This is a genomic window from Lentzea sp. NPDC051838, assembly GCF_040681245.1.
GTDB lineage: Bacteria > Actinomycetota > Actinomycetes > Mycobacteriales > Pseudonocardiaceae > Lentzea.
Window position 1 is genome coordinate 57,672 of sequence record NZ_JBFAYI010000002.1, and the last position, 228,502, is coordinate 286,173.

The following is a 228,502-nucleotide window of genomic DNA, read 5'->3' on the forward strand; positions in this document are numbered from 1 at the left end:
CGCGGCGGCCAGCAGCAACCCGGTCCGCGCCCCGACGAGCGCGACGATCGTGGCACCGGACAGCGCCCCGATCGCCGCCGCGCTGCGCTGGGCCGCGGACACCAGCGCGTTGCCCTTCTCCAGCAACGTTTCCGGCAGCAGGGTGGGCACGAGCGAGCGGAACGCCGGGCGGGACAACGCCTCGCCCGCCGCGACGAGCGCGATCACGATCGGCAGCGCCAGTAGCGGGAGGTGGTCCAGCGACAACGCCGTGACGAGCAGCAGCGACGCCCGGAACCAGTCGGCGCCGAGCAGAATCCTGCTGCGCCGCAACCGATCCGCCAGCACACCGCCGGCGAGCAGGCACAGCACCAGTGCCACCGCCCGCGCGCCGAGCACGAGGCTCACCTCGGCGACACCGCCACCGCGGCCGAGCACGTAGAGGCTGACCGTGACGGGCAGCAGCTGGTCGCCGATCGCCCCGCACGCCTGTCCCGCCCAGGCCCTGATGAACCTGGGGTGTTCCAGCAGTCCGCTCATGCTGCGACGTACACCGACACGTGGCCTGTGCTCCTCGAGTCGAAGGGGTTTCTTTCCCAGCCTGACCAGCGGTTCCTCAGCGTGAGTCCCGCCAGGCGTGCCATCAGGTCGAGCTCCGCGGGCCAGCAGTAGCGTTCGGCGACCGGCAGGACCCGGTGCGCACCGTTGTCCAGCAACACGATCGTCGAGTCCTTGCGCTGGGTCGCGACGGTCACGCGGGCCTCGGTGAGCACGACTCGATCATGGTCCATCGCGTCGATGCGCTGCTTGCTGCCCAGGTGCAGCAGCTCGACGTTGGGCACCGACGCCTCGATCACCAGCACACCGCCGGAGCCGAGTGCCGCACCGGCACCGACGACGCAGGCCAGCTGGGACTCCTGGTCGGTGAGCTGGAAGAGCGTGTTGCAGCTGAGGTACGCGAGCCGGAATCCGCCGTCCGGTGCGAGATCCGCGAGCCCACCGGCGGCATCTCGCTCGACCACCTCGACCCGTTCACCGGAAAGCTTGGCGCGCAGCCGGGCTGCCATCTTCGCCGACGCCTCGACCGCGGTGACCGGAACTCCCAGTCGCGCCAACGGAATCGCGAGCCGTCCGGTGCCGGCGCCGATCTCCAGCGCCGGTCCACCCTGAGCCAGTTCGGCGAGCGCGGCGCAGGCGGGTTCGGTGTCGGTGAGCTCCCCGAACCACTCGTCGTAGATGTCCGCCCAGCGGTCGCCGTACTCGTTGGTCACGCACGCACCCCGGTGATCAGCCCGAAGTCGGTGAGCACCTGCACCAGCTGGTCGGCGAGGGGAGCGGACAGCTGTTCCGCGAGTCGTTCCCTGTCCAGGGTTCCGGTGTCGCGCAGCTCGTCGAGGACGGGCGCGGCCGCGGCGGGCAGCGTGACCCTGCGCCCGACTCCCTGCAACGACACGGAGTCGCCGTCGGGAACCACGCGGTACTTCGCGCCGGTGCGCAACCGGTGGGTCTGCGCGGGTTCGACGACGGGCAGCACCGGCACGGGTTCCGCCGGCAGCTCGGCGAACCGGGCCGCGCGCACCCGCCACAACAGCTCCTCGGTGGACACGTCGCGGGCCACGTCGGAGAGCCGTTGCGCGATGGCGAGCAGCACCACGCGGGCCAGCTCCGGCCCGGCTTCGAGCCGGGCGAGCGAGACGCTGCCGCGCACCCACTCGTCCTCCAGCGCGTCGTCGACCATCGCCTGGAGCAGGTCGTGGTGCGTGACCTGCGGGATCGAGATGGTGAGGTGGATCGACAACGAGTCCTCGGTGCGCGGCGAGTGCATGGTGCCGCGCGGGAAGTAGAGGGTGTCGCCCGGCCGCAGCACGAGGTCGGCGAGCAGCGTGCTGGCGGCCTTGAGCTCGTCGCGCTTGCGTTGCGGCACGTCGAACCACGCCTGCGGGGCGAGCGGCGCCGACAGCGGCTGGGCCCTCAGCTCCCAGTGCTTCTCGCCCGCGATCTGCAGCACGAGCACGTCCTGGACGTCGTAGTGCAGGCTCACACCCTGCGAGTTCGGCGGCGTGATGAACGCGTTGACCCGCACCGGATGCCCGAGCTGCGCGGACAGCGCGTGCGCGAACCTGCGCAGCGGCGGGTGGTAGCGGTGCAACGAGCGCATCAGCAGCGTGTGCCCGGACGCGAGGCCCGCGCGGATGGTCTCCGTGCTGACGAACGGCGCCGAACCGGCGAGGTCACCGCTGTCGGCGACCGTGCCGCGCGTGACGTCGAACTCGACACCCGCGCGCACGAGCCGCACCGACGACGTGCGGATCGCGGAGTTCGCGAGCAGGTCCTCCAGCACCTCGGCGGAGAACAGGTCGGAGAAGTCGCTCTGGAGGTCCTCCGCCCTGGTGTAGAGCGGTTTGCGGTTGAAGACGTCGGTCAGGAAGTCCTCTTCGGACAGTGTGGTGCAGCGGTTCAGGACCATCACGCGCTCCCGGTGATCACGGTCGGTTCGGGGTGGGCGAAGTCCACCGGCAGCGCGCCGTTCTCCTCGGGAACGCCGGCCGCCAGCAGGTAGGCCACGAACTCCTGGTCGGAGTCGACGCCGAGGAACTTCTCGACTTCCGTGTCGGGGAACGCGACCGTCTGGAACGGCCCGAGCCCGAGCGCTGTGCAGGTCAGGTCGAACGTCTGCCCGTAGTGCCCGGCGTCGTACATCCACAGCCGGTACGCCCTGGGGTGGCGGTACTTCCACGCGAGCCGGTCGGCGACGGCGGTGGTGAAGACGGTGAAAGCGCCGCTGTAGGACGGTTCCTGGTGGTAGCTCAGCTCGGCGACCCGCGCGCGTGAGGCGTCGGTGTGCAGCAGTTCGAGCGCGTGCAGGCGCGGCGAGTAGTGGTAGAGGCCCGGCGGGACGCCCTCGACGTCGTACGCGACGAGGTAGGCCTCGACCTCGTGCCGGCCGCCGGCGGACGCGCTGACCCTGGCCTGCTGCGGCCCGAACGGCCCTCCGCTGATGAACCGCTGCGGCGCGAACGAGTAGAACAGCAGCGTGCCGAGCTGGTCGAGGCTCACCGGCGCGTCCTGGAACAGCCGGTGCGTGCGCCTTCGGGTGAAGACCTCGTCGACCGCGGTGTGCAGCGGGAGAGGCTTGCGCGGCAACATGACCAGCGGCGCGCCGGGGTAGTCCTTGAAGATCGGCGGCGACCCGCCCTCGGCGACGATCGCTCCGGCGACCTCCGCCCGTTCCGGCGAGTCGACGAGGTAGTTCGCGTCGCGCGCGTCGACGTGGAACCGTTCCGTCACGTCACCCCAGTGCCGCCACATGGCCGGGGTTTCGGTGTCTTCGGTGACGAGAACGCCGAGATCGGTCATGGTGGCGAGCGCCTTGCGGACCTGCGGCGCGAGCTCCTCGTCGAACTCGGCCGCCAGGGTGTCCGCGTCGGTCCACTCCGCCGCCTTGTCGAGCACGGCGAAGAGCTGGGGACTGACCTTGGCCCAGCGGTGCTGTCCCGGTAAACCGACCTGCAACCCGTCGGCCGACCACCGGCAGACGAGATTCTCTCTCCGACGGATTTTCACAGTGGCCTCCAGGTAGTAGCATGGAAATGGCCTCGGGGCGATGCATCCGCCCCGAGGCCATGTTCACCCCGCGACTCAGACGGTCGGGTGGTGGAGCAGCGACTGCTCGTCGGTAACGATCTCGACCTCGAACATGATTTCCCTCCCCTCGTCGTTCGGGAATTCCTATCGCGTCGATCACCGCGATGACTCCATACAAGCAGCGGGCCTTTTGGCTGTAAAGCGTTCCGATTTCCCGCTCCAGCGCCTTTATAGAACGTGGCCAACTCGGTGGCGCGTAGTGACACGAGTGTGCTAAAAACACAGTCGTGTGGAAAACCGTCATCGCGAGCCTGCTCCTGGTCACGTCGGCGCCTGTGGCGTCGGCCGGGCCCGAGCAGGTGCCGCACGTCGTCGCGTCGGACTACCGCGGCCTGGGGGACGGCATCGGGTACGGGCAGGCCAAGGCCCGTCTGTGCGATCTCGCCAAGCAGTTCACCGAGTTCGCCGCCGACCCGCAGTTCCGAGATCTCGAGAAGAGGCGGGTGGTCGAACGGATCGTCGAGCAACCGCCGCCCATCGGGCCCACGGAGCAGGTCCGCGACCTGTTCACCGGGTACGTGCAGGGCTACAACCGTTACGCCGCAAGCCATCCGAAGTGCAACCGGCAGCTCACCGAGGCGGAGCTGTACCGGTACAACCACGTGGCGTTCCAGGAAGGGATCTTCCGGGCGTACGAGGGGATCTGGCCTTCACCGCCCAAGCCGGTGAAGGAACGGGGCAGCAACACGATCGCCGTTGGTTCCGGGGGTACCAGCGGAGGTCGTGGAGTGCTGCTCGGGAACCCGCACGTGCCGTGGGGCGGCATGATCTCGTTCTGGCACTCGCGGCTGACGATCCCGGGGAAGGTGGACGTCGACGGTGTCACGCTGCTCGGCATCCCGGTCGTGTTCAACGGCTACAACCGCGGTGTCGCGTGGTCGGCCACGGTGTCCACGGCCGCGAGCTACTCGCTGACCAGGCTGAAGCTCGTCGACCGGTACACCTACCTCGTCGACGGCAAGCCGGAGAAGATGATCGACCGCGGTACCCACTGGGACACCCGCTACGGCCCGGTCACGCGCGAGATCCGCACCAACCCGCACCTCACCGGGCACGAGATGACCCAGCTGCCGTGGACCGACACGGAGGCGTACGCGGTCACCGATCTCGCGGCGGACCGGTTGCCGGCGGTGAACGCGGTGGCGGGCTTCCTGGAGGCGCGGACCACCGGCGACCTGAAGGCGAGCCTCGACCGGCACGGCGGCACTGTGCGCACCAACATCGTGGCGGCGGACAAGCGCGGCAAGACGCTCTACGCGGGCATCCAGGTCGTGCCGGACGTCGACGACAAGTGCGTGGTGGACCAGGAGTTCCTGCGGCGCAACAGTGTCGCGATCGTCGACGGCACGAGGTCGGCGTGCCGACCCGGGTTGCTGGCGATGGACAAGATGCCGTGGATCGAGAGCGACACCTACGCGACGAACTCCAACTCCACGCACGCGTTCGTGCGGGCGGACAAGCCGTTGACCGGGTTCCCGCGCGTGTTCGGTGACGAGAGCGTGGCGAACATGCGCACGTCGTTCGGGTTGCAGGAGATTCCGAAGCACCTCGGCAGGTTCGACGCGGCGACCATGCAGAAGCTGGTGCTGGAGAACAGGAACACCGCCGCCGAGATGTATCTCGACAAGATGCCGTGTACTCGTAAGGAGTGCGAGGTCCTGCGGAAGTGGGATCGCCGCAACGAAGTCGGCAGCGTGGGCGCGTTGCTGTTCGACCGGTGGTTCGCGGAGGGCGGCACTCTCGAAGCGTTCGACAAGGTGGTAGCCGAGTTGGGGCCGAAGATCTACCAGCCGCTGGGCGAGGTCCAGTACGTGGTGCGGGACGGTAAGAAGATCCCGCTGCACGGCGGTCCTGGGTCGTCCGGCACCTACAACCTGATCAACATGGACTGGCAGCACCAGGAGGTCAGCGACGGGTCGAGCTTCATCTTCGCGGTCGAGTACACGGACAAGGCCTGTCCGACCGCGTACACGCTGATGGCACCCGCTCGCCCGGACCTGTACTCCGCGAAGAAGTGGCAGAAGGGGGCTCTCTGCCGCTGACGCCTTGAGGCTCGCGTCGTCGGGGGCGCGAGCCTCGAGGCCCTGCGGTCAGTGGGCGATCATCACGTGCTTGACGCGCGTGTAGTCCTCCAGGCCGTGCATCGAGAGGTCCTTGCCGTAGCCGGAAGCGCCGAAGCCTCCGTGCGGCATCTCGGACGCCACGAGCCCGTGGGTGTTGACCCACACGATGCCGAAGTCGAGCCGCGTCGTCAGCGCCGCGGCTCGACCCGTGTCCCGGGTCCAGATCGACGACGCAAGCCCTTGTGGCACACCGTTCGCCAGCGCGATCGCCTCGTCGTCGTTCGCGAACGACTGCACGGTGACCACCGGTGCGAACGCCTCTTCCTGCACCAGCTCGTCGTCCTGCGCGAGCCCGGAGATCACCGTGGGCTCCAGGTAGAACCCGATCGATCCGTACTGCTTTCCTCCACAGTGGACCGTGGCGGACGATCGGGACAGCATCCCGAGCACGCGGTCCAGCTGCGCCTTGCTGTTCAACGGGCCGAAGTCGGTGCCGGGCACCTGCGCCGACGCCGCTTTCGCCAGTGCCGCAACGAACTCGTCGTGGATGTTCGAGTGCACCAGCACGCGCGTGGCGGCCGTGCAGTCCTGACCGGCGTTGTAGTAAGCAGCGCCGACGATTCCCTCGGCGGCGGCGGTCACGTCCACGTCGTCGAACACCAGAACCGGTGCGTTGCCACCGAGTTCGAGGTGCGTGCGCTTCACCGTCGCGGCGGCGCTGCGGGCCACCTCGATGCCGGCGCGCGTCGATCCCGTCAGCGAGACCATCGCGGGCACGGGGTGTTCGACCAGCAGCCGCCCGGTGTCGCGGTCGCCCAGCACCACGTTGAACACGCCCGCGGGCAGCACCTGAGCGGCCAGCGATGCCAGCAGCACGGTGGACGACGGCGTGGTGTCGGCCGGCTTGATCACGACCGTGTTGCCGGCGGCGAGGGCCGGGGCGATCTTCCACACGGCCATCATCAGCGGGTAGTTCCACGGCGTGATCTGCGCGATCACGCCGACCGCCTCGCGCCGCTGGTACGACGTGGCGCCGGGGACGTACTCACCGGCGGCCGCGGTGCCCAGGGCGCGGGCGGCACCGGCGAAGAACCGGATCTGGTCCACGCACTGCGGAATCTCCTCGCCGAGCACGACGTCGCGGATCTTGCCCGTCTCGCGGATCTCGGCGTCGGCCACGTCGGAAGCGTTGGCTTCCAGCAGATCCGCGAGCTTGAGCAGGGCCAGCTGCCGTTCGCCGGGGGTGGTGCGCGACCACGTCTTGAACGCCTCCGCCGCGGCCGAGACGGCGTAGTGGACCTCGAACTCGCGCGAGACGACGGCCCGGCCGAACTCGACGCCGGTCGCCGGGTCGACGAGCGGACTGGTCTCCGTCCGCCGTTCGACCGGGAGACCGGTCAGCGCGTCGGTGGCGGGGGCGGAGGTTCCGTTGATGAAGTTCGCGACGATCACGTGTGCTCCAGGTGCGTGGGGGCGAACATGCGCAGAACCGCGGACAACACCACCACGTGCGGGCCGTCCCCGGCGAACGCCTTGGCGAGATCTTCGCGCAGCGACTCGGGCGTGCTGCGGGTGGCGGGCACCCCGAACGCCTCGGCGAGCGCCACGAAGTCCGGGCGGGCCAGCTCGGTGGCGGTGGCCTGGCCGAACGTGTCGGTCATGTACTCGCGCAGGATGCCGTAGCCGCCGTCGTCGACGATCAGCCACACCACGCGCGACCCGTGCTGCGCGGCCACGGCCAGCTCCGAGATCCCGTACATCGCGCCGCCGTCACCGGACACCGCGAGCACCGGCCCGTCCACCGCCGCCGCCACTCCGAGCGCCGCCGGGAACCCGTACCCGAGCCCACCGGCACCCTGGGCGGAGAACTGCGCGCCACCCCGCGGGTCCCACGCCGACCAGGCCCAGTAGGCGAGAATCGTCATGTCCCAGCAGGTCGGCGTGCCGTCCGGAACCGCCGAGCGCAGCGCGTGCAGCACCTGCCACTCCAGGTCGAGCTCCTGGTCCATCAGACGCTCGTTCACCGCGTCGAGCAACGTCCGCACGCGCCGCTCGGTGACACCGTCCGCATTGCGTGCCGTCACGCCGGAAGTCAAGGCGCGCAACGCATGCCGTGCGTCCGCGTGGATGCCGAGCGCGGGGTAGTTCGACTCCAGCTTGCCGAGGTCGGCCTCGATCTGGACGACCTGACCCTTCGGCTGGAACGCCCGGTAGTTGCTCGACAGCTCACCCAACCCGGAACCCACGACCAACAGCACGTCCGCGTCGGCCAGGAACTCCGTGGTGTGCCAGTCCTCCAGCCACGACTGCGCGGACAGCGGGTGCTCCCACGGGAAGTTGCCCTTGCCGCCGAACGTCGTCACGACCGGCGCCCGCAGCTTCTCCGCCAGCTCCAGCAGCTCGTCCTGAGCCCTGGCGGCTCCACCACCGGCGAGGATCACCGGGTTGGCGGCCCCGTCCAGCAACCGCACGGCCTCCGCGACCAGTTCCGCCCGCGGGTAAAGCTCCCTCGCCGACCAGGAAACCGAAGTGACGGGCGGAATCGAGGCCGGGCCGAGCAGCACGTCCTGCGGAATCTCCACCCACACCGGCCCGTACGGCGCGGTCAGCGCGATCTCCCACGCCTCGGCCAGCGCCGACGGGATCTGCGACGCGTGCCGCACGACCCTCGCGTGCTTCACGACATCCCGGAACGACGCCAGCTGGTCCGTCAGCTCGTGCAGGTAGCCGCCGCGCACGCCACCCAGCCCGGCCGAGGGGATCTGCGACGAGATCCCCAGCACGGGCGCGGAGGCCGCGGCGGATTCCTGCAGTCCGGCAAGGGTTTGCAGCGCGCCAGGCCCGGTCGACACGAGCAACGGCGTCACCGAACCGGTGATCCGCGCGTGGCCGTCGGCGGCGAACGCGGCGTTGACCTCGGTCCGGCTGCCGACGTACCTCAGCTCTGAGCGGCGAAGTGCGTCGAACAGGCCGAGGGCGTGCTGGCCCGGGATGCCGAAGACGGTGTGGGCGCCGAGCGCTTCGAGCGTCTCGACGACGACATCTCCGCCGTTGCGAGTCACTGCCCCTCCTTGAGCGACAACAAGCTCACCAAGTCGTACGCGACGTGCGAAGCCGCCACCGAGGTGATGTCCGCGTGGTCGTACGCCGGTGCCACCTCGACCACGTCCGCACCCACGAGGTTCAGCCCCCGCAGCCCGCGAATGATCTCCAGCAGCTCCCGCGACGTCATCCCACCGGCCTCAGGCGTCCCGGTACCAGGCGCGTGCGCGGGATCCAGCACGTCGATGTCGATCGACACGTACAACGGCCGCGACCCGATCCGCTGCCGCAAAGCGTCGACCGTCTCGTCCACGCCACGCCGCATCACGTCCGACGACGTCACGATCCCGAACCCGAGCCGCTTGTCGTCCTCGAGATCCTTCTTGCCGTACAACGGCCCCCGCGTGCCGACGTGCGAGATCGCCTCGGTGTCGAGGATCCCGTCCTCGACCGCGCGCCGGAACGGAGTTCCGTGCGTGTACGGCTCGCCGAAGTACGTGTCCCACGTGTCGAGGTGCGCGTCGAAGTGCAGCAGCGCCACCGGCCCGTGGATCCGCGACACCGCCCGCAGCAACGGCAGCGCGATGGTGTGGTCACCGCCGATCGTGACCAGCTTCGTCCCGTCTGCCTGCAGATCCGTCGAAGCCTGTTCGATCGTCTCGATGGCCTCGCCGATGTGGAACGGGTTGACCGCGATGTCCCCGCCGTCCGCGACCTGGACGCGCTCGAACGGCGCCACGTCCAGACCGGGGTTGTAGGGCCGCAGCAACCGGGAGGCCTCCCGCACCGCCGACGGCGCGAACCGCGCCCCCGGCCGGTACGAGACACCGGTGTCGAACGGGACTCCCACCACCGCGACGTCCGCGTGCGCCACCTGGTCGAGGCGGGGCAGCCGGGCGAAGGTCGCCGGTCCCGCGTAGCGCGGGACCTTCGAGGAGTCGACGGGGCCGATCATGTGAAGTCCTTCGAAGAGACCCCGACCGTCAGGGCGGGGTGTGGCTTGGTAATCGGTGAACGGTGAACGGGCAGGTGAAGCGGGCGTTCAAGTTCCGCTTCTATCCGACCGAGGTGCAGGCGGCGGAGTTGTCGCGCACGTTCGGATGTGTCCGCAAGGTCTACAACGTGGCACTGCAAGTCCGAGCGGAAGCGTGGACGCAGCGCCGGGAACGGGTCGGCTACGAGGCCACGTCGGCACTGCTGACCGCGTGGAAGCGCACCGAGGAACTGGCGTTTCTGGCAGATGTGTCCGCGGTGCCGCTGCAGCAGGCGCTGCGGCATCTGCAGGCGGCGTTCTCGAACTTCTTCGCGAAGCGTGCCCGGCATCCGAAGTTCAAGTCGCGGAAGAAGTCGCGTGCCAGCGCCGAGTACACGCGTTCGGCGTTTCGCTGGCGTGACGGCAGGTTGACACTGGCGAAGCTGGTAGAGCCGCTGGACATCCGCTGGTCGCGTCCACTGCCCGAGGGGGCAACGCCGTCGACTGTGACCGTGTCGCGTGACCCGGCCGGTCGCTGGTTCGTCTCCCTCCTGTGCGAGGACTCCGGCGTGACAGCGTTGCCCGCCAACGATTCGGTGGTCGGGATCGATGTCGGCCTCGAGCACTTGCTGGTGCTCTCGACCGGGGAGAAGATCTGCAATCCCCGGCACGAGCGCCGCGACCGGACGGCACTGGCAAGGGCTCAGCGAGCCTTGTGCCGCAAGCAGAAGGATGGATGCAACCGGGCTAAGGCTCGTATCAAGGTGGCCCGTGTGCATGCCCGGATCGTCGACCGGCGCACCGATCACCTGCACAAGATCACTACTCGGCTCGTGCGTGAGAACCAAACGCTCGTGATCGAGGATCTCGCGGTGTCGAACATGGTCGGCAACCGTCGCCTTGCCCGCGCGATCAGTGACGCGGGCTGGCGGCAGTTCCGGCAGCAACTTGAGTACAAAGCGCAGTGGTACGGCCGGGAAGTGATCGCTGTTGATCGCTGGTTCCCGTCGTCCAAGATGTGCTCGGTCTGTGGCGCGAAGGCGGCGGCGATGCCGTTGCACCTGCGCGCGTGGACCTGTGGCTGCGGCACGACCCATGACCGGGACGTGAACGCGGCTCGCAACATTCTGGCCGCCGGGCTGGCGGTGACGGTCTGTGGAGCCGGTGTAAGTCCTCAACGGGAGTCCTCCGGGCGGGCGGTCGGCGAAGAAGCAGAAACCCTGCGGCGCGAGCCGTAGGACTCCCCTCGTGCGCGAGGGGAGGAAGTCAAGCGTTCACCAGTTCTTCCTCAGTTGCTTCACCCGCCACCCTGCGGTCCCACCGAGCCAGCACTGCCGGATCGGTGGCCGGGGTGGCCAGGCTGACCGCCACGTACGTCACGAACGACGCGCCGAGGCTGTAGTAGATGGCTTCGTTGGCGTACACGTCCACGAGCACCATGAACCCGATCGCCGTCAGAGACCCGACCGCCATCGACACCATCGCGCCGAGCCGGGTGCCGCGCTTCCAGGTCAGGCCGCCGATGATCGCGACCAGCAGGCCGCCGACGAGGATGTTGTAGGCGACGGTCAGCGCCGCCACGACGTCGTTCAGCGCCACGGCGATGGCGATCGCGACGACACCGATCACGAGCGTGAACATCCGGTTGTTGTGGACGTCCGAGTCGGTCTTGCGGCGCCAGATGTCGTTGGACGCCACCGTGGCGCACGCGATGAGCGCGCCGGAGGACGTCGACATCATCGCGGCCAGTGCGGCGGCGAGCACGAGTCCGCGCACGCCGGTCGGCAGCAGGTTCTCCACGATCGTCGCGAACGCCTCGTCCTTGTTCGCGATGTTCGGGTACAGCGCCTTGCCGGCGAGGCCGATCAGCGCGCCGGCGACCGCGTAGACGAGGCAGTAGAGGCCGGACGTGATGCCGCCCCACGTCGCGACCTTCGGCGACTTGGCGGTGAACACGCGCTGCCAGATGTCCTGGCCGATCAGCAGACCGAAGACGTAGATCAGCAGGTAGGTGATGATCGTGCCCGTGCCGATGTTGCCGACCTCGAACACGGCCGGGTCGTTCAGGCGCGCCTGGATGCCGTCGATGCCACCGGCCGCGAACAGCGAGATCGGCAGCAGCAGGAACAGGACGCCGACCGTCTTCACGACGAACTGCACGATGTCGGTGAGCGTGATCGACCACATGCCGCCGAGAACGCTGTACAGCACCACGATGCTGCCGCCGATGATCACGCCGACGGACTTCGGGAGTCCGAAGAGGACGTTGAAGATCGTGGAGTACGCGATCGTGGACGTGACCGTCAGCATCAGCGTGTAGGCGGCCATCACGAGGCCGGAGATCAGGCTGGAGTTGCCGCCGTACCTGAGATCCAGCATCTGCGAGACGGTGTAGACCTTCAGCTTGACGATCCTGCGCGCGAACAACGCGGACAGCAGCAGGATGCCGAGGCCGATGGAGAACACCATCCAGGCGCCGGAGATGCCGTACTTGTAGCCGAGCCCGACACCGCCGATGGTCGACGCGCCGCCGAGCACGACGGCCGACATGGTGCCGGAGTACATGGAGAAACCGAGCCTGCGTCCGGCGACCAGGTACTCGCTCTTGCTGGTGGCGCGGCGCATGCCCCACCAGCCCATGCCGATCATGCCGAGCACGTAGGCGGCGATCACCGCGTAGTCGAGAGCCACTGTTGGACCTCCTTGGGTTGCAGGTCACAGTAGGAACGCGCGCTGGCGCTGGTAAGTGGTCGTTGTGCACAATCGTCGGACCATGGTTGTGCAAACCGTCCCACTGAAGGATCTTGTCGCGCGAGTCGATCTCGGGCTGACCGTCCTGTGTGGAGCCGACGCGCTGGACAGGCCGATCCGCTGGGCGCACGTGTCCGAGCTCGAGGACCCGACGCCCTACCTGGTCGGCGAGGAGCTGCTGCTCACGGCCGGCGTGCGGTTCCCTTCCGACGTGCCCGCGTACGTCGCCGGACTGATCTCCAAGGGCGTCTCGGCGATCGGGTTCGGCGTCGAGCCGGAGTTCCCGACGGTGCCGTTGTCGCTGGTGGACGCGTGTGCTGCGTTGGGCATGCCGTTGCTGGAGGTGCCGCCGTCCACGCCGTTCCTCGCGGTGTCGCAGGCTTTGGGCGCGTTGCTCGCGGAGATCGCCGTGCGGGAGCAGCGGATGCTCGCGGACAGCCAGCGCGCCCTGACCCGTGCCGCCACTCGGGTGCGTCCCGTGGAGTCCGTGCTGACCACGCTCGCCGTGGTGCTGAACTGCCGCGCCGATCTCGTGGACCGCGTTTCGGCGCCCGACGACGTTGTCGAACTGGTGGCTCGTGTCGCGTCGGGCACGGGACCTCGTTCGGCCTCGACCCAGGTGGGTGAAGACCACGTCACGCTCGACCCGGTGGAGTCCGCGGTGCTCGTGGTGCGCCGTTCGGCTCCGCTCTCTCCTGCCGAACGGGCGGTGGTCGCGGTCGCGCTGGCGTTGCTCGGGTTGTTGCGGCGGGATCTGGAGAGCGAACGCGGCCAGATCGCGCGGCTGGCGGCGTCGGCCGTGCTGCGGTCGGAGGTGTCCGGGCTGGCGGGGGTGCTGGGGCCGGGGCCGTACCGGGTGGTGGCGGGGGAGTCGCGGGCCGACTACGACGTGCTGGCGCAGCGGTACGGGCCGCTGGTGTCGCGGGATGGGGATGGGTTCCTGGCGCTGGTGGCCGCCGGGTTCGAGGTGTCGGGTCCGCTCGGGGTGTCGTCGCCGCTCGCCGATCCAGGCCCCGCCCCCGCCTCCACTTCCGCCCCCGGCCTCACTCCCGCACCCGCCTCCACTCCTGCCCCCGCCCCGACTTCCGCCCCGACTCCTGCCCCCGCCCCGACTTCCGCTCCCGCCCCGACTTCCGCTCCCGGCCCGGCTCCCACCCCCATCTCCGCCCCCGCGATCGAGCGCGCCGCAGCCGAGGCCACCGCACTCCTCGCCCGCGCCAAAGCCACCGGCGAGCCCGCCCTCCCCGCCTCCGACCTCTCCTCCCTCGTCGACCCCACCGCCGCCCGAGCCTTCGCCCGCCGCGAGCTCGCCCCACTCCTCAACCGCCCCGAGCTGATCGACACGCTGAGGGCCTGGCTGGGCCAGCACGGCAGCTGGGACCGGGCCGCGACCGTGCTCGGAGTGCATCGGAACAGCGTTCGGCACCGAATTTCTCACGTCGAACGACTGCTCGGTCGTGATCTTGGTACGGCCGACGCGCGCACCGGGCTGTGGCTCGCGCTGACGTGGCTCGATTAATTCCTTTGCGACCGGCCGAGGTCGTCGGTCATGATTGTTCCATGATTACCGCAGAGGAATGGGCCGGAGCGCCCTCAAAGCTGTGACCAGCTAGTATCCTTTCTTCTAATCTCTGCGAGCATTTGTGTATCAATGCTCGTTCCTGGCGTGTTCGTCTAGTGGTCAGGACGCTGGACTCTCAATCCGGAAACACGGGTTCGATCCCCGTACGCGCTACGTGGCCCGGTCTCTGTGGGGTGGACCGGGCCCGCCCGCAACCGGGTCCATGTCAGACGGACCCAAAGAATCTTCGAAAACTTCGCCCGAATGGTCTAGGCGCCAGTTACGCTCTGCGAATGGCTGCGGTCCCCGCCTTCGCACGCTACGAGGTCGACGTACGTCGGCCGAACGCCGCGCGGATCCACGACTTCTATCTGGGTGGCGCGCACAACTACGCCGCCGACCGGGCGTTCGCCAAGCAGGCGGTCCGGATCGACCCGGAGTTGCCGCTCATGACCCGAGCGCACCGGGCGTTCCTCAAGCACGCCGTCCGGCACTGCTGGGCCGCTGGTGTGCGGCAGTTCCTCGACCTCGGCTCGGGCATCCCGACGTGCGGTGCGACGCACCAGACGTTGCCGGACGCCCGTGTCGTCTACGTCGACTCGGACCCGGTCACCGTGGCGTTCGCGCGCGGGTTGCTGCGCGGTGAGCCGCGGACGTGCGCGGTGGAGGCCGACCTGCGCCGTCCCGAGCAGGTGCTGAGGCATCCGGGCGTGGTGTCTCATCTCGACCTGCGCGAGCCTTACGCGGTGTTGATGGTCGACGTCCTGAGATACGTCGACGACGTCACCGGGCCAGGGCGGGTGGTGCGCCGGTATCGGCACGCGATGCCGGCGGGAGGGTTCCTGGTGGTGTCGCACCCGGCTCCGGTCGAGCAGCTCCTGGAGGGGCTGTCGATCGAGGCGCCGTGCGTCGTGCCGGGCGGGTATTCGGGCATCGGACGCAAGCCGGGCCGTATCTGACTCTCCCTGGGCGCCTCCTACCAACGTGCGGGAAGCGCTGGAGCGGGCGAAGGCTCTGCGGTGGGCGGGGAGGCCGGACGACGCGGCTTCGGTGCTGCGCAAGGCACTCGCCGAACCCGGCGACCGGTGCGAGCTGCTGTACCTGTTGTGGGACTGCCAGTTCGTGCTCGGTGACCGTGCCGCCGCGCACGAGACGTTGTTGGAGGCCAAGGGACTGGCTTCGGGTGAGATGGCGCAACGGATCGCCGTCGCCGAGGCCAGCTGGTTGATGTCGCAGGGCGAGTACCACGAGGCGAGTGCGCTCGCGGCGGCGATCGACACCACGAGCGACGAGATCCGTGCGTACGCGTTGAGCGTTCGTGGTGTGTGCGAAGCATTTCTGGGCGATGTACCGCGCGGCACCGCCACTTTGGAGGACGCGCGCACGGCCGCGCATCGCAGTGGTTGCATCCGCGAGCTGACGAGGGCCGTGGGCAACCTGACCTACGTGCTCGGCAGTTCCGGGCAGCACGAACGCAGCGCGCGCATCGGCAGGGAAGCGTTGACGCGCTTGAAGGTTCAAGGTCTCGCGCCGACGTTCAGCGCGGTGATCCGGTACAACCTCGCGACCAGCCTGCTCGCTCTGGGGCGGTGGGAGGAGCTGGACGCGCTGGACGTCCCGGACTCGATCCCCGCCAACAAGGCCGCGCGGATCCTGCTGTGCCAGGCGGAGTCGCTGGCGTTGCGCGGGCAGGACGCCGACTACCTGATCGAGCGCGCCGAGAAGGTCATCGAGGGGCCGGACGCGTTGTTCCTCGCCCAGGCCGCGTACACCAGAGCCGTTGCGGCGCGGGCGAAAGGCCAGTACCGCGCGGCTGTCGAGCTGTGCCGCGAAACCGTCGCCGACCTGCCGGAGGCGTTGACCGGCGGCGAGGTTCTGCGGCTCTGCGCGGCGGGGTTGGGTGCCGCGCGCGACCTTCAGGCCGCCGGTGGCCGGGTGACGAAGCTCGATGATCCGGAAGCGACGGTAGCCGAGTTGCTGGCCCGGCTGCCGGTGCCGCAGGGGCCGGAGGACGAGGTGTGGCGGCGGCTCGCGTTCGCCGAGGCCGGGCGCGACTCGTGGGCGGAGATCGCCGTCGACTGGGATCGGCTGCGGATTCCGTACCAGGCCGCCTACGCGCGAACTCGTTGTGGTGAACCGGATGCGCTGCGTCACGCCGACCGCGCCGCACAACGGCTCGGCGCGCTGCCGTTGGCCAAGATGATCGGCCGCGAGGCACGCCGGCGGCGCATTCCGTTGCTGCACCAGGACAAACCGCAGCTGGGCACGTTGACCCCGCGTGAGCGCGACGTGCTGGAACTGCTGGGATGGGGCCGCACCAACAAGGAAATCGCCGCGGAGCTCGTGCTGAGCGTGCGGACGGTGGGCTTGCACGTGTCGCACGTGCTGGCGAAGCTGGGCGCGAGCAACCGGTCGGAGGCGGCGCGGATCGCGCGCGACCAAACCTAGGTATTGCTCTGGATGTGTCGGTGGCCCTGCATGAGTTCTCCTTTAGAGGCAACAGAAACCCTGCCTTTAGGAGAACGAGATGAACCTCAAGCGCGTCGCGGCCGTGTTGTCTCTCGCCGGTGGAATCACCGCCGGCCTCGCGGGAACGTCGCACGCCCAGACGGCCATGGCCGGAGGGTGCGAGCTGCGCCTCACCGAGGTGCGGGCGCTGGACCTGCAGGAGACGCCCACAGACGAGATCTACCTGAGAGTCGGTGACGAGAGAACCGGGACGCGCACCTTCACCGAAGGTCAGACGAGAGAGGCCACAGAGCTCGGGAACGCCGACCAGATCACGGAGTTCATCGCGCCCGGCGGCTTCGTCGTCGTGTCCGTCGTCGAGGACGACCCGGTGGTGGACACCACGATCGGCACGTTCCGCGTGCCGTGCCGGACGGCCTCCGTCGAGAAGGACGTGGCGGGTGCCGGTGCGTTCTACCGGGTCTCGTACGTCGTGACCCAACTGCCGTAACAGAATTCCGGGGCGCCGAGCGGTGGGCGCGGCGTCCCGGAGCCCACCGTTTGCTTCTTGAGGGGGAGTTCGCCCATGAATCCGACCGATCCACCTACCAACCTCGAGCTCTGGGCCGTGCTGCACGTCGACGAGTTCCAGTTCCGCCTGGTCAAGCCGTGGAACCTGGACACCCTGTCCGCGGCCCTGCGCAACGCCGCCGCACGCGGCACGCAGGTCGAGGTCCGCGTCTACAACGACCAGAACGCCGAGACCACCGTCCTGGTCAACCCGGCCCGCGCCCGCGTGGTGCACATCGGCAAGCGCAACGTCGTCGTGGTGCGCACTGGCATGCCCGACGTGTCGCTCAACGGTTTGACGGAGGTCGAGGTGGGGTAGCCGTCCTGGCGACACGTACGGAGCCTGGAGGGCGTCATGACCCACCGCGTCACTGTCAAGGTCGCCGGTCTGCAACCGGTGCAGGTGCTGGCCGCGCTGGCCGGCATCGCGTTCATCGTGTTCGGCGTCGTGGGCTTCACCCGAACCGGGGTGGGCGACTGGTCCACTCACTCGTTCGTGCTCGGGTTCGCCGTCAACCCGCTGCACAACCTGGTGCACGTGGCTGTCGGCGTGCTCGGGTTGGTGCTGGCTCTCGGGTCCGGTCTCGCCCGGTTGTACGGGTGGCTGTTGTTCCTCGGGTACGGCGCTGTGTTCGTGTGGGGCCTGATGATCACCGGCGTGCTCGCCCAGAACCCGGCTTCCGAGTTCGGGAACCCGTTGGCGCTCAACACGAACGACAACTGGCTGCACCTCGGGCTGGCGTTGTTCGGTCTGCTGCTCGCGGTGCTGCCGGCACGGCGGCGGTTGATCGAGGAGGAGGAGCCGGTGCTGCCCGAACAGCGGTCGGCGGCCTTCCGCGACGAGCACGACTCGCCGCGCATCGAGGAGATGGATCCGACGGTCCGGCAGCACGAGCCGATCACGCAGGAGCAGGCCGTGGTCGACCCGAAGACCGAGCGGATGAGCACGGACAAGATCAAGCACTGAGTCCCCGGATAGTCCCCCTGTCCGGCACCGGCACGCCGTGAGAGCCCACATGCGGCTCTCACGGCGTGTCTGTTTCGATGTTGCGATGCTTCCGGAGCTGACTCATGAGGTCGTGATCACCTGGGGTACCGCGCTGGCCGCGTTCCTGGCCGTGGCGTTGCACGGGATCTGGCGGGTCACCCGCAACGTGATCACCATCGCCCACGAGGGCGGGCACGCCTTGCTCGCGGTGCTCACCGGGCGCCGTCTCAGCGGCATCAAGCTGCACTCCGACACCAGTGGACTCACGGTTTCCCGTGGCAAGCCCCGCGGGCCGGGGATGGTCCTCACCGCGCTGGCCGGGTACATCGCGCCGTCGCTGCTCGGGTTCGGGGCGGCCGTGCTGATCACCAACGAGCAGATCCAGCTGATGTTGTGGATCAGCATCGGGTTCCTCGCCGCGATGCTGATCATGATCCGCAACGTGTTCGGCGTGCTCTCGATCATCATCACGGGCGGCGTGTTCTTCTTCGTGTCCTTCTACGCCTCCGCCGAGGTCCGGGACACCGCCGCGTACGTGTTCGCCTGGTTCCTGCTGTTCGGCGGCGTGCGGCCGGTGTGGGAACTGCAGGTCAAGAGGTGGCGCAGGCAGGCACCTCGGTCGGACGCCGATCAGCTGGCCTGGTTGACCGGGGTGCCCGCGCTGGGCTGGGTGACGTTGTTCGGGGTGGTCAGCGGCGCGGCGCTGGTCGGTGGTGGGGCGCTGCTGCTGGGCCGCTGGTGACGTGCTGGAAGGCCGGGGCGTGCTCGCGAGCCCAGTCGGCGAAGGTGAGCGCGGGGCGGCCCAGCAGGTCCGCCGCGGTGCTCGTGGTGGGGCCGGGCCGCTCGGCGTAGTCGGCCAGTGAACCGAGCAGGCGGGCGGGCACTTCCTCCGGCAGTCCCTGCGCGAGCATGGCCTGCCGCACCTGTTCGGGAGGAAGTTCCTGGAACGCCAGGGTCCTGCCGAGGGCGGCGCCGATGAGGCGCACCTTCTCGTGCTGGTCCAGCGAGTGCGGCCCGGTCAGCGTGTGGACCGCTCCGGCGTGCGCACCGCTCACGAGCGCCTGAACGGTCACCTCCGCGATGTCGGTCTCGTGGATCGGCGACGTGGCCGCCTTCGCGTAGGCGCCGCGGACCACGTCACCCGCCTTGACCTGCGGTGCCCACGCCAGCGCGTTGGCGGCGAAGTCGGCCAGGCGCAGGACCGTCCACTCCAGACCGGAGCGCACGACGAGGTCCTCGGCTCGCCGGAACTCGGCGGCGAAGCGCGGTTCGCCCGCCGGGTGCTCGACAGTGGTGGCAGACAGCAGCACCGCGCGCCGCACGCCCCGCTTCACGGCGAGCCGCAGCAGCTCCTCCAGACCGGGGCCGGTGGCCCGCGGACTGAGCTGGATCGCCTCCACCCCCTCCAGCACGGGCTCGATCCACTGTGGACTGAACAGGTCGCCCTGGGCGCGACCGACAGGCGTGAAGGCCCTGCCCTCCTGGGACAGCAGTTTCATCACCTGCCGTCCCACCACGCCGTTGGCTCCGGTGATCAGAATCATGACGGTCGTCCCCTCGTCAGGCGTCGATGCCCACGAGATGTCACCTGCTGCCCTGATGTGACAGCACGTGAGCGGCGTCACAGCGATCTCGAACGCCTGTTCGAGCGGGCGTGGTCGTAACCGGTTTGGCGTTGGGTGAAATACTCGGGGGATCAAGTTGCGGTGAGAGGTGGGTTCAGTGCTGCGTGGAGATGTCGGGCTCGAGCTGGGCCAGCGGGTTGCGGCTGCGTTGCGGTCGGCGCTGGACGTGGACATCACTGCCGAGGAAGCGCTGATCCGACCGTCCAACCGAGACGGTGTGGACTACCAGTGCAACGTGGCCATGAGCCTTGCGAAGAAGGTGGGGAAGAACCCTCGCGAGGTGGCTGTGTTGATCGTGGAGCACCTGGATGCCGCGGACGCGATCGAGGCGCCGGAGATCGCCGGGCCCGGCTTCATCAACTTGAGGTTGAAGAAGGAGTGGCTGGAGGTTCAGGCGGCCGGGCTGCTGGGGGATGAGCGGCTCGGCGTGCCCAAGACCGAGGAGCCTCGGCGGATCGCGATCGACTACAGCAGCCCCAACGTGGCCAAGGAGATGCACGTCGGCCATCTGCGGTCGACCATCATCGGCGATGCGTTCTGCCGGTTGCTGACGTTCGCGGGGCACGAGGTGATCCCGCACAACCACCTTGGTGACTGGGGGACGCCGTTCGGGATGCTGATCGAGCACCTGACGGACGAGGGGCACGGGGCTGATCACGAGATCAGTGACCTGAACGCGTTCTACCAGCAGGCGCGGCAGAAGTTCGACAACGAGCCCGGGTTCGCGGATCGGGCTCGGCGGCGGGTGGTGCTGCTGCAAGGGGGCGACGAGGCGACCCTGAAGTTGTGGCACGAGCTGGTGGGGGAGTCGCAGCGGCACTTCAACCAGATCTACGCGTTGCTGGGGATCGGGCTGTCGGCTGAGGACAACTACGGCGAGAGCTTCTACAACCCGTACCTGGCGGACACGATCACCGAGCTGCAGCAGAAGGGGCTCGTCGAGACCAGCGACGGCGCGCTGTGCGTGTTCCCGCCCGGGTTCCAGAACCGCGAGGGCGACCGGCTGCCGTTGATCGTGCGCAAGAGCGACGGTGGGTACGGGTACGCCACCACGGACTTCGCGACGGTGCGGTACTGGGTGCGGGAGCGGAAGGTCGACGAGCTGATCTACGTCGTCGGCAACCCGCAGGCGCAGCACTTCCAGATGATTTTCGCGACCTCCAAGCAGGCCGGGTGGCTCGACGACGCGCACACGGCCGTGCACACGGGGTTCGGCACGATTCTCGGGGCTGACGGCAAGACGATTCGGACGCGCGCGGGCGGCACGATCAAGCTGATCGAGCTGCTGACCGAGGCCGTGGAGAACTCGTACAAGGTGATGCCCGAGTCGTCCGAAGTGGAGGGTGCGGAGAAGGACGCGCTCGCCAGGACGATCGGGCTGGGCGCGGTGAAGTACGCGGACCTCTCGAACGACCGGGAGAAGGACTACGTCTTCACGTGGGAGAAGATGCTGGCCACGACCGGCGACACGTCGGTCTACATCCAGTACGCGAACGCGCGGATCCTCTCCATCGGACGCAAGGTCGGGCGCACGGCCCCGGAGAACGCCCCTCTCGTGTTGCAGGAGCAGGCTGAGCGGGATCTGGCGCTGAAGTTGTTGCAGCTGCCCACGGCCATCCAGGCGGCCGTGGACGAGCTCGCGCCCCACAAGCTCACGAACTACCTGTTCGAGACGGCCACGGCCTTCTCGACCTTCTACAACCACTGCCCGGTGGCCACGGCGGAGTCGCAGGAGCTGCAGGACTCGCGGCTGCACCTGCTCACGCTCACGTCGCGGGTGCTCACGCTGGGTCTGTCCCTGCTGGGCATCGGGGCACCCGAAAGGTTGTAGAAGGTTTACCGCTGGTCAGACCACGGGTACGCAGTGATCGCAACTCTTCCGCCCACCCAAGGGAGTCGCGATGACCTGCACGACCCGTCTGCCCAAGCCGGTCACCGACGTGTGGGACTGGCAGATGGAAGGGCTGTGCCGCGGCCAGAACAGCGCCGTCTTCTTCCACCCCGACAACGAACGCGGCTACGCCCGTGCCGCGCGGGAGGAGAAGGCGAAGGCGATCTGCGCGCACTGCCCGGTGCTGGCGCAGTGCCGCGAGCACGCCCTCGACGCCCAGGAACCGTACGGAGTGTGGGGTGGCATGGGCGAGGACGAGCGGCGCCAGATCATCGCTGCTGCCCGGCGCCGCGTCCGCGTTGCGAGCTGAGCTCACTCCTCCAGCACGTCTCGCAGTTGCCGCAACGTCTTCGCGAGCAACCGCGAGACGTGCATCTGCGAGATCCCGACCTTCTGCGCGATCTGCGTCTGCGTCATGTTGCCGAAGAACCGCATGATCACGATCTTGCGTTCGCGCTCGGGCAGCTTCTCCAGCAACGGGTGCAGCGCCTCCCGCTGCTCGATCATCTCGATCTCGGGGTCTTCCTCGCCGATGGTCGATCCCAGGGAGATCGACGAGTCCTCCGACATCAGCATGTCGTCCAAAGACGCGCTCTGGTAAGCGTTTCCGGCCGCGAGTCCTTCGTGGATCTCGTCCCGCGACAGTCCCAGGTGCTCGGCGAGCTCCGAGGGCGTCGGCGCGCGGCCCAGGGTCTGCGACAGCCGCGAGGTGCCCGCGTTGATCGCCAGGTGCAGCTCTTTCAGGCGCCTGGGCATGCGGACGGACCAGCTGGAGTCGCGGAAGTACTTCCGGACCTCGCCCATGATCGTCGGCACCGCAAAAGAAAGAAAATCGCTGCCGCGGTCCGGGTCGAAGCGGTCGACCGCGTTGATCAGGCCGACCGTCGCCACCTGCACCAGGTCCTCGTGCGGTTCGCCGCGGTGGCCGAAGCGGCGGGCGATGTGCTGCGCCACCGGGAGGTGCTCGGTGACGAGTCTGTCCCGCAGCGTCTCCCGAGCAGGTCCGGACGGGGTCACCGCCAGCTCCGCGAACAGCGGGGCCAGGTGGTCGTAGTCACCGCCGGACCTGGTCTTGGTCGTCTCTTCCGACCCGGTCACGCATCCACCGCCCCTGCCGACGACTTCACGAGGTCGATGTGGACCACGAACCCTTCGGTCTCCTCGACTCTGGTCTCCACGGAGTCGACGAGCGCGGTCAGCACGCGCCACCCGAAGCTGCCCTCGTCCGGCCCGGAGGCCGACTTGGCGACGACTCGGGCGGCCACGCGCACCGCCCCCGCGGCGTCCACCGCGAAGTGACAGCTGAGCACGGCGTCCTGAGCCGCCAACGTGATCAACGTCGAGCAGGTCTCGTCGACGGCGAGCTTCAGGTCCTCGATCGAGTCGAGGTCGAAGTCCTGCCGCATCGCGATGTCCGCCGCGACGGCGCGGACGATGGACAGCTGCGTGGGATCCGCGGCCATCCTGAGTTCGACCCCTGACAATTGCGTCACACCCACCTCGTAGTCCGTTCTGCTGAAGGCCGGCATGTTCGTGCCGTACCCGAATCGATCCCGTCTTACACGTGTAGTGCCGGAGCACCCTGGGAAGTCACCTGGCAGAGGCAACCCAGGGGAGGAGCGTCGTGCTGGTGCGAGAAGACTCCCTGGCCCTCCGCTTTCCCGCAGACCCGCGCGCAGTGGCGCCGGTGCGGCACCAGCTGCGCGAGTGGCTGCGGGGCAGCGGGTTCGGCGACGACGAGGCCGGCGACCTCGTTCTCGCGGTCAGCGAGGCGGTCAACAACTCCGTGGAGCACGCCTACACCGCCCCCGCGAGCGGCACCGTCGAGGTGCGCGCGCGGATCGCGGAGGACGGCTCGGTCGGCGTCGAGATCCGCGACCACGGCCAGTGGCGCGTCCCGCCGCCCGCGCTCACCACGCGCGGCAGAGGACTTCTGCTCATGCGGGAAAGCGTGGACGAGGTCGTGATCGACCGCTCGGCGAGCGGCACGACGGTGCGTCTGCGCCGGGCTCGGCAGCCCCTGGCGTTCGAACCGCAGGTGACGCCCCACTGCGAAGTGCACGAGACCTCCTCCGGCGTCGTCGCCGTCGTCCGGGGCAACGTCCCCGAGGCGGCCGGGCCGTCACTGCGGCGCATCCTCACCACCGCGGCGCGCGGCGGAGCGGTGCCGCTGACCGTCGACCTCACCCGGATCGGCGAGGACAGGTCAGGCGTCCAGCACGCGCTCGAAGCCGTCGCCGACGCCCTGGAGGCGGCGGGAAACCGCCTCACAGTTCGCCTGCGCTAAGCGCTGAGAGCAGCGTCCACGGACTCGTGCACGCTGAACACCTCACCAAGCCCCGTGGCCTCCAGAGGCCGCGTCACGGCCCGTGCCGTGGCCACGACCTTGAGAGCCGCGGAGTGCTGCGGAGCCAGCCGGGCGGCCTCCACCAGCACCGCCAGGCCGGCGGAACCGAGGAACGTCACACCCTTCATGTCGACCACGAAGGTGCCGCCGTCCGCCAGGCCGGTCACCAAGGCGTCGCGCAACGCGGGCGCGGACACCATGTCGACCTCGCCGGACACGGCGAGCACCGTGACACCGGCCGCCGGCTGGCTGGCGGTCAGTGCGATGGTCTGCGGGTCCTGCACAGTCACTGATGTTCTCCCTCTCGCACCCAGGGAGCCGCCACTGCAGCGGCCCCGTCGCGGCTGCTGGCTCAACCGCTGCGGCTTCACCGTACGGGAGCAGCCGCGCAACAGGACAGGTCGAGCACTCCATACCCAACGCGAGGGTGGCTCAAACGCGCGGCGTCAGTTTTTCAGGGCCTGCCAAAGTCGTCTGGCGACGTCGAAAGCGGGTCTCGGCGGCTCGACGACCTCCTCCGCGCTGTCCTCCAGCTCGTTGCCCACCACCAGCACCAACGCCGTCGCCACGTCCCGCAGCTTCACGTTGGCGTGCTGGCTCGCCCGCACCAGCAGTTCGAACGCCTCGCCGGGCGCGCACGGCCGCGCCCCCATCACCAACCCCTTCGCCTGCTCGATGTAGCGCCGGTGCTGCACCATCCGCACCATCTGGTCGGCGCGCAGCACCTCGCCCGCGCAGAACTCGACGACCGAGGCGGCGGTCGCGACGAGCGGTTCGATCTCCTCGATCGCCTTGAGGTCCTCGACGCCCGGCGGGTGGTCGAGGTAGACGGTCAGCACGACCGGCCCGCTGTCGCCCCAGCTGCCGGGCACCGCCACGACGTGCGTGCCGGCGACCTGACCGGACACCTGCCGTTCGTCGCGGGAGGCGTCGACGAGCGGTCCCACGCCGGTCGTCAGCTGCTCCGCGTCCAGCTCGACCGCGATGCCGACGGCCCGCAACAGCTTGCCGTCCGGCCACACGCACAGGCCCACGCCCTCGCACCCGTCGAGCTGCGCGCAGAGGTGGTCCATCAACCGGGAAATGAGCTCTGGTCCGAATTTCACCTGGTCCACGGGGTGAGGTTAGGCCAGGCCGATATGTCGCAAACGTTGTGCGGTCATCGGCGTACGACGAACGGTTGCGTAGACAACCAACCAGCCATCCGCCGAGCTTCGGGTCCGAACAGCTCGGCGCGCCGTTTGATCCAGTTAACGCTTAGGACCCAAACAGGACACGTGTTCTGAACCACAGTCCGCCAGAATTCGTTCTCAGGGATAACGCCGGAGCCCCGGTTCACGACATCCCTGATGTCACGGAGGGACTGAAATGAGAACCGCCATGGAGACCCAGCCACACGAGGTCGAGGAACTGCCCACCACGCCTTGCAGCGTTGTGTGGAGCAGGGGCCACGCGTACGTGCTCGAGGGTCTTCGCGCGCGCTGGGTCGGCCGGGACGACCGGGGCCGCCCGCACGCCATCTCCGGTGCCGAGATGCAGCGCCGCGGATGGTCGCTCACCCAGACAGCGTGATCTTTAACCTGTAAGAAACGAACGCTCCGCACGAATCCCGCAACCAGCCGCACCGCGAGCCGTGACGCCATCCGGCAGCCAGTGCGCAGTCACTCGTTTAGAGTGCGGGTGTGCGTGATCCGGCTGATCGCCTGCTGACGATTCCGAACCTGCTCAGCGTGTTGCGGCTGGCCGGTGTTCCGCTCTTCCTGTACCTGTTGCTCGGACCCCGCGCGGACGGCTGGGCGCTGCTCGTCCTCGTCTTCGCGGGTCTCTCCGACTGGCTGGACGGCAAGCTCGCGCGCTGGCTCGACCAGATGAGCAACCTCGGCGCGCTGCTCGATCCCGCCGCGGACCGCCTCTACGTGTTCTGCACGCTGCTGGCGTTCGTGATCAGGGACATCGTTCCGCTGTGGATCGCCCTCGTGCTCGTGGGGCGAGAGGTCGTCGTCGGCATCTGCCTGCTGATCCTGCGGCAACGGGGCTGGGGCCCGTTCGAGGTCACCTACCTGGGCAAGGCCGCGACCTTCAACCTGCTGTACGCGTTCCCCCTGCTGCTGCTCGCGCAGGGCGACTCGACGTGGGCGCAGATCGCCCAGCCGTTCGCCTACGCCTTCACGGCCTGGGGCGGAGCGCTCTACCTGTGGTCGGCGCTGCTGTACGTCTACCAGTTCTTCTCGGCCCTGCGGGTCACTCCCGAAAAGGCCGCGTGAAAAGATCACCCCATACAGGTTCAGCACGAGGAGCGCAGTCAGTTGATTCCCGAGGAGCTTCGCTACACCGAGGAACACGAGTGGGTCGCCAGCACGGGCGAGAACACCGTGCGCGTCGGCATCACCGACTACGCCCAGGAACAGCTCGGTGACGTCGTCTTCGTCCAGCTGCCCGAGGTCGGCCACACCGTCTCCGCGGGCGACACGTTCGGCGAGGTCGAGTCCACCAAGAGCGTGTCCGACCTCTACTCGCCGCTCGACGGTGAGGTCGTCGCCATCAACGACGCGTTGGTGCAGGCACCCGACTCGGTGAACACCGACCCGTACGGCGAGGGCTGGATGGTGGAGATCCGCCTGAACGACGCGGACGCGCTGGAAGGCCTGCTGGACGCTGATGGTTACAAGGCGTTGGTGGAGAAGGAGTGACGTCGATCTTTCGCCGTCTCTTCGGCCGGAAGGGGAGCCGCGCTGAGGCTGGCGACCCGAACGCGATAGGTTTTACCGGAAGTGACGGATCCAGCAGCAGGAGGAGAGCTCAGGTGAGCACGAACGACGGCCCAGGCGTTCCGCCGGAGCAGTCCCCGGAGCGGACCTCCGTCTTCCGGGCGGACTTCCTCCAGGAGATGGAGGGCGGCGCCGAGGCGCCCGCCCAGGAGCCGGCAGTTGCCGGTGTTGACGCACTTCCCGCCGGTTCCGCGCTGCTCGTGGTGAAGCGCGGCCCGAACGCCGGGTCCCGGTTCCTGCTGGACCGCGACACGACGAGCGCAGGGCGCCACCCCGACAGCGACATCTTCCTGGACGACGTGACGGTCTCGCGCCGCCACGCCGAGTTCCGCAGGGAGAGCGGCGAGTTCGTCGTCATCGACGTCGGCAGCCTCAACGGCACCTACGTCAACCGCGAGCCGGTCGACCAGGCCGTCCTCGCGAACGGCGACGAGGTCCAGATCGGCAAGTTCCGCCTCGTCTTCCTGACGGGTCCTGGCTCCGCGGGAGCCTGACGCGTGACGGCCGGGCGGCCACAACGTGGGGGACTGAGCATCGGGGCGGTGCTCTCGCAGCTCCGCCCCGAGTTCCCCGAGGTCACCATCTCCAAGATCCGCTTCCTGGAAGCGGAGGGGCTGGTCCGCCCGGCACGCACGGCCTCCGGCTACCGCCAGTTCTCCACGGCGGACGTCGAGAGGTTGCGTTTCGTGCTGTCCGCACAACGCGACAGATACCTGCCGCTCAAGGTGATCCGCGAACAGCTCGACACGGTCCCGGTGGACTCCACTTCGGTGTCACGCGCCGATCTGCTGGCCCAGACCGGTTTCAGCGTCGAACAGCTGTCCCAGCTGGAACGCGACGGTCTGCTGCGCCCCGGCCCCGCGGGCCGTTTCACCGCCGACGACATCACCGCGCTCCGCACGATCCGGACGATGACCGGACTCGGCGTCGAGCGCGAACACCTGCGCGCGGTTCGCGCTGCGGCGGACCACGAGGTCGTTCTGCTGAAGTCCTTCTCAGATCCCGAGACAGTTCGGGAATTGGCTGATCTCTTCACGTCGTTGCACACGTTGTTGGTAAGAGCGGGCTTGCGTCAGTCGTCTTGATCACGATCGGCCCGCAACAATTGAGCACACGGCCCGCTTGGCGGGTAGCGTCGAACACGTACGCCGGGGGATGCTCGGGTGTGAATCCGGGTACTCCCGAACGACATAGAGGGAGGCGAGGCCCGATGAGCGAGATGCGTGTCGTCGGCGTGCGGGTGGAGCTGCCCCAGAACCAGCCGATCCTTCTTCTGCGCGAAACCGAGGGCGAGCGGTACCTGCCGATCTGGATCGGCTCCGTCGAAGCCACGGCCATCGCGCTCGAACAACAGGGTGTTCGTCCCGCCCGGCCTCTCACACACGACCTGCTGAAGGACGTCATCGGCGCGTTGGGCCGAAACCTCGAACAGGTGCGGATCACCGACCTGCAGGAGGGCACCTTCTTCGCCGAGCTCGTGTTCGACGGCGACGTGCGGGTCTCCGCGCGGCCCTCGGACTCGGTGGCGCTGGCGTTGCGCGTCGGCGTACCGATCCACGCCGAGGAGTCGGTGCTGGCCGAGGCCGGCCTGATCATCCCCGACGAGCAGGAGGACGAGGTCGAGAAGTTCCGCGAGTTCCTCGACTCGGTCTCGCCGGAGGACTTCCGGGGCGCGGACACCTGAGTTTTGCTCGGTGTCGCTGTCTGTCTCGTTTGGAACCGACGTACCACAGTCGCGTGTCGCTCTTTTGGGCTACTTTCCGCTCGATTTGCCCGCTAAACGATCACTAAACGTCACCTGAACGTCCTGGTTCGGGTGACGACATGACTCTCTACTTGAGGTTGAGGGTCGACACTCCCCGCGCGTCGCGTTGACCTGCCCTCTGACCGGTCTTACCGTCGAACTCGAGTGGACGTCGCTGGTTTGCGCGAGCTGACGTAGCGGCTTGACGGCCATGAGTTTCGTGGCCGTTCCGAGGGGAGGCAGGCGTGGTCGAGGAAGCGCCCGTGCGGGCCGAATCCGGGCAGCAGGGTGAGCTGTTCCCGGACTCCTCGCTGCCGGACGAACTCGTCGGCTACCGGGGTCCCGCGGCGTGTCAGATCGCGGGCATCACGTACCGGCAGCTCGACTACTGGGCCAGGACCGGACTCGTCGCTCCGACGGTGCGGATGGCTCACGGGTCCGGGAGTCAGCGGTTGTACTCCTTCAAGGACATCCTGGTCCTGAAGGTCGTGAAGCGACTGCTCGACACCGGGGTGTCCCTGCAGAACATCAGGGTCGCGGTCGACCACCTGCGCCGCCGCGGCGTGCAGGACCTGGCGAAGATCACGCTCTTCTCGGACGGCACGACCGTCTACGAGTGCACCTCGCCGGAAGAGGTCGTGGATCTGCTGCAGGGCGGTCAGGGCGTGTTCGGCATCGCGGTTTCCGGTGCCATGCGGGAGATCTCCGGGACGATCCACGAGTTCCCCGCCGAGCGCGCGGACGGCGTGGAGATCGCTCCCATGACGGAGGACGAGCTGACCCGCCGGCGTCGCGAGCGCGCGACCGGCTGAAAGATCATGGCCGACTGGCCGTCCTCAATGGCCGGTCGGCAGACGCGCTGGACGGGGAGTGCTCCCTAGCGTCGAGCGCATGAGCTGCACACCCTCCTGGCAGGTTCTGAAGGTGCTGGCCGACGCGGTGCGGCAGGCGTCGCGACCGGAGTCCGGTGTCGTCGGCACCGAGCACCTGCTGATCGCCCTGGCGGACTCGATCGGCCGCGGCCGCAGGCTGGGCGTGAAGTCGGTACGGGCCCAGGCGATGGTCGGAGGCTGGGCCGGCGACGACGGTTTCGCCGTCGAGTCCGGTCCGGACGTCACCGCGCTGATGCGCACAGCCCACCACCACACCCATGTCGAGCCCGTCCTGCCGGTGAGCCGTGCGCTGGACGGGTGTCTGCGGGCGGCGATCGCCGAGGCGGGCGACGGTGCGCTGACCACGACCCATCTCTCGGTGGCGTTGCTGTCGCTCGAGTCCGGACGCGCTGCCGACCTCTTCGGCGCTCTGCGCGTGGACGTCGAGGCGACGATCGAGGCCGTGCGGAAGGCCGCGGAACCGGAAGACGCGTCGGCGGTGTGGTTGCTGCGCCAGGCAGGGGCGTTGGAAGGCGAGTCCGGGAGCGGCAGCATGCGGTGGCTGACTCGGTTGATCATGCGCCGCCGAAGCACAGGCGGACCGGTGCTGAACGTCGTGCGCATGGAGGCGAAGAGGCTGGCGGTGGCCGCCGGGCGTCAGGAAACCGCCGCGGACCTGGTGGCGGCGGTGTTGACTGTCGACCACCAGCTGACCGTCTCCAGGCGGCGGTTGCGGCCGGAGTTCTCCTCCGGTGGCGCGGCGGCGCTGCGGGCGGCCGGCGTGGATCCGGCGACGTTGCCTGCCGCGACCGGCGCCGGGATCGACCGGTTCGTCGAGGGCGCGAAGCTCGTCGCGGCCAAGCGCGGGGACGCCGTGGTGGGCACCTCGCACCTGCTGGTGGCGGTGCGCGACGACCTGCTCGACCCGGTCGGCAGGGTGCTGCGAGGTCTCGCTGTTGAGACGTAGGTCGCGTCCCTAGCGACTACCTGGGCTGCCTGCGGGTATTCTTCGCGGGTAGTCGCTGAACTCAGGCGGGAGAGACCGGGTCACAGAGCCCGGCGCCGAAGGAGCAAGTCCCTCCCCGGGAACCTCTCAGGCATCCAGGACCGCCCGAGCGAGACGCCTCTGGAAAGTGGATCTTTCGAGATCCCGCCGACGGTGAAAGCCCTGGTTCGCGCCGGGGTGAACCTCTCAGGCGCCCATGATGGGTACGGACAGAGCGGGGAGGGCACCAGGACACGTGTGCCCGCAGCCCCCGGAGGCGTTTGATGACGCAGGACCGCATTCCGCTCGCCGCTCTCGAGCACGGCACCCCGTTCGCCGACCGCCACGTCGGTCCGCGCCCGGCCGAACTCGCGCGCATCCTCGACGTCATCGGCGTCGGATCGCTGGAGGAGCTGGCGCAGCACGCGGTGCCTTCGTCCATTCACGAGCGCGACCTCGTGCTCGACCTGCCGGTGCCGGCGACGGAGACCGAGGCGCTCGCGGAGCTGCGCGAGCTCGCGTCGCAGAACCGCCCGATGACGCAGATGATCGGTCTCGGCTACTACGACACCGTCACGCCCGGCGTGATCCTGCGCAACGTGCTGGAAAGCCCGGCCTGGTACACGGCCTACACGCCGTACCAGCCGGAGATCTCGCAGGGCCGTCTTGAGGCGCTGCTGAACTTCCAGACCATGGTCGGCGACCTGACCGGCCTGCCGGTGGCCAACGCGTCCATGCTGGACGAGTCGACCGCCGCCGCCGAGGCGATGACGCTGGTGCGCCGCGGCGGGCGTTCGAAGTCCAACAAGTTCGTCATCGACGCCGACACGCTGCCGCAGACGCTGGCCGTGATCGAGACGCGCGCCGAGCCGCTGGGCATCGAGATCGTCGTCGCGGACCTGTCGCAGGGCATCGAGGGCCTCGGCCTGGGCGGCGACTTCTTCGGCGTGCTGCTCTCGTACCCCGGTGCGTCCGGTGTGGTGCGTGACCAGAAGGACCTGATCGAGGAGATCCACAACGCCGGTGCGCAGGCGGTCGTCGTCGCGGACCTGCTGGCGTTGACGTTGTTGCGCGCGCCGGGCGAGATCGGTGCGGACGTCGTCGTCGGCACCACGCAGCGCTTCGGTGTGCCGATCGGCTTCGGTGGCCCGCACGCCGGGTACATGGCCGTCCGTTCCGGGTTGGAGCGTCAGCTGCCCGGCCGTCTGGTGGGTGTCTCGGTCGACTCCGACGGCTCGCTCGCCTACCGCCTGGCCTTGCAGACGCGCGAGCAGCACATCCGCCGCGAGAAGGCCACGTCGAACATCTGCACCGCGCAGGTGCTGCTCGCGGTGATCGCGTCGATGTACGCGGTGTACCACGGTCCCGAGGGTCTGCGGGCGATCGCGACCCGCGTGCACCGCTTCGCCACCGTGCTCGCCACGGGCCTGTGCGAGGCCGGGCTGGACGTCGTGCACGGCGAGTTCTTCGACACCGTCCAGGTGCGCGTCGAGGGCCAGGCCGCCGCGGTGGTCGAGAAGGCTCGCGCGGCCGGCATCAACCTGCGTCAGGTCGACGCCGACGTCGTGGCAATCGCTTGCGACGAGAAGACGACGCGCGCACACGTCATCGCGGTGTGGGAAGCGTTCGGCGTGACGGGGTCCGATGTGGACGCCATCGACGCCGACACCGCGGACGGCATCCCGGCCGACCTGCGCCGCACGTCCGACTACCTGACCCACCCGGTCTTCCACGCGCACCGCTCCGAGACCGCGCTGCTGCGCTACCTGCGTGCGTTGTCGGACAAGGACGTCGCGCTCGACCGCAGCATGATCCCGCTCGGTTCCTGCACGATGAAGCTGAACGCGACCGCGGAGATGGAGTCCATCACCTGGCCGGAGTTCTCGACGCTGCACCCGTTCGCGCCCGTCGAGGACGCCAAGGGTCTGCTGAAGATCGTGTCGGACCTGGAAGCGTGGCTCGCCGAGGTCACCGGCTACGACGCGGTGTCCTTGCAGCCCAACGCCGGTTCGCAGGGTGAGTTCGCGGGTCTGCTCGCGATCCGCGCCTACCACCGCGCGAATGGCAACGCCGACCGCGACGTGTGTCTGATCCCGTCGTCCGCGCACGGCACCAACGCCGCGTCCGCCGTCATGGCCGGCATGCGCGTCGTCGTCGTGAAGTGCGACGACAAGGGCAACATCGACATGGGTCACCTGCGCGAGACCGTGCAGGAGCACGCCGACGACCTCGCCGCGATCATGATCACCTACCCGTCGACCCACGGCGTGTACGAGGACACGGTGCGCGAGGTCTGCGGCCTGGTCCACGACGCTGGCGGCCAGGTGTACGTCGACGGCGCGAACCTCAACGCGTTGATCGGCCTGGCGCGCTACGGCAAGTTCGGTTCGGACGTCTCGCACCTGAACCTGCACAAGACGTTCTGCATCCCGCACGGCGGCGGTGGCCCCGGCGTCGGCCCGATCGGCGTGAAGTCCCACCTCGCCCCGTTCCTGCCGAACCACCCGCTGCAGCCGACCGCGGGCCCCGCGACCGGTGTCGGCCCGATCTCCGCTGCCCCTTGGGGTTCCGCGTCGATCCTGCCGATCTCGTGGGCGTACGTGCGCATGATGGGCGGCGACGGCCTGCGCCGCGCGACCCTGACCGCCGTGGCCGCTGCCAACTACGTGGCCCGTCGCCTGGACGAGCACTACCCGGTGCTCTACACGGGTGAGGGCGGCTTCGTGGCCCACGAGTGCATCCTCGACCTGCGCCCGATCACCAAGGCGACCGGCGTGACGGTCGACGACGTGGCCAAGCGCCTCGCGGACTACGGCCTGCACGCCCCGACGATGTCGTTCCCCGTCGCGGGCACGCTGATGGTCGAGCCGACCGAGTCCGAGGACCTGGCCGAGATCGACAGGTTCATCGACGCCATGATCGCGATCAAGCGCGAGATCGACCGCGTCGGTGCGGGCGAGTGGCCCGTCGAGGACAACCCGCTGCGCAACGCCCCGCACACCGCGGCCTGCGTGACCGTCGGCGAGTGGAACCACCCGTACACCCGCGAGGAAGCCGTCTACCCGGCCGGTACCGGTGCTCCGAAGATCTGGCCGCCGGTCCGCCGCATCGACGGTGCGAAGGGCGACCGCAACCTGGTCTGCTCCTGCCCGCCGCTCTCCGCGTACGGCAGCTGATCTCTGGTCCGAACGGGGCGCGCCCACCTGGGTGCGCCCCGTTCGGTGTCGGGTGGAAACGTTGTGGTGCAAGGGAAGTTCGTAACGCAATCTGATCAACTTCCGATCTGATCGAACGTGCGAACATCTGTGGGGACCGCTCACGAGATCAAGGACTCGGTCGTCGAGGCGATGGTCTCGGCGGGCCACGACCGCACCCGGCTGCGGTCGGTCGAGCTCGCGTCCGGCGACACGGTGCCGGCCAGTTCGACGAGCTACCCGGACGGGTCGGCGCGGATCGAGATCTCGGACGCCGTGCTGGCCGTCATCGCGATCTACAGCCGGCACCTGGCGGTCGCCGTTGCCCGGCCTCCGTCGTTCTTCCGGCGTCTGCGGAGGCGCCGCCCGTTCGACATCGCCCTGCTGGCGGCGACGTTGCGCTACACGGCCCGTGTCGCACGCTTGTCCGGCAGCGTGGAAACCCTGCCTCTCCCGCTGGAACCGTTCCAGGAGGACGTGGCGGATCTGCTGGCCACGCACAGCCTGCGGTTCGTCATCGCCCACGAGCTGGCCCACCACCTCAAGGGCCCGGCCGACCGCCTCGCCTACCAGGCCGTGCTGGCCGTCGGCGAGCCTCTTCTCGTGCCGCTCGGAGCACTCGTCGCCGTCACGGCTGTGCACAACGCCGAGAAGTCGCTGTTCGTGCGCGGTGTCGGTCACCCACCCGTGGAGAGCAGGCTGGGCGTGCTGTGGGAGGAGGTGCCGTTCCACGACCGGTCGTCGTTCAACAGGCACGCGGCCCACCTGTCCGAGGCGACGGACCTGGCCATCAACTTCACCCAGGGCACCAGGCCGTCGATCGCCTGGGACCGGCTGGATGCCCCTGAGCACCCGTTCTCGCGATGCGACGAGCTCCAGGCGATGACCCCGGCGCAGCTTGTGGTGGAACTGCACCGCTGGCCGTCCATCGGCTCCGGTGCGCGCGCTCTGCTCGACGGCCGCCTCTCCGACGCCGCCCGCCTGTGGGAGATCCCGCTCGCCGAGTTCCGGGCGTGGCAGTCCCAGACCCCTCTCGCCGCCTCCACCCTGCGCCTGATGCTCCAGTCAGCACCGGGTCTGGCGGATCTCGCGGTACAGGACCGCGTGCCGGTGGTGGAGGCGATGGCGGCTCTCGTCGAACACCGGGTGATCGGCTAGGCGCCGGCAGGGCAGGCGGGGTCGCCGCAGTCCTCGTCGACGCTCAGGCCGGGCTGGTTCAGGTCGTGCTCGAACGCGAAGTGGAAGCAGTCGGGGTGCATGCGCTCGAACAGCTCGAAGTCCTCGCGCTCCAGCTCGACTTGTTCCCCGCAACGCTGACAGGTCTGTTCATCTGACACGGCGCAGATCGTCTCACCCGCGCCGGGCGAAGAGGACGGCCCCGTCCGTGCCCAGCAGCCACTGCGCCTCGACGGTGAACCCGGCCGCTTCGAGCCACCTCGCCACCCGCTCCGGCCGCCGCAGGTGCACGTGGACCTTCATCGGATGCCCGCCGTACCCCTGGGTCTTCAGCCGCGTCTCGTCGCCGACGTGGAAGCCGACCATCAGCAGTCCGCCCGGTTCGAGCGCCTCCCGGAAGTGTCCGAGGACGGTGGGCACGTCGTCGTCCGGGATGTGGATCAACGACCACCACGCGAGGATCCCGGCCACCGCGGTGCCGAGCGGTTCCGTCATCGACCCGACCTCGAACCGGATCCCGGGGTGGTTCCGGCGGGCCAGCTCGATCATCGCGGGGGAGAGGTCGACGCCGAAGACGTCCACGCCGAGGTCGCGCAGGCGGGCCGCGACCTCACCCGGCCCGCACCCGACGTCCGCGACCGGCCCGCGCACCATCTCCGCGAACAACCGCAGAGCCGCACGCACATAAGGCAGTTCGTCCAGGAGCGTGCGCGTGTAGTCGGCATAGCTGACGGCGACGGTGTCGTACGAGTGCCTTGTGTCGGTGAGCCAGTCACTCACTGAACGGCTCCGGCCGGTGCCGTCCGAACAACGCCAGCGCCGCGATCCACGTGTCCGGATCCCCGTCCCAGTCCAGCGCTTTGATCTGGTCCACCGACCGCCGCCCGCCAATGGCCCGCATCAGCTCGAACGACGTGGTCCTGAGCGTCCCCTCCGGCTCGCCGTGCCCGAGCACCCGATCCCCGTGCTCCAGCGTGATCCGCAGCGCCGGCACCTCGTTGTCCCGCATCCGCTGATCCAGTTGCTGCAACGGCTTCGTGAGCGCGGCCCGCACGGCCAGCGACTCACGATCACCGGGAACGTGCAGCGCCGCGCGGAGATCGTGCTCGTGCTGCACCACCTCCGCGATCAGCACGGACCCCATGGGCGTGTCGAACAACGGTTCCGCCAACTCCCTGTTGGCGTCCCACTCGGCGAAGGCGTCCTCAAGAGAGTTGTCGCGGCGGTCGCGCACCTGCCGTTCGCCCCACTCACCCGACTCGACGCCGTCGAACCGGCGGTCCACGAAATCACGCAGACCGCCGGCCAGGTGCGCCACGACATCCTTGACCGACCAGCCCGGGGTCGCCGCCACGGGCGTCTGCGGATCCCGGCCCTTCACCAGTTCGGTGATCCGCTGTCTGGTCGCGTCGTAGATGGGGGCGTTGGTCATCTTCAGACCTCGTACTCCAGGGTGTAGGTGCCGCTGCCATCCTCCGCCCAGTCGACCGTCGCCGCACCTTTCGCGCCCGCGTACACGCCGGTGCCGTCGAGAATCTCGATCACGGCCTCGACGCCGGTCCGGTAGGCGCCGACGTGCCGCAGCACCAGCGTTCCCCCGTCGGCGACGATCTCCTCCAGCGCGGTCGTCCACGCCACGTCGTCGCCGTAGGACATGAGGTACCGGCAGCTGCCGATGCCGGTGACGTCACCCGCGTAGGCGAACTGGACGTGCGCCTCGGTGAGCTTGCGGCCCTCGACCTCTTTGTAGGACCGGCCGTCCCACGTCTTCTCGTCCCAGCTCTTCACTTCGATGGTTCCGGTTGCCTTCATGCGGACCACTCTGCTGGCAGAAGCTGACAGTTCGTGTCAGGTTTGTTCCATGAAGTCGAGCCGGCTCATCCAGGTTCTCCTGCTCCTCCAGTCGAGGGGCCGGATGACGGCCGACGAGCTGGCGTCCGAGCTCGAAGTGTCGGTTCGCACGATCTACCGCGACATCGAGTCGCTGAGCGCCGCGGGCATTCCTGTGTACGCCGATCGCGGGCCTTCCGGCGGCTACCAGCTGATCGACGGCTACCGCACCCGGCTGACCGGTCTTACGGGCGCGGAGGCCCAGTCGTTGTTCCTCGCGGGGCTGCCGGGACCGGCCGAGGAGCTGGGGCTGAAGGAGTTCGCCGCCGCGGCTCAGCTCAAGTTGCTCGCCGCACTCCCGACCGAGCTGAGATCTCGTGCCGAGCAGATTCGCCAACGCTTCCACCTCGACACCCCGACGTGGTTCCGCGGCGACGAACCGACCGAGCACCTCGCCACGATCGCCGACGCCGTCTGGGAACAGCGTCGTGTGCGGATGACCTACCAGCGCTGGGGCAACCAGACGGTCGAGCGCTCGGTCGACCCGTACGGACTGGTCCTGAAGGCGGGCACCTGGTACTTCGTCGGCAGCGGCCGCACCTACCGCGTGTCCCGGGTTCTTTCGCTCCAGTCGCTCGGGGAGTCGTTCGAGCGGCCCGCGGACTTCGACCTGGCCGCGTTCTGGTCGGAGTGGTCCGAGCAGTTCGAGGCGCGCATGTACGGCGAGCGCATCACCGTCCGCATGACGCGAGCAGGCCTCGACAAGACCCAGTACCTGCTCAGCGGCTACCAGGCGCGCGTGATCAGACAGCTTGCGCCGGAGCCTGGCGAGGAATTCGGTTTCCCGACCGAATCGACTCGGCACGCCGTCGCTGACCTGCTCAAATTCGGTGCCGACGTCGAGGTGATCGCTCCAAACGAGTTGAGACACGAAATCATGGCGACAATCAAGGCGATGCACGACGTCTACAACGATGCGAAGCTACGCGCATGGTTCCGCTGATCTCGTTGAACAACGGAGTACGGATCCCTCAACTCGGCTTCGGCGTCTTCCAGGTGCCGGAGGACCAGGTGGCCACCGCGGTCACGCACGCTCTGGACGCCGGCTACCGCAGCATCGACACGGCCGCCGCCTACCGCAACGAGACCGGGGTCGGCGACGCGATCGCCGGCGTCCCCGACCTGTTCATCACGACCAAGCTGTGGAACGCCGACCAGGGCTACGACTCGACGCTGCGCGCGTTCGACGCGAGCATGGGCCGACTGCGCCGCGACGTGCTCGACCTCTACCTCATCCACTGGCCCGTCCCGTCCCGCGACCTCTACGCCGAGACGTGGCGCGCGTTGGAACAGCTCTACGCCGACGGCAGGGTGCGCTCGATCGGCGTCTCGAACTTCCAGCCGCGCCACCTGCAACGGTTGTTCGACGAGTTCCCGACCGTCCCGGCGGTGAACCAGATCGAGCTGCACCCGTTGCTGCAGCAGGACGAGATGCGCAGGGTCCACAGTGCACACAAGATCGTCACCGAGGCGTGGTCGCCACTGGCCCAGGGTGCGTTGCTGGGCCGGGTGGAGATCACCGGGCTGGCCGAGAAGTACGCCAAGACCCCCGCGCAGATCGTGCTGCGCTGGCACGTCCAGCTCGGCAACGTCGTGATCCCGAAGTCCGTCACTCCCTATCGGATCAAGGAGAACTTCGACATCTTCGACTTCGAGCTGGCGCAGGACGACATGACCGTGATCGCCGAGCTCGACAACGGGACCCGCACCGGCCCCGATCCCGACCGCTTCAACGCCGCTTGACCAGATCCTCGATCTCGTCCGCCGCCTTGGCCGCGCCACCGGCCGCCTTGATCGCGCTGCTGAGCTCTTCCGCGCGTTCGCGGTGGCGCGGCTCCGACAGCACCTGATCGACCGCTCGCCCGAGGTTCCTCGGCGTGCGGAGGGTGATTCCGGCTCCCGCGCGCGCCACTCGCATGGCCGCCTGCGCCTTGTCCAGCTCGCCCGGCACGACGACCATCGGCACGCCCGCCTCCAACGCCGCCAGCACGCCGCCCCAGCCGCCGTTGGTGATCATCACGTCGGTCTTCGGCAGCAGCAGGTCGTGGGGGATGAACTCGGCCGCTCTCGCGTTGTCCGGCAATGTCCCCAGAGTTTCCGTTGGTGCGCCACCGGTCGTGACGACCACCAGTGCGTCGTGGTTCTGGAGCGCCTCCATCGCGGGTTTGATCAGGTCGTCCGCTCCGGTTTCGAGCGTCCCCTGCGTCACGTGCACGACGGTCCGGCCGTCGAGCTCCGGCCACCACTCGGGTACGTCTTTCCTGGTCGTCGGGCTGATCAACCGCCCGACGAACCGCGCCTGGCTCGGTGGCCGCACGGTCTCCAGCTCCCGAACCCCTTGCGCCAGCAGCAGATCCGATGAGTAGAAGGCTTCCAGCGCGCCGGATTTGGGCTTCAGCCCCACTTCCGCGCGCATGCGGTTGAACATCGGGTCCGCGATCAGCCCCGAGACCATGCGGACGAGGGGCCTGCTGGCGACCAGTGGCGTCGGTGAGACCGTCACCCACGGCACGTTCTTGATCTCGGCGGCCATCGCGGCACCGAACGCCAGGTGGTCTGTGACCACCAGGTCGAACTCGGCCTCCAGGACGTCCTTCGCTTGTGCCGCACCGGTTCCTACCAGCACGTCGCGGACGTTCGCGAAGTTCGCCCGCATGCCCTTGCCGTCCCCGATGCTCGGAAACGTCTTGTTCAGCTCGGCGTCGTCCCAGTCCTTCGTCCAGGGCAGGTATTCCGCGCCCACGAACTTGTGCCGGTACTTCGCGCCGGTGTGGACCAGGACGTCGTGCCCGCGCCTGACCAGTTCGTTCGAGACCGCTGCCATCGCGCCCACGTGCCCGGCGAACGGCAGCGACGCCACCAAGATCCCCATGCCCGTCTCAACGCTCGGCTCGAGCGGCGGGTTCCACGTTGGGGTGACGTCGGGTTGCCGCGGCGGCTGATAGCCGAAGAATCAGCGGTATGAAGCACCTGCTGAGCCGTCCGCTCGTCGTGGACTGCCTGCTGGTGCTCGCGGTGCTGGCCCTGCACACGCCGTTGATGTTCCTCAACGACTCGAAGCTCCGCCCGCTGAGCTGGCAGGTGCTGCTCGAGGTCGTGGCCGCGCTGTCGTTGCTGCTGCGCAGGCGGTATCCGGCGGTCGTGTTCGCGGTGGTGCTGGAGGTGATGGTCGTGCAGGCCTCCCTCGGCGACCCGCACAACGGCAACATCCTCGCGATGCTCGTGGCGCTCTACTCGTTGTCGACCAGAGTGGCTGTGTGGCTGGCGGTGCTCGCGACGGTGCTCGTCCTGTGGGCGGGCATCTTCGTGCCGGGCGTACCTGATCGCACGGTCGACGTCGGGTTCTGGCTGAGCAGCTGGATCACCCTGTTCTGCGTGACCTCCGCGCTCGGCCAGGCGCAACGGAGGAGCCGGCGACGCAGGGAACGTCTGGAGCAAACGCTGGGCATGCTCGACGAGGCGCACAAACGGCTGGCGGAAGAAGCCGTGATGGGCGAACGCAACCGGATCGCGCGCGAGATGCACGACATCGTGGCGCACGGCCTGAGCCTGATCGCCGTGCAGTCCGGGGTGGCGCGCGCGTTGCTCACGTCGAATCCTCAGCAGGTGGCCGAGTCGGTGGGGATCATCGAACGCACGTCGCGCGAGTCGCTGGCGGAGATGCGGTCGATGCTGGGCGTACTGCGGCAGTCCGATGAGGACGGTGGTGAGCCGCAGCCTGGACTCGGCCGGATACCGGAGCTTCTGGCGCGTGCGCGGGAGTCCGGTTTGGACCTGGAGGTGCTGCGCGACGGCGATCCGCCCGACCTGCCACCCGGTCAGGCGCTCGTCGCGTACCGGCTGGTGCAGGAGGCGCTGACGAACGTGCTGAAGCACGCGGGTCCGGTGCGCACTCAGGTGTCGTTCGTGTGCCGCCCGGACCGGCTGGTGATGGACGTGTTCAACGAAAGTCCTTCCGTTGTGCCTGTTGGCGTCGTGAGCGGCGGGCATGGCCTGGTGGGCATGAGGGAGCGGGTCGGGATGTACGGCGGTGTGGTGTCGGCGCGGCATGTGGACGGCGGGTACCGGGTGACGGCCGAGCTGCCGGTGGAGGCGCGATGACGACCACTTCGGTGCTGGTGGTGGATGACCAGGTGCTGGTCAGGGCGGGTTTCGTGGCGTTGCTGAACGCGCAGCCCGACCTGTTCGTGGTGGGGCAGGCCGACGACGGCGAACAGGCCGTGCGGCTGGCGCGCGAGCTGGAGCCCGACGTCGTGCTGATGGACGTGCGCATGCCGCGTCTGGACGGTGTCACCGCGACCCGCGAGATCGTCGGTTCGGGGTCTGCCGCGTCGATCCTGATGCTGACGACGTTCGACCTGGACGAGCACGTGTTCGCGGCACTTCGTGCTGGTGCCTCAGGTTTTCTTCTGAAGGACACGCCACCTGAGGAGCTCGTGCGCGCGGTTCGTCTGGTCGCGTCCGGCGAGGCACTGCTGGCGCCTTCGGTGACCCGTCGGCTGATCAGCGAGTTCGCCGCGATGCCCGAGCCGGCACGAGGTCTGCCTGAGTCGTTCTCCGCTTTGACGGCGCGGGAGGCGGAGATCGTCTCGCTGGTCGCACGTGGACTGTCCAATGGGGACATAAGCTCGAAGCTGTTCCTGTCCGAGGCCACTGTGAAGACCCACCTCAACCGCGCGATGACGAAACTCGGGCTGTCGTCGCGTGCGCAGGTGGTCGCCTTCGCGTACGAGGCGGGCCTGGTCAGGCCGGGCGGCTGAAACTTCCGCGGTATGCGCGGCGGGCATTTCGCCGTCCGCCGTGGTAGGGCTTTTCCGTTGTGACGTCGGCACTCTTCTGGGCAAGGGAAATCCACTTGTCCGAGGGGAAACCGATGTCAGTCAACAGAGTGCTCGTCCAGGTCGCCGCGCTGGGAATGGCTACCTCGGTGCTGTTCGGGGTGGGGGACTCGTTCGCCCACGCTTCGCCGGTCGCGGTCGCCGACTTCCCGGCCGCCGCGCTGTCCGACGACGTGGACTGGGCCGCGGTCCAAAAGGCGTTCGGTGATGCCGAGCTGGAAGAGGCCCAGAGCGCGACCACCTTCGCTCTCGCTCGCATCGCCAAGCGCAGGGGAACGTCGTTCACGGACGTGCTCGACGAGATCGGCGCGGGCGCCGCCGACCACTCCCTCTCGCCCGAGTGGGTCCTTCGGCAGGCCCGCGACAACGACTATCCGGTGAACGACACGCCTTCCATCGGCTCTCTGGCCTACTTCGACGACGGTCACCTCGCTTACGTGGCAGCGGTGAACGACGACGGCACCGTGACGCTGGAGGACTACGGCCGGTACACCGGCGACGGCTACCAGAACTACCGGCAGCCCACCTCTTCGGTGTCGAACTTCATCCACATCGGACAGACGCGCAAGCAGGAGTGGCTGTCCGGCGCCTTCGAACCGTCGTCGCCGGGTGTGCCGCGCGACATCTCCCAGGATCCGGTGCTGGGCAACGACTACAAGGCCGAGGAGATGTTCCGCACGTACGGTCACGGGTCCGCGAAACTGGCCGATTTCCAGCAGTGCGGCACCTACGCCGAGTGGTGGATCATCAACCGCGCAGGCGGCGACTACTCGGGCTTCTTCGAGAAGACCAACCTGCTCAAGGTGAACAAGCACGTCGGCACCAGCGCCGGTTCCGCCGGTCGGATGGACGAGCTGTACACCGACATCGGCGTGAAGGTCGACAAGACCCCCGCCGTCGGCGCCGTGGCGACTTGGGACCCCGGCGACTCGTTGCTGGGCTCTCCGTTCGGCCCCGACGGCCACGCCGCAGTCGTGTCCCGCGCCTACCGCCTCAACAAGTCCGACCAGGCAGCCATCGACAAGCTCGCGTCGTCGAAGTACCCGGACGCCCGAAAGCTGAAGAAGTACATCGACGACGCCGCCGCCTCCCCGTCGACCCCCAAGATCACCTACGTCCTGCTGGAGGACTACAACGGCTTCGGTTCGCCCCTGAGCTACGGCCAGAAACTCCTCCGCGCCGACCTGGTGAAGCACTTCATCCACCTGGGCACGTCAGAGCTCGTGAAGCCGATCACCCCTGACCAGCGCCTGGACAGGTTCCTCACCGAACGCCCGACCCTGGCAGGCCTGCTGGGCGACCAGACCGGCACAGAAACCGTCGGCGACCAGGTCAAGCGCCTGTACCGCAACGGCGCAGTCGTCTACAACACCGCCACCAAGCAGTTCGGCTACACCCTGACCGCCGGCGTGACCCAGGAACAGCGCGCGGCCATCAGCGCCGACAAGGCCGCGGCCACCCCGGCGGAAGCCACCGCGCGAGAACGCCTGGAAGCCCAGATCCAGCGCATCAACGACCAACTGACCGCGGCCAAGCAGAAGTACGCGGGCAAACAGCAGTCCAGCTTCATGACCGACGCCCTGACCGCCCTGACCACGAAACTCCTGCAACTCCAGTCCAAGCTCGTCACCACGATCGCCTAGGAGCAAGCCATGTCGAACCTCGTCACCAAGGTCCTGGCCGCAGGCGGCTTCGCCCTGGCAGCAGCCCTGGGCCTCGCAAGCCAGGCCAACGCGAGCGAGCCCCCGGCCGTCGACCAGCCCGCCGACCCGCTGCAGACCTGGCAGGAAGAGGCGGACGACCTGGAAGAACAGCTGGCCGCCCTGACCCAGGACGTAGCCGAACTCCCACCGGCCGTCCCAGCCGCCCAGCCCGCCGATGCCGCTGCCGCATCGCCTGCCGATGCCGCCGCCCAGCCTGCCGATGCCGCCGCCCAGTCGCCAGTGCAGCCCGTCGTGCAGCCCGCCGAGACCAGTGTCCAACCCGCTGACCAAGGTCCGCCGCCTGCCGACCCCGGTCCGCCGCCGTCCGCAACACAGCCCGATGCCCAGCCTTCCCTGCCGAGCGAGCAACCGGCCGCAGTACCCGCGGCGGACGCTGCTCCGGAGCCGGTGGTGGTGCCCGCGACACCCTCTGTCTCGCCCCCAGCGCAGGTGGCGGAGGCACCCTCGGGGCCAGTCGCGGAGTCGGTGCCAGTCACCGAGTCTGCGCCTGCGGCCGAGTCGGTGCCTGAGCCGGCGCCCGTGGCTGACCCGGTATCAGCACCGGTGGCCGAGGTGCCCGCCGCCAAGCCTGCCGACGAACCCACCCCCGAACCGACCCCGGAACCCGCTCCGGCAGACACCGTTTCCAACCAGGTCGTGTCGCACGCCGAGCCCACGCAGACGGCCGAACCCGACCCGCTCACCGATGGCATCGCCAAGGCAGTCGCTGATGGGCTGACGTACGCCGTTGATCGTGCGGACGATTTGCTGGACGAGGCGGACAAGGCCCTGGACCAGGTTGGTGCGGACGCACCGGCTGAGCCTGAGCCGGTGTTGGCTGTGGAACCTGTGCCTGTTCTGGATTCGCCGAAGCCGAGCGGACCGGACCCGCTGACCGATGGCATCGCGCACGCGGTCGCCGACGCACTGACCTATGTCACTGATCAGGGCTTCGACGCGGCGAACGCATTGCTGGGCGAGGCGGACAGGGCTCTGGACCAGTTCGATGCGGAGGCGCCGTCGCCGAAGCCGGTCGAGCCGGACCCGTTGACGGATGGCATCGCCAAGGCAGTTGCCGATGCCCTGACGTACGTCGCGGACCACGCGGACGGTCTGTTGGACGAGGCGGACAAGGCGCTGGACCAGGTCGAGCCGGAAGCCCCCGCTCAGCTCGACCCGCTCGACGCCGCGGTGGACCAGGGGCTGGCCGCGCTCGACGGTCTGCTGGACGAAGCCAACAAGGCTCTCGACCGGATCCAGGACGAAAACGCGGCGCCCGAGCCGGATCCGGCGATCGACGCGGTGGAGCCGGTGATCGAGTCGGTCTATCACCAGGGCGTGGTCCGGGTCGAGGTAGTGACGGTGCACCAGCCGACGGAGATCATCATCTACGAGACGCTGCCCGAAGTGGTGGAGGTCCGTCAGCCGGTCACCGACGCGATCCTGGTCGACACGGCGGACCCGGCTGACGCGGCAGACCCGGCCGAAGCGGCGGGCCCAGTCGACACGGCGGGCCCAGTCGAGGCGGCTGACCCCGTCGAAGCGGCCGACCCGGTCGAAGCGGCTGACCCTGTCGAACCCCAGCCCGCAGCCATCCCAGCCGAGGTCGTCAAGAACGCCATCGGCCAGCCGATCCACCCCAAGAAGGAGGACGAACTCGCCTACACCGGCGCCGGCGACCTGCTCCCGATCGGCCTCGCAGGCCTGAGCCTCACCGGCCTCGGCCTGCTCCTGGCCCGCCGCAGGCGCTACCAACAGAGCAACTGAAGGAGAGGGCGGGCCGGAAACGGCCCGCCCTCTACGCCTTCGTCGACAGCACCTGCCCCAGAGCCGCCTCGACCCCGTCCGGACCGTCCACAACGGACACCGAACCGCCGGTCGTCCCAGCGATGTCGTCCAGCGCCGCGCGGTCCACCTCGGAGCCGATCGCGATGAAGCTGACCGCCAAGTCCTTGCCGTGCAAGCGATCCTTCAGCGCGGCCAGGTCGATGCCACCGTCCGAGGTGCCGTCGGTGATCACGACGACCCGGTTGACCCGCCCGGCGACGAACCCGTCGTGCGCTGTCTCGTAGCAAGCCGCCAGCGAGGTGTAGAGCTGCGAGCCGTCAGACGTCTTCAGTCCGTCGATCGCACGACGCAACGCCTCGCGCTTCTCCGCCACCGGCCCGGCTCCGACCAGCTGCTTGTAGGGCTTCGAGCCGTCCAGGTCGCGCGCGAACTCCCAGAGCCCGAACGACCCGGACACCGATCTGTCCACCTGGCCGCGCAACGCGGCCTTCACCTTGTCCAGCCTGGGTTTCATCGACGTCGACACGTCCGCGAGCACCGTCACGACCTGCCCGCCGCGGTCCGCCGACGCCCACGCCGACGAGATCTGCTGCGTCGTCACGGCGTCGGCCGCCACGAGGTTCTCCGTCACTGCTGCCCAGGACACGCCGGGAGACGGTGACGGACGGTCCTGAGTGGACTCGACGCGCAAACCGCCGGAAGCCAGGATCTTCTGCTGCGCGGGCTCGGTCATGAACTCGCGGAATGCCTGCGCCGCACGCACTTCCGCCTCGCCGACCTCGGAGCCGCCCAGCGCGATGTACGGGAAGTCCGCCACCGGCGCCGGCCCGACCGGCAGCACGCCCACCAACGGCTTCGACGGCGCTTCCTTGCCGGTGTTGTGCTTGTAGAGGTCCACTTCGGACACCGGCGTCACGCTGAAGCCCGCCGCGTTCACGGTCGCGCTGTCTCCCAGGCGCCGCAACGCGTCCCGCGTCGTCCCCGGCACCTCGGGCGGTACGGCGGCGGCGAGCTTCGACAACGCCGCCTTCGACGCCTCGGAACCGAGCGACTCGGCCGTCACGGGTCCCTTGCCGCCGGCCAGAGCGGACTGAATCGCCAGCGCGGACGCTGTGTTCGCGGCCGGATCCGGCATCGCGACGCTGAACCGTCCCCAGCCCTGGCCGAACTTCTGCCAGTCCGTGACCTCCGGCATGTCGGACCACTTGAAGTCCTTCAGCACAGGCGCGGCCGCCTCGGGCGCGGCCAGCAGCACCGGTGACGTCCCGATGGACTTCGGCGCCGAGCCGACGAGCTTCGCGTTCAGCGCCGTCAGCCGGTTCGCCCACAGCATCGAGTCGGGCACCCACGCGTGGGGCCGCGCGCCGAGCTTCTCCGCGTCCCACGAGGTCGTCAGCCCGTCCAGCACCGCCGATGAGTCCAGGGAAGTGACCTCGACGGCGATGCAGTGGTCGTACACAACGGGCCGCGTGGCGCTCCATGCGCGCGCGACATCCGCAACAGCCTCGGCAACACTCGGCGTCGCCGCAACGCGCAGCACCGAGTCGCCCTCACTGCAGTTCTGAGCCAGCGCCCTCGCTCGGCTGTCGAGCACACCACCGGCCCACGACCAAGCGAGCCAGCCGAGGCCGATCAGCACGACGAACACGACGATGAGCACGGGCCACTTGGCGATCCCGCGCCGCACCCTCGCCCGCAGCGCGCGGTGTCGAGACATCGATCCCTCACAACTACTCAGCGGCCCCCGACGACCGCCAATCACGCTAACAGGTGAACTCCGTCAGCGAAGTGAAGTCACTCTTTGTATCGACTGGCAAACGAACACGAGCCGTTCTCGCAACGGCTGAGCCCGCGAGGCGAACGACGCCTGCCTCCGCACGTACTCCGCCCGCCCGTCCGGCGTCTCGATCAGCACGGGGGAGTACCCCAGGTCAGCCAGGTCGTACGGCGAGGCCTGCATGTCGAGTTCGCGCACGTCAGCGGCCAGTTCGAAGCAGTCGGCGACCAGGTCCGACGGCGTCGCGGGCTCCAGCTTGTACGCCCATTTGAACAGGTCCATGTTCGCGTGCAGGCACCCCGGCTGCTCGTTCGCGACCTGGTCCTCCCGCGTGGGCTGCAAGGCGTTGCGAGGCCGCGCGGGCTGCGTGAAGAACCTGAACGCGTCGAAGTGCCCGCACTGGATCCGGCTCGCCTCGACCACCGCGTCGGTGCCGTCACTGCCCAGGCGCAACGGCCACGCGTTGTGCCGGACCTCCTCGGGCTGCTGCCGGTAGACCATCGCCCACTCGTGCAACCCGAAGCATCCGAGCCGCGCCGGCCTGCTCAACGTCGCCGTGAGCAGCGCCCGCACGAACTCCAGCGTCTTCTCGCGCTGCTGAAAGAAGCTGTCGACGTCGAGCGTGACGCCCTGCTCAGTGCGCTTGTAGTGCGGAAACTCCAGGTACTCGTCCGCGTCCTCCAGCACGACGCCGGGCCCCGGATGCCACCGTTCGAGCCGCACAGGCCGATGGCTGTAGTACGTGAAGAGGAAGTCCATGACCGGGTGCTTCTCGCGCCGAAGCTTCCGTTCCTGGTGCGGCCCGGTGAATCGCCGCATGCGCGCGACGTGCGAATCGCGCAATTGGTGCCATTCGGCTCGGGTCAGGACCTCCACGGGCGATTACCGTACGCGCATGGTGAAGAGCAATGCCTCCACGGTCGCCCAGTACCTCGCCGAACTGCCTGATCAGCAGCGTGCCGAGGTCGAGGCTGTGCGCGACGTCATCCTCGCCAACCTCCCCGGCGGCTACGTCGAGCAAATGGACTGGGGCCTCATCACGTACGCCGTGCCCCTGGAGGTGAGCGGTCCGACGTACAACAAGAAGCCGCTCATGTACGCGGCCCTCGCCGCGCAGAAGAACTACTACGCCGTCTACCTGACCACGGTGATGGAGGAGTTCGAGGAGCCCTTCCGCGCCAGGTACGCGGCCACCGGCAAGAAGCTCGACATGGGCAAGGCCTGCATCCGCTTCAAACGGGTCGGCGACCTCGCGCTGGACGTCATCGGCGAGGAGATCGCCCGCCTCCAGGTGCCCGACTTCCTCGACTGGCACGCCGAGAACAGGGCTAAAGCGGCGGCACGAGCCCGTTGAACGTCCGCGCGCCGTTGCAGTGCGGGCACTCGCGCCCGTTGTCGACGGTCCGCGGCGCACCCCCGATGATCGCCAGCGTGGGCGCCGCGATGTAGCTCGCGCCACCGCACAGGTGACACACCGTGCGCGGCTCGGGCGTGACGGCGAAGAGGTCGTCGGCGTCTTCCTCGTCCTCGAAGTCGTCGTCCTCGGCGAACTCGTCCTCGTCGTCCTCGCTCATGGTGCACAACCTAGTGGGTCGGCCGGGACTCCTGCGCACGCTGTGCCCACCGCGGGTCGAGCGAGCCGAGCAGTTCCACCTGGCGTCGAAACGTGGTGAAGCGCAGTTCCTCGCCCCTCCGACACCTCGATGAACGGGTGGCCGCCGTCGAAGTTCTCGAACCCGACCATCCAGGTCGCGCCGATCTGCTGCCTCAGCGCCTCCAGCCGCGCGGCCGACTGCTCTTTCACGACGCCGCCGAGGCAGGCGCGCGGTGCAACGAATCGAAGGTCGCCTCCTCACCACACGAAGTGCACACGACCCGTGGTTCCAGCACGGCGCCACAAGAGTGCTCCCACACGAGCGGGAGGGGTCCCTCTGTCACGTAGGTGTCGCCCCACTCCTTGAGCATCAGCATCACGTTGTGCAGCGCCCGGCCCGACTCGGTCAGGTGGTACTCGTACCGCGGCGGCTGCGACGAATACTGGACCTTCTCCAGCACGTCGGCGGCGACCAGCTTCTTCAGGCGTGCGGCCAGCACGTCGCGGGAGGCGCCGGTGTTCTCCACGATCTGGTCGAACCGGGTGTTGCCGAAGAAGACCTCGCGCAGCGCCAGCAGCGACCACCGCTCGCCGACGATCTCCAGCGCGTTCGCGATCGAGCAGCTTCGTGGAGCCATGTGACGATGCTATCAGCGGGTTGGGAAATCAAACTGACGAAGCCGGAGTTGGTTTGAAAAGACAACTCAGGAGGTAGTCATGGACTTCAAGGGTCAGACCGTGCTGGTGACCGGCGCCAACCGCGGGCTCGGGAGGGTGTTCGCCCAGGAGTTCGTCAAGCAGGGTGCGAAGGTCTACGCCGGGGTGCGCAATCCGGCGTCCGTTGTGGACGAGGGGGTCGTTCCGGTCCGGCTGGACGTGAGTGACCAGGTTTCGCTCGAGGCCGCGGCCAAGGAGCTCGGAGACGTCTCGATCGTCGTCAACAACGCCGGCGTGCTCGTCGCGGGCGCGGACGTTGACAGCATCAAGGCAGAATTCGAGGTCAACTTCTTCGGGCTGGTGCGCGTGACCGACGCGTTCGCGCCCATTCTGAAAGCCAATGGCGGCGGCACGCTCGTCAACGTCCTGAGCATCCTCTCGTTCGTCGGCAAGGCGGACTGGCGCGGCTACGCGGCGTCCAAGGCGGCGGGCTGGTCGCTGACGAACTCGACGCGGCAAGCCTTGCGGGAGCAGGGAACTCACGTCATCGGAGTGCACGCCGGGTTCATCGACACCGACATGGTCTCGGACGTCACGGCACCCAAGATCGCGCCCGAGGACGTCGTTTCCCAAGTGCTGCAAGCGATTCGGAATGGTGATGACGAGGTGCTGGCGGACGACCGCACTCGTTCGGTGAAGGCCGCACTGGCCTCTTGAGACAGTCGGCTCTGCACACCGAAAGCCCTTCTGGAACTAGGTGTTCCCCCTGAGCGTCCGGCGTAGGTTTCCGCCGCATCCAACCGCCGCGGGAGCGTTCTCACGTTCGCCTCCGCCTGGGGCGCTTAGGGGAACAGCGATGCTCAACAGACGAAGTGTGCTCGCCGCGGGAGGCGTCGCGGCGGGAGTGTTCGGTGTGCCGCAACTGCTCGCGCCCGCAGAGGGTCACGAGGACTCGACGCACAGTGAGCACGCGAAGGCGTTCGTGGAGTCGAAGACGTTCAGCGGCACAAAACCGGAGATAGTGCCGTGGACACGCGCGATGCCCGTGCCGCCGGTGCTCAAACCGTTGGTGTCCACCGCGAAACAAGAGGTCTACCAGCTCTCGATCGAAAGAACGACGGCGGAGATCCTGCCCGGCCTCAAGTCGCCGGTCATGGGTTTCGGCGGTCAGTTCGTCGGCCCGACGATCAGGGCCAAGACCGGCCGCAAGACGCTGATCATGTTCCAGAACAAGATGGACGAGGCCGCCAACGTCCACCTGCACGGCGGTCACGTGGCGCCCGAGCACGACGGCCACCCCAAGGATCTCATCGAGCCCGGCCGCACCCGCCTCTACCTCTACCCGAACTCCCAGCAGGGCACGACCCTCTGGTACCACGATCACAGCCACGGCAGCGAAGCCGCGCACGTCTACTTAGGACTGCACGGCGCCTACGTGATCGAGGACGACTCCGAGAAGGCGCTGAACCTGCCGTCCGGCGCCTACGACATCCCGATCCTCCTTCGCGACATCCAGTTCGACGACAGCGGCAACATCGTGGTCTTCGACGACCCCAGCAAGCGCACGGTCGTGCTCGCCAACGGCGTCCCGCAGCCCTACTTCGAGGTCGCGGCCCGCAAGTACCGGTTCCGCCTCATCAACTCCGCCAACCAGCGCGTCTTCAAGCTCAAGCTCGTCGGCGACAAGTTCACCCGCATCGGCTCGGACGGCGGCCTGCTCGCCGGAACGCTCGAACAGGACGAGCTCGTCCTCTCCTCGGCCGAACGCTCCGACGTCGTCATCGACTTCTCCAAGTACCCCATCGGTTCCAAGCTGATCGTCACCGACGCCGTGGCGGGTGAGATCCTCCGGTTCGACGTGGTCCGCCGCGCCTCCGACTCGAGCCGCGTCCCGGCCGCACTGCGCCCGTTGCCCGCGATGCCTTACTCCACAGTGGACCGCGAGGTCGACCTGTCGTTCGTCTTCAAGCCCAACGAACGGCCCGACGGCGTGATCAACGGCAAGGTCTTCGACATGGACCGCGTCGACTTCACGATCAAACGCGGCACCACCGAGACGTGGCTGATCAAGAGCTCCGACCCGACCGGCGTCAAGCACAACTTCCACCTGCACCTGGTCCAGTTCCGCGTGCTGGAGCGCAACGGCGGCCCGCCCCTGCCCGGCGACGCGGGCCTCAAGGACACGATCCCGATCACCGCGGGCGAGACGGTGAAGGTGCAGGCCACGTTCACCGGCTACACCGGGCGCTACGTCTACCACTGCCACTTCCTCGAACACTCGTGGATCGGCATGATGGCGCAGCTCGAAATCGTGCCTTAGCTGACCTGGCGCCGCAGTTCCCACACCACGTCGACTCCGACGCGGTTGCCGATCGCGGGCTCGCGCGGCGGTGTGCGGCGGCCGATCTCGGTGAACCCGAGACGCCGCGGCACACCGCTGCTCGCGACGTTGGCTTCGTCGTGCCAGATCTGGACCCTGCGCACGCCCTCGAGCGAGAACGCGAGCTCGACCAGTTGCGAGGCCGCGTTCGTCGCCAGGCCACGGCCCGTGTGCGCGGGATGCAGCCAGTACTCGATCTCCACGAGGTCGTTCTCGTCCGTGCGGTCCGCGGTGGCCACGCCGACGATCTCGCCGTCGACGGTGATCGCGTGGTGGAACATCGTGCCGCGTTCCCACGTGCTCACCGCGATGCCGAGGAACCCGGCGGCGGTCGACGCGTCGTAATCGCCTGCCGCCCAAGGCATCCACGGCCGCAGATGCGGGAGCGACTCCTGAACGACCCGGATCAGCTCGTCGAGGTCGGCTTCGGTCAGCCTCCGCAGCTTCATCATTCGATGCTATGGGTGAAGTAGCGCGTGCCCACCGAGACCACGAGCAGGTACTGATGCCTGCTCGTGATCTCCCGGTGCACGCGTACCCGATCGACCTCAGTGGCCTCGTGGTGCAGGTAGTCGACGGCCGGGAGTGCGCGCTCGAACTCGTCTGGCACCTGGCCGGCTTCACCCCAGCTCAGCCGCACCGTCCACCGATTGTTGCCGAGATAGCCGTCGTAGGCGACGCTCGGCAGAAACGACGCGTCGTACTTGCGAGTTCCTTCCGGCCGGCCGTGGAATTCGTGGTAGTAGTCGAGCGCCATGCCCAGGTCGTTGGCTTTCGGCCACCCGGCGGTGATGAGGGCGTCGTTCAGCGACTGCGTCCGCGCGGTGAAGTCACCGTCGAAACCGTAGTAGCGCGTTGTGCTCCAGTAGCAGCTCACGTCCCACCACTGCTTGGTGAAGATCCCCTTGGTGTTGCCCGGCTCGAGGGTGCAGGAGTCCTCCGTCGCGCTCGGCCCGCGTTCGAGCCACTCGAGCGCGTCGATCGCGGCGAACGTCGGTGTGGTCTGGCCGGCCAGCTCGGCGCGCACAGGGCCGAGCGCAGGCGGTTTCACGAGCCGCTCGGCCTGTGCACGCGGATCACTGACCGCGCACGCCGCCGTCACCGCGAAGATCAGCGGTAACAGCACCATCCTCCCCATACTTCACTTTGTAGCGCAGATGCGTGACGCCCACGCCCTCAATGACCGAAAGCGGTCCCTCCAGCTCGAAACCCTTGCCCGGCGCGAAGAACGGGGTTCCGCCACCGAGGATCACCGGCACCAGGTCGAGGAAGATCTCGTCCACCAGTCCGGCGTCGAGAGCCTGCCGGGCGACCTCACCCGAGTTGAGGCCCACGACCTTGTCGCCGGCCTTCACCCCGGCGATCTCGATGGCCTTCTCGATGCCGTCGCTGCAGAAGGTGAAGTGCTCGTTGTCCTCCAGCGGCCGATGGGTGAGCACGACGGTGTGCACGCCCATCGGGTGCTGTCCGCCCCAGCCGTTGGTGAAGTCGTAGAGCCTTCGTCCCACCACGAGCGCGCCGGTCGCCTGGACCATCCCGCTGAAGTAGGCGGCGCTCGCCGGCGTGAGGTGGAAGGTCATCGAGCCGGTGGGGACCGTGTACGCCACGTCGCCCGACTCGTACCAGCGGAACAGCTTGTCGAAGCCGGAGAACTCCGGACCCGAGACGTAACCGTCGATCGAGGTGCTCGCGCCCGTGTAGACCTTGCTCATCGGTGCCTCCTGTGTCGTGTTCCTGTACCGGCACGTCGAACCAGGAGCGGGCCGGATCGACACCGGGCCCGGGAGCACATACCGATCAGCCGATGGGGTCCGGCAGCTGGGTCACCTCGTAGCCGCAGTCGAGGACATCACCGGTGGCCGGGTCGCGCAGCTCGACGCGCCACTTCGACGCGAACTGCTCCACGCCGTGGTGCATCGGGATCGTGCCGGACAGCAGGACGGTGCCGGGCTTGAGCAGGCCCAGGTCGCGCAGCCGGTCGACCCAGTACTGCGGGGTCAGCAGCTCGGCGAGCGTGCCGCGCTGGATCTCCACGCCGTCGGCCCACGCGGTCAGCTCGATCTCGTCGATGCGGTCCGCGACGTCCGACAGGCGCCACGCCTTGCGGCCCAGCACGTCCGGGCTCGCGTTCTTGCTCCACGCGACGCCGTGCACCTCCAGCGCGCGGTCCGTGTGGTCGCACGCGACGGTCAGCAGCACGTCGTTCTCGGTGACGATCAGGGCCCACTCGGCCTCGCCGGACGTCTTTTCGTGCTGAGCCGGGACCGTCGTCGTCTGCTGCGCGAGGTACGGCGAGACGGGGTAGAGGCTCGGCGTCACGGACGGCGCCGGCACGCCCAGCTCGGCGAGTTCGCGCACGTGAGCGGCCACGTCGTCCTGGCTGCGACCTGCATACCCGCCGTTCAGCAAGGTCGTCACGGAGACCTCGGCAACGGTGCCGTCGGGAAGGTCGAAGGCCAGTGTGCAAGCGGTAGACATGCGGTACTCCTTGCGCATACGAGTTGTATACAGGCAGTATTACCGCATGCCGCCCCACACAGCAACGACACCAACGCCACACGACGTACCTCGTTCAGCGCTGGTACGCGCGTTCGTGGCCTCGCTCTCCGGTACCGCTCTGGAGTGGTACGACTTCGCGATCTACAACGTCGCCGCGGCCGTCGTGCTCGGCCCGTTGTTCTTCCCGAGCTCCGAACCGCTCACCGCCACACTGCTCGCGTTCTCGACGTATGCGGTCGGCTACCTGTCCCGGCCGCTCGGCGGGTTCCTGTTCGGCAGGCTCGGCGACAAGATCGGGCGCAAACGCGTGCTCGTCACGACGTTGCTGATCACCGGTATCGCGACGCTGCTCATCGGCCTGTTGCCGACGCACGCCGCGATCGGCGGAGCAGCGGGTGTGCTGCTCGTGCTGCTGCGGTTCGCGCAGGGCGTCGGGCTCGGCGGCGAGTGGGGCGGCGCGGTGCTGCTGTCCAGCGAGTACGGCAACCCGAAGCAGCGCGGTTTCTGGGCGTCGGCGGCTCAGATCGGCCCGCCCGCCGGCAACCTGATGGCGAACGGCGTGCTCGCGCTGCTCGGGGTGGCGCTGTCGGACGCGGCGTTCATGTCGTGGGGCTGGCGCGTGGCGTTCCTGCTGTCCGCGGTGTTGGTGATCTTCGGCCTGTGGATCCGGGTGAAGCTGGAGGAAACCCCGGTCTTCAAGGCGATCGAGGAGCGCGGCGACCGCCCGTCCGCGCCGGTCAGCGAGGTGTTCCGGACTCAGCGCCGTCCGCTGGTCGCCGCCGTGCTGTGCCGCGTCGGTCCGGACGTCCTGTACGCGCTGCACACCGTGTTCGTACTGACCTACATCACGACCCAGCTGAAGCTGCCGCGCAACTGGGGTCTCATCGCGGTGCTGATCGCCTCGGGCTTCCAGCTGTTCCTGATGCCGCTCGCGGGCTGGCTGTCCGACCGGGTCAACCGGCGCGGTCTCTACGCGGTGGCCGCGGTGTGCGGCGCGGTGTGGCCGTTCCTGCTGTTCCCGCTGATCGACACCAAGTCCTGGCCGTTGATCGTGCTCGGAGTCGTTGTCGGACTTGGCTTCCACGCGTTCATGTACGGACCGCAGGCGGCGTTCATCGCCGAGCAGTTCACCGAACGCCTCCGCTACACCGGCAGCTCGCTCGCCTACACGCTGGCCGGCGTGATCGGCGGCGCTGTGGCGCCGTTGCTGTTCACGGCGCTGTTGGCGAGCTTCCACACGTGGGTGGTCGTGGGCGTCTACGTCAGCGTGGCGTGCGTGGTGACGCTGATCGGTCTGCGCCTCGGCCGCGATCCTCAGCCCGAGGAGGAGATTCAGCCGTTCAGCAGCACTTTCAGCGTGGTGTCCAAGTGAGCGGTGATCGCCGCGGTGGCCGCGCCGACGTCTCCGGACTCGAGCGCGGCCACGATCGCGTTGTGCTCGTCGATCACGGCCTGCTGCCTGTTGTGCGCCCGGTACAACGCGACCACACCCGCGCGCACCTGCCGTGCGCGCAGCCCCTCGTAGGTCTTCGCCAACAGCTCGTTGCCCGTCGCCGCCACCAACAGCGCGTGGAACTGCCTGTCGACGTCGATGAACTGCCGCGGGTCCTCGACGAGCCACCGCTGCTGCTCGATGAGCTCGACCATCTTCCGCAACGGCACAGTGCCCTCGGCCATCGTGCGCTCGGCCGCATACCGCTCGACGACACCACGCAGCTCCATCAGCTCCGTGATCTGCCGCGACGACAACGGCGCGACGTACGCGCCCTTCTTCGGCACCAGCTGCACGAGGTCTTCAGCCGCGAGCAGCAGCAACGCCTCACGAATCGGCGTGCGGGAGACGCCGATCTGGTTGGCGACGTCCTGCTCGCTGATGAACCGCCCCTGCATCTCGGGGTCGGCGAGGATCGTGTCCTTCAGGAACTCGTAAGCCTTTTCCCTGCCGGACAAGCTGTCTGCAGCCTGCATACAACATGTATACCAGAGGAGGATCATGCGCATCGCGCTGTCTCAGATCAGCTCCACCGCTGATCCGGCCGAAAACCTGGCCACCGTCCGCACCCAGGTAGCAGCCGCGGCAGTCCAGGGCGCTCGCATTGTGCACTTCCCGGAAGCCACTCAGTGCCGTTTCGGCGTCCCTCTCACCCCGATCGCCGAACCGCTGGACGGCCCGTGGGCCACCGCCGTGCGCTCAATCGCCGACGAACACAACGTCGTCGTAGTAGCCGGCATGTTCACGCCGGGCATCGACGGCCGCGTAGCCAACACCACTCTCGTGACCGGCAACGGCCTGCACCTCGGCTACGACAAGATCCACCTGTTCGACGCGTTCGGTTTCCGCGAGTCCGACAGCGTCACCCCAGGCGACAAGCCCGTGACCTTCGACGTCGACGGCACCACGTTCGGCCTCGCCACCTGCTACGACGTCCGCTTCCCCGAACTCTTCCGCGCCCTGGCCGACACCGCCCCGGTGATCCTCCTGGGCGCCTCCTGGGGTGCGGGCCCCGGCAAAGCCAACCAGTGGGACCTCCTGACCCGAGCCCGCGCCCTCGACGCCACCTCCTGGGTCCTCGCCTGCGGCCAGGCCGACCCCGGGATCGATTACGGTTCCGCCCCAACGGGAATCGGCCGCAGCGCCGTGATCGACCCGCTCGGCACGGTCCACGAGCGCCTCGACGGCCCGCCCGGCACAATCCTGTCCGATGTGGACGTTCCGCTGGTCGACGAGGCCCGTGTGATGTTGCCAGTCCTGGCCAACCGGAGGCTCTAGATGCGTTCGGAACATGAGTTCTTCCCGGTGGACGCCGTGGCCTGGAGCCCGGCCGACCCCGGGATCACCGAGCGAATCCTCAGCCACGACCCGGAAACCGCGACCCTGACCCGAATCGCGCGCTGGCAACCGGGCCTCGAAACCTCAGGCGTGATCCGCCACGACTACCACGAGGAGGTCTACCTCCTGGAGGGCGACCTGACCGACCTGACCCTCGGCAGAACCTTCGGCCCGGGCCACTTCGCGAGCCGCCGCCCGGGAATGCCGCACGGTCCATATCGGACGGACAAGGGCTGCGTGATGCTGGAGATCCGCACCGCCTGACGCCTACCGCCTGACGCCTACCGCCTGACGCCTACCGCCTGACGCCTACCGCCTGACGCCTACCGCGCGAGCGCGTTCCGGTAGACGTGCCACGCGATCACCAGGTCCTGCATCGGCAGCCCGGCTGGGCTGTACACGGTGACCTGGTCGGCATGAGTTCTGCCGGGGTGGTCGCCGCGCAGCACCGCGCCGATCGTCGTGTCCGCCTTGACGTGCACGCGCCGGCCCGGATCGGACGAGCCGGCAGCCAGCACGGCGGTCAACTCGTCCGCCAGCCTGGGCAGGTCGATCTCGGCATCGCCCGCGCCCACCACCATGACCATCGCCCCATGGTGCACGATGGTGGATCATGAAGGGGTTGATCATCGACTTCGGCGGCGTGCTCAGCACTCCGTTCGAGGACTCCGCGAAGGCGTTCTGCAAACGAGAGGGCATCGAGCCCAACGCGTTGACGAACGCGCTGAAAACCAACGCGGCCCTGGTCTCAGACCTGGAACGCGGGGCAACGACACAGCAGCACTTCAACGAGGTCATCGGGTTGCAGCTGAAGCTCTTCCCGGACGACCTGGTCGAGCGGATCACCCGCGGGATCGCGCTGCGCGAGGACGTCGTCAGAGCGGTTCACAACACCAGAGCCAAGGCCGTGGTGCTGACGAACTCGCTGGGCTCCGAGCCGTTCGACCTCTACGAGCGCTTCGACCTGGACATGGACGTCATCGCGTCGGACCGCTACAGGATGCGCAAGCCGGAGCCGGAGATCTACGCCCTCGCGGCCGCCACCATCAAGACCGATCCGAAGGACTGCCTGTACGTGGACGACTCGGCGAAGTTCCTGGAACCGGCCAGCGCCCTGGGCATGACCACGGTGCTCGCGACGAGCCCGGAGGTCACGATCAAGGCGCTGGCCGAGTACTTCTGAACCCCAGTACTTCTAGACCCAGCGAACGTGGGTGCCGTCGCGCACGGTGCCCACGTACTCCTCGACGAGGTCCTCCAACGCCACGACGCCGAACACGGTGCCGTCAGCCGACACCGCGCGCGCGAGGTGCGACTGCGCGCGACGCAGAGCAGCCAGGGCCTCGTCCAGACGAGCGTCAACGGGCACCTCGGGCAGCCCGCGCACCCGAGCCCGCGGCACCAACGTCGCGGCGCCCTCCAGGTCCAGCACGTCCTTGACGTGCAGATACCCGATCAGTCCGGCATCCGACAGCACCGGGAAACGCGAGAACCCGGTCGCGGCCACGGCGGCTTCGATCTCGCCGACCGTCGGAGACGCCGACACGGTGGTCAGCCGGTCGAGAGGCACTAAAACGTCGGCCACCGTGCGTTCGGCGGAAGACAACGTCTGCGCCAGGCGACGGTGTTCCGAGTCCTCCAGCAGGCCCTCGGAACGGGACTGGCCGATGAGCAACGCCAACTCGTCCGGCGTGTAGGCCGACTCCAGCTCTTCGACGGGCTCCACGCCGAACCGGCGCAGCACCCACCGGCCGGCCAGGGTGAACAGGGCCAGGGCGGGCGCGATCATCCGCGAGAAGCCGTAGTGCACCGGGACGAGCCACACCGCGGCTCGTTCGGGGCCGGCGATGGCGAGGTTCTTCGGCACCATCTCGCCGAGGATCGTGTGCAGGGCGACGACGATGACCAGCGCCACCGCGAACGCCACACCGTGCACCACGGCCAGCGGCAGGCCAACGGCGCCGAGGGGGCCCTCAAGAACCGATGCCAAGGCAGGCTCGGCGATCGCGCCCAGACCCAACGAACACAAGGTGATGCCCAGCTGCGCGCCCGCGATGAGCAACGGCAGCTGCTGCGAGGCCTTGATGGCGGTGCGGGCGCGGGCAGAACCCTTGTCCGCCAAGGCTTCCAACCGGTCACGACGCGCGGTGATCACGGCGAACTCGGCACCGACGAAGAAAGCGTTGCCGGCCAACAACAACACAACAACCAAGAAATTCACGACGACACCACCCGCAGCTCGGCCACGCGGTGGCGGTCCATCCTCATCACGGTCACCCTCCAGCCGTCGACGCGGATCTCGTCGCCGACGTCGGGAATCCGGCCCAGCCGCGACAGCACCAGACCGGCCAGCGTCTCGTAGTCGCCGGAGGGCATGTGGAACCCGGTCGCCTCTTCCACCTCGTCGTCGCGCAACAACCCCGACACGAGCCAACTGTCCTTGCCCAGCGACCGGACGGGCGGTGCCTCGCCGCGGTCGTGCTCGTCGCGCACGTCGCCGACGATCTCCTCGACGACGTCCTCCAGCGTCACCAGACCAGCCGTGCCGCCGTACTCGTCGACGACCAGCGCGGTCTGCAGGCCCGAAGCACGCAGCCGGTCCAGCAGAGCGTCACCCTCCAGCGTCTCCGGCACGGAGTACACGGGACGCGTCAGAGCGGAGAGAGGAGTCGTCCGGCGCAGAGCAGCGGGCACGGCGAATGCCTGCTTCACGTGCACCATGCCGCGTACGTCGTCCAACGAACCGTCGTGCACGGGGAAGCGCGAGAAGCCGGTCTCGCGAGCCTTCAGCACGAGATCGGCGACCGTCGCGTCGGCGCGCAGAGCCTCGACGCGCACGCGTGGCGTCATCAGCTCGCCGGCCGTGCGGTCACCGAACCTCAACGACCGGTCCAGCAGCACCGCAGTGCCCTGGTCGAGAGTCCCGTGCTCGGCGGACGTCCGCACCAGCGCGCCCAGCTCCTCCGGCGAGCGCGCGGACGCCAGCTCCTCGACCGGCTCGACGCCGAAGCGGCGCACCAGCCAGTTCGCGGAGCCGTTCATCCAGTTGATCAACCAGCGGAAGACCGTGGAGAACGCCGCCTGGATGCCGACGACGAGCCGCGCGGTCTCCAGCGGCTTCGCGATCGCCAGGTTCTTCGGCACGAGCTCGCCGAAGATCATCGACAACGCCGTGGCGATCGCCAGCGCCAGAGCCAGCGACACCCCGCTGGCCACGGCATGAGGCACGCCCACACCGGTCAGTCCCGGCTCGATCAGCGCCGCGATCGCGGGCTCCGCGATGTAACCGGTGATCAGCGTCGTCAACGTGATCGCGAGCTGTGCGCCCGAGAGCTGGAACGACAACGTGCGGTGCGCACGATCGATCGTGCGAGCTTTCGCGTCACCGACCTCGGCGACGTGCCGCTCGACCGTGCTGCGTTCCAGAGCGGTCAGCGAGAACTCCGCCGCCACCGCGATGAAGGTGCCCGCTGTCAGCGCCACGACGGCGAGCAGACCGAGCACGCTCAGAAGTATTCCGGTCACCTGCGCGCTCCAAAGCGACTAGGGACCGGGCAAATATGCCAGCCAGGGCCAGACCCCATGGGGACGGCTCAACTCCTCGTGAACTAAGTACGTGATTAGCCAGACGAGTCTAATTGTGGGCAGTCGAGGCCCTGAGCACCACCTCGCCCGCCACACGGACGGTGCGGGCCTCGTCACCACCGGCGTCCAGCACCAGGCCCGCCGCGAGCTCGCCCATCTCCTCCAACGGCAGCCGCACGGTCGACAGCGCAGGCACCGTGTCGCGCAGCGTCGGAATGTCGTCGAACCCCGCGATCGACATGTCCTCCGGCACCCGCACACCGCGTTCCCGCAGCGCAGCCATGGCGCCCATCGCCATCACGTCGGTCACGGCGAACACACAGGTGGCCTTCGACTTCGACCCCAGGAGCTCGAGAGCGGCCTCGTACCCGCCGTCCCGGGTGAACGCTCCGTTGATCACGACGGGCGGCGCGATCCCGGCATCGGCGAGCCCCGCCTTGAACCCGGCGAGCCGATCACGGGCCACCACGAGTTCCGAAGGTCCACCCAATACGGCGAACTTCTTGTGCCCGAGCCCGGCCAGCGCACGGGCCAGCGCACGGCCTCCCGCACGGTTACCGGGAACGACCGTGTCGGTACCGAGCTTGGCCTGGGACACGCACGCGACCCGCCCGCCCTGCTCGGTGAACGCGTCGATCTCGGCAGCCAGCCGCGACTGCGACGCACGGTCCGTGGTCCGCGAACCCGCCAACACCACCGCACGCGCCCGATGCGCACGCAAAGTAGAGAGCAGCTCCACCTCGCGCTCGGGACGGCGACCGGTCGTACCGAGAACGACGACGAGCCCGGCCTCCTCCGCCACCCGCGTCACGCCGGCCGCGATGCACGAGAAGTACGGGTCGGTGATGTCGTGGACGACCAGCCCGACCATGGAACTGGAGTTGCGGGCCAACGCCTGCGCGGACGCGTTCGGCACGTAACCGAGCTGCTCCGCGGTGCGCAGGACGCGGTCGCTCAGCTCCTCGCTGACCTGTCGCGTGCTGCCGTTGAGCACGCGCGAAGCGGTCGCCAGCGACACACCCGCCTGCTTGGCCACCTCGGCGAGCGTCACCTGTCGTGCGGACACGACCACCTCCATCAACGCGCAATTGAGCGCTGAGACTAACTCGCGCGGAGGTTGACGGCCGTCAAGCGCCGCGATTAGCGTGGCGGAAAGCGCTTTCCAGCGCTGCTTCCAGGGAGGTGTGATGGCGGTTCGGACCATCGGAGTGGCGGTCAACGGCGTCACCGGGCGGATGGGTTATCGCCAGCACCTGGTCCGGTCCCTCCTCCCGCTGCGCGACGAAGGCGTGCGGTTGCCGGACGGGACCGTGATCAAGGTCGAACCCGTGCTCGTGGGTCGCAACGCGGACAAGCTCAAGGAGATCGCGGAACGGCACGACCTCGCGCGCTGGACCACGGACCTCGACGCGGCGCTGGCCGACCCGAGCGTCGAGATCTACTTCGACTCGCAGGTCACCTCGAAGCACGTCGAGTCGATCACCAAGGCTCTGAACGCGGGCAAGCACGTCTACACCGAGAAGCCGGTCAGCGAAACCGTCGAGGAAGCCGTTCAACTCGCTGAGCTCGCCGACGCCAAGGGGCTGAAGCACGGCGTGGTCGCGGACAAGCTCTACCTGCCCGGCATCCGCAAGCTCAAGCGGCTGATCGACGGCGGCTTCTTCGGCCGCATTCTCAGCGTGCGCGGGGAGTTCGGCTACTGGGTCTTCGAGGGTGACTGGCAGCCCGCGCAACGCCCGAGCTGGAACTACCGGGCGGAGGACGGCGGCGGCATCGTCAGCGACATGTTCTGCCACTGGAGCTACCTGCTGCACAACCTCTTCGGGCGCGTCGAAGCGGTCACGGCGAAGGCCGTCACGCACATCCCGACGCGCTGGGACGAGCAGAACACCGAGTACGCGGCCACCGCTGACGACGCCGCGTACGGGATCTTCGAGATCGAGAACGGCGTCATCGCCCAGATCAACTCGTCCTGGTGCGTGCGGGTGCGCCGCGACGAGCTGGTCGAGTTCCAAGTGGACGGCACCGAGGGGAGTGCGGTCGCGGGGCTGCGCGAATGTTTCGTGCAGCCCCGCGCCGTCACGCCGAAACCGGTCTGGAACCCGGATCTCCCGGTCACGCACCCGTTCCGGGACCAGTGGCAGCAGGTGCCGGACAACGAGGAGTTCGACAACGGCTTCAAGGTGCAGTGGGCGGAGTTCCTGCGGCACGTCTACCAGGGCACGCCGTTCCCGCACGACTTCCGCGCGGGCGCGCGGGGTGTCGCACTCGCGGCCGCCGGTCTGCAGTCCTCTTCGGAGGGTCGGCGCGTGGAGATCCACGATGTCTGAACGGGTTGTGTTCGCCGCGGCACACGTTGTGGCGAAAGACGAACGCACGGTCGACTGGGACGCGACTTTGAGGTTCCGGCACCACCTGTGGTCGCACGGCCTGGGTGTCGCGGAAGCGATGGACACCGCTCAACGCGGCATGGGCCTCGACTGGCCGACCGCCGCCGAGCTGATCCGCCGCAGCGCCGCCGAGAAGACCGGACGGATCTGCGCGGGCGTCGCCACTGATCACCTGACCGGCGAGGTCGATCTCGACGGCGTGCTCAAGGCCTACCTGGACCAGCTCGACGTCGTGCAGGAGGCGGGCGCGCAGCCCGTCCTGATGTGCTCGCGGCAGCTCGCGGCGACCGCTCGTGGACCCGAGGACTACGCCGACGTCTACGGCAAGCTGCTCGACAACGTCAGCGAACCGGTGATCCTGCACTGGCTCGGCACCGCGTTCGACCCGGCGCTGGCCGGCTACTGGGGCGCGGCGGAGGTCGACGAGGCCACCGACAACTTCCTGGCGATCATCGCGGCACGTCCGGACAAGGTCGACGGCGTGAAGGTGTCGTTGCTCGACGCGGACCACGAGATCGGGCTGCGGCGCCGGCTTCCGGCCGGAGTGCGGTGCTACACCGGCGACGACTTCAACTACCCGGAGCTGATCGCGGGCGACTCGGAGGGCTACAGCGACGCGCTGCTCGGGATCTTCGACCCCATCGCGCCGGTCGCCGCGACCGCACTGGCGAAACTGGCAGAGGGCGACACAAAAGAATTCCACCGGATCATGGCGCCGACAGTTCCGTTGTCACGCCATCTGTTCAGCACACCGACCTACTACTACAAGACCGGCGTGGTGTTCCTGGCGTGGCTGGCCGGGCACCAGGAACAGTTCCTGCTGCTCGACGGCCTGGAAACCGCCCGCAGCGTCGAGCACCTGGCCGAGGCGAAACGGCTCGCGGAGATCGCGGGTGTGATCGAACCGGAGTTCGCGGAACGGCGGTGGCGGCAGTGGCTCGCCTCTCGCTGAACCAGGCGACGATCAAGCGCGCGTCCGTCGCGGAAGCAGTCGACGGGTGCGCGCGGCACGGCATCGAGTCGATCGGGTTGTGGCGCGAACCGGTCGCGGACGCCGGCCTCGCGCGCTCCGCCAAGATCGTCCAGGACGCCGGGCTGCGGGTGTCGTCGTTGTGCCGCGGCGGATTTCTGACGGCGGTCGACAACCGTGCCGCGCTGGACGACAACCGGCGCGCGATCGAGGAAGCGGCGGCGCTGGGCACCGACACGCTGGTCATGGTCGTCGGCGGCGTGGCGGGCGACAAGGACCTCATCGGCGCACGTCAACGCGTCGCGGACGGCATCGCGGAGCTGTCCGTTGAGGCAAAGGCCTCCGGTGTCGTGCTGGCGTTGGAACCCATGCATCCGGTGTTCTGCGCGGATCGCGGTGTGCTGTCGACGTTGGCGCAGGCGCTGGACATCGCGGAGAAGCACGAGTCGGTCGGCGTGGTCGTGGACGCGCTGCACGTCTGGTGGGACCCGGCGCTGGACGAGCAGATCGTGCGCGCGGGGGAGCTCATCGCCTCGTACCAGGTGTGCGACTGGCTCACCCCGGTGCCGGCGGACGTGCTGCTGGGCCGCGGTTATCCCGGTGACGGAGACATCGACCTCGACCGTTTGACCAGGCACGTCGCCGCGACGGGCTATGCCGGCGACATCGAGGTGGAGATCTTCAACGCCGACATCTGGGCGGCGGATTTCGACGAGGTGATCGAGGAGGTGGTGCGCAGGTACCACTCCATTGTGGAACCAGCGCTGTAGTTCAACGCGGGGAAGCCGGTCGTCGACGGCGGCGACGACCGACCCCGGCGTTGGTATGTATATATCCGAAAACCAGAGGTCTTTGGTCCAGTTTTCAGATAAATCTCAGGAATCAGCCGCCGTTGACGAACCTGTAAACCTTTGCACGGTGTTTCGGCTTCGTGGTCGTGATCTTGATGACGGCGTCGAACATGGACCGGCCGAGCTCGGCGCGACCTGCGACAGCGGGGTGCGTGGTGCTGAAGTCCTGGTCGTTCTGCGCCTTGTCACCGGCGAACGTGCCGGACGCGAACATCGAGTAGATCAAGATTGCCCGATTGTCCTCGCTGAACATGATCCCGGCTTCATTTCGGCCGTCCTCGAACCACCCGGCCTTCGTCGCGACGCGCAGCCGCTCGTTGGTCGTGAGGTTCAGCCGCACGCCGTCGGTGAAGCTCGCCGTCGCCCGCAGGATGTTGAGCAGGTAAGCCGTCGACGCCGCGGACAGCAGCTGGCCGTCGACCAGCTTCGACAGCAACGTGTGCATCTCGCGCGCGGTCGTGGTGCCGAGGAAGAACCGGTTCGGGTTCGCGACCGGCACGACCTGCGTGTGCACGAAACCCTTGTCCCGCAGGATCTGGTTCAGCTCCAGCGCCGGCACGACCAGGCCGCACAGCCGGACCGCCGTGTTGTCCGAGACCGTCAGCAGGTTCGCGAGCGCGTGGCCGACCGTCACCTTGCTCGGGTAGGCCCCGTCGAGCGCGAAGATGCCGTCGGTGTCCTGGATGACGATGGCCTCGGTGACCTCGACCTGGTCCGTGAGCTTGATCAGCCCGCGGTCCACCTTGTCGAGCACGGCGACCGCGACGGCCACCTTGTTCACGCTGTAGGCCTCGACGACCTTGTCCGCTTCCTCGTCGACGGCGGCCCTCGTGTTGCCGTCGAGGTCGGCCACGGTGATCAGGGACGACCACGTGCCCCGGGCTTTTCTGACCTGCCTGCGGTAGACCTGCGCCACGCGCTTGCGTGACCTCTCCGCGCTGGTCGGGAAGCGCTCGATCTCGACCTCCCCGTCTTCCTGCGCCTGTGCTGCACCGGTGGAGCCGAGCACGGCCGTCGCGGCCGCGACGGATCCCAGCCCGAACACGGACCTGCGGTTCAAAGTCATGCGAGGTATCAAAACAGGCGGCACTGACACTTCCCTGACTAGGGTTCCGATCATGGAAAACGTCTTCGTGGTGACCGGCGCGTCTCGCGGAATCGGGGCGGCTACCGCTGCTTTGGCTGCTGATGCGGGGTTTCGCGTAGTCAGGGCGTCACGCTCCGCTGAAGAATCTGTCGGTGACCGCGGCTGGGACGCGAAATGTGACGTTTCCTCGTGGGATTCCGTGCAGGAGCTCATGTCGCGAGTGGAGTCCCGTTGGGGCCGGATCGACGTCGTGTTCGCGAACGCGGGCATCTCGGTCGACACGTCGTTCGTGACGGACGCGGGTGCGAAACCCGCTGAGTGGACCGACATGGTGGTCACGAACGTCTGCGGGCCCGCGTTCACGGCACGTGCGGCGATGCCCGCGCTGATGCGGTCCGGCGGGCATCTGGTGCTGACCGGATCCGCCGCGGGTCGCGGGGTGCGACCGGGAAATCTCTATTCGGCCACGAAATGGGCGATCACGGGGCTGGCGCAGGCGATCCGGGCCGAGGCGGTCGGTACCGGCGTGCGGGTCACGGTCGTCCAACCCGGACTCGTGGACACCGACGCGATTCCGGCGTCCCGGGCTGCCGATCCGAAGCTGGAGCCGGAAGACGTTGGCAGGGCTGTGCTTTACGCGGTGTCGCAGCCGTCCACGGTGGACGTGAATGAGATCCTGATCCGGCCTACCGGACAGGCTGCCCATCGCTGAGGGGTTCAAGATCGGGAGCTGCTCGAGGCCCCGCCCGCCCAGGGGGCAGACCGCCACACCCCTCGGAGCTGGCGATCTTGGTGGACGGGGTGAGCGTGCTCGCCGTCCAATCGTTGTGTCGCAGGGTCTTCGGGTCCACGGCTCGTGGTGTTCGCGCCCGCTGCCGAGTGGTGCGCGGCTCCCAAAGCACAGGACGCGGTCGACGTGCCGATGCTCGTTTTCGCGGGCGAAGCGGACACCGTGACGCCGGTGGCGCAGGCGGAGTTGTTGCGCGGCGCCGCGGGCCCGGTCGACCTGCGGGTCGTACCGGGCGCCGGGCACTTCAGCTTCATGCACGCGCTCCCACCTGGTGTCGCGGAGGATCCGGGGTTCGACCGGGAGCGGTTCCTCGCCGAGCTGGTCGAGGAGACGGTGGAGTTCGTCAGGCGCTGACCGCGGGCTTGATGTTGTGCCACAGGTTGAAGAGGTTGCCCGGGTCGTACTGGGCCTTGATCTCGGCGAGCTTGTCGTAGTTCTTCTTGCCGTAGCCCGCGACGACCCGGTCGGCGCCTTCGTCGCCGATGAAGTTGAGGTAGACCGCGCCGGTGGACCACGGTGCGAGCACGTCCTTCAGGTGGTGTGACCAGTCCCGTGCACGCTGGTCGTCCGCCGGGTCCGTCCACAGTCCCAGCGGGTGCGCGACCCAGGGCGTGTCGCGGTTGGCCATCGGCCAGTCGGTGGCGCTACGGGCGACCGCGCCGCCCCACGGGATCATGCCCTGCTGCGACGGCGACGGGGTGATCATCAGGCCGGACGCGGCGCAGAACGCCCGCACCGCCTCGTCCGGCAGCGACCGCAGGTACTCGGCGGACCAGTAGTTCCGGAAGCCGGGCGGGTCGTCCAACATGGACTGGAAGTCGGCGTAGGGGATGTCGGTGACGACCACCGTGGCCGGGTCGAGCGCGGCGAGCGGGGCGATGAGGCTCGGCAGGTCCTCCGCCTTGCCCATGTAGGTGACCAGCACGCCGCAGCAGAGCTTGCCGACGAGCTCGGGCGGCACGAAGTCCTCCGGCGGTCCGGTCAGGTAGATCGCGCCGCCGCCGACCTCCTCCGGCGCGGTGTCCATGAAGTCGCGGTAGGCGAGGACGGCGGCCTCGCCCTGGTCGGCCGGCCACAGCAGGAGCGCGAAGGAGAAGTCCGGCAGCGGGTGCAGCCGGAACGTGAACGACGTCGCCACGCCGAAGTTGCCGCCGCCGCCGTGCAGAGCCCAGAACAGGTCGGTGTTCTCGGTCTCGCTCGCCGTCACCGTCCTGCCGTCGGCGAGCACCAGGTCGACGGCGAGCAGGTTGTCGCAGGCCAGCCCGCACTTGCGCTCGATCCAGCCGGACCCGCCGCCGAGCGTCAGCCCGCCGACACCCGTGGTCGACACCCGGCCGCCGGTCGTGGCGACGCCGAGCGGCTGCGTGGCGCGGTCGAGCGCACCCCAGTTGGCACCGCCTCCCACCACGGCGCTGCGGCCGTCGGGGGAGATCGAAACCCCGTTCATCCGGCGCATGTCGAGCACCAGACCGTCCTGCACGAGGCTCGCTCCCGCGACGCTGTGACCACCGCTGCGCACCGCGACCGGGAGTCCTGAGCTCTGGGCGAACGCGAGTGCTTGCTGCACGTCGGCGGTGTTCGCGCACTGGGCGATGACCGCGGGTCTGGTCTCGATGGCGCTGTTGAAGACGGCCCTGGTCTCCTCGAACGCCTCGTCCTGCGGGGTGAGGACGGTTCCGGAGAAGGCGGCACGCAGGCTTTCGATCATGGCTCGAACCTCCTTGTGTGACTGGTGTCACACAGGGTGCGCCGCATTCGGCCTACTCGCGCGTCCGGTAAGAACTCCCTAACACCTCTGAGCAGCGCTGCAGGAGCGCACGCAGCTGAGCGCGCTCCTCGGCGGTGAACGCGTCGGCCAGCTTCTGCTCGACCGCGACCGCTTCGGTGTCGGCCTCGCGGAACTTCGCCTGCCCGGCCTCCGTGAGCCGGTTCTCCAGCACGTTGCGCTGCCACTGGTGCGGGGTGCGTTCGACGAGGCCCAGTGCGACCAGGTTCTGCAGGATCGTCGTCATCGTCTGGGGCGTGACCAGGCATTGCCGGGCGAGTTCCGCGGCGGGCGCCCCAGGGTTCTCGCTGAGGGCGAGCAGCGCCGAGTACTGCGGCACGGTCAGGCCCGCCGGCTTCACCGCTGATGCCTTCGCGGCCATCAGGTCCTGCTCGGCGCGCTTGATGTCACCGCCGATCCGATCACCGCTGCGCATCCGTTCATCGTAGAAGTGTGGTAAGAGTATGGATAGTTATCAGAACTCTGATAGCTATCAGTGCTCTTACTGAGGGGAAGTCATGCGCGTTCTTTTAGCCGTTCTGGCGGCGTTCTTGCTGCTCACGGGCACGGCTTCGGCTACTTCGAGGCACATCGCGGCGTCGTCGCCGTCGCTGCACCCCGAGGGCGTGTCGTGGGATCCGACCCGCGGGCAGTTCCTGGTCAGCTCGATGCGCCACGGCACGGTGTCTCTTGTCGGTGTGGACGGCCGGGTTCGGCCGTTGGTCAGCGGTACCCGGATGGTGTCGACGTTCGGCATCCAGGTGGATCGCGGCCGCGTGCTGGTCGCGTACGGGGACATCGGTTTCGGTGAGCGGTCGGTGCCCGGCCAGTCCGGGCTGGGGATCTTCGACCTGCGCACGGGGCGTGCGTTGCGGTTCGTGGACGTGCCTGGTGGCGCCAACGACGTGGCGGTCGACCTGTTCGGCAACGCCTACGTGACCGGGCCGGCGGGCGACACGATCTGGAAGGTCACGCCGTCGGGCTCCGTTTCGGCGTTCGCTTCGGACCCTCGGCTCGCCGCGGCCATCGGCAACAACGGAATCGTCTGGGACCCCAGGGGATTCCTGGTGGTCGGCAACTACACGACCGGTGCGCTGCTCAAGGTCACGCGGGGCCACGTCGACGAACTGCCCGCACCGAAGCTGGTGGGTGCGGACGGCCTGACGCTCACGCCCCAAGGCCTTGTGGTCATCACCAACAGCCTTGGTGCGCCTGGGAAGAACGCCGTCACGGTGCTCGACACGCGCACGTGGAAGGTGAAGTCGCAGCGTTCGTGGCCGACGCCGCCGACTACCGCCGCTCGCACGCCGCACGGCACTTATGTGGTGAGCGGGCACCTCGACGTGCTGCTCAACGGCGGAACGACCGACGAGTTCAGCCTCGACCGATGAGGCTCACCCTGCGTCGTTCGCGGTCGATGTCGGTGACGACGACAACCACCTCGTCGCCGTCCTGACCGAGAGCGGGCAGGGGCGCGAGACCTTCGACGCCGTCTGCCACTTCGACGAAGACCCCGAACGGGACCACCTTCGTGATGCGGCCGCGCAGTTGCTGTCCGACCGCGACGGCGTCCGCGAATGCCTGGAAGGGGTCCGGCTGCGTTGCCCGCAACGACAGCCGGGCCTCCATGTTCCAGGTGTCGTACTGGAGGAATTCGGTGGTGACGCGTTGCCCGACCTGCACGACGTCAGACGGGTCCGAAAAGCGACGCCAGGACAGTTCGGGGAACGAGATGAACCCGACGCCGGGGAAGAACGGGTGGTCCGGGCCGTCGTCGAGCCGCACGAACACGCCGAACCGCTCGATCGCCGCGACCGTGCCGGACATCGGTGTGCCGAGACGCAGCGTTGCCAGGAACGCGTCCAGTTCCGGGTGCTCGTGCGGGTTCACGCGGCGCCGCCGATGAACTCGATGAGCAGCCGGTTCACCTCGTCCGGCCGCTCCAGATACCCGATGTGCCCACACCCAGGAACCTCCACGTAGCGCGCACCGGGGATCGCGTCCGCCACCTCGCGCGCCAGGCGGGGTGGCAGGACGAGGTCGTCGGCGAACCCGATCACCAGCGAGCGCACGGTGATCGCGCGGTAGGCGTCCAGCCGCGGCTCGAACTCGCTCAACGCGAGCTGCGCGCGGCCGCCGGCACTCAACGACGAACCGCCGAACTCGTACATCTGCAACCAGTCGCGGGCCACGACCGGGTCGGACAGCGTGGCAGGGGAGAGGTTCCGCATCACCGAGGCCACCGCGTAGAACGACGGTGGTACCTCGATCCCCTTGTCGTAGAGGTCCATCAGGCTGCGCGTCCACGCCTGCTGCACCGGGTCTGGGCGCGAAGAGGTCGCCATCATCACCGCGGACCGCACCAGCGAAGGGTGCGACAGTGCCAGCTCCTGAGTGACGCGCGCGCCCAGCGAGGTGCCGATCACGTGCGCCGGGCCGCCCAGGTGAGCGATCAGCGCAGCCGTGTCGGCGACCATGTCGGAGATCGTGAAGCCGCCAGCGCACTCCGACGACGGCTTGATGCCTCGGTTGTCGAAGTAGGCGACGCGGTAACCGGCCTTCACCAGCGCGGGCACCTGGTAGGTGCGCCAGACGCGGCCCGGGCTGCCCGTGCCCATGACCAGCACGACCAGGTCGCCGGACCCCTCGGTCTGGACGTTGAGCTCGATGCCGTTCAACGGGACGATCGCCATGCTCAAGATCCTAGAAGCGGCACAGCGCCTTGATCTCCGCCGCGTGAGACGGGTAACGCGCGCACAGGTCGTCCGCGTGCCCGAACGACACGATGTCGTCCGTGTACGGCGGCACCACCACCGTGCCGACCAACGACCAGTCACCACTAGGCGCGCTGCCCTGCCACACGCCCGCTGGTACGACGACCTGGGGGTTCGAAGCCGAGAGCAAAGGCTCAGCCACCGACCCGTCCGGGAAGAGCAGCAGCATCTGCAACGGCGACCCGGCGTGGAAGTTGTAGATCTCCAGGTGTTCCAAAACATGCATGCCGGAGAAATCGGGACGCTGCAACAGGTACGCGATCGCGGACACCTCGGACGAGCGGTGCGTCTGCGCGAAGTACCCGCCCTCGACCGGAAGCTCCTGCATGCCCAGCGACGAAATCAGCTCAGAAGGGGTCACGTCATCTCCGGAAGCGGTGAACCGTGCACGACGACCATGCCCTTGCCGAGCCGCTTCGCCGTGTACATCGCGGCGTCCGCGGCACCGAGCACGTCGTCGGCCGTAACTGTGGGATCGTACGAAAGTCGTTGTGCCACACCGATGCTGGCGTGCACGTGGTGGATCCGGCCGTGCACCTCGTGCGGGTGCGACAAAGCAGTCAACAAGCGCTGTCCGATCTCGTCGGCGTCTCCGCCGTCGATCAGCACTCCGAACTCGTCGCCGCCCAGACGTGCCACGACGTCCTCAGGCCGCACGCTGTTCTCCAGCCGCGCCGCGACGTTGCGCAGAACGACGTCCCCCTCGGCGTGGCCGTAGCCGTCGTTGACCGCCTTGAACCCGTCGACGTCGATGAACAGCAGGATCAACGGCCGCGAGCGATCCTCGACCGCCAGCGCGCGATCCAGCCTGTCGCGGAACAAAGAGCGGTTCGCGACGCTCGTCAACGGGTCGTGCGTCGCCTCGTGCCGCAGCCGTTCGCGGCTCACCCGAAGCTCGTCCATCAGCCGGACGTTGTCCATCATCGTGAGCAGCTGACGCACGATCACGAAGCACACCACGGCGAACCCGACGTAGATCTCCACCGGGTTCAGGCGCCCGCCCGTCGACGTGTTCCACAGGACGAACAGGCCGGTGATCGCGAGCGGCAGGTACGGCACGAACAGGTGCATCAGATCGGCCATGCGCATGCGGCCGGGCGTGGGTTCCAGGTTGCGGACAGGAGCGAGCGCGCTGAGGAAGAAGAAGGCCGGGCACAGCATGAAACCGATGTCCGCGGTCGCCGGGATCGCCGTGATCCCCTTCGAGATGTAGAACGCGAACACCCAACCCGACGACGACTGCGCGATGCCCGCCAACGCGACGAAGAGCATCGGCCACTGACGCACGGACTGATGCGTCCACGACATCACGACGATCGCCACGAGCAGCACGAGGTACGCGGCGGGATGTGCGACTACCGTGGCGAAGCCGGGCCCCGAGGTCGCCCACTTGCGGGTCAGCGACTCCAGCGCGGACACCCACGTGAGCACGAACAGCGACCCGATCACGATCAGCCCGTCCAGCACCACGACCGTGCGGCTGCGGTAGTTCGGCAGCAGGTCGTCGGCGCGGCGCTGTTGCGCTCGCACGACCAGAGCGGCCAGGCACAGGACCGGCACCATCGTGAACCCGAGCGGCGCGATCGTGGAGGAGGGCAGTTGCACGCCCAGGATCTGCTGACCCCAGATCCACGCCGACAGCCCGACGGACAGGCTCGTCATCGCCGCCGTCATCAATCCGTTGCGTTGGCGCGCATAGGCAATGAGAGCTGCCACGGCGAAGACGAGCTGCACGACCTTGTCGATCGCGACGCCGATCTCACGCGGCGCGGCGAGGGCGGTGAGGATGGTGACCGCCATGAAGGTGCCGACGCACCCCGCGACGAGCCAGAACCTCTTCACCGCATCTCCTGTGATCGAAACCCGACCACCGTAGTAACGCCGACGTGGACTTGTCGAACCGTGTCGATGTGTGTCGCCCGTGGGAGTACCGGATATGGTTCGAACTGTTGTTCGTTCCGGTCGTGGGGAGCTGTTGTGCGCGTGTTCGGGGTCGACCCCGGTCTGACCAGGTGCGGCTTCGGCGTGGTCGACGGCGGGCCGGGCCGGACTGTGCGCGCGGTGGCCGTCGACGTCCTGCGCACGCCCGTGGACGCTGATCTGTCCGTGCGACTCCACGAGCTGTACATCGGCGTGTGTGAGTGGCTGGACCGTTATGAACCGCAGGTCGTCGCCATCGAACGCGTTTTCGCGCAGCACAACGTCCGCACGGCGATGGGCGTCGCGCAGGCGTCCGGTGTCGTGGCGTTGGCGGCGGCGCAGCGCGGCCTGCCCGTCGAGTTCCACACGCCGTCCGAGGTGAAGGCCGCGGTCACGGGGTCGGGGCGCGCGGACAAGGCGCAGGTGACCGCGATGGTGACCAAGCTGCTCGGGTTGAAGGTGGCGCCGAAGCCCGCCGACGCGGCGGACGCGCTGGCGCTGGCCATCTGCCACCACTGGCGCGCGCCGATGCGCAACCGCCTGCAGGAAGCCCAGGCCAAGGCCGCCGAGCTGGCCCGCGTCCACAAAGCCAAGCTCGCTGAAGCCAGCAAGCGCACGAACGTGAAGTCCGGAGGAACCAGGTGATCTCGTCACTGCGCGGCCAGGTGCAGCACGTCGGCCTCGACCACGCCGTCGTCGAGGTGGGCGGCGTCGGGTTCGCCGTCCAGATGACGCCGAGCACGCTCGCCACCCTGCGCCGCGGCGAGGAGGCGAGCCTCGCCACCACGCTGATCGTGCGCGAGGACAGCCTGACGTTGTTCGGGTTCGCCGACGCCGAGGCCCGCGAGCTGTTCGGCCTGCTCCAGACGGTCAGCGGCATCGGCCCGCGGATCGCGCTCGCGACGCTGGCGGTGCTGGAACCGGACAAGCTCCGCCACGCGCTCGCTGAAGGCAACATCACCGTGTTGACGCAGGTCCCGGGCATCGGCAAGAAGGGCGCGGAACGCCTCATCATCGAGCTCCGCGACAAGGTCGGCACCCTCCCGACGCCCACCACGCCCGCGCACAGCCAGACGCGTGACCACGTCGTCGAGGCGCTGCTCGGCCTCGGCTTCCCGGCGAAGGCGGCGGAAGCGACCGTCGACAACGTCCTCGCGGACAACCCCGACCAGTCCACGTCCGCGGTCCTCCGCCGGGCTCTCGCGACCCTGGGGCGCAAGTGACCGAGGACGAGCTCAGCCCCTACGCCGTTCCCGCGGAGCGCGACCTCGAGACCTCTCTCCGGCCCGCTGACCTGCACGAGTTCGTTGGGCAGCACCGGGTGCGAGAACAGCTCGAACTCGTCCTCCACGGCGCGATGCGACGCGGGACGGCCCCGGACCACGTGCTGCTCAGCGGCCCTCCAGGCCTGGGCAAGACGTCGCTGGCCATGATCATCGCGAAGGAGCTGAACAGCGCCATCCGCATCACCAGCGGCCCGGCGCTGGAACGGGCCGGCGACCTCGCGTCGATGCTGTCGAACCTGGTCGAGGGCGATGTCCTGTTCATCGACGAGATCCACCGCATGGCCCGCCCGGCCGAGGAGATGCTGTACCTCGCCATGGAGGACTTCCGGGTCGACGTCATGGTCGGCAAGGGCCCCGGCGCGACCAGCATCCCGCTCGACATCGCGCCGTTCACGCTGGTGGGAGCCACGACGAGGTCGGGTGCACTGACCGGCCCGTTGCGGGACCGGTTCGGTTTCACCGGTCACATGGAGTTCTACAGCGCCGAAGACCTCGACCTCATCGTGAAGCGCAGCGCCAAGATCCTCGGCGTGGATCTCCACGACGACGGCGCGATGGAGATCGCCGGCCGGTCCAGGGGCACCCCCCGCATCGCGAACCGGCTGCTCCGCCGGGTTCGCGACTTCGCCGAGGTCAGGGCGGACGGCAGGGTCACGGAGGAGATCGCCAAGCACGCGCTGCAGGTCTACGACGTCGACGAGCTGGGCCTCGACCGGCTCGACCGCGCGGTGCTGCACGCCCTGGTCAAGAGCTTCAACGGAGGCCCGGTCGGCGTGGCCACCCTCGCGGTCGCCGTCGGTGAGGAGCCGACCACCGTGGAAGAGGTGTGCGAACCGTATTTGGTGCGGGCTGGCATGCTGGCCCGGACACCACGCGGCCGAGTGGCGACGCCCGCCGCGTGGCACCACCTGGGGCTGGAGCCGCCCGCCGGTGATCAACTGTGGTGACCTGGCACAATCGGTGAAAGCACCTGGACATATCGGACGTGCGTCGAGGCATGTCCACTTGATCGGAGAATGATGGGCAACCTTTCGTCTTTGATGTTCCCGCTGCTTCTCGTTCTGCTGGCGGTGCCGCTGTTCCTCAGCGCGCGCAAGCAGAAGCGGGCGATGGCCGAGCAGAAGAACCTTCAGGACTCGCTCGCTCCCGGCGACAAGGTGATGACCACGTCGGGTCTGTACGGCACCGTTGCCGACGCCAGCCACGACACCACCATCGACATCGAGATCTCCGAGGGTGTCGTCACGCGGTGGCTGCGCGCCGCCATCCGCGAGAAGGTCATCGACGCGGATGAGACCGTCGTCGAGGAGGAGAAGGCGGACGAGGAGGCCGAGGTGACCACCGCACAGGTCGCCGAGCCCCTGGACCACAACGCCAAGAAGTAACGACATAAGCTCGCACTCCTGGAGTTGGCAACTGTGAAATCCGCCAACTCCAGGTAGTGACGCGCAGCTCACGCGGCGCGCGTTACGCTGCGCGCTCGGAAACCATCGCTACTAGGAGACGGACGGATCGTGGCACCTCCGGCCGGGCAAATTCGCCCTGCGAAGTACTTGGCGAGTTTTGTCCTCATCGTGGTCGCTCTTTACGCCCTGGTGTTCTTCACCGGGAACGGTTCGGCCAAACCCAAGCTCGGTATCGACCTCCAGGGCGGCACCATCGTCACGCTGACCGCGCGTCAGGAAGACGGTGCCCAGCCCAGCGAGGACGCGCTGAACCGCGCACGCGACCTGATCGAGGTCCGCGTCAACGGTCTCGGTGTGTCCGGTGCCGAGGTCGTGCGCGACGGCAACAACCTGACGATCACCGTGCCCGGCGCGGACAGCGAAGGCGCGAAGGGCCTCGGCCAGACCGCTCGCCTCGCGTTCCGCAAGGTCCTCGGCCAGCCGATCCCGGCCGCCGCGGCGCCGAACACGCAGGCACCGTCGTCGAGCACCCCGCCGTCGAGCGGCGCGAGCACTCCGCCGTCGTCTCCGAACCAGACCGCGTCGAACCCGTCGTCGAGCAACGCCCCGCAGGGCCGTCCCGCTCCGAACCTCGCCGCGCAGCCGTCGAGCACGCCGCCGTCGAACAGCACCGCGCCGTCGGCGAGCACGCCGCCGAGCACCCCGTCCGCTCCCTCCAACGTCGACCCGAAGCTGGCGAAGGAGATCCAGGAGGCCAAGGCGCTGCGCCAGGCCACCGACCAGCAGATCCTGCAGCAGGCCGCGCTCATGCTCGACTGCACGCAGCCGGACCCGTTGCGCGGCAACGACGACCTGGACAAGCCGCTCGTCACCTGTGACGAGAAGGGCGAGTTCAAGTACATCCTCGCGCCGGTCAACCCGCCCAAGGAAGACACGCAGACCAAGGCGGACGACTACTCCACCTACTCGCGTCTGTCCGGCGAGGACATCAACAACGCCGCGGCGAACAAGAACCCGAACGGCACCGGCTACGTCGTCAACCTCGACTTCAAGTCCGACGGCGGCACCAAGTGGGGCAAGTTCACCTCGGCCAACGTCCAGCAGGCCGTCGCGGTCGTGCTCGACGGTGAGGTCATGTCCGCGCCGACCATCCAGTCGGCCATCACCGGTGGCTCCACCGAGATCAGCGGCAAGTTCACGCTGAAGGAGGCGCAGAGCCTCGCGAACACCCTGAAGTACGGCGCGCTGCCGCTGTCCTTCGACTCGTCCGAGGCGCAGACGATCTCGCCGACGCTGGGCCTGCAGTCGCTCAAGGCGGGTCTGATCGCCGGTGGCATCGGCCTCGCGCTGGTGTTCGTCTACTGCATGTTCTACTACCGCCTGCTCGGCATCATGACGATTCTGTCGCTGGGTCTGTCCGGCCTGATCGTCTACGGCGTGCTGGTGCTGCTGGGCCGCTGGATCGGGTTCACGCTCGACCTCGCCGGCATCGCGGGTTTCATCGTCGCCATCGGTATCACCGCCGACTCGTTCATCGTCTTCTTCGAACGTCTGAAAGACGAGGTGCGGGAAGGCCGGACGTTCCGCTCGGCCGTGCCGCGCGCGTGGATCCGTTCGCGCCGCACGATCCTTTCCGCCGACGCGGTCAGCTTCATCGCCGCCGCCGTGCTGTACGTGATCGCGGTCGGCCAGGTGAAGGGCTTCGCGTTCACCCTGGGCATGTCGACGGTCCTCGACCTCGTGGTCGTGTTCCTCGTGACGCACCCGCTCGTCGCGATGGCCTCGAAGTCCAAGTTCCTCTCCAACCCGAACCTGTCCGGCCTGGGCGGTGCCGCGCGCGAGGGCGCAGCACACCGCGCCGCCGGTACCGGCAAGACCGCCGTGAAGGAGGCCTGACATGAGCAACGTGTTCACGCGCCTCTACGTGGGCAACGGCGCTTTCGACATCGTCGGCAAGCGCACGCGCTGGTACATCGTCTCCAGCATCATCCTGCTGGTCTGCATCGCCTCGATCATCTTCAAGTGGTTCAACCTCGGCATCGACTTCGAGGGCGGCACGAAGATCTCGATGCCGTCCGTGTCGGCGTCGAACGCGAGCATCAGCACGGCCTCCGTCGAGGACGCGTTCGCCAAGGCACTGCCCGGCAAGAAGCCGAACGCCGTGCAGGCCGTGGGCCAGGGTGACAACGCGACGATCCAGATCAAGTCGCCCGCGCTCTCCGTCCAGGAGGTCGCGACCCTCAAGACCGCGCTCACGCAGGACACCAACCCGAAGGGCGGCCAGTCGGCGATCTCCGACAGCGCCGTCTCGGCGTCCTGGGGCGGTGAGATCAGCCTCAAGGCCCTGTGGGCGTTGTTCTGGTTCTTCGTCGCGGTGACGCTGTTCCTGGCGTTCTACTTCGAGTGGCGCATGGCCGTCGGCGCGCTCGTCGCCGTCTTCCACGACGTCATCATCACCGCGGGCGTGTACTCGCTCGTCGGCTTCGAGGTGACGCCGGCGACGGTGATCGGTCTGCTCACCATCCTCGGCTTCTCCCTGTACGACACGGTCGTCGTGTTCGACAAGGTCAAGGAGAACACCCGAGGCCTGCTGGGCCTGACCCGCCGCACGTACGCCGAGGCCGCGAACCTCGCGCTGAACCAGACCCTGATGCGCTCGATCAACACGTCGCTGATCGCGCTGCTCCCGGTCGTCGGCCTGCTGGTCGTCGGCGTCGGCATCCTGGGCGTCGGCACGCTGCAGGACCTCGCTTTGGTGCAGCTCGTGGGCATGTTCATCGGTGCGCTGTCCTCGATCTTCATCGCCACCCCGGTGCTGGTCGACCTGAAGAACCGCGACCCGAAGTACATCGCCCAGGCCAAGCGCGTGGCCACCCGCCGCGCCAAGGCCTCGGCTCCTTCTGCCGAAGAGGGCATCGAGTCGGTCGACGAGGACGCCCTCGCCGCCGACCTGCGCCAGGAAGAGGCGATGGCCGCCGCCGCGTCGGTGCCTCACCGCACCGCCAAGGCCGCGGACTCCCGCCGCCGACCGACCGGAAAGCGTCAGCGTTGAAGTTGGATCGTGCTCTGGGACTGATGCGTGAGGTCCCCGACTTCCCCCAGCCGGGGGTCGTGTTCCGGGACCTCACGCCCGTCCTCGCCGACCCGGACGCCCTGCGCGCCGTGGTCGACGCCTTGCAGGACAAGATCGACGACAGCACCCAGGTGATCGCCGCCATCGAGTCGCGCGGCTTCCTCCTGGGTGCTGCTCTGGGTTACGGCTGGCGCTACGGCGTCGTGCCGCTGCGCAAGCCGGGCAAGCTGCCGGTGGTCGCGGACTCCCAGGCGTACGGCCTGGAGTACGGGACCGCGTCTTTGGAGCTGCCCGCGGACGCGATCGTTCCCGGACAGCGCGTGGTCGTGGTCGACGACGTGCTGGCCACCGGTGGTACCGCCGAGGCCGCGTGCGCGCTGGTGGAGCGCGCTGGTGGGATCGTGACGGGCATTTCCGTCGTGATCGAGATCGCGGCGCTGGGCGGCCGGTCGCGGCTGGCCGGTCGCGACGTCCAGGCCTTGATGAGTGTGTAACTGCGCGTCGTCGCTCTATCACTGAAAGCGACCTTGCCGTTAGCGTCTGCGCGGCAAGGTCGACTTCATCTGATCGGAGAACGTTTCGTGCGCAGGATCTGGGGGATCGCCGCCGCTGCGGCAATGGCTGTGGGCACCGCGGTGACGGTGACGCCGTCCGCGATGGCGGACCCGTGCGGCTACTTCGAAGCGCCGTCCGGCGGCGTGCAATGGGCCTTCTACAACCACTGCGGCCCGACGACCGTGATGATCAAGGTTCGCAACAACTGGCCCGCCGCCAACTACAACCAGTGCGTGCGGCCCGGCACGACGCCGCTGCGTTACGACGCGGCCACCACGGACTTCGCGTGGTACATCGGCGAGCCGAACTGCACGGTCTGAGCGTCAGCGCTCAGTCGTCTCGCGGTAGCCGCTGTGCAGCCATTCAGTCCGGCTGACCACGGCTGGCACGGGAATCGGAAGTCGCGCTCCTTCGAGCGCGACTTCTTCCGTTTTTCGGAGCATGCCGGTGTCCGGGCAGAACTCCAGGCTTCTGGTCCGGTGACGTTCCTCGTCGAGGTGCGTCACGGTGGTGTTTTCTGATGCGAGGTCTTCGCAATTCGCAAGGTGCAGCAGCAGTAGGCGTTGCAGCTGCGGCGTCACGACCTGCAGTTTCCAGATCTGCTGGATCGTGTTCATGATCGTGTGCGTGGTCGTCTTCTCGCTGAACCTGGCGAGCTCGATCTTGAGGCTTGTTTCGTCGGTGGCGGTGACGAGGAGCTCGGCCGCGAGCTCGCCGGGCCCGAAGTCGCCGCTGGGCTCGACCGGTTGGCCTTCCTCGGTCATCAGGATGCGGCCCGAGCCGTCCGGGGCGATCCAGTCGTGGCGTTCGTACGGCTCGACTTCGCCGGTGACCGTGCTGCCGCCGGACCGTTGCAGGTAGTGGCTGATCCGCAGGTACACGCCCTTGGTGTGGACGTAGTGGTACGGGCCCGTGCCTTCGGGTGCCGGCGCGTTGGCGGTCTTCTCCGCCAGGTCGCGCAGGAGCTCTGCCATGCGGTCAGGTTATCGGCGGCGGCGCCACGAAAGCCGCTCCCACGGAGACGAACACCAGCGTCACCAAGCTCGCCGGCGCGGTCACCACCGCGATCTCCCACAGCTGCGGCTTCTTCGCGCGGCGTAGCAGCAGGAAACTCATGCTCGTGGCCAGCGTCCAGCCCACCGCCGAGCCGATGGCCGACCTCGGATCCACGTGGCTCGGGTCGTCCAGCGCCAGGTAAGCCATCGCGCCCAGCCACACCGCGGTCATGGCTCCGCACCAGAGCAGCGTTCTCACTTGTTCGAATTTACCGGTGCGTCGAGAGAGAAGAGCAATATCGGCGCATATGACTTTTTGCCAGTCTGTTCACCCGAACGTGTAGCGCCTGACGTGCGTTTATGTCGTGATCTTGCTGTACGGTCGAACATGTGAGCGAAACTGATGATGTCCCGATAATTGGCCATCTTGAGAATGCCTGCGGCCGTTTCACCCGGATGAGCGGCTTCGTGGAGCGCGGCCAATCCCTACGGTCGGTCGCATGAGCGCGATCACCTCCACGGCCTACAGCCGCGACCTGGGCGATGAGCTTCGCCGCCTGCGCGAGAAGTTCACGACGCTGAACGGGTTCGCCTTCGCCGAGCACCTCGGCTGGGACCCGAGCAAGGTCTCCAACATCGAGAACGGCAAGGCGCGGGCGAGCGAGATCGACCTGATCCAGTACCTCATGACGTGCGGGCGGGACACGCCCTTCTTCGAACGGTTCCGCGACCGCTACCGCTACGCCTTCGACCCGTACGTCGTGACGGTGCCGGACAACCTCCGCACCCTCGCGATGACCGAGGCCCAGGCGAAGAAGATCACCTGTTACGACGTGCTGTCGGTCCCTGGTCTCATCCAGACTCCCGAGTACTCGCGGGCACTGTTCGGGACGGGACGCGGCACACCGGCAGAGATCGAGGAGGGCATCAAGTGGCGCCTTGAGCGCCAGACGATCCTGAGGCGGGCACAAGGCCGTCCGGAGTGCTTTTTCTACGTACACGAGCTGGCCCTGCAGCTTCGGGTGGGCGACGACCGGATCATGGACGAGCAGTACCTTCGCATGCTGTTCAACACGCACATCCTGCGGATCGTGCCGATGTCGGCGAGCCCAGCCGCGATCAGGATGTCCGCACGAATGCTGTTCAACTTCGAAAAGCAGATACCGGTCGCGTACTGCGAGACAGACATCGGAAGGGTTTTCGCTCACGACGGCGCCGCGATCGCGGACAGCCGGGAGACCTTCAAGTGGTTGGATGCCCTCGCGTTGGATGAGGGACAATCGCGGAGCATGCTGGCGAGCTACGTCAGCGGACTCCGGAAGGACTCCCATGAGCCACACGCGGAGCTGGCGTAAGAGCTCCCGAAGCGGTCCCGAGGTTGACAGCGCGTGCGTCGAGGTGTCGCTCGCCGGGGATGCTCTCGTGCGGGACTCGAAGACCGCTCCCGGTGACGTGCTGGCCTTCTCACTCTTCGCCTGGCGCGCGTTCGTGGTGAGCGTCGCCTGACCCGATCGCTGACCTGACCCGATCCGTGCGCTGATTCCTGGCTGCGGAATACATTGGAGGGCCGTTCGGCGCGGCAGCCACGGCCTTCCGCACCCACATCATTCGGGTTATTCGGGCGGTGCTCAGATCGCTTGCCGTGGACATCCACCCCAGGCATCCACCTGCCACGTTGGCCCGATGTCGGCCCCGACCGGCCTCCGCGCTCTGTCCAGGATTCACCCCGCGACGGGATTTGGTCCTGGGACCGCCCCTATCGCTGACCCACCTCGGTCTCGACCTCGCTCCTGCCCCGACCACGCCTCGCGCATCGAGTCTCCGCCTCTCCTGCCGCAGCTCCGCGTCTCTGCGGTCATCCGCGCTCTGCGCTCGTTCGGTTTCGACGGCGCCGGTCGTCATGCTTTCGCCGGACCGCTTGAGGAGCAACCGGCTTAGTGCAGTGGCGATGAGAGAGCCGATGCCGGGCCGCGGATCGATGTGGTCGGGATCGTCGAGGGCCCAGGTAGCGATCGTGCCCAGCGACAGGAACGTCATCGCCGCGCACCAGCGAAGCGTCCTCGCGGTGCGCGCCTCTCAGCCCTTGCCGGTGTGCTGTTCGGCCGGGTTCGGGCGTGGCGGTTCGTTGCTAGGTGGTGACATGTCGCCGCCGGTGATCGCGCTCCAGATCGCGAACACCGCCAGCAACGGCGTGAGGAACGCGGTGAGCTTGGCCGAAAGGTTCTCCAGGCCGTAGAGGCCGAAGAACCGTTGCAGGCGGCTGCCTTTGCCGATCGTCACGCCGTCGAGCGAGGCCTTGTCCATGCGGACGCCCACGATGACGAGCACGAGGGCGAACAGCGCTGCCTGCACCAGTGAGCGCCAGTCGTTGTTGCCCACGAGCAGGGCCGCCCCGCCGTTGAGGCCGGGGCCGACGGAGTACAGGAAGATGATCGGCAGCACCTTGAGCACCCCTCGGCGGCCCGGCAGGTGCTGCCACGCGAGGCCGGTGGCGGCGATCGCCGTCACCCACTTGATCGCCTCCCACTCGACGTCGGTGACGATTCTCATCAGCACGGAACCCCTGATTTCCAGGGTGAGCAGCGGGTACGCGACGTAGAGCATGACGATCAGGCCTGCCCCGGCCAACGCTGCGGCTGTGAGGCCCAATCGGACCGCCGTGGTCATGTTCCCCAGCGGCCTGCCCGCTGGGCCCGCCGCGAGCAGCACGTCCACGGGCGTAGGGCCGTTGCTGTCGTTCGGCTCGGCATACCACCTGGTGGCGTCCGCTCGCAGTTCGGCCAGGTCGACGTCGTCGCCCTTGCCGAGCACGGAGACCTTGCCCGCCTTCATGACCGCGCCGGCCAGCGCCAGCAGACCCCACGTGAGAGGCCAGACCGGCACGGTCCAACCCAGGACGACGATGTCCCACCACACCGTTCCGACAGCGAGCAGTGCGAGCGCCATGACCAGCGCCCGGTCGTCCACGGGCGCGTACTTCCGCCGTCGGATGAAATACCACAGAGCCGCCGAGGTGAGTCCGAGTGGAAGCCACTTGCCCTCGACGAGCAGGTACCACGAATGACGTCGGTAGCTGTCGTCCACAGCCACGGTTTCCAGCCAACCGAGCCACTCCCGCTGGCCTACGTTCCACCAGGCGATCGTGTACCGCTCGACCGTCAGCACCGCGGCGGCGGCGCAGCTCGTGACCAGTAACCACACCGGCAGGTCATGGGGACGTCCGCGCCCCAGCAGTCTCTCGAACGCCTTGCCCGTCGCAGCCAGGAACAAGAACGTCGACAGGAGCGCGAAACCGATCTCGAACGCGGTCAGGTAGAGCGGACCTGCTCCGCTGTGCGCACGGAGAACCAGGAACAGCGCCATCCCGAGGCCCACCAGCCTCGCGAAAGCCCGCGGCAGCCACCAGACGGTCGCCAGCTTCAGCAGGGCGAGCACCTCGGCGATGTTGAACCACCAGTGCACGAACATCCAGTCGATCGACTTGTTGTTGTGAACGATCGTGATGAACACGTCTCCCGCGCCGGTGACTGCGAAGAGGACGACGAGCGGCCACACAGCCCGTATAGCTACACCGGCTGACGGCGCACCACGCCGTTCGCGGCGGAGGAGGTAGAGCGCGAGGAGGATGCCGAGCAGCGGAGACACCGTGGAGAAGCCCAGGGAAATGAAGCTTCCCGGAGGCTTTGTGACCGCGAACGCCGCGACGACCTCGTCATCGGGCTGCAGGGATGCGGTGACCACGCGTGCGCCGCCGTCGATCGCCGGGGTCAGCGAGGACCACCGCAGGCTGTCGGGACGGGCGCTGACCGACTGCCACGGTTGAGGAGAGGCGAGCCAGCCGGCCGGCGCGGAGACGGTCACGTCCCAGTCGGCCATGCGCAGCAGGCCGTCGGGCGGCTCCACGGCCAAGAACCACCGGTCCTCGTCCACCCGCACGTAGGTCGTGCCCGCCCAGAAGACACCGGGGCCGTTCAGATCGGCCCCCACCTGGTCAGTGACCTCGACGACCTCGTTGTCGTAGTCGATCCGGGTGGTGTTCTCGCGGGTCTCGGACGCGCTCCTGGTGTTGTGGAGCAGGCATGCGAGCAATGCGCGGCGATCCGGGTCCGCCTCGTGGTTCAGCAGCTTCTCCGCGCCGGCGTTCGACGTGGGGATCCGCACGGTCAGGTCGCTGGTGAGCCTGGGATAGGTGCGGCCCTCGCTCACGATCTTGATCTCGGCGCGCACGGTCACGCGCTCGAACGACTTGGTCGCACAGCCGTTGGGGCCGTATCCGGCTGGGCCGGACAGGGCATTCCAGCCGAGAGGGACGCCGATGGCGATGGCGAAGAACGTGAGCAACAGCAACAGAAGACTCGCCACGCGCAGCATCCGCGTTCTGAACATGATCTGGCTATCGGATGCACACGTCGGCTGTTAGTGGGGAAGGTGGTTTTCACCCGAATGAGCAGCTCCGTGGAGCGGGGCGATCTCCAGCGTCAGCTCAGGATGTGCTTGTGCGTTACTCGAAGGCCACTCGCGGTGACGCCGTGCTCTTCTCGATTCAGTCGCGGAGCGCGTTCGGGGAGGGCGTCGCCTGATCGGCCCAGCAAAAGTTCAGGAGGCGTTCACCGTGTGAGCTGCGCCGCTCGGCGCGCGTTCGGAAGTTTCGTCACCGTAAACGCGTTATCCTCGGTACTCGCGAGACCCGAGGAGCGTGGGGTTGAGTCAAGACACCGAACCCGCTGCGACGGTTGTTCAACCGTCGGCTACCCGGCGTGTGCGCGCCCGCCTTGCGCGGCGTATCACCGCCCAACGTGCGGCCCCGGTGAAGCAGGTCCTCGAACCTCTCGCCGCTGCACACTACGACCTCCATCCCAAGGCCGATCTGGCGCTTCTGCAGCACGCGTATGACGTTGCCGAGGAGAAGCACCGCCCGCAGCGCCGCAAGTCCGGCGACCCGTACATCACCCACCCGCTCGCCGTGGCGACGATCCTCGCCGAGCTGGGCATGGACACCACGACGCTGGTGGCCGCGCTGCTGCACGACACCGTGGAAGACACCGACTACTCGCTGGGCCAGCTCAAGGAGGACTTCGGCGAAGAGGTCGCCAGGCTGGTCGACGGCGTCACGAAGCTCGACAAGGTCAAGCTGGGGGCAGCGGCCGAGGCCGAGACCATCCGCAAGATGGTCATCGCGATGGCGAAGGACCCGCGGGTTCTGGTCATCAAGCTGGCCGACCGGCTGCACAACATGCGCACCATGCGGTTCCTGCCGCCGGAGAAGCAGGCCCGCAAGGCACGTGAGACGCTCGAAGTGCTCGCGCCGCTGGCCCACCGCCTGGGCATGGCGACGGTGAAGTGGGAGCTGGAGGATCTGGCGTTCGCGATCCTGCAGCCGAAGAAGTACGACGAGATCGTGCGGCTGGTCGCCAAGCGCGCGCCGTCCCGCGACACGTACCTGCGGACCGTCGTCGAGGAGCTGAACACGCAGCTCGAGGCCGCGCGGATCGTCGCGAAGGTCGAGGGCAGGCCGAAGCACTACTACTCGATCAACCAGAAGATGATCGTCCGGGGTCGGGACTTCGACGACATCCACGACCTCGTGGGTGTGCGGATCCTGGTCGACGAGGTGCGCGACTGCTACGCGGCGATGGGCGTCGTCCACGCGGCGTGGCAGCCCATGCCCGGACGGTTCAAGGACTACATCGCGCAGCCCCGGTTCGGCGTCTACCAGTCGCTGCACACGACCGTCATCGGTCCCGACGGCAAGCCTCTGGAAGTGCAGATTCGCACTTCGGAGATGCACCAGCGGGCCGAGTACGGCATCGCGGCGCACTGGCGGTACAAGGAAACCAAGGGCACGCACAACGGCAAGTCCGTCGAGATCGACGAGATGGCGTGGATGCGTCAGCTCCTCGACTGGCAGCGGGAAGCCGCGGACCCCGGTGAGTTCCTCGAGGGGCTCCGGTGGGACCTCGCCGCGCGCGAGATCTTCGTGTTCACGCCGAAGGGTGACGTGGAGACGTTGCCGACGGGTTCGACGCCCGTCGACTTCGCCTACTCCGTGCACACCGAGGTGGGGCACCGCTGCATCGGCGCCAGGGTCAACGGTCGCCTGGTCGCTCTGGAGCGCAAGCTCGAGAACGGCGAGGTCGTCGAGATCTTCACCTCCAAGGCGGAGGGTGCGGGCCCGTCCCGCGACTGGCTGAGCTTCGTCGCGTCACCGCGCGCCAAGGCGAAGATCAAGCAGTGGTTCGCCAAGGAGCGCAAGGAAGAGGCGATCGAGCAGGGCAAGGACGCGATCACCAAGGAGGTCCGCCGCGTCGGGCTTCCGATCCAGCGCCTGGTCAGCGTCGACTCGATGCAGGCCCTGGCCAAGGAACTGCACTACCCGGACATGAGCGCGCTGTACGCGGCGGTCGGGGAGGGGCACACCTCCGCCCGCCACGTCGTGCAACGGCTCGTGGCCCAGCTCGGCGGTGTCGACCACGCCGAGGAGGAGCTGGCCGACCGCGCCACCCCGTCGACCGTCACCCGGCGCCGCCCCACCGGCGACGCGGGCGTGATCGTCAAGGACGCGGGCGACGTGTGGGTGAAGCTCGCCCGCTGCTGCACTCCGGTGCCGGGCGACGACATCCTCGGCTTCGTGACCAGGGGTGGTGGCGTCTCCGTGCACCGCACCGACTGCACGAACGCCGACGAGCTGCTGAAGTCCCCGGAACGCCTGCTCGACGTCGAGTGGGCGCCCAGTGCCTCCAGCGTGTTCCTCGTGGCCATCCAGGTGGAGGCGCTCGACCGGCACAGGCTGCTGTCCGACGTCACGAAGGTGCTGGCGGACGAGCGCGTGAACATCCTGTCGGCGTCGGTGACGACGTCGCGCGATCGCGTGGCCGTCAGCCGTTTCTCGTTCGAGATGGGCGACCCGAAGCACCTCGGGCACGTCCTCAAGGCGGTGCGGAGCGTGGAAGGCGTCTACGACGTCTACCGCGTAACCTCAGCCTCGTAATTTCAACGATGAAGGGAACCTTCATCCACGTCAGGTGGATGAAGGTTCCCTTCATCGTTTTCTAGCGGCGGGGGATGCGCCAGGTCTGGGCCGCGGTGCCGTTGCACCACCAGATCTGGAGCCGGGTGAAGTTGTCCGACCAGCCGTTGCGGACGTCGAGGCACTGGCCTGACTTCACGTTCACCAGCGAGTTGCCCTGCACGCGCCACTGCTGGGCCGGCGTGCCGTTGCAGTCCCACAGCTGCACCGCGGTGCCGGGATCGGTCCAGCCGTTCGTGACGTCCATGCACCGGCCGAGCGCGCGCAACGACCCGTCCGCGTCGAGCTTCCAGTCCTGCGCGCCGGTGCCGTTGCAGTCGTAGAGCCAGATCGCCGTGCCCGGCCACGTCCGCGCGCCGTCGATGTCGGCGCACTTGCCCGCGAGCCCCTGGAGCCGGTCCGCGGGCCTCGGCAGCACCCACTGCTGGGAAGCACTGCTGCCGCACGAGGACATCGACAGTTGCCCACCGGCCGTCAAACACCGGCCACCGAGCTGCAACGTGCCGTTGGAACCCGCTGTCCAACGCTGACCCGCGCAGTCCGACAGCACGGCCAGATCACCTTGCACGGCAAGGCATTTGCCCAACGCGCGCAACGTCCCGTCCGGCTCCGCGGTCCACCGCTGGGCGGCGGTCTTGTTGCAGCTCCACAGCCCGACCGGCGTGCCGTTGGCGGAGTTCGCCCCCGCCACGTCCACACAGGCGCCGTAGTTGTTGGTCAGCTGGCCGGTGGCGCCGTTGGGGATCCGGAAGTCCGGCTGCGCGAACGTGCCCGACAGCCGGATGTCCCGCGACGACGCGCCGACGGAGAACGTGAACGTCCCCGAGGGCACGCGGAACGTGCGCTCGCCGGTGTCCCAGATCGCGAACGCCCGCCGGTCGAGCGTCATCGACACACGAGTCGAGGCTCCGGGATCCAAAGTCACCTTCGAGAAGTCGCGCAGCTGCCGCGGCGGCTCACCCGCCGAGCCCGGATACCCCAGATACACCTGGGGCACCGCCGATCCGCGCCTTGTACCGGAGTTGCGCACGGTGAACGACACGCTCACCGCTCCGTCCGGTGCCGACGCCAGCGCGAGGGCGCTGTAGGCGAACGACGTGTAGCCCAGCCCGTGTCCGAACGGGAACATCGGCGCGGTGCCCGTCGCGTCGTACCAGCGATACCCGACCTGGAGCCCCTCGGTGTAGTTGTAGTTGCCGCCGACGCCGGGGTACTGCTCCTGCTGCTGCATCGGGTCGTGCCCCAGGTCGACGGGGAACGTCACCGGTAGCCGCCCGGACGGCTCCGCGAGGCCCCACAGGACGTCGACCAGCGCGTTGCCGCCCTGCTCGCCGGGATACCAGGCCTCCATCAACGTCGACACCGAGGACAGCCACGGCATGGTCACCGGGCCGCCGGTCTCCACCACCACGATCGTCCGCGGGTTCGCCGCCGCGACGGCGCTGACCAGCTCGTTCTGGTTGCCGGGCAGGTCGATGTCGAACCTGTCCTGGCCTTCGGTCGTGCGGTCGCCGACGACGACCACGGCGACCTGGGCCGTGCGAGCCGCCGCGACGGCGGCGTCGATCTCGGGATCGGCCCCCGCGGGCGCGAACCAGTCGAGCCCGAGGTTCGCGAACCCGCCCGACTCGGTGTAGTCGACCTGGATCTGGTGCGGCACACCGGCTTGCAGCGTGACGGACCCGGTGCGGGTCAGGGTGCCGTGATCACCCCAGTTGTCCACGACGAGGCCGCCGTCGAGGTAGAGGCGGCTGCCGTCGTCGCTCGTCAGCGCGAACTCGTAGGTTCCGGTGGCCGGTGCGGTGAGCGTGCCGGTCCAGCGACCGGACCAGTTGTCCGCGTTCACGCCCGGCGCGGGTGATCCGGCCTGCCAGTCGAAGTCGATGACGCTGTCCGCCCTGGACGCCACCGCCGCGCCCTGGAGGCCGCTGTTGTTGTAGAAGTCCGCCCGCAGGTTCGTGATCGCGCCGGCGGGCACCGTGAACGGTTCGAAGCGCGCGCCCCGGTGATATGTCAGACCGTTGCCGAGCCTGGCGCGCAAGGCGTCCACCGGTTTGACGGTGTACGCCGGATAGGGCGTCACGCGCGAGCTACCGTCACCGCCGGTGTGCGCGACGTCGGCGTAGATCCCGGACAGCGCAACCGTTGTGGTCGCGTTGGTCAGCGGCAGCACGCCGTTGTCGTTCTTCAGCAACACGGTTCCGGCGGCGGCCTGGGCACGGGCGACTGCGGCGTGCTCTGCGGGGTCGAAGTGGATCGACGGCGCCGGATCGAGCGCCCCGATGCGGGCCATCATCCGCAGCACGCGCCGGGCACGTTCGTCCAGCACGGACTTGACGAGCTCACCGGACCGCGTGGCACCGGGAAGCTGCGCGAACCAGAAGGTGCCGCCGAACTCCTGGTCCAGCCCGGCGAGCACGGCCTTCACGCTGGAGTGCGTGGCCGGGTAGTCGGAGCCGACCGTGCCGGTGAATCCCCACTGGTCGGTGAGAATGTCGTTGAGCAGAGGGAAATGTTCGCACGCGAACGAGTGCCCGACCTGGTTGTAGGCGCACATCACCGACCAGGCGTCGCCCTGCTTCACCGTCGTCTCGAACGCGGGCAGGTAGATCTCCCGCAACGTCCTGTCGTCCACATTGGAGCTCGCCGAGGTGCGGTCGTTCTCCTGGTTGTTGGCCGCGTAGTGCTTCACCTGCGCCGCGACTCCCTGACCCTGCACACCCGCCACGAAGCTCGCGCCGAGCTGGCCCGCGAGGTGCGGATCCTCGCCGTAGGTCTCGAAGTTCCGCCCGGCCTGCGGCACCCGCACGATGTTGACCATCGGCGCGTACAGCACGTGGTAGCCGCGTGCCTTGGTCTCCTTGCCCATGAGCGCGCCCGCCTGGCCGGTGAGAGCGCGGTCGAACGACGCGGCCATGGAGACGGGCGCGGGGAACGCCGTAGCCGGCTGCCCGTCGCGCACGCCTGCGGGGCCGTCGGTGAGGCGCAGCGCCGGGATGCCGAGCCGGGGAACCCCGGCGACGTACCCGACCTCGTTGTGGCCGATCGGGGTGGTGATCCCCCGCAGCAGGGTGACTTCCTCGTCGATGGTCATCTGTTCCAGCAGGCCGTTCACCCGTTGCTCCAACGAGATCTGGGCCGCTTCGGTGGTGGTCGCTGTGGCGGCCGAAACCGCGCCGGACAGGAGGACAGCGATGGCCGCGATCCTGATCGAGGACGCGCGGGATCCAATGTGGACAGTCATTGTCCGTCTCCCCTCGCACTACGGGGAGAGTCTGCGCGCGCGACTCGCCGTTCTTGATCTCTTATGAATGTAAGTGGCCAATATGCGTAATGTCAGCGGCCGTACGACTGACATGTAAGGGAAGGAGCGTCCGCCGCGAGGGGAGATACATCCGTGGTCCGAGTTCTGAACGTCGTGGCACACCACGACGACGATCTGCTCTTCCTCAGCCCAGCCCTGATGAAGGATCTGCGCGACGGCAACACCGTGCGCACCGTGTTCCTCGTTGCTTCCGACTACCACACCTATCCCACGTACATGCAGGAGCGGGAACTCGGTGTGCGGGAGGCATATGCCGCCGCGGCCGGGATGTCCGCCGTGCCGTGGCGCTCCCACGCGTACGGGGCGGGCAACCTCTCCGCGACGCTGTGGACGCTCGGCAACCGCGTCTCGATCCTGGAGAACCGGTTGCCGGACGGCGCCACCCCACCGGAGAACCGCCTCTGGTTCCTCTACGCGCGCAACCAAACCCTCACCGGGCGGCCGCTGGACTTCACCGCCGCGCAGACCCCCGACCGGGCCGCGGTGATCGCGTTCCTGCGCGCGGCGATCGCGGACTTCCAGCCGGACGTCATCAGGACCACCGACCCGTCAGCCGACCTGCAGCTGCAGAACACGCCGTCGCTGGCGCTCGAAGGCCTGTACTTCCACCGTGATCACGTCGCGGCGGCGCGGCTGGTGCAGACGGCGGTGCTCAACGTCTCGCCGGTGCCGCAGATCGTCTACTACCGCGACTACACGATCCGCGACGAGGCGGGGAACCAGACCGCCGCCGACACGACGTTCAAACGGGACACCTTCCGCACCTACGCGGTGCACGACGTCGACATCTGCCCGAACGGTGGCGTGAACTGCCCACCGGCGGGCGGGTTCTACGACGACCTGATGAGCAAGCAGTACCTCGCCGACGCCGCGTGGTTCGGCGACCGCGCGATCCCGTTGCCCGAGGACGACCCGACCAAGCCGTGGCCGGTGATCGGCCAGTTCTTCAACGTCCGCAACCGCGGCACGAACCTGGAGCTGGCCGTGAACAACGCGGGGCTCGGCGACCTGGAGACGATCATCGGCTGGCCGCACACCGGCACCCAGAACCAGCGGTGGCGGTTCGAGGCGAACGCGCAGGGCTGGGAGCTCATCGCCAACCACTCCGGCAGGGCGCTCGACTGCCCGGGGTCGAGCCAGAGCAGCGGGACGGGGTTGATCCAGTTCGGGCGCACCGGCAGTCTCAACCAGACGGTCCGGCTGCGCGGCAGCACGGCGTCGGGCTGGCGGCTGCTGTTCGCGCACTCCGGGCTCGCGGTCGCGGTGCAGGGGAGCGGGAACGGGGCGCCGGTCGTGCAGCAGACGTTCACGGGCGCGGCGAACCAGCTGTGGGACCTCGTGCCCGCTTAGGACACCCGTGCAACTGCGGCCCGCCCGCTGATCACTGCTGGCATGGTGGCGCCCGTCAGACCAAGATCAACCCGCCTGGGGGCGAACGTGAAGAAGCTGATGGGGTTGGCCGCTGCCGCGACGGCGGTGGCGGCGGTGGTGCTGCCGGGCACCGCGGTGGCGGACGACCGGGTCTGCGAGGCCTGGGTCGAGTCGGCGCGGAACTACGGTCACGCGATCTGCCGCGGTGGCAGCGGCAACTACCACTACGTGATCGTCAAGTGCCAGAAGGGCGGCAACTCGTTCTGGAAGGCCGGGTCGCACGTGCCGCCGGGCTTCCGGTCGTCGGCGCAGTGCGACAAGTCCCAGGGCTGGATCGCCGTGGAGGCCCAGGCGCAGATCGCCTGACGCTTCCCGGAACGCGAAACGGGCCCCTGCTCTCCGAAAGCAGGGGCCCGTTTCGTGTGTGAAGAGTTAGTTCGCGACGAGCGCCGACTTGATGTCGACCGGGGTCTTCGGCTTGCCGTCACCCTGACCCGGCTGCTGCGAGATCGTGCCGGTCTTCGCGACCTCGTCGATCTTCTTCAGCGACTCCTCGTCGACCGTGCCGAAGATCGTGTACTTGGCCTGCAGGTTCGAGCCGTCGCCGTAGACGATGAAGAACTGCGAGCCGTTCGTGTCCGGGCCCGAGTTCGCCATGGCCAGCACGCCGCGGCCGTAGGTGAGCTCCGGGTAGACCTCGTCCTTGAACGAGTAGCCGGGGCCGCCCATGCCGTTGCCGCCGGGGTCGCCGCACTGCAGGACCTGGATGCCGGTCACCACGAGGCGGTGGCACGTGGTGTTGTCGAAGTACTTCTGCTTGGCCAGCGACACGAAGTTGTTCACCGTGCAGGGCGCCAGCGACTTGTCGAGGGTGAACTTCAGGTCACCGATCGAGGTGCCGAGCGTGACACCGACGGTGCCGGTGGCGGGCTGCTCGCCGTTCGCGGGCGGCGTGTTCTCCTTGGCCGCGGGCTCCTGGCCCTTCGTGTATTCACAGTTCACCTTTTCCGGGAGCGCCTGCGCGCGCTTCGGAATCTGGTGCAGAGCCGTGGGGATGTTCTCCGCCTTGTCGACCGCTTCGTTCTGCGGGGTCTCCGAGGCGGAGGCGTCACCGTTGCCGAAGTCGTGAGTCGCGAGGAACCACACACCACCTCCGACGAGCGCAACAACGACGACCGTCGAGACGACGGCGATGATGCGACGCTTCTTGGCCCGCTCATGGCGGTACACCATCTGACGCTCAAGCTTGCGCTTGGCGTTCGCGCGTCGCTGCTCGTTGGTGGGCACGTGCTCCCTCCCCAGGGACTCATGCGAATAGGGCGGTCGGCTCGGGAGTCTAGGGCCTGGGCATATGAGCTTTGTGTGGTGGTTAGGCTGTCGTTAGCAGAGGAGGTCATTTTCGTGCTCGTGATCGGGTTCCCCACTGGTGCGCTCCAGGCGAACTGCTTCGTCCTGGCGGCCGGTGAGGGCGAGCCCTGCGTGATCATCGATCCCGGTCAGGACGCGGTCGAGCCGATCGAGCAGGCCTTGGCCAAGCACCGCCTCGCGCCGGTCGCCGTCCTGCTCACGCACGGGCACTTCGACCACACGTTCTCCGTCACCCCGGTCTGCGACGGCAACGACATCCCCGCCTACATCCACCCGGACGACGTCGAGATGCTCGCCGACCCGCTGAAGGGCATCAGCCGCGAGTCGGCCGCGTTCTTCGGCGGCAATCTCGAAATGCGGGAACCGTCGGAGGTCCGCTCGCTGACCGACGGGGTGGAGCTCGACCTCGCCGGGCTGAAGATCGCCGTCGACCACACGCCGGGCCATACCGGCGGGTCGGTGATGTTCCGCTCCGGCGTGCAGGAAGGGGGTCGCCTGGTGATCTCGGGTGACACGCTCTTCGCCGGTTCCATCGGACGCACCGACCTGCCTGGCGGTGACCACTCGCGCATGTTGTCGTCTCTGCAGGACAAGGTCCTGACCTTGCCCGACGACACGGTGGTGCTGCCCGGCCACGGCCCGACGACGACCATTGGCCGCGAGCGTGCGACGAACCCGTACCTGCTTCAGCTGCAGGATGCTCCGGCCGCCCCTCACCGAGGACTTTGAGAGACGTGTTTTCCGCACCCAAAGGCGTTCCCGACTACATCCCGCCGACGTCCGCCGCTTTCGTGCACGTTCGGTCGACGCTGACCCGTGCCGCCGAGCTCGCGGGTTACGGCTACATCGAGCTGCCGGTCTTCGAGGACACGGCGCTGTTCGCACGCGGTGTCGGCGAGTCGACCGACGTCGTGTCGAAGGAGATGTACACCTTCCAAGATCGCGGCGAGCGGTCCATCACGCTGCGTCCCGAGGGCACCGCGGGCGTGATGCGGGCCGTGATCGAGCACAGCCTCGACCGCGGCCAGCTGCCGGTGAAGCTCTTCTACGCGGGCCAGTTCTTCCGCGCCGAGGCTCCGCAGGCAGGCCGGTACCGGCAGTTCCACCAGGTCGGCATCGAGGCGATCGGCGTGGACGACCCGGCGCTCGACGCCGAGGTCATCGCGGTCGGCGACGCCGGGTTCCGCGCGCTGGGCCTGACCGGGTACCGCCTGGAGCTCACCTCGCTGGGTGACGCGAACTGCCGCCCCGCGTACCGCTCGTTGCTGCAGGCGTTCCTGGCCGAGCTGCCGCTGGACGAGGCGACCCGCCAGCGCGCCGAGCTGAACCCGCTGCGCGTGCTCGACGACAAGCGGCCCGAGGTGCGTGCGCTCGTCGCCGAGGCGCCGCTGATGGTGGACCACCTGTGCGACGCGTGCCGTGAGCACTACGAGCAGGTCAAGGGCTACCTGACCGAGCTGGGCGTGAAGTTCGTCGAGAACCCGCGCATGGTCCGCGGCCTCGACTACTACACGAAGACGACGTTCGAGTTCGTGCACGACGGCCTGGGCGCGCAGTCGGGCATCGGCGGCGGTGGCCGGTACGACGGCCTGATGGCGCAGCTCGGCGGCCAGGAGCTGTCCGGCGTGGGCTTCGGCCTCGGCGTCGACCGCGCTCTGCTCGCGGCGCAGGCCGAGGGCGTGCTGCCGGAGTTCTCGCGCGTGGACGTCATCGGCGTGCCGCTGGGCGAGGCCGCACGGGCTCGTCTGGTCGCGATCGCCGGTGAGCTGCGGGCGGCCGGCGTGCGCACGGACCTCGTCTACGGCGGTAAGTCGATGAAGGCGGGCTTCAAGGTCGCGGACCGGTCCGGTGCGAAGTTCGCGCTGGTGCTCGGCGAGCGCGACCTGGAAGCCGGGCAGATCGGCATCAAGACCCTGGCCACGGGCGAGCAGGTCACCGTGGCGCTGACCGACGTGGTCGAGGCGGTGCGGAAGGCGCTGTGAGCCAGGACGACAAGAGCACGGGCGACAAGAACGACAAGCTCTCACTCGATCTGCTGGACAAGGCGACCGTGCGCAAGCGTGCGCGCATGGTCGCGATCGGCGGGATCATGGTCGCCCTCGCGTTCGGCGCGATCGTGGGCCTGATCGGCGGGCGGTGGCCGGGTGTCATCGCCGCGCTGATCGTCGCCGTGCCCGTCGTGCTGCTGGCGATGTCCGAGGCCCGCCGCACGGTGTGGCTGGAGGGCACGCGCGTCAACGTGCGCGCCTTCGGGACCCGCACGGTCGACCTGGCCACCGCCGACACCCTGGACCTGCTGGTCACGGACCTGCGCAACGCGCGGACCGTCGGGCTGTTCGTGCGCGGCGGCAAGAAGGCGATCAACATCGCGTTGTCGATGTACTCGGGCGTCGGCGGCCGGGAGATGGGCATCTACCAGCTGCGCAGGCTCGCCGACTCGCTGGCGGCCAGGGGCGACACGCCGGGGCTGGTGTTCTCGGAGCTGCTCGTGGCCCAGCTGCGGGCCGAGGCACGAGGGCTGGCCGCGGCCGACCGTCCGTTGTACCGGCTGGGGTCGCTGGCGCCGGCGGGGCGGATGGCGCAGAAGCTCCATCCGGACGCCGTCTCGAAGTTCGTGACCTCGCTGGACTGAGCTGGTGCCGTTCCGCAGCGGCGCGCGGCTGCGCCTCCGGCCACCCCGGCCTGCTCGGCGCACGGTGGCGCTGCCGCGTCCTGCGGCGGTGCTGCTGGTCCTCCTGCTGGTCGGCGCGCTCGGGGCGGCCTATCAGCTGTACCTGAACGGGATCCCGGGCACGCCGCGGCTGCCCAAGTGGGAGGACGAGCTCTTCCCCAACCCCGTCGGGTCGTCCGTGGGCGTCCTCGCGCCGCCCGGGGTCGTCTTCCGGCAGCGCGTTTCGCTGGGCAAGGTGGAGCACTACGGTTCGGACACGCCCGTGCGGACGTTCGGCGAACCGGACCCGATGCTGGGGCTCGACCCCGGCACCATCCACCTGTCCCTGCAGTTCGTGGAGTACGAGCCCGTCCCGTTCGACCTGGTCCTGGCGCTGGAGGGCGGGGCGCGGGTGCCGGACGACACCGCGGTGCGCGCGTTCAGCTGGGACGCGGACGGGGCCCAGGTCGCGGTCGACGGTCCCTTCGCCGACTACGTCGTCCTGCACGTGACGCCCAAGCCGCCGTTCGTGCACGAGAACGGCGAGACCTCGCGGTGGAGCATGGACCTCGAGGTACTTCTTCGGCCGCAGTGGCCGTTCGCGGTACGTGACAACGCACGAGCCGTGTTGCGCACCCCTCTGTTCCACCCCTTCGCTCAGTGCGCCAACCTCAGCACGTTCGTGCGGAACCTCAAAGAGGGGATCAGGCAGCCCGGTGCGGGCTGTGATCGGCCCGAGCAGCCGCTGGAGGAGGAGACGACGGTCCTGCTGGCGATGGAACGCGCCGAGTGGAAGAGCGACCTGCTGTTCCCGGCTCCTGGCGAAGGCGTGCGCAGCGACCTCTTCGACACCGCGACCTGGTGGACGACCTCCGGCGCGATCCGGGTCACCGGGAACTACGTCAACATCAACGCCGAGGCCGCCGGGCAGAGGCTGCTGTTCCTGTCCGGTCTGCTGGCGGGTTTCGCACTGGGCCTGGTGCCGGTGGCCGTCGAGAAGATCAGGTTCCCCAGAGGCCGGAAGGCGGTGCGGGGGAGAGGGTCGCTGTCTCGTCGGTCGTGACCGGTGCGCCACCGATGAACTTCGTCAGCCCCGTGCCGTGCTCGACGCGGCCGGGGAACGGGTCGCCCGCCGTGGCGCGCATCAGCTGCTGCATCGGCAGCCCGGTGTGCGACGCGAAGATCACGAAGTTGCCGAATCGGCGGCCGCGGAAGACGCCGGGCTCGGCGAGCACGCAGACGTGTTCGAACACCGCGCGCACGGTCGCGCACTGGGCCCGTGCGAAGTGCAGGCCGTTGCCGTCGCCGATGTTCGCCGCGTAGACGCCGTCCTCGACCAGCGCCGCCGACGCCTGGCGCACGAACTCGACCGACGTCAGGTGCGCGGGGGTGCGGGCGCCCGCGAAGCAGTCCGTGACGATCAGGTCGAACGACGCCGGGCGCGCTTTCACGAGCACAGCGCGCGCGTCGCCCGTCGTGATGCGCACGCCCTTGGGCGGCGGCAGTTCGCGGCGCACGAACGCGATGAGACCCGCGTCGATCTCGGCGACCTGTTGAGACGCCCGAGGCACTGTCGCGGCCACGTAGCGCGCTAGCGTGAGAGCGCCACCACCCAGGTGCAGCACGCGGGAAGGCGCGACGAGGTCGATCAGGTGGCCGAGGCGGCGGACGTACTCGAACTCCAGATAGGTCGGGTCGTCCAGGTCCACATGCGACTGTGGGGTTCCGTTGACGCGCAACGTCCACGAGTTCCTGCCGCCCAGGTCGGGCACCAGTTCGGCCGTGCCGGAGTCGATCGACTCGGTGATCGCCTCGGTGTCGGGCCGTTGTCTTCCCACTGCTCTATTGTCTCATCGCGTGTCTCGGCCCAGAGGAGGACCTAAGTGCAGGTTATCGCGAACATCCTGATCGCCTTGGTGGCGTTGATCCACATCTACATCGTGGTGCTGGAGATGTTCCTCTGGACGACACCGCGCGGCCAGAAGGCGTTCGGCATCACGGCGGAGTTCGCCCAGGAGTCCAAGGCGCTCGCCGCGAACCAGGGCCTCTACAACGGTTTCCTGGCCGCCGGCCTGATCTACGCGCTGATCCGCCAGGACTTCGGCGCGTCCGTGCTGTTCACGGTGTTCGTGATCGTCGCGGGCATCTACGGCACGTTCACGGCGAGCCGGAAGATCTTCTTCGTGCAGGTGGTGCCTGGCGTGCTGGCGCTGCTCTTCGTGCTGCTCGCCCGGTAGCGCCTTCGGCAGGTCGTTCCCACGGCCCCCTGTCGGGGTCGTAGCCGATGAAGAGGTCGCCCTCGATCCGGTTCCGCCGCTTGGCCGCAGGCTTTCGGGCAGGTTTCTCGGGCACCGCGGGCACATCCGGAACTGCCGGGGCGACCTCTTGGCGTACCGCGACGAGTGCGGCCAGAGCCGTCGTCACCGGTACAGCCGCGACGAGGCCGATGCTGCCGACCAGCGTGCGCACGATCTCCTGAGCGATCTGCTGCGCGGTGAGGATCTCGCCCATCGACCGGCCCGCCAGCGAGATCGCCAGCAGCAACGGCAGCGCGGCACCCGCGTAGGCCATCACGAGCGTGTTGACCACGGACGACATGTGGTCGCGCCCGATCCGCGAGCCCGCCGCGAACAGCTCGCGCCACGTCAGCTTGTCGTTGGCGCGCCGCAGCTCCCACACCGCGCTGGTCTGCGTCACGGTGACGTCGTCGAGCACGCCCAGCGCGCCGATCAACGTGCCCGCGAGCAGGAGTCCGCGCGTGTCGATGTCGGTGCCGAGCACGGTGACGAGGTTGATCGTGTCCTCGTCGAGCCCTGTCAGCGACGCGAACGCGCTGAACGACGCGCCCAGCACGCCGATCAGCGCGAGGCTGACCAGCGTTCCGAGCACGGCTGTCGACGTTCTCGCACTGATCCCGTGCGTCAGGTAGAGCACCACGAACATGATCAGCCCGGCGCCGACCACCGCCACCAGCAGCGGGCTCTTGCCGGCCAGGATCGACGGCATCACGAACAGCACCAGCACCACGAAGCTCAGCAGCAACGCGCCGATCGCCGCGAGGCCCTGCCACCGTCCCAGCAGGAGCACGGCCGCCGCGAACAGCACCGCCAGGATGACGAGCGACCAGCCTCGCTGGAAGTCCACGATCTGGTACGACTCGGCCGCTTGAGGCTGGCTGCCCGAATAGGACAGCACGACCTCGTCGCCGAGCTGGAAGTGCGGCGCGCCAGGGCCGTGCGGGCTCGGGATCGTGATGCTCTGACCGTTCGCGTCGCCGTCGGTCATCCGCACGGTCACCGCGATGCACTTCTCGCCGCAGTTCTCGGCCACGCCCGTGACCACCGCGCTGACCGGCTTCTGGTGCAGCCCGATCGCGGCGCCGGTCTTCTGCTCGTGCCCGAACGGGTAGAGCAGCGCCGCGCCGACGAGAGTAGCGAGCGCCAACGGCACCAGGAGCCACATCAGCAACGTGCGCACGCGCTCCGACGCGGGTTCCTCGTCCTTCAGTGCATGGCTATGCCCGTGACCGTGACCCACGCGCGACATCCTGCCTCATGAGGTGTTCGACGGCCGTGATGGCCGCTCTGTCGTCATTGGACTTCGCGGCGTGAACAGGGCGAACGACCTATCCCAGGTGGTTCGTCGAGGGTCGTACCATCCGCTTGGGCGCGCGCCAAACCCAAGGGGGTTCCGGAAAGAAGACTCACATGCGCAAACTGGTCATCGTTTTGGTGGCTGTCGTCACCGCGCTGTTCATGGCGACAGTGCCCGCGGGGGCGGACGCACCGAAGTTCCACTCGGCCGCCGGCAGCGTCACCGGCTCCGGTGCGCTGACCGTCTCGTTCGACGAGAGAGGTCTCGGGAACGAGAACATCGACTACACGCTGACAGCCGACGCCTCGGCGGTCTTCGCGTGCATCAACGGCGGCGGCAACCACCCGCAGGCCGCCAACAAGGAAACGGTCAACTCCGAAGTGTCGGCCACCGGCTCGTTCGAGCCTAGGAACGGTCGCGTGCGGGCGAGCCTGACCACCGGTGCTCCCTCGGCCGGAGGTTTCAGCTGCCCAGGTGGTCAGCGACTCGTGCTGGCGAGCGTGACGTACACGAACATCGTGCTCACGGACACGACCAACGGCGTGAGCACCTCGATCTCCAGCGTGTCGCGGACGTTCTTCGCGGTCTGAGCGATCACGTCCTCATGAGGTTGGCGATGGCCGTGGCAGCCGTCGCCAACCTGTTCTCGGTCAGCTTCAGCCACGGGACGCCACGCCGCGTCAGCTCGCGTTCGAACAGGCCCGTCATCCACTCGCGCAGGTGTTCGCCGTCGCGCCAGCCGTCCTGTTCGAACGGAACGCCGACGTGATCGGTGAGCAGGTAGAGGTCAGGTTCGCTGCCGGTGAAGATCTCCGGACGGAAACCGAGGTAGCGCTCTCCCCACACGGTCGCGGCGAACGCGTCGTTGTCCGCTATGACCAGTGGAGCGGTTTCGTGCGCTATGCGGCGTTCCTGTTCGTGCGCAACGTCTTCGAAGTCGCCCAACGTCCACACCAGACTGTCCACGGTGGCCTTCGCGTCGAATGCTCGAGCTGACTGCAGCTTGAGCTCGGTGTGCTCGCGGCCGTACTCGGGGATCCACGGCGCTCCGAAGTGGTCCGCGAGCTGCCTCGACAGCGTCGTCGTGCCGGTGCTCTCCGCGCCGACGACCACGACCTTCCAGCCGAGTCCGCGCTGGGTCGCCGGCGCGAGGTGGTGCCAATTCGCGACGGGATCAGTCCTGACGGCGGTGCCGGAGACGGGGTGCGCGAGGCGATCGAGGTCGACGAGCACGTGCTGCGCGCCGAGCCGACGGGCAAGCTCGTCGCCGTACTTCTCGCTGGAGAACACGACGTCGACAGGTGCCTGGGACGGATCGCCGTCCGCGATCGCGCGCCGGGCCAGCACCGCTCGCGTGAGTGCGACGTGCAGGCTCCAGATCTCGTCGGAGTCGAAGTCCATCGGGTGGTCGTCGAGGTCGCCGATGATCCGCACGCCGGGGGTGTCGCGGTGGGTCTCGGTCAGCCAGCGCACGCGGTGTTCGAGCGGGATCAGTTCGGACGACGCCCCGAGCACGGTGACCGTCGTGCGCTCGCTGTTCGCCGCCGCCGTCTCGATCAGGTGGTGATGCCCGTTGTGGGGTGGGTAGAACTTGCCGAGCACCAGCGCGTGTTCGAACGTCATACGCGTACCACGTCCCGCGTCCACGAACGCAGCCCGATCACGCACAGCACCATGAACCCCACGTACAACACTGCTGTCAGATAGAGGTCCTTGTAGGCGTAGAGCGGCACGTAGATCACGTCCGCGGCGATCCACAGCCACCAGCACTCGACCTTCTTGCGCGCCTGTCCCCACGTGGCGAGCAACGACAGCACGGTCGTGATCGAGTCCCAGAACGGCACGGTCGACTCGGTGAAGCTGACGAGAATCCAGTGCAGCAGAGCGGTTCCGAGCACGCCGGCGACCGCGAGCCAGATCCACTGCTGAGTCGTCGTGCGAGTCACCGGCAGCGTGCTGTGCTGGTCACCGCCGCGCAGCCACGCCCACCAGCCGTAGAGCGCCAACGCGATGTAGACGACCTGGAGCCCGGAGTCCGCGTAGAGGCCGCTGGTCCAGAACAGCACGAGGAACGCGACGTTGTTGGCGATGCCGATGGGCCAGTTCCAGTGGTTCTGACGGGCGACGAGCCACACGCACAGTGCGCCGGTGATGAAGCCTGCTACCTCAACGGGTGACACGCGCTCTCCTTGACCGATGTTCGAACATGTGTTCGAATCGATGGTGTGCGATGGGACGGACAGAAACTCGAGGCAGAGCCGCAGCAGGCACTACCGGGGCTACCGGGACTGGTGCGCAGCGTACGAACTCCTGAGTTCGCGGACGTGGTGTTCCACGAGGTCCGCGCCAAATCCGTGCTCAACGGAGTTCCGGGGTCGTCGCTGCCCTTCTCCTGGACGGTGAACCCGTATCGGGGCTGCTCACACGCCTGCACGTACTGCATGGACGGTGACACCCCGATCCTGATGGGCAACGGGCGCACCAAACCGTTGTCCGAACTGCGGGTCGGCGACGAGGTCTACGGCACCGAACTGGTCGGCAACTATCGCCGCTACAAGCTGACCACGGTGCTGGCCCACTGGGAGACGCGCAAGTCCGCGTACCGGCTGACGTTGTCGGACGGCACCTCCGTGGTCGCGTCCGGCGACCACCGCTTCCTGACCGACCGCGGCTGGAAGCACGTGACGGGCGAAACGGCCGGGACGGGCCGGCGTCCGCACCTCACGACGGGCAACAAGCTGATGGGCACGGGGGCTTTCGTCGAGCAGCCCGACGTGACCGACGACTACCGGCGCGGCTACCTGCGCGGGATGGTCGACGACGAGAACGAGTTCCGGATTCCCTTGGCCGACATAGAGGCCATGGACCGCACACAGGAGTATCTCGACTACTTCGGTGTGCGAGAGGGGAGGGGATTTCTGCACCAAGTGCGCGAGCTCGCGCACTGGCAGATAGCCCCGAACCCCGACTGGCTCAAGGGATTCCTGGCCGGTGCGTTCGACTACCTGGGGACCTGCTCGCGCAGCATCCTGCGGATGTCGACGCGCAACGCGACGGTGGTGGAAGCGATCTGCCTGGCGTTGAAGCACTTCCACTTCGACTTCGCGATCGAGGAGCTCAAGCGCCGTCGTGGCGTGCGGGTCGTGCGGCTGCGCGGCGGGCTGCGGGAGAACCTGCGGTTCTTCCACACCGTCGACCCGGCGATCACCCGCAAGCGCGACATCGACGGCGTGGCGATCAAGTCGCAGCAGCCGCTCGGCGTGGTTTCCGTTGAGCCGCTTGGCGAAATGGCGCTGTACGACATCACGACCGGCACGTCGGACTTCATCGCGAACGGCGTGGTGTCGCACAACTGCTTCGCTCGCAAGACGCATTCGTACCTGGATCTGGACACCGGGCACGACTTCGACACCCAGCTGATCGTCAAGGTCAACGCGGGGGAGGTGCTGTCGCGTCAGCTTCGTGCTCCCAAGTGGAAGCAGGATCACGTCGCGCTGGGCACCAACACCGACCCGTACCAGCGGGCGGAGGGGCGGTACGCCTTGATGCCAGGGATCATCGAAGCGCTGACCGCCTCTCGCACCCCTTTCTCGATCTTGACGAAGGGCACGGTGCTGGCGCGCGATCTGCCGCTGTTGACTGCTGCGGCTCAGGTCGTGCCGGTGGGTATCGGGGTGTCGCTGGCGTTGATGGATCGGGATCTGCACAAGTCCTTGGAACCCGGCACGCCGACTCCGGCTGCTCGGCTGGAGCTGGTGCGGAAGGTGCGCGAGGCCGGGTTGCCGTGCGGGGTGTTCATCGCGCCGGTGCTGCCGGAGCTGACGGATTCCGTTGAGCAGCTGGACTTCCTGCTGGAGCAGATCGCGGCCGCGGGCGCCACCGGCGTGACGGTGCTGCCGTTGCACCTGCGTCCTGGTGCTCGGGAGTGGTTCGCGGCCTGGTTGAAGCGCGAGCACCCGGATCTCGTGGAGACGTACCGTTATCTGTACGGCAACGGGTCCTATGTGGACAAGCGGTACCGCGAACGGTTGCGGGCGCGCGTGGTTCCGCTGATCGAGAAGCACGGCCTGGCGCCGCGCGGGCGGTCGACCGACGCCGTCACCGGAGTTCCCGGCGACGACGACGGCGTGTGGCCGGACGGATCGCTGCCGGTGGGTGTGCCGGCTCCTCGCGTGGACCAGGAACAGCTCACCCTGCTGTGATGTTTCCGAGCTCCGGCTCGCTGAAGTGGAGGACTTCGTAGACACCCTCTTCCCCGGGGTGTTCCTCCCAGAGTTCGAAGCGCACGACTGTGTTCGTGGCGCTCGCTCCGCTCACGCGGCGAGTTCGCCTGGAAGCTGGCCATCCGCTCGCCGCTTCGCCCTGATTGGGCTTCGCCGAATCACGACGAAGAGGCAACCGGACGACCAGCGCGAACTCGCGACACCTCGCATGCTCGAAGATGCTCAGGCCCAGTCGCCCCGGACCGTCGGCCTGCCGAAGCTCGCCAGGATGTGCTGGAAACCGCCGCCGCGGTACAGGAAGTCGGCCATGCCTTTCGCGGTGTTCCAGACGTAGAACGGCGCGTACTGCGTGTCCCGGATCAGGTACGCCTTGAACCCCAGGCCCGCGAAGTCGTCCAGCGCGTGGCCGCGGGTGCGGACCCGTTCACGGATGATCTCCATGTCGTAGTCCGCCGGCAACGCGATCTCGTACTGCATTGCGATCATGCTTCATTTCTACGCCCAGCCGCCCTGCACCATCGTCTGGAACTTCCACTCGCCGTCGACCTTGGTGAGCAGGTCGCCGTAGCGCACTGTCATCCCGTTGATCGTTCCGTCGGTGATCACGAACACCAGGTTGTCGTTGATGAAGTGCGGCGTCCTGGTGGACTCCATCTGCACGTCACCGCCGAGCTGTTGCCCCATTTCGGTCAGGAACCGCTCGCGGTCCCACGACGTCGCCGAGCCGTCGGTGACCGTGTTGATCGGGAACAGCGCCATGTCGGCCATCTTCTCGACGTCGCCCTGGACCGCCAGCTCGTCCCAGCGCGCGAACCACTGCATGACCTCTTCGTACGACATACCGTACATTGTACGGAACTTAGGCCCTGCCGACCACTGCTGTCGTGTCTTCGCTGGTCACGAGGTGTGCTTGGAGGCCGGCAGCGGTGAAAGCCGCCAGCGCTGAGGGTGCCTGGCGCTCGCTCGTCTCGCTCATCAGGTGGCCGCCGGGCTTGAGCCACGTCGCCGCCTGCTCGGCCACGCGTCGCATGACTTCGAGGCCGTCCGTGCCGCCGTCGAGGGCAACCCTGGCCTCGTAGTCGCGGGCTTCGGTCGGCATGAACTGGATGTCGTCGGTGGGCACGTACGGCACGTTGGCGACCACGATGTCGATGGTGTGCCGCAGGTGCGTGGGGAGTGCGTCGAACAGGTCGCCCTCGTACACGTTCGTGAGGTTCTTACGCGCGCACGCCACGGCCACCGGGTCGACGTCGGCGGCGTAGACAACGGCGTTCGGCAGCCTGTGTTGGAGGACTGCGCCTACTGCGCCTGATCCGCAGCACATGTCGACGACCGTCTTCGGATTCAGCTCCGTGGCGAGGTCGACCAGCAGTTCGGTGCGGTGACGTGGCACGAACACGCCTTTGGTGATCGTGATCCGCTGCCCGCAGAACTCGGCCCACCCGACGACGTGTTCGAGCGGCAGCCCTCGCGTTCGCTGGGTGACCATCTCTTCGAGGTGGTCGGGGGAGGTCGCGGCCTCGTGCAGGAGTGCGGCCTCGTCCTCGGCGAACACGCAGCCCGCGGCCCTGAGGCGATCAACAGTGCTCATCGCGTCCGGACGGTACCCGGCGCATTTACAAGCAGGCTTGACTGTTTGTTTGTGGGCCGGAACACTCGACCCCGTGGAGACGAGGCAACGCCAGGCCGACCGCAGCCGCGAGACCAAGCGGAAGCTGATGGAGGCGACGGTCGAGTGCCTGGTGGAACGGGGCTGGTCAGGCACCACGACCACCGAGGTCGCCGAACGTGCCGGGGTGTCGCGGGGCGCCCAACTGCACCACTTCCGCACCCGCGGCGAACTGGTGGCGGCGGCCGTCGAACACGTCGGCGCGGAGAGCGTCGAGGTGCTCAAGCGCCGTGCCGCACTGGCCGAGAAGACCACGCACGCCGTCGTGGAGCTGATCGCGGACTTCCACGCGAGCGACCTGTTCACCGCCGCTTTGGAGCTGTGGGTGGCCGCGCGCACGGACGCGGAACTCCGTTCGCTCGTGTTGGAGCTCCAGGCGCGGTTGGGTCGCGAGGTCTACGGGCTTGCGTTGGAGCTGCTGGAGGTCGACGACACACGTCCGGGTGTGAAGGACGCCGTGCAGGCAACCCTTGATCTTGTGCGCGGGCTGGCGCTCGCCAACCAGCTCGCCGACGACGCCAAGCGCCGGGCGCACGTCGTGCGCTACTGGGCGAGGATGCTGGAGGAGCAGCTGTGATCACGGAACTGCTGGTCGACCTGGAAGCCGAGTCGCGCTCACTCGACGCGCTGGTGGCCGGCGCCCCGGACTGGACCCTGCCGACGCCCGCCGAGGGCTGGACGATCGGGCACCAGATCGGGCATCTGATGTGGACGGACAAGGCCGCCCTGCTGGCCATCACCGATCCCGAGGCCTTCCAGGCCCAGCCGCTGGCCGGCGACATCGTGGACCGGACCGCGGCCGAGGCGGCGGTTTTGCCGGATCTGTTGGAGCTGTGGCGCGCGAGCCGTGCCGCGGTGCAGGAGGCGCTGGCTTCGGCTTCCGGGAAGATCGTCTGGTTCGGGCCGCCGATGAGCCCGGCGTCGATGGTCACCGCCCGGATCATGGAGACCTGGGCGCACGGGCAGGACGTTTTCGACGCACTGGGTGTGGTGCGGGAGCCGACCGCGCGAGTCCGGCACGTGTGCCACATCGGGGTGCGGGCGATGGGGTTCGCGTTCCTGCTCAACGGGTTGGCGGTGCCCGAGGCTCCGGTGCGGGTCGAGCTGACCGCGCCTTCGGGTGAGCTGTGGACGTGGGGGCCTGAGGACGCTTCGGATCGGGTCACCGGGCCTGCGCTGGACTTCGCCTGGTTGGTGACGCAGCGGCGCAACCGCAAGGAGTTGGCGGTCGAGGCTGTCGGGTCGGTGGCGGAGGAGTGGGTGCCGATCGCGCAGGCCTTCGCGGGACCGCCCGGAGGTGGCCGGTGATGGGGCTGGTTGGCGGAACTAACCGGTTGGTTGGCCGGACTGACCGGTTGGTTGGCGGAACTGACCGGTTGGTTGGCGGAACTGACCGGTTGGTTGGCCGGACTGACCGGTTGGTTGGCCTGGCCCGGGGAGGCGAGCGGTGATCAGGATCGGCAATGCGTCGGGTTTCTACGGCGATCGGCTGTCGGCGATGCGCGAGCAGCTGGAAGGCGGCCAGCTCGACGTCCTGACCGGCGACTACCTCGCCGAGCTGACCATGCTCATCCTCGGCCGGGATCGCATGAAGGATTCCTCGCTGGGCTACGCGAAGACGTTCCTCCGTCAGATGGAGGACTGCCTGGCGCTGGCGCTCGACAAGGGCGTCAAGATCGTCGTCAACGCAGGTGGACTCAATCCCGAAGCCCTCGCGCGCAAGCTCAGCGAACTCGCCCCCGATGCGCTGGCCGGCAAACTCGGCGCCAAGGTCGGGTATGTCATTGGCGACGATCTCAAGAGCCGATTCCCGGAAGCCTTGACCGCCAACGCCTACCTCGGCGCGTGGGAGATCGCGGAGTGCCTCGACCAAGGCGCACAGGTCGTGGTCACCGGGCGAGTGACGGACGCGAGCCTCGTGGTGGCCCCCGCGGCGGCTCACTTCGGCTGGGCGAAAGACGACTGGGACAAGCTCGCCGGAGCCACCGTCGCCGGGCACGTGCTGGAGTGCGGGACGCAGGCGACGGGCGGCAACTACTCGTTCTTCACCGAGATCGACGTGACCCGGCCGGGCTTTCCGATCGCCGAGATCGACGAGGACGGATCGTGCCTGATCACCAAGCACGACAACACGGGTGGCGCGGTCACCATCGACACCGTCACGGCCCAGCTGCTGTACGAGATCGGGGCGCCGGAGTACCTCGGGCCGGACGTCACGACCCACTTCGACACGATCAGGCTCGACGAGCACCCCAGGGGCGTGCGGATCAGCGGTACCAAGGGAAGCCCGCCGCCGGACACGCTCAAGGTGTGCCTGAACACGTTGGGCGGCTTCAGGAACTCGACCACGTTCGTCCTCACCGGACTGGACGTCGACGCCAAAGCCGATCTCCTGAAACGGCAGCTGCAGGAAGCCATCGGGGACGAGGGGCTCACCTGGACCCTCGCGAGGACCGATCGCCGAGACGCGGACACCGAAGAACGGGCCAGCGCGCTGCTGCACGTGACGATCAAGACGAAGGATCCCAAGCGGGCCAAGGGGTTCAGCCGGGCCGCGATCGAGCTGGCACTGGCGAGCTATCCGGGGTTCCACGTGACGGCGCCGCCCAGCGATGGGACACCGTTCGGTGTGTACAAGGCGGCGTACGTGCAGCGCGACGAGGTCAGTGCCAAGGCGGTGTTGCTGTGAAGAAGCCGTTGGGAACGATCGTCGGGGCGCGCAGCGGCGACAAGGGCGGGGACGCGAACCTCGGAGTCTGGGCACGCACAGAGCAGTCCTACGAGTGGCTCAACGCCTTCCTTACCACCGAAAAGCTCAAGGAACTGCTGCCAGAGGCGCAAGAGGTCACCAGGTACGAGCTGCCGAACCTCAAGGCGCTCAACTTCGTGTTGCACGGCCTGCTCGGCGAAGGGGTGGCGAGCAGCACGCGGTTCGACCCGCAGGCCAAGGCGCTCGGTGAGTGGTTGCGCAGCAGGGAAGTCGAGATTCCGGAGGCGCTGCTGTGATCACCAAAGACCTCTACGACGACCGCAAGGAGCTCCGCCAGCTCGTCCGGGACTTCACGCAGAAGGAGATCGTCCCGCACATCGCCGAGTGGGAGAACAACGGCGAGGTGCCGCGCGAGCTGCACGAGAAGGCCGCGAAGGTCGGGTTGCTGGCCGTCGGGTTCGAGGACGGTGATCTGCTCGACACGGTCGTGCTGACCGAGGAGATCATCCAGGCCGGCGGGTCGAGCGGGCTGATCGCGGCGCTGTTCACGCACGGCATCGCGATCCCGCACATCTGGCAGAGCCAGAACGACGACCTGATCGAGCGGTTCGCCAAGCCCGCGATCAGGGGCGAGAAGATCGGCAGCCTCGCGGTCACCGAGCCGGGTGCGGGGTCGGACGTCGCGAACATCCAGACCAGAGCGACCAGACAAGGCGATCACTACATCGTCAACGGCACCAAGACGTTCATCACCTCGGGGTACCGGGCGGACTTCGTCACGACGGCGGTCAGGACGGGAGAGCCGGGCTACCAGGGCATCTCGCTGCTGGTGATCGAGGACGGGTTCACCAGGCGCAAGCTCGACAAGATGGGCTGGCACTGCAGCGACACCGCCGAACTGCACTTCGACGACGTGAAGGTCCCCGCGAAGAACCTGGTCGGCGAGGAGAACCAGGGCTTCGTGCAGATCATGCGGCAGTTCCAGGTCGAGCGGATCACGATGGCCGTCGAGGCGTACGCGACGGCGCAAAGAGCTCTGGACCTGACCGTGGAGTGGACGCGGAACCGGGAGACGTTCGGCAAGCCGTTGATCAAGCGGCAGGTGGTCGGGCACAAGCTCGCGGAGATGGCGCAGAAGATCGACCTCGCGCGGACGTACACGCGGGAGATCGCGGCGCGGATCAACCGGGGCGAGGACGTGATCACCGAGGTCTGCTTCGCCAAGAACGCGGCCGTCACAACATGTTCAGAGGTCGTTGACGCCGCTGTGCAGCTGCACGGCGGCATGGGGTACATGCGGGAGTCCGAAGTGGAGCGTCACTACCGGGACGCCCGCATCCTCGGCATCGGGGGCGGGGCGAGTGAAGTGATGACCGAGCTCGCGGCACGACGATTGGGGTTCGCCTGATGGGCAACAGGGAGGCGCTGCTCGCGAAGATCGCGCAGCTGGACGCCGAGCACGCCAAAGCGCTCGCAGGAGGTGGACCGAAGTACGTCGAGCGGCACCACAAGCGCGGCAAACTGCTCGCGCGCGAACGGGTCGAGCTGCTCGTCGACGAGGACAGCCCGTTCCTGGAGCTGTCGCCGCTCGCCGCGTGGGGCACTGACTTCCCGGTCGGGGCCAGCGTCGTCACGGGCATCGGCAGGATCGAGGGCGTCGAGTGCGTGATCGTCGCGAACGACCCGACGGTCCGCGGCGGCGCGTCCAACCCGTACACGCTCAGGAAGTCCCTGCGAGCCAACGACATCGCGCTGCAGAACCGGCTGCCGCTGGTCAGCCTCGTCGAGTCCGGCGGAGCGGATCTGCCGACGCAGAGCGAGATCTTCATCCCCGGCGGCCGCGCTTTCCGCGACCTGACACGACTCTCCGCCGCCGGCATCCCGACGATCACGGCCGTGTTCGGCAACGCGACCGCCGGTGGTGCGTACGTACCGGGCATGTCGGACTACGTGATCATGGTCAAGGACCGCTCGAAGGTGTTCCTGGGCGGCCCGCCGCTGGTCAAGATGGCGACCGGCGAGGACTCGGACGACGAAAGCCTGGGCGGCGCGACCATGCACGGCGCGACGTCGGGCCTCGCGGACTTCGTGGCCGAGGACGAGACCGACGCGATCAGGCTCGCCCGCAGGGTCGTGGCCAGGCTGAACTGGCGCAAACAAGGCCCGGAACCGGCAGCGGTCGAAGAGCCGAAGTTCGACGCCGACAGCATCCTGGACATCGTCTCCGAGGACCAGCGGGTGCCGTTCGACCCCAGGGACGTCATCGCGAGGCTCGTCGACGGCTCGCGGTTCGACGAGTTCAAACCCTTGTACGGCAACAGCCTCGTCACCGGCTGGGCGAGGATTCACGGCTACCCGGTCGGCATCCTCGCGAACGCCAGAGGAGTCCTCTTCAGCGAGGAGTCGCAGAAGGCCACGCAGTTCATCCAGCTCGCGAACCAGAGCGACACGCCGCTCGTCTTCCTGCAGAACACCACCGGCTACATGGTCGGCGCGCAGTACGAGCAGGGCGGCATCGTCAAGCACGGCTCGATGATGATCAACGCGGTGTCCAACAGCCGCGTGCCGCACCTGACGATCACCATGGGCGCCAGCTACGGCGCGGGCAACTACGGCATGTGCGGCAGGGCGTACGACCCGCGCTTCCTGTTCACCTGGCCCAACGCCAAGTCGGCCGTGATGGGCCCCGCGCAGCTCGCCGGCGTGCTCTCGATCGTCGGACGGCAGGCCGCCATGGCGAAGGGCCAGGAGTACAACGAGGAGCACGACGCCGCCATGCGCAAGATGGTCGAGGCGCAGATCGAGGAGCAGTCGCTCGCGCCGTTCCTGTCCGGGAAGTTGTACGACGACGGCGTGATCGACCCGCGCGACACCAGAACCGTTCTCGCCCTGTGCCTCTCCGCTGTCCACAGCGGACCGATCAAGGGCGCCGACGGCTTCGGCGTCTTCCGGATGTGAGACCCGTGATCAAGACTCTCCTGATCGCCAACCGCGGCGAGATCGCCCTCCGGATCATCCGCACCTGCAAGGCCGACGGAATCCGCACGGTCGCGGTGTTCTCCGACCCGGACGCCAACGCGCCGCACGTCGCGGAGGCCGACTTCGCGGTCAACCTGCCGGGTTCGACGCCGAGTGAGACCTACCTGCGCGCCGACCTGATCGTCGAGGCGGCGACGAAGGCCGGAGCGGACGCCGTTCACCCCGGCTACGGGTTCCTGTCGGAGAACGCCGACTTCGCCAGGAAGGTCCAGGCGGCGGGCCTGACCTGGGTCGGCCCGGAACCGGACTCGATCGAGTCGATGGGCTCGAAGGTCGCCGCGAAGAAGCGGATGGCCGCGGCGGGTGTGCCGACGCTGCCGGAGCTCGACCCCGAGACCGTCACCGAGTTCCCCGTGCTGATCAAGGCATCGGCGGGCGGTGGCGGACGCGGCATGCGAATCGTCCGCGAAAAAGCCGAGTTCGCTGACGCACTGGCCAGTGCACGCAGAGAAGCCGAGTCGGCCTTCGGTGATCCGACGGTGTTCTGCGAGCCGTTGCTGGAGCACGCCCGGCACGTCGAGGTGCAGATCCTCGCCGACACGCACGGTACGGTCTGGGCGCTCGGCGAACGCGAGTGCTCGATCCAGCGCCGGCACCAGAAGATCGTTGAGGAGTCGCCCAGCCCGGCCGTCACCGACGACATCCGCAAGCGCTTGTTCGCTGCCGCGACGGCAGCGGCCGAGTCGATCGGGTACGTCGGCGCGGGCACCGTCGAGTTCATGCTGAAGGGCGAGGACTTCCACTTCCTGGAGGTCAACACCCGGCTGCAGGTCGAGCACCCGGTCACCGAGCTCGTGCACGGCGTGGACCTCGTCGAGTGGCAGCTCCGCATCGCCGAAGGCGCCGAACTGCCGAGGGAAACCCCGGAACCGCAGGGGCATGCCATCGAGGTCAGGCTGTACGCCGAGGACCCCGCGAACGACTGGCGCCCGGCCAGCGGCACGCTGCACCGGTTCCACGTGCCCGGTGACATCAGGCTGGACAGCGGCGTCGAGGACGGCTCCGAGATCTCCGTCTTCTACGACCCCATGCTGGCCAAGGTGATCGCGTACGCACCGACGCGCGCCGCTGCCGCCCGCAAGCTCGCGACGGCGTTGGAAAGCGCTCGGATCCACGGCCTGGTGACCAACCGCCAGCTGCTCGTGGACATCCTCCAGAACGGCGCTTTCCTCGACGGCGACACGCACACCGGCTTCCTGACCGAGCACGACTTCACCCGAACCGTTGACCCGCAACCGTTTGCGCTCGCCGCCGCACTCGCTCAGGCGGCCACCCGGAAGCTCGGGCACCTCCCGCTCGGCTGGCGCAACGTCCGCTCCCAGCAGCCGAAGACGAAGTTCCTGTTCGGGGAAACCGAGATCGAGGTCGAGTACGACCCGAAGCAGGCCACGCCGGACGTGGTGATCCTGGACCTGGCGGGTGTCAGGACGCCCTTCCAGGTGGCGAGGTACGGCGACCTGGTCGAGGTCGACTCGCCGCGTGGATCCGTCACCCTGAAAGCAGTGCCGCGCTTCCCCGAACCGGAGACGAAGCTCGCACCGGGCGCCACGATCGCCCCGATGCCCGGCACGGTCGTCCGCGTGTCAGTGAGCCAGGGCGACACAGTGGCAGCGGGACAGGAGCTTCTCGTCCTGGAAGCCATGAAGATGGAACACCGCGTGCTCGCGAACAACGCGGGCACCGTCACCGAGCTCTTCGTCGAGCGAGCACAACAGGTCAACGCCGGCGACGTCCTGGCCGTAGTGGAGGAACAGTGAGCTTCGTCGAGTCCGAGGAGCGGATCGCGCTCCGCAAGGCCGTGTCCGAGCTGGGTGCCAAGTACGGCAACGAGTACTTCCTCGCCAAGGCCAAGTCGGGGGAGAAGGCCACCGAGCTGTGGGAGGAAGCCGGCAAGCTCGGCTACCTCGGCGTGGCCGTGCCCGAGGAGTACGGCGGCGGTGGCGGCGGCATCGGTGACCTCGCGGCGGTGTGCGAGGAGCTGGCCGCGGCCGGATGTCCGTTGCTGCTCATGGTCGTCAGCCCGGCGATCTGCGCCACGGTGATCGCCCGGTTCGGCACCGAGGAGCAGAAGTCCCGGTGGCTGCCCGGTTTCGCGGACGGCACGCTGAAGATGGCGTTCGCGATCACCGAGCCGGACGCGGGATCGAACTCGCACCAGCTGCGCACGCACGTCAAGCGCGACGGTGACGACTGGATCCTCAAGGGCACCAAGACGTTCATCTCCGGCATCGACGAGGTCGACGCCGTGCTCGTGGTCGCGATCCAGCAGACCGGGCCGGTGCTCGTGGTCGTGCCGACTGATGCCGAGGGCTTCACCTGGCACCAGATCGAGATGGACCTGGTCGTGCCGGAGAAGCAGTTCACGCTGTTCTTCGACGACGTCAGGCTGCCGTCCGACGCCGTCGTGGGCTCGCCGGACCAGGGCCTGCTGCAGGTGTTCGCCGGTCTCAACCCCGAACGGATCATGGGCGCGAGCATGGCCACCGGCTCGGCGCGCCTCGCGATGAACAAGGCCGTCACCTACGCCCAGCAGCGCAAGGTGTGGGAGAACCCGATCGGGTCGCACCAGGGTCTCGCGCACCCGCTCGCGAAGATCCACATCGAGATCGAGCTGGCCCGGCTGATGACGCAGAAGGCCGCCGCGCTGTACGACAGCGGTCGTGACAAGGAGGCCGGAGAGGCCGCCAACATGGCCAAGTACGCGGCGGGAGAGGCCATCGCGGCCGCGGTCGACCAGGCGATCCAGACGCACGGCGGCAACGGGCTCACCACCGAGTTCGGGCTGGCGTCCATGCTCGGCATGTCCCGGCTGTCCCGCATCGCGCCCGTCAGCAGGGAGATGGTGTTGAACTTCGTCGCGCAGAACTCGCTGAAACTGCCGCGGTCCTACTGAGAGACTCCCCGCATGGGGACTTTCAACTCGTACGACGGCACGAAGCTCGCGTTCCACGGCCCGTCCGGTTCAGATCCGTTGATCTGCCTGCCGGGCGGGCCGATGACGGCATCGGCCTACCTCGCGGCACTTCCGCTCGACAACCTGCTCCGGCTCGACCTGCGCGGCACCGGCGAGTCCGAGGAAGCACCGCTCGAGACCTACCGCGCGGACCGCCAGGTCGAGGACGTGGAAGCGCTTCGCCGCCACCTCGGGCTCGAGAAGATCCGGCTGCTCGGCCACTCCGCGGGCGGATCACTCGCGATCCTCTACGCGACGCGATACCCGCAGCACGTCGAGGAACTCGTCCTCATCGCACCGAGCCCGCGCGTCGTCGGCATCGACGTCACCGACGACGACCGTCGGACGATCGCGTACAGCCGCAGCGACGAACCCTGGTACCCCGAGGCCATCAAGGGGTTCGAGCAGATCTGGGCGGGCGACGCGACACCCGAGGCGTTCGACACGATCGCCCCGTTCTGGCGCGGTCGTGGAGCGGACGAGGTCGAGGACGACCACGCGACCAACGAAGTAGCCGCCGAGCAGTTCTACGCCGAGGGTGCGCTCGACCCCGAAGCGACCCGCGCGGCACTCAAAACCCTTGACGTGCCAACGCTTCTGCTGTTCGGCGAGGTCGACGTCGCGATCCCGCTCAACCGCGCGCACGAGTACGCGGAACTGCTCCCGCACGCGCGGCTCGTGATCCAGGCCGGCGCCGGTCACGCACCCTGGCTGGACGACTCCGAGGCGTTCGCGGGCGCCGTCCAGCGCATCCCGTAGAGACCGGGACCGAAGTCGAGCGCGGCGGCGTGCGCGTAGCCCCAGGTGTCGATCGGGGCCGGGCGGGCGCCGCCGAACATTTCCGTCCCCGCCGGACCGGACGCGAATTGCTCGCAGGTAGCGGGAGGGGACTGGAATTTGATCTCCAGCACGTAGTCGTGCACCCGTTCCGCGAACCGGCGGAAATGCGAGTGCTCGACCGTCGGATGTGGATAGATCAATTCGTACTCGATCGCGATCGAGTCGCCGGGGGAGATCGGTTCGTCGAACAACAGCTCCGCGACGAGCACGCCGTTGGTGCGCTCGCGGGCCACCCTGCCGACCCGGCACGAGCGGACCGCGGTCAGCGCGGGCAGTGCTGATCCGCTCTCGTGGCACAGGATCCAGCGGTCCACGCCGGCTGACGTCGCCTGCATGACCTGACGCGACCGGACGCCGCGCACCCCGCCGCAGGACGCGACGTCCACCCTGTCGTGCTGGGCGGTCAGGATCAGCCCCGAGCCGTCCCACGGCGCCCGTGCCGACAGCTCCCGCCTGCGTGAACGCCCGCGCGGCCGTGGTGGGCCCAGCAGCCTCGACAGGGAGGCTTCCGGCACGCCGAGCACGTCCTCCAGATGGGCCAGCGCCATCAGCGACTCCGGCCGCTCGGGTCTGCGGCGACCCGACTGCCAGTAGCTCAGCGCTGTCACGCTGATCGGCGCGCCGCGCACCCGCAGACGGTGCTGCAGCCGTTCCAGACTGAGACCCCGAACCTGGATCGCGACCCGCAACGCGTCCGCGAACGGACCCGTCACCAAGAGGTCGGCGAGCTCCTCGCGAGGTGGGTAAATCGTCAGCATCACGCCTCCGTTTCACGGAGTCAAGATCGGAAGGCTATCGGCAGCAAAGGGAACGCGGTACAGCCGATCGGCGGTTTCGGGCCGCTGGCAAACCCGGAAAGTTCAGATCTCGGGTCTATTACGCCGCCAATAGTCTCGATTGGGTTCCTGAGCATCCCTGCGACGAACAGGACTACGCAATGCGCAAGACAGCAATCCTGGTGGGCTCGGCGGTCATGGTCGCCGCCTTCGCGGCACCCGCGCAGGCGGCCGTCGGTGAGATCCTCACCTTCCAGGGCGTCCAGAACATCCCCGGCAGCTTCGTCGTGAAGTTGAAGGACAACGGAGTCACCGCGAGTGCCGCAACTCTCGGTGCACGGTTCGGCGGTCAGATCGGGTACGTCTACGACGCCGCCTTCAAGGGCTTCTCGGTCAAGATGAGCGACGCCCAGGCACGCAGACTGGCCGCTGACCCGTCGGTCGAGTTCGTGGAACGCGACCAGGTGCTCAGCATCCAGGCCACCCAGGTCAACCCGCCGTCGTGGGGCCTGGACCGGATCGACCAGCGCAACCTGCCGCTCGACCAGCGCTACACCTACAACACCACCGGTTCCGGCGTGAACGCCTACGTCATCGACACCGGTGTCCGCATCTCGCACCAGACGTTCGGCGGCCGCGCCAAGAACGGCCGCGACTTCGTCGACAACGACGCGATCGCGCAGGACGGCAACGGCCACGGCACGCACGTCGCCGGCACCATCGCGGGATCGCAGTACGGCGTGGCGAAGAACGCGAACATCATCGCGGTGCGCGTGCTGAACAACCAGGGCTCCGGCACGCTCGCCGGGGTCAACGCGGGCATCAACTGGGTGGCCGCGAACCACGTCAAGCCCGCGGTGGCCAACATGTCGCTCGGTGGCGGCGCGAACGCCTCGCTCGACAGCGCGGTGCAGGGCGCGATCACGCGCGGCGTCACGTTCGCGGTGGCGGCCGGCAACGCGAACACCAACGCTGCCAACACCTCGCCCGCACGGGTGGCGGCGGCGATCACCGTGGGTTCGACCGACCGCAACGACGCGCGGTCGTCGTTCTCCAACTTCGGTCCGGTCGTGGACGTGTTCGCACCCGGTCGTGACATCACGTCCGCGTGGAACACCAGTGACACGGCCACGAACACCATCTCGGGCACCTCGATGGCGACCCCGCACGTCGCCGGCGTGGTGGCTCGTTACCTGCAGGGCAACTTCAACGTGACGCCCGCGCAGGTGTCGGCCGCGATCACCTCGAACGCGACCAACGGCAAGGTGACCAACCCCGGTGCGGGTACGACGACCAGGCTCCTGTACTGGCCGCCGACCAGCTGACCGGCTGAAGATGTGCGGCCCCGGTTCCCTGTGAACCGGGGCCGTTTTCCCTGCACTGAAAGGAATCCGCCTGTGAGAGCCCTGCTGGCAGTCGCTGCCCTGGCGGCAGCTGTCGTGGTCGCCCCTGCGTCAGCGGCCACCTCGTCCTACATCGTGGTCTACAAAGACGGTGCCATGTCGTCGTTCAGCGGCACGGTTGAGCACCGGTACACGAGTGTTCTCAACGGTTTCAGCGCGCGGCTGACGGCTGCGCAGCTTCGTGCCGTGAAGGCCGATCCCAACGTGTCCCATGTGGAGCGTGACGGGATCGTGCACGCGAACGGCACGCAGCTCAACCCGCCCTGGGGACTGGACCGGATCGACCAGCGCGCGTTGCCGTTGGACCAGAAGTACTCCTTCACGAGCACCGGCCGCGGCGTGAACATCTACGTCATCGACACCGGCATTCGCGTGACGCACACGGACTTCGGTGGTCGGGCGAAGAACGGCTACGACTTCGTGGACAACGACGCGATCGCGCAGGACGACAACGGGCACGGCACGCACGTCGCGGGAATCGCCGTGGGTGCCAAGTACGGCGTCGCCAAGCACGCGACCGTGTGGGGTGTGCGGGTGCTGAACGGTCAGGGCTCGGGCACGATCTCCGGTGTGATCGCGGGCGTGGACTGGGTGACGAAGAACGCCGTCAAGCCCGCCGTGGCGAACATGTCGTTGGGCGGCAGCGCTTCCGCCGCGCTCGACACCGCGGTGAAGAAGTCGATCGACTCCGGTGTTTCGTACACGGTCGCGGCCGGCGGCAGCAACACCGACCCGGGAAACTCTTCCCCGCAACGGGTTTCGCAGGCGATCTGCGTGGGTGCGTTGACGCAGACCGACACCAAGGCGCCGTCGTCGAACTTCGGCCCGCTGGTGGACATCTGGGCGCCGGGCGTGAGCATCCCGTCGGCCTGGAACACCAACGACACGGCGACCGCGACGTTGAGCGGATCCTCGATGGCCGCACCGCACGCGGCCGGTGTGGCGGCGCGCTACCTGGAGTTCAACCGCGCGGCCACGCCCGCAATGGTGGAGCGCGCATTGGTTACCACGGGTACTCCCGGCACGCCACCCGTCACTCGTATCCTTTACTGGCCGCCATCTCTGTGAAGCGTGAAAGTTTCGAAATGACAAGCGCGTCCAAGTTCTAAGACACCCTTGGCAGGAACCGGATCTCTCCATAGCGTCGAAAGTGTTCGTTCCCCTGCAAAGAACGGAATGCACATCATGACGCGAAAGATCCGGTTCCTGGCCGGTGCCGGCGCGGCGACTCTCGCCCTGTCGGTTCTGATGGTCCCCTCTGCTTCCGCCGCTGAAGGAGAGGTGCTGTCGCTCGGTTCTCCCGAGAAGATCGCCGGCAGCTTCATCGTGAAGCTGAAGGAAGGCAAGACGAACTCGCACGCTCTCGCCTCGCGCTTCGGTGCTTCGGTCGAGCGCGAGTACACCAGCTTCGGCGGCTTCAACGTGAAGCTGACCGAGAAGCAGGCCAAGCGCCTGGCCGCCGACCCGTCGGTGGAGTTCGTCGAGGCCGACCAGGTCGTGCACGTCCAGGCGACGCAGACGAACCCGCCGTCGTGGGGTCTCGACCGCATCGACCAGAAGAACCTGCCGCTGGACCAGAAGTACAGCTACACCTCGACGGGCGCGGGCGTGACCGCGTACGTCATCGACACCGGCGTGCGCATCAGCCACTCCACGTTCGGTGGTCGCGCTTCCAACGGCAAGGACTTCGTGGACAACGACAACGTTGCCCAGGACGGCAACGGCCACGGCACGCACGTCGCCGGCACGATCGCGGGCTCGCAGTACGGCGTCGCGAAGGCCGCCAAGGTCGTCGCGGTCCGCGTGCTCGACAACAACGGCTCCGGCACCCTCGCCGGTGTCGCGGCGGGCATCGACTGGGTGGGTGCCAACGCTGTCAAGCCGGCGGTCGCCAACCTGTCGCTGGGTGGCGGCGCCAACGCCACGCTCGACACCGCTGTCCGCAACGCCATCGCCAAGGGCGTGACCTTCGCGGTCGCGGCAGGCAACTCGAACGCCAACGCGAGCACCTTCTCGCCGGCCCGCGTGACCGAGGCGATCACCGTCGGCGCCACCGAGCGCACCGACGCCCGCGCGTCCTACTCGAACTTCGGTTCGGTGCTGGACATCTTCGCGCCGGGCTCTGCCATCACGTCGGCGTGGAACACCAACGACACGGCCACCAACACCATCTCGGGCACCTCGATGGCGACCCCGCACGTGGCCGGTGCCGCGGCGCGGTACCTGTCGACGAACAAGACGGCGACTCCCGCTCAGGTGGCTTCCTACCTGATCGCGCAGTCGACGCCTTCGAAGGTGACGAACCCCGGTTCCGGTTCGCCGAACCGACTGCTGTACCTCGCGCCGACCGCGTGAGTCTCTGATCGGGAAGGCCGCGGCTTCGGTCGCGGCCTTTTCGTGTTCTTGCGTCCGTGCGGCGGCTGACTCTGCGGAAGTTCATCGAGGACGACGACTGGGCGGGGCACGCCGAGTTCCTGGTCGCCACGCACGCCGACGTGCTGGATCGGCGTGAGGAGCTCGACGACATCGGCTACCTGCTGGCGCGGTGGCGGCCTCCGACCGAGATGCTGGTGCCGTTGCGGGACAACGAGGAACAGCTCCTGCCCGCCGTGCTGGAACTCCTCGACGGCGCGGAGGGCTCGCGGCGGTTCCACCTGCTGACAGCGCTGTACGCGTGGGATCGCGGCTCCCTGGCGCCGGGGTCCACCCGGCCGCGCAGCCTGATGGACACGCACCTGGAACACTGCCCGCTGATCGTGGAGGACCGGCGAGACCTGCTCGCGGCCGGACGGCGGATGTCCTGCTACGCGGGCTGGAAGGCGTTTGCGGAAGACGAGGCGGTGAGGGCGTGCTGGAAGGTCTGAACACCGTTGCGTGGCACGAGATCGACCACGCGTACGGTCCCGCGCTGGACACGCCCGGCCACCTGAGGGCGTTGCTGTCCAACGATCCCGAGGTGGTGTCGCGGGCGATCCTGGACCTCGACCGGACCATCTACGAGGAGGGCGGCTTCGTGTGCCCGGCGGCCACGGCGGTGCTGCCGTTCCTCGCCGAGGTGATGCCCGCGCTGGACGCCGCGTCACGGGCGGGGGTGGCGGACCTGGTCACGCGGATCGCCTACTACGGGGACGCCGAGCAGGTCGACGCCGGCTGGCACGAGGCCTGGGCGAAGCTAGAGGACGCGTTCCGCGACTGAGAGCGCCACGAGATAGAGGGCGACCATCAGCCCAGCACCGATGTACGGCCAGTAAGCCCGCGGCTCTCGCAGCGCGCGGAACCACGTGGCGAAGGTCGCGGACAGCCCGATGACGACGGTTCCGACCGTCGACATCATGAACGGCGCGAAGCACACGCCGGAGCACGCCTGCACGGGTGTGAAGCCCAGAACGCCGAAGAACAGCACGCCCACGGCCACGACGAACATCACGAGCATGCCGAAGATGGCCACGGGAAGTCGCATGCGGAGACGGTAGCCAACGGAGATCACCTTCGCTGCCGAAAGCCTCGCGTGAAACCGTGCGCGGCGCCCAACCGACCGAGATCACCTTCGCTCCCGAAAGCCCTGCGTGAAAATCTGTCGGTGCCCCCAGCTAGCCTTGACGGCAAAGCTGACTTCGTCTACAAGGAGCCACCACCGTGTTGCGCACGCACGAGGCCGGATCACTCCGGGCCGAGCACGCCGGGCAGTCCGTCACCCTCACCGGGTGGGTCGCTCGCCGGCGGGATCACGGCGGTGTCATCTTCATCGACCTGCGTGACGCGAGTGGCGTGGCCCAGATCGTGTTCCGCGAGGGCGAGATGGCCGAGCGCGCGCACCGGCTGCGCAGCGAGTACGTCATCAAGGTCACCGGCGACGTGAGCAAGCGGCCAGAGGGCAGCGAGAACCCCGAGCTGCCCACCGGCGCCATCGAGATCTACGTGAGCGACCTCGAGGTGCTCAACGAGGCCGCGCCGCTGCCGTTCCAGGTCGAGAGCGACATCGAGCCGGGTGAGGAAGCCCGCCTCAAGCACCGCTACCTCGACCTGCGTCGCGAAGGCCCGGCCAAGGCCATCCGGCTGCGCAGCGAGGTCAGCCGCATCGCGAGGACCGTCCTGCACGACGAGAAGTTCGTCGAGATCGAGACGCCGACCCTGACCCGCTCCACGCCCGAAGGCGCCCGCGACTTCCTGGTGCCGGCGCGTCTGCGTCCGGGCTCCTGGTACGCGCTGCCGCAGTCGCCGCAGCTGTTCAAGCAGCTGCTCATGGTCGGTGGCCTGGAGCGCTACTACCAGATCGCGCGCTGCTACCGGGACGAGGACTTCCGCGCCGACAGGCAGCCGGAGTTCACCCAGCTCGACATCGAGATGAGCTTCGTCGAGCAGGACGACGTGATCGGCCTGACCGAGAAGCTGCTCGCCGCGATCTGGAAGGAGACCAAGGGCGTCGACATCCCGGTGCCGTTCCGCCGCATCTCCTACGCCGACGCGATGGCGAAGTACGGCTCGGACAAGCCGGACCTGCGGTTCGAGCTGGAGCTCACCGACCTCACCGAGTACTTCAAGGACACGACGTTCCGCGTGTTCCAGGCGCCGTACGTCGGCGCCGTCGTCATGCCGGGTGGTGCGAGCCAGCCGCGCCGCACGCTCGACGCGTGGCAGGAGTTCGCCAAGCAGCGCGGCCACAAGGGCCTCGCCTACGTGCTGATCCAGGAGGACGGCACGCTGGGCGGACCGGTCGCGAAGAACCTCACCGACGCCGAGCGCGACGGTCTCGCCAAGGCCGTCGGTGCCTCCGCGGGCGACTGCATCTTCTTCGGCGCGGGCGACCCGCGTGACGCGCGTGCCCTGCTGGGTGCGGCTCGCGTCGAGATCGCGCACCGCGTCGGCCTGATCGACGAGAACGCCTGGGCGTTCGGCTGGGTCGTCGACTTCCCGATGTTCGAGTCGGTCGACAAGCTGGAGGCCGGCGACGTCGCGGTCGGCGGCGGAAACTGGACGGCCCTGCACCACGCGTTCACGAGCCCGACGCCGGAGTGGATCGACAACTTCGAGACCGACCCCGGCAATGCGCTCGCGTACGCCTACGACGTGATCCTCAACGGCAACGAGCTCGGCGGTGGCTCGATTCGTATCCACCGCGCGGACGTGCAGCAGCGCGCGTTCAACGTCATGGGCATCGGTGCCGAGGAGGCGCAGGAGAAGTTCGGCTTCCTGCTCGACGCGTTCAAGTTCGGCGCGCCGCCCCACGGTGGCATCGCGCTCGGCTGGGACCGCCTCTGCATGCTGCTCGCGGGGGCCGACTCGATCCGCGAGGTCATCGCGTTCCCGAAGTCCGGCGGCGGCTACGACCCGCTGACGGCGGCTCCGGCGCCGATCACGCCGCTGCAGCGCAAGGAAGCCGGCGTCGACGCCAAGCCCCAGGAAAAGGCACAGGACAAGGGCGAGAAGGCGTAGGTCGTGTCTGACGCACGCCGTTCGGCCGGAGTCGCGGCCGGGAGGTCCGGACGTGGTGCCGCTGCGGCGGCACCGCACCGGGCGGACTCGCCGGGCGCGGCCTGATGCTCAGACTCCGCGTGGTCTGCCCGGCAGACCAGTCCGAAGCCGCGCTGAAGATCCTCCGCGACCACGCGGGGGCCACTCATCTGGTGGTCCTGCGTGGCGCGGCGATCGATCCCGCTGGTGACCTGATCACCGCCGACGTGGCGCGGGAAGCGGTCGACGAGATCGTCGGCGCGTTGTGCGACCTGCACATCGACCACACGGGCGGCGTCACGATCGAGACGATCGACACCTCGCTGTCCGACGCGGCCGACCGCGCGGAGGAGCTCGCACCCGGCGAGGGCTCCGACGTGATCGTCTGGGAAGAGCTGATCGCGAAGTCCGGCGAGGAGTCCCGGCCCAGCGTCACCTTCCAGGCGTTCCTCACCATCGCCTGCCTGCTGGCGGCGGTGGGCGTCGCGACGAACTCGCCGGTCACGATCGTCGGCGCGATGGTGGTCGGCCCGGAGTTCGGGCCACTGGCAGCCATCGCGGTCGGTCTCGTGGCGAAGCGGTGGGACCTGGTCAAACGGGCATCGATCGCGCTCGGCATCGGGTTTCCGCTCGCGATGGTGATCACGTCGGTGCTGACGTGGTTCGGCGAGCTCGGCGGACTGTTCGACAAGGCGGCGCTGGTGAACGGTCACCAGGTCGATTTCGTATACCAGTTCGGACCGTTCTCGCTGATCGTCGCACTGCTGGCGGGCGCGGCGGGCATGCTGTCGATGACGTCGGCGAAGTCGGCGGCACTCGTCGGGGTGTTCATCTCCGTCACCACGGTGCCAGCCGCGGGGTACGCGGCACTGGCCGCGGTTCTCGGAGTGTGGGACAGAGTGGGGCCGGCGGTCGCCCAACTGGGTATCAACTTGATCGGTATTGTCGCGGCCGCCGCGTTCGTTCTGTTGATCCGCAGGCACAGGGCAACGGATGGTGTTTCCACACGTCCACTGTCCAAGGGGTGATCCGGAAACAGCGCGAGCCGTTATCAACGAGTGGTGGTAAGCGCAGCCTGGCCGGATTAGCGTCGGTCCGGCTCAGGGACATGGGGAGTAGGGTCGGAGGGGATGAGCGTGGAGATCACCGCGGGCCCTCCCGACACGACTTCACCTGAGATCGCCGAAGCTGTCGAAGCGGCCGAGCGGGTACTGACCAGGCGTTTGGGCGCACAGGTGCGCCTTGCGGACCCCGAGGCTCTCGGGGGTACCGGTCGTTCCGTCGTGATTCGCGTCAGAGTCGCCTCCTCGCCGTTCTCCATGCCCCGCACGCTGGTCGTGAAGCGCTATCCGGCGGGAACGGGCGACCGCGACCCGTGGGCGCACGAGGCCGTCAGCCACCAGCTGCTCACCGCGCTGCCCGCCGAGGAGCGCGCCACCCCGGAGCTTTTCGCCCACGACGGGGCGACGCGGCTGGTCGTGCTCGAGGACCTGGGCCGGGCGCCGAGGTTGTCCGAGAAGCTGCACGCGAAGGACGCGCGCGCTGCCGAACGTGGCCTGCTGTCGTGGGCCCACGCCATGGGCCGCCTGCACGCCACGACGGCGGGCCGTGATGCGGACTTCGACGCGTTGATGCGCCGGGCCGGTGCGCAGTGCTGCCAGGACCCGATCGCGGTCGACGTGCACGCGGCCATCGCCGGATTACCCGCGTTGCTCGAAGCCACGCTGGGCATCGAGACCTCCTCGCAGGCCAGCGAGTTCGCCTCCGCGGCCGCCCGATCCTTCAGCACGTCACGACGCCGTGCGTTCAGCCCGTCGACGTCCTGTCCGGACAACCACCTGGTCACCTCGCGCGGTGTCCGGTTCGTCGACTTCGAGGGCGGGTGCGTCCGCGACATCGTGTTCGACGCGGCGGCGCTGCGAGTGCCGTTCCCGTCCTGCTGGTGCGGGTGGGGGCTGCCACCGGGCATGTCCGAGGCCATGGTCGCCGCGTGGCGCGCCGAGGTCGGGTCGGTGTGGCCGGAGATGGACGACGACGCGATCCTCTTACCGCGCCTGCTCGAAGCCCAGCTGCTGTGGGTGTGGCTCGCGACGTGGCGGGCGCTGTCCAAGCCGATGCCGAGCGTCGACAACGCCCCACCGCGCAGTGTCGTGCTGACTGGGCGGTGGATCAGGCTCCGCTCCGACGCGCTGATCCTGGGTGAGAAGACGGTCGCGTCGCACGCCGACTCGGTGATCGGCGCACTGGCCGACCGCTACGGCGCTGAGGTGCTCGAACTCCCTCTTTACCCAGCATTTCGCTGAACCGTTCCCGCACGGTCATTCCCGGATCACCGGGCACGCTGATCCTGAGTCGTGTGCTGGTGTTACTCGGTGACTCGACAGCGGTCGGGATCGGCGACCTCGTTCCCGGCGGGTGGCGCGGCTTCGGCCCGATCCTCGCGTCCGCCTACGCGGGCCACGACTCCTCGGGCAACGGCTACCGCAACTACGCCGTCTCCGGCGCGCGGCTGGCCGACGTCAGACGCACCCAGCTGCCGCAGGCCCTGCGCGACGAGCCGAGCGCGGCCGTCGTCATCGCGGGCGTCAACGACACGCTCCGGTCCGACTTCTCCGTCCGCCAGATGCACGAGGACCTCGACACGATCTGCCGTGAGCTGACGGCCGCGGGCGTCTCCGTCGTCACCGTGCGGTTCCACGACCAGGGCCGCGTGTTCAAGCTGCCGGGCAAGCTGCGCCGGGTGCTCAAGGAACGCATCGACGAGTACAACCGCGTCGTCGACGTCGTGGTCGCACGGCACGGTGTGCGGTGCGTCGACCTGCACACGTTGCCGGGTGCGTACGAGCTGGAGACGTGGGCCGTCGACCGGCTGCACCCGTCCGAGCTGGGGCACCGGATGCTCGCTCAAGCGTTTGCTTCAGAGCTGCGCGCGCTGGGACACACGATCGGCGACGTCAGCCTGGAGTGCTCGGGAGGGCGCGAGCTGACGGTCTGGCACCACGTCGCCTGGCTGCTGCTGAAGGGCATCCCGTGGCTGTTCCGGCGGGGCGCGGACCTGTTGCCGTTGCTGTGGACCGAGGAGACCTCAGACGCGCAGCGAGACGGTGAACGTGGTCTTGCCTGGGACGCTCTGCACGGACACCTCGCCATCATGCGCGCCGACGACGGCGGCCACGATGGACAGCCCCAGCCCCGTGCTGCCGGCGGCGCGTGACCGGCTGCTGTCGCCGCGCGCGAACCGTTCGAACACCTCCAGGCCCTCCGGGATGCCGGGGCCGTCGTCGGTGACGGTGAGGTCGATTCGTCCATTGTGGACTGCGAGGCCGGTGGTGACCGTGGTGCCGGGCGGGGTGTGGGTGCGGGCGTTGGAGAGCAGGTTGCCCAGCACCTGGTGCAGGCGCTGAACATCGCCCTCGACGGTGACGGGTTCCTCCGGCAGTTCGATCTTCCAAAGGTGCTGGGGTGCGGAGATGCGGGCGTCGCCGACGACGTCCAGCACGAGCCTCGACAGATCCACCTCCTCGCGTTCCAACGGGCGGCCGTCGTCGAGGCGGGCGAGCAGCAGCATGTCGTTGACCAGCGACGTCATCCGCACGGCCTCGGACTCGACGCGGCCCATCGCGTGCGCGATCTGGTCCGGCACCTCCTCCTCGGACCTGCGCGTCAGCTCGGCGTAACCGCGGATCGCGGCGAGCGGGGTGCGCAGCTCGTGCGAGGCGTCCGCGACGAACCTCCGGACGCGGGTTTCGCTGTCGTGCCTGGCTTTCAGCGCGTCGCCGACGTGACCGAGCATGCGGTTGAGCGCGAGGCCGACCTTGCCGACCTCGGTGTCCGGGTCGGTGTCCGGCACGCGTTCGGCCAGCGCGACATCGCCTTCGTGCAGCGGCAGCTCGGAGACTCTCGTCGCGGTCTCGGCGACGCGGTCGAGCGGGATCAGGCTGCGCCGGATGATCCGCTGGCCGACGAGCGCGGCGGCCGCGACACCGGCCGCGGTGAGGGCGACGAGCAGCCAGATCATCTGCCACACGAGCCGGTCGACCGGGCCCGACGGCATGCCCTTGATGCGCGTCTGGTCGACGTTGACGCGGAAGTAGCCGACGTCCTTGCCGAAGTCGACGGTGTGGCTGCCGGGGCCGAGTTCCTTGAGCTCCTCGGTCTCGTGAGCGTTCAACGGGCGTGGCTGGTTCCAGTACGGCAGCTCGATCGTGCCCTGCACTGTGCCGTCGGCGCTGATCATCGCGTTGAGGCCCGGCGCGCGGCCACCGATCGGCGGCGGCTTGATCTCGCTGATCTGGCGGTCGAGGTCGTGGGTCAGGAAGCCGTGCAGCGCGAGCACCGCGACCACGCCGGTGACGACGGACAACGCCACGATGACCGCGATCTGGCCGACGATCAGCTTGGCGCGCAGGGTTTTAGGCCGAAGGCTTGAGGACATAGCCCGCGCCCCGCATCGTGTGGATCATCGGTGCGCGGCCGGCGTCGATCTTCTTGCGCAGGTAGGAGATGTAGAGCTCGACGATGTTCGCCTGGCCGCCGAAGTCGTAGCTCCAGACGCGGTCGAGGATCTGCGCCTTGCTCAGCACGCGGCGCGGGTTGCTCATCAGGTAGCGCAGCAGCTCGAACTCCGTGGCGGTCAGGGAGATCTGCTCACCCGCGCGGGTGACTTCTCGGGTGTCTTCGTTCAACTGGAGATCGCCGACGACGAGCCGTGCGCCCGCGTCCTCCTCCGTGACGCCCGTGCGCCGCATGAGTGCGCGCAACCGCAGCACGACCTCTTCGAGAGAGAACGGCTTCGTCACGTAGTCGTCGCCGCCCGCGGTGAGGCCGGCGATGCGGTCCTCCACGGCGTCGCGTGCGGTCAGGAACAGCACCGGCAGGTTCGGCTGCTCCGCACGCATCCGGCGCAGCACCTCGAAACCGTCGAAGTCCGGCAGCATCACGTCCAGAACGACCGCGTCCGGCCGGAACTCACGCGCGGTCTTGACCGCCGTGGAACCGTCGAGCGCGGTGCGGACGTCCCATTTCTCCATGCGCAGCGCCATCGTCATCAGCTCGGCCAGAGTGGACTCGTCGTCCACCACGAGCACCCGCACGGGCTGCCCGTCAGGCCGTCGGAGTTCGGATTTCATCGTGCGCATGGCTCCTATGGTGGCTGGTGAGCCTGTGTACCACCTGTGAGAGCCGTCCACCGTTCGGGCGATCGGCGGTTACGTCAATTGTGAGCAGCTATGTTCGGTTTGAGGCCCGACGATCTGACGGAGGTGAGCGGCCTGCGCACGTTCACGCTGACCGTCATGGGGTCCACCGACCTGCACGGCAACCTGTTCAACTGGGACTACTACCGCGACCGCGAGTTCGACGACTACGCGCACGACGACGTGGGGCTCGCGAAGATCTCGACGCTGGTCTCTGGGGTGCGAGACGCCGTCGGGCGCCATCGGACGTTGCTGCTCGACGCCGGTGACACCATCCAGGGCACGCCGCTGGCCTACTACTACGCGAAGGTCGAGCCGATCACGCGAACGCACGTGCATCCGATGGCGGCCGCGATGAACGCGATCGGGTACACGGCCGCTGCGTTGGGGAACCACGAGTTCAACTACGGGCTCGAAGTGCTCCGAACCTTTGAGCGGCAGCTGGACTTCCCGCTGCTGGCCGCCAACGCGGTCGACGTGTCCACCGGTCTGCCGGCGTTCCAGCCGTACGTGATCAAGACCGTGTGGCGGACGGGTGGGCCGCCGTTGCGGGTCGGGATCCTGGGGCTGACCAATCCCGGGATCGCGGTGTGGGACCGCGCTGTGGTCGAAGGGCTGCTGACGTTTCCCGGGCTGGTCGAGCAGGCGCTGCACTGGGTGCCGGAGGTGCGGTCCAAGTGCGATCTGGTGATCGTGGCCGCGCACTCCGGTGCGGATCTGTCGTCGTCGCTGGGTGATCAGGTGCCGTTCCCGGAGAACTGCGCCGAACTGGTCGCGGAGACGGTGCCGGGGATCGACGCGGTGCTGGTCGGGCACGCGCACGTGGAGATTCCGCAGCGGTTCGTGCTGAACAAGGTGACCGGGCGGCCGGTGCTGCTGACCGAGCCGCTGTACTGGGGCAAGCGGTTGTCCGTGATGGAGTTCGACCTGGAGTTCGACGGCCGGTGGTCCGTGGTGTCGTCCCAGTCGTCGGTGCTGTCGTCCTCGTCGGTCGCCGAGGACCCGCGAATCGTGCGGCTGTTGCGCCATGACCACGCGAAGGTCGTGAACTACGTCAACGGCCGGATCGGTACCTGCCTCGAGGCGATGTCCGCCGCGCGGTCTCGGTTCGAAGACACACCCGCGCTCGGGTTCATCAACCACGTGCAGGCGTTGGAGGTCGCGAAGTCGACCTCGTTGCCGGTGTTGTCGTTGTGCGCGCCTTTCAACCGCGGGGCGGCGATTCCGGGCGGGGAAGTGTCCATAAGGGACGTTGCCGGGCTGTACCCGTTCGACAACACGTTGCTCGGTGTGCGGTTGACCGGTGCGCAGCTGCGGGACTTCCTGGAGGAGTCGGCGCGGTACTTCCGGCAGGTTTCTTCCGCGGGGCCGTTCGAGGCTGCTGAGGTGTCGGCTGACGTGCCGGACTACAACTTCGACATCGCGTACGGGTTGTCGGCGCCGTTGACGTACGACATCGACATCGCCCAGCCCGTCGGGTCGCGGATCGTCGGGCTGGCGTACGACGGCGTGCCGGTGCTGGACTCGTTCGAGTTCGCGGTGGCGGTGAACAACTACCGGCAGGCCGGCGGTGGCGACTTCCCGCACATCGCCTCGGCGCCCGTGCTGCACAACCAGCAGCAGGAGATCCGGCAGTTGCTGATCGAGTGGGTGAAGGCAGCGGGTGTGCTCGATCCGGCGGCGTTCGTGCGGTCCGATTGGCGGCTCGTGGCCTCTGGTTCGCCCGTGATCGTTTCCACGAACGAGTGAATTCGGGCGTGTTGTCCTGGGGGTTCTGCTCCAGGTGGTGGCATGGAGTCGGCCGAATGAGATAGGTCAGGCGCGTGCAGTTACCGCAGCGCGTCTTCGTCGGCGCTCTAGTCGTGCCGATGCTGCTCGCCTCGGTGGGCACGGTGTTCCGTCCCGAGGTCGAGATCGCGGCCGGTCATCTCGTGTTCGCGGTGCGGTCGTCCGAGATCGTGCTGGCCGGTACCGCCGGTTCGGCCGCCGAGCGGCAGGACGTGGTGGACGCCGTGCGCGGCCTGACCGACTCCTACCGCATCACCGACATGATCACGCCCAACGCGGGCGAACGGATGCCGGTGTCGCCAGGTGTCGCGGCAGGCCTGCTCGGGGTGGTGCTCGACCACGGCGTCTCGGAGTTCACCGGCGTCGTCCACAAAGGACACCTGACCGCGTCGGCGCGAGTCGCGGACCCCGAGCGCGCGGGCCTGCTGAGCGACGCCCTGCGCGCGGCCGCCACGGGCCTGCGCGTCGACGAGGACTTCACTTCGGACTAGGAGCTCTTGCGTTGTTCGGGTTCTTCATCCAGATGTTCCTGCTGTGCGCGGGCGCCTTCCTGGCGGGCGTGCTGCTCACGTGGCTGACCATGCGCTCGCGAGCTGCCGAACCTGTTGCCGAGACGCGGTTGTCGATCATGGAGGAGCCGGTGGTGCCGGCGCCCGCGATCAAGGCCAACTCGCGGACGATGATGTTCCACACCCCGGAGTCGCCGTACTACAAGCGGATGAAGGGCGACGCGTTCTTCCATTCGCCGGAGGACGCGCGCCGGGCGGGCTACACGATGTGGACCCCGCGGCCCCGAGTTCCCGCCACCACCTAGAAATCCGGGGACAGGCGGCCGTTTCCGGTGTGGTCCGAGTGAGGTTCGACGTCAGCCGGACCGATCAGAGCCCGTCCGACTCGTTCGCCGCGGCCAGCGAAGCCGTCGGCGCGGTGCGTCAGGTGCTGCGCGACCACGGTATGTCCGACGCGGCGGTCGAACGGTCCCAGCTGGGCCTGAAGAGCTCGTGGACCTCCGGCGTCGCCGGCGGACCTCGCGCCAGGACACGTCGTGGTGGCGGCGGGGGTCGTTCTCGGGTTCTCGATCAGGCACCAGCTCGCCGGAGCCAGGCGTCGAGTTCTAGGTAGTCGGCGTCGGTCAGGCCGTGGCGCGGGTCGACCTTGTGCAGCAGGGCTTTGGGGTGGTGCTCGGCGACCCAGGCGCGGTCCCTGCCGGTGATCTCGTCGTCGACCCAGGCGAACGGTCTGGTCCCCGCGAGTGTCACCAGGCCGCGGGTCTTCCAGTGCAGGCCGTCGTGCGGCTCGTCGTCCGTCCACGTGGCCACTCGTAGCGGTGGCAGGCCGAGCAACGGTGCGATGTGTTCGTTCGCCTCGTCCATCCACGTGGTGGCCCAGACGAGCTCGCTCGGCAGCGCTTGGAGCCACGGGCCGTGCATCGGGTCGAGGCGAGCGAGGCCTGGGGCGCCGGGGACGCCGTCGCCGAACGGGAGCAGGGGGCCGTCGACGTCGAGGAACAGCAGCGGAAGTCCGGTCACCGCACCGTCGCCTCGTAGGTGCGCCAAGCGGTGCGCAGGCCTTCCAGTTCGAAACGGGGGAACGGCCTGCGCCACTCGCGTTCGTACTCGGCCTTGCGGTGGAAGTGCCAGCGGTGGACGGCTGGTTCCGCCTCGAAGTCCACCTGGGCCTGGGCCTCGGTGACGACCGGGATCTCGCGGTGCTGGTCGGCGATCCGGATGTCCGCCCTGCCCGCCCGCACGGTCCAGGTGAGCGACAGGTCGGCCATGGCGGGCACGGTAGGCCGCGTCTCGTAGGCTCGGCGAGTGATTTCCGACGTGATCAAGCCCGGGCTCGACGTGCTCTTCTGCGGCATCAACCCCGGCCTCGTGTCGGAGGCGACCGGTCACCACTTCGCCCGGCCCGGAAACCGGTTCTGGCCCGCCCTGCATTTGTCCGGTTTCACGCCGCGGCAGTTCGCGCCCGCCGAGCAGGCGCAGCTGCTGGAGCTGAACCTCGGCATCACGAACGTCGTCGCGAGGGCGTCCGCCAAAGCCGACGAATTAACAATTGACGAAATGAAGGCCGGAGCCGTGGAGCTCACCGAAAAGGTCGAGCGGTATTCACCGAAGGTTCTCGCGGTGCTCGGCGTGACGGTGTACCGGGCGGCGTTCGGGCGCAAGAAGGCGCAGGTCGGGCCCCAGGCGGACCTGGTGGGCGGGGTGCGGGTGTGGATCCTGCCCAATCCGAGCGGGTTGAACGCGCACTGGCAGCTGCCCGCGCTCGCCGAGGAGTTCGCACGTCTCAAATCGAGTCTGTGAACAAAGGTTCACATTCATGCCCACTGAAAGTGGGCGGGACGGTACAAACTCTGGTCTGGTTGCACTGACATCTGCGGCCATTCGAGTGCTTTCACCCGGAAGTGGAACCGAGGATCGTCGAGCTGCGTCAGAATTTGGCAATGCCGCGCAGAACTTCGTGAATCTTCAACACTGGTGGGGGCGCAGTGGAGGTCAGGATTCTGGGGCCGGTCGAGCCGTCAGTGCCGCCGAAGCCCGCGCAGATCCTAGCTGTCTTGGCGGTCGAATGCGGGAAGATCGTGCCTGTCGACCGGCTCATCGACCTGATCTGGGGCGAGGAGCCGCCGCCGCAGGCCCGCAAGTCGCTGCAGGTGCACATCAGCAGCCTGCGCAGGACGGGGCTGCCGGTCGAGCACCGGGCCGCGGGGTACGTGCTCAACACCGAGCCTGAGAACGTCGACCTGCACCTGTTCCGCAAGCTCGTGACCCAGGCGCACGACGAGGCCGATCTCAAGACCAAGGCTGACACGCTGCGCCAGGCGCTCGACCTGTGGCGCGGCACGCCGGTCGTGTTCGCGCAGACGTTGGACGTACAGCGGCTCGCGGCCGCGGAGCAGTGGGTCGACGTCGAGCTCGCGCTGGGCAGGCACGCGGAGCTGATCGACCCGCTCGGCGTCTTCGTCACGGAGTACCCGCTGGCTGAGCGGTTGCGGGGTCAGCTGATGGCCGCGCTCGCCAGGGCGGGGCGCCGGGCCGACGCGATGCGGGTGTTCCGGGAGACGCGCAAGGTCCTGGTCGACGAACTGGGCGTCGAGCCGGGCGAGCAGCTGCAGCAGCTCTACCGCGACGTGCTCGAAGGCGCGCGGGACAGCCGGCGCAACTACCTGCCGCGCGACGCGGGCGACTTCACCGGGCGCGACAGGGAACTCTCGAGACTGCTCGACAGCGATGGCGGCGTCTGGTGGATCGAGGGGCCGGCGGGCGTCGGCAAGAGCGCGCTCGCGGTGCACGCGGCGCACAAGATCGCCGACCGGTATCCGGACGGGCAGTTGTTCGTCGACCTGCACTCGCCGTCAGGGGCGCTGGACTCGTTGCTGCGCGCCATGGACGTGCCCAGCGAGCGGATTCCCGAGTCCGCCGAGGAACGCGCGGCGCTGTGGCGGGCCACGGTCAGCGGGCGGCGCGTGGTGATCGTGCTCGACGGCGTCACGAGCGTCTCGCAGGTCAGGCCGCTGCTGCCCGGCAGCCCCGGCTGCCTCACGCTGATCACGAGCCGCAGCCGGTTGTGCGGGCTGGAAGGCGTGCGACGGATCCCGCTCGACGTCCTGAGCAGCGACGAAGCCGTCACGCTGCTCAAGCGCATCCTCGGCGACGACAGGGTCGCGACGGAACCCGACCAGGCCGAGGAGGTCGCGCGGCTGTGCGGGTACCTGCCGCTCGCCGTGCGGATCACCGGCGCGCGACTGGCCGGACGCGCGCACTGGCCGGTGTCGAAGCTGGTGCGGCGCCTCTCCGACGAACGCAGCAGGCTCGACGAGCTCGTTGCGGACGATCTCGCCGTGCGGTCGAGTCTGGAGCTGACGTACCGCGCGCTGGACGAGGACACCCGGCGCGCGTACCGGATCTTCGGGTTCCTCGGGCTGCCCGAGGTGCCGAGCTTCCTGTGGGCGCACCTGCTCGACGAGGACGTGCTGGACGAGCTCGTCGACGCGCGGCTGCTCGACGTCATCGGCAGTGCCCGGTACCGGATGCACGAGCTGGTGCGGCTGCACGCCCGTGAGCTCGCCGAGGCCGAAGACCCGCGACAGGAACGCGAAGACGCCGTGCGCAGGGCCGTGGTCGCCGCGTTGTCCACTGTGGACGGCCTGACCGAGCAGCTCTTCCTCGCCGTGCCGCGCATGCAGGACTCGCTGGGGATAGTGACCACGGCAGCGCGCCCCGCCGACAAGGACGCCTGGTTCGCCCGCGAGGAGAACCTGCTCACCAAGCTGGTCGAACGGGCGGCGGAGCTGGGGCTCGCGGAGATCGCCTCGCAGCTCGCCGAGGTGCTGGTGTTCGCCTGGTTCGGGCTCCGAAACCGTTACGAGGCCTGGGAACGAACACACACAGCGGCGCTGGAAGCCGTGTGGAAGACCGGAGACCTCAGGCTCGAAGCGGTGCTGCGGTGCAGCCTCGGCCAGATGCACTACAAGCGGGACAACCTGGCCGAAGCGCGCGAGTGGTTCGACACCGCGCAGACGTTGTTCGTGAACCTGGGCGACAAGCGCGGCGAGGCCGTCGCGATGAACGGCATCGGCATGGTGTGCCGGGATCTGGGCGAGTACCCGTGCGCGTTGGAGGCCCTGGGCCGGGCTCGCGAGCTGCTGGAGTCGCAGGATCCGGAAGGCGTCGCGCACGCGCTCTACGGAATCGGCTCCATCAAACGAGAACTGGGCGACGACGAGGGTGCCCTGGAGACCCTCACGCTGGCCGAAACGACCTATCGCGCGGCTCAGAGCCGGCGAGGTGAAGCGCTGGCAGCGCGCGGAATCGGGCTGGTGCACCGCGCCAGGGGTGAGCTGGACCTCGCCGAGGAGCACATCGTGCGCGCTCACGAGATGGTCGCGGGCACCGGCGACGAGCTGCTCGGCTGCTACACCGCCCAGGCGTGGGCGAAGGTGTTGATCCGCAAGGGTTCGTTCGACCCGGCGCAGGAGCTGCTGGGCATCGCGATGGACGGCTGCCGCGACGTCGGCGACCGGTTCGGCGAGGCGCTCGTCCGCCGCACGCTGGGGGAGTGGCGGCTCGCGGCGGGGGACTTCGCCGGTGCGCGGGTGGTGCTGACCGAGGCTCTGGCGGCGTGGTCCGACTTGGGGCTGCCGTTGTGGCGGGCACGCACGCTCAGAGACCTCGGCGCGGCCCACGCCTGTCTGGGGGACGTGTCAGGCGCGGACCGCAGCTGGGGTGAAGCAGCCGAACTGTTCACGCGGCTGGGCACCCGTGAACTGGGGGAGGTGCCCGGCTGGCGCGCTCAGTGGGCGCTGGTCAGCCCGTGATCTTCTTGTACTTCCACGGCGCGTAACCGCCGTCCTTCAGCGTCGCGATCGTCACGGTCTCGTGGTCCATGTCGGTCGCGGTGCTGCCCTCCTCGTAGATCCAGACGGAGGTGTGGGCGGTGTTCGCCCACTTCTCGAACAGCTTCACGTGGCCGTTGCGCAGGATCATGTCGCCCGGCTTGAGGTTCGCCCACGAGATCCTCGTGGCGACCTCGTCCAAAGTGGACGTGGTACGGCTGGACGTCAGCTTCCACGCCATGGACACGAAGCCGGAGCAGTCCGTGCGGTACTGCTTGCCGTGGTTGACGTCCCACGCGGAGGCGGTCTGGCTGTACGGAACCTTGCGGTCCCACCAGTTCTTCGCCCGGCTGATGACCTCGGTGCGGCTGATCGAACCGCCGTAGCCCGCGGCTGCGACCTCGACCTGCCCGATGGTGCCCTCTTCCGGCGCCGCCTGGGCGATGCCGGTGACGCCGGACAGCAGTCCGAGCGAGAGTGCGGTCGCCGCGACGGCGTGGCGAATGCGCATCGTTGTTGCTCCGATCCCCTGGTTGATGACGACCGGGACTGTCCACGACCGCGCCAAAGATCGGCCAAAGACCGATTTAGGCGTGCCTTTACCGCTCGTTCCTAGCTTCTGCCGCACTTCGGTTTGGGCATAAGGAGAGAGCATGTTCGTTCGCACGATCGCCGCGGTGATCGCGATGTTCGCCGCTCTGCTGATGGGCGCGTCCGTCGCTTCGGCGGCACCGGCCAAGTACACCCACGCTCAGGCGACCGCGCAGCTGCGCGCGGCCGGCATCACCTGGTCTTCCAGCGGTGGCTGCAGCGACCGCAACCGTCCGAACTGCACCTCGTTCGAACAGGTCAACCAGACCACCATCGCCGGCGCGAAGACCTTCAAGAGCGCGTCGGGCTGTGCGCTGAACATCTCCGGTGGCACCGAGACCGGTCACGCGTCCGGCACCTACTCGCACTGGAACGGCTACAAGCTGGACTACTCGCTGTCCAGCTGCGTCACCAACTACATCAAGTCGAAGTTCGCGTCCATCGGCGGCAACAAGTGGAAGTCGAACGCGGGCAACATCTACTACCTCGAGTCGAACCACTGGGACGTCACGTACTACAACTGCGGTTGCTGAGCTGACGCACGGGCCGGTAGAAGTGGACGGGTGACCACACTCGGCGCTGTCTACCGGCCCCAGCTTCCCCCTGAGAACCTGCGTTCCGTCGTGCTCGCCGCCGAGGAGTCCGGTGTGGACTCGTTGTGGCTGTGGGAGGACTGCTTCCTGGAGAGCGGCATCGCGTGCGCCTCCGCCGCGCTGGCCTGGACCTCCCGGCTGAAGGTCGGCGTCGGGCTGCTGCCGGTGCCGTTGCGCAACGTCGCGCTCACCGCGATGGAAGCCGCGACGTTGGACCGGTTGTTCCCCGGCCGCGTCACTCTGGGGGTCGGCCACGGCCTGCAGTCGTGGATGGGGCAGGTCGGCGCGCGGGTGTCGTCGCCGCTGACGTTGTTGCGCGAGTACACGGATGCGTTGCGCGCCTTGCTGTCTGGTTCCTCGGTGACTTGTTCCGGCACTTATGTGTCGTTGACCGGCGTTGCGCTGGACTGGCCGCCTCACGCGCCGATGCCGATCTACGTGGGCGGCCTCGGCCCCAAGACGCTGGATCTCGCCGGTGAGGTCGGTGACGGCACGATCCTGGACGCTTCCGCTGATCTCTCGCGTGTGCGTTCGACGCGGGCTTCACGTGAGCACCCGATCGTCGTCTACGTCGAGACCGACTCGCGGGACCGCGCGTTCGTCACGGACCTGGTCGCTTCCTACGCCGCCGCGGGCGCTACCAGCGTGATCTTGCAGCAGTCGGCCACGAGCGAGGACCCCGAAGGATTCGTCCGATTCGTGGGTTCACTCGATGGAGTGAGTGCATAGCGCGGTAGATAACGACGGATACCTCCTTGCGATGGAACGGTCGTGGGCCTTTCGTCGCTGTTCGGGGAGGTAAGCATGCTCGGGCGCAAGAACCGCCGGATCACGGAGCTGGAGCGGGTAGTGGAAGGCCTGCAGGAGCTGCTCGCTCGAATCGGTGACGCCCGAACAGCGCAAACGCACGCGCTGGAGGAGGTCGACCGCGCCGGAGCCGAGCTGGTGGCGTTGCGCCACCGGATCAAGAACGCGCGCTCAGAGCTCCAGCCGTTGAAGGAAGAGCTGACGTTCCAACGGGCCGGCGTGTTCCGCACCGACGCCGCTTTGGACCACCAGGCTCAGCTCGACCTGATCCACAGCGAGATGAAGACGCTGATCAAGACCGGAGTCGCGATCGAAGGCGGCGGCGAGGTCACCTACAACGGGTCGGACGCCACCGGGCGCCGGCTCGTCGAGGACTGGTCGGCGCTGATGCTCCGCTCGTACAACTGCGAGGCCGAGAACTGCCTGCGCATGCTGCGAGCCGGTGGCCTGGACGCAGCCCGCAGGAGGCTCGATCGCGCGGCGTCGGCGATCGAACGGCTCAGCGGCACGTTCTCCCTCCGGATCTCGCCCCGCTACCAGGCTCTTCGGTCCTACGAGCTGGAGCTCACCGCCGACCACCTTCAGCGCAAGGCCGAGAGCCGCCGCACCCGCCGCATCGCCTCCTGACGTCTGGGGGCACTTTCTGTGCGTGCCTGAGGTCCTGCCGGCGTTCCCTGTGAGCGTTCGCGCAGGTGGATGACCCTTCACCACCCTTTCACTAGGTAACTAGTGAAAGGGTGGTACGGTGGCTCCCATGGGACTGAGGGAGCATCCGCCCGTCGTGGCGGAGAGCCTGGGGAAGAAGTACTCGCGGGGCTGGGCGTTGCGGGACTGCACGCTCCAGATTCCGCAGGGGAGGATCGTCGCGCTCGTCGGGCCGAACGGGGCCGGCAAGAGCACGCTGATGGGCATGATCACCGGACTGCTCCGGCCCACCGCGGGCCGGATCGAGGTGTTCGGCGACGTGCCGAACGGGCGTGGGATGCACGCCAAGGTCGCGTTCCTGACGCAGGCCAAGCCGCTGTATCCGCAGTTCACGGTCACCGAGACGTTGCACTACGGCCGCAACGCCAACCCGACGTGGGACCAGCGGTACGCCGAAGACCTGATCCGGAAGGCACAGGTCCCCACGCAAGCGAAGGTCGGCACCCTGTCGGGCGGCCAGCGCACGCGGGTCGCGCTGGCCCTCGCGCTCGGCAAGCGGCCCCGGCTGCTGATGCTCGACGAGCCGTTGGCGGACCTCGACCCGTTGGCGCGCGAGACCGTGCTGCAGACGCTGGTGGAGGAAAGCAGGGAACACGGCATCACCGTGCTGCTGTCGTCGCACGTGCTGGCGGAGCTGGAGAACGTGTGCGACCACCTGGTGCTGCTCACGAACGGGCGGGTGCGGCTCGCGGGTGACGTTCACGAGCTGTTGCGGGAGCACCCCCAGTCGAGCCTCAGCCAGCTCGCGTTGGCGCACATGCGCGAGGAGGTGGCGGCATGACCTGGATCGTGTGGCGTCAGCAGCGTCCTGTGTTGATCACGCTGGCCGTCGGGCTGGTGGTCGGGGCGGCGACGATTCTGCTGCTGCGGATGCTGATGATCAACGACATCAACGCCCGCAACCTGCTCGACTGCGTGGCCAAGGGCATCGACGCCTGTCAGGGCAGTGCGGTTCGCGAGTTCCAGAACAGCTGGTTCGACGTCATGCACGTGGCGCTGGCCGGGATGCTGGTCCTGCCGCTGCTGGTCGGCCTCTTCGTGGGCGCGCCGCTGTTCGCGCGGGAGTACGAGCAGGGCACGCACACGCTGGCGTTCACGCAGTCGGTGAGCCGGACCCGGTGGATGGTGACCAAGTTCGTCGTCGCGGGCCTGCCGGCGCTGGTCGCGGTCGGGGTGGCGCAGGTCGTCGTGCGGAGCTGGCTGCTGGCGGCGGGGAAGCTGGGGCCGTTCGCGGCGGGGCCGTTCTACCTCACGAACTTCGAGGGCAGCGGCGTGTCGCCGATCGCGTACACGGTGTTCGCCTACACGCTCGGCATGTTCGCGGGCGCGTTGTTCCGGCGGACGCTGGTGGCGATGACGTTGACGCTCGTCATCTTCGTCGCGGCGCGGTTCGTGCTCAACGGCGTGCGGCGCCTCATGCTCACGCCGACGCGCGTCGTGTACGACGACCCGATCGACTACAGGATCGAGCGGGGGCCGCTGTACGTCGACGGCGGCTACCTGACCCCCTCTGGTGCCGAGGTGGATCCCGCGTCGGTCTCGGGGAAGCTGAACTGCGCCGGGCGCTCGTACAACACGGGCGATCTGGTCGCGTGCTACCGCGAGCACGGTCTGGTGAAGGCGTACGTCGACCAGATCCCGGTCAACCAGGTGATGACGCTGCACCTGGTGGAGGCGTCGATCTTCGCCGGGGCGGCGGTGCTGTTCGTGCTGGGCTCGGTGTGGGCCGTGCGCAGGCAGGTATGACCTGGAGTGGACGGGTGGACACCTATGCTGAGCGGCGTGATCGAGTTTCGCATCGATCGGCACTCCGGGGTGTCCACCTATCTCCAGATCGCCGCACAGGTCAAGCAGGCCATGCGGATGGGGTTGCTGGGGCCCGGGGACAAGCTGCCGACGGCACGGGAGGTGGTGGAGGCCACCAGGGTCAACCCCAACACCGTGCTGAAGGCGTACCGCGAGCTCGAGCACGAAGGTCTCGTCGAAGGCAGGCGGGGGATGGGCACGTTCATCACGGCCTCGCTCGCGACGGAGGCCACGCGCGCCGACGCGCCGTTGCGGCAGGACCTCGACCAGTGGATGGGCCGCGCGGTGGGCGAGGGGTTGTCGGTGGACGAGGTCGACGCGATCTACACGGACGTGCGGTCCGCGCATTACTAGAGTCCATTGTGGAGTGTGGATGAACGACAGTCCGGTGCGCGCTGAGGGCGTCGCCAAGCACTTCGGCCGCCTGCGCGCGCTCGACGACTGCACGTTCGAACTGCCGGAGGGCAGCGTCACCGGGCTGGTCGGGCCGAACGGGGCGGGCAAGTCGACGTTGCTGTCGCTGATCGCGGGACTCGCGCAGCCGACGCACGGCTCGGTGAGCGTGCACGGGACGCCGGTGCGCGGGCGGATGCACCCGGACGTGTCGCTGCTGACCCAGAAACGGCCGTTGTACGAGCAGTTCACCGTGCGCGAGGTGATGCGCGCGGGTGCGGCGATGAACGACCGGTGGTCGGCTGAGCGCGCGTTCGAGGTGCTGGATCTCCTTGCGGGCGTGGACAAGGACGCCAAGGTGCGCACGTTGTCCGCCGGCGCGCGCACGCAGGTCTCGATCGCGTTCGCGTTGGGACGGCTGCCGAAGGTGTTGCTCCTCGACGAGCCGTTGGCGGACCTCGACCCGTTGGCGCGCGACGAGACGTTGCGGATCGTCATGACCGACGTCGCCGAGCGGGGCACGACGGTGCTGCTGTCATCGCACCTGCTGACCGACCTCGGTGACGTGTGCGACCACCTGCTGCTGCTCGACGAAGGCCGCGTGCAGGTGGCCGGGGACATCGAGGAGATCCTGGAGGACCATCAGGTTCTGGTCGGGCCGGCCGAGGCGTTGCTGGAGACGGACGGCGTGGTGGTCGACTCCTCGCGCACGCCGCGGCAGATGACCGCGATGGTGCGGGGCGGGTCGGTGCATTCCGGCTGGGAGAGCACGCGTCCGGATCTGGAGGGCCTGGTGATGGGCTACCTGCGGGCGTCACGCACCCGCAGGCTCGCGCGCCAGAGTCAGTAGATCGCCTTGTGCAGGCCCTGGATCAGGGTCTTGTACAGCTCGCCCGCCGCACCCCACCGCGTGAGCGCCGCCCGTGCCGCGTTCGCTCCTGCCGCGCCGTGCACGCCACCGCCCGGCCACGCGGAGGAACCGGCCAGGTAGAGGCGGTCGAACGGGGTGTCCGCGCGGCCGAGACCGGGGACGGGCCGGAAGACCAGCTGCTGGTGGATCGCGCTCGTGCCGCCGTTGACCGAGCCGATCTCCTGCGGGCCGAGAACGCTTCGCCGCAGGATGCGGGACCGGAAGCCGGGCGCGCGTTCCTCGATCATCAGTTCCAGGCGGTCGGCGCGCCGCTTCAGACGCTCCGCGGTCCAGTTGCCGCCCAGCGGTACGTGCGTGTACGCCCACGCGGCTTCGGTGCCGGCGGGGGAGCGTGACGGGTCGGTCGTCGTCATCTGACCCATGACCATGAACGGGTTGCGCGGCACCTTGCCGCACGCGAGCTCGTGGGCGACCGTGGCCAGGCCGTTGACGTCGCCGCCGAGGTGGATCGTGCCTGCCTGCGCGGCTTCCGGGTTGGTCCACGGGATCGGGCCGGACAACGCCCAGTCGACCTTGATCGTGTCGCCGTCCCACTGGAACCGCTTCAGGTCCTCGGCCAGCCGCGACGGCAGACCTTCCTCGCCGATCAGGTCCAGGTAGAGGTTCGGTGCGGGGATGTCGGCCAGTACGGCCCGGCGTGCGCGCACTGTCGAACCATCTGCCAGACGCACACCCACGGCGACACCGCGCGCGTGCAGAACAGACGTCACCCGCGCGCCCGTTTCGATGCGGCCGCCGTAGCGACGTACGAGAGAAGCCGTGAGCTCACCAGCTCCGCCCCGAGGCACCGGGTTGCCGACCTCCTGCGCGAGCATCGCCAGCAACCAGCCGAAACCCGCGCCACCGGCCTGGTCCGGGCCGAGGTCCGTGTGCATCGTGTTGCCCGCCAACAACACACGAGCGCCCTCGCCCTCGAAGAGCTCCTCGCCCAGACGCCGCACCGGCAGCGTCAACAGGCGCGTGAGCCTCAACGCGTCACCAACGCCTGCCTTCAAGAGAGACAGACCGCCACGCACCGGTGGGAACGGACGCAACAACGAGTTCAGCACGGCGTCACGTACGGACAACCAGCGCGTGTATTCGGACTGCCAGCGATCGGCGTCGCCGTGACTGAACGTACCCACGGATTTCGCGGTTGCCTCGACCTCACGAGAGAGGAGAGCCACGCGATCGTCCGGCAGCACGTGAGCGAGCACGGCCGGTGCGTGCTGCCACTGCACGTCGAGGTTCAACGCACTGAGGACGGGTGAACCGAGGCCGAGGGGGTAGAACGCGCTGTAGACGTCGTTCGTGAAGCCGGGCGCGGTGATCTCGGCGGAGGCGACTGCGCCACCTGGCGTGTCACGTTGCTCCAGAACGAGCACGTCCCAGCCCGCGTCCGCCAGCAGAGCCGCCGCGACCAGGCCGTTCGGGCCTGAACCGATGACGACCGCGTCCACCTCAGTCACGCGCGCCTCCAGAAAATGCCGTGTGTCTGGCCACTTTTTCAGATCTTGACGCGCCTGGGTGCCCCGTCTGGACGTATCCGATTGTGATGGACGACGCCGTATCTCATTTCGTTCGGCACCGAAGAGCTAGCACACTCCGTAGTCGAGCGGTAGTCACATGAACCTTACGTTCCTGTGTTCCGTACCACATAGAGAGGCATTATGTGACGCCTCAACGAATACTGAGCTACCGCTTAGTATGTTCGCCGCTGATCTTCCGACAAGGACTGCTGCATGCCCTTCCGCCGCCGTGTACTGCCCCCTGCTTTAGCGCTCGCCGTCCTCGTGGCCGGCTGTGGCGCGAAGGAGGATGAGAAACCCCAGGTCAAGACCGGTCCGGGCGTAACGGCTGACACGATCTCGCTCGGGATCCTCACGGACATGACAGGTCCCTTCAAGGCGTCCGCGATGACGCGCATGAAGGGCTACGAGCTGTACCTGAAGCAGATCAACGACCGCGGGGGCATCTGCGGTCGCAAGGTCGAGCTCAAGCTCAAGGACCACGCGTACGACGTGCAGAAGGCGCTCGACGCGTACTTCGACCTGGAACCGCAGGTCCTGGGCCTGCTGGAGTTGGCGGGCACGCCGATGACCGCGGCCATCGAGCCCGACATCATGCAGACCCGCACGCTCACCGCGCCCGCGTCGTGGGCCGCGTCGCTGCTCGGCAACCCGCACATGATGATCGTGGGCACGACCTACGACCTCGACGTCATCAACGGACTTGATCACTACAAGCGTCGCGGCGTGATCAAAGAGGGCGACACGATCGGTCACATCTACGTCCAGGGCAGCTACGGCGACAACGCCGTGGAGGGCAGCCGGTTCGTCGGGCAGCAGTGGAACATGAAGATCGCCGAGCAGCCGATCGACGAGATCAGGGCCGACCTGTCGCAGCAGGTCGCGTCGCTGAAGGCACAGGGCGCCAAGGCGATCGTGCTGAGCACCGCGCCCGCCCAGACCGCGGCCGCCGTGGGTGTCGCCGCGGCGTTGAAGTGGGACGTGCCGTTCATGGTCAACGTCGTGGGCTACGACCCGGCACTGCTGGAGTCGCCGGTCGCCGCCGCCGTGGAGAAGCAGGTCTCCGTGGTGACGTCCGTGGCGCCGTTCACCGGCTCCCAGCCCGGCCCGCGCGAGGTGGCGGCGGCGTTCAGCAAGAACTACCCGAACGACAAGCCCGCGCTGTACGTCGACCACGGCTACACGGTCGCGAAGGTCTTCCTGTCGGTGGTGGAGAAGGCCTGCAGGAACGGCGACCTCACGCGCGACGGCGTGCTGAAGGCGTTCCACGACACCAACGGCCTGGACACCAAGGGGCTGACCGGCACGCTGCACTACTCGCTGGTCGGACGACCCTCGTCCACGCAGTCGTACATCACCAAGGTCGACAAGTCGGCGCCCGGTGGTCTGACGACCGTCGAGGAGCTGTTCGAGTCGGAGCTGGTGAAGGCCAAGGGCACCCGCGCGAAGTAGGTTCCGGGCGAAGTAGGCACTGACGAGAGAGGCCCCTTTCCACAGTCGGAAAGGGGCCTCTTCCTCGTCGGTTCTCCGCCTACTTGCCGAAGCCCGCCTTGCGGAGCGCGTCCGCCATCGAGCCGTTCGCGGGCGGGGGCGAGTTGCGCTGCTGCCCGCCACCGCGCTGCTGGCCGCCACGCTGCTGCGGACGCCCGCCGCGGTCACGCCCGCCGCCACCGCCGCCCTGCTGCTTCGGAGCGGGCTTGCCCGGCTCGTCGGTCAGGCGCAGCGTCAGGCCGATGCGCTTGCGGGCCTCGTCGACCTCCAGCACCTTCACCCGCACCACGTCGCCGGACTTCACGACGTCGCGCGGGTCCTTCACGTAGGTGTTGGACAGGGCCGAGATGTGCACGAGGCCGTCCTGGTGCACGCCGATGTCCACGAACGCGCCGAACGCGGCCACGTTCGTCACGACGCCCTCCAGCACCATGCCGGGCTTGAGGTCGGCGATCTTCTCGACGCCGTCGGCGAAGGTCGCGGTCTTGAAGGCCGGGCGCGGGTCGCGGCCGGGCTTCTCGAGCTCGCGCAGGATGTCCGTGACGGTCGGCAGACCGAACTGGTCGTCGACGAACTGCTCCGGCCGGACCTTCGTCAGCACCGCGGTGTTGCCGATCAGCTCGGCACCGGCCGACTCCTGGATGCGACGCACCACCGGGTACGCCTCGGGGTGCACCGAGGAAGCGTCCAGCGGCTCGTCACCGCCGCGGATCTTGAGGAAGCCCGCGCACTGCTCGAACGCCTTCGGGCCGAGCCGCGCGACCTCCATCAGGGCCTTGCGGGTCTTGAACGGACCGTTCGCGTCGCGGTGCAGCACGATGTTCTCCGCGAGACCGGCGGTGATGCCGGAGACGCGGGTCAGCAGCGGCACCGACGCCGTGTTCAGGTCGACGCCGACCGCGTTCACGCAGTCCTCGACCACCGCGTCCAAAGAACGCGACAGCTTCGCCTCGGCCAGGTCGTGCTGGTACTGGCCGACACCGATGGACTTCGGGTCGATCTTCACCAGCTCGGCCAGCGGGTCCTGCAGACGGCGGGCGATCGAGACCGCGCCGCGGATCGACACGTCCAGGCCAGGCAGCTCGGACGACGCGTAGGCGGACGCCGAGTAGACCGACGCGCCCGCCTCCGAGACGACGATCTTGGTGAGCTTCAGCTCCGGGTGGCGCTTGATCAGGTCGGCGGCCAGCTTGTCGGTCTCGCGCGACGCCGTGCCGTTGCCGATCGCGATCAGGTCGACGTTGTGCTGCTTGGCCAGCACCGCGAGCTTGGCGATCGACTCGTCCCAGCGGTTCGCGGGCACGTGCGGCTGGATGACGCCGTGCGCGACGACCTTGCCGGTGGCGTCGACGACCGCGACCTTCACGCCGGTGCGGTAGCCGGGGTCGAGACCCATCGTGGCGCGCGTGCCGGCCGGGGCGGCCAGCAGCAGGTCGCGCAGGTTCGACGCGAAGACGCGAACGGCCTCGTCCTCGGCGAACGAGCGCAGGCGCGCGCGCAGGTCGATGCCCAGGTGCACGAGGATCCGCGTCCGCCAGGCCCAGCGCACGGTGTCGGTGAGCCACTTGTCGCCGGGGCGGCCGCGGTCGTCGATGCCGAAACGGGAGGCGATGCGGACCTCGAACGTCGACGGACCCTCCTCGCGAGGCTCCTCCGGCTCCAGGACGAGGTCGAGGACCTCCTCCTTCTCGCCGCGGAACAGCGCCAGGATGCGGTGCGACGGGAGCTTCGCGAACGGCTCGTCGAACTCGAAGTAGTCCGCGAACTTGGCGCCCTCGGTCTCCTTGCCCTCGCGGACCTTGGAGACGACGCGGCCGCGCGTCCACATCTGCTCGCGCAGGTCGCCGATCAGGTCGCCGTCCTCGCCGAACCGCTCGACCAGGATGGCCCGCGCGCCCTGCAGAGCGGCCGCGACGTCCGCGACCTCCTTGGCGGGGTCGACGTACTGAGCGGCTTCTTCCTGCGGGTTCAGGCCGGGGTCGCCCAGCAGCGCGTCGGCGAGCGGTTCGAGACCGGCTTCCTTCGCGATCTGGGCCTTGGTGCGGCGCTTCTGCTTGTAGGGCAGGTAGAGGTCCTCGAGCCGCGCCTTCGAGTCGGCGGCGAGGATCTGCGCCTCGAGGGCGTCGTTGAGCTTGCCCTGCTCGCGGATCGAGTTGAGGACGGCCGCGCGGCGCTCTTCCAGTTCGCGCAGGTAGCCGAGGCGTTCCTCGAGCGTGCGCAGCTGGGCGTCGTCGAGACCGCCGGTCGCCTCCTTGCGGTACCGGGCGACGAACGGGACGGTCGCGCCACCGTCGAGCAGCTCGACAGCAGAGCTGACCTGGCCGCTGGCCACGCCGAGCTCGTCAGCGATCTTCTGGTGGATGAGCGTTGTCACAGCGCGCCATTCTGCCCGCTGTCCGATTCGACGTGGCACGGTGTCCAGGTGACCATCGCCGAGGTCGTCCCCTCACTGCTCTCCGGCCTGGACGTTCCGGGTGCGGACAACACGCTCGACCTGCCGTCCGCCCGGCGTGTCGTGCTGCTGCTCGTCGACGGGCTGGGGCACGAACTGCTGCGCTCGCACGCCGAGCACGCGCCGTTCCTCGCCGGTCTGGGCGGCCGGGACGTCGACGCGGGCTTCCCGTCGACCACCGCGACCAGCCTGGCCTCGATCGGCACCGGGCTGCTGGCGGGCGAGCACGGCATCGTCGGGGTCTCGTTCTCGGTCGGGGACGAGGTGCTCAACGCGCTGACCTGGACGCGGGCCGGTGATCGCCACCACGACCTGCGCAAGACGCTCGTGCCCGAGGTCGTCCAGCCGCACCCGACGCTGTTCGAACGCGCCGCGGCGGCGGGGGTGGCGGTCAGCACGGTCGCCCCGCTGACCCAGCGCACCAGCGGGCTGACCAGGGCCGTGCTGCGCGGGTCGTGGTTCCGGGGCGCGGCCGGGTTCGGCGACCTCGCGCTGGGCGCGGTCGCCGCCGTCCAGCAGGACCGCTCGTTCTGCTACGCCTACCACGCGGATCTCGACATGATCGGGCACATCTACGGGCCCGGCTCCGACGAATGGCTGCTGCAGCTGGAGTTCGTGGACGCGCTGGCCGCCCGCATCGCGTCCCGGATGCCGGCGGACTCGCTTCTCGTGGTGACGGCGGACCACGGCATGATCACCGCGGACGACCGGATCGACTTCGACACCGAACCCTTGTTGTGGCAGGGAGTCCGGACGATCACCGGTGAACCGCGGGTGCGTTATCTGCACACCGAAAGTGATGAGGTGCTCTCGGTTTGGCGCGATTTCCTCGGTGATCGCGCGGATGTGGTCCGGCGTGAGGAAGCTGTGGAGCTGGGCTGGTTCGGCCCGGTCAGCCCGCTGGCGCTCGACCGCATCGGAAATGTTGTCGTGGCAATGAAAAACTCGGCGGTGGTCGTTCGCGGCCAGGCGGAACCCGTTTTCAGTGCGATGAACGGGTTCCACGGGTCTCGAACGAGACAGGAATTGGCGATTCCACTGCTGGTGCACGCCTCCTGAGGTCTCAAATGGGCGGTCGCGGGCATTCCGTCGTTATCTTCTGACCGTGACGGAAATCCGGCTGCTCGGACCTCTGGAGGTGCTCGCGGGCAGCGGCGAGCGGGTGCGGATCGGCAGCACGCGGGACCAGAAGGTGCTGGCGGCGCTGGCGCTCGCGTCCGGGCGGCTGGTCGGTCTCGACCACCTGGTGGCCGTCGCGTGGGACGTCGATCCTCCTTCCACGGCACGGCATCAGGTGCAGAAGTCGATCGCGTCGCTGCGAGCGGTGCTCGGTTCGCCGGTGATCGTCACGGACGGCACGGCCTATCGGGTCGTGGCCTTCACGGACGTCGCGGCTTTTGAAGATCGGGTGCGGTCGGCTGCCGCGCTCGAGCCCGCGCAGTCGGCCGCGATCCTGCGGATGGCGCTGGAACTGTGGCGTGGACCGGCGTTGTCCGGGCTGGTGAGCTCGGAGCTGCGGGTCGACGCCGACCGGTGGAACGAGCGGCGGATCTCGGCCACCGAGCAGTGTTGTGCGCTGGAGCTGGGGCTGGGGCGGCATCGCGAGCTGGTGCCGGAGCTGACGGCTCTCGTGGCCGAGCACCCGTTCCGCGAGGGGCTCGTGGCGTTGCTGATGACCGCGCTGTACCGGTCTGATCGGCAGGCCGACGCGTTGGAGCTGTACCGGGTCACGCATCGGCGGCTCGTCGACGAGCTGGGGGTGGAGCCGGGTCCGGTGCTGCGCGAGGCGCACGACGCGGTGCTGGCGCAGGACGACGGTGTGGTCGTCTCCTCCGTGGTTCCGCGGCAGTTGCCCGCCGATCTGGTGCGGTTCACCGGGCGTTCCGAGCATCTGGACTCGTTGGACGCGTTGCTGGAATCCAGTTCGACAGTGGTGATCACGTCGATCGCTGGTGTGGCGGGCGTGGGGAAGACCGCGTTGGCCGTGCACTGGGCACATCGGGTCAGCGAGTCCTTTCCGGACGGTCAGCTGTACGTGAACCTGCGGGGGTTCGACGACGCGCCGCCGATCACGCCTTCCGAGGCGCTGACGGGGTTTCTGCGGTCGTTGGGCGTCACGCAGGTGCCCGGCGACGAGCTGGAGCTGGCCGCGCTGTACAGGTCGGCGCTGGCGCGCAAGCGGGTGCTCGTGCTGCTCGACAACGCCGTGTCCGAGGACCAGGTGCGGCCGTTGCTGCCCGGCAGTGCGGGGTGCGTGGTCGTGGTGACCAGCCGCAACGACCTGCGCGGGCTGATGGCCGTCGACGACGCGCACCGGCTGGAGCTGGACGTTCTGACGCCTGGTGAGTCGGCAGCGCTGATCGGCCGGATGCTGGGTCCCGCGCGGGCGTCGGCCGAACCGGACGCCGTGGCGGCGCTGGCCCGGTTGTGCGGGCATCTGCCGCTGGCGTTGCGGGTGGCGGCGGCGAACCTGGCCGCGTCGCGGGACCGCGTGGCCGATGCCGTGGCGGCGCTGGAGGGCGACGACAGGCTGTCTCTGTTGTCGATCCGCGGCGACCAGCGCGGCGTGGTGTCGGCGGCCTTCGAGCTTTCGTACCGCGAGCTCGCTGACGGGCCCGCGCGGCTTTTCCGGTTGCTGGGTTTGTTGCCGCGCAACGACTTCACCGTGCACGCGGCGGCCGCGCTGCTGGGCGAGTCGCCGGCGGTCGCCGGGTCGTGCGTGGCGGCGTTGGAGATCGTGAACCTGGTCGAGCCGCACACCGCCGGGCGCTATCGGCTGCACGACCTGCTGCACCTCTACGCCCGCGGGCTCGGGGCGGACACCGCGGCGAAGCAACGGATGTTCGACTTCTACGTGCTCACCGCCGACGCGGCTCTGGACCTGCTGATGCCGCGCATGCTGCACGCCGAGCGCCCGTCGCGGTCGGTCGAGGTGCCGCCGTTCGCGGACCAGGCGGCCGCACTGTCCTGGTTGGACAGTGAGCGGGATGCCATGGTGGCGCTGGCGTTGACCGGCTGCTGGCACATGGCGGACGCGCTGCGCCGCTACCTCTGGATGCGCAGCGACCACGAGACGGCTCGCGCGGTGTCCTCCGCCGCGCTGCGGCACGCCGAGGCCGAAGGCGATCTGGTCGGTCAGGCGACGATGGAGTCCGCGATCGGCACCGCGCTGATGGGATCGGACGCGGGGGCGGGAGCGGAGCACTTCACCCGTGCGGCCGCCTTGTTCCGCTCGGCCGGTGACCTTGTGGGCGCGCACCGGGCGTTGCACAACCTGGGCGCGTGCCACGTCGTGCAGGGGTATCCGGTGAAGGCCCTGGAGGTCTACCGCGAGGCGTCCGCGCACCAGGTGGGAGCCTCGGACACCGCGCTGATGATGGTGACGGTGGGCCCGGCGATCGTCGCGACCGGTGACCTGCACGAGGCGATGGCGACCTACGACAAGGCCATCAAGCTCCTGCCCGACGACATCCCTGCGCTCGGCTGGACGGGCGAGGTGGCGCTGGCCCTCGGTGACGTGCCGCGGGCCCGCGACCTGATCGCCCGCGCGGCGGCCGGCGCGGCGGGCGTGCCGCACTGGGAGCTGTGCGTGCTGCACGACGAATCGTTGCTGCACCTGGACACGGGCGCGTCGGCCGAGGCTCTCGCCGTGGCGACCCGGCTGCGCGACAAGGCCATCCACACGTCCGCGAACTCGCACTACCTGCTGCGCGCACTCGACGTCATCGGCAACGTGCACCGCCACGTGGGCCGGCACGACCTGGCGATCACGACGCTGACCCGTGCGGTGTCCGTGGCCGTGGACCGTTCGATGGCCTATCAGGAGGCGTGGCTGCGGGTGTCGCTCGCCCGTGCCTTCCTAGCTGCGGGAGACGTGCTGGAGGCCGCCCGGCACGCGCACCTGGCGTTGGAACTGGCTGTCTCGCGCGGCTTCCGGGTGATCCACGCCCGCGCTTCGACGACTTTGTCCGTGCTGGGCCAGAAGTCGCTGCTCTCGGAAGCGCTGGAGATCGCGTTGTCGACGGGGCATGCCCTGGCGCAGGCCGAGGCGTGGTTCCTGATGGGCTCACGTGCTCGTGCCGCCGAGATCTTCCAGCGCTGCACGGGTTCGGCGCTGCACGCTCCTGCCGGCGTGCTGACGCTCGAGCCTTCTTGTACGTTCTGCTCGTGATCTCATTGCCCGGACCTGTCGCTTTCGTGCTCGGCGGCGGAGGAAGTCTCGGCGCCTCGCAGGTGGGCATGCTGCGCGCGTTGCAGGAACACGGCGTGCGCCCGGACCTCGTCGTCGGCACGTCCGTAGGGTCGGTGAACGGCTCGTTGCTGGCGCTGGACCCGGAGAAGGCGGCGTCGCGGCTGGCCGTGCTGTGGGAGGGCATGACCAGGCAGCGCGTGTTCCCCGGCGGCCCGATCGCGCAGCTCCGGTCGTTGCGGACTCACAAGACCTACCTGTTTCCCAACGCGGGCCTCGCCGACGTGCTGGAAGAGGGTCTGGACGGGTGTTCGTCGTTCGATTCCTTGACGCTGCCTTTCGGCGCGGTGTCGGTGGACTGCGTGACGGGTGAGGCCGTCAACATCACGTCCGGCTCGTTGGTCCCGGCGATCCTGGCCAGCGCGGCGATTCCCGGCATCTACCCGCCCGTGCGCATCGACGACCGCGTGCTCTACGACGGCGGCGTGCTCGCCAACGTGCCGATCCGGCAGGCGCTGGCGATGGGCGCGCAGTCGTTGGTGGTGCTGGACTGCGCGTTCCCGGGCCACCTGCCGACGGTGCCGGAGACGCTGGCCGAGACGCTGCTGTTCTGGGCGACCCTGGGCATGCGCAACCAGGCGGTGCTGGAGGTGGAGCTCGCCTCACGTGATGTGCCGGTGCTGTACCTGCCGGGGCCGCCGGTGCAGGCCGTGACGCCGCTGGACTTCTCGCACACCGCGGAGCTGGTCGAGGCCTCGTACGTGGCTTCGGCGGCGTTCCTGACGTCGGTGGAGATCGCGGGCGCCGGCCTCTACGGCCACCCGTCCCACGGCTGATCGGGTGAACGTCCGGTGACGGGCTAACAGCGGACGGGCCTGTTCGGACGTACTTCACACACCTGAACAAGTGAGATCGCGCCATCACCTCGCGGTCGCGTCCTTGGAGTGCGCGACATGACGTCAGCCGAGCAGGAGCTGCTCGAGGAGATGAAGCCGGGCGCGAGAGTCGAGTTCCGCGGCGGCGGCAGGGAAATCGGAGCGGGTTTCCTGGCCCGGCAACTGATGCGCGGTGAAGGCGACAGGCCGCGAACGCTTTGGCTGTTCGAGGTGACCGTGGTGGGCAAGCTGGACCTGGAGGCCGGTGAGGTCGGGTTCCCGGTGGAGTTCGAGGGCTGCTCCTTCGACGACGTGCCCAACGTCGAACAGGCGGAGCTGGCGGGTCTGTACTTCGTGAACTGCCGGCTGCCCGGCCTGAGCGCGTCGCAAGCGCGGTTTCGGGACGGCCTGGCGTTGAACGACTGCCAGGTGAAGGGACGCGTCGAGCTCACCGGCGCACATGTGTCAGGGCAGCTGGACATGAAGGACTGCCTGATCGAAGGGCCGCCCGACGGCGCCCTGAAGGCGGACGGGTTGCGGGTGGACCTGGACTTCCACTGCACGGGCGAGTTCCGGGTGACCGGTCTGACGCACATGATCGGCGCGCACATCGGCGGCGAGTTCGTCTGCGACGGCGCCACCTTCCGCAACCCCGGCGAGGACAGTGCTCTGGAACTGGGTGGCCTCGTCGTGGAGGAGCACGTCTTCTGGCGCAAGGGGTTCACGGTCGAGGGTGTGGTGGGCCTGAGCGGTGCGACGATCGCTGGACGGCTGATCTGCCACGGCGCCCGCTTCCTCGGCTCCGAAGGCAAAGCGCTCGTCGCGATCGGGATGACGGTCCGGCAGGAGGTGGAGTTCTCAGAGGGGTGCGAGGTGACCGGTGAGCTGAGCCTCGTCGGGTGCCGGTTCGGCGGCTGGGTGAAGCTCACCGGTGGCGAGTTCTCGAACCCCGATGGTGTGGCGATCAACCTCACCCGCTCGGTGACATCGCTGAACCTGGTGCTGCGCTACAAGACCGTCGTGCGCGGTGAGCTTCGCCTGGCCGGCGCTGTGGTCAACGGCCTGGTGGGCGCGCAAGGCGCCCACCTCAAGAACGAGAAGGGCGTGGCGTTCAACGCCACCGGGTTGAAGGTGCGCGGCGACCTCAGCCTGTCGGTCCGGAAGAAGAAGTGGTTCCACGCACACGGTCAGGTCGTGCTGAGCGGTGCGCAGATCGGTGGCGACCTCGACTGCACGGGCGGGCGGTTCGAGAGCGACGTGGCGGAGGCGTTGATCGCTCGAGGTGTCCACGTGGCCCGGGACGCCAAGCTCTGCAAGCCCTTCGTCGCCCACGGACACGTCGATCTCGCCGGTGCGCAGATCGACGGCAAGCTCGACTTCACCGGCGCCAGGCTGAAGCACGACGACGTCGCGGTGCGGTGCGACCGAGTTCAGGTCGGCCACGCCGTGCGGTTCGACAAGGTGCGGGCGGACGGCTGCGTCAGGATGTGCGACGCCAGGGTCGGTTCCGAGATCACGTTCCACAAGGCCCGGTTGCGCGGAACGCCGTCGCTCAAGCTCAAGGGAACGCAGGTCCGCGGTGCTCTGCGGCTGGAGTTCGCCAAGCCGCCCGTGGGACTGCTGGATCTGCGTCAGGTGCGGGCGGGGTCGTTCGGCGACAGCGAGACCGACTGGTCGGAGGGGAGCATGCTCGATGGGTTCGTTTACGGCGAGCTGCGGGACAAGTCGATGGAGTTGGACAAACGGCTGAAGTGGCTGCGCGACGTGCACGCCTACGTGCCGCAGGTCTACCTGCAGCTCGCGGCCACCTATGCGACCGCCGGTCAGCACGACGAGGCGACCGATGTGCTGATGGCCAAGGAAGACGTGCGGCGCCGGTCCCTCGACGGGGGAGTGCTCGGCAGGTTCTACCGGATGGTGTGGTGGGTGCTCAGCCCGACCGTGGGGTACGGGTACCGGCCGCTTCGGATCCTGTGGTGGCTCGGCGGTCTCGTGCTCCTGGGCGGTGGGTGGATCTTCCGCGTGCTCGGCCACGAACCCGGCAACTTCGCCAAGATGAGGGGCGAGGTGCAACCCGACTGGTTCGACCCGTGGCTGTACACGATCGATCTTCTCCTGCCGGTCGTGAGCCTGAACCACAGTCAGCTCTGGGCGCCGCTCGGTGCGGCCAAGTGGTTCTCGCTCGCCTTCACGCTGCTGGGGTGGGTGCTCGCCATCTGCCTGGTCACCGGGCTGGGTCGGCTGTTCAAGCGGGATGAGCGTTAGACATCGGCTCATTTGGAGCCTTTTTCGATTCAGTTGGTCGTGTAACTAGGTCATACCTCCGAGGACCTATTGAATTCCGGCCGCTGAGTGGCGTAGACCTTTGCGCGGTAACACCGAGCACGTCTTCCTACCGCCGCAGGAGGCGTCCACCAGGAGGCTGGCTCGTGCGCAAAACATTGCGTCGTCTCGGCGTGTTGATGACCGCCGCTCTACTCGTTGCAGGCGTGAGCACTCCGGCGCGGGCCGAGGTGCTGCATCCACGGCAGGACTGGTTGCGGGCGTCGACGTCCGGTCTGTTCCTGCACTGGGGCATGAGGACGAGCCCGGGCTACACCAGTTGCAGCGCTTGGGAATCCGCTGTGACCGGGGGTGGCTGGTCGGCCAAGTACTGGGTGGACGAGGCGAAGAAGCTGCACGCGCAGTACCTGGTGCTGGCGTCGTTCCACAGCAGGCTCGGGTACGCGCGGGCGTGGCCGTCGGCGATTCCCGGGACTTGTTCGACGAAGCGCGACTACCTCGGTGAGCTGATCGAGGCCGCGGACAAGGAAGGTCTGAAGGTCATCAACTACATGACCGACGACCCCCAGTGGCACAACGAGGGCGGGCACGAGTGGCTCGACTCGGCCGCCTACTCGAAGTACAAGGGCAAGACGGTCAACCTGCAGGAGCGGCCCGGGTTCGGGCAGTTCAGCTACGACAACTTCGTCGAGGTCATGCAGCGGTACCCGAAGCTCGCCGGGTTCTGGATCGACAACGACAACGCCTACTGGGAGCAGAACGGTCTGTACGAGCGGATCCGCAAGGACCGTCCGGACATGGTCCTCAGCAACAACAACGAGGACACGCCGATCATGGACACGATCAGCAACGAGCAGAAGACCGGCATGACGCCGAGCTACGACTACCCGCAGGCGGTCTACACGGCGGCGCCGCGGCTGATCGAGGCGTGCTTCAAGCTGCCGAGCGGCGGCGCGTGGTGGTACTCGGGCTCGAACTCGACCGTCGACTACAAGCTGACGCTGGGGCGCCTGATCACCAACGCCGGCAGTGACGTCAAGGCGTTGATGGCCGAGACCGCGATGGTCAACGGCAAGTTCCCGTCGAACCAGCAGACGTTCAACAACTTCACCGACACCTACCTGCGCGACATCTGGGAGTCGATCGGCGGCACGTCCGGCGGTGGCTACAACAACGGCGGCCTCAAGCCCGGCTTCTGGAACGACGGCGCGCACGGCGTCACGACGGTCTCCAAGACCAACCCGAACCTCAACTACGTCCACGTGATCACCAAGCCGTCGGGCAGCACGTTGAAGGTGCGGGACAACGGCTACAAGGTCAGCAAGGTGACCAACCTGCGCACCGGCGCGGCGGTCAGCTGGACCCAGTCGGGCGGCACGATCACGCTGAACGGCATCTCCAACTGGGACCAGTACGACACCGTGTTCAAGGTCGAGACGGCCGGGCGCGAGGGGATCATCGCGCCGTCGTCGTACACGATGAGCGCGTCGGCTTCAGGCAGTGGTCACCCGGCCTCGGCCGCGGCGGACGGCAACTACCAGACCTACTGGGACGCGACGGGTGCGGGCACGGTGTCGCTGCGCTTCGACCTCGGCTCGGCCAAGAAGGTCTCGTACGTGGCGTTGAACCAGCGCGAGGACTCGACGACCTACCCGGCGTCGAACTCCGCGCGCATCAAGAACTACAACGTCTACACGTCCAACGACGGTTCCAACTGGACGAACGTGAAGTCCGGCTCGCTGCCGAACCACCGCGGCGTGCAGTTCATCGACCTGCCGGCCAACACGACCGCGCGGCACATCCGGGTCGAGAAGACGTCCACGCAGGGCAAGGCGCAGCTGCGGGTCGACGAGGCGTGGCTCGGTTCCGGTTACGCCGGTGGCGGTGGCGGTGAGCCCACGCCGGAGACGCGGTACGAGGCGGAGAACGGCGTCGTCACCCAGGGCGCTGTCGAGTCGAACCACGCGGGCTTCTCCGGCACCGGCTTCGTCAACTACGACAACGTGTCCGGCTCCGCGGTCGAGTTCAAGGTGAACGCCGACGTGGCAGGGCCGCGCCAGGTGACGCTGCGGTTCGCCAACGGCACCACGGCGAACCGGCCGCTCGACATCTCGGTCAACGGCCAGCTCGCGGTGGACGAGCAGGCGTTCGCGGGCACCGGCGCGTGGACGACCTGGCAGTCGGTGACCGTGACGCTCGACCTGCAGGCGGGGGAGAACACGGTCCGGGCGGTCGCGACCACGGCCAACGGCGGCCCGAACCTCGACTACCTGGAGATCTGAGCCAGCGCGCGCTCGATGTTGTGATCGGCGATCTCCCGCATCGCGTCGCGGTGCGGGAAGTCGCCGTCCAGCAACCTCAGCGGACCCTCCACAAGGGACAGGTACTGCGCCAGCCGGTAGAAGCTCAAGCGTTGCGGATCAAGGCTCGCGACAGGTCTGTAGTGCGGGCCGAACCGCAGCTCCAGGAACGCGTGCTCCCACTCGACGTCGAAGAACATCGCGCCCTCGATGTCGATCAGCACCGGTCTGCCGTCGGCGACGAGCACGTGGTCCGGCCCGAGTTCGCCGTGGATCAGCCCGTAGCTCGTGCGCGGTTCGATCAGCGAATGCCGTTGGCGCAGCTCGGTTTCCAGGCTGGAGCGTTCGGCGGCGATGCGCGGCACCCGCTCGCAGCACGCGTCGAGGTGGTTCAGGGCGCGCTGCAGGATCACGTCCGGCACCGGCGGCGCGTCGGTGGGCTGGAGCGCGCTCGGGCGGCCGTAGCGCGCGCTCTGCCGCTGGTGCACGGCTTGAAGGTCGTCCCAGAACCGTTCGAGCGCCTCGGTGTCGTGGTCGAGCACCTTCTCCAGGAACTCGCCGCCCAGGTCCTCGACGACGATCGTGTCCCGGTCGACCAGCACGAGCCGCGGCACGCACGCCCCGGCCTCGGACAACGCGGTGTGCGCGGTCAGGAACAGGTCGCGCCCGCTCGCGTTGCCGAACAACGGGTCGTACTCGTGCTCCGGCCAGTAGTCCTCGCTCGCCCGCCACACATAGGCAACGCCTGTTGTGCCGTCGTCGAGCGTCAGCCGGTAGACGCCCTTCTTGCTGCCGCCGTGCAGACGAGCCACGTCCCGCAGCTCTCGTCCATATGCCGCCTGTGCGGTGTTTTCAAGGTCGGCGACCCCCAGATGTGCCACGCTCCGGAACGTTAGCGGCGGGCACATAAAAACAGTGCCAACACCCGAAGTGCGAGCGGACACGAAGAGGTATGACGACCGAAGACGACCGCGCGTTGTGGTCGCAGGCCGCTGGGGGCAGTGCCCACGCCTTCGGAGTGCTGTTCGACCGGCACGCGAAGGCGGTCTACAACCACTGCTTCCGGCTGACCGCTTCCTGGGCTGAGGCCGAGGACCACTTGCAGGCGACCTTTCTGCTCGCCTGGCGCAAGCGAAGAGACGTGCGGCTGGAGCGCGAGTCCGCGCTGCCGTGGCTGCTCACGGTGGCGACGAACGTGGTGCGAAACGAGCAACGATCGTTCAGCAGGCGCATCAAGAACCTGCGCCGCGTGGGCGAGGAGCGACCGGTGCCCGACCACTCGGACCAGGTGGCGGAGCGGCTCGACGACCAGCGGCGGATGAAAGAGCTGTTGCAGGCCGTGGAGTCGTTGCCGCGCAACGAACGTGAGGCGCTCGCGCTGTGCGTGTGGTCCGAGGTGTCGTACGCGGACGCCGCTGCGGCGCTCGGGATCACCGAGGGCAGCGTGCGGGCGCGGGTCAGCAAGGCCAAGTCGAAGCTCCAGCAGCACCGCGAGCTCGTACACACCGTCGCACTCTCCGGGGAGGACCGATGACCAGCATGCTTCCACCCACTCGCGACCTCCCGCCGGGCCGCCACTCGCAGATCAGGGCGGAGCTCGAAGACGCCGTCGTCGGCGGCGGCAGGCGATCGAGGCTCGCCGTGCCGATCCTCGCCGCTGCCGCCGCGGTGACCACCGTCGCCGCGAGCATGGTGATGCTGCGGCCGTCGGCCTCCGAGCCGTCGCCGGCCGTCAACATCACCACCTCACCCGCGGCACCCACGTCCACGCAGTCCTCGTCACCCACGCCGGGCTCGCCGTCCTCGCCGCCGCCGGGGTTCCCCGACCCCACGAAGCCCGACATCGACATCAAGGCCGAGATGACCCCGGCGATCGAGGAGGGCTGCGCCAAGGTCGCCGGGGTCGGCAAGGCGACGCTGTACCAGCTGCTGAGCGCGGAGACCACGTGGGCGCTGCTCTACACCGACAAGGAGGCGTTGTCCTGCGACGTCGGTAGGGGCGACAAGAACTACAGCGCGGCTGTCAGCCAGACGAGCGTGCCGTTCCTGCCAGGGCACTTCTCCGTTGACGTGCGGAACTTCGGTCCCGGTGGTGACGTCGTCGGCGGGCCGTCGTGGGAGCGCATGCCGGGCTACCGGACGGTCGTCGGCAGGATCGGGCCGAAGGTGAAGAAGGTGACGTACACCGTCGACGGCCAGACCGTGGAGGCGAAGATCGAGCGCGGCACGTACGCCGCGCGCATCTCCTACCCCTCGAACTGGACGGGTCCGAACCAGTCGCCCGAGGTCGTGCGCGCCTACGACGAGAACGGCGAGCTGCTCGGCAGCAGCACCGACCTCGAGAACACCTGCTACTACACGCCGAACGACATGAAGGTCGTCTACGGGACCCGCAAGCAGGAGAACGCCGACTGCAAGCCCGTGTCGCCCTGGAGGTGAGACTGCCAACGGCCGCTACCAACCGGTTGGTCCAACCGACATACTGGTTGGTATGACGACTGTGGCGAACTTCGGCGGCACCAGCCACTACGCGGACCTCGACGGGCCCGTGCACTGGGTCGACTTCGGCGGACCGGACGACGGACCGCGGATGGTCCTGGTGCACGGGCTCGGCGGCTCGCACCTGAACTGGGCGCTGCTGGCGCCGTTGCTCGCCCAGAAGGCGCGCGTCACGGCCGTCGACCTGGCCGGGCACGGGCTGACGAACCCCGAGGGCCGTCAGACCACGGTCCAGGCCAACGCGAAGCTGCTCGGCCGGTTCCTCAAGGAGGTCGTCGGGGAGCCGGTGATCCTGGTCGGCAACTCGATGGGCGGGATGATCTCCCTGTTCCACACCGCCTACAACCCGGACCTGGTCTCCGGCCTGGTGCTGGTGGATCCCGCGCTGCCGATGGTGCTCGGGACGCGGCCGGACCCGACGATGCTGGGCACGTTCTTCATGTACTCGGTGCCGGGTCTGGGCGAGCGGTTCCTCGCGAAAGCCAAGGCCGTGCCGGCCCGCAGGCAGGTCGAACGCCTGCTGGAGCTGGTCACCGCGGACCCGTCGAGCATCCCCGAGGAGCTCAAGCAGGCGAGCGAGCACCTCATCGGTGAACGGGCCAAGATCGACGGGCTGGACACGGCGTTCCTCGCGGCCGCGCGCAGCACCGTGTTCACGACGTCGAAGCGCGGCGCCTACTACGCGGCGATGGCCAAGCTGCGGGTGCCGGTGTTCCTGATGAGCGGCGACCGGGACCGGCTGGTCAACGTGGCCGCCGCCCGGCACGTGGCCCGCAGGCACCCGCACTGGCGTTACGACGAGTACGCGGGCATCGGTCACGTGCCCCAGATGGAGATTCCCGACGTCGTGTCCGAGCGGGTCTTGGACTGGATGGACGCCAACCGCTTGATGACCGAGGCCAGCTGACCCAGCGTGAGCCGCTCCCGCACCACGGGAGCGGCTCCGGTCAGCACGAAGTGGTCGTCCAGCTGCTCGACACCGGTCAGCTCGATGCCGCGCGGCAGATCCGGCACCGCGAACACCCGCGCCGGCAGCCACTTGTGCAGCTTCACGTGCAGCTCTTTGCCAACCAACCGGACAGTTAACGGGAACCAACTGACCGGTTGTAACTCCGGAATGTCCGAAAAATCCACTTCCACGCGGAACTCGACCGGCGACGACACCAGCGTCGCGGGCGGGTTGACGTGGACATCGCGACACACGACGGTCGCGCGGCGAGCACGCCAGCGCGACCACCGCACGTTCTCCAGCTCGATGCGGACGTCGTCGACCTGGCCGAGCGCCAGTCCGAGGGCGCCCAGCCGTGCGTCGAGTCCTACTACGGTCAGGTGCAGGTCGTGCGCACCCGCCTGAACCGTCAGTTCGTGTCTCAGGCCGTTGTCTCCGGCTTCACGCCGTTCACCGACGGCTTGGCGGCGGCCTTGGTCGTCGCGCGGACGGCCCGCGGCTTCGGAGCGGGCTTGGCGGCCGTGGTCTTCGCGGCGCCGGTCTTCACGACCGTGGTCTTCACGGCGGCGGGCTTCGAAGCGGCAGGCTTGGCGGCGGCCTCAGCCTTCTCCTCGGCCTCGGCGGCGAGCGCGACCATCTCGTCGAACCCGGCGCGGATGCCGTCGGCGAGCAGCTGCACGTCCGGGACGCCGTCGAAGTCCGCGTTGATGCCGAACGTGAACTTGTCCAGGTAGGAGAAGATGCCGACGGTGATCCGGATCGTCGAGGCGACCGGCACGTACGGGAACATCTCCACCAGCGGGCGGCCGAGCATGTAGAGCGGGATCCGCGGGCCGGGCACGTTCGTGGTGACCGTCTGCAGGATCTGCTGCGGGAAACGCATGGCCGTGCGCGAACCCAGCGCCATCAACGTCGGCGCGGCGAAGTTCGACAGGTTCGTGATCACGTCGGCACCGGCGGCCTGGCGCGAGTTCTTGAGGTCGTCCATCTGGGACCGGATCGACGCGAGGCGCTTCACCGGGTCGGCCTCGCCCACGGGCAGGTTCACCAGCACGGCGCTGACGCGGTTGTTCAGCTCGTTGTGCTGGTCGGCCTTGCGCATCGACACGGGCACCATGGTCCGCACGACCATGCCGTCGGTCAGCTCGCCGCGCTTCTCCAGCAGATCCCGGAAACCACGCGTGATCGCGGTGAGGATGACGTCGTTGACGGTGCCGCCGGCGACCGAGCGCACCTTCTTGATCTCGGCGAGGTTCGCGCGCGCCCACACCCAGCGGCGGTGCGGCCCGATAGGACCGTTGAGCGACGTCGCCGCCCGCGTGACCAGACGCCGTGCGGTACCGGGAAGAGAACCGAGAACGGACTTGCCGAAGTCGACGATCTCGTTGAGCGAGCGCATGTTCCGCGCGACGGCGGGCAACGCGGACAGGTGCTGCACCGGCGTCACGATGGCGTCGCGCACCCCGTCGACCACGAGGTCGAGCGTGGAGGGCGTCGGCGTGGGCGTCCACTCCTTCGGCTCGGGCAGCGCGGTCTCCTGCTTGAAGTCCAGCAGCAGCTGCAGCATGTCCGTTCCGGACACTCCGTCGATCATGCAGTGGTGGACCTTGGAGATGATGGCCCAGCGGCCGCCTTCGAGACCCTCGACGAGCCACGCCTCCCACATCGGCTTCTTGTCGTCGAGCTTCTGCGCGAAGATCCGGCCCGCGAGGTTGCGCAGCTGGTCCTCACCGCCCGGCGACGGCACCGCTGTGTGCCGCACGTGGTAGAGGATGTTGAAGTGGTCGTCGTCGACCCAGACCGGGCGGCCGACGTGGAACGGCAGCGCCTTCACCTTCTGCCGGTACCGCGGTACCTGGTCGAGCCGCGACACGAAGAGACGGATCACGTCGCCGTAGGACGGCGCCGGGCCGTCGAAAACCAGGACGGAACCGACGTGCATGGGCACGTTCTCGTCCTCGATGAAGTAGAAGCTGGCGTCCAGAGAGCTCATCCGATCCACTCGAAAAATGGTAGAGGAGCTTTCCATCTGAATCGACGTCCATGCAGGTGAGAGGCACTGCACACGTGTGAGGTTGCCAACGTGTTACCTGGACGTGGCGAATCGAGACTCGAAAGTACTGGCGAAAAGATCGTTCACGAAACATCATGGACTCACTGGGCAACGTGGCCCAGGGCGCCGGCTCGGGGTTGTCGACGTGTGGGGAGGCTCCTATGTCTGCCGTACCTTCAGACGAAGTCTTCGACGTTCCAGTGTCTCCTTTGCACCTCGTCAGAGGCACTGCGCCGGGGCTGTTCTGGTACCTCACCGAGCCCACCCGCGCCGCCCTGGACGTCGGCGAGTTCGTCGCCACCCGGTCGATGCTGCGCGGTGCCCCATCGGGTGACGGTCACCCGGTCTTGGTGTTCCCGGGTCTCGGAGCCACCGACTCGTCGACGGTGATGCTGCGCCGCTTTCTGTCCGGTTTGGGCTATCAGGTGCACCCGTGGCGCTTGGGGCGCAACATCGGCCCGACGCGCCGCGCCGTCGACGGCATGCACGCTTTGGTCAAGAAGGTGTCCGACGAGCACGGCGGCCCGGTGTCGATCGTGGGCTGGTCGCTCGGCGGCATCTTCGCGCGCGAGATGGCGCGCGACCACCCGCACCGCGTGCGCCAGGTGATCACCATGGGGTCGCCGTACAACATGTCGGATCCCGTGCAGTCACGGGCGATGCCGGCGTTCGCGTTGTTCTCGCGCCTGCACATCCCTCGCGATGAGTTCCCGCCGCTGGAGTCGACCAGGCCGCCGATCCCGGTGCCCGCCACGTCGATCTACTCCAAGACGGACGGCATCGTCTCGTGGGAGTCGTGCGTCGAGGAACCGGGCCTGCGCCGCGAAAACGTCCAGGTGTCGTCCTCGCACCTGGGATACGGGTTCAACTCCACCGTCCTGTGGGTGGTGGCAGACCGGCTGGCGCAGGCGGAGGGCACGTGGGCACCCTTCGCCGCGCCGCCGGGTATGGCTCGGTTGTACCCGCGAGCCGCCTGATGTCCGATCTGGAGCCGGCGAGAGACGCCGACGGCGCTGACCGGGCGAACCTGACCCGGCTCCAGATCCAACTGCCAGGGCGGCGATTCGGGTGGTGCGGCCACCTGACTGTGTGACCACACCACTCCGCGAGCCGCCTAGCTCGTCATCGGCTTGCCGTTCGCCGTGACGTTGGTGAACTTCAGGCCGTCGACGTTCTTGACGGTGTTGGTGGTGGAGCTGACGGTGAACTTGGAGTCCTTCAGCTCCAACCCCTTCACGTGCTCCTGCGAGAGGCCGGACACGTCGAGCACCTTGGAAGCCTTGGTGCTGCCGCAGTTCGAGATGTAGAACGGGCCGAACTTCGGCACGTTGTTGCCCGTCTGCGAGTTGTAAGTCGTTGTCACGTAGACGAACGCGCGCTCGAACACGCCGGACACGCTGTCGAGGTTGATGTTCTGGCTGAAGCCGCCGCGCTTGGTGTTCGACTTGACGTACAGGGCGAACTTGGTGGCGCCGACGCAGTTCAGCTTGTAGCCGTAGACGTTGCGGATGCCGCCGGTCTGCTCGGAGCCGCACGTGATGGCGCCCCAGTTGCCGTTCATGCGGCAGTTGACGACGACGAGGTTCTGGCACGGCACGTTGACGCGGCGGCCGTCCTCGTCGCGGCCGGACTTGATGGCCACGTTGTCGTCGTGGGCGCCGAGGTCGCTGTTGGCGATCACGATGTGGTCGCACGACTCCGGGTCGCACGCGTCGGTGTTGTTGGAGGCCGTCGACGGGTCGGTGTGCACGTCGTCGACCGTGACGTTCTTGCAGAGCGTGGGGTGGATCTGCCAGAACTTCGGGTTCTTGAGCGTGACGCCCTGGATCAGCACGGTGTCGCAGGAGTAGGGCTCGATGAACGTCGAGCGCATGTTCTTGCCGGAGCCCGGAACCACGCGCTTCTCGGGCGGGGTTCCCTTGGCCACCAACGACTCCAGGTACGAGCGGTCGCTGCCCTTGTTCCACGAGCCGGTCGCGCCGGCGTCCAGGGTGCCGCGACCGGTGATCGCGATGTTGGTCTGCCGGTAGGCGTAGACCATGGGGGAGCGGTTCATGCACTCGATGCCCTCGTAGCGCGTCAGCACCGTCGGGAACTTCGAGGCGTCGCCGGAGAACTTGAGCAGCACGCCGTCCTCGAGGTGGAAGTCGACGTTGCTCAGCAGGTGGATCGCGCCCGTGACGTAGGTGCCCTTGGGGACGATCACGTGGCCGCCGCCGGCCGCGTTGGCCGCGGCGATGGCCTTCTTGAAGGCATCGGTGTTGTCGGTCTTGTTGTCGCCCTTGGCGCCGTACGCGGTCGCGTCGAAGTTCTTGTCGGGGAACGACGGGAGCTTCGTGTTCCGCACGATCTCGTTGGCCGCGGGCCAGGGCAGTTCGGGGATCGCCGCTGAGAGCGCCTTGGGTGCCGCGAGCGCGGTCTGAGCCAGTACCGGTGTGGCGATGGCGGCCACGACGGAGGCTTTCATCAGCAGTCGACGGTTGATCCTGCCGTCCATTCGACGTCCTCTTCCACAGTGAAGGCAACGTTGAGCGGCGGCGTTTCAGAAAAGACTGTAAACGTTTGCGGTCCGCTCTACAACAACCGGAAGGCGGCTAGCGCCAGGCGGACCCGTCCGACGTCTGACACGTCGAGGACCTTACCGATCTGGTCCAGGCGGCGGGAGACGCTGCTGTGATGCAGGTGGAGGAGGTCCGCGGCGCGGCGGAGGGAGCCGGTGGTGCAGTAGGCGTCCAACGTTTCGAGGTCGTCGGCCGAGAGCGCCGAGATGGTGGCGACGTCGGCGTTCGCGCGCAGGACGGCCTCGGGGAGGTGGGCGAGCAGTGCCAGCGCGCCGAGGTCGGGGTAGTGGATGACCGGGGCGCGGGCGGTGGTGAAGCGAAGGGCGGTCCGGGCCTCGGACCAGGCGTGGGCGGGGTGGGGGTCGGCGCCGAGACCCGCTCGGACTTCGGCTGGGAAGTCGGACAGCCTGGTCGCGAGCAGCACGCCCACGCTGTTCACCGGCGCCGCTTTCACCAGGTGCGACGGGCAGACCGCGGCCGCCACCCGGTCCAGCGGGAGCTTCGAGCTGACCGCCGCGACCAGCACCGGTCGTTCAGGCGCGAAACCCAGCAGCCGCAACGCCCGTGCGCGCCCCGCGTCGTCGCTGTCGGCGCTGATCACCAACTCCACCAGTGCGGGATCGGCCATCGTGGTGCGCGCGGGTCCGTAGCGTTCGACCACCGCTGCGGCTGCGATGGCCAGGCGGTCGAGCAGCACCTCGTCGAGCGGGTTGGAGGCTTCGGCGCGTTCCAGCCAGACCAGGCCGATCTCTTCCTCATCGAGGGTGATCGCGGCGCTGGAGGACGGCGTGCCCGGCTCAGGCGCCGGGGTGCCGGCGGGCGACATGCGGATCACGCTACCCGTGCTGTGCAGGCGGATGCCCACCACGCACTCTGCGAGCCCCGCGGAAGCCCTTGCCAGAGCGGCGAGATCGACGCGGCGGCGCATCAGCGTGTCGTAGAACATCACGACGCGGATCGCGCCCTCGACGTGCGAGTCGAGGTTCGACAGCCGGGTCGCGAGCGCCTCCATGCCGACGACGATAGCGACGATCGGTGCGTCACCGGACCGGATTGCGCGACGCGCGTCGGCTGAACGACGAGGCTGTGCTCGTGAGGATTGAGGGCATGGATCCCGAGTTGGAAGCGTTCGTCCCGTTGTTCCCGAAAGCCGACCTGACCGACGTCGAGAAGGAGCGACAGTTCCTCGCCGAGCTGGCCGCGGGCATCCCGGCGGAGACGGACGGCATGGAGGTCGAGGACCTCCTCGTGCACGACGTGCCCGTGCGGATCTACCGGCCGCACGGGGCGCACGGCACGGTCATCTGGATGCACGGCGGTGGCTGGTGCATCGGCGACGTCGTGACCGAACATCCGTGGGCGTCCCGGGTGGCCGCGCGAAGCGGTGCGACGGTGATCTCGGTGGGCTACCGGCTCGCCCCGGAGAACCCGTTCCCGGCCGCGCTCGACGACGCGTGGGAAGTACTCCTGTGGGCACACGAAAACGCGCCTGATCCGGACCTGATCGCGGTGGCCGGGCACAGCGCTGGCGGTGGGCTCGCGGCGGCGCTCACCCTGAAGGCACGCGACGAGCAGGGGCCGCCGATCCGGTTCCAGCTGCTGCACCAGCCGGGGCTCGACGACCGGCTGACCACGTGGTCGGCGCGGCACTTCACCGAGACGCCCTGGTACAACCGCGCCAAAGCGAAACAGGCCTGGGAGCACTACCTGGGCGGACAGCCGGCGACACCGTACGCGGCGCCGGCGCGGGCCGAAGACTTGAGCGATCTCCCTCCCGCCTACATCGCTTCCGCCGAGTTCTGTCCGAACCGCGACGAGAACATCGCCTATGCGTTGAGGCTCATGCAGTCGGACGTCCAGGTCGAGCTGCACCAGTGGCCCGGCACGTTCCACGGCTCGCAGGCACTCCTGTCCGCCGACGTGTCGCAGCGCCAGTTCGCGGAGATCGGTGACGTGCTGAGGAGGGCCCTGGCGTGAAGGAACTGGAGGCGATCCACCAAGCCGGAGTGCCTGGCGTGTGGGCGGAGATCAGGGACGGCCGCGACGTGTGGCGGGGCGCGGCGGGAGAGGCCGCGCCGGGCATGCGGCACCGGATCGGCAGCGTCACCAAGACGTTCACGGCCGCGGCGATCATGCTGCTGGTGGAACGCGGGAAGATCGGGCTGGACATGCCGGTCCACGGTGACGCCACGGTCCGGCAGCTGCTGAACATGACCAGCGGGCTCGCGGACTACCGGTTCCTCGCGTTCCCGTCACTGCTGGAGGGCTCGGCGCAAAGCCTGGAGGACAACCAGTTCCGGCACTTCTACCCGCGCGAGCTGATCAAGCTCGGCGTCGACGCGCCGCGCGTGCAGCCCGGCGTCTACTCCAACACCGGCTATCTGTTGCTGGGCAGGCTGATCGAGCGCGTCACGTCGATGACGGCCGAGCGGTGGATCACGCGGAACGTCGTCGAACGGGCCGGGCTGCGCAACACGATGTTCCCGACCGGGTCGCGGATCGAGGGGCCGCACGCGCCGATGCACGAGGCTCTCTTCGGACTGCTCGACCCGCCGCGCGACTACAGCGTCTACGACATGTCCTGGGTCGGTGTGTCGGCGTCGCTGATCTCGACGATGGAGGACCTCAACGACTTCTACGCGGCGCTGCTCGACGGCAAGATCGTGTCGCGGGAGTCGTTGGCTGCCATGCAGGAGACCGGTCCGGTGGTCGCGTTCGACGGCTCGACCGTCGAGTACGGGCTGGGGTTGCACCGGCACGGCGATTTCTGGGGCCACGACGGATCGGTGTGGGGCGCGGGCACGTGGTCGTTCCACAGCGCGGACGGCAAGCGACAGGTGTCGCTCGCCGTCAACCTCCAGCGCTGGAACAACCCCGCGATCGACGAGGCCTTGCAGGCGTTTCAGCGGAAGGCGTTGCGCGTGTAGGTCAGGCTGAAGCTGCCCTTGTTGGAGAAGTACCTGTCGACGAGCAGCGCCGGGTCCGTGGCCATGAAGCCCTTGTAGATCGGGCCGTCGTCGTGGTCGTCCCAGCCCCACGGCGCATTGGCGGCGTTGTCCTTGCCGTTGTCGCCGCGGAACGTGCCGAACGACGCGTACGTCTCGGAGTTGTTGCGGCGAGCCCACATCCCGTTCGGGGCGAGCGTGTCGACCAGGCGGTAACCGACGGTCCGGTCGTTGCCGCCCGACGGGACCTCGCCGGTGGCGGCGGGGTAGTAGACGACGCCGTCGCCGCCGGGGAAGTCGTTGCCGTTCCAGCGGTACAGGCCGTGCCCCTTGGCTTCCTGGAAGGTCGTGGGGCGGCCGCGGTTCAGCAGCAGCGTGCCGTCGATGGTCTCCGCGCCGTTCTGGAACGTCGACCCGGCCGGCACGTAGGAGTAGAAGTCGCTGTGCGCCACCGTGACCATCGCTTCGAGCTTGCCGAGACCGCCGTCCTTGCGGACGGTCAGCAGCATGCCCTCCAGGTCGTTCTCGTGGGTCCTGGTGCCGAACGGGTCCGGCTCGTCGTCCCAGTCGCGCGGGTGGAAGAAGCTGTAGACCAGGAACCAGTGCGTCGACGTCTCGACCACGGAGTAGTAGGAGGCGCCGGTGAGCTTGCTCAGCTGGGTCTGGTTCTCCCAGTTGTTCAGGGTGTTCCAGTCGCCGTCGAAGTCCACAGTGGACAGGTAGTCGGCGTCGTAGTCGGAGGAGTCCGTGTCCTGGAAGTGGACGGGGGCCCAGTAGAACGCCAGGTCGTAGTCGGACACGGCATGGGCGGGGGTGGCCGTCGCGGCGATGAGAGCGATCGCCAGCAGGGTGGCGCGGATCGATTTCACGGCGCCGGAGACTAGCTGTAGATGGTGACCGTCAGCCTGGGGTTTGAGCGAAAATCAATCGACTCGTAGGCAACGCGCGCGAGCGGCATCGACCCCGCCGCGGCCGTCAGCGTCGTCTCGATCTCGTTGCGCTCGTCCTCGGTCAGGTACGGCCAGAACGAGCTGTGCCAGATCACCGTGTACGTGCCGCGCTCGTCGGGCGGGACGAGGTTCTCCCGCAGCCACCGTCCTGCCGGCGACCGGTCGACCTTCACGCCGACCTTGGCGGCGAGCTCGATGGCGTCGTCGAGGTCCCAGCGCAGCGAGTCGTGCTCCGGCGGGATGAACGAGTGCAGGATCATCGCGTGCTTGGCGTCCGACGGGTCACGCGGCTGCAGGTCGCAGCCCGCGCGGTCGACGATCTCCAGCTCGGGCGGCTGCGGCCCGACGGCGGCGAGCCTGACCGGGGAGTCCTTCTCGCCCCACTCCCAGCCGAGGCCGAACCAGCGGTAGCGGTCGAGGATGAGGTTGAGCCCGGCACACGCCCCCAGTTCCAGGAGCCGGACCTTCGGCGCGCCGATCATGGTGAGGCCTCTCAAGAGGTACCCGGCGGTCTTCGGCTGGTGCTGCTGAACCGTGCGGTCGAGCGCGGCCAGGATCTCCCCGGCGTTCTCGACGATCGCCCGCCTCGCCGCCAGCCACGCCAGCAGCGCCGTGGAGTCCGACTCGCCGGCCATCGCGGCGGCGTGCGCGCTGGCGAACCGCTGGCTGAGCTCCGGCGCCTTTCCTGACAGCATCAGGAGTCTCACCCCGGCGAGCGCCTGGATGCCGAACAACGGACTGTGCACGGCGCTGTGCGAACAGAGCAGGTCCGCCACCGGCCCGCCCCGGTCGAGCTCGCTCGCCAGTTCCGAGAGGATGCGCGCACTCACCGGCGCGCTCGTGCGCAACCGCACCGCGAACGTGCGCAGTGTGGAGGCGCCGATGCCTGCCGCGGTCACGCTCCCCTCCCTTCTTCGGCAAGGGACTTTACAAGGGCGTGAACGCATTCTTCCCATCTGAGACCGGGCGTGGCGCCAGAAGCCGCTGGGTATCGTGCGGCCTGTGAGCGAGTTCCTGGAGCTGTCCGCGGCCGGTCCGGTCGCCACGTTGACGATCAACCGCCCGGCCAAGCGCAACGCGATGAGCTACGACATGTGGTCCGCGATACCTTCGTTGCTTTCGCGTGTTTCCGCAGATGAGAGCATCCGCGTGCTGGTGATCCGGGGTGGGGAGCACTTCTCCGCGGGCGCCGACATCGCCGAGTTCTCGACCCTCCGCCGGGGTGCCGCGGGTGCTGCTCACTACGGCGAGGCAGTGCACAACGGCGAACGCGCCATTGCCCAGCTGGACAAGCCGACGATTGCCGCGATTTCCGGTTTCTGCGTCGGCGGTGGGTGTGAGATCGCCCTCGCCTGCGACATTCGGGTGGCATCTTTCGATGCGCGATTCGGCATCACGCCCGCGAAACTCGGCATCGTTTACAACTTCACCTCCACCAAGGCGCTCGTCGACGCGGTCGGCCCGGCGTGGGCGAAGCAGATCCTGTTCTCGGCGGATTTGATCGACTCGGCCACGGCGTTGCGCATCGGCCTCGTGAACGAGGTCGTCGAGTCGCTGGACGCCCGTGTGAAGGAACTCTCCGAACAGATCGCGGGCCGCGCGCAGGTGTCGGTGCGGGGTGCGAAGAAGATCATCAACTCGATCACCGATGGCGGGCACGAGGACGACTTCGTGCGGGCGTTGTACGCGGAGGCCGCGTCGAGCGCCGACTACGAGGAGGGTGTCAGCGCGTTCCTCGAGAAGCGTCCGCCCCGGTTCTGATGACGTCGTCACGGGTGCCGCTGGAACCGATGCCGCGCAAGGTGATCGCCTGGGTGGCGGCCGGTATCGCGCTGTTCACGATCGGGCTGGTCGTGCTGCTGTGGTGGTGGGGCACGGCCGGGTTGTCGGGCAAGGAGCTGGTGACCGCGAGGCTGGACGCGTTGCGGACCGGGCTGAGCATCGGCATCGGTGGTGGCGGGGTTTTCGCGCTGTATTTGGCGTGGCGACGGCAGCACGCCACCGAGATGGGGCTGGTGCAGAAGGAACGCGACCAGGCTGACGTCGAGCGTGCTTTCGAGCTGCAGCGCGAGGTGGCGGCGTCGACGGAACGCGATGCCGCTGCCCGGCGCGTCACCGACCTGTACACCAAGGCGAGTGAGCAGCTCGGGTCCGAGAAGGCGCCGGTGCGGTTGGCCGGGATTTACGCGTTGGAGCGGCTCGCGCAGGACAACGCCGAGCAGCGCCAGACCATCGTCAACCTGCTGTGCGCCTACCTGCGGATGCCGTACCAGCCGCCCGGTGACGAGCCCGATGGCGAGCGGGAGGTTCGCCGGACCGCCCAGCAGGTGCTCTCGTCCCACCTGCGGCCTGCCGATGAAGCGAGGTACTGGCCGGAGGTCCTGACCCTGCACCTCGCCGGCGCAGTCCTGGTGGACGCGGACTTCCAACGCTGCCGATTCGGCGATGTCGACTTCAGCAAGGCTGTGTTCGCCGGTGCGGCCAACTTCGAGGGAGCGGTTTTCGCCGGGTTGGCGGCATTCGGCTGTGTGGAGTTCGAGCGTGCCGCGTACTTCAACGGCTCCGAGTTCGCGACCACGGTGGTCTTCACCGACGCCACGTTCCACGGGGTCGAGTTCAACGACGGCCGCTTCGGCACAGCGCAGTTCAGGCGAGCGAAGTTCCGTCAGGGGGACAGCGGATACGACCACCCCGGCGACTTCTTCACCCATGCGGACTTCAAGTCCGCGGCGAACTTCCAGCAGGCGAAGTTCGACACAGGAGTGGACTTCACGGCCGTGACCGGTGTGAGGCCGAGCCTCGGTGGTGCTCACTTCGGAGGTCGCACCCTGTTCGATCGCACCTCGGCCGCCACACTCCGTCTGGCGGGAGGTCCAGACTTCAGCGCACGGGTCTCAACCGGCGATGTGGCCGACAGCTCGACCTGGCCCGACAACTGGGTCATCGGCGAGGACGGGGTGATCACAGAGCGGCCGGCTGAGACCTGAGCGCGAGGGCTGGAGAAGCAGCCCCCGCGGTTCCGGTCAGTGGAACGTCACCGTCAGCTTGTTGCAGTCGCGGCAGCTGTACATCACGCGGTTGCCCGGCTCCTGGTCGTGCTTCGACCAGCTGTAGGCCTTCGGGCAGTTGCGCGCGATCGCGTTGCTGTAGGCCGTCTTCGCGTCCCGGTTCGGGTTGACGCACAGCATCGGCTTGCCGGTGGCGGGGTGCCTGCGCAGGTTCGCGGCCGGGCAGTCGGGGAGCAGCGCCTGCGGGCAGCCCGCGGTGCCGCAGAACTGGCCGTTGGGCGGTGGGCCGTTGGTGGGGTTGATCGTGACGGGCACGTTGACGGCGTTGACGTAGCTGACGTTGTACCAGGGCGCGGGGGTGTCGGCGGGGTCGAAGTTGAACTCCGCGAGGCTGACCGGTTGTTCGCCGGTGGTGCAGTGGGACGGGCGCGCGCCGCAGTCGCCTACCAGGCAGTGGAAGGTCGAGCCCGGTTCGCCGGTGCAGTGCTGACGGGCGAAGAACTTGCCGCGCCAGTGGTTGCGCGGGCCCAGCGGGATGCGGACCGACGCTGACTCGCCCGCCTTGAGCATCGGCAAGGACGAGAGGTTCTGCGAGCCGTCGGCGTTCACCGCGCTGCCCACCCAGATCGGGCCGCCGGTGGAGTTGACCAGGGTGACGGAGTACGGCGGCGCGGCCGAGGCGGGGGACGCCAGGAGCGAGCCGACGAGCGCCAGGAGCAGGACCATCCATTGTGGACGTAAGAGTTCTCTCACGACCACGAAGCTATGGCCGCGAGCAAGACCGAGGAACTTCGGTGCTACCCCAGCATTTGCGCGAGCGCCCGGTGGAACACCTCGCGTTCGGAGCTGTCCAGCGACGCCAGCATGCTCGCGTCCACCTTCTGGATCGCGGCCAGCAGCACCATGGCCGCACTTCGTCCCTCGGCCGTCGGGCGCAGCAGCACCTGCCGCCGGTTGGTCTCGCTGCGTTCGCGGTCGCAGTAGCCGAGGGCGACGAGCTGGTCGGCGAGGCGGCTCGCGGCCTGCTTCGTGATTTCCAGCCTCGCGGCGAGCTCGCCGACGGTACCCTCCTGGCGCGCCAGCTCGATCACGAACCACAACGCCGTCGGTGGAACCGGGCGGTAGTCCTGTGCCTCCAGGGCTTGGTGCATCGCCTCGCGGTAGCGGCGAACGACGACGACCAGGCGCTCCGGCGTGGTCCGCGCTCCTCGATCACCCGTGACGACCTCCGGCGGCGGCGAACTGGGGAACGACCTGGGCTGCATGCGCCGACGATACATATAGATGCGGACAGTCTCATAGTGCGACTGTCCTAAGTATTGACAGTTCGTCCCGGTCGCTCGTACGGTCCGTGCGTGCTCCAGTACCGGTTCGTGATGTGTGTGAGCGCTCTCGCGATCGTGTTCGGGTCCGCCCTGCCGGTCAACGCGACGGCGACCACCGCTGTGCGCGCGGAGTTACTCAAGCCGGCGAAGGCCGGCTGTCAGAAGGTTCTGAAGGCTGGGCGGAAGGTTCCGCCGCGCTGCCGTCCGTGTCCGAAGTCGCTGAAGGGGACAGCGATGAAGGCCCAGAAGAAGGCCCAGAAGAAGAGGATCAGGCCACCGAAACGGTGCGTGCCGGTGCCGGACCTCGTGGTCCTGCCCACGGCCGCCGACGGTCCACCGGCGCGCAGGCGCCGAATGCTGACTTGGGGAAACTCAGCATGCGCAAGCACAGTTGTCTCGCCGCCTCGGCGATCCGTCAGACGATCAGCGGGACGAACTTCCCGGAGGCGGCTCGCCTCGCCCATGCCGCACTGGACGCGCCTTCGTGCCGTGCTGACCCGGTCTGCGTCTGGAGGGCGCTGATCTGTCTGGTCGCCGCCGGTGACCTGGTCGCGGCCGACGCGAACGCGGACCGGCTGCCCGACGGCACGATGCGCAGCCAGATCCGGGCGCGGGTCGCCCGGATGTCCGGTGACCTCGCCGCTGCCCGCGACCTGCTGGAGAGCGCGCCGGCGGGGGTGAAGTCGTTGCGGCTGCTGTCCGTGGCGCTGCTGGTCGAGGTGCTGGTCGACGCCGGTGACGTGGACGAGGCCGAGAAGACGTTGCTGGCCGACAAGCTCGACAACGCGCTGTGGCAGCCGTCCGTCCTGCGCCCGGCGTTCCTGACCGCGCGTGCGGCGGTGCACCGGGCGAGGGGCCGTCCGCTGGCCGCTTTCGTCGATCACCTGGTGTCCGGTCACGACCTGCTCGCCATGGGGGTGACGAGCCCGGCGATCGTGCCGTGGCGCGGAAATGCCGCGCTGGCGGCGCATGCCGCGGACAGAGTCGAGCTGGCACAGCGGCTCGCGGCGGAGGAACTGGCCGCCGCCCGGCGCTGGGGCGAGCCGCGCACCGTCGGCGCCGCGCTGTGCACGCTCGGCCGGGTCGGTGGAGGTGACGGTACAGCGCTGCTCTCCGACGCGGCCGATCTCATGACGGTGGCGGGAGCCCGGCACGAACTGGCCGCCATCCGGCTCGAGCTGGGCCGCAGGCTCGCGGCCCGGGGCGACGACGGCGCGGCACGCGGCGAGTACACGTCCGCGCACACCACCGCGTCGCGCACCGGCAACGAACGGCACCTCAAGCAGGCCGAGGACGCGCTCGCCGGCCTGCCGCCCGCGGCCGCGAAAACGCTGACCAGGCAGGAAGACCTGGTGGCGAGCCTCGCGGAGGCCGGGTTGAGCAACCGTGCCATCGCGCAACGCCTGTTCCTGACCGTCAGCACCGTCGAGGTTCATCTGTCCAATGTGTACCGAAAGCTCCGTGTCAACGGCCGCAACGACCTCTCCAGAGCACTGCGATGAACGCACCCTGCGCGCGGTCGGGCTGACCCGTCGCGGCACGGACCGCGCCACCGCCATCGCCCTCGCCCGCGAGGTGCTGCGGTCCGGTGCCGCGGACAGCGATGTCCAGCACTGCCTGCTCGTGCTGACGTACGCGGGCACACCTGCCGGGAAACCGGACCTCACCGCACCCAAACAGGCCTGCGAACTGGTCGAGCAGGGGCGCTGCGACGAGGCGCTGGACGTGCTGCTCGCCTGTGCCGAGTCGCCGGAGTCGCTGTTCGCGAGAGGGCGCCTCAACCAGGCGGCGGGTCAGCACGACCGCGCGTACGCGGACTTCCTGGCGGTGGGCAGGGCGGCGGAGGCGGTGGGCATGGCGAATCCCGCTGTGATGCCCTGGTGTTCCGCGGCGGCCATCAGCGCGCACGAGACGGGCAGGGCGGTGGTGGCGCGGTCGCTCGCGGAAGCCGAACTGGTCGCCGCTCGCCGCTGGGGTGACGCGCGCACCGTCGGCCGTGCGGTGCACGCGGTCGGGCTGACCGGCGACCCTGACCGTGCTGTCACGCGGTTCACCACGGCCGTTCGGCTGCTGGGTGACGCGGGAACGCCCGCCGAGCTGCTGTCCGCACGGCACCACCTGGCGCAAGCGCTTGCCACGCAGGGAAGACACGCCGAAGCGATCGAGGTCTGCACCGAGTCCCTCGCCCTCGCCAAGACGAATCCACTGTGGACCCGGCAGGCCGAGGAGCTGGGTGCCCGGCTGGAGAGGCTGAGCAGGCTCACCCCGCAGGAGTCGCGCGCGGCGGCGCTCGCGTGCGGCATGAGCAACCGGGAGGTCGCCGCCGAACTGGGGGTGACCACCAGAACCGTGGAGCTGCACCTGACTCAGGTGTACCGCAAGCTGGACGTGACAGGGCGGCGTGAGCTGAACCGGGTGATCCTCCGGCTCGGCGTCACGCCGCCCTGAGTTCGTCAGCCGCGAACGAACTTCCACTTGAGGTTGATGACCCCGCGGTCCGGGTCGGCCAGCTTGCGGAACGCGGGCAGGCTCAGGTCGATGTGGTCACGGCCGCAGCCCATGCACTTGTCCTTGACCTTCGCCCTGACCGTCTTGCCGTTGAACGTCGCCACGACGAACACGTTGCGGCACAACCGGTCGTTGTTCGGGTTCGGCGCGGTCCAGTAGACCGGCGACACGGCCACCAGCACCTCGCTGCTCGCGTCGACGGGGTCGCCGCACGCACCGGTGCCGCGGTCGTCGTAGAAGGTCGCCTTGCCGTCGACCACCTGCCCGAACGGGATGGCGGCGTTCGCGTCCACCGCCGCCACCAGCGTCAGGGCGGAGGCCGCACCGATCACGGTCAGGAACTTTCGGGTGAATGTCATGTGTCCCAAGCTATTCAGCCGGAAGCACCCTGCCCATCTCGGTGCGACCCCAGGATCAGCAACCTGGATTTCCCTGTCGTGGCAACGTGAACAGCGTGACCGAGTACGGCGGAACGCCGGCGTTGAACGAGTCCGCGCCGACGTTGCGACACGACTCGGCCATCCGCACCGCGCCGGGGTTCTCCCTGGTGTTGGCCGAAGTGAAGCGTTCCGGCGCCACCGTGCGCACCTGAGCGCGCCCGTTGCCCGTGAACCCGCGCAACAGGATCCTGGTGTCGACGGCGTCGCCCGCTACGGGCGACCGGTTCACCACCAGCACGTGCACGGTGCCGTCCGGTGCCCTGGTCGCGGTCACCGCCAGCTTGCCGTAGTTCTGGCGGCAACGGTCCCGCGGAGTGCCTTGCCCGTCGCACATCTCGGCCTCGTCGGGACTCCGTTGCGGATTCCCGGCAACGCTCTGCCGGACTCGGACCCCGCCCGCGTCGAACAAAGGCCGGACCGCCTCGCGGGCCCACGCCTCGGCGGAGTAGACCCGGCCGCGGCCCAGCAACGTGTACATGCCGTCCGAGCTCAGGTCGTTGCCCTCGACCCACGGCACGCCGAGTTCGAGGTAGTCGATCCACTGAGTCGCCATGTACAGCGCGTGGGTCATCGAATAGGTGTACTCCGGATACACCCCACCGCCATCAGGACCCCACAACGCACCGTACTCCGACACCGCCACGTACGGGTTCCCGGCGGCGTTGCGCCGGACCGAGTCCTGCAGTTCCGCGAACTTCCGCCGTTCGTTCGCCGCTCCCAGTACGTGCCAGTCGTGACTCTCCACAGTGGAGTCCCAGTCCGCCGTGCCGCTGCCGGAGAAGTGCGTGTACGGGTGCGCGGTCAAGCAGTCGAAGGCAACGCCGGCCGTCACGAACGCCTGCTTGCCCCACGAGGAGCACACCTTCAGCGACGGGTCGACCTGCCGCATCGCGTCCCGGAACTGCACATAACCCTTGTGGGCGGAGGTGTACGACGCCACGACCTGGGCGCCACGCGGCGGGATCATGCCGTGCTGCCCGTCGCCGAACGCCACCGAGCCCCGGAACTCGTCGAGCACGAACTGCCTCGCCTGCGGACCTCCCAACGAGTCCACGCGCTGCCACACCTCACCACCGACGCGCAGTTCCAGGTCCTGCACGGACGGGTAGTTGAGGTCGAACACCTGCCCAGCGGTGCCGTCGCTGGGCACGTCCGCGGTGCTGCCGCCGCACTTCCCGTCCGGTGTGGACAGTTTGCCGAGCCGTTCGCCGGAGATCCGCCGCGTGCCGCCCCGGACGTACTGCTCCAGCGCCTCGTCCTCGTTCTGCGACATCCAGTACCGCTGGTTGGCGTGGTAGTTCTCGTTGCCGAGCTCCCACCGCGTGACGTGGTACGGCTGCGGATGATCCGCGGGTCGGCGCTCGGCCCAGTCCACGCCGCCGTTGGGGTTCACGCCGTCGCCCGCGGGCGTGTTGAGGTACTCGACGAGATCGGCCGCGTCCGCCGCGGTGCCGATCGCCATCGGCACCATGATCTGCGCCTGCGCCCCGAGCGCGGCGGTGAACCGCATGTGCTCGTCGAGCCCGTACGTCGGCAGCCGTCCGTTCAGCACGTCGTCCGCCGGGTCGCCCGCGTTCCCGAGGTCGATCCGGCCGTCGCGCTGGCATCTCCGTTCGGCGCCGATCGTGCCCTTCCACTGAGTCGTGTTAGCGACCGTGCCGCCGGGCCAGCGCAGCACCTTCACGCCCATCGACCGCGCTTTCTCCAGCGCGTCCGGCACCGGCCGGTCGTTCACCGGGTCCCACGTGCCGTACCCGTCGAACGTGTACCGGTGGTTGACGCCGAGGAACGCGCCCGGCACCGGACCCTCGTCCTCCCCGGTGAACACGGTGATCTCGGCCGGTGCGGCGGAACTGCTCGGCGCCACGACGACCGTGGCCGCGAGCGCCAGCGCGAACGCGTTGTGCAGCCTCATGGTCAGCCTCCCTGCACGTGTGCGGCGGCCCAGCAGTTCTGCGCGCAGCTCGCCAGCTCCCGCAGCGGTCCTGCCAGCTGTCCCGCCCGTGGTGCGTTCGGCTTGTTGTTCTGCTGCAACGGATCGACTTTCAGGTCGTAGTACTCCTTCTCGCCGTTCGCGTACTCGACGTAGAGGTCGTCACGAGTGCGCACGGCTTTGTACGACGGCGGGCCGGCGGCAAGGTCCTCGAAGTCCGGATCGTCCGCGCTCGCCTGGGGTTTGCGGTGCTCGACCAGCGCGGCGTTGCGCCAGTTCGGCTGGTTCTGGTTCCTGATCAGGGGCAGGAGGCTGCGGCCGTCGCGGTCGGGCGGGTTCGCTCCGGCCATGTCGAGGAACGTGGCGAACAGGTCGACGTTCTGCACGATCTCGTCGCGCACGAAGTCACCGTTTCCCGTTCTGCCAGGCCTTTTCACCAGCAACGGCACGTTGACGTCGTGGTCGTAAGCGGTGCCCTTGCCGCGGATCAGCCGGTGCTGCCCGAGGTGGAACCCGTTGTCCGAGCCGAAGACGATGAAGGTGTCGTCGCGTTCGGCCGGGGTCAGCTTGGCGAGCACGCGTCCGACCAGGTCGTCGACCGACTGGACCATGCGGATGCGGTTGCGGAAGTCCTGGCGCAGCTCGTCGGTGATGCCAGGGCCGAGCGGATCGCGCCGCACCCAGCCGGGCTTGTCGGCGGTGTCCTCGTCGAACGACGGCAGCTCCTGTGCCACGTCGATGCTCGGGCAGCTCGGACCACCGCAGTCACCCTGGGGGAACTCGCCGCCGGGCCGGTCGCGGGGTGCCGGTGGGAACCGCGGTTCGCCTTCACCGGGCTGGAACGGCACCCGCGCGTGCGGCGCGAACGGTGCCACCTGCAGGAAGAACGGGCTGTTCGGGGCCTGCCGGCGGGACCGGTCGAGGAAGTCCTCCGCCGTGCGGGCCAGGCGGTCGGTCAGGTAGACGTCCTGGCCTGGCTGCAGCCTCTTGACACCGGTCTCGCGGACGTAGTCGGTGATGCTGTACTTGAGCTCGTTGTAGCCGCCGCCACCCGCGACGTGCCACTCGTCCCAGCCTTGCGGCACCTTGAAGTTCTCGCCGACCGGGTACTCGTTGATGTACTTGCCGAGGTAGCCGGTGCGGTAGTTCTGGCGGTGCAGCGCCGCCGCGTAGGTGCGGTCCTCGTGGCGTTCGAAGGCCGCGTAGCCGCCGTTGTCGGTGCCCACGTTGGTGAGCACGCCGGTGTTGTGCGGGTGCTCGCCGGTGAACATCGACGCCCTGGACGGGCAGCACAGCGAGTTCGAGACGAAGTAGTTGGTGAACCTGGTGCCGTTGTTGGCCAGGGACCTGGTGTTGTCCATGTACTTCAGCAGGTCCGCCGACAGGTCGTCGACCAGGAAGAAGATGATGTTGGGGCGGGCTGCCTGCGCCTGCAGCGGGGTGGCCGTGGTGACCAGGCCCGAGAGGAGCATGAGGACTAGCGCGAACCGTCTCATGCTCCCTGGACGCTAGTGACGGCGCAGGCAGCCCGGTACTTCGGTGCGACCCCTAGAAAATCTCCGCCGCGATCGTCGTGTCCGGGCCGTGGCCCGTGTGCACGACGGTGTCGCCGGGCAGTTCGAACAGCTTCTCCCGGATGGACTGCTCGATCGTCGGCCGGTCCGAGAACGACCGGCCCGTCGCGCCGGGCCCGCCCTGGAACAGCGTGTCGCCCGTGAAGACCGCGTTGAGCGACGGCACGTAGAAGCACACGGCGCCGGGGGAGTGGCCCGGCGTGTGCAGCACGTGGATCTCCTCGCTTGCCACGGTGAGCACCTGGCCGTCCTGCAACGCCTGGTGCGGGATCACGCCCGTGTGGGTCAGCGACCAGACGATGTGGTCGGCCTGGTGCAGAGCCATCGGTGCGTTGGTCGCATGAGCCAGGTCGGGCGCCACGCGGACGTGGTCGTCGTGCGCGTGGGTCAGCAGGATGGCCACGACTTTGCGGCCGTCGACGACCTTGAGGATCGCGTCGACGTCGTGCGGGGCGTCGATCACCACGCACTCGTTGCTGTCGCCGATCACCCAGACGTTGTTGTCGACGTCGAAGGTCTCGCCGTCCAGCGAGAACGTGCCGGACGTGACGGTGTGGTCAACGCGCAGAGCCATCAGAAGACCACTACCGATCGCAGGACGTCGCCGTGGTGCATCTTCTCGAAGGCGCCTTCCACGCCGTCGAGCGCGATCTCCTCGCTGACGAAGGCGTCGAGGTCGAAGCGGCCCTGCTGGTAGAGGTCGACCAGCATCGGGAAGTCGCGGCTGGGCAGGCAGTCTCCGTACCACGAGGACTTCAGGGCACCGCCGCGCCCGAAGAAGTCGATCAGCGGCATGTCGAGGCGCATGTCCGGGGTCGGAACGCCCACCAGGACAACGGTTCCGGCCAGGTCGCGGGCGTAGAAGGCCTGCTTCCAGGTTTCCGGGCGGCCCACCGCGTCGATCACCACGTCCGCGCCGAACGCGTCGGTGAGGTCCTGGATCGCCGTCACCACGTCGTCGACCTCGCGCGCGTTGATGGTGTGGGTGGCGCCGAAACCCTTGGCCCACTCCAGCTTCCGCGGGTCGGTGTCGACGGCGATGATCTTCGCGGCACCGGCGATGCGGGCGCCAGCGATGGCGCCGTCGCCCACGCCGCCGCAGCCGATCACGGCCACCGAGTCGCCGCGGCCCACGTTGCCGGTGTTCATGGCGGCACCGACGCCGGCCATGACACCGCAGCCCAGCAGGCCGACCGCGGCCGCGCGGGCACTGGGATCGACCTTCGTGCACTGTCCTGAGTGGACCAGGGTCTTCTCGATGAACGCGCCGATGCCCAGCGCGGGCGACAGCTTGGTGCCGTCGGTCAGCGTCATGGGCTGGGAGGCGTTGAACGTCGAGAAGCAGTACCAGGGCTTTCCCCGGCGGCAGGCACGGCAGGTGCCGCAGACCGCACGCCAGTTCAGCACCACGAAGTCACCGGGCGCCAGGTCGGTCACGCCCTCGCCGACGGACTCCACGACACCCGCGGCCTCGTGGCCGAGCAGGAACGGGAACTCGTCGTTGATGCCGCCCTCGCGGTAGTGCAGGTCGGTGTGGCAGACGCCGCACGCCTGGACCTTCACCACGGCCTCACCAGGGCCGGGATCGGGAACGAGCACAGTGGTCAGTTCGACCGGCTGGCCTTTTCCTCTGGCGACAACACCCTTGACCTCTTGCGCCACGCTGCGACTCCGTTCTCGAAGATCACTTGATCAACGTCGTGCCTTCGAACTCGCCGAGTTCCTCCCGGTAGAACTCAATCCCTACACCGTTGGGGTCGCGGATGTACAGGCTGTCCTCGACGCCGCGGTCAGGGCCCAGGTACTCGATCCCGCCGTCGTCCAGCTTGGCCTTGATCTCGTCGAACCGCTCGGGCGAGATGGACAGCGCCATGTGCTGAACGGCGCCGATCGTCTCCATGAACGGAGGGTGGTCGTGGCCGGGGAAGTCGAAGAACCCCAGCAGGTTCTTGTTGCCCAGGTCGAAGAAGAAGTGGCTGGAGCCGTTGTAGTCGCGGTTCTCGACCAGCTCCACCAGGGGGAAGCCCAGGAACTCCTGGTAGAACTCGATGGTCTCCTCGACGTCCTTGCAGATCAACGCGATGTGGTGGACGCCTTTGGTGGGCGAGCCGCCGCGCTCGTCGAGTGGCCGCACGTATCGTTTGCGCAGCTCGTCGCGCTTGGTCCTGATCGCGTCGAGCTCGGCACCCTCTGGTTGTGGCATGCGACCGAGAATAGTTGAGTGTTCAAGTGTTCGCTGGGGTAGAAGGTCCTCAGCCCGCGACGCCTTCGTACTCCACCGAACGATCTTCGTGCAGCAACGTCGCCTGCAGGTAGGCCACCGAGGTCTCGCGGTCCAGCCGCGTGTCGCAGTCGAACCGGGCCAGCGAAAGATCACCCGGTTGCCGCGCGTAGGCCTTCAGCGTCGTGATGTCGTGCAGGCCGAAACCGTCGTCGATGCCCCACTGGGCGAGGTTGGCCGCGCTCATCAGCTCCTCGGCGTCGTCCAGCGACGGTGCCGTGAAGAACAGCCTTCCGTGCACGTAGACGCCCCGCGCGCCGCTGGGGGAGATGAGCGTGACGGGCGTGCCCGTGCGGCAGGCCAGGAAGTGGAACGCGATGCCGCCGCCGAGCGACCCGACCACGGTCGCCGCGGGCAGGCCGCTCCAGGTGACCGGGCGTTTCGCGAACGCCTCCGCCTGGCCCAGCAGGAACTCGCGGTAGGTCTGCGGGTTCAGGTCCTGCAGGTAGTTCCACATCCGGAAGACGTGGTGGTAGCCGAGTTTCCCGGCGAGCTCCAGCGCCGCGCGGAACGCGAGCCGGCCCGCGTAGGTGTGCTCGTCGCACGGCGGAATCCGCCCGGCGCAGAACAGGTACTCGCCGTCGTGGGCGTAGGTGATCGCCTTGTGCTCGCCGGACTCGACGCCGCGCGAGCTCGTCCAGACCTCGGCGAAACCACGCCCGTCGTCCTCGGCCAGGTGCACGGTCAGCTCCGGATGCCCCGCCGTCAGCACCGGGTTGAACGACGTGCCGGCGAACCGCACCACGCCCAGCCTGGAGCGGGCGGGGTCGTCCGGAACCGCGGACAGCGGCTCGAACCTCGACGACAGCGCACGAGCCCGCAACTGACGAGTCATCACTGGCCCTTTCGCAGGAGACCGTCAGATTAAGTCGCGAAACGATTGGTGTGTACCTTTACGTCTCGATTGGCCTGGTGCGCGGGAGCGCTTCGAGCGGCGATCAATCCTCTTCGTCGCCGGGCCATTTGCCCGTCAGCTTCTGAAATCCCTTGGCGCCACCGCGGTCGATCGCGGCTTTCACCAGCCCGAAGATGGCACCCTGCAACGCCGCTGCCAGCAGGACCTCGCGCCAACTGCGGTTCCGCATCGTCGCGCTGGGTGCTTCTTCGTCACCCGCCACGACTTTCCACACTTGACCAAAGATCGCGGTTGCGAGGAACCCTCCCAACGCGCCGAGCAGCATTCCCAGTGGGCGGTACAGGAACTTCATCCATTCCTCCTGGAAAGTTTCCAGATGAGGAGGACAACCCCGATGAACGCGGCGGCGAGAACCGCCGACGGCAACGGCTTGCGTTGCACCTGCGCCTTCACCCGGCCGGGCACGTCGGCCTTGTGCGCCAACGCTTCCACGGTCTCACCCAGCTCCTGCCGGGTCCGCTCGACCTCGTGCTGCAGATCCTCCCTGGGACCGTTCATCGGTGTGCCCCCTCCTTGATCGCCGCGATGTCGTCGTGGACGTTCTCCACCACCTGCAGCGGCCGGGCCGCACGCCGGACCTGTCCGCGTCCCACGAGCGCCGCGACACCCGCGACGAGCAAAAGGGCGGCCGCGACGATCAACGCGGCCGCCCACGGCGGTACTACGAGGGTGAGCAGCAGGATCAGGCCCGCGACGACGCTGAGCCCGCCCCACCACGCGAACACGCCGGCCGCGCCGAACATCCCGGCGCCGACACCGGCGTGCTTGCCCTTGTCCTTGAGCTCAACGACCGCGAGACGAATCTCGTCGCGAGCGAGCCTGCTCACCTGCTCGGACAGCTGACTGACCAGCTGCGCGGTCGACGTGTCGGTGTTCATGCACGTCAGGTACCCACAGCCGGCCGTTGTGAATCAGCCCTGCTGGGCTTCCTTCACCTTCGCGTGAACCTCTTCCATGTCCACGTCGCGCGCCTGCTGGATCAGGCTGTCCAGCGCGTTCGCCGGCAGCGCGCCCGGCTGCGAGAACAGCACGACGCCTTCCCTGACGATCATCAACGTCGGGATGCTGCGGATGCCGAACGTCGCCGCGAGCTCCTGCTGGGCCTCGGTGTCGACCTTGCCGAACACCAGGTCCTCGTTCTTCTCCGACGCGGCCTCGAAGGTGGGGCCGAACGCCTTGCACGGGCCACACCACTCGGCCCAGAAGTCGACCAGAACGATGCCGGACCCACCGACCACATCGTCGAAGTTCTCAGTGGTCAGCTCGACCGTCGCCATTGGGGGTCCTCCTCGTCGTTGCTTCGGTGACCCGTTCAACGGCCGATGCGTGTCCGGAATTCCCTGGCGTGCCCGCGGTCACCCTGCTATGTCGGCCGGCAGGTCCGTCCGGTACTTGACGTTGAGCTTGCGATACACGCGGGTCAGGTGCTGTTCGACCGTGCTCGCGGTGATGAACAACTGGTCCGCGATCTCCCTGTTCGTGTGACCCCGCGCGGCGAGTCGCGCCACTTTCCGCTCGGCCTCGGACAAGTCGTACGTGGTGGTCTTCTGCGCCGTGTTGGCGGCTCGTCGCGCGGTCATCCTGGCTCTTCTGGGCTCGCCGACCGCCTGCCACGCTTTGCTCAGATCTTCGAGCGTCCTGGCCAGCTCGTACTGGTCCTGCTGGTCTTCGGCGGCCTGCTGGAGGATCGCCGGGCGGTGTCGCTTGTCCTCTACGGCTGCTCTGAGCCTGAGTTCGTGGCCGGTTCTGGGGTCTTCGAGCAGGGCTCTCGCTTGGGCTTTGTTGCCCTGGTTTAGCCACGCCTCTGCTGCGCCCGCGCGCCACTGCACTATGTCTCGCATCTGCCAGTGGGTCAGCGTCTCGCCGATGAGCAGGAAATCTTTGAGCGCCGCGTGGTTTCGGTTGTTGGTCATGTGGTGGTGGGCTCTTGCGAACGCGTAGTGGATGCCTGCTCTGGTTTCGTGCATGGGTGGGGTCGGGATCTCGGCGAGTTTGTGGGCTTCTTGGTCGCCCGCTCTGGTGGCGGCCAGGAGTGCGGTGCTGAGGGGGTAGCCGATGGCCGTGGCCCATGCTTGGTGTGACAACGTTGTCAGGGCTTGTGTTGCCTGTTTTGTGGCGTTGGTGAGGTCGCCTTTGCGGAGGCTGACCTCGGCTTGGACGCTGATCAGCAGGGCTTTGAGGGTGGTGGAGCGGTTGGCCGGGATGAGGCGGTCGCACCACTCTGCGGCTCTGTCCAGCTCGCCTGCGTAGACGAGGGCGGCTAGGGCGGTTATCGGGTGGTCGGAGACGCTGGTGGTTCGGGCGGCTTGGAGCAGCTCTTCGGCGGTGGTGGTGTCTTGGGAGCCTCGGAGGACTGCTTCCAGGGTGAGGGCGGCTCGGGCCCAGGGTTCGGCGATGTGCGCGAGGGGTGCCACGGCGCGTGCCTGGGGTTCGGTGGCGTGCGCGTGGGGTTCGGCGGCGCGCGCGTGGGGTCCGGTGGTGTAGGTCCAGGGTTCGGTGGCGCGTGCCAGGGGTCCGGTGGCGTGTGCGTGAGGTTCGGCGGCGCGTGCCCACGGTTTGGCGGCGTGCGTGTGGGGTTCGGGGGTGTCGGCCCAGGGCTCGGCGGCGTGGGCCCAGGCTTCGAAGGCGGTCGGTCGACGTGGCGCGGGTTGGGCTGGTGTGGGCAGGGCTGGTGTGGGCAGGGCTGGCGGGCGTTCGGTTGGCGCAGGTTCGGCTGGCGCAGGTTCGGCTGGCGCGGGTTCGGCTGGCGCGGGTTCGGTTGGCGGGGGCCCGGCTGGTGCGATGGCGGTGTCAGACCCGCTTCCTAGAATCGGAAATGGGGGTACCTGGCCGGAGTCGTGTGTGTGGTGGGCGGTCATAGCGCGTGCGTGTCCCGGCAGGTGGCAGTAGAGCCAGGCCCGCAGCACGCCCGTCGTTGGACTGGCGCTTGGCGCTGCGGAGGTTTTGGGCAGGCGGGCTGCAGCGGCGCTGGTCATCTGTGCCGCTGAGGTGCGGGGGCCGCGGGCTGCGGAGGTTTCGGCATTACCTGGTGCCGGGCTGCCGGCGATCTGGCCGAGCACGGTGGTGGCGTCGGCGTTGCGGCCGTGCCACAGCAGCAGGCGCGCCAGCGACAAGGACTCGCTCGGGTCGAGCAAGCTTGAGCGAGCAGCGGCCATCAGGGCCGGGACGTGGCGCGCGGCCGTGACCGGGCTGTCGTGCCATTCCACCGCGGCGAGGCGCGAGCGGGCTGAGGCGCGGGAGGAGTCGTCGGTGGCTGTGCGGGTCGCCAGTTCCAGGTAGCGGACGGCCGAAGAGGAAGCGCCGTCCTGCAGCGCGAGTGAGGCGGCTGACTGGAGGACCGGCGCTGCCCAGGCCGCCAGCGGGCGGTCGGCCGCCAGAAGGTGCGGGGCTACGAGAGAGGCGGGCGAGCCGCGGTCGAAGAGCAGGCGGGCGGTGCGCAGGTGCAGGTCGCCTCGTTCGTGGCGGGGGAGCGCGTCGAGCAGGTAGCCGGCCAGAGACGGGTGGCGTAGCGCGCCGTCCAGCACCAGGCCGGACGACTCCATCGTGGCCAGGACGCGTGGGACGACCGCCGGGTCCAGGCCGGTCAGGTCGCTGATCAGGTCGGGCGAACCGAGCACGGCCAGCGCCAACGCGGTCTGCAGGACGTACGGGTGGCTGCGGTGCACGCAGGCCAGAAGGTCCTCGCGCAGCGAAGAGGAATCCAGGACGGCGTGCACCAACAACGGGTTGCCGCCGGTCAGACGGTGCACCTCGAGAGCGCGAGGGCCGGCTAGCAGGCTCGCCTCAGAGACGTTGAAAACGCCCACGCGCAGACGGTGGCAGTGGCGTTCGCGAGAGAGGGCGCCGACCAGGGGCGTGGGGCCGTCGGCTTCGGTCAGGAGCAGCAGCACACGACTGCCACACACGCGGCGGGCGGCGTAGAAGAGGCAGTCCAACGAGAGAGGGTCGGCGTGCTGGATGTCGTCGACGGTGATGAGCAGCGGGACGTCCGACGTCACCAAACGTGTCGACAGGGTGTGGAGTTGGACCGGGTCCAAGGCCGACGAACCGGGTGACACGGGGAGCAGTTGGGAGAGGACGCCCAGCGGCAGGGCCTGTTCGGACGGCGTGCAGGTGGCCGTCAGGTGGCGCAGGCCGGTGGCTGACGCTATTTCCGCGAAAGTGTGAATCAGCTCGGTCTTGCCGGTGCCGACGGGGCCGGTCACCGAAGCGACCTGTCCATTTCCGGAAAGGGTCAGACCCAACAGGGTGCCGAGGAGTTCGAGCTGGGTGGTTCGTCCGATCAACTTCACGTCCCTGCCACGTCACCGACCGCGTCGGCAGGTCACCCGAAAAGGTGTGATTCACTCCAACGGCCTAGCTTGAAACAATTGTGAACGCAGGTCGTCGACGAGCGCGGACGGCGTGTCCGCAAACCCGAAGACATAGTGGTCGGGGCGGATCAGGGCCGTGCGGGCGCCGGACGACATCAGGAATGGCACGTACACGTTCTCGGTGTCGACGACAGCGCCGGGGCGAGCCGGAGAACCGGCCGGGAGAACGCGGACGACCTTGCAGCCCAGGTCGTCGAGGAACGCGCGGCGCGACCGGCCGAGCGAGTGCACCTCGTCCAACGCGAGCAGGACGAAGCCCGGACCCAGCACCTCGTCCAACGGGCCGCGCACGTCCGGCGATTCCACGATCGCGGACGGCAGCAGCGGGCCGTCGAGAGGGAACGTGTCGAGCAACGAACCATCAGCCCGCCCACGAAGTACCAGGTCAAGCTGCCAGGAGAGCGTGGAGACGTCGAGCAGGCTCGGTCTGACCGGCAGCAGGATCCGGCCGGACCGCCAGCCCGGGAGGTGGCCGTGGAAGCTGTGCCGGCCGTCGCAGCTCACGATCCACGACGACGTCAGGGGTTCGAAGCCGATCAAGGACGACGCGTGGCCGCCGTGATCGACCAACAAAGAGGCGGCACGGCCGTGGAGGATCTGCAGGTTCGGCAGGCGAGAAGCGCGGGTGGCGAGAGCGGATTCCAGGCCGGACTGCCGGAACATCGTGAACGGGCCCCGCTGGAAACGCAGGATCGGGCCGCGCAATTCCAGTTCGGTGCCGGGAACGCCGATTCCGGCCAGCACACGTCCGATTCCGCAGTTCGACAGCACCCGCAGAGTCGCTGAGTCCAGCCCGACGACCCGCGGAAACTTGTCCTCGGAACCAGAAGGATCGGCCAGCGTGACCAGCCAGCCGCGCTGGGCCAGCAAAACGGAGAGCGCCCAGGCGGAAACACCACGCCCTATGACCAGGACGTCGGTGTCCGGGCAGGAATGAGCGGACGGTATCGGCATCGCCATCGCCGACCTCCCCTTTTCTCGCAAGTACACCTCGAAGAATTGAGCATGCGGAGGTGAATTCCCGGAGACAACCCGTGTCGAGACGAGGCCCACCACGCCGGCGAGCAGGGGGTGGGTAGGGGTGGCACTAGGGGGTGGCTTCAACTTTTTGTGGACGGGTTCAACTCCAAGTTGTAGCGTGCCCGCCATGATGCCGCGCCTGCTCGTGACCTCGTTGCTCGTCGCAACGCTTGCTGCCTGCGGAGGCACGTCTGACACCACGCAGACGAGCACTCCGCCGTCGTCTGACCTGTCGTCGGTCAAGAAGGACGACGCGCTTGCCGCGCTGGTGCCCGCCGAGATCGCGTCGAGCGGGAAGCTCAAGGTCGGGTCGAACATCCAGAACCCGCCCAACAACTTCTACGACCAGGACGGCAAGACGCCGATGGGGTCGGAGGTCGACCTGATCAAGGCGATCGCCGCCAAGCTCGGGCTGCAGGCCGAGCACAGCGACATGGCGTTCAGCTCGCTGATCACGAGCCTCGAGACCAAGCGCGTCGACATCACGATGGCGGCGATGAACGACACCGCCGAGCGCCAGCAGAAGATCGACTTCGTGGACTACTTCACGTCCGGCATCACGATCATGGTCCAGAAGGGGAACCCGCAGAGCGTCAAGGGCCCGGACGACCTGTGCGGCAAGGGCGTGGCGGTGAACCTCGGCAGCTCGCAGGAGCAGTTCGCCAAGGAGCAGAGCCAGAAGTGCAAGGACCAGGGCAAGCAGGAGGTCCAGGTCAGCGTCACCGACAGCGACACCGGCAACCAGAACCAGCTGCGCACCGGCCGCGTCGCCGCGATCCTCAACGACCTGCCGACCGCCGTCTACGTCGCGAAGACCGCGGGTGACGGCAGCTACTTCGAGGTCGTCCCGCTCGCCCCGATCAACGGCGGCCCGTACGGCATCGGCGTCAACAAGCAGAACGCCAAGCTCGCCGAGGCCATCAAGGGCGCGCTCCAGTCGCTGATCGACGACGGCACCTACACCAAGATCCTGAGCACCTGGGACATCAAGCAGGGCGCGATCACCAAGGCCGCGATCAATGGCAAGTGATCAAGAACTGGAGGTCGTGCCGCTGCGCCACCCCGGCCGGTGGGTCAGCGGCGCGATCATCCTCCTGATCATCGCCGGCCTCGGCTGGGCGATGGCGGAGGCGCAGATCCAGTGGGAGGACGTCCCGGGCTTCTTCACCCACCCGGTGATGCTCGAAGGCCTGCTCAACACCATCGTGCTGGCAGTCGCCGCACAAGGCGGCGCGATCGTCCTCGGCGTCGTCGTGGCGCTGATGCGACTGTCCGCCAACCCCGTCGCCCGGTGGTTCGCCGTCGGCTACATCTGGCTGTTCCGCGGCCTGCCGGTGCTGCTGCAGATCCTGATCTGGTTCAACCTCGCACTGGTGTTCAAGAACATCAGCATCCCGATGCTCTTCTCCGTGCCGACGAACGTGGTCATGACGGCGTTCGTCGCGGCACTGCTCGGCTTGGGGCTCAACGAGAGCGCCTACATGGCCGAGATCGTCCGCGCCGGCCTGAGCAGTGTCGACGAAGGACAGACGGAAGCCGCCAAGTCGATCGGCATGACGCCCCTGACGACGCTCAGGAGAGTCGTTCTGCCCCAGGCGATGCGCGTGATCATCCCGCCGACCGGCAACAACTTCATCAACATGATCAAGGGCACCTCGATGGCGTCGGTGATCGCCTTCCTGGAGCTCATCCACGCCGCGAACAACATCTCGTCGCGCAACCTGGAGATCATGGAAACCCTGTTCGCCGCCGCGGCCTGGTACCTCGTGATGGTGTCCCTCGCGTCGATCGGGCAGCACTACCTGGAGCGTGCGTATGGCCCTCGTTGAGGCGATCGGGGTCCGCAAGTCGTTCGGCCACACCGAAGTGCTCAAGGGCATCGACCTGGAGGTCGAGCGCGGCGAGGTCGTCTGCCTGCTCGGGCCGTCCGGCGCGGGCAAGAGCACGTTCCTCAGGTGCGTGAACCACCTGGAGACCATCGACGCCGGACGCATCTGGGTCGACGGCGTCCCGGTCGGGTTCCGCGCGGCGAACGGGAAGCTGTACGAGCTCAGGGAACGAGAAGCCGCGCGGCAACGCCGTGACGTCGGCATGGTCTTCCAGCGCTTCAACCTGTTCCCGCACCGCACGGCGCTGGAGAACATCATGGAAGGCCCGGTCCAGGTCCTCCAACGCGACCGCGCCACCGTGCGAAACGAGGCGTTGGCGCTGCTGGAAAGGGTAGGACTGGCCGAAAAAGCGGGCTCCTACCCGGCGCAGCTGTCCGGTGGCCAGCAGCAACGTGTTGCGATCGCGCGCGCTCTGGCGATGAAGCCCAAGCTGATGCTGTTCGACGAGCCCACGTCCGCGTTGGACCCGGAGCTGGTCGGCGAGGTGCTCGACGTGATGACCTCGCTGGCCCGCGACGGCATGACGATGATCGTGGTCACTCACGAGATCGGCTTCGCCCGCTCGGTCGCCGACCGCGTGGTGTTCCTCGTCGACGGCGCCGTGGTGGAGAGCGGCACACCGGCCGATGTGCTGGACAATCCACAACAGCCGCGCACGCAACAGTTCCTCGCAAAGGTGCTTTGAGTTGATCGACGCCTCGTACCTCGCCCAGTTCCGCGAACCGGAGGGGTACCTCGACTTCGCCCGCTTCGGCCCGCCGTCGATCCCCGTGGTCACGACCACCTCGCGCCTGATGGAACAGGCCTCGCTCGCGGGGCCCTCCACAGTGGACACGCTGATGCGCGAGGAGCAACGGGTGAAGGCCGCCGTCGCCCGGTTGTGCCGCTCCGACACCGATCACGTGGCGCTCGTCCCGAACACCTCGATCGGCCTGTTCCAGGCCGCGTTCGGGCTGTCCGGGACCGTCCTGTACTCGGCGTCCGAGTTCCCGTCCAACACCTATCCGTGGGTGCGGGCGGGGCTGCCGTCCATCACCTTCGACGGTCCGGTGGCACCCGCCGCCGTCGCAACCCGCCTGACGCCTGAGGTTTCGGCGCTGTCGGTGTCCGCTGTGGACTTCCGCACCGGCTATCGCGCCGATCTGGCGACGTTGCGCGAGGTCATCGGCGACCGGCTGCTGATCGTGGACGGCATCCAGGGCTTCGGTGTCGTCGACGAGCCCTGGGAGCTCGCCGACGTGCTCGTGGTCGGCGGCCAGAAGTGGTTGCGGGCCGGGTGGAGCACGGGCTTCGTGGTGCTGTCGGACCGGGCACTGGAACGGCTCAAGCCCGTGCTGTCCGGCTGGACGGGCGCGGTCGACGCGGGCCTGTTCGACGACTCGGTGCACGACGCCGCACCCGACGCGGCGTCGTGGAACATCACCAACCTCTCGCCGGTCGTGTCGGGCGCCTTCGCGGAGGCGCTCGAACTGGTCGAGCTGGCAGGAGTTTCCGGCCTGGACGACGCGGTGTCCGAGATCGTCACCGAGCTCGAGGAGATCGTGCTGTCGTGCGGCGGCAAGATCGTGTCGGCACGCGAACGGCGTGCGGGGATCCTGGCGTTCACCATGCCCGAGGCGGCTCCCAAGGTCGGGGAAGCGTTGAACGCCTTCGGAGTCACGGCCACGGTCAGGCCTGAGCACGTCCGCTTGTCGCCGCATGCCACGACTTCACGCGGCACGTTGGAACGCGTCCGAGCCGCGCTGAAGTCGTTGTCAGGAAAAGCGAGTTCACCGGTGCCGGCCGCGTTGTCGGCGTTGGTGCCGACGGTCGACAGCCTCGCCTCGGCGCTCGGACCGGACACCGAGGTCGTGGTGCACGACCTGTCGCGGCTGCCCAACTCGATCATCGCGATCGCCGGGTCGCTCACCGGACGGCAGGTGGGCGGCCCGATGACCGATCTGTTGCTGGGACTGGTCAGGCGGGGCACCACCACGGACATGCCCGGCTACGAAACCTATGCGCCCGACGGCAGGGCGATCTGGTCGTCGACGACGTTCGTGCGTGACGCGGCCGGGGTGGCCGTGGGGTGCCTGTGCGTCAACAAGCTGGCCGCGCACGAAGCTTCCGGGCCTGTCGAGTCGTTTCCCCAGGACGTGGACACGCTCCAAAGGGTGTTGGTGGAGAAGGCGATCGCGGACGTCGGTGTGCCCGTCGAGCTCATGAAGAAGGTGCACAAGTCGCAGGTCGTGCGGGTGCTCGACGAGGCGGGGTTCTTCCTGATCCGCGACTCGGTCGATCATCTGGCGGGTGTCCTGGAGGTCACCCGCTACACGATCTACAACTACCTCAACGAGAACCGGGGGACCTGAGCGCGGTGACGTACTTCGCCAGCCTGTCCTTCGACTGGTCGAAGTCCAACGCCACGGAGTCCAGTCGCTCGATCAGGTCCCTGCTCTGCCTGACGACGGTGGGGTCCTGAGCGAAGACCTGGACGAGGTTCGTCTCCGTGAAGACGATCGGGGCGGCCTTCTCGAACTCGTACAGCGTGAACCTCGACTCGAGGCCGGCTGTTCCGGCGTGCAGCGGCACGATGCGGATGATGTTCGTGTTGAACATCAGGCGGAGGTACTGGTCCTCCATGACCTGAGCGTTGGCGACGCGCTGCTGCAACGCGAACTCGTGGAGGTAGAACAGGCACTCCGGGCGGAACGGCCGGCGCAGCACCGTTTGGCGTTCGACGCGTGCGTCGGCATACCGCTCGATCTCTTCCGGCGCGTGGATTCCGCCTTCTGTCAGCAGTTCGCGCGCGTACTGCTTCGTCTGGAACAGGCAGGGCTGCGACGCCACGTCGTAGCTGGTGATCTTCGTAGCTGTCGACTCCGCCATCGCGAGCGTGCGGACGTTGCTCGCCGGCAGGGCGCAGACGAGGTCGAAGGCGTTGTAGTAGCGGCGCTTGAAGTCATCAAAGATGTCTATGTCCTGGCCGCACGCCGTGAGGTACTGCGCGAGGTCGATCTCGCTCGCGCGCGCCTTGCCGTTCTCGATGTTCGAGACCTTGCTCGGATCCCAGCCGAGCTGCAGGGCGAACTTGCGGCCGTTGAGAGTCGAGTACCGCTCGCGCAGCAGTCGAAGCTCGTCGCCCAGGAGCCGGCTGTACGCGGTGGATGTCGCTTGGGTCATGCCAAAAAACGCTATGGGTTGTTTTCGGTCCAAGGTACGGGCTCGTTCGGGTGAAAACGTCGCTTGTCTTTTGAACTCTTTCCTGCTTACCGTTCTCAGGTGTGAGAGCGCTCTCAAAGGTGAGATGGCTGGCCGGACTGGCCGCCGCAGCGATTGCCCTGTCGTCAGTCGCGTCGTCCACGGCCGCCTCCGCGGCCGCGGACTACACGCAGAACGTGACGGCGCTGGACGCCACTCAGGCGAGGATCGACTTCACGCCGACGACCCCTGCCCTGTACGTCGACGTGCACTACCTGATCACCAATGTTCCGCAGCAGAACTTCCGCATGACCAACAACGGCGGAGTCTGGCAGAAGACCGTCGGGTCTCTCTCCAGCGGCACTGTGATCGAATACTGGTTCACCTACGAGAAGAGCGGACCTCAGTACGACACGCCGCACTTCACCTACACGCACGGCAGCACGCAGGCGCCCGTCGCCACGCCGGGCTTCAGCCCGCCCGGTGGTGCGTACACGTCCGCGCAGACCGTGACGATCACGACGGCGACGGCCGGTGCGTCGATCCGGTACACAGTGGACGGTTCGACGCCCACGGCGAGCTCTCCGCTCTACTCCGGGCCGATCTCCGTTCCCACCAGCCGGACGATCAACGCGATCGGCATCAAGGCCGGGCTCGCGAACTCGTCGGTGGGCAGCGCGACTTACACGATCGGGACGCAGCAGGGCTGTGCGCAGTCCGACACGCCGAACTTCGGGCCGAACACCCGGATCTTCGACCCGTCGATGTCATCGGCGAGCATCCAGGCGCAGCTCGACACCGACTTCAACGCGCAGAAGGACACGCTGACGGCGCAGATGGCGCCGCGCCGGGTCGCGCACCTGTTCAAGCCGGGCACATACACCAACCACGACGACGTCGGTTACTACACCTCGGTTTCCGGCCTCGGCCGCAACCCCGGCGACGTCGTGATCAACGGCGACATCACGGTCGACGCGTTCAACGAGTCGGACAAGGGCGTCGCGCTGCAGAACTTCTGGCGGTCGGCCGAGAACATGGCGGTCAACCCGAGCAGCGGCACCAACCGGTGGGCCGTGGCGCAGGCGGCACCGTTCCGCCGCATGGACATCCGCGGCAACCTGGCGCTGTACCCGGCGTCGTACGGGTTCGCGTCGGGCGGCTACACGGCTGACACGCGGGTGTCGGGACAGACGGCGTCGATCTCGCAGCAGCAGTGGTACACGCGCGATTCCAACTACGGCAGCTGGGACGGCGGCGTGTGGAACATGGTGTTCTCCGGAACGCCCGGCGCGCCGGCCAACACCTTCCCGACGCCGCCCGAGACGACGCTGGCCACGACGCCGGTGTCGCGGGACGTGCCGTACCTCTACTTCGAGGGCGGCCAGTACCGGGTGTTCCTGCCTTCCTTGCGCACCAACGCTTCCGGCGCATCGTGGATCAACGGTGGCACGTCGGGCAGCTCGTTGCCGATGAGCCAGTTCTACGTCGTGAAGGCCGGCGACACCGCGTCGACGATCAACGCGGCGCTGTCCCAAGGTTGCAACCTGTTCTTCACGCCCGGCATCTACAACGTGAACCAGACGATCAACATCACGCGGCCGAACACCGTCGTGCTGGGCATCGGGTACGCGACGATCGTGCCGCAGAACGGTGTGACCGCGATGCAGGTGGCGGACGTCGACGGCGTGCGGATCAAGGGCATCCTGTTCGACGCGGGCACGACCCTGTCGAGCTCGCTGCTGACGGTCGGGCCTTCGGGTTCGTCCGCCAACCACGCGGCGAACCCCACCACGTTGCAGGACGTGTTCTTCCGCGTCGGCGGAGCGGTCGCGGGCAAGGCGACCAACAGCCTGGTCGTGAACAGCAACAACACGATCATCGACCACACCTGGATCTGGCGCGCCGACCACGGCAACGCCGGCACCTGGGGCTGGAACGAGGCGATCGGTGACACCGGTCTCGTGGTGAACGGCAACGACGTGCTGGCCACCGGACTCTTCGTCGAGCACTACCAGAAGTACCAGGTGATCTGGAACGGTGAACGCGGACGGACGATCTTCTTCCAGAACGAGATGCCGTACGACGTGCCGAACCAGGCGTCCTGGAACAGGCCGAACGGGCAGGCCGGGTACGCGGCCTACAAGGTCGGCGACAACGTCACCACGCACGAGGCGTGGGGGCTGGGCAGCTACTGCTTCTTCAACGTCAACCCGTCGGTGCGCGCCGAGAACGCCTTCGAGGTGCCCAACCGGTCCGGCGTGAGGATGCACAACCTGCTGACCGTGTCGCTCAACTACCAGGGAACGATCACCCACGTGGTGAACAACGTGGGTGCGGTGACGCCGCCGGGCACTGTTCCGGTGAACGTCGTCAGCTATCCGTAGTGCTCTGGAACACGGCCCCCTCGATTTCGTGTCGAGGGGGCCGCTTGTGCATGATTCGTGGCATGTCGATCGAGCGGGGCGCCGAGTTCGCCGAGTTCTGGACCGAACGGCACCTGTGCACGTTGTCCACCGTGCGTCCGAACGGAACTCCGCACGTGGTCCCGGTGGGGGTCACGGTCGACGTCGAGGCTGGGGTGGCGCGGATCATCACCGACGGTGGTTCGTGGAAGGTCAAGCACGTGAGGCGCGCTGGTCACGCGGCCGTGTGCCAGGTGGACGGTCGCCGTTGGTCCACGTTGGAGGGACCCGCCGTGGTGCGTGACGACGCGGCGTCCGTGGACGAGGCCGTCCGGCGGTACGCGGTGCGGTATCGGCAGCCTCGGGTGAACCCGAACCGCGTGGTGATCGAGATCCAGGTGCGGCGTGTCACCGGAACCGTCTGACGTCGTCGTGGTCGGCATCGGGGCCGACGGGTGGGACGGGCTGTCGCCGGCTGCGCAGGCCGCGGTGCTGGGCTCGCGGGTGTTGATGGGAAGTCGGCGGCAGCTGGAATTGGTGCAGGGTGACTTCGAACGGGTGACGTGGCCGTCGCCGCTGGTCCCGGCGCTGCCCTCGTTGTTCGAGCGGTACCGGGACGTGTGCGTGCTGGCGTCCGGCGATCCCATGTTCCATGGAATCGGCACGACTTTGGTGCGGTTGCTGGGGTCTCGGGTGACTGTCATCCCGCATCCTTCGTCGGTGTCGCTGGCGTGCGCGCGGCTCGGCTGGGCCTTGAACGAGGTCGAGGTCGTGTCGCTGGTGGGGCGCTCGCCGGACCTGCTGCGGGCCGCGCTGTCACCTGGGCGCCGAATATTGGTACTCGGCGGTGACCCGCAGACCGTTGCGGAAATCGTTGGGCCGATTACAGTGCTGGAGCAGTTGGGTGGGCCCGCCGAGCGGGTCTACCAGTGGTCCGGGGAAAGTGCGGATCCGTTGTGCGTCATCGCTGCCGAGTACGCCGGGAGCGCCTACTCGCGGGTGCCCGGGCTGCCGGACGACGCGTACGAGACTGACGGCCAGTTGACCAAACGTGAGGTGCGGGCTATTTCGCTGTCGACGTTGGCGCCGTTGCCGGGGCAGCTCCTGTGGGACGTCGGAGCAGGCTCGGGCTCGATCGCGATCGAGTGGGCGCGGACGCATCCGACGTGCCGCGCGATCGCGGTGGAGCAGGACGCCGTGCGCGCAGAGCGAATCGTGCGTAACGCTGCGTCGCTGGGCGTGCCCGGCGTCGACGTCCACATTGGACGTGCTCCGGTCGCGCTGGAGGGGCTGGAGAAGCCCGACGCGATCTTCATCGGTGGCGGGCTGACGGTTCCCGGCGTGGTGCAGGCCTGTTGGGACGCTCTCGGTGCCGGTGGTCGTCTGGTGGTGAACGCGGTGACGCTGGAGTCCGAAGCCGTGGTGGCGCAGTGGTACGCGCGCCTCGGCGGGGATCTGGTGCGGATCGCGGTGAACCGGGGGTCGTCGGTAGGGAAGTTCACCGGGTGGCGGCCGCACATGCCCGTCACGACCTGGAGCGTGGTCAAGTGACCGTGCACTTCATCGGTGCTGGTCCTGGCGCTGCTGATCTGATCACCGTGCGTGGACGTTCGCTCATCGAGTCGTCGCCGGTCTGCCTGTACGCCGGGGCGTTGGTACCCGTTGAGCTGCTGGAGTTCTGTCCTGCCGGGGCGCGGCTCGTCGACACGGCTTCGCTGACGCTGGACGAGATCGTGGCCGAGCTGGTCGCGGCCTCCGACGCCGGGCTGGACGTCGCGCGGTTGCACTCCGGTGATCCCGCGGTGTTCAGCGCGATGGCTGAGCAGATGCGTCGGCTGGACGCGTTGGGCATCGCTTACGACGTGACGCCTGGCGTGCCGGCGTTCGCGGCTGCTGCTGCGTCGCTGCAACGGGAACTGACCGTGCCCGGGGTGGGACAGACGGTGATCCTGACCCGTACCTCGCAACGGGCGACACCGATGCCGGACGGTGAGGACCTGGACACGTTGGGTCGTTCGCACGCGACTCTGGTCTTGCACCTGGCTGTGCAACGGATTGCCGACGTGGTCGCGGAGCTGGTGCCTAACTACGGGCTGGACTGTCCTGTCGCGGTGGTGGCTTATGCGTCCCAGGCGGATGAAGTGGTGCTGCGCGGGACGTTGGACGACATCGCTTCGCAGGTTGCCGCGACGGGGATCAAGCGGACCGCGGTGATCATCGTGGGGCGGACGCTCGGGGCCACGCAGTTCCCGGACAGTCACCTGTACTCGGCGACTCGGGTTCGATGATCCTGATCCTGGGAGGGACGGGGGAGGCTCGCGAACTCGCTGCTCGTGTTCCCGCGATTTCTTCGCTGGCTGGACGGGTGAGCAATCCTCGTCTGCCAGAGGGCGAAGTGCGGGTCGGCGGGTTCGGCGGTGTCGACGGGCTGGCGTCTTGGTTGCGAGACAACGGCATCCACGCCGTTGTCGACGCCACCCACCCGTTCGCCGCGCGGATCACGGCCAACGCCTTCGAGGCTTGTGCGCGGGTCGGGGTGCCGTTTCTGGTGCTGCAAAGGCCAGGTTTCGCACCTCGTGAGGGCTGGCAGTGGGTGGACAGCGTTGCCGAGGCGGCGCGGAACCTGCCCGGTGAGCGGATCTTCCTCACCACCGGGCGGCAGGATCTCGCGGAGTTCGCCGGGTGTCCGCAGTGGTTTCTGGCGCGCATGGTCGAGCCGCCCGAACCTCCGATGCCGCACCGGATCGAGGTGTTGCTGTCGCGTGGCCCGTTCACTGTGGAGGGTGAGCTGGAGCTGATGCGGTCGCGCGCGATCGACGTGCTGGTGACCAAGGACAGCGGCGGATCGATGACGTCCGCGAAGCTCGAAGCGGCTGCACGGCTGGGGGTTCCGGTCGTGATCGTGCGCCGGCCGCCGCTGCCGCCTGCTTCGACGGTCGCGACGGTCGACGAAGCGCTGGTGTGGCTCGCCAGTGGCCCTGGGTTTACGAGGGGTAGCGCCGGGGGGTGAAGACGACGCCTGCCTCGGTCACGACCGTCTGGGACGAGCCGATGATCAGCAGGCAGCGCATGTCGATCGTGGTGGGGTCGAGGGTTTCGAGCGTCCTGACGCGGATCTCTTCCTCGGGGCCGCCGACGTCGCGTCCGATGACCACCGGGGTTTCCGGGGCGCGGTGCTGCAGGAGCAGGTCGCGCATCTCCTGGACCTGGTGGGTGCGGGCCTTGGACGCCGGGTTGTAGATGGCGATCACGAGGTCGGCCTTGGCCGTCGCGGTCAGGCGTTCGGCGATGACGTCCCACGGCTTGAGCCTGTCGCTCAACGAGATCACCGCGTAGTCGTGGCCGAGCGGGGCGCCCGCCTTGGCTGCCACGGCGTTGGCCGCCGTGACGCCCGGGATGACCTTGACCGGGACGTCCTGGGCTTCCGCCGCCACTTCGAGGACCGCGGTGGCCATGGCGAACACGCCGGGGTCGCCCGAGGAGATGACCGCGACTCGCTTGCCCTTGCGAGCCAGGTCGAGGGCGAACGCGGCTCGTTCCTCCTCGACCTGGTTGTGGGAGGCGTGCTTGGTCTGCCCGGGGCGGTCCGGGAGCCGGTTGAGGTAGGTGGTGTAGCCGACGAGGTCGTCCGCGGCTTCGATCTCCTGCTTGGCTTCGGGGGTCAGCCAGTTGCTGTGGCCGGGGCCGAGTCCGATGACGGTGACCTGGCTCTTCTCCGGCTCGGGCTTCGAGTTGCTCGGGAGCAGGGCCAGCGAGAAGTACGGGACGGTGTCCGGGTCGACGTCGGCCAGTTTCGAGGTCTTCTGACGGCCCGTGGTGGCGCGTTCGACGTACCAGGCGTTTTCCAGGCGGTTCGACGCTTCCAGGGCCTGCCTGACGTTCTTGAACGTGCGGCCCAGCTTGAGGATCGCGGCCGAGTCGGTGTCCGCGAGTCGTGCGGCGAGCTCGGCCGGTGGGAGGGTGCCGGGGAGGATCGTGAGGACCTCGTCGCGTTCCACGAGTGGGGTGCCGAGGACCGCTGACGCGCCGCTGACACTCGTGACGCCTGGGACGACTTCCCATTCGTAGCGGTCTTTCAGGCGCTTGTGCATGTGCATGTAGGAGCCGTAGAAGAACGGGTCTCCCGCTGCCAGGACCACGACATCGCGGCCGGCGTCGAGGTGTGCGGCGAGCCGGGCGGCGGCTTCCTCGTAGAACTGGTCGATCTCGCCCTGGTAGTCGTCGGTGTCCTCGGTCGTCACCGGGTAGACGAGCTGCTCGAGGACCTGACCCTCGCGGAAGTACGGCTCCGCGATGGTTTTCGCGACAGATCGGCCGTGGCGCGCGCTGTGGAAGGCGACCACGTCGGCTTCCCGGATGAGTCGCGCGGCCTTGACCGTCACGAGTTCCGGGTCGCCGGGACCCAGGCCGACGCCGTAGAGCTTGCCCGTCATTCTTCCTCGCTCGCGATCGCGTTGATGGCCGCCGCCGTCATGGCGCTGCCGCCGCGCCGGCCGTGGACCACGAGGTGCTCCAAGTCCGTTGCGGCCAAAGCTTCTTTGGACTCCCGCGCGCCGATGAACCCGACCGGGATGCCCAGGACGGCGGCTGGTCTTGGCGCGCCCTGGTTGATCAGGTCGATCAGGTGGAACAGCGCCGTGGGGGCGTTGCCGATGGCGATGACCGCCCCTTCGAACCTGTCTTGGAGCAGCTCCAAGGCGGCGGCGCTGCGGGTGTTGCCGAGTTGCTGGGCAAGCGCCGGGGTGCGCGGGTCCTGGAGGTAGCACAGGACTTCGTTGTCCTTCGGCAGCCGGCGACGGGTGACGCCGGACGCGACCATGTTGGCGTCGCAGAGGATCGGTGCGCCCGCTTGGAGTGCGGCGCGGGCGTTGCGGACGACGTCGGGGGAGAAGGCGACGTCGTTCGGGAGGTCGGTCATGCCGCACGCGTGGATCATGCGGACGACGACTTTCGCGACGTCCGCGGGGAACCTGGTGAGGTCCGACTCCGCGCGGATGGTGGCGAAGGACTGGCGGTAGATCTCCGCGCCGTCCTTGATGTACTCCGTCACCTGGTCTCCTCGTAGCCGTCGCCGGTCGCGACGAACTCGATCACATCGCCGTGCGGGCGGCCGCAGCGGCGTGCACAGCCCGACCAGTGCACCGCACCGGGAGTGTCGGACCTGCTTCCTAGAATTGAAATTGGGGGTACCCGGCTGGGGTCGTGTGTGTGGTGGGTCGCGTTCACCCAGACGGTCGCGTCGGCGCGGACGTCGGAGAGCGACTTCGCGCAGCCGGGGCGGCCGGTGCACGCACTCACGCCGTGCCACGGGGAGTCCGGGTCGGTGATCAGGCCGGAGACGTCGGTGCCTGGCGGGACGACGAGGCTGCGCCACGGGGTCAGCCGGACCGCGACGCCGGGAAGCTGGTGGGCGTCGAGGCGGCCCAGCGGTACGCCGGGAGTGGTGGGTGAAGGTGCGACCGGCGTCACAGTCGGGGTGATGCGCGGGGCGTCGGTGGTGCCGAAGTGGTCGGTGATCTTTCGCACACCGTCGTCCACTTCGGACAGGCGCCAGGCGGGGCCGCGGAGTTCCTGGAAGAGGCGGGCGGCGGTGAGCAGGGCGTCGACGGGGTCGGACACGCGGATGCCGGTGTCTTGGCCGGCCAGCAACAACGCGGTCAGGCCAGGGGTGCGGGCGGAGGCGGGGGTGTGGGCCGGGTCGGAGGCGGAGCCGTCGCCGGATCCACCAGCCGCGCCGCCCACCAGCCCGAAGTCGCCACCCAGCCCGCTGACCGCGCCACCCACCGTGACCAGGAAACGCCCAGGTAGATCCGCCAGCACCGGGTCCGCGCACAAGGCCGCGTCCAGCGCGTCCACCAGCCCCTGGTTGTCCTCCAGCGGCGCGGCGATGATGTTTCGGATGCGCTCGTGCGTGGCAGAAGGCAGCAGGCCCGCCGCCCGCAGCCGCGAGCCCAGTTCCACGCCGTCCGCGAGGCCCCTGATCTGGAGGTTCGCCCGCGAGGTCAGCTCCAGCGAGCCGTTGCCCAGCTCGACAGCCGCGACCCGGACGACGTCCCACTGAGCTGCCGACAGGGTGCCGCCCGGCACCCGGATGCGCGCGAGGCCGCCGTCGGCCGCGGAGTGCAGCTCGACGGCGCCTGGGCAGGCATCCGGGTGAGTACGCATAGGTCGGACTGTAACCCGCCGGTTAGGGTGAGCATGAACGACGAAGCGCAGGAGGAAGCCGGTGTGAGTCCGGCGCGGTCCCGCCACTGTGACCAGCTGACCGCTGGGAGTCAGGAACTCCGCTTCCGAGTCACCCGCAACCTGGGGCGAGGACCCCACGAGGGATGGAGCCTGCGTGATCCTGCTGCTGTCGACCTCCGACACCGACCTGCTGTCGGCGCGTGCGAGCGACTCCGAGTACCGGCTCGGAAACCCCGCGCGGCTCACGGCCGACGACCTGCCCGCGCTGATCGAGGGCGTCAGCCTCGTGGTGGTGCGCATCCTCGGTGGGCGGCGCATGTGGGAGGAAGGGCTCGACTGGCTGCTGGCCAGCGGGTTGCCCGTGGTGGTGCTGGGTGGTGAGCTGCAGCCGGACGCCGCGTTGATGGAGCTGTCGACGGTTCCCGGTGGCGTTTGTGCCGAGGCGCATCTCTACCTGGCGCACGGCGGGCCCGCGAACCTCGCCGAGCTGCACAAGTTCCTCGAGGACACGATTCTGCTTACCGGGCACGGGTTCGCCACGCCGCAGGCGACGCCCACGTGGGGTGTGCTCGAACGCGCAGAAGCAGGAGAAGGCCCGACGGTCGCGGTTCTGTACTACCGGGCGCATCACGTCGCGGGCAACACGGCGTTCGTGCACGCGTTGTGCGACGCGATCGAGGCCAAGGGCGGGAAGCCGCTGCCGGTGTACTGCTCGTCGTTGCGGACGGCCGAGCCCGAGCTGCTCGAGACGCTGGGCCAGGCCGACGCGCTGATCGTCACGGTGCTCGCGGCGGGTGGTACGAACCCCGCGAAGGCGAGTGCGGGTGGCGACGACGACGCGTGGGACGTCGGCGCGCTGGTGGCGCTGGACGTGCCGATCCTGCAAGGACTCTGCCTCACGTCGAGCCGTGAGTCGTGGGACGAGAACGACGACGGACTGTCCCCTTTGGACACCGCGACGCAGGTGGCGATTCCCGAGTTCGACGGCCGGATCATCACGGTTCCGTTCTCCTTCAAGGAGATCGACGAGGACGGGCTCACGGTCTACGTGGCGGACCCGGAGCGGGCGCTGCGGGTCGCGGGCATCGCTGTCCGGCACGGCAAGCTGCGGCACATCCCCACCAAGGACCGCAAGATCGCGGTGATGCTGTCGGCGTACCCGACGAAGCACTCGCGCATCGGCAACGCGGTCGGGCTCGACACGCCCGCGTCCACGGTCCGGCTGCTCAAGGCCATGCAGGAGCACGGCTACGACATCGGTGACGCGCTGCCGGGCGTGCAGGAGCTCGACGGCGACGCGTTGATCCACGCGTTGATCGCGGCCGGCGGACAGGACGCGGACTGGCTCACGCAGGAGCAGTTCGAGAGCAACCCCGTGCGCATCGCGGCGGCGGACTACCGCGAGTTCTACGACACGCTGCCGGACGACTTCCGCGAGTCGATGCAGGAGCACTGGGGCGACGCGCCCGGCGAGCTGTTCGTCGACCGCAGCAAGTCCAAGGACGGCGAGATCGTGCTGGCGGCACTGGAGTCCGGCAACGTCGTCGTGATCGTGCAGCCGCCGCGCGGGTTCGGTGAGAACCCCATCGCGATCTACCACGACCCGGATCTGCCGCCGTCGCACCACTACCTCGCGGCGTACCGGTGGATCGAGTCGTCGTTCGGCGCCGACGCGGTGGTGCACGTCGGCAAGCACGGCAACCTGGAGTGGTTGCCGGGCAAGACCGTCGGCATGTCGGCGTCGTGCGGCACGGACGCCGCGTTGGGCGATCTGCCGCTGATCTACCCGTTCCTCGTGAACGACCCGGGCGAGGGCACTCAGGCGAAGCGGCGCGCGCACGCCACGCTCGTCGACCACCTGGTGCCGCCGATGGCCCGCGCGGACAGCTACGGCGACATCGCGCGGCTGGAGCAGCTGCTCGACGAGTACGGCAACATCTCCGCGATGGACCCGGCCAAGGTGCCGGCGATCCGCGCGCAGATCTGGACGCTGATCAAGGCCGCGAAGCTCGACCACGACCTCGGTATGGACGACCGGCCGCACGACGCGGAGTTCGACGAGTTCATCCTGCACGTCGACGGGTGGCTGTGCGAGGTCAAGGACGTGCAGATCCGCGACGGCCTGCACATTCTCGGCGAGGCACCGGCCGGAGACGCCCGCGTGAACCTCGTGCTCGCGATGCTGCAGGCGCGGCAGATGTGGGGCGGTCAGGTCGCCGCGCTGCCGGGGCTGCGGGAAGCGCTCGGGCTCACGACGACCACTCGTGAAGACGTCGACGCCGTTGAGGAACAGGCTCGCGCGCTCGTCCAGGCGATGGAGGACGCGGGCTGGAACACTGACGTCGCGAAGACTCTGCACGAGTCGGTGGACGTGCAGAAGATCCTGGAGTTCGCCGCGGTCGAGGTCGTGCCGAGGCTTGCGCGAACCACGGACGAGATGACGCACGTGCTGCACGCGTTGGACGGCGGGTACATCCCGGCCGGGCCGTCCGGATCTCCGTTGCGCGGCTTGGTGAACGTGCTGCCGACCGGCCGCAACTTCTACTCGGTCGACCCGAAGGCCATCCCGTCGCGGCTCGCCTGGGAGACCGGGCAGGCGATGGCGGACTCGCTGCTGGAGCGCTACCGCTCGGAGAACGACGGCGAGTGGCCGCCGTCGGTCGGCCTGTCGGTGTGGGGCACGTCGGCGATGCGCACGGCGGGCGACGACATCGCCGAGGTGTTCGCGCTGCTGGGTGTGCGGCCGGTGTGGGACGACCAGTCGCGGCGCGTCACCGGTCTTGAGGTGATCCCGCTTCCGGAACTGGAACGGCCGCGCATCGACGTGACGGTCCGCATCTCCGGGTTCTTCCGCGACGCCTTCCCGCACGTCGTGTCCCTTTTGGACGATGCAGTGCAGCTCGTGGCGAACCTCGACGAGCCCGCGGAGCAGAACTTCGTGCGGGCGCACACTCTCCGGGACCTCGAAGAGCACGGCGACCAGCGCAGGGCGACGCTGCGGATCTTCGGTTCGAAGCCGGGTGCGTACGGCGCGGGCGTGCTGCCGTTGATCGACAGCCGCAACTGGCGCGACTCGTCGGACATCGCCGAGGTCTACGCGGTGTGGGGCGGTTACGCGTACGGGCGCGGTGTCGACGGCATCTCCGCGCGCGAGGACATGGAGTCCGCGTACCGGCGGATCGCGGTGGCGGCCAAGAACATCGACACCCGCGAGCACGACATCGCCGACTCGGACGACTACTTCCAGTACCACGGCGGCATGGTCACGATGGTGAAGGCGTTGACGGGCAAGGCACCCGCGGCCTACGTCGGTGACAGCACGCGGCCGGAAGCCGTCCGGACCCGCACGCTCACCGAGGAGACCTCGCGGATCTTCCGCGCCCGCGTGGTGAACCCGCGCTGGGTCGGGGCGATGCGGCAGCACGGGTACAAGGGCGCGTTCGAGCTGCAGGCGACGGTCGAGTACCTGTTCGGGTACGACGCGACGACCGGTGTGGTCGCGGACTGGATGTACGAGAAGCTCACCGAGACGTACGTGCTCGACCCGGAGACCCGCAAGTTCATGCAGGCCTCCAACCCGTGGGCGCTGCACGGCATCGCCGAACGGCTCCTGGAAGCGGCCGAGCGCAAGATGTGGGAGCACCCGGAGCCGTCCACTTTGGACGCCCTCCGCGCGGCCTACCTGGAGACCGAGGGCGACTTGGAAGACGGCGCCTGATCGAGTCTGACGCAACAACGTTCTGGCGACGGATCGAGGCTCGCGGTGTGACTGCGGGCCTCGATGCCGTCCAGGATTCCGCTGACCAGGCACAGGTTCATCCCGCACACCAGCTGCGTGTGCTTCTGCGCGAGGCTGTGGAACGGGCAGTTGCCCAGCAGGATCGCGGTGTTCTCCTGCTGAGGCTCGAAACCGAGGTTCTCCAACGCCCGCACGACATCGCCGTCGGCCTGCCCCGCCAGGTCCTCGCCCCACTCGTAAGCCCGCCGGTTGAGGATCTCCCGTGCGGGCTTTCCCGTGGTCTCGGCTTCCAGCAGCGCGTCCGTGAGCAGGTGGCTCGCCGCCTCGTAGCGCCGGTCCGGCAGCGACACCTCGATCTGCTCGCCTGACCGCAGGTAGAGCTTCGCCGGACGGCCGGCGCCAGGCCCGGTGCGACCCGAACGGCGTTCGTGGACCACGGCCAGCAACCCCATCTCGACCAGCTTGTCGAGGTGGAACGCCGCCGTCGTGCGCGGCAGGGCAACCGCTTGCGCCGCCTCGTCCTTGCTGATGGGCGCGGTTTGGCGCACCACGAAGTCGTAGAGCTTGCGGCGGTTCGGCTCGTCGAGGGCCGCGACGGCGGCGACGGGGTCGGCCATCTCTAAAACCTACTCCTGTTGACGAAAATCGGCATCCGGTTCTAACGTTAGCCAAAGTTGTCGTTAGAAGGAGGAGTCATGGCAGTCCTGACGCGCACGGACCCGTCGACGCAGGCGTTCGTGCTGTTGCGGACGGTGTTCACGGTGGCGCCGATCCTGTTCGGGCTGGACAAGTTCTTCAACCTGCTCGTCGACTGGCCCGTCTACCTCGCGCCGTGGATCGACTCGATCGTGCCTGGCACGCCGCAGACCGCGATGTACGTCGTCGGCGTGGTCGAGATCGTGGCCGGCGTACTCGTGGCGTTGCGGCCGAAGTGGGGCGGGCTCGTCGTCGCCGCGTGGCTGCTCGGGATCATCGTCAACCTGGTGACCGGTCCCGGCTACTACGACATCGCGTTGCGCGACTTCGGTTTGCTGGTCGGTGCGCTGGCGTTGTCCCGGCTCGCGGTGCGCGCGTGATCGACGCCGAGGGGGCGCGGCAGGCGGTGGCCGACCTGCTGAAGGCGCTGGGCAGGGATCCGTACTCGCCCCACCTGGCCGACACACCGCGCCGCGTCGCCGAGGCGTACTCCGAGCTGCTGACGCCGAGGTCGTTCAACCTCACGACGTTTTCGAACGACGAGGGCTACGACGAACTGGTGCTCGCGCGCGGGATTCCCGTGCAGTCGTTGTGCGAGCACCACATGCTGCCGTTCCACGGGGTCGCGCACGTCGGTTACCTGCCGGGCGAACGGATTCTGGGCCTGTCGAAGCTCGCACGGGTCGTGGAGATGTTCGCGCGGGACCTTCAGGTGCAGGAACGGCTCACCAAGCAGGTCGCCGACTGGTTGCAGGAACACCTGCGGCCCAAGGGAGTCGGCGTGGTGATCGAGGCCGAGCACCTGTGCATGACGCTGAGAGGCGTGCGGGCCAACGGATCCCGCACCGTCACGTCGGCGCTGCAGGGTGTGCTGCGGAACGATCCCGCCTCACGTCAGGAGTTCTTCACGCTCGTACACGCCTGAGCAGGAGGACCAGTGCCGTGACGCCCACGATCAGCGAGGTCCAGATGTTCAACCGCAGCCCCAGAACGTGGTTCGCCGCGTCGGTTCGCAGCGCCTCGATCCACAGCCGGCCCGCGGTGTAGAGCGCCACGTAGAGCCAGAAGGCGCGGCCGTTGCCGAGCCGGAAGCGGCGCTCCGCCCAGATCACCGCGGCCGCCACCGCGAAGTCCCACAGCAGTTCGTAGAGGAAGGCGGGGTGAAAGGTGCCCAGGACGACCGCCGTGCCGTCCTGGCCGAGCACGGCACGGCCCGCCGTCTGGTCCCACTCGTGGATCACCAGTCCCCACGGCAGGTCGGTGGGACCGCCGTAGACCTCGTTGTTGAACCAGTTGCCGAGCCGGCCGATGCCTTGCGCCAGCGCGATTCCCGGCGCTGCCGCGTCCGCCATCGCGGCCAGCCGGATGCCCGCGCGGCGCGCACCGATCCAGGCACCGAGCGCGCCCAGCGCGATGGCACCCCAGACACCCATGCCGCCTTTCCAGATGTACAGGGCCTCCACGGGATTGCCGCCGGGGCCGAAGTACGGCTGCCACGAGGTGATCACGTGGTACAGCCGGGCGCCGACGATGCCGAACGGCACTCCCCAGTACGCGATCTGCTGCACCGCACCGGGTTGGCCGCCGCGCTGGGCCCATCGGCGTTCGGTGAGCCAGATCGCGACGAGGATGCCGGCGATGATGCAGAGCGCATAGGCGCGCAATGGAATCGGCCCGAGATGCCACACCCCTTGCGTGGGGCTCGGAATGGCGGCGTGCAGTTCCCCCAGGACCATCGCGCCAGGCTAGTCGCTAGCCTGCGTGGCATGGGGACGATTCACGTTGGAGCCACTCTCACGCCGCACTTCCGCGAGTTCCTGCCCGCGTGGGTCCAGGAACAACCCTGGTACGACGGGTCAGGTGCGTTGCGCCCCACCGGGTTCTTCCGGTTCGAGGATCCGGCGGGCCAGGTCGGCGTGGAGACGCACCTGCTCCAGGACGGCAACGAGGTGTGGCAGGTACCGCTGACCTATCGCCCCGAGCCACTCGTCCACGGCGAACTGGTGAAAGAAGCCGTGCACAGCGTGCTGGGTACGCGGTGGATCTACGACGCCGTGACGGACCCGGTGTGGATCGCCGCGATCCTCGACCTCGTCGCCACCGAAAGCATCTCGGATTCGGCTGCTCGCACGGGTTTCGGGCCGGCGCAGGCACGCGGCACGCTGATCGGCCCGGCTCTGCGCACACCAGTGATCGATCTTGACCGGCGGATTGTGCAGGACGGTCCGCCGGACGACGCGATCGGCGTGGTCACCGGCTCGTGGCACCAGGACGGCGTGCGACGAACCGGCAGGCTCGCCGTGATCCGTCAGACGGGGCCGAACACGTAGGTACCGGCGGCAGAAGCGTCGTCACCGGCCCAGAACTCCAGCCACAGCTGGGCGAACTCCGAGCGCGACAGCCTGCCGTCGCCGTCGAAGTCCAGCGCGGCGAAGTCGGTGACGCCGTCGTGGCCCAGCCAGGCGGCGATCATCGTGTCGTACTCGGTGGAGGAGATGTAGTCGTCGCGGTTCTCGTCGACGGCGGCGAACATCGCGTCGGCGGTCTCGGTGACGGCTTCCGGCGTCTTCGGGAGCGCGTCCACGATGCTCAGCACGTTGTCGATGGTCACCTCGTCGGTGCCCGCGATGGCCTGCAGGGTCGCCCACCAGCCCATCATCACCCCGGACAGCAGCTCCTGGTCACCGCCGCGCAACGACACCCACCGGTCGGTGAGCGCGCGGAAGTCGCTCTCGGTCAGGTAACCGTCCCCGTTGGCGTCCATTGCTCCGAACACCACTGTCACCTTGCGTCGTTGCAGGTCACTGGCCATGCGCAGCACGATAGGCCGAACGTTGCAACGGAAACTATCGGCCGAACGGGTCCAAACCGGCCTGACCAGGTGACTCAAGAGCTGCCAACGACCCGCCAAGCAGCGAGCCGCGAGGCTCGGCGCGTCTGCACAGGACTCGTTTCTTGGAGGGATGGATGAGCACCTGGTTGCGCAAGGCGCTGACGCTCGCGGTGGTCGCGACGTCGGCGCTGTTCCTCGTACCGACCGCCGCGGTCGCCGTGGAACAGCAACAACCGGCGGTACAGGGCATCAATCCGGGCACGTACCAGAACCTGATCAACAACTACCACCGCAAGTGTCTCGCGGTGAACTCGGCGGACAACCGCAACGGCAAGCCGGTGATCCACTACGACTGCTACGCGGAGTACACCGACCAGTACTGGAGCTTCGAGCCGATCGACGCCGCGCCGGGGTACTACCGGCTGCGCAACCAGAACACCGGCCGGTGTCTCGCGGCGCCGAACCCGGCCAACGGCGCGAAGCTCGTGCAGTACGACTGCGTTGACGGCTGGTACGACCAGTGGTGGCTGCCGGAGCTGATGCCGGACAACGTCCACTACCGGCTGCGCAACTACAAGAGCAACCGGTGTCTCGCGGTGCCGTCCAACAAGGGCGGCAACGGCGAGACCGCCGTGAACTACAACTGCATCCTCGGCTACAACGACCAGTGGTGGCAGATCTGGCCGTGACTTTCTTCCCGTGCCCCGGTAAGCATTTGCTGGGGCACGGGGAGGAAACCAGATGGCGGTGCTGTTCCGTCTGCTCGGTGATGTCCAGGCGCACGTCCACGGCCGGCCGCTCGCGATCGGCTACGCACAACTCCGTGCTGTGCTTGCGGTTCTGCTGGTCGAGGCGAACCAGGTGGTGTCGGTCGACCAACTGGTGGATCGGGTGTGGAGCGAACGCCGCCTGCCGCGCAAGCCGCGTGCCGCCGTTCAGCACAGCATCACCATGCTGCGCAACGCTTTGGCGCCCGCGGCGGTGACGATCACGCGCAGGTCGACCGGGTATCGGCTCGCCGTCGAGTCGGAAACCGTTGATCTGCACCGGTTTCGGCGGCTCGTGGAGGACGGGCGTGCGGCCGAGGACGACGACGAGGCGGCCGCTCTGCTGGAGGAGGCGCTGAAGTTGTGGGAAGGAGAACCCTTCGCCGGACTGGCCACCTCCTGGCTGGAGTCGTTGCGCGCCACGCTGGTCGGCCATCGGCACGCGGCCCGGCTGGAGCTCGTCGACGTGCAACTGCGCCTGGGCCTGCACGCCGCACTGCTGCCCGACCTCACGACGTGGGCGGCGGAGAACCCGCTCGACGAACGACTTGCGGGCCAGCTCATGCTCGCGCTGTACCAGAGCGGACGCCCGGCGGACGCGCTCGACCAGTACCAGCGGATGCGCACCCGGCTGGCGGACGAGCTCGGCACGGATCCCGGTCCGCCGTTGCGACGTCTGCACGAACAGATCCTGGCGACCGACCCAGCGCTGACGGCTCCCAACGCCCGAAGCAGACCGGTTGTCCCACAACAACTTCCTGCTCAGCCGCGCCGGTTCACGGGCAGGAGCCGCGAGCTGGCGGTCCTGGACGAGGAAGGCTCCGCGGTGATCACGGGGCTCGGCGGGATGGGCAAGACCTGGCTCGCGTCGCAGTGGGCGCACGAGCACCTCGACCGGTTCCCCGACGGCCAGCTCTACGTCAACCTGCGCGGCTTCGACCCGAGTGGGCACCCGATGCCCGTCACGACGGCGATCCGCGGCTTCCTCGACGCGCTCGGCGTCACCGCGGTCCCCGCAGACGTGGACGCCCAGGCCGGGCTCTACCGGAGTCTGGTGGCGGGCAAGCGCATGCTCGTCTTCCTGGACAACGCGGCCGACACCGCACAGGTCGTACCGCTGTTGCCCGGCAGCCCGACGTGCCGGGTGCTGGTCACCAGTCGGCGGCACCTCAGCGGTTTGGTGGCAGCACACGGCATGCGGGCCTTGACCCTGGACCGGTTGACCGACGACGAAGCACACCGGCTGCTGGCCGCGTACCTGGGCGAGGATCCCCAAGCGAAGGAACTCCTGGCCTGCTGCGCGGGTCTGCCACTGGCGATCGGCATCGTGGCCGCCCGCGCCCTCGCGAACCCGGACTTCCCCTTGTCCGTGCTGGCGGACGAACTGCGCGAGCAAAGCGCGCTCGACACGCTGGACGCGGGCGAGGACCTGGTGAGCCTGCGGTCCGTGTTCTCGTGGTCCTACAACGCTTTGTCCGCGAAAGCCGCGGCACTGTTCGGCGAGCTCAGCCTCGCGCCCGGCCCGGACATCGGCCTGCCCGCCGCCACCAGCCTCACCGCGTCGGCCTCGGTCCGCACGTGCCTGAGGGAACTCGAACAGGCGAACCTCATCGGCCAGCACGCTCCTGGCCGATACCGGATGCACGACCTGGTTCGGCTGTACGCGCGGGAACACGGCCAGGACGCGGAAGCGTTGCGCCGCGTGATGGACTTCTACCTGCACACCGCCTACGCCGCCGACCGTGCGCTGGCCCCGTTGCGGGATCAGATCGACGTCGGAGCGCCCGCCGAAGGGGTCGTCCCGCTGGAGTTCGAGGACGGGACAGCGGCGGCGGCATGGCTGACCACCGAGCTGCCGAACCTCCTCGCCGCGCAGAAACTGGCCGCGGAGCACGACTGGCACACCCACGTCTGGCAGCTGGCCTGGTCGTTGGACACGTTCCACCGAAGACGGGGCAGTCACGACGGTGTCGTCGTGTGGCGGGCCGCGGTGGCCGCCGCGGACCGCACGAGCGACAGGGCCGCTCAGGCGTTGGCGAGGAGACGTCTCGGCAACGACTGCGGGGGACTGGGACTGCTCGACGAGGCACTGCGCAACCTCCGCGCCGCTCTCACGATCTGCGAGGAGACGGGTGATCTCCGCGGTCAGGCCCACTGCCACCACATCCTCGCCAGCGTGTGGCAGGGCAGCGGGGACTACGAACGGGCGTTGCAGCACTCCGTCCCCGCTCTCCAGCTGTTCCACGAGCTCGGCCTGCCCGTCCAGGAGTCGTGGGCACACGGTCAGGTGGGCTGGGACCAGGCCCAGCTGGGGATGTACGAGCAGGCACGCGCGCACTGCGAGACCGCGCTGACGCTGGCCCGAGGGCATCGCGACCGCGAGGTGGAAGCAGACGCGCTCGACAGCCTCGGCTACATCGCACACCACACCGGCGACCTGATCGGGGCGCTCGAGCACTACCGGCAGGCGCTCGGCCTGTTCCGCGCCATCGGGCACGACTACCTCGAGGCGAACCTCCTCGAGCGCATCGGCCACGCGCATCACGCCCGCGGATACCACGATCTGGCGCGAGCGTCCTGGTACCAGGCCCTTGAGCTGTTCCGGGTTCAGCACCGCGCCGGGGACGTCGCCGATGTCCGGCGACTCCTGGGTGATCAGTCGACGTCGAGCACTTCCGCGAGCTGCAACCTGCCCGAGACACCCAACTTGCGGTAGGTGCCGTTCAGAAGTCCTTCCACGGCGTCCGCGGGCATCAGCAACGCCGAGGCGATCTCCTCGTTGGACTGACCCCGTGCCGCCAAAGCCGCCACCTGGTGCTCGGTCGGGGTGAGCGCGGTCGGCCCGGTCTGCCGCATCCGCCGTGGTCCGGACCCGGTCGCGACCAGCTCGGAGTACGCCCGTGCGGCCATCGCCGAAGAACCGCACTTCTGCGCCAGATCCAACGCGTCACGCAGACATGCGCGCGCACCGGACGTATCGCCCTGACGTCGTGACACCACACCGAGATCGACCAACGCGCGCGCGAGTTCCAGACGGGCGGGGGAGCCGCGCAGCACCCGCACGGCCTCTTCGAGCAACGTCCGTCCGGGCGCGCCTGCGGTCACTCGGCCTTCCGCGCGCAACGCCATGCCCAACGCGCGCGGAGCACCCCACACCCGTGCGAGCTCTACTTCTTCGTGGGCGAAGTTGCGCGCGCGTTCGCCATCGCCCATCGCCGCGCAGGCCAGCGCGGCACCGGAACGCCAAGAGAGAGCAGCGGGGTTGCGGTACGGCCAGCCCTCGCAGTGACGTCCGGCGGCCAGGAACGCTTCCAACGCCTCGTGGTCGTCGCCGCGCGCGGTGAGCATGCGTCCGCGCACGGTCAGCAGTCCGCCGAACGACCACACACGCCGAGCTTCGTCCGTCGAGGCCTCGGAAATCAGCTCGTCGGCTTCGTCCAGGCGGCTCTCTTCGAGCAGGATGTCGGCGAGCAGCGCGGCGTGCCACGTCGACACCGCGAGCCAGCGCCGGTCCTGCCGCAGGTGGTCACCGGCCAGCGTGAGGTCGGCGCGGGCGGAGACGAGATCTCCCTTGCGGCGCTGGACGTTCGCGCGCATCACGTACGTCAGCGCCCGCAACGCCGGTGCTTGCGCGCGGTCCACGTCGTCGAGCACGGTCAGCGCGGAGTCCAGGGCATCGGCCAGGTTCAGGATCATCGCGGACGTCAGAGCCGACATCGTGGTGGCGGTCGACACCAGCGGCACGGCCTCGGCGGCGCTGATGTCACCCACCATCACGTGGTGCAGCACCCCGGCGGGAGTGTCCAACGAAACCGACGCGGGAACGGCTTCCTGCCAAGCCAGTCCGTGCACGGCGAGATGCGCCTCAGCCCGCGGAGAACCGCCCGAAAGCACCGCCGTCAGCTCAGCGGCCTTCCCTTCGGCGTGCAGGGCGTACGACAACGCGACGGCCGACTCGGCATCGTCCTCATCGGACTGAAAAGCCTCGCGCAACCGAGCCGTGGCACCGGGAAGGTTGCCCACGAGCTCGGCGACACCTAGTAGGCGCAGTGCTCGCGACGGGTTCGCCACCGGTTCGCGCAACGCCCGCCACAACAACCGAGCGGCACCCGAGGTGTCCCCGCGGTTCACGGCTTCCTGCGCGGCCCGGTCCAGCACCTCACCGGCCCACGGCTCCAACCCCGGCGAGGTCTCCAGCAGGTGTTCGGCCACAACGCGGTCCGACGCGCCGTGCGTGCGCAACGCGCGTGCGGCCCGGAGATGCAAAGCAGCCCGCGCGGGCGCGGGCATGTCGTCGAGAACCGCAGGCCCGGCCACGCCGAGCAACTCGACTGTTCGCACCGCCTCGGCCAACTCGACCGGACTGAGCCGCGACAGTTCGGCCAGCACGTCGGGATGCGGCGACGGCCCGAGCACGGCCAGAGCATGTGCGGCAGCAACGACAGCAGCGGGTCGACGCCGCAGCCGAGCGGCCATGACCTCACCGGACACCTCCGCGCCACGTTGCGCGACCCGCCAGCAAGCCTCGGCGGTCGGCGGCACCCCGTCCTCCGCCAGCGCTTTCACCAGCCGGGTCACGGTCAGCGGGTTGCCGCCCGTCGCGTCGAGACAGGCAGCGACGAACTCGGGCGCCGGCGTCGGCGAGATCAACGCAGCGATGTCGTCCAGAGACAGGTTGTCCAACGTGACGCGGTGGCACGCGGCGAGAATCTCGCCATAAGAAGGGTCGTCACACCGCTCACCGACACCCACGGCGAGCACGAGCGCGATCGGCAGCCGTTGGAGGCGCAGAGCCAGGTAGGCGAGCCAGCGCAGTGACGCGGCATCAGCCCAATGCGCGTCGTCCACCACCACGAGCAGCCCGTCGGTCCCGGCGAGTGCCGCCGCCAGCCGGTAGACGCCGTGCAGCACGCCGAAATCAGCCGTCACCGCCGTCAGCCGCAGCGCCCCGAGAGCCTCGTCAGGAACGAGCGAGGGATCGACCAGATCGAAGAGCTGGGCGACGATCCCGAACGGCAGATCGCTTTCCAACGCACTTCCGCGCGCGCGAACGACATGCCTGCCCGACGCTTCCCAGCGCGCGGCCAGGTCGTCGAGCGCCGCCGTTTTGCCCGTACCGGGCGCGCCTTCCACGACGGTCGTCGTGCCGGGCGTCACCTGGTCGCTGATTCCGGCACACCACACTTTCAGCCGGTTTTCCAAGATCTCTCCACAATCCGTGGGTGAATGGATCAGCGGAATTGATGCTAGGAGAAACAGCTCCACTTGCCCAGGTAAAGGTTCTTACGCTATGGGCGTCTCAACAGGGTTGTTGCCCGTATGATCCGCCGGGCAACTACTCGAATGAGTAGCGGCAGCCGGTGGGCGACCTCACATGGTCATCCGGACGGCCTAGGGGTGCTGCCTCAGGGCTGGTCGGCAGGTGGGTCGTTGTGGTAAAGCAGCGCTTGTTCTCCGCCGCCGCGGAGCGAAAGGAAAAATGGGTGTCGGGGAATCGGGACGGGGTGTTCCGCGGCCGTGAGGGAGAACGAGAGCTCCTGAACGGCGTGCTGGACGCGGGCACCGGAGTGGTGTTGGTCGACGGCGCGGCGGGAACCGGGAAGACCCGGTTGCTGGCCGAAGTCGCCGCACTCGCCGCACGCCGCGGTTTCGAAGTCGCGACCGCCGCGGACGAGCTGGATCAACCATTCCTGCTGGCGCGTCTGGCGGAACGGGAACCGCAAGGGCCGACGCTCGTCGTGCTCGACGATCTCCACCTGGCAGAGCCGGGAACCCTGGCCGCATTACGCGCACTACTACCCGCCTCCTCTCATGAAAAGGTCGTCTGGCTGCTCGCCCGCCGGGCCGGCGAGGGTGCGGACCGCCTGTTCGCCGCTGCCGCCGCACGTGGTGCCGTGCGCGTCGAGCTTCGACCGTTGACGGACAACGTGATCGCCGAGCTGGTCGGTGATCTCGCCGGTGGAATTCCTGATCATGATCTTCGGGCGTTGGCGTCGACCGCGCAAGGCAATCCGGCGGCATTAATTGGTCTTTTCACCGCCCTTCGCGAAGACGGTCAGGTCGAGATCCGCGCCGAGCACGCGTCGTTGCGCGGTGATCGTGCGCCGCGGCGGACCGAGGCGTTGCTGCGCGAGCGCGTGAGTTCGTTGAGCGGCAAAGCAAGGCACCTGCTGCAGGTCGCCTCGGTGCTCGGGCCTCGCTTCGAACCCGGTGACGTGGCGGAGATGCTGGCGTCGAGCACCGCGATTCTGCTGCCGGCGCTGGACGAGGTCATCAGCGCGGGTGTCGTGACGTCGCTGGAGGATCGGCTGGCGTTCCGGCACGAGCTGGTCTGGCGGCTGGTCGCCGACTCCGTGCCGCCACCCGTGCGGCGCGCGCTGCACCGCGAAGCCGGCGAAATGCTTCTGGGGCGCGGGGATTCCGCGGTCACGGCCGCCCAGCACCTCCTGCACGGCGCGCAACGCGGTGACGTGCGGTCGATCGACGGTCTGGTCGCGGCGGCGATCGCCGTGCTGTGGAGCGCTCCGGACGCCGCCGCCGAACTGGCGGTGCGGGCGTTGGAGCTCACCGACCAGGCATCCGGTTCGCTGGTGCACCGGACCGTCGTGGCGGTGCGCGCGTTGATAGCGGCCGGGAAGCTCACTGCGGCGCAAGCACTCGCGCAGGACGCCTTGTCCCGTCAGGTTTCCCCGGAACCGGCGGCGAAACTGCGGCACTGCGTGGCGACGACGACGTTGCTGGGCGCGCAGCACGCCGAGTCGGTCGAGATCACCGAGGTGCTGCTGGCCGAACCGGACCTGCTGCCGGAACTCGTGCCGTGGGTGGAGATCACCCGGATGATGGCGCTGCTCGGCCATGATCGCCGACGGGCGGAGGAGCTCGCCGAAGCGGTCGTGCGCACGCACACCGGTTCGCCGGACGACGTGCTGGCGACGGCGTTGGCGGTGCTGGCCGCGATCGCGCGCGACTCAGGAGAACCGGGCGCGGCACTGGAACTGGCCCGCGAGGCAGCTCAATCCGTTACGTCGCACGACCTTTGCGCGTATCCGCAGCTGCTGCTGGCGACGATCTTCTCCGGCCTGCGGGAGTTCTCGGACGCCGACGGCGTGGTGCGCAGGGCTCGCAGCGGGCCGTCGTCGGTCGTGACCAAGGAACTGATGGTCGCGGTCGTGCAGGCGCGAATCCTGTTGCAGGCCGGGCGAATCGAGGAAGCGTCGGTCGAGGCGCGCAACGCGTTGTCGGTGGCCGAGGAGACCGGGCACGCCGCGCTGGTCGCGCCCGCGCTGGCAGTGCTCGCGATGGTCGCGATCCACACCGGTGATCTTCCGGCGGCGATCGAGCACGTCGAGCGCTACCGCGACCGGGTGCCGGTCGACGGGATCATCTTCTCGCGCGCCTACTACCAGTGGGCCGACGTTCTCGTGTCGTACGTTGCTCACGGCCTGGACAAGTCGCTGGGACTGCTGACCGACGAGTATCCGGGGCTGGTGACGTCCGGGCTGTTCGCCGAGGAACCGCGTGCGGCCGGCTGGTTCGTGCGCCGCGCCCTGGAAGCGGGGGACGAGCGGCTCGCCAAGGCCGTGGTCGACCGGGTGGAACGGCTCGAGGAGGAGAACCCCGAGTTCCGCGCGGTGGCGGCGGCCGCGTTGCACGCACGAGGGTTGTTCGACCGCGACGCCTCGTTGCTGGAACTGGCCTCGCAGCAGCACCGCGACCTGTGGGCACGGGCGAACGCGGCGGAGGACCTCGGCGTGCTGACGTCGGCAACGGATCGTTCGGCGTCGGTGAAAGCTCTGGAGAACGCGCTCGGGCTCTACCGCGAGATCGGCGCGTCCCGCGACAGCGCACGGGTGCTGGGACGGCTGCGCAAGCTCGGCCGACGACGGCGCGCGGCTCCGGTGCGTCCTGCGTCCGGATGGTCCAGTTTGGACGACACCGAACGGGCGATCGCGAACCTGGTGGCCAAGGGGCAGACGAACCGGCAGATCTCCACGCAGCTGTTCATGTCGCCGCACACGGTGAACTTCCACCTGCGCAAGATCTTCCGGAAACTGGGGATCAGCTCTCGGGTCGAACTGGTGATGCGCTCTCGGGACGACCAGTGATCCGTTTCGCCTGACGCCGCAGCTGCAGGATCCGGGCCGCGCCGACGATCGCGACCAGCAACGCGCCACCGATCGCGCTGAACAGCAGCGCGACGCCGAGCGGCAGGCTCGCCTGGCCCCACAGGAAGTTGATGGTCGCGTTGTCGCCGTTCTGCAGGATGAACACCAGCAGGAAGATCAGCACGACGATGGCGATCAGGACGGCGATCCACGTGCCGCTGATCCGGGTGGGCCGCAGCTTCGTCGGTGCGGCCTCGACCTTCGGGATCTCGATCTTCGGCGTCTCGTCGTTCTCCACGGTCGTCATTATCGGCGACCTGCGATGATCCCGCGCGCTGGCAAAAGGGTTACAACCGGCGCAAACCGGCCAGCACGCGTTCGAGCAGCGCCATGTTCGGCTTGTCGCCCGGCTCGTGCACGGCGACCAGGTTCAGCGTGATCAGGTCGCTCAGCAGCACGCGCGTGACGCCGAGCGGGATCTTCATCAGCGCGGAGATCTCGGCGACCGAGCGCGGCTGCAGGCACAGCCGCATCATCGCCGCCTGGTCGTTGTTCGCGCGGTACAGGCTGGCCTCGTCCGTGGAGAGCAGCGTTTCCAGACGCAGGTCGTGGCGGGCGGCGGTACGGCCGCCGGTGCGGGCGTACGGGCGTACGAGAGCGCTGTCCCGCGCTGGGACAGGAGGTGGTTCCTCTTCCTGCATCGGCCACTCCGGTGGCGGTTCCGGCGGGCGTTGGCGCAACGGTTGCTGACGGGGCAGTTGTTGCGTCTCGGCACCGTTCACATCGTGTGTTCGGTCTTCACGCAGTCGTCTACGGGTCGCCGGGGACCCGAAACGCGCCCCCGTGTAACCGATTTCCGTCGCTTCCTCGTCGTGCACGTGCCCAAGCTATAACGAGATCGGCCAAATGTATGTCGATCACGTTGCCTTTTTGTTCCCCAGATCGAATCTGACCTGGATTGCAGTGCCGGACGACGTCGTTTGGGTGCGCACGAGGTCCGCCAAACGGTTCACCAGCAACAGACCGCGACCGCCTGGATCGTTTGCGTGAACAGGGGTGCGTCCAGCCAGAACATCGGTGATGTGTCCGTTGTCGTTGACTTGGCAAACAATACTTTCACTTTCGGTCCAGACGCGGACCGTGCTCTCGCCGCCGCCGTGCCGCACGCTGTTGGTCGCGAGCTCGGTGACCGCGAGCGCGAAGTCCTCGACGCGATCGGAGGTCAGACCGTGTCTGATGGCCTGCTCACGGGCGAAAGCCCTGACCGCGGCCATCGCGCCGGCGCCGACGGAGGTGCTGACGGCATCGGCCGGTGTGGACAGTGGCAGCGAGTGCGCGGCGACGACCACCCGTGCGGGGTGGAAGTGGTCGCTCGGACGGTGGCCGCTCGCGTCGATCACGACAGGGTGGGTCTTCTCGGCGTCGGCCAGGACGTCGTGGCTCAGCCCGGTGATGTCGTACGGGCAGAGAATGCTGAGGTCACGGCCGCTGAAGGCGTAGTTGACCAACGCCTCGTGCAGCGCGCACGCGGGGTATTCGACGTCGGTGCGGCGGTTCCACACCGGTTCGCTGATGATCCGCACGGCCCCGCGGTAGCGGTCGGCGAACGCGCGGAGCTCGGGGATGATCCGGCCGGGGTTGCGGCCGGTCTCCGTCATGTCGACGAACGTCACGAGGTGCGCGAACCCGCTCAGCGCTTCCTGCAGGAGGGTGAGGTTCGCGCTGGGGACCGCGATGGCCACCGGCTCGGCGTTCGCGAGGCCTTCGACGACGAACGGGACCGTCCCGTCGATGTAGGAGTCCTCATCGGAGTAGAACAACGCGGGATGCGCGAACGTCATGTGCCACCTCTCGTCAACGCCCCAGGATGCGCACCCGGCGCGTTGCTCAAACCATCATTTCTTGACCCTCACACCGTGTCAGCCCCTACACAGGAGCAGTCATGTTCACCATCGGAGACTTCGCCCATCTGGGGCGCGTGTCGGTGCGGATGCTGCGCCATTACGACGCGGTCGGGCTGCTCTTGCCGGCCCACGTGGACCCGTCGTCCGGCTACCGCTTCTACACCGCCGCACAGCTCCAGCGGCTCAACCGGCTCATCGCTCTGAAAGACCTGGGGTTGACGCTGGACCAGGTCCGCGTGGTGCTCGACGAGAAGCTTTCCGTCGAGCAGCTGCACGGAATGCTTTCGTTGCGGCGCGCGGAGCTGCGACAGCAGATTCTTGCGGACGAGTCGCGGTTGCGCCGGGTCGAGGCACGTCTCCGCGCCATTGAAAGGGAAGGCGCAATGCCTACGGATGACGTTGTTGTGAAGCCTGTTCCTTCTGTCCGTGTCGCCCGGTTGACCGCCATGGCCGCTTCGTACGGGCCGGAGGACATCAGTCCGGTCATCCAGCCCCTGTACCCGGAGCTGATGGCGCGTCTCGAACGCGCTTCGGTGCCGATCACCGGGTACGGGATCGCGACCTACTCGCCGGCTGAGGGTGACTCGGTCCGGGTCGAGGCCGGGGTGACGGTGTCGGTGTCGCCGTCTGATGCCTATGACTTCGAGGTCGTGGATCTGCCGGCGTTGGAGGCCGCTGCGACCGTCATCCACCGGGGGCCTATGGACGACGTGGATGCCACGTACCAGGCGGTGGCGGCGTGGATCGAGGCGCACGGGTACCGGCAGAACGGGTTCGCTCGGGAGGTGTACCTGAACTACGGCGACGGCGATCCCGCGGACTGGCTGACCGAGCTGCAGCTGGAGATCACCAAGCCGTAACGGGATGGGCTCCTGAACCGGCTCCAATGTGGACGGACGCGGGACCTTGTGGTTGCGTCGGGTGGGTTGGTTCCGGTTCAGGGCGCGCCTTCGGCGAGCCAGCACATGCCCTCCTTCGTCGGGCGTGTGCTGGACCGGATTTCTGTGGTCCGGTTGCTTGGGTGGTTGCGGGGCGTGGTCTATTTGCGTGCGATTTCTACCGGTTGCGTAGGTGGTTGCTAGTGGTTGCGTTGCGTCTAGAGAGAACGACGCGTACGGCGCATATGGTTGGGGTCTGACCTGCAGGTTCACTGGTTTGGGTGACGCCTTTTGGTCTTTTTGAGAAATGATCTCGAATAGAATTGGGGCATGGAAGCAGTCGAGGTCATCGATGCTCTCAACTATCATGAGAAACAGGTCGCCTATCATCAGGCGCAGATCCTTCACGTGCTCGCTGATCATGCGATCGCGTGTGAGGGGGTCGAGTTCTTCGAGGCTGAGATCGCGGCCGCGATGCGCTGGACGTCGCGGTGGACCAGCGATCAGATCATCATGGCGCTGGAGATGGTCACGAAGCTGCCGCTGACGGTGGACGCCCTGGAGAAGGGCGAGATCGACTTCTACAAGGCGCGGGTGCTGCACGACAAAACCGTTGCCCTGTCAGCGGATCACGCGGCCGAGGTCGAAGCGCGGGTGCTGGTGAAGGCGCCGAACCAGACGGGCGCGCAGATGCGGCAGCTCACCAATCGTGTCGTGATGCGGGTGGATCCGGTGGGGCACAAGGAGCGGGCGGAGCGGCGCAAGGCTGAGCGGTGCACCGGGATCGACAAGCTGGAGGACGACATGGCGCGCTTGTTCGCGTTCCTTCCGGCTGATCTGGCGCACAAGTGTTTCGAGCGTGTGGACACCATCGCCCGCGCCGTCCGCAACCCGAAGGACCCGCGCACCCTCGACCAGATCCGCGCGGACGTGGTGGCCGATCTGATCCTCTCCACTCGCGATGGCGCGAGTGCGGTGAAGACCGAGGTGTACGTGACGATCTCGGCGGCGACGTTGATGGGCTTGTCGGAACAGCCCGGCGAACTTGCTGGTTACGGCCCGATCTCCGCCGACCTGGCCCGTGAACTGGCGGCTGACGCTACGTGGCGCCGCCTGCTGACGGATCCGGTTTCGGGTGAGCCGTTGGAGTTCGGGACCAGCACCTACCGGCCACCGGCGGCGCTGCGCAGGTTCATCTGGACGCGGGACCGGACCTGTCGCTTCCCTGGCTGCATGCGGCCCTCGCACGAGTCGGACCTGGACCACACGATCCCGTTCCCGAAGGGTCCGACCTCGGAGGCCAACCTGGGCGCGTTCTGCCGCTACCACCACCGCGTGAAACACCGCTCCACCTGGGAAGTAGCCCAACGGAAGCCCGGAAGGTTCACCTTCGTCAGCCCCGCCGGGAAGACCTACGTCCGCGAGCCGGAACCGGTGCTCGGCGACCTGCCACCGTTCTGACGCTAGTGGTCGTCCTGGTGGATCCGGCGGTGCAACGACTCCATCCGCTCGTCCAGCTGAGCCGCGATCATCGCCGAGGACATCAACTCGTCCACGAAATCCGCGGGCGGACTGTCGAAGTACTTGTAGAACAGCTTGTGCTCCAACGTCGCCCAGAAGTCCATGGCGATCGTCCGCAGCTGCACCTCGACCTTCACGTGCTCCACCCGGTCCGACAGGAACACCGGAATCCGCACGATCAGGTGCAGGCTGCGGTACCCGTTGGGCTTGGGTGCCGCGATGTAGTCCTTGGTGCGCAGGATCTCCACGTCGTGCTGCCGCGCCAGCATCGCCGAGACGCGGTACACGTCCGACACGAACGGGCAGATGACGCGCACGCCCGCGATGTCGTCGAGCACCTCGCCGATCGAGTCGACGTCGAGCGGCAGGCCCTTGCGGCGGAGCTTGTCGAGGATGCCCTCCGGCTTCTTGACGCGGTTGGTGATGTGCTCGATCGGGTCGTGCCGGTGAACCGAGTCGAACTCCTCGCTGAGGATGCGGAGCTTCGTCATGAGCTCCTCGATCGCGAACTTGTAGACGAGCAGGCTCCGTTCGAGGTCGCGAAGGAGCGAGAGGTCGTCGGCCAAGTCGGTCACAACACCAGGGTACTGATCACGCTGACTGCTTTCCCGTGAGCTGTGCCAACCAGTCGTCGTTCTGGCGCGCGATGACCTGCTCACAGCCCGTCACGAAGGTGTCCTCCAGGGCAGGATCGGCGAGCTCGGGCAGGGTGCGGACGAGTTCTTCGAGGTCGTGGACGGTGCGGCGGAAGCGGACGATCAGGCGGTCGTAGCCGGTCTGCGCGATGTGGGCGGTGACGGCACCGGCGATCGTGGTGAGCAGACCCGCCCACACCGCGAGCTGGTAGCCCTGCACGGCACCGACCGCGGCCAGCGCGGCCGCCATGCCCTGGAAGACGTACTCGGCCGTGCGCAGCTGCCGGAGGTTGCGCCCCAGACGGCGAGCGGTGGCGCGGTGGTAGGAGATCTGGTCGCGCACGCGGTTGTCCACATAGGAGCGGATGTCGTAGATCAACGGGGTCTCGGACGCCACCTCGTGCATCGGCTCGCTGCCCTCGATGCGTTCGACAGCGGACTTCAGCAACGCCACGGCTCTTCGGTCGCGGTAGGGCGAGGCGCCCGCGAGGTACTTGGCCACCTCGGCCTTCACCTGCTCGGCGATGATCCGCGATCGGGTCCACTGCGCGCGCTCCGCGGGCTCCTTCACCGCGCGGAACCAGATGCCGAGCATGACGAGCGCGGCGGTCAGGACAGCGACGCCGATGCTCACGGCCGGTGGCCACGACGTCGTGAACTGCGCGGCCACCACGGTGAGCACGGCACTGCCAGCCAGAGTGCCGAGAACTCCCAGACGATAGGAGCTCGCCCGGCGCTTGTAGTGGTTGGCGGAACGGGACCACGCCTCGTGCTTGCCCCACATCCGGTGGGCCAGGCGTTCGTCGACGGGCGGTCGTGCGGAGCGCTGAGGAGCTTCCGAGACTTCGTGACGCACCAAGGCCACACCCTGCTCGGCCAGCCAGCGACGGCTGATCGCGCCGTCGAAGCCCGTGTAGCCCTTGGCGCGCTGGGCCTGCACGAACGTCGCCACGAACGGATCGGGCGCGTTCACGCGGTCCTCGATCCACACGCAGATCTGGTCGTGCCACGCCTCGCCGTCGATCTGCGCGGCCAGCTCGGCGAACTGCACGAGCCGGTGCGGCAACGGCGCGTCGCCGTGCACCAGGTCAGGGGCGGGCCAGCTCACGTCAGGTGACACCGCAGGCTCCTCGATGATCACGGTCGGCGTGTCGTCGAACTCGGGAACCCGAGCCGAGTCGACGTTCCGGAGTGCAGCCAGAAGATCCTCGGCACGCGCGGTCGCCCAGTCGCCGGGACGCGCCGGTTCGCGCACGTCGATCCGCTGGTGCTCGCCTTCTGCGGCCTGCACGGGCCGGGCGCGCAGGAACGTCACCCGCGGCAGGTTGGGAAGGGCATCGCCCTGCTCGTAGGTCGAGAAGGTCCACTCCCGGTCGTGCACCAGGGCGCGCAACGCCCACATCACCGGCAGCTCGAGACCTTCCGGCACGCCGATGACGCTGTACGTGCTGGAGGGTCTGGACACGACGCGCGCGAGGATCGGCAGGAGCAACGGGTCGTCCAGCGGCATCGGCTGCCCGGTGAACTCCGCCGGGTCGACCTCGTGCAGCTCGTTGCTGCGCGGCCGGTCGTCGAGCCACCCGCCCCAGCCCGTCATGGCCGGGACCAGCCGGGCGATCGTGCGACGGTCGCTGACCAGGGCGTGCGCGACGTTGCGGCCGACGTCACCGGGACGAGCCGAACGGCGCAGCAACGCCGCGGTGCCGTCCGGGAACGACAGGTGGCTGAACGAGATGCCCGGCGTGACCCCGAGCTCGCCCAGCAACCGGCTGTGCGGGCGCAGCTTCTCGTTCCAGCCGTCCCACGCGTCGACGTCGTGGGTGGGGAAGGAGGCGGCGACCAGGTCCATGCCCTTGCTGTCGCTGACGGCGAACAGCAACTGCTGCACGCTCACACGCCCACCTCCGCCGCTTCCGGATGATCCACGAGCCCACGCAGTGACATCGTCAACGAGTTCACGTGCCTACCTCCGCGGCCTCGGGATGGTCTACCAAGCCACTCATTGCGAGCAGTGCCAACAACGGCCGCAAAACCCGAGCCGGCCGGACACCGCGCGGAAACAGGTTGTTCTCGTCGGCCTCAGACCCCGTGGCCGACACGACGTGCATCGTGCTGCGCTCGAACCGTTCGAACACGTCGAGCATGTGCTTAGCCTCGTACCGATCCAGAAACGCGTAAACATCCCGAGACTCCGAGCGGATCGCGGCAGCGTCCAACGGTTCGCGCAGATCGTCCTGCCGAATCCAGTAGTCGACGGGATGCTCGTAACGCAGTTCGTCCGCTTTGGACAGAACGACCGCGACCGGCAGCTTCGTCACGTCCGCGCGCCGACCCATCCGTTCCAGCGCACCTGAGAACGCCGGGTTGCGGTCCACGTCCTTGTCGCCGCGCAACTGCGGCACCGCGCTCGCCGGATGATCGACGAACATCAACGCCGTCGCACCGAGCACGAACTGCCCGCCCAGCGAGTGCGGCCCGGACTGCACGAAGTCCTCACCGGCGACGTCGAAGAACACGATCGGACGAGTGGTACCCGAAGCGCTCCGGACCAGCAGGTACGTGGCGAAGTCCTCGCGGAGGTCCTTGGTGGCGTTGAGCTTGTTGCCGCGCATGAGCTGGTCGATCTCGCGCTGGAACGCCGCGTGCCGCAGCTCGTCGGCCGGTTCGAACGTCAACCCGTGGTGGCGCAGGTCGCCGCGCAACGCCTCGTGGATCATCGCGGTCAGCAGGTGCGTCTTGCCGGACGCGTGCCGGCCGACCATGCCGATCACGATCGGGTCGCCGTGGTCGCGGTGCGAGACCGGCAGGTAGTGCTCGTGGTTCTCCTTGCCGGGGTTGGGGCATCGCACGTAGCACCGGGCGCGGCGGTCCTTGCGCTTCACCTCGTTCGTGATGCCGGAGAGGTCCGCCTTGACCCAGCGGGCGCCGCTGTCGTCGACCACCCGCCGGTACAGGGCGTCCTCGCGCCACGCGAAGGACTCCAGGCAGATCGGGCACTGCACGCGCTTGGTGCTGGGAGTCGTCATCAGATCACCGCCACGAGGATCGCGATCGCCGCCACCACGAGGAAGACGACGACGGCCAGCGGAACGAGAGGAATCTGCCGCGGCCGAGCCGGAACGGGCGCCGGTCGCGGCACAGTCGGCTGCGACACCGGAACCTCCGCAACGCGAGGCGGACGCAACGAGTCGAACCTGTCGTAGCCCGGCTTCATCGCGGACGTCACGTCGACCGGTCGCGGCAGCGGGTCCCTGTCGTTCAGCCGTTCCAGCATCTGCACGGCCGTGGGACGCAGCCGCGGATCCGGGTCGAAGACGCCGCGCAGCAACGACGCCAGCACCTCGGGCTGCGACACCAGGTCCGGAGTGTCGCCCAGAGCCACGTGCTTGCCGGTGAACAGCTCGTAGACGACCCGGCCCGCCGCCCGCACGTCGTGACCGGGATGAGCCGTGGAACCGTTGCGGGACAGGCGAGGCGCCTCACCCGTGCCGACCGCGGACGACAGGTCCACCAGCTGGGTCGTCGCGCCGTCCCAGCACAACGACGAGAGCCCGACCGAGCCGTGCACGAGATCCACGGCGTCGAGCTGGGCCAGCGCGCGGAACAGTCCGATCATGAACCGGCGGCGTTCGTCGATCAGCAACGTCCGCAGCCCGCCGTCTACACACTTGCCGATCGGCGGTTCCAGCAGCACAAACGGTTCCGCGGAGTCGAAGTCGTACCCGACGATCCGCGGCAGCTCGGGCAGCGCCTTCAAATACCGAGTGTGCAGGCGTGTCAACGCACGGATCTCGTTGTCCAGCAGCACTTCCGCCGCGGCGAGTTCGACAGGGCTGGCGTCGGCGGGCAACGACCGGAGCACCAAAGTGACGCCGGAACCGGTCTTCACGCGGTCCGCGTCGAGCGCCTGGATCTCCCACGACGCCTCGCGGCCGGACGGATCGCGTCCGGTGAGCTTCTCGAAGGTCACTGGGTCTGCACCTCGCGCTCGACGTACCGGGCGAGGATCGGGGTGAGCCGCAGCGCGCCCACCGCGTCGCCCTTCGTGCGGATGACCTCGTCGGAACCGTTGTCGATCGGCGGCAGATCCATGTCCGCGGACGCGAAGTGCATCACCTTCGCCCCGTCGGCCTGCAGCAGCCGGACGTCCTCCGCCGCGCACAGCTGCGTCATCCGGCTGCGTTCGGTGAGCTGCAGAATCCCTCGTGACGACGCCGAGCTCTGCCACAACGTCGCGGCGAGCCTGCGTCGTGGCCCGTCGTCGTTCACGAACCTCGGCAGCTCGCGCAGACCTGCGTGTTCGAGGTGGTCGTCGTACACCGCCAGCAGCTCCCGCGCCCGCACCAGGGATCGTTGCGAGTCGCCGGACAACGGCAGGCGTGAGGCGATCGCGTCGAACGACGGCCGCAGCACCTCCAGCGTCACGGCCACGAGGTCGTGGTGCAGCACCTCGGCGAGCCCGGCAGAGGAATCCCCGAACGTGTGCTCGCCGTCGGACTCCTGCGCCTCGGAGATCACCTCGCGGAACACCTCGACCACCGCGTCGACCCCGCCCGCGACCACGAGCAGCGAGTCCGCGAGCCGGCGGCTGCGGTCGGCGGGGGACCAGCGTTGGGCGATCGTCCGCGACACCTGGTCGGACAGCCGCCGGTCGGCCGCGAACGCCTGGCGCAACGGCAGGTCGTCGACCCGCCACTGGCCGATCACCGCGCGCCACACCAGGTACGTCGACAGCAGCGCCACAGCGACGAGCGCCAGCAGGACACCGGCCGACACCAGCCCGCCGGGTGACCAGTCGTTCGCGTTGCCCAGCCCGATCGCACCGCCCAGGCTCGTGGCGAAGAACGTGACGGCGTAGAGGAAAGCGAGATCGAGACCGACAGGAGCGTTGGCGGACACCAGGGTCACCAGCCCGAGCCACAGCGGCACCACGAGCAGCAACGGCCACGCGCCCAGACCGGACGCGAGAGTGCTGACCAGGCTGGACGCACCGGCCACCGCGATCAGGAACCCCATCGGACGAGACCAGACCGGCATCGGCGGCGGTGAGATCAACCCCTTCGCCCACTTCTCCAGGTCGGCGGCCGAGTCCTGCTCGGTCACCGCGAGACTGCGCGCCACCCCGAGCTGGTTGCCCAGTCTGCGAGCCTGCTCGGCGATGCCCGGCAGGGTGCGGCCGCCGATCAGCTCCGTCGTCACGGCCTTGCGCACCGCATCGGCCAGTTCCTGCGAGTTGACCGGCGCGGGGGAGGGCAGACCCTGCTCCACCAGCTCACCCGGCGGCGGATAGCCCTCGGCGAGGCTGGAGTCCACGTCCACCAACGCTTTGCGCGCGACCTCGTGGTGCCGCAGCAGCGCTCTGCCAGCTGCCGCCAACCGGTCCAGCACGACTCGGTGCGCCGCCTTCAGCCCGAAGAGTCCACGCCACGTCCGCCACCGGTCGATCGACCGCGCGGCGGACTGGAGCTCGCGCTGGGCGTGCGACATCGCCTCGTACAGCGGCGATCCCTGACGCACCGAGGTCGCGTCGCTCTCCGTGGCCGAGCGCATCACCGACGTCAGCTCGGTCGACTCGCGGTCGTGCAGCCGGGCTGCGACACCCGTGGCCACGAGCTGTTGCAGCGCGCGCAGCTTCAACGACCGCATCATGCCCGGCTCGACCACCGCGTAGTCCACGGCCAGGCCGGGGCTCGCGGCCTGGTGCGGCATCACGCCGACGTCCGCGAGCACCCGGTCGAACACCTTGGGCAACCGCAGCGCCGACAGCAGATCATCCACAGTGGACTCAGTGGATCCGGCGCCTGGCCGTTGCGAGCCGCCTTCCCACGGCACGCCAAGGCCGTCTCCGACCCACAGCGTCACACCCACGCCGGCGAGGGCCGACGGCGTGCGCAACACGGGATCTTCTCCGAGACCGCCGATCGCCACCAGGACCACGCCGGTGACCTGGGGCTGCCGTGCGAGGCGCGCGAAGTGCTCGTGGTGCTCGCTCAACGCGGCCGTTGTGTCGACGACCAGGATTCGGCTCGACGGCGCGAACGGGGCCGGCTCCGGTGTGCGGAGATCCAGCACCAGTACGGGATCAGGGTTCACGGCCGCAACCATTCGGGATCGCGCGCGACCCACTCGCGCAGGTCGAGCAGGTTGTCCTGCAACGGGTTCGTGACGCCGCGGAACGGCAGCCGCAGCGCGCCGGGCAGCGTCTGCTCCCAGAACTCGCGCAACGCCAGCAGCCTGCGCGTGCCGCTCTCGCCCGTGCGCTGACCGAGCTCGGCGTCGATGCGCGCCAGTTCACCCGATGCCATCCCGACGATCTGGTCGAACAGCTGCGACGGCTTGTCCGGCCGCCGATCCACCCCGCGCGGAGTCGTGCCGATCAGCTTCGCGCAGAAGTCGCGGCGGATCTGCTTGTCGTCGGCGAGCACCCACCCCTCGTACGAGGACAGCAGGCTCGCCCAGCTCGACATGCGGCCGAACGGTTCCAGTGGCAGCTTCATGCTGGCTTGAGCGCCGTCGCCGAGCTTGATCGTGATCGCCGCCGGCGAGTCCTCGTCGCCCGTCACCTCGACCTGGTCGTTCCAGGCCGCGCACAGCAGGTGGTGCAGGATGCGTTCGCGGTGCTCGGGAGTCGTGGCCAGGTAACCGAAGTCGTAGCCGAGCCGTTGCCGCCAGCGCAGGAAGTCCTGCTGCTCCTCGTGTTTCAGCGCGTCCGACCAGTGCTTGAGCACCTCGCGGACCTCCGGCACCTCGGTCAGGCCCA

220 protein-coding genes, 1 tRNA gene, 2 pseudogenes and 2 riboswitches (2 of these 225 only partly in view) are annotated in these 228,502 nt (G+C 68.3%); of the genes and pseudogenes, 125 read left to right on the forward strand and 98 right to left on the reverse strand.

Annotation, left to right across the window (positions count from 1 at the left end; genetic code table 11):
- The 4 genes in view from AB0M24_RS06165 to AB0M24_RS06180 are tightly spaced (each overlapping or abutting the next) and all read right to left on the reverse strand, a layout consistent with a single transcriptional unit that may run on beyond the window.
- Positions 1-519 carry the beginning of an MFS transporter gene (locus AB0M24_RS06165; protein ID WP_363761713.1) on the reverse strand. The gene continues 687 nt to the left of window position 1, outside the view, so only the first 519 of its 1,206 coding nucleotides appear in the window; its start codon is at positions 517-519; the stop codon falls past the left edge of the window.
- Entirely contained in the window at positions 516-1,250 is a 735-nt protein-coding gene (locus AB0M24_RS06170; RefSeq protein WP_363761715.1) for a methyltransferase domain-containing protein, read from the reverse strand. The genes AB0M24_RS06165 and AB0M24_RS06170 overlap by 4 nt, the downstream gene beginning before the upstream one ends.
- Positions 1,247-2,446: a cupin domain-containing protein gene (locus AB0M24_RS06175; protein WP_363761717.1), complete on the reverse strand. Its 1,200-nt coding sequence runs from the start codon at positions 2,444-2,446 to the stop codon at positions 1,247-1,249. Before AB0M24_RS06175 ends, AB0M24_RS06170 begins: the two co-directional genes overlap by 4 nt.
- Positions 2,446-3,543, reverse strand: a complete 1,098-nt coding sequence (locus AB0M24_RS06180; RefSeq protein ID WP_363761719.1) for a SagB/ThcOx family dehydrogenase — start codon at positions 3,541-3,543, stop codon at positions 2,446-2,448. The genes AB0M24_RS06175 and AB0M24_RS06180 overlap by 1 nt, the downstream gene beginning before the upstream one ends.
- Positions 3,544-3,851: 308 nt before the next feature.
- Here AB0M24_RS06180 and AB0M24_RS06185 point away from each other — a divergent pair, with 308 nt between their 5' ends.
- The gene (locus tag AB0M24_RS06185; protein WP_363761721.1) at positions 3,852-5,666 is read left to right on the forward strand and encodes a penicillin acylase family protein; all 1,815 of its coding nucleotides are present in this window, start codon (positions 3,852-3,854) and stop codon (positions 5,664-5,666) included.
- 48 nt (positions 5,667-5,714) lie between these two features.
- On the opposite strand, the gene AB0M24_RS06190 is transcribed toward AB0M24_RS06185, so the two are convergent.
- The 3 genes from AB0M24_RS06190 to speB are packed head-to-tail and all read right to left on the reverse strand — an operon-like array spanning position 5,715 to position 9,684.
- Positions 5,715-7,088: an aminobutyraldehyde dehydrogenase gene (locus AB0M24_RS06190; RefSeq protein ID WP_363763007.1), complete on the reverse strand. Its 1,374-nt coding sequence runs from the start codon at positions 7,086-7,088 to the stop codon at positions 5,715-5,717.
- Between the two features lie 47 nt (positions 7,089-7,135).
- A complete protein-coding gene (locus tag AB0M24_RS06195; RefSeq protein WP_363761723.1) occupies positions 7,136-8,749 on the reverse strand; it encodes a thiamine pyrophosphate-binding protein in 1,614 nt (537 codons plus the stop codon).
- Entirely contained in the window at positions 8,746-9,684 is a 939-nt protein-coding gene (speB, locus tag AB0M24_RS06200) for an agmatinase (protein ID WP_363761725.1), read from the reverse strand. The genes AB0M24_RS06195 and speB overlap by 4 nt, the downstream gene beginning before the upstream one ends.
- Before the next feature lie 62 nt (positions 9,685-9,746).
- Between speB and AB0M24_RS06205 the strand changes: the two genes are divergently transcribed.
- On the forward strand, positions 9,747-10,940 hold the full coding sequence (locus AB0M24_RS06205) for an RNA-guided endonuclease TnpB family protein (RefSeq protein WP_363761727.1): 1,194 nt from the start codon (positions 9,747-9,749) through the stop codon (positions 10,938-10,940).
- A 28-nt stretch (positions 10,941-10,968) separates the two neighbouring features.
- On the opposite strand, the gene AB0M24_RS06210 is transcribed toward AB0M24_RS06205, so the two are convergent.
- Positions 10,969-12,393, reverse strand: a complete 1,425-nt coding sequence (locus AB0M24_RS06210) for a sodium:solute symporter (RefSeq protein WP_363761729.1) — start codon at positions 12,391-12,393, stop codon at positions 10,969-10,971.
- An 82-nt stretch (positions 12,394-12,475) separates the two neighbouring features.
- Between AB0M24_RS06210 and AB0M24_RS06215 the strand changes: the two genes are divergently transcribed.
- The 8 genes from AB0M24_RS06215 to AB0M24_RS06250 all read left to right on the forward strand — a co-directional run bounded on the left by AB0M24_RS06215 (position 12,476) and on the right by AB0M24_RS06250 (position 18,762).
- The gene (locus AB0M24_RS06215) at positions 12,476-13,972 is read left to right on the forward strand and encodes a PucR family transcriptional regulator (RefSeq protein WP_363761731.1); all 1,497 of its coding nucleotides are present in this window, start codon (positions 12,476-12,478) and stop codon (positions 13,970-13,972) included.
- A gap of 144 nt (positions 13,973-14,116) precedes the next feature.
- A tRNA-Glu gene (locus AB0M24_RS06220) sits at positions 14,117-14,188 on the forward strand.
- Between the two features lie 119 nt (positions 14,189-14,307).
- A complete protein-coding gene (locus tag AB0M24_RS06225) occupies positions 14,308-14,973 on the forward strand; it encodes an SAM-dependent methyltransferase (RefSeq protein ID WP_363761733.1) in 666 nt (221 codons plus the stop codon).
- A gap of 25 nt (positions 14,974-14,998) precedes the next feature.
- Positions 14,999-16,462 (forward strand): LuxR C-terminal-related transcriptional regulator, encoded by a 1,464-nt coding sequence (locus AB0M24_RS06230; RefSeq protein ID WP_363761735.1) that lies wholly within the window; start codon positions 14,999-15,001, stop codon positions 16,460-16,462.
- Positions 16,463-16,541: 79 nt separating this feature from the next.
- Entirely contained in the window at positions 16,542-16,973 is a 432-nt protein-coding gene (locus tag AB0M24_RS06235; protein ID WP_363761737.1) for a hypothetical protein, read from the forward strand.
- 75 nt (positions 16,974-17,048) lie between these two features.
- Complete coding sequence (locus tag AB0M24_RS06240) at positions 17,049-17,351, forward strand: hypothetical protein (protein WP_363761739.1); 303 nt, start codon at positions 17,049-17,051, stop codon at positions 17,349-17,351.
- 36 nt (positions 17,352-17,387) lie between these two features.
- Positions 17,388-17,999, forward strand: a complete 612-nt coding sequence (locus AB0M24_RS06245) for a DUF4383 domain-containing protein (protein WP_363761741.1) — start codon at positions 17,388-17,390, stop codon at positions 17,997-17,999.
- Between the two features lie 85 nt (positions 18,000-18,084).
- Positions 18,085-18,762 carry a M50 family metallopeptidase gene (locus tag AB0M24_RS06250; protein ID WP_363761743.1) on the forward strand — a complete coding sequence of 226 codons (678 nt, stop codon included), beginning with the start codon at positions 18,085-18,087 and terminating at the stop codon, positions 18,760-18,762.
- Here the strand turns inward: AB0M24_RS06250 and AB0M24_RS06255 are convergent.
- Complete coding sequence (locus tag AB0M24_RS06255) at positions 18,710-19,564, reverse strand: NAD(P)H-binding protein (protein ID WP_363761745.1); 855 nt, start codon at positions 19,562-19,564, stop codon at positions 18,710-18,712. The two genes, AB0M24_RS06250 and AB0M24_RS06255, sit on opposite strands and share 53 nt — an antisense overlap.
- A 178-nt stretch (positions 19,565-19,742) precedes the next feature.
- On the opposite strand from AB0M24_RS06255, the gene argS reads away from it, so the two are divergent.
- Entirely contained in the window at positions 19,743-21,476 is a 1,734-nt protein-coding gene (argS, locus tag AB0M24_RS06260; RefSeq protein WP_363761747.1) for an arginine--tRNA ligase, read from the forward strand.
- A gap of 70 nt (positions 21,477-21,546) precedes the next feature.
- Positions 21,547-21,846 carry a WhiB family transcriptional regulator gene (locus AB0M24_RS06265; RefSeq protein WP_363761749.1) on the forward strand — a complete coding sequence of 100 codons (300 nt, stop codon included), beginning with the start codon at positions 21,547-21,549 and terminating at the stop codon, positions 21,844-21,846.
- Between the two features lie 2 nt (positions 21,847-21,848).
- Here AB0M24_RS06265 and AB0M24_RS06270 read toward each other — a convergent pair whose 3' ends face one another.
- Both AB0M24_RS06270 and AB0M24_RS06275 read right to left on the reverse strand, forming a co-directional pair.
- Positions 21,849-22,634, reverse strand: coding sequence for a SigB/SigF/SigG family RNA polymerase sigma factor (locus AB0M24_RS06270; RefSeq protein ID WP_363761751.1), 786 nt, complete (start codon positions 22,632-22,634; stop codon positions 21,849-21,851).
- Complete coding sequence (locus tag AB0M24_RS06275) at positions 22,631-23,029, reverse strand: ATP-binding protein (RefSeq protein WP_363761753.1); 399 nt, start codon at positions 23,027-23,029, stop codon at positions 22,631-22,633. The genes AB0M24_RS06270 and AB0M24_RS06275 overlap by 4 nt, the downstream gene beginning before the upstream one ends.
- A 131-nt stretch (positions 23,030-23,160) precedes the next feature.
- Between AB0M24_RS06275 and AB0M24_RS06280 the strand changes: the two genes are divergently transcribed.
- Positions 23,161-23,823: an ATP-binding protein gene (locus AB0M24_RS06280; RefSeq protein WP_363761755.1), complete on the forward strand. Its 663-nt coding sequence runs from the start codon at positions 23,161-23,163 to the stop codon at positions 23,821-23,823.
- On the opposite strand, the gene AB0M24_RS06285 is transcribed toward AB0M24_RS06280, so the two are convergent.
- Entirely contained in the window at positions 23,820-24,173 is a 354-nt protein-coding gene (locus AB0M24_RS06285; protein WP_363761757.1) for an STAS domain-containing protein, read from the reverse strand. The two genes, AB0M24_RS06280 and AB0M24_RS06285, sit on opposite strands and share 4 nt — an antisense overlap.
- 156 nt (positions 24,174-24,329) lie before the next feature.
- Positions 24,330-24,998, reverse strand: a complete 669-nt coding sequence (locus tag AB0M24_RS06290; protein WP_363761759.1) for an ANTAR domain-containing protein — start codon at positions 24,996-24,998, stop codon at positions 24,330-24,332.
- Positions 24,999-25,251: 253 nt separating this feature from the next.
- Between AB0M24_RS06290 and AB0M24_RS06295 the strand changes: the two genes are divergently transcribed.
- The 10 genes from AB0M24_RS06295 to AB0M24_RS06340 all read left to right on the forward strand — a co-directional run bounded on the left by AB0M24_RS06295 (position 25,252) and on the right by AB0M24_RS06340 (position 34,604).
- Positions 25,252-25,455: a hypothetical protein gene (locus AB0M24_RS06295; protein ID WP_363761761.1), complete on the forward strand. Its 204-nt coding sequence runs from the start codon at positions 25,252-25,254 to the stop codon at positions 25,453-25,455.
- 110 nt (positions 25,456-25,565) lie between these two features.
- Positions 25,566-26,147, forward strand: a complete 582-nt coding sequence (locus tag AB0M24_RS06300) for a CDP-alcohol phosphatidyltransferase family protein (RefSeq protein ID WP_363761763.1) — start codon at positions 25,566-25,568, stop codon at positions 26,145-26,147.
- Between the two features lie 42 nt (positions 26,148-26,189).
- Positions 26,190-26,573 carry a glycine cleavage system protein GcvH gene (gene gcvH / locus AB0M24_RS06305; RefSeq protein WP_045314585.1) on the forward strand — a complete coding sequence of 128 codons (384 nt, stop codon included), beginning with the start codon at positions 26,190-26,192 and terminating at the stop codon, positions 26,571-26,573.
- Positions 26,574-26,686: 113 nt separating this feature from the next.
- Positions 26,687-27,145 carry a glycogen accumulation regulator GarA gene (gene garA, locus AB0M24_RS06310; protein ID WP_030476302.1) on the forward strand — a complete coding sequence of 153 codons (459 nt, stop codon included), beginning with the start codon at positions 26,687-26,689 and terminating at the stop codon, positions 27,143-27,145.
- A gap of 33 nt (positions 27,146-27,178) precedes the next feature.
- A complete protein-coding gene (locus tag AB0M24_RS06315; RefSeq protein ID WP_363763010.1) occupies positions 27,179-27,736 on the forward strand; it encodes a MerR family transcriptional regulator in 558 nt (185 codons plus the stop codon).
- Positions 27,737-27,861: 125 nt separating this feature from the next.
- Positions 27,862-28,335 carry a bifunctional nuclease family protein gene (locus AB0M24_RS06320; RefSeq protein WP_030468959.1) on the forward strand — a complete coding sequence of 158 codons (474 nt, stop codon included), beginning with the start codon at positions 27,862-27,864 and terminating at the stop codon, positions 28,333-28,335.
- A 305-nt stretch (positions 28,336-28,640) separates the two neighbouring features.
- Positions 28,641-29,207, forward strand: coding sequence for a MerR family transcriptional regulator (locus tag AB0M24_RS06325; RefSeq protein WP_045314583.1), 567 nt, complete (start codon positions 28,641-28,643; stop codon positions 29,205-29,207).
- Between the two features lie 79 nt (positions 29,208-29,286).
- Positions 29,287-30,234 carry a Clp protease N-terminal domain-containing protein gene (locus tag AB0M24_RS06330; protein WP_363761767.1) on the forward strand — a complete coding sequence of 316 codons (948 nt, stop codon included), beginning with the start codon at positions 29,287-29,289 and terminating at the stop codon, positions 30,232-30,234.
- 56 nt (positions 30,235-30,290) lie between these two features.
- Positions 30,291-30,387, forward strand: a riboswitch (glycine riboswitch).
- Positions 30,388-30,536: 149 nt separating this feature from the next.
- Positions 30,537-33,428, forward strand: coding sequence for an aminomethyl-transferring glycine dehydrogenase (gene gcvP, locus AB0M24_RS06335; protein ID WP_363761769.1), 2,892 nt, complete (start codon positions 30,537-30,539; stop codon positions 33,426-33,428).
- Between the two features lie 129 nt (positions 33,429-33,557).
- On the forward strand, positions 33,558-34,604 hold the full coding sequence (locus tag AB0M24_RS06340; protein ID WP_363761771.1) for a hypothetical protein: 1,047 nt from the start codon (positions 33,558-33,560) through the stop codon (positions 34,602-34,604).
- Here the strand turns inward: AB0M24_RS06340 and AB0M24_RS06345 are convergent.
- From AB0M24_RS06345 to AB0M24_RS06360, 4 genes are read right to left on the reverse strand one after another with little or no spacing between them, the layout of a single operon-like run.
- Positions 34,601-34,783: a hypothetical protein gene (locus tag AB0M24_RS06345; RefSeq protein ID WP_363761773.1), complete on the reverse strand. Its 183-nt coding sequence runs from the start codon at positions 34,781-34,783 to the stop codon at positions 34,601-34,603. The two genes, AB0M24_RS06340 and AB0M24_RS06345, sit on opposite strands and share 4 nt — an antisense overlap.
- Before the next feature lie 13 nt (positions 34,784-34,796).
- Entirely contained in the window at positions 34,797-35,402 is a 606-nt protein-coding gene (locus AB0M24_RS06350; RefSeq protein WP_363761775.1) for a class I SAM-dependent methyltransferase, read from the reverse strand.
- Positions 35,395-36,054, reverse strand: coding sequence for a maleylpyruvate isomerase family mycothiol-dependent enzyme (locus AB0M24_RS06355; protein ID WP_363761777.1), 660 nt, complete (start codon positions 36,052-36,054; stop codon positions 35,395-35,397). Before AB0M24_RS06355 ends, AB0M24_RS06350 begins: the two co-directional genes overlap by 8 nt.
- A 2-nt stretch (positions 36,055-36,056) precedes the next feature.
- Positions 36,057-36,434 carry a DUF3224 domain-containing protein gene (locus AB0M24_RS06360; RefSeq protein WP_363761779.1) on the reverse strand — a complete coding sequence of 126 codons (378 nt, stop codon included), beginning with the start codon at positions 36,432-36,434 and terminating at the stop codon, positions 36,057-36,059.
- A 49-nt stretch (positions 36,435-36,483) separates the two neighbouring features.
- Here AB0M24_RS06360 and AB0M24_RS06365 point away from each other — a divergent pair, with 49 nt between their 5' ends.
- Both AB0M24_RS06365 and AB0M24_RS06370 read left to right on the forward strand, forming a co-directional pair.
- Positions 36,484-37,455, forward strand: coding sequence for a YafY family protein (locus AB0M24_RS06365; RefSeq protein WP_363761781.1), 972 nt, complete (start codon positions 36,484-36,486; stop codon positions 37,453-37,455).
- Positions 37,443-38,255, forward strand: a complete 813-nt coding sequence (locus AB0M24_RS06370; RefSeq protein WP_363761783.1) for an aldo/keto reductase — start codon at positions 37,443-37,445, stop codon at positions 38,253-38,255. Before AB0M24_RS06365 ends, AB0M24_RS06370 begins: the two co-directional genes overlap by 13 nt.
- Here the strand turns inward: AB0M24_RS06370 and AB0M24_RS06375 are convergent.
- Entirely contained in the window at positions 38,242-39,384 is a 1,143-nt protein-coding gene (locus AB0M24_RS06375) for a glycosyltransferase (RefSeq protein WP_363761785.1), read from the reverse strand. The genes AB0M24_RS06370 and AB0M24_RS06375 overlap by 14 nt on opposite strands.
- A gap of 89 nt (positions 39,385-39,473) precedes the next feature.
- Here AB0M24_RS06375 and AB0M24_RS06380 point away from each other — a divergent pair, with 89 nt between their 5' ends.
- From AB0M24_RS06380 to AB0M24_RS06395, 4 genes are all read left to right on the forward strand, one after another.
- Positions 39,474-40,613, forward strand: a complete 1,140-nt coding sequence (locus AB0M24_RS06380; RefSeq protein WP_363761787.1) for a histidine kinase — start codon at positions 39,474-39,476, stop codon at positions 40,611-40,613.
- Positions 40,610-41,272, forward strand: a complete 663-nt coding sequence (locus AB0M24_RS06385; protein ID WP_363761789.1) for a response regulator transcription factor — start codon at positions 40,610-40,612, stop codon at positions 41,270-41,272. The genes AB0M24_RS06380 and AB0M24_RS06385 overlap by 4 nt, the downstream gene beginning before the upstream one ends.
- Positions 41,273-41,385: 113 nt before the next feature.
- On the forward strand, positions 41,386-42,993 hold the full coding sequence (locus AB0M24_RS06390) for a CHAP domain-containing protein (RefSeq protein ID WP_363761791.1): 1,608 nt from the start codon (positions 41,386-41,388) through the stop codon (positions 42,991-42,993).
- 9 nt (positions 42,994-43,002) lie between these two features.
- Positions 43,003-44,820 carry a hypothetical protein gene (locus AB0M24_RS06395; RefSeq protein WP_363761793.1) on the forward strand — a complete coding sequence of 606 codons (1,818 nt, stop codon included), beginning with the start codon at positions 43,003-43,005 and terminating at the stop codon, positions 44,818-44,820.
- A gap of 31 nt (positions 44,821-44,851) precedes the next feature.
- Here AB0M24_RS06395 and AB0M24_RS06400 read toward each other — a convergent pair whose 3' ends face one another.
- Together AB0M24_RS06400 and AB0M24_RS06405 are read right to left on the reverse strand one after the other, a co-directional pair.
- Positions 44,852-46,558 carry a substrate-binding domain-containing protein gene (locus AB0M24_RS06400; protein ID WP_363761795.1) on the reverse strand — a complete coding sequence of 569 codons (1,707 nt, stop codon included), beginning with the start codon at positions 46,556-46,558 and terminating at the stop codon, positions 44,852-44,854.
- A gap of 63 nt (positions 46,559-46,621) precedes the next feature.
- Positions 46,622-47,437 carry a 3-methyladenine DNA glycosylase gene (locus AB0M24_RS06405; RefSeq protein ID WP_363761797.1) on the reverse strand — a complete coding sequence of 272 codons (816 nt, stop codon included), beginning with the start codon at positions 47,435-47,437 and terminating at the stop codon, positions 46,622-46,624.
- A 76-nt stretch (positions 47,438-47,513) separates the two neighbouring features.
- Between AB0M24_RS06405 and AB0M24_RS06410 the strand changes: the two genes are divergently transcribed.
- Positions 47,514-47,972, forward strand: a complete 459-nt coding sequence (locus AB0M24_RS06410; protein WP_363761799.1) for a DUF1801 domain-containing protein — start codon at positions 47,514-47,516, stop codon at positions 47,970-47,972.
- Here AB0M24_RS06410 and AB0M24_RS06415 read toward each other — a convergent pair.
- Together AB0M24_RS06415 and AB0M24_RS06420 are read right to left on the reverse strand one after the other, a co-directional pair.
- Positions 47,947-48,192, reverse strand: coding sequence for a hypothetical protein (locus AB0M24_RS06415; RefSeq protein WP_189257206.1), 246 nt, complete (start codon positions 48,190-48,192; stop codon positions 47,947-47,949). The genes AB0M24_RS06410 and AB0M24_RS06415 overlap by 26 nt on opposite strands.
- Positions 48,193-48,418: 226 nt before the next feature.
- The gene (locus AB0M24_RS06420; RefSeq protein ID WP_363761802.1) at positions 48,419-48,850 is read right to left on the reverse strand and encodes a helix-turn-helix domain-containing protein; all 432 of its coding nucleotides are present in this window, start codon (positions 48,848-48,850) and stop codon (positions 48,419-48,421) included.
- Positions 48,851-48,929: 79 nt separating this feature from the next.
- Between AB0M24_RS06420 and AB0M24_RS06425 the strand changes: the two genes are divergently transcribed.
- A complete protein-coding gene (locus tag AB0M24_RS06425; protein WP_363761804.1) occupies positions 48,930-49,586 on the forward strand; it encodes an SDR family oxidoreductase in 657 nt (218 codons plus the stop codon).
- Positions 49,587-49,725: 139 nt separating this feature from the next.
- Positions 49,726-51,189: a multicopper oxidase family protein gene (locus AB0M24_RS06430; protein ID WP_363761806.1), complete on the forward strand. Its 1,464-nt coding sequence runs from the start codon at positions 49,726-49,728 to the stop codon at positions 51,187-51,189.
- Here AB0M24_RS06430 and AB0M24_RS06435 read toward each other — a convergent pair.
- The 4 genes from AB0M24_RS06435 to AB0M24_RS06450 all read right to left on the reverse strand — a co-directional run bounded on the left by AB0M24_RS06435 (position 51,186) and on the right by AB0M24_RS06450 (position 53,727).
- Entirely contained in the window at positions 51,186-51,698 is a 513-nt protein-coding gene (locus tag AB0M24_RS06435) for a GNAT family N-acetyltransferase (RefSeq protein ID WP_363761808.1), read from the reverse strand. The two genes, AB0M24_RS06430 and AB0M24_RS06435, sit on opposite strands and share 4 nt — an antisense overlap.
- Complete coding sequence (locus tag AB0M24_RS06440; RefSeq protein WP_363761810.1) at positions 51,698-52,378, reverse strand: hypothetical protein; 681 nt, start codon at positions 52,376-52,378, stop codon at positions 51,698-51,700. Before AB0M24_RS06440 ends, AB0M24_RS06435 begins: the two co-directional genes overlap by 1 nt.
- Positions 52,326-52,961, reverse strand: a complete 636-nt coding sequence (locus AB0M24_RS06445; protein WP_363761812.1) for a dihydrofolate reductase family protein — start codon at positions 52,959-52,961, stop codon at positions 52,326-52,328. The genes AB0M24_RS06440 and AB0M24_RS06445 overlap by 53 nt, the downstream gene beginning before the upstream one ends.
- An 85-nt stretch (positions 52,962-53,046) precedes the next feature.
- Positions 53,047-53,727 (reverse strand): DUF2848 domain-containing protein, encoded by a 681-nt coding sequence (locus tag AB0M24_RS06450; RefSeq protein ID WP_363761814.1) that lies wholly within the window; start codon positions 53,725-53,727, stop codon positions 53,047-53,049.
- Positions 53,728-53,773: 46 nt separating this feature from the next.
- Here AB0M24_RS06450 and AB0M24_RS06455 point away from each other — a divergent pair, with 46 nt between their 5' ends.
- Positions 53,774-55,120 (forward strand): MFS transporter, encoded by a 1,347-nt coding sequence (locus AB0M24_RS06455; RefSeq protein WP_363761816.1) that lies wholly within the window; start codon positions 53,774-53,776, stop codon positions 55,118-55,120.
- On the opposite strand, the gene AB0M24_RS06460 is transcribed toward AB0M24_RS06455, so the two are convergent.
- Positions 55,081-55,716, reverse strand: coding sequence for a GntR family transcriptional regulator (locus AB0M24_RS06460; RefSeq protein ID WP_363761818.1), 636 nt, complete (start codon positions 55,714-55,716; stop codon positions 55,081-55,083). The two genes, AB0M24_RS06455 and AB0M24_RS06460, sit on opposite strands and share 40 nt — an antisense overlap.
- A 25-nt stretch (positions 55,717-55,741) precedes the next feature.
- On the opposite strand from AB0M24_RS06460, the gene AB0M24_RS06465 reads away from it, so the two are divergent.
- Positions 55,742-56,518, forward strand: coding sequence for a carbon-nitrogen hydrolase family protein (locus tag AB0M24_RS06465; protein WP_363761820.1), 777 nt, complete (start codon positions 55,742-55,744; stop codon positions 56,516-56,518).
- Positions 56,519-56,842, forward strand: coding sequence for a cupin domain-containing protein (locus tag AB0M24_RS06470; protein ID WP_363761822.1), 324 nt, complete (start codon positions 56,519-56,521; stop codon positions 56,840-56,842).
- A 59-nt stretch (positions 56,843-56,901) separates the two neighbouring features.
- Here the strand turns inward: AB0M24_RS06470 and AB0M24_RS06475 are convergent, their stop codons facing one another.
- Positions 56,902-57,165 (reverse strand): hypothetical protein, encoded by a 264-nt coding sequence (locus AB0M24_RS06475; RefSeq protein ID WP_363761824.1) that lies wholly within the window; start codon positions 57,163-57,165, stop codon positions 56,902-56,904.
- A 26-nt stretch (positions 57,166-57,191) separates the two neighbouring features.
- Between AB0M24_RS06475 and AB0M24_RS06480 the strand changes: the two genes are divergently transcribed.
- Positions 57,192-57,761, forward strand: a complete 570-nt coding sequence (locus AB0M24_RS06480; RefSeq protein WP_363761826.1) for an HAD-IA family hydrolase — start codon at positions 57,192-57,194, stop codon at positions 57,759-57,761.
- Positions 57,762-57,773: 12 nt separating this feature from the next.
- On the opposite strand, the gene AB0M24_RS06485 is transcribed toward AB0M24_RS06480, so the two are convergent.
- The 3 genes from AB0M24_RS06485 to AB0M24_RS06495 form a co-directional block, all read right to left on the reverse strand.
- Positions 57,774-58,799 (reverse strand): hemolysin family protein, encoded by a 1,026-nt coding sequence (locus AB0M24_RS06485; protein WP_363761827.1) that lies wholly within the window; start codon positions 58,797-58,799, stop codon positions 57,774-57,776.
- A complete protein-coding gene (locus AB0M24_RS06490) occupies positions 58,796-60,103 on the reverse strand; it encodes a hemolysin family protein (protein WP_363761829.1) in 1,308 nt (435 codons plus the stop codon). The genes AB0M24_RS06485 and AB0M24_RS06490 overlap by 4 nt, the downstream gene beginning before the upstream one ends.
- A gap of 109 nt (positions 60,104-60,212) precedes the next feature.
- Complete coding sequence (locus AB0M24_RS06495; protein ID WP_363761831.1) at positions 60,213-61,229, reverse strand: LacI family DNA-binding transcriptional regulator; 1,017 nt, start codon at positions 61,227-61,229, stop codon at positions 60,213-60,215.
- A gap of 121 nt (positions 61,230-61,350) precedes the next feature.
- Here AB0M24_RS06495 and AB0M24_RS06500 point away from each other — a divergent pair, with 121 nt between their 5' ends.
- Genes AB0M24_RS06500 through AB0M24_RS06510 form a run of 3 tightly spaced genes read left to right on the forward strand, consistent with a single transcriptional unit; the run spans position 61,351 to position 64,293 of the window.
- Complete coding sequence (locus tag AB0M24_RS06500) at positions 61,351-62,493, forward strand: Gfo/Idh/MocA family oxidoreductase (RefSeq protein ID WP_363761833.1); 1,143 nt, start codon at positions 61,351-61,353, stop codon at positions 62,491-62,493.
- Entirely contained in the window at positions 62,486-63,505 is a 1,020-nt protein-coding gene (locus AB0M24_RS06505; protein WP_363761835.1) for a dihydrodipicolinate synthase family protein, read from the forward strand. Before AB0M24_RS06500 ends, AB0M24_RS06505 begins: the two co-directional genes overlap by 8 nt.
- The gene (locus tag AB0M24_RS06510) at positions 63,487-64,293 is read left to right on the forward strand and encodes a sugar phosphate isomerase/epimerase family protein (RefSeq protein WP_363761837.1); all 807 of its coding nucleotides are present in this window, start codon (positions 63,487-63,489) and stop codon (positions 64,291-64,293) included. The genes AB0M24_RS06505 and AB0M24_RS06510 overlap by 19 nt, the downstream gene beginning before the upstream one ends.
- A 112-nt stretch (positions 64,294-64,405) precedes the next feature.
- On the opposite strand, the gene AB0M24_RS06515 is transcribed toward AB0M24_RS06510, so the two are convergent.
- Positions 64,406-65,440 carry a serine hydrolase gene (locus tag AB0M24_RS06515; protein ID WP_363761839.1) on the reverse strand — a complete coding sequence of 345 codons (1,035 nt, stop codon included), beginning with the start codon at positions 65,438-65,440 and terminating at the stop codon, positions 64,406-64,408.
- Between the two features lie 49 nt (positions 65,441-65,489).
- Between AB0M24_RS06515 and AB0M24_RS06520 the strand changes: the two genes are divergently transcribed.
- A complete protein-coding gene (locus AB0M24_RS06520) occupies positions 65,490-66,173 on the forward strand; it encodes an SDR family NAD(P)-dependent oxidoreductase (protein ID WP_363763013.1) in 684 nt (227 codons plus the stop codon).
- A 144-nt stretch (positions 66,174-66,317) separates the two neighbouring features.
- Positions 66,318-66,605 (forward strand): hypothetical protein, encoded by a 288-nt coding sequence (locus AB0M24_RS06525; protein WP_363761841.1) that lies wholly within the window; start codon positions 66,318-66,320, stop codon positions 66,603-66,605.
- Here the strand turns inward: AB0M24_RS06525 and AB0M24_RS06530 are convergent.
- Positions 66,595-67,959, reverse strand: coding sequence for an FAD-binding oxidoreductase (locus tag AB0M24_RS06530; RefSeq protein WP_363761843.1), 1,365 nt, complete (start codon positions 67,957-67,959; stop codon positions 66,595-66,597). The genes AB0M24_RS06525 and AB0M24_RS06530 overlap by 11 nt on opposite strands.
- Positions 67,960-68,011: 52 nt before the next feature.
- Positions 68,012-68,452 carry a MarR family transcriptional regulator gene (locus AB0M24_RS06535; protein WP_363761845.1) on the reverse strand — a complete coding sequence of 147 codons (441 nt, stop codon included), beginning with the start codon at positions 68,450-68,452 and terminating at the stop codon, positions 68,012-68,014.
- Positions 68,453-68,534: 82 nt separating this feature from the next.
- Between AB0M24_RS06535 and AB0M24_RS06540 the strand changes: the two genes are divergently transcribed.
- Entirely contained in the window at positions 68,535-69,407 is an 873-nt protein-coding gene (locus AB0M24_RS06540; RefSeq protein WP_363761847.1) for a hypothetical protein, read from the forward strand.
- Here the strand turns inward: AB0M24_RS06540 and AB0M24_RS06545 are convergent.
- From AB0M24_RS06545 to AB0M24_RS06560, 4 genes are read right to left on the reverse strand one after another with little or no spacing between them, the layout of a single operon-like run.
- Complete coding sequence (locus AB0M24_RS06545) at positions 69,391-69,906, reverse strand: S1 RNA-binding domain-containing protein (RefSeq protein WP_363761849.1); 516 nt, start codon at positions 69,904-69,906, stop codon at positions 69,391-69,393. The genes AB0M24_RS06540 and AB0M24_RS06545 overlap by 17 nt on opposite strands.
- Positions 69,903-70,709 (reverse strand): alpha/beta fold hydrolase, encoded by an 807-nt coding sequence (locus AB0M24_RS06550; protein ID WP_363761851.1) that lies wholly within the window; start codon positions 70,707-70,709, stop codon positions 69,903-69,905. The genes AB0M24_RS06545 and AB0M24_RS06550 overlap by 4 nt, the downstream gene beginning before the upstream one ends.
- 10 nt (positions 70,710-70,719) lie before the next feature.
- The gene (locus AB0M24_RS06555) at positions 70,720-71,151 is read right to left on the reverse strand and encodes a cupin domain-containing protein (protein ID WP_363761853.1); all 432 of its coding nucleotides are present in this window, start codon (positions 71,149-71,151) and stop codon (positions 70,720-70,722) included.
- The gene (locus AB0M24_RS06560) at positions 71,148-72,632 is read right to left on the reverse strand and encodes a GGDEF domain-containing protein (RefSeq protein ID WP_363761855.1); all 1,485 of its coding nucleotides are present in this window, start codon (positions 72,630-72,632) and stop codon (positions 71,148-71,150) included. Before AB0M24_RS06560 ends, AB0M24_RS06555 begins: the two co-directional genes overlap by 4 nt.
- Before the next feature lie 135 nt (positions 72,633-72,767).
- Between AB0M24_RS06560 and ruvC the strand changes: the two genes are divergently transcribed.
- The 8 genes from ruvC (at position 72,768) to AB0M24_RS06600 (ending at position 79,350) form a co-directional block, all read left to right on the forward strand.
- Positions 72,768-73,355 carry a crossover junction endodeoxyribonuclease RuvC gene (gene ruvC / locus AB0M24_RS06565; RefSeq protein WP_363761857.1) on the forward strand — a complete coding sequence of 196 codons (588 nt, stop codon included), beginning with the start codon at positions 72,768-72,770 and terminating at the stop codon, positions 73,353-73,355.
- Positions 73,352-73,933: a Holliday junction branch migration protein RuvA gene (ruvA, locus tag AB0M24_RS06570; RefSeq protein WP_363761859.1), complete on the forward strand. Its 582-nt coding sequence runs from the start codon at positions 73,352-73,354 to the stop codon at positions 73,931-73,933. The genes ruvC and ruvA overlap by 4 nt, the downstream gene beginning before the upstream one ends.
- Entirely contained in the window at positions 73,930-74,943 is a 1,014-nt protein-coding gene (gene ruvB / locus AB0M24_RS06575) for a Holliday junction branch migration DNA helicase RuvB (protein ID WP_363761861.1), read from the forward strand. Before ruvA ends, ruvB begins: the two co-directional genes overlap by 4 nt.
- Positions 74,944-75,036: 93 nt before the next feature.
- Positions 75,037-75,381: a preprotein translocase subunit YajC gene (gene yajC, locus AB0M24_RS06580; protein WP_363763016.1), complete on the forward strand. Its 345-nt coding sequence runs from the start codon at positions 75,037-75,039 to the stop codon at positions 75,379-75,381.
- A gap of 129 nt (positions 75,382-75,510) precedes the next feature.
- Positions 75,511-77,298 (forward strand): protein translocase subunit SecD, encoded by a 1,788-nt coding sequence (gene secD / locus AB0M24_RS06585; RefSeq protein WP_363761863.1) that lies wholly within the window; start codon positions 75,511-75,513, stop codon positions 77,296-77,298.
- A gap of 1 nt (position 77,299) precedes the next feature.
- Positions 77,300-78,454: a protein translocase subunit SecF gene (secF, locus tag AB0M24_RS06590; protein WP_363761865.1), complete on the forward strand. Its 1,155-nt coding sequence runs from the start codon at positions 77,300-77,302 to the stop codon at positions 78,452-78,454.
- 23 nt (positions 78,455-78,477) lie between these two features.
- A complete protein-coding gene (locus AB0M24_RS06595) occupies positions 78,478-78,969 on the forward strand; it encodes an adenine phosphoribosyltransferase (RefSeq protein WP_363761867.1) in 492 nt (163 codons plus the stop codon).
- 87 nt (positions 78,970-79,056) lie between these two features.
- Entirely contained in the window at positions 79,057-79,350 is a 294-nt protein-coding gene (locus tag AB0M24_RS06600; protein ID WP_363761869.1) for a DUF6355 family natural product biosynthesis protein, read from the forward strand.
- A gap of 3 nt (positions 79,351-79,353) precedes the next feature.
- Here the strand turns inward: AB0M24_RS06600 and AB0M24_RS06605 are convergent, their stop codons facing one another.
- Together AB0M24_RS06605 and AB0M24_RS06610 are read right to left on the reverse strand one after the other, a co-directional pair.
- Positions 79,354-80,004, reverse strand: coding sequence for a hypothetical protein (locus AB0M24_RS06605; protein WP_363761871.1), 651 nt, complete (start codon positions 80,002-80,004; stop codon positions 79,354-79,356).
- 4 nt (positions 80,005-80,008) lie between these two features.
- Complete coding sequence (locus AB0M24_RS06610) at positions 80,009-80,284, reverse strand: hypothetical protein (protein ID WP_363761873.1); 276 nt, start codon at positions 80,282-80,284, stop codon at positions 80,009-80,011.
- 241 nt (positions 80,285-80,525) lie between these two features.
- On the opposite strand from AB0M24_RS06610, the gene AB0M24_RS06615 reads away from it, so the two are divergent.
- Both AB0M24_RS06615 and AB0M24_RS06620 read left to right on the forward strand, forming a co-directional pair.
- A complete protein-coding gene (locus AB0M24_RS06615; RefSeq protein ID WP_363761875.1) occupies positions 80,526-81,380 on the forward strand; it encodes a helix-turn-helix transcriptional regulator in 855 nt (284 codons plus the stop codon).
- Entirely contained in the window at positions 81,355-81,531 is a 177-nt protein-coding gene (locus AB0M24_RS06620) for a DUF397 domain-containing protein (protein WP_363761877.1), read from the forward strand. The genes AB0M24_RS06615 and AB0M24_RS06620 overlap by 26 nt, the downstream gene beginning before the upstream one ends.
- 570 nt (positions 81,532-82,101) lie before the next feature.
- Here AB0M24_RS06620 and AB0M24_RS06625 read toward each other — a convergent pair.
- Positions 82,102-84,387 (reverse strand): DUF6185 family protein, encoded by a 2,286-nt coding sequence (locus AB0M24_RS06625; RefSeq protein ID WP_363761879.1) that lies wholly within the window; start codon positions 84,385-84,387, stop codon positions 82,102-82,104.
- Between the two features lie 334 nt (positions 84,388-84,721).
- Here AB0M24_RS06625 and AB0M24_RS06630 point away from each other — a divergent pair, with 334 nt between their 5' ends.
- Positions 84,722-87,013: a bifunctional (p)ppGpp synthetase/guanosine-3',5'-bis(diphosphate) 3'-pyrophosphohydrolase gene (locus AB0M24_RS06630; protein WP_363761881.1), complete on the forward strand. Its 2,292-nt coding sequence runs from the start codon at positions 84,722-84,724 to the stop codon at positions 87,011-87,013.
- Positions 87,014-87,074: 61 nt separating this feature from the next.
- Here AB0M24_RS06630 and AB0M24_RS06635 read toward each other — a convergent pair whose 3' ends face one another.
- On the reverse strand, positions 87,075-90,296 hold the full coding sequence (locus AB0M24_RS06635; protein WP_363761883.1) for a glycoside hydrolase family 3 C-terminal domain-containing protein: 3,222 nt from the start codon (positions 90,294-90,296) through the stop codon (positions 87,075-87,077).
- A gap of 153 nt (positions 90,297-90,449) precedes the next feature.
- Between AB0M24_RS06635 and AB0M24_RS06640 the strand changes: the two genes are divergently transcribed.
- Both AB0M24_RS06640 and AB0M24_RS06645 read left to right on the forward strand, forming a co-directional pair.
- The gene (locus AB0M24_RS06640; RefSeq protein ID WP_363761886.1) at positions 90,450-91,727 is read left to right on the forward strand and encodes an RICIN domain-containing protein; all 1,278 of its coding nucleotides are present in this window, start codon (positions 90,450-90,452) and stop codon (positions 91,725-91,727) included.
- An 87-nt stretch (positions 91,728-91,814) separates the two neighbouring features.
- Positions 91,815-92,114 carry a hypothetical protein gene (locus tag AB0M24_RS06645; protein ID WP_363761888.1) on the forward strand — a complete coding sequence of 100 codons (300 nt, stop codon included), beginning with the start codon at positions 91,815-91,817 and terminating at the stop codon, positions 92,112-92,114.
- A gap of 66 nt (positions 92,115-92,180) precedes the next feature.
- On the opposite strand, the gene AB0M24_RS06650 is transcribed toward AB0M24_RS06645, so the two are convergent.
- Positions 92,181-93,035, reverse strand: a complete 855-nt coding sequence (locus AB0M24_RS06650) for a peptidylprolyl isomerase (protein ID WP_363761890.1) — start codon at positions 93,033-93,035, stop codon at positions 92,181-92,183.
- A gap of 114 nt (positions 93,036-93,149) precedes the next feature.
- Here AB0M24_RS06650 and AB0M24_RS06655 point away from each other — a divergent pair, with 114 nt between their 5' ends.
- From AB0M24_RS06655 to AB0M24_RS06670, 4 genes are read left to right on the forward strand one after another with little or no spacing between them, the layout of a single operon-like run.
- A complete protein-coding gene (locus AB0M24_RS06655; protein WP_363761892.1) occupies positions 93,150-93,845 on the forward strand; it encodes an MBL fold metallo-hydrolase in 696 nt (231 codons plus the stop codon).
- Complete coding sequence (hisS, locus tag AB0M24_RS06660; RefSeq protein WP_363761894.1) at positions 93,842-95,098, forward strand: histidine--tRNA ligase; 1,257 nt, start codon at positions 93,842-93,844, stop codon at positions 95,096-95,098. The genes AB0M24_RS06655 and hisS overlap by 4 nt, the downstream gene beginning before the upstream one ends.
- On the forward strand, positions 95,095-95,748 hold the full coding sequence (locus AB0M24_RS06665) for a hypothetical protein (RefSeq protein ID WP_363761896.1): 654 nt from the start codon (positions 95,095-95,097) through the stop codon (positions 95,746-95,748). The genes hisS and AB0M24_RS06665 overlap by 4 nt, the downstream gene beginning before the upstream one ends.
- Before the next feature lie 4 nt (positions 95,749-95,752).
- Positions 95,753-96,829 carry a hypothetical protein gene (locus tag AB0M24_RS06670; RefSeq protein ID WP_363761898.1) on the forward strand — a complete coding sequence of 359 codons (1,077 nt, stop codon included), beginning with the start codon at positions 95,753-95,755 and terminating at the stop codon, positions 96,827-96,829.
- On the opposite strand, the gene AB0M24_RS06675 is transcribed toward AB0M24_RS06670, so the two are convergent.
- The gene (locus tag AB0M24_RS06675; protein ID WP_363761900.1) at positions 96,768-97,604 is read right to left on the reverse strand and encodes a fused MFS/spermidine synthase; all 837 of its coding nucleotides are present in this window, start codon (positions 97,602-97,604) and stop codon (positions 96,768-96,770) included. The two genes, AB0M24_RS06670 and AB0M24_RS06675, sit on opposite strands and share 62 nt — an antisense overlap.
- A 45-nt stretch (positions 97,605-97,649) precedes the next feature.
- On the opposite strand from AB0M24_RS06675, the gene AB0M24_RS06680 reads away from it, so the two are divergent.
- Positions 97,650-98,003 (forward strand): DUF1304 domain-containing protein, encoded by a 354-nt coding sequence (locus AB0M24_RS06680; protein ID WP_363761902.1) that lies wholly within the window; start codon positions 97,650-97,652, stop codon positions 98,001-98,003.
- Here the strand turns inward: AB0M24_RS06680 and AB0M24_RS06685 are convergent.
- Positions 97,924-99,303 (reverse strand): YibE/F family protein, encoded by a 1,380-nt coding sequence (locus AB0M24_RS06685; protein WP_363761904.1) that lies wholly within the window; start codon positions 99,301-99,303, stop codon positions 97,924-97,926. The genes AB0M24_RS06680 and AB0M24_RS06685 overlap by 80 nt on opposite strands.
- Positions 99,304-99,473: 170 nt before the next feature.
- On the opposite strand from AB0M24_RS06685, the gene AB0M24_RS06690 reads away from it, so the two are divergent.
- Positions 99,474-99,950 (forward strand): hypothetical protein, encoded by a 477-nt coding sequence (locus tag AB0M24_RS06690; protein WP_363761906.1) that lies wholly within the window; start codon positions 99,474-99,476, stop codon positions 99,948-99,950.
- A 4-nt stretch (positions 99,951-99,954) separates the two neighbouring features.
- Here AB0M24_RS06690 and AB0M24_RS06695 read toward each other — a convergent pair whose 3' ends face one another.
- Positions 99,955-100,983: an AAA family ATPase gene (locus tag AB0M24_RS06695; RefSeq protein ID WP_363761908.1), complete on the reverse strand. Its 1,029-nt coding sequence runs from the start codon at positions 100,981-100,983 to the stop codon at positions 99,955-99,957.
- Positions 100,980-101,540, reverse strand: coding sequence for a nicotinamide riboside transporter PnuC (gene pnuC / locus AB0M24_RS06700; RefSeq protein ID WP_363761910.1), 561 nt, complete (start codon positions 101,538-101,540; stop codon positions 100,980-100,982). The genes AB0M24_RS06695 and pnuC overlap by 4 nt, the downstream gene beginning before the upstream one ends.
- A 45-nt stretch (positions 101,541-101,585) precedes the next feature.
- Here pnuC and AB0M24_RS06705 point away from each other — a divergent pair, with 45 nt between their 5' ends.
- Positions 101,586-103,562 (forward strand): intein-containing Rv2578c family radical SAM protein, encoded by a 1,977-nt coding sequence (locus AB0M24_RS06705; protein WP_363761912.1) that lies wholly within the window; start codon positions 101,586-101,588, stop codon positions 103,560-103,562.
- A gap of 243 nt (positions 103,563-103,805) precedes the next feature.
- Here the strand turns inward: AB0M24_RS06705 and AB0M24_RS06710 are convergent, their stop codons facing one another.
- From AB0M24_RS06710 to AB0M24_RS06720, 3 genes are read right to left on the reverse strand one after another with little or no spacing between them, the layout of a single operon-like run.
- Entirely contained in the window at positions 103,806-104,069 is a 264-nt protein-coding gene (locus AB0M24_RS06710) for a DUF4865 family protein (RefSeq protein ID WP_363761914.1), read from the reverse strand.
- 9 nt (positions 104,070-104,078) lie between these two features.
- Positions 104,079-104,423, reverse strand: a complete 345-nt coding sequence (locus tag AB0M24_RS06715) for a nuclear transport factor 2 family protein (RefSeq protein WP_363761916.1) — start codon at positions 104,421-104,423, stop codon at positions 104,079-104,081.
- A gap of 19 nt (positions 104,424-104,442) precedes the next feature.
- Positions 104,443-105,174 (reverse strand): putative protein N(5)-glutamine methyltransferase, encoded by a 732-nt coding sequence (locus AB0M24_RS06720; RefSeq protein WP_363761918.1) that lies wholly within the window; start codon positions 105,172-105,174, stop codon positions 104,443-104,445.
- A 73-nt stretch (positions 105,175-105,247) separates the two neighbouring features.
- Between AB0M24_RS06720 and AB0M24_RS06725 the strand changes: the two genes are divergently transcribed.
- The 8 genes and pseudogenes from AB0M24_RS06725 (at position 105,248) to AB0M24_RS06760 (ending at position 114,713) form a co-directional block, all read left to right on the forward strand.
- The gene (locus AB0M24_RS06725) at positions 105,248-105,829 is read left to right on the forward strand and encodes a TetR/AcrR family transcriptional regulator (protein WP_363761920.1); all 582 of its coding nucleotides are present in this window, start codon (positions 105,248-105,250) and stop codon (positions 105,827-105,829) included.
- Entirely contained in the window at positions 105,826-106,560 is a 735-nt protein-coding gene (locus tag AB0M24_RS06730; RefSeq protein WP_363761922.1) for a TIGR03084 family metal-binding protein, read from the forward strand. The genes AB0M24_RS06725 and AB0M24_RS06730 overlap by 4 nt, the downstream gene beginning before the upstream one ends.
- A gap of 190 nt (positions 106,561-106,750) precedes the next feature.
- Positions 106,751-108,258: pseudogene (locus AB0M24_RS06735) on the forward strand (acyclic terpene utilization AtuA family protein).
- Entirely contained in the window at positions 108,255-109,370 is a 1,116-nt protein-coding gene (locus AB0M24_RS06740; RefSeq protein WP_363761924.1) for an acyl-CoA dehydrogenase family protein, read from the forward strand. The pseudogene AB0M24_RS06735 and the gene AB0M24_RS06740 overlap by 4 nt, the downstream one beginning before the upstream one ends.
- Positions 109,370-110,920: an acyl-CoA carboxylase subunit beta gene (locus tag AB0M24_RS06745; RefSeq protein ID WP_363761926.1), complete on the forward strand. Its 1,551-nt coding sequence runs from the start codon at positions 109,370-109,372 to the stop codon at positions 110,918-110,920. The genes AB0M24_RS06740 and AB0M24_RS06745 overlap by 1 nt, the downstream gene beginning before the upstream one ends.
- Before the next feature lie 5 nt (positions 110,921-110,925).
- Positions 110,926-112,758: a biotin carboxylase N-terminal domain-containing protein gene (locus AB0M24_RS06750; RefSeq protein ID WP_363761928.1), complete on the forward strand. Its 1,833-nt coding sequence runs from the start codon at positions 110,926-110,928 to the stop codon at positions 112,756-112,758.
- Positions 112,755-113,894, forward strand: coding sequence for an acyl-CoA dehydrogenase family protein (locus tag AB0M24_RS06755; RefSeq protein WP_363761930.1), 1,140 nt, complete (start codon positions 112,755-112,757; stop codon positions 113,892-113,894). The genes AB0M24_RS06750 and AB0M24_RS06755 overlap by 4 nt, the downstream gene beginning before the upstream one ends.
- Before the next feature lie 12 nt (positions 113,895-113,906).
- On the forward strand, positions 113,907-114,713 hold the full coding sequence (locus AB0M24_RS06760; RefSeq protein WP_363761932.1) for an alpha/beta hydrolase: 807 nt from the start codon (positions 113,907-113,909) through the stop codon (positions 114,711-114,713).
- On the opposite strand, the gene AB0M24_RS06765 is transcribed toward AB0M24_RS06760, so the two are convergent.
- The gene (locus AB0M24_RS06765; RefSeq protein WP_363761934.1) at positions 114,653-115,552 is read right to left on the reverse strand and encodes a hypothetical protein; all 900 of its coding nucleotides are present in this window, start codon (positions 115,550-115,552) and stop codon (positions 114,653-114,655) included. The two genes, AB0M24_RS06760 and AB0M24_RS06765, sit on opposite strands and share 61 nt — an antisense overlap.
- Before the next feature lie 179 nt (positions 115,553-115,731).
- Between AB0M24_RS06765 and AB0M24_RS06770 the strand changes: the two genes are divergently transcribed.
- From AB0M24_RS06770 to AB0M24_RS06790, 5 genes are all read left to right on the forward strand, one after another.
- Positions 115,732-116,895 (forward strand): S8 family peptidase, encoded by a 1,164-nt coding sequence (locus tag AB0M24_RS06770; protein WP_363761936.1) that lies wholly within the window; start codon positions 115,732-115,734, stop codon positions 116,893-116,895.
- 72 nt (positions 116,896-116,967) lie between these two features.
- On the forward strand, positions 116,968-118,041 hold the full coding sequence (locus tag AB0M24_RS06775; protein ID WP_363761938.1) for a S8 family peptidase: 1,074 nt from the start codon (positions 116,968-116,970) through the stop codon (positions 118,039-118,041).
- Positions 118,042-118,149: 108 nt separating this feature from the next.
- Positions 118,150-119,328, forward strand: a complete 1,179-nt coding sequence (locus AB0M24_RS06780) for a S8 family peptidase (RefSeq protein WP_363761940.1) — start codon at positions 118,150-118,152, stop codon at positions 119,326-119,328.
- Positions 119,329-119,384: 56 nt separating this feature from the next.
- Positions 119,385-119,837, forward strand: coding sequence for a hypothetical protein (locus tag AB0M24_RS06785; protein ID WP_363761942.1), 453 nt, complete (start codon positions 119,385-119,387; stop codon positions 119,835-119,837).
- Complete coding sequence (locus AB0M24_RS06790) at positions 119,822-120,169, forward strand: hypothetical protein (protein WP_363761944.1); 348 nt, start codon at positions 119,822-119,824, stop codon at positions 120,167-120,169. The genes AB0M24_RS06785 and AB0M24_RS06790 overlap by 16 nt, the downstream gene beginning before the upstream one ends.
- Here AB0M24_RS06790 and AB0M24_RS06795 read toward each other — a convergent pair.
- Complete coding sequence (locus AB0M24_RS06795; protein ID WP_363761946.1) at positions 120,146-120,433, reverse strand: hypothetical protein; 288 nt, start codon at positions 120,431-120,433, stop codon at positions 120,146-120,148. The genes AB0M24_RS06790 and AB0M24_RS06795 overlap by 24 nt on opposite strands.
- A gap of 176 nt (positions 120,434-120,609) precedes the next feature.
- Here AB0M24_RS06795 and aspS point away from each other — a divergent pair, with 176 nt between their 5' ends.
- From aspS to AB0M24_RS06815, 4 genes and pseudogenes are all read left to right on the forward strand, one after another.
- Positions 120,610-122,406: an aspartate--tRNA ligase gene (aspS, locus tag AB0M24_RS06800; RefSeq protein ID WP_363761948.1), complete on the forward strand. Its 1,797-nt coding sequence runs from the start codon at positions 120,610-120,612 to the stop codon at positions 122,404-122,406.
- A gap of 104 nt (positions 122,407-122,510) precedes the next feature.
- Positions 122,511-123,452 (forward strand): DUF389 domain-containing protein, encoded by a 942-nt coding sequence (locus AB0M24_RS06805; protein WP_363761950.1) that lies wholly within the window; start codon positions 122,511-122,513, stop codon positions 123,450-123,452.
- A 102-nt stretch (positions 123,453-123,554) separates the two neighbouring features.
- The gene (locus AB0M24_RS06810; RefSeq protein WP_363761952.1) at positions 123,555-124,727 is read left to right on the forward strand and encodes a hypothetical protein; all 1,173 of its coding nucleotides are present in this window, start codon (positions 123,555-123,557) and stop codon (positions 124,725-124,727) included.
- A gap of 59 nt (positions 124,728-124,786) precedes the next feature.
- Positions 124,787-125,326: pseudogene (locus AB0M24_RS06815) on the forward strand (SGNH/GDSL hydrolase family protein); the annotation flags it as partial.
- A gap of 183 nt (positions 125,327-125,509) precedes the next feature.
- Here the strand turns inward: AB0M24_RS06815 and AB0M24_RS06820 are convergent.
- Positions 125,510-126,859 carry a HAMP domain-containing sensor histidine kinase gene (locus AB0M24_RS06820; RefSeq protein WP_363761954.1) on the reverse strand — a complete coding sequence of 450 codons (1,350 nt, stop codon included), beginning with the start codon at positions 126,857-126,859 and terminating at the stop codon, positions 125,510-125,512.
- Positions 126,837-127,562: a response regulator transcription factor gene (locus tag AB0M24_RS06825; protein ID WP_363761956.1), complete on the reverse strand. Its 726-nt coding sequence runs from the start codon at positions 127,560-127,562 to the stop codon at positions 126,837-126,839. Before AB0M24_RS06825 ends, AB0M24_RS06820 begins: the two co-directional genes overlap by 23 nt.
- A 90-nt stretch (positions 127,563-127,652) precedes the next feature.
- On the opposite strand from AB0M24_RS06825, the gene AB0M24_RS06830 reads away from it, so the two are divergent.
- From AB0M24_RS06830 to AB0M24_RS06840, 3 genes are all read left to right on the forward strand, one after another.
- A complete protein-coding gene (locus tag AB0M24_RS06830; RefSeq protein WP_363761958.1) occupies positions 127,653-129,368 on the forward strand; it encodes a 5'-nucleotidase C-terminal domain-containing protein in 1,716 nt (571 codons plus the stop codon).
- Positions 129,369-129,442: 74 nt separating this feature from the next.
- Positions 129,443-129,898, forward strand: coding sequence for a hypothetical protein (locus AB0M24_RS06835; RefSeq protein ID WP_363761960.1), 456 nt, complete (start codon positions 129,443-129,445; stop codon positions 129,896-129,898).
- Positions 129,899-129,909: 11 nt separating this feature from the next.
- Complete coding sequence (locus AB0M24_RS06840; protein WP_363761962.1) at positions 129,910-130,221, forward strand: hypothetical protein; 312 nt, start codon at positions 129,910-129,912, stop codon at positions 130,219-130,221.
- A gap of 265 nt (positions 130,222-130,486) precedes the next feature.
- Here AB0M24_RS06840 and AB0M24_RS06845 read toward each other — a convergent pair whose 3' ends face one another.
- Together AB0M24_RS06845 and AB0M24_RS06850 are read right to left on the reverse strand one after the other, a co-directional pair.
- Positions 130,487-130,936 carry an HAD domain-containing protein gene (locus tag AB0M24_RS06845; RefSeq protein WP_363761964.1) on the reverse strand — a complete coding sequence of 150 codons (450 nt, stop codon included), beginning with the start codon at positions 130,934-130,936 and terminating at the stop codon, positions 130,487-130,489.
- On the reverse strand, positions 130,933-131,184 hold the full coding sequence (locus AB0M24_RS06850; RefSeq protein WP_363761966.1) for a hypothetical protein: 252 nt from the start codon (positions 131,182-131,184) through the stop codon (positions 130,933-130,935). The genes AB0M24_RS06845 and AB0M24_RS06850 overlap by 4 nt, the downstream gene beginning before the upstream one ends.
- Before the next feature lie 37 nt (positions 131,185-131,221).
- Between AB0M24_RS06850 and mug the strand changes: the two genes are divergently transcribed.
- Entirely contained in the window at positions 131,222-131,716 is a 495-nt protein-coding gene (gene mug / locus AB0M24_RS06855) for a G/U mismatch-specific DNA glycosylase (RefSeq protein WP_363761968.1), read from the forward strand.
- A 221-nt stretch (positions 131,717-131,937) separates the two neighbouring features.
- Positions 131,938-134,730 (forward strand): BTAD domain-containing putative transcriptional regulator, encoded by a 2,793-nt coding sequence (locus AB0M24_RS06860; protein WP_363763019.1) that lies wholly within the window; start codon positions 131,938-131,940, stop codon positions 134,728-134,730.
- Here the strand turns inward: AB0M24_RS06860 and AB0M24_RS06865 are convergent.
- The gene (locus AB0M24_RS06865; RefSeq protein ID WP_363761970.1) at positions 134,720-135,259 is read right to left on the reverse strand and encodes a hypothetical protein; all 540 of its coding nucleotides are present in this window, start codon (positions 135,257-135,259) and stop codon (positions 134,720-134,722) included. The genes AB0M24_RS06860 and AB0M24_RS06865 overlap by 11 nt on opposite strands.
- A gap of 142 nt (positions 135,260-135,401) precedes the next feature.
- On the opposite strand from AB0M24_RS06865, the gene AB0M24_RS06870 reads away from it, so the two are divergent.
- From AB0M24_RS06870 to AB0M24_RS06900, 7 genes are all read left to right on the forward strand, one after another.
- A complete protein-coding gene (locus tag AB0M24_RS06870; protein WP_363761972.1) occupies positions 135,402-135,872 on the forward strand; it encodes a hypothetical protein in 471 nt (156 codons plus the stop codon).
- A gap of 30 nt (positions 135,873-135,902) precedes the next feature.
- Positions 135,903-136,661: an LLM class flavin-dependent oxidoreductase gene (locus tag AB0M24_RS06875; RefSeq protein ID WP_363761974.1), complete on the forward strand. Its 759-nt coding sequence runs from the start codon at positions 135,903-135,905 to the stop codon at positions 136,659-136,661.
- A gap of 75 nt (positions 136,662-136,736) precedes the next feature.
- Positions 136,737-137,366 carry a DUF4041 domain-containing protein gene (locus AB0M24_RS06880; RefSeq protein WP_363761976.1) on the forward strand — a complete coding sequence of 210 codons (630 nt, stop codon included), beginning with the start codon at positions 136,737-136,739 and terminating at the stop codon, positions 137,364-137,366.
- 127 nt (positions 137,367-137,493) lie between these two features.
- The gene (locus AB0M24_RS06885; RefSeq protein WP_363761978.1) at positions 137,494-138,225 is read left to right on the forward strand and encodes an ABC transporter ATP-binding protein; all 732 of its coding nucleotides are present in this window, start codon (positions 137,494-137,496) and stop codon (positions 138,223-138,225) included.
- Positions 138,222-139,190 carry an ABC transporter permease subunit gene (locus AB0M24_RS06890; protein WP_363761980.1) on the forward strand — a complete coding sequence of 323 codons (969 nt, stop codon included), beginning with the start codon at positions 138,222-138,224 and terminating at the stop codon, positions 139,188-139,190. Before AB0M24_RS06885 ends, AB0M24_RS06890 begins: the two co-directional genes overlap by 4 nt.
- Positions 139,191-139,226: 36 nt before the next feature.
- Positions 139,227-139,604 carry a GntR family transcriptional regulator gene (locus AB0M24_RS06895; protein WP_363761982.1) on the forward strand — a complete coding sequence of 126 codons (378 nt, stop codon included), beginning with the start codon at positions 139,227-139,229 and terminating at the stop codon, positions 139,602-139,604.
- A 19-nt stretch (positions 139,605-139,623) separates the two neighbouring features.
- A complete protein-coding gene (locus tag AB0M24_RS06900; RefSeq protein ID WP_363761984.1) occupies positions 139,624-140,493 on the forward strand; it encodes an ABC transporter ATP-binding protein in 870 nt (289 codons plus the stop codon).
- On the opposite strand, the gene AB0M24_RS06905 is transcribed toward AB0M24_RS06900, so the two are convergent.
- Positions 140,487-142,022: an NAD(P)/FAD-dependent oxidoreductase gene (locus tag AB0M24_RS06905; RefSeq protein ID WP_363761986.1), complete on the reverse strand. Its 1,536-nt coding sequence runs from the start codon at positions 142,020-142,022 to the stop codon at positions 140,487-140,489. The two genes, AB0M24_RS06900 and AB0M24_RS06905, sit on opposite strands and share 7 nt — an antisense overlap.
- A 273-nt stretch (positions 142,023-142,295) precedes the next feature.
- Here AB0M24_RS06905 and AB0M24_RS06910 point away from each other — a divergent pair, with 273 nt between their 5' ends.
- Positions 142,296-143,534 (forward strand): ABC transporter substrate-binding protein, encoded by a 1,239-nt coding sequence (locus AB0M24_RS06910; protein WP_363761988.1) that lies wholly within the window; start codon positions 142,296-142,298, stop codon positions 143,532-143,534.
- A gap of 79 nt (positions 143,535-143,613) precedes the next feature.
- Here the strand turns inward: AB0M24_RS06910 and AB0M24_RS06915 are convergent, their stop codons facing one another.
- Positions 143,614-145,947 carry a Tex family protein gene (locus tag AB0M24_RS06915; protein WP_363761990.1) on the reverse strand — a complete coding sequence of 778 codons (2,334 nt, stop codon included), beginning with the start codon at positions 145,945-145,947 and terminating at the stop codon, positions 143,614-143,616.
- Positions 145,948-145,995: 48 nt separating this feature from the next.
- On the opposite strand from AB0M24_RS06915, the gene AB0M24_RS06920 reads away from it, so the two are divergent.
- From AB0M24_RS06920 to AB0M24_RS06940, 5 genes are all read left to right on the forward strand, one after another.
- On the forward strand, positions 145,996-147,084 hold the full coding sequence (locus AB0M24_RS06920) for an alkaline phosphatase family protein (RefSeq protein WP_363761992.1): 1,089 nt from the start codon (positions 145,996-145,998) through the stop codon (positions 147,082-147,084).
- A gap of 46 nt (positions 147,085-147,130) precedes the next feature.
- Positions 147,131-150,196 carry a BTAD domain-containing putative transcriptional regulator gene (locus tag AB0M24_RS06925; RefSeq protein ID WP_363761994.1) on the forward strand — a complete coding sequence of 1,022 codons (3,066 nt, stop codon included), beginning with the start codon at positions 147,131-147,133 and terminating at the stop codon, positions 150,194-150,196.
- Complete coding sequence (locus tag AB0M24_RS06930; RefSeq protein WP_363763022.1) at positions 150,187-151,050, forward strand: patatin-like phospholipase family protein; 864 nt, start codon at positions 150,187-150,189, stop codon at positions 151,048-151,050. Before AB0M24_RS06925 ends, AB0M24_RS06930 begins: the two co-directional genes overlap by 10 nt.
- Before the next feature lie 117 nt (positions 151,051-151,167).
- Entirely contained in the window at positions 151,168-153,354 is a 2,187-nt protein-coding gene (locus AB0M24_RS06935; RefSeq protein ID WP_363761996.1) for a hypothetical protein, read from the forward strand.
- A gap of 197 nt (positions 153,355-153,551) precedes the next feature.
- The gene (locus AB0M24_RS06940; protein ID WP_363763025.1) at positions 153,552-155,654 is read left to right on the forward strand and encodes a discoidin domain-containing protein; all 2,103 of its coding nucleotides are present in this window, start codon (positions 153,552-153,554) and stop codon (positions 155,652-155,654) included.
- Here AB0M24_RS06940 and AB0M24_RS06945 read toward each other — a convergent pair.
- Positions 155,639-156,553 carry a phosphotransferase gene (locus tag AB0M24_RS06945; protein ID WP_363761998.1) on the reverse strand — a complete coding sequence of 305 codons (915 nt, stop codon included), beginning with the start codon at positions 156,551-156,553 and terminating at the stop codon, positions 155,639-155,641. The two genes, AB0M24_RS06940 and AB0M24_RS06945, sit on opposite strands and share 16 nt — an antisense overlap.
- Before the next feature lie 71 nt (positions 156,554-156,624).
- Between AB0M24_RS06945 and AB0M24_RS06950 the strand changes: the two genes are divergently transcribed.
- From AB0M24_RS06950 to AB0M24_RS06960, 3 genes are read left to right on the forward strand one after another with little or no spacing between them, the layout of a single operon-like run.
- Entirely contained in the window at positions 156,625-157,206 is a 582-nt protein-coding gene (locus AB0M24_RS06950) for an RNA polymerase sigma factor (RefSeq protein ID WP_363762000.1), read from the forward strand.
- On the forward strand, positions 157,203-158,111 hold the full coding sequence (locus tag AB0M24_RS06955) for a hypothetical protein (protein WP_363762002.1): 909 nt from the start codon (positions 157,203-157,205) through the stop codon (positions 158,109-158,111). The genes AB0M24_RS06950 and AB0M24_RS06955 overlap by 4 nt, the downstream gene beginning before the upstream one ends.
- Before the next feature lie 52 nt (positions 158,112-158,163).
- Entirely contained in the window at positions 158,164-159,078 is a 915-nt protein-coding gene (locus AB0M24_RS06960) for an alpha/beta hydrolase (protein ID WP_363762004.1), read from the forward strand.
- Here the strand turns inward: AB0M24_RS06960 and AB0M24_RS06965 are convergent.
- Positions 158,988-159,413, reverse strand: coding sequence for a hypothetical protein (locus AB0M24_RS06965; protein WP_363762006.1), 426 nt, complete (start codon positions 159,411-159,413; stop codon positions 158,988-158,990). The genes AB0M24_RS06960 and AB0M24_RS06965 overlap by 91 nt on opposite strands.
- A gap of 128 nt (positions 159,414-159,541) precedes the next feature.
- The gene (locus AB0M24_RS06970; protein WP_363762008.1) at positions 159,542-161,113 is read right to left on the reverse strand and encodes a wax ester/triacylglycerol synthase family O-acyltransferase; all 1,572 of its coding nucleotides are present in this window, start codon (positions 161,111-161,113) and stop codon (positions 159,542-159,544) included.
- A gap of 260 nt (positions 161,114-161,373) precedes the next feature.
- On the opposite strand from AB0M24_RS06970, the gene AB0M24_RS06975 reads away from it, so the two are divergent.
- Positions 161,374-162,150, forward strand: a complete 777-nt coding sequence (locus AB0M24_RS06975) for an alpha/beta fold hydrolase (protein ID WP_363762010.1) — start codon at positions 161,374-161,376, stop codon at positions 162,148-162,150.
- Between the two features lie 137 nt (positions 162,151-162,287).
- Here AB0M24_RS06975 and AB0M24_RS06980 read toward each other — a convergent pair whose 3' ends face one another.
- A complete protein-coding gene (locus tag AB0M24_RS06980) occupies positions 162,288-163,670 on the reverse strand; it encodes a glycosyl hydrolase family 28 protein (protein ID WP_363762012.1) in 1,383 nt (460 codons plus the stop codon).
- Positions 163,671-163,747: 77 nt separating this feature from the next.
- Positions 163,748-164,746: a helix-turn-helix domain-containing protein gene (locus tag AB0M24_RS06985; RefSeq protein ID WP_363762014.1), complete on the reverse strand. Its 999-nt coding sequence runs from the start codon at positions 164,744-164,746 to the stop codon at positions 163,748-163,750.
- Between the two features lie 95 nt (positions 164,747-164,841).
- Between AB0M24_RS06985 and AB0M24_RS06990 the strand changes: the two genes are divergently transcribed.
- Both AB0M24_RS06990 and AB0M24_RS06995 read left to right on the forward strand, forming a co-directional pair.
- Entirely contained in the window at positions 164,842-165,711 is an 870-nt protein-coding gene (locus AB0M24_RS06990) for an alpha/beta hydrolase (RefSeq protein WP_363762016.1), read from the forward strand.
- Positions 165,708-166,661, forward strand: a complete 954-nt coding sequence (locus tag AB0M24_RS06995; protein WP_363762018.1) for a serine hydrolase domain-containing protein — start codon at positions 165,708-165,710, stop codon at positions 166,659-166,661. The genes AB0M24_RS06990 and AB0M24_RS06995 overlap by 4 nt, the downstream gene beginning before the upstream one ends.
- Here the strand turns inward: AB0M24_RS06995 and AB0M24_RS07000 are convergent.
- Together AB0M24_RS07000 and AB0M24_RS07005 are read right to left on the reverse strand one after the other, a co-directional pair.
- Complete coding sequence (locus tag AB0M24_RS07000) at positions 166,637-167,548, reverse strand: hypothetical protein (RefSeq protein WP_363762020.1); 912 nt, start codon at positions 167,546-167,548, stop codon at positions 166,637-166,639. The genes AB0M24_RS06995 and AB0M24_RS07000 overlap by 25 nt on opposite strands.
- An 11-nt stretch (positions 167,549-167,559) precedes the next feature.
- Positions 167,560-168,528 carry a DUF2332 family protein gene (locus tag AB0M24_RS07005; RefSeq protein WP_363762022.1) on the reverse strand — a complete coding sequence of 323 codons (969 nt, stop codon included), beginning with the start codon at positions 168,526-168,528 and terminating at the stop codon, positions 167,560-167,562.
- A 103-nt stretch (positions 168,529-168,631) separates the two neighbouring features.
- On the opposite strand from AB0M24_RS07005, the gene AB0M24_RS07010 reads away from it, so the two are divergent.
- Together AB0M24_RS07010 and AB0M24_RS07015 are read left to right on the forward strand one after the other, a co-directional pair.
- Positions 168,632-169,390 carry an enoyl-CoA hydratase-related protein gene (locus AB0M24_RS07010; RefSeq protein ID WP_363762024.1) on the forward strand — a complete coding sequence of 253 codons (759 nt, stop codon included), beginning with the start codon at positions 168,632-168,634 and terminating at the stop codon, positions 169,388-169,390.
- On the forward strand, positions 169,390-170,616 hold the full coding sequence (locus AB0M24_RS07015; RefSeq protein ID WP_363762026.1) for a pentapeptide repeat-containing protein: 1,227 nt from the start codon (positions 169,390-169,392) through the stop codon (positions 170,614-170,616). The genes AB0M24_RS07010 and AB0M24_RS07015 overlap by 1 nt, the downstream gene beginning before the upstream one ends.
- Before the next feature lie 36 nt (positions 170,617-170,652).
- Here AB0M24_RS07015 and AB0M24_RS07020 read toward each other — a convergent pair whose 3' ends face one another.
- Both AB0M24_RS07020 and AB0M24_RS07025 read right to left on the reverse strand, forming a co-directional pair.
- A complete protein-coding gene (locus AB0M24_RS07020; RefSeq protein WP_363762028.1) occupies positions 170,653-171,390 on the reverse strand; it encodes a thaumatin family protein in 738 nt (245 codons plus the stop codon).
- A 44-nt stretch (positions 171,391-171,434) separates the two neighbouring features.
- On the reverse strand, positions 171,435-171,902 hold the full coding sequence (locus AB0M24_RS07025) for a MarR family transcriptional regulator (protein WP_363762030.1): 468 nt from the start codon (positions 171,900-171,902) through the stop codon (positions 171,435-171,437).
- A 437-nt stretch (positions 171,903-172,339) separates the two neighbouring features.
- Between AB0M24_RS07025 and AB0M24_RS07030 the strand changes: the two genes are divergently transcribed.
- A complete protein-coding gene (locus tag AB0M24_RS07030) occupies positions 172,340-173,464 on the forward strand; it encodes a helix-turn-helix transcriptional regulator (RefSeq protein ID WP_363762032.1) in 1,125 nt (374 codons plus the stop codon).
- The gene (locus tag AB0M24_RS07035) at positions 173,424-174,410 is read left to right on the forward strand and encodes a LuxR C-terminal-related transcriptional regulator (protein ID WP_363762034.1); all 987 of its coding nucleotides are present in this window, start codon (positions 173,424-173,426) and stop codon (positions 174,408-174,410) included. Before AB0M24_RS07030 ends, AB0M24_RS07035 begins: the two co-directional genes overlap by 41 nt.
- 5 nt (positions 174,411-174,415) lie before the next feature.
- Here the strand turns inward: AB0M24_RS07035 and AB0M24_RS07040 are convergent, their stop codons facing one another.
- From AB0M24_RS07040 to AB0M24_RS07100, 13 genes are all read right to left on the reverse strand, one after another.
- The gene (locus tag AB0M24_RS07040) at positions 174,416-174,829 is read right to left on the reverse strand and encodes a cysteine/serine endopeptidase inhibitor (RefSeq protein WP_363762036.1); all 414 of its coding nucleotides are present in this window, start codon (positions 174,827-174,829) and stop codon (positions 174,416-174,418) included.
- A 55-nt stretch (positions 174,830-174,884) separates the two neighbouring features.
- Complete coding sequence (locus AB0M24_RS07045; RefSeq protein WP_363762038.1) at positions 174,885-176,825, reverse strand: hypothetical protein; 1,941 nt, start codon at positions 176,823-176,825, stop codon at positions 174,885-174,887.
- A gap of 2 nt (positions 176,826-176,827) precedes the next feature.
- Entirely contained in the window at positions 176,828-178,339 is a 1,512-nt protein-coding gene (locus AB0M24_RS07050; RefSeq protein ID WP_363762040.1) for a sulfatase, read from the reverse strand.
- 52 nt (positions 178,340-178,391) lie between these two features.
- A complete protein-coding gene (locus tag AB0M24_RS07055; protein ID WP_363762042.1) occupies positions 178,392-178,991 on the reverse strand; it encodes an MBL fold metallo-hydrolase in 600 nt (199 codons plus the stop codon).
- Positions 178,991-180,079, reverse strand: a complete 1,089-nt coding sequence (locus AB0M24_RS07060; RefSeq protein WP_363762044.1) for an S-(hydroxymethyl)mycothiol dehydrogenase — start codon at positions 180,077-180,079, stop codon at positions 178,991-178,993. The genes AB0M24_RS07055 and AB0M24_RS07060 overlap by 1 nt, the downstream gene beginning before the upstream one ends.
- A gap of 22 nt (positions 180,080-180,101) precedes the next feature.
- Positions 180,102-180,620, reverse strand: coding sequence for a VOC family protein (locus AB0M24_RS07065; protein ID WP_363762046.1), 519 nt, complete (start codon positions 180,618-180,620; stop codon positions 180,102-180,104).
- 49 nt (positions 180,621-180,669) lie between these two features.
- Complete coding sequence (locus AB0M24_RS07070) at positions 180,670-181,533, reverse strand: hypothetical protein (protein ID WP_363762048.1); 864 nt, start codon at positions 181,531-181,533, stop codon at positions 180,670-180,672.
- A 103-nt stretch (positions 181,534-181,636) separates the two neighbouring features.
- Positions 181,637-181,906 (reverse strand): DUF4235 domain-containing protein, encoded by a 270-nt coding sequence (locus AB0M24_RS07075; protein ID WP_363762050.1) that lies wholly within the window; start codon positions 181,904-181,906, stop codon positions 181,637-181,639.
- On the reverse strand, positions 181,903-182,112 hold the full coding sequence (locus AB0M24_RS07080) for a DUF3618 domain-containing protein (RefSeq protein WP_363762052.1): 210 nt from the start codon (positions 182,110-182,112) through the stop codon (positions 181,903-181,905). The genes AB0M24_RS07075 and AB0M24_RS07080 overlap by 4 nt, the downstream gene beginning before the upstream one ends.
- Positions 182,109-182,492 carry a phage holin family protein gene (locus tag AB0M24_RS07085; RefSeq protein ID WP_363762055.1) on the reverse strand — a complete coding sequence of 128 codons (384 nt, stop codon included), beginning with the start codon at positions 182,490-182,492 and terminating at the stop codon, positions 182,109-182,111. Before AB0M24_RS07085 ends, AB0M24_RS07080 begins: the two co-directional genes overlap by 4 nt.
- A 33-nt stretch (positions 182,493-182,525) precedes the next feature.
- On the reverse strand, positions 182,526-182,891 hold the full coding sequence (gene trxA, locus AB0M24_RS07090; protein ID WP_363762057.1) for a thioredoxin: 366 nt from the start codon (positions 182,889-182,891) through the stop codon (positions 182,526-182,528).
- A 78-nt stretch (positions 182,892-182,969) separates the two neighbouring features.
- Complete coding sequence (locus AB0M24_RS07095) at positions 182,970-185,900, reverse strand: LuxR C-terminal-related transcriptional regulator (RefSeq protein WP_363762059.1); 2,931 nt, start codon at positions 185,898-185,900, stop codon at positions 182,970-182,972.
- Positions 185,901-185,957: 57 nt separating this feature from the next.
- Positions 185,958-186,947 carry an FAD-dependent monooxygenase gene (locus tag AB0M24_RS07100; RefSeq protein ID WP_363762061.1) on the reverse strand — a complete coding sequence of 330 codons (990 nt, stop codon included), beginning with the start codon at positions 186,945-186,947 and terminating at the stop codon, positions 185,958-185,960.
- Positions 186,948-187,134: 187 nt separating this feature from the next.
- Between AB0M24_RS07100 and AB0M24_RS07105 the strand changes: the two genes are divergently transcribed.
- From AB0M24_RS07105 to AB0M24_RS07120, 4 genes are read left to right on the forward strand one after another with little or no spacing between them, the layout of a single operon-like run.
- On the forward strand, positions 187,135-188,037 hold the full coding sequence (locus AB0M24_RS07105) for an ABC transporter substrate-binding protein (protein ID WP_363762063.1): 903 nt from the start codon (positions 187,135-187,137) through the stop codon (positions 188,035-188,037).
- Positions 188,027-188,836, forward strand: a complete 810-nt coding sequence (locus AB0M24_RS07110; protein ID WP_363762065.1) for an amino acid ABC transporter permease — start codon at positions 188,027-188,029, stop codon at positions 188,834-188,836. The genes AB0M24_RS07105 and AB0M24_RS07110 overlap by 11 nt, the downstream gene beginning before the upstream one ends.
- Complete coding sequence (locus AB0M24_RS07115) at positions 188,817-189,581, forward strand: amino acid ABC transporter ATP-binding protein (RefSeq protein ID WP_363762067.1); 765 nt, start codon at positions 188,817-188,819, stop codon at positions 189,579-189,581. Before AB0M24_RS07110 ends, AB0M24_RS07115 begins: the two co-directional genes overlap by 20 nt.
- 1 nt (position 189,582) lies before the next feature.
- Complete coding sequence (locus AB0M24_RS07120) at positions 189,583-191,247, forward strand: aminotransferase class V-fold PLP-dependent enzyme (protein WP_363762069.1); 1,665 nt, start codon at positions 189,583-189,585, stop codon at positions 191,245-191,247.
- On the opposite strand, the gene AB0M24_RS07125 is transcribed toward AB0M24_RS07120, so the two are convergent.
- Positions 191,225-192,058 carry a helix-turn-helix transcriptional regulator gene (locus AB0M24_RS07125; RefSeq protein WP_363762071.1) on the reverse strand — a complete coding sequence of 278 codons (834 nt, stop codon included), beginning with the start codon at positions 192,056-192,058 and terminating at the stop codon, positions 191,225-191,227. The genes AB0M24_RS07120 and AB0M24_RS07125 overlap by 23 nt on opposite strands.
- Before the next feature lie 128 nt (positions 192,059-192,186).
- Here AB0M24_RS07125 and AB0M24_RS07130 point away from each other — a divergent pair, with 128 nt between their 5' ends.
- From AB0M24_RS07130 to AB0M24_RS07150, 5 genes are all read left to right on the forward strand, one after another.
- Entirely contained in the window at positions 192,187-194,460 is a 2,274-nt protein-coding gene (locus AB0M24_RS07130) for a chitobiase/beta-hexosaminidase C-terminal domain-containing protein (RefSeq protein WP_363763028.1), read from the forward strand.
- Between the two features lie 62 nt (positions 194,461-194,522).
- Positions 194,523-194,903 (forward strand): TIGR03618 family F420-dependent PPOX class oxidoreductase, encoded by a 381-nt coding sequence (locus tag AB0M24_RS07135; protein ID WP_363762073.1) that lies wholly within the window; start codon positions 194,523-194,525, stop codon positions 194,901-194,903.
- Positions 194,884-196,029, forward strand: coding sequence for a precorrin-6y C5,15-methyltransferase (decarboxylating) subunit CbiE (gene cbiE / locus AB0M24_RS07140; RefSeq protein ID WP_363762075.1), 1,146 nt, complete (start codon positions 194,884-194,886; stop codon positions 196,027-196,029). The genes AB0M24_RS07135 and cbiE overlap by 20 nt, the downstream gene beginning before the upstream one ends.
- A complete protein-coding gene (cobM, locus tag AB0M24_RS07145) occupies positions 196,026-196,766 on the forward strand; it encodes a precorrin-4 C(11)-methyltransferase (protein ID WP_363762077.1) in 741 nt (246 codons plus the stop codon). Before cbiE ends, cobM begins: the two co-directional genes overlap by 4 nt.
- Positions 196,763-197,488 (forward strand): cobalt-precorrin-6A reductase, encoded by a 726-nt coding sequence (locus AB0M24_RS07150; RefSeq protein ID WP_363762079.1) that lies wholly within the window; start codon positions 196,763-196,765, stop codon positions 197,486-197,488. Before cobM ends, AB0M24_RS07150 begins: the two co-directional genes overlap by 4 nt.
- On the opposite strand, the gene AB0M24_RS07155 is transcribed toward AB0M24_RS07150, so the two are convergent.
- The 3 genes from AB0M24_RS07155 to AB0M24_RS07165 are packed head-to-tail and all read right to left on the reverse strand — an operon-like array spanning position 197,463 to position 200,643.
- The gene (locus AB0M24_RS07155) at positions 197,463-198,911 is read right to left on the reverse strand and encodes a precorrin-2 C(20)-methyltransferase (protein ID WP_363762081.1); all 1,449 of its coding nucleotides are present in this window, start codon (positions 198,909-198,911) and stop codon (positions 197,463-197,465) included. The genes AB0M24_RS07150 and AB0M24_RS07155 overlap by 26 nt on opposite strands.
- Positions 198,908-199,528, reverse strand: coding sequence for a precorrin-8X methylmutase (locus tag AB0M24_RS07160; protein ID WP_363762082.1), 621 nt, complete (start codon positions 199,526-199,528; stop codon positions 198,908-198,910). Before AB0M24_RS07160 ends, AB0M24_RS07155 begins: the two co-directional genes overlap by 4 nt.
- Complete coding sequence (locus AB0M24_RS07165) at positions 199,525-200,643, reverse strand: hypothetical protein (protein WP_363762084.1); 1,119 nt, start codon at positions 200,641-200,643, stop codon at positions 199,525-199,527. Before AB0M24_RS07165 ends, AB0M24_RS07160 begins: the two co-directional genes overlap by 4 nt.
- Positions 200,644-200,670: 27 nt before the next feature.
- A riboswitch (cobalamin riboswitch) is annotated at positions 200,671-200,784 on the forward strand.
- A gap of 34 nt (positions 200,785-200,818) precedes the next feature.
- Between AB0M24_RS07165 and cobN the strand changes: the two genes are divergently transcribed.
- Complete coding sequence (gene cobN / locus AB0M24_RS07170) at positions 200,819-204,382, forward strand: cobaltochelatase subunit CobN (RefSeq protein WP_363762086.1); 3,564 nt, start codon at positions 200,819-200,821, stop codon at positions 204,380-204,382.
- On the opposite strand, the gene AB0M24_RS07175 is transcribed toward cobN, so the two are convergent.
- Positions 204,343-205,020 (reverse strand): helix-turn-helix domain-containing protein, encoded by a 678-nt coding sequence (locus AB0M24_RS07175; protein ID WP_363762088.1) that lies wholly within the window; start codon positions 205,018-205,020, stop codon positions 204,343-204,345. The genes cobN and AB0M24_RS07175 overlap by 40 nt on opposite strands.
- Before the next feature lie 78 nt (positions 205,021-205,098).
- On the opposite strand from AB0M24_RS07175, the gene AB0M24_RS07180 reads away from it, so the two are divergent.
- Entirely contained in the window at positions 205,099-205,479 is a 381-nt protein-coding gene (locus AB0M24_RS07180; protein ID WP_363762090.1) for a DoxX family membrane protein, read from the forward strand.
- Positions 205,476-206,024, forward strand: coding sequence for a GTP cyclohydrolase I FolE (gene folE, locus AB0M24_RS07185; protein ID WP_363762092.1), 549 nt, complete (start codon positions 205,476-205,478; stop codon positions 206,022-206,024). The genes AB0M24_RS07180 and folE overlap by 4 nt, the downstream gene beginning before the upstream one ends.
- On the opposite strand, the gene lgt is transcribed toward folE, so the two are convergent.
- On the reverse strand, positions 206,005-206,835 hold the full coding sequence (gene lgt, locus AB0M24_RS07190) for a prolipoprotein diacylglyceryl transferase (protein ID WP_363762094.1): 831 nt from the start codon (positions 206,833-206,835) through the stop codon (positions 206,005-206,007). The genes folE and lgt overlap by 20 nt on opposite strands.
- A gap of 30 nt (positions 206,836-206,865) precedes the next feature.
- Between lgt and AB0M24_RS07195 the strand changes: the two genes are divergently transcribed.
- Positions 206,866-207,429: a hypothetical protein gene (locus AB0M24_RS07195; protein WP_363762096.1), complete on the forward strand. Its 564-nt coding sequence runs from the start codon at positions 206,866-206,868 to the stop codon at positions 207,427-207,429.
- On the opposite strand, the gene AB0M24_RS07200 is transcribed toward AB0M24_RS07195, so the two are convergent.
- Complete coding sequence (locus AB0M24_RS07200; RefSeq protein ID WP_363763030.1) at positions 207,408-207,980, reverse strand: EF-hand domain-containing protein; 573 nt, start codon at positions 207,978-207,980, stop codon at positions 207,408-207,410. The genes AB0M24_RS07195 and AB0M24_RS07200 overlap by 22 nt on opposite strands.
- 86 nt (positions 207,981-208,066) lie before the next feature.
- On the opposite strand from AB0M24_RS07200, the gene AB0M24_RS07205 reads away from it, so the two are divergent.
- Together AB0M24_RS07205 and AB0M24_RS07210 are read left to right on the forward strand one after the other, a co-directional pair.
- Positions 208,067-208,621 carry an RICIN domain-containing protein gene (locus AB0M24_RS07205; RefSeq protein ID WP_363762098.1) on the forward strand — a complete coding sequence of 185 codons (555 nt, stop codon included), beginning with the start codon at positions 208,067-208,069 and terminating at the stop codon, positions 208,619-208,621.
- A 52-nt stretch (positions 208,622-208,673) separates the two neighbouring features.
- Positions 208,674-211,415, forward strand: coding sequence for a BTAD domain-containing putative transcriptional regulator (locus AB0M24_RS07210; protein WP_363762100.1), 2,742 nt, complete (start codon positions 208,674-208,676; stop codon positions 211,413-211,415).
- Here AB0M24_RS07210 and AB0M24_RS07215 read toward each other — a convergent pair.
- Positions 211,355-213,901 (reverse strand): AAA family ATPase, encoded by a 2,547-nt coding sequence (locus tag AB0M24_RS07215; RefSeq protein WP_363762102.1) that lies wholly within the window; start codon positions 213,899-213,901, stop codon positions 211,355-211,357. The genes AB0M24_RS07210 and AB0M24_RS07215 overlap by 61 nt on opposite strands.
- Positions 213,902-214,182: 281 nt before the next feature.
- On the opposite strand from AB0M24_RS07215, the gene AB0M24_RS07220 reads away from it, so the two are divergent.
- The gene (locus AB0M24_RS07220; protein ID WP_363762104.1) at positions 214,183-216,804 is read left to right on the forward strand and encodes a LuxR C-terminal-related transcriptional regulator; all 2,622 of its coding nucleotides are present in this window, start codon (positions 214,183-214,185) and stop codon (positions 216,802-216,804) included.
- Here the strand turns inward: AB0M24_RS07220 and AB0M24_RS07225 are convergent.
- From AB0M24_RS07225 to AB0M24_RS07235, 3 genes are all read right to left on the reverse strand, one after another.
- Positions 216,758-217,111, reverse strand: a complete 354-nt coding sequence (locus AB0M24_RS07225) for a lipopolysaccharide assembly protein LapA domain-containing protein (protein ID WP_363762106.1) — start codon at positions 217,109-217,111, stop codon at positions 216,758-216,760. The genes AB0M24_RS07220 and AB0M24_RS07225 overlap by 47 nt on opposite strands.
- Before the next feature lie 40 nt (positions 217,112-217,151).
- Complete coding sequence (locus AB0M24_RS07230) at positions 217,152-217,505, reverse strand: DUF742 domain-containing protein (protein ID WP_363762108.1); 354 nt, start codon at positions 217,503-217,505, stop codon at positions 217,152-217,154.
- Positions 217,506-217,721: 216 nt separating this feature from the next.
- Positions 217,722-218,645 carry an anti-sigma factor RsbA family regulatory protein gene (locus tag AB0M24_RS07235; RefSeq protein WP_363762110.1) on the reverse strand — a complete coding sequence of 308 codons (924 nt, stop codon included), beginning with the start codon at positions 218,643-218,645 and terminating at the stop codon, positions 217,722-217,724.
- A gap of 101 nt (positions 218,646-218,746) precedes the next feature.
- Here AB0M24_RS07235 and AB0M24_RS07240 point away from each other — a divergent pair, with 101 nt between their 5' ends.
- Together AB0M24_RS07240 and AB0M24_RS07245 are read left to right on the forward strand one after the other, a co-directional pair.
- Positions 218,747-219,568, forward strand: coding sequence for a MerR family transcriptional regulator (locus AB0M24_RS07240; RefSeq protein WP_363762112.1), 822 nt, complete (start codon positions 218,747-218,749; stop codon positions 219,566-219,568).
- A gap of 348 nt (positions 219,569-219,916) precedes the next feature.
- Entirely contained in the window at positions 219,917-221,047 is a 1,131-nt protein-coding gene (locus tag AB0M24_RS07245; RefSeq protein WP_363762114.1) for a DUF222 domain-containing protein, read from the forward strand.
- Between the two features lie 2 nt (positions 221,048-221,049).
- Here the strand turns inward: AB0M24_RS07245 and AB0M24_RS07250 are convergent, their stop codons facing one another.
- The 6 genes from AB0M24_RS07250 to AB0M24_RS07275 form a co-directional block, all read right to left on the reverse strand.
- Entirely contained in the window at positions 221,050-221,682 is a 633-nt protein-coding gene (locus AB0M24_RS07250) for a GTP pyrophosphokinase family protein (protein ID WP_363762116.1), read from the reverse strand.
- Between the two features lie 16 nt (positions 221,683-221,698).
- Complete coding sequence (locus AB0M24_RS07255; RefSeq protein ID WP_363762118.1) at positions 221,699-223,636, reverse strand: DUF4231 domain-containing protein; 1,938 nt, start codon at positions 223,634-223,636, stop codon at positions 221,699-221,701.
- 61 nt (positions 223,637-223,697) lie between these two features.
- Entirely contained in the window at positions 223,698-224,768 is a 1,071-nt protein-coding gene (locus tag AB0M24_RS07260) for a hypothetical protein (RefSeq protein WP_363762120.1), read from the reverse strand.
- Positions 224,768-225,712 carry a hypothetical protein gene (locus AB0M24_RS07265; RefSeq protein WP_363762122.1) on the reverse strand — a complete coding sequence of 315 codons (945 nt, stop codon included), beginning with the start codon at positions 225,710-225,712 and terminating at the stop codon, positions 224,768-224,770. Before AB0M24_RS07265 ends, AB0M24_RS07260 begins: the two co-directional genes overlap by 1 nt.
- Positions 225,709-227,835, reverse strand: a complete 2,127-nt coding sequence (locus AB0M24_RS07270; protein ID WP_363762123.1) for a hypothetical protein — start codon at positions 227,833-227,835, stop codon at positions 225,709-225,711. Before AB0M24_RS07270 ends, AB0M24_RS07265 begins: the two co-directional genes overlap by 4 nt.
- Positions 227,832-228,502, reverse strand: partial view of a tubulin-like doman-containing protein gene (locus tag AB0M24_RS07275; protein ID WP_363762125.1) — the 3' end only. 2,485 nt of this gene lie beyond the right edge of the window; the window shows 671 of its 3,156 coding nt (coding positions 2,486-3,156); the start codon falls outside the window, past its right edge — the gene reads right to left on this strand; its stop codon occupies positions 227,832-227,834. Before AB0M24_RS07275 ends, AB0M24_RS07270 begins: the two co-directional genes overlap by 4 nt.

Coding starts and splice junctions, on each gene's coding strand:
- AB0M24_RS06980 (WP_363762012.1), bottom strand. CDS start 163,670: ATGGACGGCAGGATCAACCGTCGACTGCTGATGAAAGCCTCCGTCGTG.
- AB0M24_RS06720 (WP_363761918.1), bottom strand. CDS start 105,174: ATGAGCACTGTTGATCGCCTCAGGGCCGCGGGCTGCGTGTTCGCCGAG.
- AB0M24_RS06710 (WP_363761914.1), bottom strand. CDS start 104,069: ATGATCGCAATGCAGTACGAGATCGCGTTGCCGGCGGACTACGACATG.
- AB0M24_RS07065 (WP_363762046.1), bottom strand. CDS start 180,620: ATGCCACAACCAGAGGGTGCCGAGCTCGACGCGATCAGGACCAAGCGC.
- AB0M24_RS06890 (WP_363761980.1), top strand. CDS start 138,222: ATGACCTGGATCGTGTGGCGTCAGCAGCGTCCTGTGTTGATCACGCTG.
- AB0M24_RS06265 (WP_363761749.1), top strand. CDS start 21,547: ATGACCTGCACGACCCGTCTGCCCAAGCCGGTCACCGACGTGTGGGAC.
- AB0M24_RS07235 (WP_363762110.1), bottom strand. CDS start 218,645: ATGACGTTCGCGCATCCCGCGTTGTTCTACTCCGATGAGGACTCCTAC.
- AB0M24_RS07105 (WP_363762063.1), top strand. CDS start 187,135: ATGATGCCGCGCCTGCTCGTGACCTCGTTGCTCGTCGCAACGCTTGCT.
- AB0M24_RS06470 (WP_363761822.1), top strand. CDS start 56,519: ATGCGTTCGGAACATGAGTTCTTCCCGGTGGACGCCGTGGCCTGGAGC.
- AB0M24_RS06880 (WP_363761976.1), top strand. CDS start 136,737: ATGCTCGGGCGCAAGAACCGCCGGATCACGGAGCTGGAGCGGGTAGTG.
- AB0M24_RS07045 (WP_363762038.1), bottom strand. CDS start 176,825: ATGAGGCTGCACAACGCGTTCGCGCTGGCGCTCGCGGCCACGGTCGTC.
- AB0M24_RS06330 (WP_363761767.1), top strand. CDS start 29,287: ATGAGCTGCACACCCTCCTGGCAGGTTCTGAAGGTGCTGGCCGACGCG.
- AB0M24_RS06295 (WP_363761761.1), top strand. CDS start 25,252: ATGAGAACCGCCATGGAGACCCAGCCACACGAGGTCGAGGAACTGCCC.
- AB0M24_RS07030 (WP_363762032.1), top strand. CDS start 172,340: ATGCGCAAGCACAGTTGTCTCGCCGCCTCGGCGATCCGTCAGACGATC.
- AB0M24_RS06395 (WP_363761793.1), top strand. CDS start 43,003: ATGTCGAACCTCGTCACCAAGGTCCTGGCCGCAGGCGGCTTCGCCCTG.
- AB0M24_RS06320 (WP_030468959.1), top strand. CDS start 27,862: ATGAGCGAGATGCGTGTCGTCGGCGTGCGGGTGGAGCTGCCCCAGAAC.
- AB0M24_RS07195 (WP_363762096.1), top strand. CDS start 206,866: ATGGGGACGATTCACGTTGGAGCCACTCTCACGCCGCACTTCCGCGAG.
- gcvP (WP_363761769.1), top strand. CDS start 30,537: ATGACGCAGGACCGCATTCCGCTCGCCGCTCTCGAGCACGGCACCCCG.
- AB0M24_RS06595 (WP_363761867.1), top strand. CDS start 78,478: ATGCGTGAGGTCCCCGACTTCCCCCAGCCGGGGGTCGTGTTCCGGGAC.
- speB (WP_363761725.1), bottom strand. CDS start 9,684: ATGATCGGCCCCGTCGACTCCTCGAAGGTCCCGCGCTACGCGGGACCG.
- AB0M24_RS06375 (WP_363761785.1), bottom strand. CDS start 39,384: ATGGGGATCTTGGTGGCGTCGCTGCCGTTCGCCGGGCACGTGGGCGCG.
- AB0M24_RS07055 (WP_363762042.1), bottom strand. CDS start 178,991: ATGGCTCTGCGCGTTGACCACACCGTCACGTCCGGCACGTTCTCGCTG.
- AB0M24_RS06745 (WP_363761926.1), top strand. CDS start 109,370: ATGGGCAACAGGGAGGCGCTGCTCGCGAAGATCGCGCAGCTGGACGCC.
- AB0M24_RS07260 (WP_363762120.1), bottom strand. CDS start 224,768: ATGACGACTCCCAGCACCAAGCGCGTGCAGTGCCCGATCTGCCTGGAG.
- AB0M24_RS07080 (WP_363762052.1), bottom strand. CDS start 182,112: ATGAACGGTCCCAGGGAGGATCTGCAGCACGAGGTCGAGCGGACCCGG.
- AB0M24_RS06985 (WP_363762014.1), bottom strand. CDS start 164,746: ATGGAGGCGCTCGCGACCCGGCTGTCGAACCTCGACTCGCACGTCGAG.
- AB0M24_RS06460 (WP_363761818.1), bottom strand. CDS start 55,716: ATGCAGGCTGCAGACAGCTTGTCCGGCAGGGAAAAGGCTTACGAGTTC.
- AB0M24_RS07210 (WP_363762100.1), top strand. CDS start 208,674: ATGGCGGTGCTGTTCCGTCTGCTCGGTGATGTCCAGGCGCACGTCCAC.
- AB0M24_RS06475 (WP_363761824.1), bottom strand. CDS start 57,165: ATGGTCATGGTGGTGGGCGCGGGCGATGCCGAGATCGACCTGCCCAGG.
- AB0M24_RS06245 (WP_363761741.1), top strand. CDS start 17,388: ATGACCCACCGCGTCACTGTCAAGGTCGCCGGTCTGCAACCGGTGCAG.
- AB0M24_RS06550 (WP_363761851.1), bottom strand. CDS start 70,709: ATGGCGATCGTCCCGTTGAACGGCATCGAGCTCAACGTCCAGACCGAG.
- AB0M24_RS07205 (WP_363762098.1), top strand. CDS start 208,067: ATGAGCACCTGGTTGCGCAAGGCGCTGACGCTCGCGGTGGTCGCGACG.
- AB0M24_RS06405 (WP_363761797.1), bottom strand. CDS start 47,437: ATGCGGCGATTCACCGGGCCGCACCAGGAACGGAAGCTTCGGCGCGAG.
- AB0M24_RS06765 (WP_363761934.1), bottom strand. CDS start 115,552: ATGCTGACGATTTACCCACCTCGCGAGGAGCTCGCCGACCTCTTGGTG.
- AB0M24_RS06805 (WP_363761950.1), top strand. CDS start 122,511: ATGCTCAGACTCCGCGTGGTCTGCCCGGCAGACCAGTCCGAAGCCGCG.
- AB0M24_RS06780 (WP_363761940.1), top strand. CDS start 118,150: ATGCACATCATGACGCGAAAGATCCGGTTCCTGGCCGGTGCCGGCGCG.
- AB0M24_RS06530 (WP_363761843.1), bottom strand. CDS start 67,959: ATGATCGAAAGCCTGCGTGCCGCCTTCTCCGGAACCGTCCTCACCCCG.
- AB0M24_RS06970 (WP_363762008.1), bottom strand. CDS start 161,113: ATGAGCTCTCTGGACGCCAGCTTCTACTTCATCGAGGACGAGAACGTG.
- AB0M24_RS06465 (WP_363761820.1), top strand. CDS start 55,742: ATGCGCATCGCGCTGTCTCAGATCAGCTCCACCGCTGATCCGGCCGAA.
- AB0M24_RS06515 (WP_363761839.1), bottom strand. CDS start 65,440: ATGACTTTGAACCGCAGGTCCGTGTTCGGGCTGGGATCCGTCGCGGCC.
- yajC (WP_363763016.1), top strand. CDS start 75,037: ATGTTCCCGCTGCTTCTCGTTCTGCTGGCGGTGCCGCTGTTCCTCAGC.
- AB0M24_RS07075 (WP_363762050.1), bottom strand. CDS start 181,906: ATGAAGTTCCTGTACCGCCCACTGGGAATGCTGCTCGGCGCGTTGGGA.
- AB0M24_RS06500 (WP_363761833.1), top strand. CDS start 61,351: ATGGCGGTTCGGACCATCGGAGTGGCGGTCAACGGCGTCACCGGGCGG.
- AB0M24_RS06910 (WP_363761988.1), top strand. CDS start 142,296: ATGCCCTTCCGCCGCCGTGTACTGCCCCCTGCTTTAGCGCTCGCCGTC.
- AB0M24_RS06715 (WP_363761916.1), bottom strand. CDS start 104,423: ATGTCGTACGAAGAGGTCATGCAGTGGTTCGCGCGCTGGGACGAGCTG.
- AB0M24_RS06760 (WP_363761932.1), top strand. CDS start 113,907: ATGGGGACTTTCAACTCGTACGACGGCACGAAGCTCGCGTTCCACGGC.
- AB0M24_RS06440 (WP_363761810.1), bottom strand. CDS start 52,378: ATGGTGCTGTTACCGCTGATCTTCGCGGTGACGGCGGCGTGCGCGGTC.
- AB0M24_RS07125 (WP_363762071.1), bottom strand. CDS start 192,058: ATGACCCAAGCGACATCCACCGCGTACAGCCGGCTCCTGGGCGACGAG.
- AB0M24_RS06690 (WP_363761906.1), top strand. CDS start 99,474: ATGCGCAAACTGGTCATCGTTTTGGTGGCTGTCGTCACCGCGCTGTTC.
- AB0M24_RS06615 (WP_363761875.1), top strand. CDS start 80,526: ATGAGCGCGATCACCTCCACGGCCTACAGCCGCGACCTGGGCGATGAG.
- AB0M24_RS06415 (WP_189257206.1), bottom strand. CDS start 48,192: ATGAGCGAGGACGACGAGGACGAGTTCGCCGAGGACGACGACTTCGAG.
- AB0M24_RS06450 (WP_363761814.1), bottom strand. CDS start 53,727: ATGTCTACCGCTTGCACACTGGCCTTCGACCTTCCCGACGGCACCGTT.
- AB0M24_RS06870 (WP_363761972.1), top strand. CDS start 135,402: ATGTTCGTTCGCACGATCGCCGCGGTGATCGCGATGTTCGCCGCTCTG.
- AB0M24_RS07040 (WP_363762036.1), bottom strand. CDS start 174,829: ATGACATTCACCCGAAAGTTCCTGACCGTGATCGGTGCGGCCTCCGCC.
- AB0M24_RS06865 (WP_363761970.1), bottom strand. CDS start 135,259: ATGCGCATTCGCCACGCCGTCGCGGCGACCGCACTCTCGCTCGGACTG.
- AB0M24_RS06540 (WP_363761847.1), top strand. CDS start 68,535: ATGCGCGTTCTTTTAGCCGTTCTGGCGGCGTTCTTGCTGCTCACGGGC.
- AB0M24_RS06620 (WP_363761877.1), top strand. CDS start 81,355: ATGAGCCACACGCGGAGCTGGCGTAAGAGCTCCCGAAGCGGTCCCGAG.
- AB0M24_RS06635 (WP_363761883.1), bottom strand. CDS start 90,296: ATGACTGTCCACATTGGATCCCGCGCGTCCTCGATCAGGATCGCGGCC.
- AB0M24_RS06365 (WP_363761781.1), top strand. CDS start 36,484: ATGAAGTCGAGCCGGCTCATCCAGGTTCTCCTGCTCCTCCAGTCGAGG.
- AB0M24_RS07015 (WP_363762026.1), top strand. CDS start 169,390: ATGACGTCGTCACGGGTGCCGCTGGAACCGATGCCGCGCAAGGTGATC.
- AB0M24_RS06240 (WP_363761739.1), top strand. CDS start 17,049: ATGAATCCGACCGATCCACCTACCAACCTCGAGCTCTGGGCCGTGCTG.
- AB0M24_RS06380 (WP_363761787.1), top strand. CDS start 39,474: ATGAAGCACCTGCTGAGCCGTCCGCTCGTCGTGGACTGCCTGCTGGTG.
- AB0M24_RS06990 (WP_363762016.1), top strand. CDS start 164,842: ATGGATCCCGAGTTGGAAGCGTTCGTCCCGTTGTTCCCGAAAGCCGAC.
- AB0M24_RS06250 (WP_363761743.1), top strand. CDS start 18,085: ATGCTTCCGGAGCTGACTCATGAGGTCGTGATCACCTGGGGTACCGCG.
- AB0M24_RS06820 (WP_363761954.1), bottom strand. CDS start 126,859: ATGTCCTCAAGCCTTCGGCCTAAAACCCTGCGCGCCAAGCTGATCGTC.
- AB0M24_RS07025 (WP_363762030.1), bottom strand. CDS start 171,902: ATGCAGCCCAGGTCGTTCCCCAGTTCGCCGCCGCCGGAGGTCGTCACG.
- AB0M24_RS06695 (WP_363761908.1), bottom strand. CDS start 100,983: ATGACGTTCGAACACGCGCTGGTGCTCGGCAAGTTCTACCCACCCCAC.
- AB0M24_RS06390 (WP_363761791.1), top strand. CDS start 41,386: ATGTCAGTCAACAGAGTGCTCGTCCAGGTCGCCGCGCTGGGAATGGCT.
- AB0M24_RS06420 (WP_363761802.1), bottom strand. CDS start 48,850: ATGGCTCCACGAAGCTGCTCGATCGCGAACGCGCTGGAGATCGTCGGC.
- AB0M24_RS07150 (WP_363762079.1), top strand. CDS start 196,763: ATGATCCTGATCCTGGGAGGGACGGGGGAGGCTCGCGAACTCGCTGCT.
- AB0M24_RS06885 (WP_363761978.1), top strand. CDS start 137,494: ATGGGACTGAGGGAGCATCCGCCCGTCGTGGCGGAGAGCCTGGGGAAG.
- trxA (WP_363762057.1), bottom strand. CDS start 182,891: ATGGCGACGGTCGAGCTGACCACTGAGAACTTCGACGATGTGGTCGGT.
- AB0M24_RS06370 (WP_363761783.1), top strand. CDS start 37,443: ATGGTTCCGCTGATCTCGTTGAACAACGGAGTACGGATCCCTCAACTC.
- AB0M24_RS07050 (WP_363762040.1), bottom strand. CDS start 178,339: ATGAGACGGTTCGCGCTAGTCCTCATGCTCCTCTCGGGCCTGGTCACC.
- AB0M24_RS06235 (WP_363761737.1), top strand. CDS start 16,542: ATGAACCTCAAGCGCGTCGCGGCCGTGTTGTCTCTCGCCGGTGGAATC.
- AB0M24_RS07070 (WP_363762048.1), bottom strand. CDS start 181,533: ATGACTCGTCAGTTGCGGGCTCGTGCGCTGTCGTCGAGGTTCGAGCCG.
- AB0M24_RS07245 (WP_363762114.1), top strand. CDS start 219,917: ATGGAAGCAGTCGAGGTCATCGATGCTCTCAACTATCATGAGAAACAG.
- AB0M24_RS06955 (WP_363762002.1), top strand. CDS start 157,203: ATGACCAGCATGCTTCCACCCACTCGCGACCTCCCGCCGGGCCGCCAC.
- AB0M24_RS07175 (WP_363762088.1), bottom strand. CDS start 205,020: ATGGCCGACCCCGTCGCCGCCGTCGCGGCCCTCGACGAGCCGAACCGC.
- AB0M24_RS07230 (WP_363762108.1), bottom strand. CDS start 217,505: ATGCAGGAAGAGGAACCACCTCCTGTCCCAGCGCGGGACAGCGCTCTC.
- AB0M24_RS06960 (WP_363762004.1), top strand. CDS start 158,164: ATGACGACTGTGGCGAACTTCGGCGGCACCAGCCACTACGCGGACCTC.
- AB0M24_RS06255 (WP_363761745.1), bottom strand. CDS start 19,564: ATGATTCTGATCACCGGAGCCAACGGCGTGGTGGGACGGCAGGTGATG.
- AB0M24_RS06225 (WP_363761733.1), top strand. CDS start 14,308: ATGGCTGCGGTCCCCGCCTTCGCACGCTACGAGGTCGACGTACGTCGG.
- AB0M24_RS06430 (WP_363761806.1), top strand. CDS start 49,726: ATGCTCAACAGACGAAGTGTGCTCGCCGCGGGAGGCGTCGCGGCGGGA.
- AB0M24_RS07155 (WP_363762081.1), bottom strand. CDS start 198,911: ATGACGGGCAAGCTCTACGGCGTCGGCCTGGGTCCCGGCGACCCGGAA.
- secF (WP_363761865.1), top strand. CDS start 77,300: ATGAGCAACGTGTTCACGCGCCTCTACGTGGGCAACGGCGCTTTCGAC.
- AB0M24_RS06810 (WP_363761952.1), top strand. CDS start 123,555: ATGAGCGTGGAGATCACCGCGGGCCCTCCCGACACGACTTCACCTGAG.
- AB0M24_RS06215 (WP_363761731.1), top strand. CDS start 12,476: ATGGTTGTGCAAACCGTCCCACTGAAGGATCTTGTCGCGCGAGTCGAT.
- AB0M24_RS07225 (WP_363762106.1), bottom strand. CDS start 217,111: ATGACGACCGTGGAGAACGACGAGACGCCGAAGATCGAGATCCCGAAG.
- AB0M24_RS06830 (WP_363761958.1), top strand. CDS start 127,653: ATGTTCGGTTTGAGGCCCGACGATCTGACGGAGGTGAGCGGCCTGCGC.
- AB0M24_RS06605 (WP_363761871.1), bottom strand. CDS start 80,004: ATGGCAGAGCTCCTGCGCGACCTGGCGGAGAAGACCGCCAACGCGCCG.
- AB0M24_RS06935 (WP_363761996.1), top strand. CDS start 151,168: ATGACGTCAGCCGAGCAGGAGCTGCTCGAGGAGATGAAGCCGGGCGCG.
- AB0M24_RS06355 (WP_363761777.1), bottom strand. CDS start 36,054: ATGACCAACGCCCCCATCTACGACGCGACCAGACAGCGGATCACCGAA.
- AB0M24_RS06435 (WP_363761808.1), bottom strand. CDS start 51,698: ATGAAGCTGCGGAGGCTGACCGAAGCCGACCTCGACGAGCTGATCCGG.
- AB0M24_RS07165 (WP_363762084.1), bottom strand. CDS start 200,643: ATGCGTACTCACCCGGATGCCTGCCCAGGCGCCGTCGAGCTGCACTCC.
- AB0M24_RS06445 (WP_363761812.1), bottom strand. CDS start 52,961: ATGAGCAAGGTCTACACGGGCGCGAGCACCTCGATCGACGGTTACGTC.
- AB0M24_RS06175 (WP_363761717.1), bottom strand. CDS start 2,446: ATGGTCCTGAACCGCTGCACCACACTGTCCGAAGAGGACTTCCTGACC.
- AB0M24_RS06795 (WP_363761946.1), bottom strand. CDS start 120,433: ATGCGACTTCCCGTGGCCATCTTCGGCATGCTCGTGATGTTCGTCGTG.
- AB0M24_RS06825 (WP_363761956.1), bottom strand. CDS start 127,562: ATGCGCACGATGAAATCCGAACTCCGACGGCCTGACGGGCAGCCCGTG.
- AB0M24_RS06505 (WP_363761835.1), top strand. CDS start 62,486: ATGTCTGAACGGGTTGTGTTCGCCGCGGCACACGTTGTGGCGAAAGAC.
- AB0M24_RS06385 (WP_363761789.1), top strand. CDS start 40,610: ATGACGACCACTTCGGTGCTGGTGGTGGATGACCAGGTGCTGGTCAGG.
- lgt (WP_363762094.1), bottom strand. CDS start 206,835: ATGGTCCTGGGGGAACTGCACGCCGCCATTCCGAGCCCCACGCAAGGG.
- AB0M24_RS07180 (WP_363762090.1), top strand. CDS start 205,099: ATGGCAGTCCTGACGCGCACGGACCCGTCGACGCAGGCGTTCGTGCTG.
- AB0M24_RS06360 (WP_363761779.1), bottom strand. CDS start 36,434: ATGAAGGCAACCGGAACCATCGAAGTGAAGAGCTGGGACGAGAAGACG.
- AB0M24_RS06770 (WP_363761936.1), top strand. CDS start 115,732: ATGCGCAAGACAGCAATCCTGGTGGGCTCGGCGGTCATGGTCGCCGCC.
- AB0M24_RS07135 (WP_363762073.1), top strand. CDS start 194,523: ATGTCGATCGAGCGGGGCGCCGAGTTCGCCGAGTTCTGGACCGAACGG.
- AB0M24_RS07110 (WP_363762065.1), top strand. CDS start 188,027: ATGGCAAGTGATCAAGAACTGGAGGTCGTGCCGCTGCGCCACCCCGGC.
- AB0M24_RS06400 (WP_363761795.1), bottom strand. CDS start 46,558: ATGTCTCGACACCGCGCGCTGCGGGCGAGGGTGCGGCGCGGGATCGCC.
- AB0M24_RS06900 (WP_363761984.1), top strand. CDS start 139,624: ATGAACGACAGTCCGGTGCGCGCTGAGGGCGTCGCCAAGCACTTCGGC.
- AB0M24_RS06480 (WP_363761826.1), top strand. CDS start 57,192: ATGAAGGGGTTGATCATCGACTTCGGCGGCGTGCTCAGCACTCCGTTC.
- AB0M24_RS06940 (WP_363763025.1), top strand. CDS start 153,552: ATGACCGCCGCTCTACTCGTTGCAGGCGTGAGCACTCCGGCGCGGGCC.
- AB0M24_RS06455 (WP_363761816.1), top strand. CDS start 53,774: ATGCCGCCCCACACAGCAACGACACCAACGCCACACGACGTACCTCGT.
- AB0M24_RS07240 (WP_363762112.1), top strand. CDS start 218,747: ATGTTCACCATCGGAGACTTCGCCCATCTGGGGCGCGTGTCGGTGCGG.
- AB0M24_RS06950 (WP_363762000.1), top strand. CDS start 156,625: ATGACGACCGAAGACGACCGCGCGTTGTGGTCGCAGGCCGCTGGGGGC.
- AB0M24_RS06410 (WP_363761799.1), top strand. CDS start 47,514: ATGGTGAAGAGCAATGCCTCCACGGTCGCCCAGTACCTCGCCGAACTG.
- AB0M24_RS06425 (WP_363761804.1), top strand. CDS start 48,930: ATGGACTTCAAGGGTCAGACCGTGCTGGTGACCGGCGCCAACCGCGGG.
- AB0M24_RS07085 (WP_363762055.1), bottom strand. CDS start 182,492: ATGAACACCGACACGTCGACCGCGCAGCTGGTCAGTCAGCTGTCCGAG.
- AB0M24_RS06850 (WP_363761966.1), bottom strand. CDS start 131,184: ATGGCCGACCTGTCGCTCACCTGGACCGTGCGGGCGGGCAGGGCGGAC.
- AB0M24_RS07100 (WP_363762061.1), bottom strand. CDS start 186,947: ATGGCGATGCCGATACCGTCCGCTCATTCCTGCCCGGACACCGACGTC.
- AB0M24_RS06535 (WP_363761845.1), bottom strand. CDS start 68,452: ATGCGCAGCGGTGATCGGATCGGCGGTGACATCAAGCGCGCCGAGCAG.